Annotated in this window: 202 protein-coding genes, 12 tRNA genes, 1 other RNA gene and 1 pseudogene (1 of these 216 only partly in view); 102 read left to right on the top strand and 114 right to left on the bottom strand. The window is 57.3% G+C overall.

All coding sequences use genetic code 11. From position 1 onward, the window contains the following. Positions 1-9 precede the first annotated feature (9 nt). Positions 10-390 carry an MmcQ/YjbR family DNA-binding protein gene (locus OQV00_RS19625; protein WP_004859171.1) on the bottom strand — a complete coding sequence of 127 codons (381 nt, stop codon included), beginning with the start codon at positions 388-390 and terminating at the stop codon, positions 10-12. Continuing rightward, positions 390-971, bottom strand: a complete 582-nt coding sequence (locus OQV00_RS19620; RefSeq protein WP_004859175.1) for a TetR/AcrR family transcriptional regulator — start codon at positions 969-971, stop codon at positions 390-392. The genes OQV00_RS19625 and OQV00_RS19620 overlap by 1 nt, the downstream gene beginning before the upstream one ends. Before the next feature lie 190 nt (positions 972-1,161). Between OQV00_RS19620 and OQV00_RS19615 the strand changes: the two genes are divergently transcribed. Together OQV00_RS19615 and OQV00_RS19610 are read left to right on the top strand one after the other, a co-directional pair. After that, a complete protein-coding gene (locus tag OQV00_RS19615; RefSeq protein WP_048022970.1) occupies positions 1,162-2,262 on the top strand; it encodes an MBL fold metallo-hydrolase in 1,101 nt (366 codons plus the stop codon). A gap of 30 nt (positions 2,263-2,292) precedes the next feature. Then, positions 2,293-2,634, top strand: coding sequence for a RamA family antibiotic efflux transcriptional regulator (locus OQV00_RS19610; protein WP_004859189.1), 342 nt, complete (start codon positions 2,293-2,295; stop codon positions 2,632-2,634). A gap of 41 nt (positions 2,635-2,675) precedes the next feature. On the opposite strand, the gene OQV00_RS19605 is transcribed toward OQV00_RS19610, so the two are convergent. Next, positions 2,676-4,817: a TonB-dependent siderophore receptor gene (locus OQV00_RS19605; RefSeq protein ID WP_032717170.1), complete on the bottom strand. Its 2,142-nt coding sequence runs from the start codon at positions 4,815-4,817 to the stop codon at positions 2,676-2,678. A 154-nt stretch (positions 4,818-4,971) separates the two neighbouring features. On the opposite strand from OQV00_RS19605, the gene OQV00_RS19600 reads away from it, so the two are divergent. After that, on the top strand, positions 4,972-6,594 hold the full coding sequence (locus OQV00_RS19600) for an alpha/beta hydrolase-fold protein (protein WP_004859195.1): 1,623 nt from the start codon (positions 4,972-4,974) through the stop codon (positions 6,592-6,594). Here the strand turns inward: OQV00_RS19600 and OQV00_RS19595 are convergent. Next, complete coding sequence (locus OQV00_RS19595) at positions 6,523-6,771, bottom strand: DUF1158 domain-containing protein (RefSeq protein ID WP_004859198.1); 249 nt, start codon at positions 6,769-6,771, stop codon at positions 6,523-6,525. The genes OQV00_RS19600 and OQV00_RS19595 overlap by 72 nt on opposite strands. A 500-nt stretch (positions 6,772-7,271) precedes the next feature. Between OQV00_RS19595 and OQV00_RS19590 the strand changes: the two genes are divergently transcribed. The 3 genes from OQV00_RS19590 to OQV00_RS19580 are packed head-to-tail and all read left to right on the top strand — an operon-like array spanning position 7,272 to position 14,242. After that, positions 7,272-9,995 carry a cation-transporting P-type ATPase gene (locus tag OQV00_RS19590; protein WP_099842906.1) on the top strand — a complete coding sequence of 908 codons (2,724 nt, stop codon included), beginning with the start codon at positions 7,272-7,274 and terminating at the stop codon, positions 9,993-9,995. A 60-nt stretch (positions 9,996-10,055) separates the two neighbouring features. Beyond that, positions 10,056-11,135 carry an efflux RND transporter periplasmic adaptor subunit gene (locus tag OQV00_RS19585; protein ID WP_266279273.1) on the top strand — a complete coding sequence of 360 codons (1,080 nt, stop codon included), beginning with the start codon at positions 10,056-10,058 and terminating at the stop codon, positions 11,133-11,135. Between the two features lie 14 nt (positions 11,136-11,149). Then, positions 11,150-14,242, top strand: a complete 3,093-nt coding sequence (locus OQV00_RS19580) for an efflux RND transporter permease subunit (protein ID WP_004859212.1) — start codon at positions 11,150-11,152, stop codon at positions 14,240-14,242. Between the two features lie 152 nt (positions 14,243-14,394). Here OQV00_RS19580 and OQV00_RS19575 read toward each other — a convergent pair whose 3' ends face one another. Together OQV00_RS19575 and OQV00_RS19570 are read right to left on the bottom strand one after the other, a co-directional pair. After that, positions 14,395-15,123, bottom strand: a complete 729-nt coding sequence (locus OQV00_RS19575; protein WP_369974017.1) for a phosphodiester glycosidase family protein — start codon at positions 15,121-15,123, stop codon at positions 14,395-14,397. Positions 15,124-15,206: 83 nt separating this feature from the next. Beyond that, on the bottom strand, positions 15,207-16,322 hold the full coding sequence (locus tag OQV00_RS19570) for a YbdK family carboxylate-amine ligase (protein ID WP_004859217.1): 1,116 nt from the start codon (positions 16,320-16,322) through the stop codon (positions 15,207-15,209). A 332-nt stretch (positions 16,323-16,654) separates the two neighbouring features. Here OQV00_RS19570 and OQV00_RS19565 point away from each other — a divergent pair, with 332 nt between their 5' ends. The 7 genes from OQV00_RS19565 to OQV00_RS19535 are packed head-to-tail and all read left to right on the top strand — an operon-like array spanning position 16,655 to position 24,705. After that, on the top strand, positions 16,655-18,319 hold the full coding sequence (locus OQV00_RS19565; RefSeq protein ID WP_004859220.1) for an ABC transporter substrate-binding protein: 1,665 nt from the start codon (positions 16,655-16,657) through the stop codon (positions 18,317-18,319). A gap of 17 nt (positions 18,320-18,336) precedes the next feature. Next, entirely contained in the window at positions 18,337-19,290 is a 954-nt protein-coding gene (locus tag OQV00_RS19560; protein WP_004859222.1) for an ABC transporter permease, read from the top strand. A 2-nt stretch (positions 19,291-19,292) separates the two neighbouring features. Next, complete coding sequence (locus tag OQV00_RS19555; RefSeq protein ID WP_004859224.1) at positions 19,293-20,186, top strand: ABC transporter permease; 894 nt, start codon at positions 19,293-19,295, stop codon at positions 20,184-20,186. A gap of 2 nt (positions 20,187-20,188) precedes the next feature. Continuing rightward, positions 20,189-21,232 carry an ABC transporter ATP-binding protein gene (locus tag OQV00_RS19550; RefSeq protein ID WP_048022975.1) on the top strand — a complete coding sequence of 348 codons (1,044 nt, stop codon included), beginning with the start codon at positions 20,189-20,191 and terminating at the stop codon, positions 21,230-21,232. Next, positions 21,222-22,232, top strand: a complete 1,011-nt coding sequence (locus tag OQV00_RS19545) for an ABC transporter ATP-binding protein (protein ID WP_266279270.1) — start codon at positions 21,222-21,224, stop codon at positions 22,230-22,232. Before OQV00_RS19550 ends, OQV00_RS19545 begins: the two co-directional genes overlap by 11 nt. A 30-nt stretch (positions 22,233-22,262) precedes the next feature. Next, positions 22,263-23,447 (top strand): amidase, encoded by a 1,185-nt coding sequence (locus OQV00_RS19540; protein ID WP_266279268.1) that lies wholly within the window; start codon positions 22,263-22,265, stop codon positions 23,445-23,447. Next, positions 23,437-24,705, top strand: coding sequence for a Zn-dependent hydrolase (locus OQV00_RS19535; RefSeq protein WP_004859237.1), 1,269 nt, complete (start codon positions 23,437-23,439; stop codon positions 24,703-24,705). Before OQV00_RS19540 ends, OQV00_RS19535 begins: the two co-directional genes overlap by 11 nt. A gap of 491 nt (positions 24,706-25,196) precedes the next feature. Here OQV00_RS19535 and pdxR read toward each other — a convergent pair whose 3' ends face one another. Next, a complete protein-coding gene (gene pdxR / locus OQV00_RS19530) occupies positions 25,197-26,663 on the bottom strand; it encodes a MocR-like pyridoxine biosynthesis transcription factor PdxR (RefSeq protein ID WP_015584943.1) in 1,467 nt (488 codons plus the stop codon). Between the two features lie 232 nt (positions 26,664-26,895). On the opposite strand from pdxR, the gene OQV00_RS19525 reads away from it, so the two are divergent. From OQV00_RS19525 to OQV00_RS19510, 4 genes are read left to right on the top strand one after another with little or no spacing between them, the layout of a single operon-like run. Further along, a complete protein-coding gene (locus tag OQV00_RS19525) occupies positions 26,896-27,747 on the top strand; it encodes a transporter substrate-binding domain-containing protein (RefSeq protein ID WP_004859243.1) in 852 nt (283 codons plus the stop codon). A gap of 48 nt (positions 27,748-27,795) precedes the next feature. Continuing rightward, on the top strand, positions 27,796-28,437 hold the full coding sequence (locus OQV00_RS19520) for an amino acid ABC transporter permease (RefSeq protein ID WP_015584941.1): 642 nt from the start codon (positions 27,796-27,798) through the stop codon (positions 28,435-28,437). A gap of 14 nt (positions 28,438-28,451) precedes the next feature. After that, complete coding sequence (locus OQV00_RS19515) at positions 28,452-29,117, top strand: amino acid ABC transporter permease (protein WP_004859249.1); 666 nt, start codon at positions 28,452-28,454, stop codon at positions 29,115-29,117. Beyond that, on the top strand, positions 29,110-29,871 hold the full coding sequence (locus OQV00_RS19510; RefSeq protein ID WP_266279266.1) for an amino acid ABC transporter ATP-binding protein: 762 nt from the start codon (positions 29,110-29,112) through the stop codon (positions 29,869-29,871). Before OQV00_RS19515 ends, OQV00_RS19510 begins: the two co-directional genes overlap by 8 nt. Positions 29,872-30,625: 754 nt before the next feature. On the opposite strand, the gene OQV00_RS19505 is transcribed toward OQV00_RS19510, so the two are convergent. Further along, positions 30,626-31,390, bottom strand: coding sequence for an SDR family NAD(P)-dependent oxidoreductase (locus OQV00_RS19505; RefSeq protein ID WP_004859254.1), 765 nt, complete (start codon positions 31,388-31,390; stop codon positions 30,626-30,628). Between the two features lie 180 nt (positions 31,391-31,570). Here OQV00_RS19505 and OQV00_RS19500 point away from each other — a divergent pair, with 180 nt between their 5' ends. Then, positions 31,571-32,908, top strand: coding sequence for an aspartate aminotransferase family protein (locus OQV00_RS19500; protein WP_004859258.1), 1,338 nt, complete (start codon positions 31,571-31,573; stop codon positions 32,906-32,908). Positions 32,909-33,193: 285 nt separating this feature from the next. Here the strand turns inward: OQV00_RS19500 and OQV00_RS19495 are convergent, their stop codons facing one another. From OQV00_RS19495 to OQV00_RS19475, 5 genes are all read right to left on the bottom strand, one after another. Then, entirely contained in the window at positions 33,194-33,901 is a 708-nt protein-coding gene (locus tag OQV00_RS19495; protein ID WP_004859262.1) for an ABC transporter ATP-binding protein, read from the bottom strand. Next, on the bottom strand, positions 33,888-34,724 hold the full coding sequence (locus OQV00_RS19490; protein ID WP_088884127.1) for an ABC transporter ATP-binding protein: 837 nt from the start codon (positions 34,722-34,724) through the stop codon (positions 33,888-33,890). Before OQV00_RS19490 ends, OQV00_RS19495 begins: the two co-directional genes overlap by 14 nt. Then, entirely contained in the window at positions 34,717-35,550 is an 834-nt protein-coding gene (locus OQV00_RS19485) for an ABC transporter permease (RefSeq protein ID WP_004859268.1), read from the bottom strand. Before OQV00_RS19485 ends, OQV00_RS19490 begins: the two co-directional genes overlap by 8 nt. Then, positions 35,550-36,563, bottom strand: coding sequence for an ABC transporter permease (locus OQV00_RS19480; protein WP_004859271.1), 1,014 nt, complete (start codon positions 36,561-36,563; stop codon positions 35,550-35,552). Before OQV00_RS19480 ends, OQV00_RS19485 begins: the two co-directional genes overlap by 1 nt. Positions 36,564-36,664: 101 nt before the next feature. Beyond that, positions 36,665-38,233 carry an ABC transporter substrate-binding protein gene (locus OQV00_RS19475; protein ID WP_004859275.1) on the bottom strand — a complete coding sequence of 523 codons (1,569 nt, stop codon included), beginning with the start codon at positions 38,231-38,233 and terminating at the stop codon, positions 36,665-36,667. Between the two features lie 212 nt (positions 38,234-38,445). Between OQV00_RS19475 and OQV00_RS19470 the strand changes: the two genes are divergently transcribed. After that, a complete protein-coding gene (locus tag OQV00_RS19470; protein WP_054829304.1) occupies positions 38,446-39,141 on the top strand; it encodes a GNAT family N-acetyltransferase in 696 nt (231 codons plus the stop codon). Positions 39,142-39,659: 518 nt separating this feature from the next. On the opposite strand, the gene betA is transcribed toward OQV00_RS19470, so the two are convergent. From betA to betI, 3 genes are read right to left on the bottom strand one after another with little or no spacing between them, the layout of a single operon-like run. Continuing rightward, the gene (gene betA, locus OQV00_RS19465) at positions 39,660-41,342 is read right to left on the bottom strand and encodes a choline dehydrogenase (protein ID WP_015584937.1); all 1,683 of its coding nucleotides are present in this window, start codon (positions 41,340-41,342) and stop codon (positions 39,660-39,662) included. Positions 41,343-41,356: 14 nt separating this feature from the next. Continuing rightward, the gene (gene betB, locus OQV00_RS19460; RefSeq protein WP_266279263.1) at positions 41,357-42,829 is read right to left on the bottom strand and encodes a betaine-aldehyde dehydrogenase; all 1,473 of its coding nucleotides are present in this window, start codon (positions 42,827-42,829) and stop codon (positions 41,357-41,359) included. 11 nt (positions 42,830-42,840) lie between these two features. Further along, the gene (gene betI, locus OQV00_RS19455) at positions 42,841-43,434 is read right to left on the bottom strand and encodes a transcriptional regulator BetI (protein ID WP_004859289.1); all 594 of its coding nucleotides are present in this window, start codon (positions 43,432-43,434) and stop codon (positions 42,841-42,843) included. Positions 43,435-43,562: 128 nt separating this feature from the next. On the opposite strand from betI, the gene OQV00_RS19450 reads away from it, so the two are divergent. Further along, positions 43,563-45,596, top strand: a complete 2,034-nt coding sequence (locus OQV00_RS19450; protein ID WP_004859293.1) for a choline transporter — start codon at positions 43,563-43,565, stop codon at positions 45,594-45,596. Between the two features lie 75 nt (positions 45,597-45,671). Here the strand turns inward: OQV00_RS19450 and OQV00_RS19445 are convergent, their stop codons facing one another. The 8 genes from OQV00_RS19445 to OQV00_RS19410 all read right to left on the bottom strand — a co-directional run bounded on the left by OQV00_RS19445 (position 45,672) and on the right by OQV00_RS19410 (position 54,553). Continuing rightward, positions 45,672-46,457 (bottom strand): SDR family oxidoreductase, encoded by a 786-nt coding sequence (locus OQV00_RS19445; RefSeq protein ID WP_266279260.1) that lies wholly within the window; start codon positions 46,455-46,457, stop codon positions 45,672-45,674. 35 nt (positions 46,458-46,492) lie between these two features. Next, complete coding sequence (locus OQV00_RS19440; RefSeq protein ID WP_071359224.1) at positions 46,493-47,290, bottom strand: SDR family oxidoreductase; 798 nt, start codon at positions 47,288-47,290, stop codon at positions 46,493-46,495. A 63-nt stretch (positions 47,291-47,353) separates the two neighbouring features. Further along, entirely contained in the window at positions 47,354-48,421 is a 1,068-nt protein-coding gene (locus OQV00_RS19435) for an ABC transporter permease (protein WP_015584935.1), read from the bottom strand. A 17-nt stretch (positions 48,422-48,438) separates the two neighbouring features. Then, positions 48,439-49,983, bottom strand: coding sequence for a sugar ABC transporter ATP-binding protein (locus OQV00_RS19430; protein WP_004859306.1), 1,545 nt, complete (start codon positions 49,981-49,983; stop codon positions 48,439-48,441). Between the two features lies 1 nt (position 49,984). Further along, on the bottom strand, positions 49,985-50,605 hold the full coding sequence (locus OQV00_RS19425; protein ID WP_069476144.1) for a DUF2291 family protein: 621 nt from the start codon (positions 50,603-50,605) through the stop codon (positions 49,985-49,987). 43 nt (positions 50,606-50,648) lie between these two features. Next, positions 50,649-51,584: a D-ribose ABC transporter substrate-binding protein gene (locus OQV00_RS19420; protein WP_004859313.1), complete on the bottom strand. Its 936-nt coding sequence runs from the start codon at positions 51,582-51,584 to the stop codon at positions 50,649-50,651. A 134-nt stretch (positions 51,585-51,718) separates the two neighbouring features. Next, positions 51,719-53,239 (bottom strand): FGGY family carbohydrate kinase, encoded by a 1,521-nt coding sequence (locus OQV00_RS19415; RefSeq protein ID WP_032716850.1) that lies wholly within the window; start codon positions 53,237-53,239, stop codon positions 51,719-51,721. Between the two features lie 363 nt (positions 53,240-53,602). Next, positions 53,603-54,553, bottom strand: a complete 951-nt coding sequence (locus tag OQV00_RS19410) for a sugar-binding transcriptional regulator (RefSeq protein ID WP_004859320.1) — start codon at positions 54,551-54,553, stop codon at positions 53,603-53,605. A gap of 365 nt (positions 54,554-54,918) precedes the next feature. Here OQV00_RS19410 and OQV00_RS19405 point away from each other — a divergent pair, with 365 nt between their 5' ends. Then, entirely contained in the window at positions 54,919-55,749 is an 831-nt protein-coding gene (locus OQV00_RS19405) for a transketolase (protein WP_004859323.1), read from the top strand. After that, positions 55,742-56,677 carry a transketolase family protein gene (locus OQV00_RS19400; RefSeq protein ID WP_004859326.1) on the top strand — a complete coding sequence of 312 codons (936 nt, stop codon included), beginning with the start codon at positions 55,742-55,744 and terminating at the stop codon, positions 56,675-56,677. Before OQV00_RS19405 ends, OQV00_RS19400 begins: the two co-directional genes overlap by 8 nt. Before the next feature lie 49 nt (positions 56,678-56,726). On the opposite strand, the gene entD is transcribed toward OQV00_RS19400, so the two are convergent. Both entD and OQV00_RS19390 read right to left on the bottom strand, forming a co-directional pair. Next, entirely contained in the window at positions 56,727-57,362 is a 636-nt protein-coding gene (entD, locus tag OQV00_RS19395) for an enterobactin synthase subunit EntD (protein ID WP_088911527.1), read from the bottom strand. A 104-nt stretch (positions 57,363-57,466) separates the two neighbouring features. Next, positions 57,467-59,707 carry a TonB-dependent siderophore receptor gene (locus OQV00_RS19390; protein ID WP_064357278.1) on the bottom strand — a complete coding sequence of 747 codons (2,241 nt, stop codon included), beginning with the start codon at positions 59,705-59,707 and terminating at the stop codon, positions 57,467-57,469. Positions 59,708-59,964: 257 nt separating this feature from the next. On the opposite strand from OQV00_RS19390, the gene fes reads away from it, so the two are divergent. The 5 genes from fes to OQV00_RS19365 all read left to right on the top strand — a co-directional run bounded on the left by fes (position 59,965) and on the right by OQV00_RS19365 (position 66,310). Further along, positions 59,965-61,170, top strand: coding sequence for an enterochelin esterase (gene fes, locus OQV00_RS19385; protein WP_266279257.1), 1,206 nt, complete (start codon positions 59,965-59,967; stop codon positions 61,168-61,170). A gap of 98 nt (positions 61,171-61,268) precedes the next feature. Beyond that, positions 61,269-61,487 (top strand): MbtH family protein, encoded by a 219-nt coding sequence (locus OQV00_RS19380; RefSeq protein ID WP_004859340.1) that lies wholly within the window; start codon positions 61,269-61,271, stop codon positions 61,485-61,487. Continuing rightward, positions 61,484-65,365, top strand: coding sequence for an enterobactin non-ribosomal peptide synthetase EntF (gene entF, locus OQV00_RS19375; protein ID WP_004859343.1), 3,882 nt, complete (start codon positions 61,484-61,486; stop codon positions 65,363-65,365). The genes OQV00_RS19380 and entF overlap by 4 nt, the downstream gene beginning before the upstream one ends. Positions 65,366-65,663: 298 nt before the next feature. Beyond that, positions 65,664-65,819, top strand: a complete 156-nt coding sequence (locus OQV00_RS19370; RefSeq protein ID WP_249085873.1) for a hypothetical protein — start codon at positions 65,664-65,666, stop codon at positions 65,817-65,819. 272 nt (positions 65,820-66,091) lie between these two features. Then, positions 66,092-66,310: a hypothetical protein gene (locus OQV00_RS19365; RefSeq protein ID WP_266279251.1), complete on the top strand. Its 219-nt coding sequence runs from the start codon at positions 66,092-66,094 to the stop codon at positions 66,308-66,310. Positions 66,311-66,557: 247 nt separating this feature from the next. Here OQV00_RS19365 and fepC read toward each other — a convergent pair whose 3' ends face one another. The 3 genes from fepC to fepD are packed head-to-tail and all read right to left on the bottom strand — an operon-like array spanning position 66,558 to position 69,345. Then, positions 66,558-67,352, bottom strand: coding sequence for an iron-enterobactin ABC transporter ATP-binding protein (gene fepC, locus OQV00_RS19360; RefSeq protein WP_004859346.1), 795 nt, complete (start codon positions 67,350-67,352; stop codon positions 66,558-66,560). After that, positions 67,349-68,341 (bottom strand): iron-enterobactin ABC transporter permease, encoded by a 993-nt coding sequence (gene fepG, locus OQV00_RS19355; protein WP_015584925.1) that lies wholly within the window; start codon positions 68,339-68,341, stop codon positions 67,349-67,351. The genes fepC and fepG overlap by 4 nt, the downstream gene beginning before the upstream one ends. Continuing rightward, a complete protein-coding gene (gene fepD, locus OQV00_RS19350; RefSeq protein WP_015584924.1) occupies positions 68,338-69,345 on the bottom strand; it encodes a Fe(3+)-siderophore ABC transporter permease in 1,008 nt (335 codons plus the stop codon). Before fepD ends, fepG begins: the two co-directional genes overlap by 4 nt. Before the next feature lie 237 nt (positions 69,346-69,582). On the opposite strand from fepD, the gene entS reads away from it, so the two are divergent. Then, positions 69,583-70,824, top strand: coding sequence for an enterobactin transporter EntS (entS, locus tag OQV00_RS19345; protein WP_004859354.1), 1,242 nt, complete (start codon positions 69,583-69,585; stop codon positions 70,822-70,824). Positions 70,825-70,872: 48 nt separating this feature from the next. Here entS and fepB read toward each other — a convergent pair whose 3' ends face one another. Further along, a complete protein-coding gene (gene fepB / locus OQV00_RS19340) occupies positions 70,873-71,832 on the bottom strand; it encodes a Fe2+-enterobactin ABC transporter substrate-binding protein (RefSeq protein WP_004859357.1) in 960 nt (319 codons plus the stop codon). A gap of 187 nt (positions 71,833-72,019) precedes the next feature. Between fepB and entC the strand changes: the two genes are divergently transcribed. The 7 genes from entC (at position 72,020) to OQV00_RS19305 (ending at position 79,673) form a co-directional block, all read left to right on the top strand. Next, positions 72,020-73,195 carry an isochorismate synthase EntC gene (gene entC / locus OQV00_RS19335; RefSeq protein ID WP_004859361.1) on the top strand — a complete coding sequence of 392 codons (1,176 nt, stop codon included), beginning with the start codon at positions 72,020-72,022 and terminating at the stop codon, positions 73,193-73,195. Positions 73,196-73,204: 9 nt separating this feature from the next. Next, positions 73,205-74,812 (top strand): (2,3-dihydroxybenzoyl)adenylate synthase EntE, encoded by a 1,608-nt coding sequence (gene entE, locus OQV00_RS19330; protein WP_044023622.1) that lies wholly within the window; start codon positions 73,205-73,207, stop codon positions 74,810-74,812. A 13-nt stretch (positions 74,813-74,825) separates the two neighbouring features. Next, complete coding sequence (locus tag OQV00_RS19325; protein ID WP_004859366.1) at positions 74,826-75,677, top strand: isochorismatase; 852 nt, start codon at positions 74,826-74,828, stop codon at positions 75,675-75,677. Further along, a complete protein-coding gene (gene entA / locus OQV00_RS19320) occupies positions 75,677-76,432 on the top strand; it encodes a 2,3-dihydro-2,3-dihydroxybenzoate dehydrogenase EntA (protein WP_004859369.1) in 756 nt (251 codons plus the stop codon). Before OQV00_RS19325 ends, entA begins: the two co-directional genes overlap by 1 nt. After that, complete coding sequence (entH, locus tag OQV00_RS19315) at positions 76,433-76,846, top strand: proofreading thioesterase EntH (RefSeq protein WP_004859373.1); 414 nt, start codon at positions 76,433-76,435, stop codon at positions 76,844-76,846. A gap of 475 nt (positions 76,847-77,321) precedes the next feature. Beyond that, the gene (cstA, locus tag OQV00_RS19310) at positions 77,322-79,427 is read left to right on the top strand and encodes a pyruvate/proton symporter CstA (protein WP_004859376.1); all 2,106 of its coding nucleotides are present in this window, start codon (positions 77,322-77,324) and stop codon (positions 79,425-79,427) included. A 48-nt stretch (positions 79,428-79,475) separates the two neighbouring features. Next, on the top strand, positions 79,476-79,673 hold the full coding sequence (locus OQV00_RS19305) for a YbdD/YjiX family protein (protein WP_004859378.1): 198 nt from the start codon (positions 79,476-79,478) through the stop codon (positions 79,671-79,673). A 164-nt stretch (positions 79,674-79,837) separates the two neighbouring features. Here OQV00_RS19305 and OQV00_RS19300 read toward each other — a convergent pair whose 3' ends face one another. Together OQV00_RS19300 and OQV00_RS19295 are read right to left on the bottom strand one after the other, a co-directional pair. Continuing rightward, positions 79,838-80,581: an SDR family NAD(P)-dependent oxidoreductase gene (locus OQV00_RS19300; protein WP_004859381.1), complete on the bottom strand. Its 744-nt coding sequence runs from the start codon at positions 80,579-80,581 to the stop codon at positions 79,838-79,840. A gap of 60 nt (positions 80,582-80,641) precedes the next feature. Continuing rightward, positions 80,642-81,739 (bottom strand): oxidoreductase, encoded by a 1,098-nt coding sequence (locus tag OQV00_RS19295; RefSeq protein ID WP_004859384.1) that lies wholly within the window; start codon positions 81,737-81,739, stop codon positions 80,642-80,644. Positions 81,740-81,900: 161 nt separating this feature from the next. Here OQV00_RS19295 and OQV00_RS19290 point away from each other — a divergent pair, with 161 nt between their 5' ends. The 4 genes from OQV00_RS19290 to OQV00_RS19275 all read left to right on the top strand — a co-directional run bounded on the left by OQV00_RS19290 (position 81,901) and on the right by OQV00_RS19275 (position 86,814). Further along, positions 81,901-83,403, top strand: a complete 1,503-nt coding sequence (locus tag OQV00_RS19290; RefSeq protein WP_004859389.1) for a sugar ABC transporter ATP-binding protein — start codon at positions 81,901-81,903, stop codon at positions 83,401-83,403. After that, on the top strand, positions 83,400-84,398 hold the full coding sequence (locus tag OQV00_RS19285; RefSeq protein ID WP_004859391.1) for an ABC transporter permease: 999 nt from the start codon (positions 83,400-83,402) through the stop codon (positions 84,396-84,398). Before OQV00_RS19290 ends, OQV00_RS19285 begins: the two co-directional genes overlap by 4 nt. A 20-nt stretch (positions 84,399-84,418) precedes the next feature. Further along, positions 84,419-85,483 carry a sugar ABC transporter substrate-binding protein gene (locus OQV00_RS19280; RefSeq protein WP_180850141.1) on the top strand — a complete coding sequence of 355 codons (1,065 nt, stop codon included), beginning with the start codon at positions 84,419-84,421 and terminating at the stop codon, positions 85,481-85,483. Between the two features lie 125 nt (positions 85,484-85,608). Next, the gene (locus OQV00_RS19275; protein ID WP_044349695.1) at positions 85,609-86,814 is read left to right on the top strand and encodes an LVIVD repeat-containing protein; all 1,206 of its coding nucleotides are present in this window, start codon (positions 85,609-85,611) and stop codon (positions 86,812-86,814) included. Between the two features lie 146 nt (positions 86,815-86,960). Here OQV00_RS19275 and mtnK read toward each other — a convergent pair whose 3' ends face one another. Next, the gene (gene mtnK / locus OQV00_RS19270; RefSeq protein ID WP_004859402.1) at positions 86,961-88,160 is read right to left on the bottom strand and encodes an S-methyl-5-thioribose kinase; all 1,200 of its coding nucleotides are present in this window, start codon (positions 88,158-88,160) and stop codon (positions 86,961-86,963) included. 103 nt (positions 88,161-88,263) lie between these two features. Between mtnK and mtnA the strand changes: the two genes are divergently transcribed. After that, positions 88,264-89,292, top strand: coding sequence for an S-methyl-5-thioribose-1-phosphate isomerase (mtnA, locus tag OQV00_RS19265; RefSeq protein WP_004859407.1), 1,029 nt, complete (start codon positions 88,264-88,266; stop codon positions 89,290-89,292). Between the two features lie 177 nt (positions 89,293-89,469). Here mtnA and OQV00_RS19260 read toward each other — a convergent pair whose 3' ends face one another. The 8 genes from OQV00_RS19260 to OQV00_RS19225 form a co-directional block, all read right to left on the bottom strand. Beyond that, positions 89,470-90,738, bottom strand: coding sequence for a histidine-type phosphatase (locus OQV00_RS19260; protein WP_266279245.1), 1,269 nt, complete (start codon positions 90,736-90,738; stop codon positions 89,470-89,472). A 25-nt stretch (positions 90,739-90,763) separates the two neighbouring features. Next, positions 90,764-92,125, bottom strand: coding sequence for an MFS transporter (locus OQV00_RS19255; RefSeq protein WP_088402172.1), 1,362 nt, complete (start codon positions 92,123-92,125; stop codon positions 90,764-90,766). Between the two features lie 336 nt (positions 92,126-92,461). After that, on the bottom strand, positions 92,462-93,271 hold the full coding sequence (locus tag OQV00_RS19250) for an inositol monophosphatase family protein (RefSeq protein ID WP_004859418.1): 810 nt from the start codon (positions 93,269-93,271) through the stop codon (positions 92,462-92,464). 121 nt (positions 93,272-93,392) lie between these two features. Further along, a complete protein-coding gene (locus OQV00_RS19245; protein WP_004859419.1) occupies positions 93,393-94,382 on the bottom strand; it encodes a LacI family DNA-binding transcriptional regulator in 990 nt (329 codons plus the stop codon). A gap of 144 nt (positions 94,383-94,526) precedes the next feature. After that, positions 94,527-95,765 (bottom strand): cytosine deaminase, encoded by a 1,239-nt coding sequence (gene codA, locus OQV00_RS19240; RefSeq protein WP_004859424.1) that lies wholly within the window; start codon positions 95,763-95,765, stop codon positions 94,527-94,529. Continuing rightward, positions 95,762-96,997 carry a PucR family transcriptional regulator gene (locus OQV00_RS19235; protein ID WP_015584912.1) on the bottom strand — a complete coding sequence of 412 codons (1,236 nt, stop codon included), beginning with the start codon at positions 96,995-96,997 and terminating at the stop codon, positions 95,762-95,764. The genes codA and OQV00_RS19235 overlap by 4 nt, the downstream gene beginning before the upstream one ends. Continuing rightward, the gene (gene codB / locus OQV00_RS19230) at positions 96,994-98,262 is read right to left on the bottom strand and encodes a cytosine permease (protein ID WP_015584911.1); all 1,269 of its coding nucleotides are present in this window, start codon (positions 98,260-98,262) and stop codon (positions 96,994-96,996) included. Before codB ends, OQV00_RS19235 begins: the two co-directional genes overlap by 4 nt. 298 nt (positions 98,263-98,560) lie before the next feature. Then, positions 98,561-98,842 (bottom strand): hypothetical protein, encoded by a 282-nt coding sequence (locus tag OQV00_RS19225; protein WP_123629085.1) that lies wholly within the window; start codon positions 98,840-98,842, stop codon positions 98,561-98,563. Between the two features lie 214 nt (positions 98,843-99,056). On the opposite strand from OQV00_RS19225, the gene OQV00_RS19220 reads away from it, so the two are divergent. From OQV00_RS19220 to OQV00_RS19210, 3 genes are read left to right on the top strand one after another with little or no spacing between them, the layout of a single operon-like run. After that, entirely contained in the window at positions 99,057-99,668 is a 612-nt protein-coding gene (locus tag OQV00_RS19220; RefSeq protein WP_266279241.1) for a methylthioribulose 1-phosphate dehydratase, read from the top strand. Positions 99,669-99,693: 25 nt separating this feature from the next. Continuing rightward, entirely contained in the window at positions 99,694-101,190 is a 1,497-nt protein-coding gene (locus OQV00_RS19215; protein ID WP_004859438.1) for an FGGY-family carbohydrate kinase, read from the top strand. After that, a complete protein-coding gene (locus tag OQV00_RS19210) occupies positions 101,187-102,215 on the top strand; it encodes a 2-hydroxyacid dehydrogenase (RefSeq protein ID WP_048024618.1) in 1,029 nt (342 codons plus the stop codon). The genes OQV00_RS19215 and OQV00_RS19210 overlap by 4 nt, the downstream gene beginning before the upstream one ends. Before the next feature lie 15 nt (positions 102,216-102,230). On the opposite strand, the gene OQV00_RS19205 is transcribed toward OQV00_RS19210, so the two are convergent. Genes OQV00_RS19205 through OQV00_RS19185 form a run of 5 tightly spaced genes read right to left on the bottom strand, consistent with a single transcriptional unit; the run spans position 102,231 to position 107,698 of the window. Further along, complete coding sequence (locus OQV00_RS19205; RefSeq protein WP_048024616.1) at positions 102,231-103,175, bottom strand: carbohydrate kinase family protein; 945 nt, start codon at positions 103,173-103,175, stop codon at positions 102,231-102,233. 11 nt (positions 103,176-103,186) lie between these two features. Beyond that, positions 103,187-104,185, bottom strand: a complete 999-nt coding sequence (locus tag OQV00_RS19200) for an ABC transporter permease (protein WP_004859447.1) — start codon at positions 104,183-104,185, stop codon at positions 103,187-103,189. Then, entirely contained in the window at positions 104,185-105,171 is a 987-nt protein-coding gene (locus tag OQV00_RS19195; RefSeq protein WP_032716874.1) for an ABC transporter permease, read from the bottom strand. The genes OQV00_RS19200 and OQV00_RS19195 overlap by 1 nt, the downstream gene beginning before the upstream one ends. Further along, on the bottom strand, positions 105,168-106,673 hold the full coding sequence (locus OQV00_RS19190) for a sugar ABC transporter ATP-binding protein (protein ID WP_162893477.1): 1,506 nt from the start codon (positions 106,671-106,673) through the stop codon (positions 105,168-105,170). Before OQV00_RS19190 ends, OQV00_RS19195 begins: the two co-directional genes overlap by 4 nt. 44 nt (positions 106,674-106,717) lie before the next feature. Then, the gene (locus tag OQV00_RS19185) at positions 106,718-107,698 is read right to left on the bottom strand and encodes a sugar ABC transporter substrate-binding protein (protein WP_004859454.1); all 981 of its coding nucleotides are present in this window, start codon (positions 107,696-107,698) and stop codon (positions 106,718-106,720) included. Between the two features lie 416 nt (positions 107,699-108,114). Here OQV00_RS19185 and OQV00_RS19180 point away from each other — a divergent pair. Continuing rightward, a pseudogene (locus OQV00_RS19180) lies at positions 108,115-110,423 on the top strand (molybdopterin-dependent oxidoreductase). Between the two features lie 109 nt (positions 110,424-110,532). On the opposite strand, the gene OQV00_RS19175 reads toward OQV00_RS19180, so the two are convergent. Together OQV00_RS19175 and mtnC are read right to left on the bottom strand one after the other, a co-directional pair. Next, a complete protein-coding gene (locus tag OQV00_RS19175; RefSeq protein WP_015584906.1) occupies positions 110,533-111,075 on the bottom strand; it encodes a 1,2-dihydroxy-3-keto-5-methylthiopentene dioxygenase in 543 nt (180 codons plus the stop codon). Beyond that, a complete protein-coding gene (mtnC, locus tag OQV00_RS19170; RefSeq protein ID WP_004859463.1) occupies positions 111,072-111,761 on the bottom strand; it encodes an acireductone synthase in 690 nt (229 codons plus the stop codon). Before mtnC ends, OQV00_RS19175 begins: the two co-directional genes overlap by 4 nt. A 168-nt stretch (positions 111,762-111,929) precedes the next feature. On the opposite strand from mtnC, the gene OQV00_RS19165 reads away from it, so the two are divergent. Then, entirely contained in the window at positions 111,930-113,075 is a 1,146-nt protein-coding gene (locus OQV00_RS19165) for a pyridoxal phosphate-dependent aminotransferase (RefSeq protein WP_160873236.1), read from the top strand. On the opposite strand, the gene OQV00_RS19160 is transcribed toward OQV00_RS19165, so the two are convergent. The 4 genes from OQV00_RS19160 to dsbG form a co-directional block, all read right to left on the bottom strand. Further along, complete coding sequence (locus OQV00_RS19160; RefSeq protein WP_004859468.1) at positions 113,076-113,702, bottom strand: IbrB-like domain-containing protein; 627 nt, start codon at positions 113,700-113,702, stop codon at positions 113,076-113,078. After that, positions 113,687-114,910: a phosphoadenosine phosphosulfate reductase gene (locus tag OQV00_RS19155; protein WP_004859472.1), complete on the bottom strand. Its 1,224-nt coding sequence runs from the start codon at positions 114,908-114,910 to the stop codon at positions 113,687-113,689. The genes OQV00_RS19160 and OQV00_RS19155 overlap by 16 nt, the downstream gene beginning before the upstream one ends. A 112-nt stretch (positions 114,911-115,022) precedes the next feature. Further along, entirely contained in the window at positions 115,023-115,949 is a 927-nt protein-coding gene (gene citR, locus OQV00_RS19150; protein ID WP_004859477.1) for a DNA-binding transcriptional repressor CitR, read from the bottom strand. Positions 115,950-116,139: 190 nt separating this feature from the next. Then, positions 116,140-116,886 (bottom strand): thiol:disulfide interchange protein DsbG, encoded by a 747-nt coding sequence (gene dsbG / locus OQV00_RS19145; protein WP_004859480.1) that lies wholly within the window; start codon positions 116,884-116,886, stop codon positions 116,140-116,142. Between the two features lie 408 nt (positions 116,887-117,294). Between dsbG and ahpC the strand changes: the two genes are divergently transcribed. Further along, positions 117,295-117,858, top strand: a complete 564-nt coding sequence (gene ahpC / locus OQV00_RS19140; protein WP_004859485.1) for an alkyl hydroperoxide reductase subunit C — start codon at positions 117,295-117,297, stop codon at positions 117,856-117,858. A gap of 239 nt (positions 117,859-118,097) precedes the next feature. After that, positions 118,098-119,663, top strand: coding sequence for an alkyl hydroperoxide reductase subunit F (ahpF, locus tag OQV00_RS19135; protein ID WP_032716880.1), 1,566 nt, complete (start codon positions 118,098-118,100; stop codon positions 119,661-119,663). A gap of 68 nt (positions 119,664-119,731) precedes the next feature. Here the strand turns inward: ahpF and uspG are convergent, their stop codons facing one another. Both uspG and rnk read right to left on the bottom strand, forming a co-directional pair. Further along, a complete protein-coding gene (uspG, locus tag OQV00_RS19130) occupies positions 119,732-120,160 on the bottom strand; it encodes a universal stress protein UspG (RefSeq protein ID WP_004859493.1) in 429 nt (142 codons plus the stop codon). Between the two features lie 198 nt (positions 120,161-120,358). After that, the gene (gene rnk / locus OQV00_RS19125) at positions 120,359-120,769 is read right to left on the bottom strand and encodes a nucleoside diphosphate kinase regulator (protein ID WP_004859496.1); all 411 of its coding nucleotides are present in this window, start codon (positions 120,767-120,769) and stop codon (positions 120,359-120,361) included. 240 nt (positions 120,770-121,009) lie between these two features. On the opposite strand from rnk, the gene OQV00_RS19120 reads away from it, so the two are divergent. Further along, positions 121,010-121,840 (top strand): alpha/beta fold hydrolase, encoded by an 831-nt coding sequence (locus tag OQV00_RS19120; RefSeq protein ID WP_004859498.1) that lies wholly within the window; start codon positions 121,010-121,012, stop codon positions 121,838-121,840. Between the two features lie 28 nt (positions 121,841-121,868). Here OQV00_RS19120 and rna read toward each other — a convergent pair whose 3' ends face one another. Together rna and dcuC are read right to left on the bottom strand one after the other, a co-directional pair. Further along, a complete protein-coding gene (gene rna, locus OQV00_RS19115; RefSeq protein ID WP_015584900.1) occupies positions 121,869-122,666 on the bottom strand; it encodes a ribonuclease I in 798 nt (265 codons plus the stop codon). A gap of 85 nt (positions 122,667-122,751) precedes the next feature. Then, positions 122,752-124,122 carry an anaerobic C4-dicarboxylate transporter DcuC gene (gene dcuC, locus OQV00_RS19110; protein WP_004859503.1) on the bottom strand — a complete coding sequence of 457 codons (1,371 nt, stop codon included), beginning with the start codon at positions 124,120-124,122 and terminating at the stop codon, positions 122,752-122,754. A 291-nt stretch (positions 124,123-124,413) separates the two neighbouring features. Between dcuC and pagP the strand changes: the two genes are divergently transcribed. After that, positions 124,414-124,989: a lipid IV(A) palmitoyltransferase PagP gene (pagP, locus tag OQV00_RS19105; RefSeq protein ID WP_032716882.1), complete on the top strand. Its 576-nt coding sequence runs from the start codon at positions 124,414-124,416 to the stop codon at positions 124,987-124,989. A 195-nt stretch (positions 124,990-125,184) separates the two neighbouring features. Beyond that, on the top strand, positions 125,185-125,394 hold the full coding sequence (cspE, locus tag OQV00_RS19100; protein ID WP_004859511.1) for a transcription antiterminator/RNA stability regulator CspE: 210 nt from the start codon (positions 125,185-125,187) through the stop codon (positions 125,392-125,394). A 57-nt stretch (positions 125,395-125,451) separates the two neighbouring features. Here cspE and crcB read toward each other — a convergent pair whose 3' ends face one another. Further along, positions 125,452-125,835, bottom strand: a complete 384-nt coding sequence (gene crcB, locus OQV00_RS19095; protein ID WP_004859513.1) for a fluoride efflux transporter CrcB — start codon at positions 125,833-125,835, stop codon at positions 125,452-125,454. Positions 125,836-125,925: 90 nt separating this feature from the next. On the opposite strand from crcB, the gene OQV00_RS19090 reads away from it, so the two are divergent. Together OQV00_RS19090 and tatE are read left to right on the top strand one after the other, a co-directional pair. Further along, entirely contained in the window at positions 125,926-126,714 is a 789-nt protein-coding gene (locus OQV00_RS19090; RefSeq protein ID WP_182924793.1) for a deaminated glutathione amidase, read from the top strand. Positions 126,715-126,841: 127 nt separating this feature from the next. Further along, entirely contained in the window at positions 126,842-127,048 is a 207-nt protein-coding gene (gene tatE / locus OQV00_RS19085) for a twin-arginine translocase subunit TatE (RefSeq protein ID WP_004859519.1), read from the top strand. Between the two features lie 227 nt (positions 127,049-127,275). Here the strand turns inward: tatE and lipA are convergent, their stop codons facing one another. The 15 genes from lipA to leuS all read right to left on the bottom strand — a co-directional run bounded on the left by lipA (position 127,276) and on the right by leuS (position 142,742). After that, positions 127,276-128,241 carry a lipoyl synthase gene (lipA, locus tag OQV00_RS19080; protein WP_004859521.1) on the bottom strand — a complete coding sequence of 322 codons (966 nt, stop codon included), beginning with the start codon at positions 128,239-128,241 and terminating at the stop codon, positions 127,276-127,278. A gap of 179 nt (positions 128,242-128,420) precedes the next feature. After that, a complete protein-coding gene (locus OQV00_RS19075) occupies positions 128,421-129,380 on the bottom strand; it encodes a YbeF family transcriptional regulator (protein WP_071359236.1) in 960 nt (319 codons plus the stop codon). Positions 129,381-129,523: 143 nt separating this feature from the next. Beyond that, positions 129,524-130,168 carry a lipoyl(octanoyl) transferase LipB gene (gene lipB, locus OQV00_RS19070; protein WP_015584897.1) on the bottom strand — a complete coding sequence of 215 codons (645 nt, stop codon included), beginning with the start codon at positions 130,166-130,168 and terminating at the stop codon, positions 129,524-129,526. Between the two features lie 98 nt (positions 130,169-130,266). Continuing rightward, on the bottom strand, positions 130,267-130,530 hold the full coding sequence (gene ybeD / locus OQV00_RS19065) for a DUF493 family protein YbeD (RefSeq protein ID WP_004859527.1): 264 nt from the start codon (positions 130,528-130,530) through the stop codon (positions 130,267-130,269). Positions 130,531-130,644: 114 nt separating this feature from the next. Beyond that, the gene (dacA, locus tag OQV00_RS19060; protein WP_015584896.1) at positions 130,645-131,844 is read right to left on the bottom strand and encodes a D-alanyl-D-alanine carboxypeptidase DacA; all 1,200 of its coding nucleotides are present in this window, start codon (positions 131,842-131,844) and stop codon (positions 130,645-130,647) included. 142 nt (positions 131,845-131,986) lie between these two features. Beyond that, a complete protein-coding gene (gene rlpA, locus OQV00_RS19055) occupies positions 131,987-133,096 on the bottom strand; it encodes an endolytic peptidoglycan transglycosylase RlpA (protein WP_266279232.1) in 1,110 nt (369 codons plus the stop codon). A 10-nt stretch (positions 133,097-133,106) separates the two neighbouring features. Next, positions 133,107-134,219, bottom strand: a complete 1,113-nt coding sequence (gene mrdB / locus OQV00_RS19050; protein WP_004859537.1) for a peptidoglycan glycosyltransferase MrdB — start codon at positions 134,217-134,219, stop codon at positions 133,107-133,109. Then, the gene (mrdA, locus tag OQV00_RS19045; RefSeq protein WP_004859539.1) at positions 134,219-136,120 is read right to left on the bottom strand and encodes a peptidoglycan DD-transpeptidase MrdA; all 1,902 of its coding nucleotides are present in this window, start codon (positions 136,118-136,120) and stop codon (positions 134,219-134,221) included. Before mrdA ends, mrdB begins: the two co-directional genes overlap by 1 nt. 27 nt (positions 136,121-136,147) lie before the next feature. Further along, a complete protein-coding gene (gene rlmH, locus OQV00_RS19040) occupies positions 136,148-136,615 on the bottom strand; it encodes a 23S rRNA (pseudouridine(1915)-N(3))-methyltransferase RlmH (RefSeq protein WP_015584895.1) in 468 nt (155 codons plus the stop codon). A gap of 3 nt (positions 136,616-136,618) precedes the next feature. Continuing rightward, entirely contained in the window at positions 136,619-136,936 is a 318-nt protein-coding gene (gene rsfS, locus OQV00_RS19035) for a ribosome silencing factor (protein ID WP_004859547.1), read from the bottom strand. 221 nt (positions 136,937-137,157) lie between these two features. Beyond that, positions 137,158-137,787, bottom strand: a complete 630-nt coding sequence (locus OQV00_RS19030; protein WP_032716886.1) for an adenosylcobalamin/alpha-ribazole phosphatase — start codon at positions 137,785-137,787, stop codon at positions 137,158-137,160. Positions 137,788-137,889: 102 nt separating this feature from the next. Continuing rightward, the gene (gene nadD / locus OQV00_RS19025; RefSeq protein WP_163980669.1) at positions 137,890-138,540 is read right to left on the bottom strand and encodes a nicotinate-nucleotide adenylyltransferase; all 651 of its coding nucleotides are present in this window, start codon (positions 138,538-138,540) and stop codon (positions 137,890-137,892) included. Continuing rightward, positions 138,533-139,564, bottom strand: a complete 1,032-nt coding sequence (holA, locus tag OQV00_RS19020) for a DNA polymerase III subunit delta (protein WP_015584892.1) — start codon at positions 139,562-139,564, stop codon at positions 138,533-138,535. Before holA ends, nadD begins: the two co-directional genes overlap by 8 nt. Beyond that, on the bottom strand, positions 139,564-140,145 hold the full coding sequence (gene lptE, locus OQV00_RS19015) for an LPS assembly lipoprotein LptE (RefSeq protein ID WP_004859556.1): 582 nt from the start codon (positions 140,143-140,145) through the stop codon (positions 139,564-139,566). Before lptE ends, holA begins: the two co-directional genes overlap by 1 nt. Positions 140,146-140,159: 14 nt before the next feature. After that, on the bottom strand, positions 140,160-142,742 hold the full coding sequence (gene leuS / locus OQV00_RS19010) for a leucine--tRNA ligase (protein WP_086817059.1): 2,583 nt from the start codon (positions 142,740-142,742) through the stop codon (positions 140,160-140,162). A gap of 224 nt (positions 142,743-142,966) precedes the next feature. Between leuS and OQV00_RS19005 the strand changes: the two genes are divergently transcribed. Beyond that, positions 142,967-143,449: a zinc ribbon-containing protein gene (locus OQV00_RS19005; RefSeq protein WP_213894237.1), complete on the top strand. Its 483-nt coding sequence runs from the start codon at positions 142,967-142,969 to the stop codon at positions 143,447-143,449. A gap of 69 nt (positions 143,450-143,518) precedes the next feature. Here OQV00_RS19005 and OQV00_RS19000 read toward each other — a convergent pair whose 3' ends face one another. The 9 genes from OQV00_RS19000 to miaB all read right to left on the bottom strand — a co-directional run bounded on the left by OQV00_RS19000 (position 143,519) and on the right by miaB (position 152,768). After that, positions 143,519-144,244 carry an amino acid ABC transporter ATP-binding protein gene (locus OQV00_RS19000; protein ID WP_004859562.1) on the bottom strand — a complete coding sequence of 242 codons (726 nt, stop codon included), beginning with the start codon at positions 144,242-144,244 and terminating at the stop codon, positions 143,519-143,521. Beyond that, entirely contained in the window at positions 144,244-144,918 is a 675-nt protein-coding gene (gene gltK / locus OQV00_RS18995; RefSeq protein ID WP_004859564.1) for a glutamate/aspartate ABC transporter permease GltK, read from the bottom strand. The genes OQV00_RS19000 and gltK overlap by 1 nt, the downstream gene beginning before the upstream one ends. Before the next feature lie 2 nt (positions 144,919-144,920). Continuing rightward, positions 144,921-145,661, bottom strand: a complete 741-nt coding sequence (locus OQV00_RS18990) for an amino acid ABC transporter permease (RefSeq protein ID WP_004859566.1) — start codon at positions 145,659-145,661, stop codon at positions 144,921-144,923. A gap of 163 nt (positions 145,662-145,824) precedes the next feature. Continuing rightward, positions 145,825-146,733 (bottom strand): amino acid ABC transporter substrate-binding protein, encoded by a 909-nt coding sequence (locus tag OQV00_RS18985; protein ID WP_015584889.1) that lies wholly within the window; start codon positions 146,731-146,733, stop codon positions 145,825-145,827. Positions 146,734-147,139: 406 nt separating this feature from the next. After that, positions 147,140-148,678, bottom strand: coding sequence for an apolipoprotein N-acyltransferase (lnt, locus tag OQV00_RS18980; RefSeq protein ID WP_004859570.1), 1,539 nt, complete (start codon positions 148,676-148,678; stop codon positions 147,140-147,142). 22 nt (positions 148,679-148,700) lie between these two features. Then, positions 148,701-149,579 carry a CNNM family magnesium/cobalt transport protein CorC gene (gene corC / locus OQV00_RS18975; protein ID WP_004859572.1) on the bottom strand — a complete coding sequence of 293 codons (879 nt, stop codon included), beginning with the start codon at positions 149,577-149,579 and terminating at the stop codon, positions 148,701-148,703. A 101-nt stretch (positions 149,580-149,680) separates the two neighbouring features. Continuing rightward, entirely contained in the window at positions 149,681-150,148 is a 468-nt protein-coding gene (gene ybeY, locus OQV00_RS18970) for an rRNA maturation RNase YbeY (protein WP_086817057.1), read from the bottom strand. Further along, positions 150,145-151,191 (bottom strand): PhoH family protein, encoded by a 1,047-nt coding sequence (locus OQV00_RS18965; protein WP_004859576.1) that lies wholly within the window; start codon positions 151,189-151,191, stop codon positions 150,145-150,147. The genes ybeY and OQV00_RS18965 overlap by 4 nt, the downstream gene beginning before the upstream one ends. A 152-nt stretch (positions 151,192-151,343) precedes the next feature. Continuing rightward, on the bottom strand, positions 151,344-152,768 hold the full coding sequence (gene miaB / locus OQV00_RS18960; RefSeq protein WP_004859577.1) for a tRNA (N6-isopentenyl adenosine(37)-C2)-methylthiotransferase MiaB: 1,425 nt from the start codon (positions 152,766-152,768) through the stop codon (positions 151,344-151,346). 208 nt (positions 152,769-152,976) lie between these two features. Here miaB and ubiF point away from each other — a divergent pair, with 208 nt between their 5' ends. Beyond that, positions 152,977-154,152, top strand: a complete 1,176-nt coding sequence (gene ubiF / locus OQV00_RS18955; RefSeq protein WP_004859580.1) for a 3-demethoxyubiquinol 3-hydroxylase — start codon at positions 152,977-152,979, stop codon at positions 154,150-154,152. A 151-nt stretch (positions 154,153-154,303) separates the two neighbouring features. On the opposite strand, the gene OQV00_RS18950 is transcribed toward ubiF, so the two are convergent. The 12 genes from OQV00_RS18950 to nagB form a co-directional block, all read right to left on the bottom strand. Continuing rightward, positions 154,304-154,378 (bottom strand) — tRNA-Gln (locus tag OQV00_RS18950). 36 nt (positions 154,379-154,414) lie between these two features. Further along, positions 154,415-154,489 (bottom strand) — tRNA-Gln (locus OQV00_RS18945). Between the two features lie 46 nt (positions 154,490-154,535). Next, a tRNA-Met gene (locus OQV00_RS18940) sits at positions 154,536-154,612 on the bottom strand. Positions 154,613-154,632: 20 nt separating this feature from the next. After that, a tRNA-Gln gene (locus OQV00_RS18935) sits at positions 154,633-154,707 on the bottom strand. 36 nt (positions 154,708-154,743) lie between these two features. Further along, positions 154,744-154,818, bottom strand: a tRNA-Gln gene (locus OQV00_RS18930). Positions 154,819-154,927: 109 nt separating this feature from the next. After that, positions 154,928-155,012, bottom strand: a tRNA-Leu gene (locus OQV00_RS18925). A gap of 9 nt (positions 155,013-155,021) precedes the next feature. Beyond that, positions 155,022-155,098 (bottom strand) — tRNA-Met (locus OQV00_RS18920). 226 nt (positions 155,099-155,324) lie between these two features. Then, positions 155,325-156,989 carry an asparagine synthase B gene (gene asnB, locus OQV00_RS18915; RefSeq protein WP_004859583.1) on the bottom strand — a complete coding sequence of 555 codons (1,665 nt, stop codon included), beginning with the start codon at positions 156,987-156,989 and terminating at the stop codon, positions 155,325-155,327. A gap of 279 nt (positions 156,990-157,268) precedes the next feature. Then, positions 157,269-158,021: an HAD-IIA family hydrolase gene (locus OQV00_RS18910; protein ID WP_015584887.1), complete on the bottom strand. Its 753-nt coding sequence runs from the start codon at positions 158,019-158,021 to the stop codon at positions 157,269-157,271. A gap of 1,901 nt (positions 158,022-159,922) precedes the next feature. Beyond that, on the bottom strand, positions 159,923-161,143 hold the full coding sequence (nagC, locus tag OQV00_RS18905; protein WP_032716894.1) for a DNA-binding transcriptional regulator NagC: 1,221 nt from the start codon (positions 161,141-161,143) through the stop codon (positions 159,923-159,925). Between the two features lie 7 nt (positions 161,144-161,150). Next, on the bottom strand, positions 161,151-162,299 hold the full coding sequence (gene nagA, locus OQV00_RS18900) for an N-acetylglucosamine-6-phosphate deacetylase (protein ID WP_015584886.1): 1,149 nt from the start codon (positions 162,297-162,299) through the stop codon (positions 161,151-161,153). 127 nt (positions 162,300-162,426) lie between these two features. Further along, positions 162,427-163,227, bottom strand: a complete 801-nt coding sequence (gene nagB, locus OQV00_RS18895; RefSeq protein WP_004859594.1) for a glucosamine-6-phosphate deaminase — start codon at positions 163,225-163,227, stop codon at positions 162,427-162,429. A gap of 313 nt (positions 163,228-163,540) precedes the next feature. Between nagB and nagE the strand changes: the two genes are divergently transcribed. From nagE to OQV00_RS18865, 5 genes are all read left to right on the top strand, one after another. After that, positions 163,541-165,562: an N-acetylglucosamine-specific PTS transporter subunit IIBC gene (gene nagE / locus OQV00_RS18890; protein WP_015584885.1), complete on the top strand. Its 2,022-nt coding sequence runs from the start codon at positions 163,541-163,543 to the stop codon at positions 165,560-165,562. A gap of 178 nt (positions 165,563-165,740) precedes the next feature. Beyond that, positions 165,741-167,408, top strand: a complete 1,668-nt coding sequence (gene glnS / locus OQV00_RS18885; protein ID WP_015584884.1) for a glutamine--tRNA ligase — start codon at positions 165,741-165,743, stop codon at positions 167,406-167,408. Between the two features lie 453 nt (positions 167,409-167,861). Beyond that, complete coding sequence (chiP, locus tag OQV00_RS18875; RefSeq protein ID WP_004859598.1) at positions 167,862-169,265, top strand: chitoporin ChiP; 1,404 nt, start codon at positions 167,862-167,864, stop codon at positions 169,263-169,265. Positions 169,266-169,312: 47 nt separating this feature from the next. After that, positions 169,313-169,645 carry a ChiQ/YbfN family lipoprotein gene (locus tag OQV00_RS18870; RefSeq protein ID WP_004859600.1) on the top strand — a complete coding sequence of 111 codons (333 nt, stop codon included), beginning with the start codon at positions 169,313-169,315 and terminating at the stop codon, positions 169,643-169,645. Between the two features lie 99 nt (positions 169,646-169,744). Beyond that, the gene (locus tag OQV00_RS18865; protein WP_015584882.1) at positions 169,745-169,915 is read left to right on the top strand and encodes a hypothetical protein; all 171 of its coding nucleotides are present in this window, start codon (positions 169,745-169,747) and stop codon (positions 169,913-169,915) included. A 62-nt stretch (positions 169,916-169,977) separates the two neighbouring features. Here OQV00_RS18865 and fur read toward each other — a convergent pair whose 3' ends face one another. The 4 genes from fur to ybfF all read right to left on the bottom strand — a co-directional run bounded on the left by fur (position 169,978) and on the right by ybfF (position 172,603). Continuing rightward, positions 169,978-170,430 (bottom strand): ferric iron uptake transcriptional regulator, encoded by a 453-nt coding sequence (fur, locus tag OQV00_RS18860; RefSeq protein ID WP_004859602.1) that lies wholly within the window; start codon positions 170,428-170,430, stop codon positions 169,978-169,980. A gap of 292 nt (positions 170,431-170,722) precedes the next feature. Further along, a complete protein-coding gene (gene fldA / locus OQV00_RS18855) occupies positions 170,723-171,253 on the bottom strand; it encodes a flavodoxin FldA (RefSeq protein ID WP_004859605.1) in 531 nt (176 codons plus the stop codon). Positions 171,254-171,402: 149 nt separating this feature from the next. Continuing rightward, complete coding sequence (ybfE, locus tag OQV00_RS18850) at positions 171,403-171,696, bottom strand: LexA regulated protein (protein ID WP_044346466.1); 294 nt, start codon at positions 171,694-171,696, stop codon at positions 171,403-171,405. Between the two features lie 133 nt (positions 171,697-171,829). Beyond that, positions 171,830-172,603, bottom strand: a complete 774-nt coding sequence (gene ybfF, locus OQV00_RS18845) for an esterase (protein WP_266279225.1) — start codon at positions 172,601-172,603, stop codon at positions 171,830-171,832. 183 nt (positions 172,604-172,786) lie between these two features. On the opposite strand from ybfF, the gene seqA reads away from it, so the two are divergent. Next, positions 172,787-173,335: a replication initiation negative regulator SeqA gene (gene seqA / locus OQV00_RS18840; protein ID WP_015584879.1), complete on the top strand. Its 549-nt coding sequence runs from the start codon at positions 172,787-172,789 to the stop codon at positions 173,333-173,335. A 32-nt stretch (positions 173,336-173,367) separates the two neighbouring features. Then, positions 173,368-175,008 (top strand): phosphoglucomutase (alpha-D-glucose-1,6-bisphosphate-dependent), encoded by a 1,641-nt coding sequence (gene pgm / locus OQV00_RS18835; RefSeq protein WP_004859615.1) that lies wholly within the window; start codon positions 173,368-173,370, stop codon positions 175,006-175,008. Positions 175,009-175,184: 176 nt separating this feature from the next. Here pgm and kdpE read toward each other — a convergent pair whose 3' ends face one another. The 6 genes from kdpE to kdpF all read right to left on the bottom strand — a co-directional run bounded on the left by kdpE (position 175,185) and on the right by kdpF (position 183,101). Then, entirely contained in the window at positions 175,185-175,862 is a 678-nt protein-coding gene (gene kdpE, locus OQV00_RS18830; protein WP_004859617.1) for a two-component system response regulator KdpE, read from the bottom strand. 126 nt (positions 175,863-175,988) lie between these two features. Next, positions 175,989-178,676, bottom strand: coding sequence for a two-component system sensor histidine kinase KdpD (gene kdpD, locus OQV00_RS18825; RefSeq protein ID WP_004859619.1), 2,688 nt, complete (start codon positions 178,674-178,676; stop codon positions 175,989-175,991). Between the two features lies 1 nt (position 178,677). Beyond that, on the bottom strand, positions 178,678-179,253 hold the full coding sequence (gene kdpC / locus OQV00_RS18820) for a potassium-transporting ATPase subunit KdpC (protein ID WP_118859826.1): 576 nt from the start codon (positions 179,251-179,253) through the stop codon (positions 178,678-178,680). Between the two features lie 10 nt (positions 179,254-179,263). Beyond that, a complete protein-coding gene (kdpB, locus tag OQV00_RS18815; RefSeq protein ID WP_015584876.1) occupies positions 179,264-181,312 on the bottom strand; it encodes a potassium-transporting ATPase subunit KdpB in 2,049 nt (682 codons plus the stop codon). A gap of 20 nt (positions 181,313-181,332) precedes the next feature. After that, positions 181,333-183,012, bottom strand: a complete 1,680-nt coding sequence (gene kdpA / locus OQV00_RS18810; protein WP_266279222.1) for a potassium-transporting ATPase subunit KdpA — start codon at positions 183,010-183,012, stop codon at positions 181,333-181,335. Continuing rightward, positions 183,012-183,101, bottom strand: a complete 90-nt coding sequence (kdpF, locus tag OQV00_RS18805) for a K(+)-transporting ATPase subunit F (RefSeq protein ID WP_015584874.1) — start codon at positions 183,099-183,101, stop codon at positions 183,012-183,014. The genes kdpA and kdpF overlap by 1 nt, the downstream gene beginning before the upstream one ends. A 308-nt stretch (positions 183,102-183,409) precedes the next feature. Here kdpF and OQV00_RS18800 point away from each other — a divergent pair, with 308 nt between their 5' ends. Continuing rightward, positions 183,410-183,616 carry a DUF2517 family protein gene (locus OQV00_RS18800; RefSeq protein ID WP_004859627.1) on the top strand — a complete coding sequence of 69 codons (207 nt, stop codon included), beginning with the start codon at positions 183,410-183,412 and terminating at the stop codon, positions 183,614-183,616. A 188-nt stretch (positions 183,617-183,804) separates the two neighbouring features. Continuing rightward, positions 183,805-185,247 (top strand): deoxyribodipyrimidine photo-lyase, encoded by a 1,443-nt coding sequence (phrB, locus tag OQV00_RS18795; protein WP_048024586.1) that lies wholly within the window; start codon positions 183,805-183,807, stop codon positions 185,245-185,247. Here the strand turns inward: phrB and dtpD are convergent. Beyond that, on the bottom strand, positions 185,219-186,697 hold the full coding sequence (gene dtpD, locus OQV00_RS18790) for a dipeptide permease DtpD (RefSeq protein WP_004859642.1): 1,479 nt from the start codon (positions 186,695-186,697) through the stop codon (positions 185,219-185,221). The two genes, phrB and dtpD, sit on opposite strands and share 29 nt — an antisense overlap. 270 nt (positions 186,698-186,967) lie before the next feature. Between dtpD and OQV00_RS18785 the strand changes: the two genes are divergently transcribed. The 8 genes from OQV00_RS18785 (at position 186,968) to nei (ending at position 193,290) form a co-directional block, all read left to right on the top strand. Next, on the top strand, positions 186,968-187,711 hold the full coding sequence (locus OQV00_RS18785; protein ID WP_088402188.1) for a type 2 GTP cyclohydrolase I: 744 nt from the start codon (positions 186,968-186,970) through the stop codon (positions 187,709-187,711). A gap of 16 nt (positions 187,712-187,727) precedes the next feature. Beyond that, positions 187,728-188,384, top strand: a complete 657-nt coding sequence (gene pxpB / locus OQV00_RS18780) for a 5-oxoprolinase subunit PxpB (protein WP_015584872.1) — start codon at positions 187,728-187,730, stop codon at positions 188,382-188,384. Next, positions 188,378-189,310 carry a 5-oxoprolinase subunit PxpC gene (gene pxpC / locus OQV00_RS18775; protein WP_004859647.1) on the top strand — a complete coding sequence of 311 codons (933 nt, stop codon included), beginning with the start codon at positions 188,378-188,380 and terminating at the stop codon, positions 189,308-189,310. The genes pxpB and pxpC overlap by 7 nt, the downstream gene beginning before the upstream one ends. Continuing rightward, entirely contained in the window at positions 189,300-190,046 is a 747-nt protein-coding gene (gene pxpA, locus OQV00_RS18770; RefSeq protein ID WP_004859649.1) for a 5-oxoprolinase subunit PxpA, read from the top strand. The genes pxpC and pxpA overlap by 11 nt, the downstream gene beginning before the upstream one ends. 62 nt (positions 190,047-190,108) lie before the next feature. Further along, on the top strand, positions 190,109-190,837 hold the full coding sequence (locus OQV00_RS18765) for a DUF969 domain-containing protein (protein WP_044349707.1): 729 nt from the start codon (positions 190,109-190,111) through the stop codon (positions 190,835-190,837). Then, the gene (locus OQV00_RS18760) at positions 190,834-191,829 is read left to right on the top strand and encodes a DUF979 domain-containing protein (protein WP_015584870.1); all 996 of its coding nucleotides are present in this window, start codon (positions 190,834-190,836) and stop codon (positions 191,827-191,829) included. Before OQV00_RS18765 ends, OQV00_RS18760 begins: the two co-directional genes overlap by 4 nt. 9 nt (positions 191,830-191,838) lie before the next feature. Then, positions 191,839-192,483 (top strand): pyroglutamyl-peptidase I, encoded by a 645-nt coding sequence (pcp, locus tag OQV00_RS18755; protein ID WP_004859654.1) that lies wholly within the window; start codon positions 191,839-191,841, stop codon positions 192,481-192,483. Positions 192,484-192,498: 15 nt separating this feature from the next. Then, on the top strand, positions 192,499-193,290 hold the full coding sequence (gene nei, locus OQV00_RS18750; protein WP_004859657.1) for an endonuclease VIII: 792 nt from the start codon (positions 192,499-192,501) through the stop codon (positions 193,288-193,290). A 713-nt stretch (positions 193,291-194,003) separates the two neighbouring features. Here the strand turns inward: nei and OQV00_RS18745 are convergent. Beyond that, positions 194,004-195,290, bottom strand: coding sequence for a citrate synthase (locus OQV00_RS18745; protein WP_004859660.1), 1,287 nt, complete (start codon positions 195,288-195,290; stop codon positions 194,004-194,006). A 181-nt stretch (positions 195,291-195,471) separates the two neighbouring features. Next, positions 195,472-195,603: a hypothetical protein gene (locus OQV00_RS27270; protein ID WP_418325369.1), complete on the bottom strand. Its 132-nt coding sequence runs from the start codon at positions 195,601-195,603 to the stop codon at positions 195,472-195,474. Positions 195,604-195,927: 324 nt separating this feature from the next. Between OQV00_RS27270 and sdhC the strand changes: the two genes are divergently transcribed. From sdhC to pnuC, 27 genes are all read left to right on the top strand, one after another. Next, a complete protein-coding gene (gene sdhC / locus OQV00_RS18740) occupies positions 195,928-196,332 on the top strand; it encodes a succinate dehydrogenase cytochrome b556 subunit (RefSeq protein ID WP_004859662.1) in 405 nt (134 codons plus the stop codon). Further along, on the top strand, positions 196,326-196,673 hold the full coding sequence (gene sdhD, locus OQV00_RS18735; RefSeq protein WP_004859665.1) for a succinate dehydrogenase membrane anchor subunit: 348 nt from the start codon (positions 196,326-196,328) through the stop codon (positions 196,671-196,673). Before sdhC ends, sdhD begins: the two co-directional genes overlap by 7 nt. Then, on the top strand, positions 196,673-198,439 hold the full coding sequence (sdhA, locus tag OQV00_RS18730; RefSeq protein ID WP_004859668.1) for a succinate dehydrogenase flavoprotein subunit: 1,767 nt from the start codon (positions 196,673-196,675) through the stop codon (positions 198,437-198,439). The genes sdhD and sdhA overlap by 1 nt, the downstream gene beginning before the upstream one ends. A 15-nt stretch (positions 198,440-198,454) precedes the next feature. Next, complete coding sequence (sdhB, locus tag OQV00_RS18725; protein ID WP_004859670.1) at positions 198,455-199,171, top strand: succinate dehydrogenase iron-sulfur subunit SdhB; 717 nt, start codon at positions 198,455-198,457, stop codon at positions 199,169-199,171. Between the two features lie 507 nt (positions 199,172-199,678). Further along, positions 199,679-202,486 carry a 2-oxoglutarate dehydrogenase E1 component gene (sucA, locus tag OQV00_RS18720; protein ID WP_004859672.1) on the top strand — a complete coding sequence of 936 codons (2,808 nt, stop codon included), beginning with the start codon at positions 199,679-199,681 and terminating at the stop codon, positions 202,484-202,486. 14 nt (positions 202,487-202,500) lie between these two features. Next, a complete protein-coding gene (odhB, locus tag OQV00_RS18715; protein ID WP_004859675.1) occupies positions 202,501-203,721 on the top strand; it encodes a 2-oxoglutarate dehydrogenase complex dihydrolipoyllysine-residue succinyltransferase in 1,221 nt (406 codons plus the stop codon). 145 nt (positions 203,722-203,866) lie between these two features. Then, on the top strand, positions 203,867-205,033 hold the full coding sequence (gene sucC, locus OQV00_RS18710) for an ADP-forming succinate--CoA ligase subunit beta (RefSeq protein WP_004859677.1): 1,167 nt from the start codon (positions 203,867-203,869) through the stop codon (positions 205,031-205,033). Beyond that, positions 205,033-205,902 carry a succinate--CoA ligase subunit alpha gene (gene sucD, locus OQV00_RS18705; RefSeq protein ID WP_004859678.1) on the top strand — a complete coding sequence of 290 codons (870 nt, stop codon included), beginning with the start codon at positions 205,033-205,035 and terminating at the stop codon, positions 205,900-205,902. The genes sucC and sucD overlap by 1 nt, the downstream gene beginning before the upstream one ends. 839 nt (positions 205,903-206,741) lie before the next feature. Beyond that, the gene (gene cydA, locus OQV00_RS18700) at positions 206,742-208,310 is read left to right on the top strand and encodes a cytochrome ubiquinol oxidase subunit I (protein WP_004859682.1); all 1,569 of its coding nucleotides are present in this window, start codon (positions 206,742-206,744) and stop codon (positions 208,308-208,310) included. Between the two features lie 15 nt (positions 208,311-208,325). Then, positions 208,326-209,465, top strand: coding sequence for a cytochrome d ubiquinol oxidase subunit II (cydB, locus tag OQV00_RS18695; RefSeq protein ID WP_004859683.1), 1,140 nt, complete (start codon positions 208,326-208,328; stop codon positions 209,463-209,465). Positions 209,466-209,480: 15 nt separating this feature from the next. After that, positions 209,481-209,594 carry a cytochrome bd-I oxidase subunit CydX gene (gene cydX / locus OQV00_RS18690; protein WP_004859685.1) on the top strand — a complete coding sequence of 38 codons (114 nt, stop codon included), beginning with the start codon at positions 209,481-209,483 and terminating at the stop codon, positions 209,592-209,594. Further along, a complete protein-coding gene (ybgE, locus tag OQV00_RS18685) occupies positions 209,594-209,887 on the top strand; it encodes a cyd operon protein YbgE (RefSeq protein WP_004859687.1) in 294 nt (97 codons plus the stop codon). The genes cydX and ybgE overlap by 1 nt, the downstream gene beginning before the upstream one ends. Before the next feature lie 160 nt (positions 209,888-210,047). Further along, positions 210,048-210,452, top strand: a complete 405-nt coding sequence (gene ybgC / locus OQV00_RS18680; RefSeq protein ID WP_004859689.1) for a tol-pal system-associated acyl-CoA thioesterase — start codon at positions 210,048-210,050, stop codon at positions 210,450-210,452. Then, positions 210,449-211,141 (top strand): Tol-Pal system protein TolQ, encoded by a 693-nt coding sequence (tolQ, locus tag OQV00_RS18675; RefSeq protein WP_004859692.1) that lies wholly within the window; start codon positions 210,449-210,451, stop codon positions 211,139-211,141. Before ybgC ends, tolQ begins: the two co-directional genes overlap by 4 nt. A 3-nt stretch (positions 211,142-211,144) precedes the next feature. Then, entirely contained in the window at positions 211,145-211,573 is a 429-nt protein-coding gene (gene tolR / locus OQV00_RS18670; protein ID WP_004859694.1) for a colicin uptake protein TolR, read from the top strand. 103 nt (positions 211,574-211,676) lie between these two features. Beyond that, positions 211,677-213,014: a cell envelope integrity protein TolA gene (gene tolA / locus OQV00_RS18665; protein WP_044349716.1), complete on the top strand. Its 1,338-nt coding sequence runs from the start codon at positions 211,677-211,679 to the stop codon at positions 213,012-213,014. A gap of 129 nt (positions 213,015-213,143) precedes the next feature. Beyond that, positions 213,144-214,436, top strand: a complete 1,293-nt coding sequence (gene tolB / locus OQV00_RS18660) for a Tol-Pal system beta propeller repeat protein TolB (RefSeq protein WP_004859698.1) — start codon at positions 213,144-213,146, stop codon at positions 214,434-214,436. A 34-nt stretch (positions 214,437-214,470) separates the two neighbouring features. Continuing rightward, a complete protein-coding gene (gene pal, locus OQV00_RS18655; RefSeq protein ID WP_004859700.1) occupies positions 214,471-214,995 on the top strand; it encodes a peptidoglycan-associated lipoprotein Pal in 525 nt (174 codons plus the stop codon). A 9-nt stretch (positions 214,996-215,004) separates the two neighbouring features. Then, positions 215,005-215,793, top strand: a complete 789-nt coding sequence (cpoB, locus tag OQV00_RS18650; RefSeq protein WP_004859702.1) for a cell division protein CpoB — start codon at positions 215,005-215,007, stop codon at positions 215,791-215,793. A gap of 162 nt (positions 215,794-215,955) precedes the next feature. After that, positions 215,956-216,031 (top strand) — tRNA-Lys (locus OQV00_RS18645). Positions 216,032-216,169: 138 nt separating this feature from the next. After that, positions 216,170-216,245: transfer RNA gene (locus OQV00_RS18640), tRNA-Val, on the top strand. A 3-nt stretch (positions 216,246-216,248) separates the two neighbouring features. Beyond that, positions 216,249-216,324 (top strand) — tRNA-Lys (locus OQV00_RS18635). Between the two features lie 141 nt (positions 216,325-216,465). Further along, positions 216,466-216,541 (top strand) — tRNA-Lys (locus OQV00_RS18630). Between the two features lie 128 nt (positions 216,542-216,669). After that, positions 216,670-216,745 (top strand) — tRNA-Lys (locus tag OQV00_RS18625). A gap of 22 nt (positions 216,746-216,767) precedes the next feature. Continuing rightward, positions 216,768-216,901: non-coding RNA, RtT sRNA (locus tag OQV00_RS18620), on the top strand. A gap of 208 nt (positions 216,902-217,109) precedes the next feature. Beyond that, complete coding sequence (gene nadA, locus OQV00_RS18615) at positions 217,110-218,153, top strand: quinolinate synthase NadA (protein WP_266279217.1); 1,044 nt, start codon at positions 217,110-217,112, stop codon at positions 218,151-218,153. 36 nt (positions 218,154-218,189) lie between these two features. Then, on the top strand, positions 218,190-218,909 hold the full coding sequence (pnuC, locus tag OQV00_RS18610; RefSeq protein WP_004859705.1) for a nicotinamide riboside transporter PnuC: 720 nt from the start codon (positions 218,190-218,192) through the stop codon (positions 218,907-218,909). On the opposite strand, the gene zitB is transcribed toward pnuC, so the two are convergent. Beyond that, positions 218,906-219,844, bottom strand: coding sequence for a CDF family zinc transporter ZitB (gene zitB / locus OQV00_RS18605; RefSeq protein WP_004859706.1), 939 nt, complete (start codon positions 219,842-219,844; stop codon positions 218,906-218,908). The genes pnuC and zitB overlap by 4 nt on opposite strands. A 408-nt stretch (positions 219,845-220,252) precedes the next feature. On the opposite strand from zitB, the gene aroG reads away from it, so the two are divergent. Continuing rightward, complete coding sequence (gene aroG / locus OQV00_RS18600) at positions 220,253-221,305, top strand: 3-deoxy-7-phosphoheptulonate synthase AroG (protein WP_004859708.1); 1,053 nt, start codon at positions 220,253-220,255, stop codon at positions 221,303-221,305. 95 nt (positions 221,306-221,400) lie between these two features. Here aroG and gpmA read toward each other — a convergent pair whose 3' ends face one another. The 7 genes from gpmA to modE form a co-directional block, all read right to left on the bottom strand. Further along, on the bottom strand, positions 221,401-222,153 hold the full coding sequence (gene gpmA / locus OQV00_RS18595) for a 2,3-diphosphoglycerate-dependent phosphoglycerate mutase (protein ID WP_004859709.1): 753 nt from the start codon (positions 222,151-222,153) through the stop codon (positions 221,401-221,403). Positions 222,154-222,360: 207 nt separating this feature from the next. Further along, a complete protein-coding gene (gene galM, locus OQV00_RS18590) occupies positions 222,361-223,404 on the bottom strand; it encodes a galactose-1-epimerase (protein ID WP_104896163.1) in 1,044 nt (347 codons plus the stop codon). Beyond that, positions 223,398-224,546 (bottom strand): galactokinase, encoded by a 1,149-nt coding sequence (gene galK / locus OQV00_RS18585; RefSeq protein ID WP_266279213.1) that lies wholly within the window; start codon positions 224,544-224,546, stop codon positions 223,398-223,400. The genes galM and galK overlap by 7 nt, the downstream gene beginning before the upstream one ends. Before the next feature lie 2 nt (positions 224,547-224,548). Continuing rightward, complete coding sequence (gene galT, locus OQV00_RS18580) at positions 224,549-225,595, bottom strand: galactose-1-phosphate uridylyltransferase (protein WP_015584864.1); 1,047 nt, start codon at positions 225,593-225,595, stop codon at positions 224,549-224,551. Positions 225,596-225,604: 9 nt separating this feature from the next. Next, positions 225,605-226,621, bottom strand: a complete 1,017-nt coding sequence (gene galE / locus OQV00_RS18575; RefSeq protein ID WP_004859716.1) for a UDP-glucose 4-epimerase GalE — start codon at positions 226,619-226,621, stop codon at positions 225,605-225,607. A gap of 206 nt (positions 226,622-226,827) precedes the next feature. After that, entirely contained in the window at positions 226,828-228,303 is a 1,476-nt protein-coding gene (modF, locus tag OQV00_RS18570; RefSeq protein WP_032717173.1) for a molybdate ABC transporter ATP-binding protein ModF, read from the bottom strand. Positions 228,304-228,370: 67 nt separating this feature from the next. Continuing rightward, entirely contained in the window at positions 228,371-229,159 is a 789-nt protein-coding gene (modE, locus tag OQV00_RS18565) for a molybdenum-dependent transcriptional regulator (protein ID WP_004859720.1), read from the bottom strand. Positions 229,160-229,312: 153 nt separating this feature from the next. Here modE and OQV00_RS18560 point away from each other — a divergent pair, with 153 nt between their 5' ends. The 3 genes from OQV00_RS18560 to modB all read left to right on the top strand — a co-directional run. Then, positions 229,313-229,462: an AcrZ family multidrug efflux pump-associated protein gene (locus OQV00_RS18560; protein ID WP_004859721.1), complete on the top strand. Its 150-nt coding sequence runs from the start codon at positions 229,313-229,315 to the stop codon at positions 229,460-229,462. A gap of 157 nt (positions 229,463-229,619) precedes the next feature. Beyond that, entirely contained in the window at positions 229,620-230,393 is a 774-nt protein-coding gene (gene modA / locus OQV00_RS18555; protein WP_004859724.1) for a molybdate ABC transporter substrate-binding protein, read from the top strand. Next, positions 230,393-230,686, top strand: the 5' portion of a protein-coding gene (gene modB, locus OQV00_RS18550) for a molybdate ABC transporter permease subunit (RefSeq protein ID WP_004859726.1). Its footprint extends 396 nt past the window's final position; 294 of the gene's 690 nt are visible here — the first part of the coding sequence; its start codon is at positions 230,393-230,395; its stop codon lies beyond the right edge, outside the window. The genes modA and modB overlap by 1 nt, the downstream gene beginning before the upstream one ends.

The following is a 230,686-nucleotide window of genomic DNA, read 5'->3' as shown; positions in this document are numbered from 1 at the left end:
CTTATCGCGCTAGCCTGAAAATCCTTCCGGACGGAGCCGAATCCGCTCTTTTTTTGTCAGCTTATTCACCACCTGATTCCATGAATCATCGATAAGTTCGGCCAGCAGATCCTCACTGATATCCTCGCCGGGGACGACGGTGATCCAGTGTTTTTTGTTCATGTGATATCCCGGCTCAATACTGCGGTAAATCTCCCGATTGAGCAGCGATTTTTGCGGATCGGCTTTCAGATTCACCAGCGCCCGACCGCGAAGGGTCATGGTGAGCATAAAAATGCGCCCGCCAACTTTGAACACGTCATACTCCGGGCCGAACGGCCAACAGTGTTCGGTAAACGGATAGCTGAGCGCAATCCGGTGGGCGCTGGCGTGCAGCGAAGCGCGGTCCATCAGGCGTCGTTCTCGTGAAGCGCTTGCCACATGGTCTCAAAACCGAGGGCGATCAGCTCGCGGGCGCGCTGCGGATCGTGGCTGGCAAATTCGATAGTGGTTTCCGCCAGCGAAAGAAACAGGGCGTCGCCAAAGGCGCTGTAGGCGTCGCTGAGAAAGACCGGCTTGACCGATAGCTGACACATTTCGTTGAGCTCGGGGAACATCTCTCTCACGCGGGTTCGGGTTTCATCGGTGATGCGTTCGCTGAGCGCCATCCGGCGAATCGCCTTGTGCTCCATCGGGTGGCGAATACTCCAGTCGATATAGCTGTCCCAGATATTGCGGGCGTTCTCTTTCGGCCGTTTTTCGTTTGGCGTCAGTCCGGAGACCATCGCTTTAACTAACCCCGATTTGATCGAGAGGTACAGTTCGTTGAGTAACTCATCCTTGGTGGCGAAATAGCGGAACAGCGTCCCCTCGGCAACCCCGGCGCTACGGGCAATGGCCGATGTTGAGGCGGCGATACCCGACTGGGCAAAGGCGGCCGTTGCGGCCTCCAGCAACGCTTGTTTTTTATCTTCACTCTTAGGACGAGCCACTACATTTTACCTCACGCGAAATCAAACCCCGATCTAACCACGCCATGTCATGGCACTGCAACGGTGGATGTTAAAAAATTGAAAATCGTCTTGACGACTTTCATATTCGTCTTAATAATGAGTGCTTACTCACTCATAATCAAGTTATATCACTAAACTCTCATAATAGGGAGTTTCATCTGGTCAGGTTATGAACCGTGTCACTTTCAGCGTGGTCGCCATTATGTTATTAGCCTCAGCAACAGCTTTGCCGTTTGTCTTAAATGCCGGGTTTGGCCGGGCGCCGCAGGGCGCGCAGCTCAGTCTGGTGGAACAGTCGCCACACTATCGCGATGGCCAGTTTCATAATCAGCTCCCCACGCCGGGCTTCACCGGGCAGAAAAATATGCTGGCCGCCTGGTGGGAGTTTCTGGTGACTAAACGCGAAAATGCCCGTCCCGCGCAGCCGCTGCCGCTGGTCAATACCGATCTCGCCAGCCTGCCGATCGGGCAGGATACGATGGTGTGGCTCGGCCACTCCTCCTGGTATGTGCAGCTGGCGGGGAAACGCATCCTGATTGACCCGGTCTTCAGCGACTATGCCGCACCGTTCTCATTTATTAATAAAGCTTTCCCGGGTGACTATCCGTGGCGTGCGGAGCGTATGCCGGAGATAGACCTGCTGATTATTTCGCACGATCACTACGACCATCTGGATTACGCCACCATCAAAGCGCTGATGCCAAAAATCAAGCGCGTGGTGACGCCGCTCGGCGTGGGATCGCATCTGCGCTACTGGGGCATGGAGAGCGCCATTATCAGCGAAGCGGACTGGCATCAGGCGGTGCAGGTCAGCGACGAACTGACCGTGCATGTGCTGCCGGCCCGTCATTTCTCCGGTCGTGGGCTGAAGCGCAATCAAACGCTGTGGGCCAGCTTTATGTTCGTCACCCCGCAGCAGAAGATTTACTACAGCGGCGATAGCGGTTACGGCCCGCACTTTAAAGCCATCGGCGAACAGTTTGGCGCCGTGGATCTGGCGATTATGGAGAACGGCCAGTACGACCAGGACTGGAAATACATTCATATGATGCCTGACGAGACGGCTCAGGCCGCCGACGATCTCCGCACGCGCGCGGTGCTCCCGGGGCATGCGGGGCGCTTTGTGCTGGCGAAACACAGCTGGGACGATCCTTATAAGCGGCTGGCTGCGGCCAGTCAGCAAAGACCGTGGCGGTTGTTAACGCCGATGCTTGGCGAGCCGGTTTGGGTTGCCGATAAGACGCAATCATTTACTACCTGGTGGCGATAAATACGGGTTTGATTAAAGAGGAGAGGACTTATGACTATTTCCGCTCAGGTGATTGAGACTATCGTCGGGTGGATTGATGACAATTTGCATCAGCCGCTGCGTATTGATGATATTGCGCGTCACTCTGGTTATTCGAAATGGCATCTGCAACGACTCTTTTTGCAGTACAAAGGGGAGAGTCTGGGGCGCTATATCCGCGAACGTAAACTGCGGCTGGCGGCGCGCGACCTGCGCGACACCGATCAGCGGGTTTATGATATCTGCCTGAAATACGGCTTTGATTCACAGCAGACGTTTACCCGCATTTTCACCCGCACCTTTCATCAGCCGCCGGGTGCCTACCGCAAAGAGAATCACAATCGCGCCCACTGAGGCGCGTCCGCCGGAAAGACCGGCGGACGCATTTTGGGCTTCTACCAGGCGTAGTTTACCGTCATCGTCACCGTACGACCCACGCCATAGAAACAGGCGCTATCGCCGGCGCACGAGGCAACATATTTAGTGTCGGCGATATTGTTGATGTTGAACTGCGCTTTCGCCCCTTTCAGGCTCGAGCTCAATTCGCCTAACTCATAGCTGACCATCGCGTCATACAGATCCACCGCCGGTACCTTGAAGGTGTTTTTCGCATCGCCGTAGCTGGTGCCGATATAACGCACGCCAACCCCAGCGGTCAGGCTTTTTAGCGCGCCATTGGGCAGGGTGTAGCTGGTGAACGCCGAGGCCATATGGGTCGGAATGCGCGCCGGGGTTTTCCCTTCGGTGCCGGCGACGGTGGTATTCACGGTTTCCGCGTCGGTCCAGGTGTATGAAGCAATCAGGTTGAGGTTGTCAAAGAAGGTGGCGTGCGCTTCGGCTTCCACCCCCTTCGAGCGGACCTTACCGCTGTTCTCATACCATCCCGCCGCGCTGTTCCAGGTCGCAACGTTGCTTTGGGTCAGGTCGTACATCGCCAGAGTCATCAACGCCGTCGGCGTAGGCTGATATTTCACACCCACTTCCACCTGTTTCCCTTCGCTGGGATCGAACGGAGCGACGCCCGGCGCACGATTGGTTTGCAGGTTGGGTTCGAAGGAGGTGCTGTAGCTGATATAGGGCGACAGGCCAAAGTCAAAGGCGTACAGCAGACCGGTACGCCAGGTAAACTTGCTGTCGTTTTTCTGGGTGCGACTGCTGTCGGTAAAGTCGGTGGTACGCACTTCCGCCCAGTCATAGCGGCCGGAAAGCAGCAGCTCCCAGTTTTCCAGGCTCAGCTGATCCTGCAGGTAGAGGCCAACCTGATCGAGATTCTGCTGTTCATCGCTGGCGGTACGGAAGGTGCTTTCATCGACCTTCACACCATAGACCGGGGCACGCCAGTCGAGATCGTACTGTGAACCGCCGGCGCGACCGAGGTACTGCTTATCCTTGCTGGTTTTGTAGTCCAGGCCGCCGAGAACGGTGTGCGCCAGCTGACCGGTCGTGAACTGCGCCTCAAGCTGGTTATCGATACCGAACTCATCGGTTTGACGCTCCTCATGCTGGGCGCGACGTGAGAGCACGGAGCTGTTGGCTGCGCTGTTGGAATAGACCAGATAGCGATATTTCTGCTTTATCGTCCCATAGCGCGCGTTCTGCCGTAGGGTCAGCATGTCGTTGAGCTGATGCTCAAATTCATAACCGATGAGAGTCTGCTCGCGCCAGGATTGATTGTAGCCGGGGTCGCTGACGTTAAAGTCGCGCGGAATATAGCTGCCATCGACGCTGTTGACGGTGCCGTAGCGCGGCAGGAAGTTGCGATAACCGGCGTCGGGATCTTTTTGATAGCTGGTCAGCAACGTGAAGCGCGTCGCATCGTTGGGATACCACGTCAGCGCCGGCGCAATGGCGATGCGCGTCTCTTTATAATCCTCGACCTGGCTGTTCTGGCTGCGGGCGATACCGTTGAGGCGATAGAGCAGGTGGCCGTCGTCGCTTAACGGCCCGCCGACATCAAAGGCGCCTTCCGCCAGATTGTCGTTGCCGGTACGGAACTGGATTTGATGCACCGGCTGGCTGGTGGGACGCTTGCTGGTCATGCTGATAAGCCCGCCGGGGTTGACCTGGCCAAACAGCACCGAGGCCGGGCCGCGTACCAGCTCGACGCGCTCCAGCAGCCACGGATCCATTGTGCCGGTTTGCGACGACGCGGTGGCGCCATAGCTCAGGCCGTCGAGATACTTCGGTACATAGCTGAAGCCGCGGACGAAGACTTCGTCATTGCGGTTGGACGATCCGCGATACTCGGTGAACACCCCGGCGCTATAGCGCAGAGCCTGTGACACCGACGTCACGTCCAGCGCCGCCATCTGATCGCGGGTGATGACCGAGACCGACTGCGGGGTTTTCACCAGCCCGGCGGCGGTTTTCGTCGCGGAAAGCGTTTTCGTCGCCACGATCCCTTTGACCGGGGCGGTGGGATCTTCATTACTGCTCGCGGTGACCACGAGGGTCTCCTCCGCCAGCGCCTGCCCGGCGAGTGTCGCCACGGCAAGACCCGTGACCCAGAGTTTAGTTATCTTATTATATTTAAACATTTTATTTGCTATGTCCTTGGTTGAAATTGCCATAATCATCCCTTTCCCCCATCAGAAAAATCTAATGGCCTGAACGAGCGGAGTTGATGTTATTGCAAATCATTACCATTTGCATTAGCGTTAGTAACAAATTTTTACAGGGATAAATCGGGCGATGAAAATGGCATGGGGTGGTCTGCTGATCGGCATGAGTGCGCTACCGGCGGTGGCAATGAACTGCGAATCTTCTTCGCGGCAGGGAGAGCTGCAGGGAAAATTCGATGCCAGCGGCGAAGTCTGTTTTGATCTGCCGACGTTAGGGGAAAACTACGTTTCGGCGACGATTTCCGGGGTAACGGATGCCCGTCTGCTGGATGAAAATAACCGTCGGCTGCGTACGCTGCTGGCGGGAGGGCCGCCGGATGGCGAGCAAACGCTGTTGTTCTCCCTGCCGGTGAACCGCGCTTCAGCGCTGGTGCTCCACGGCGAAGAAGGCACCCGCTGGCATTTCCGCTGGCGGATGAAGGAGACCACCGCGCTGGCGAAAACCCAGGCACTGGATCCCGTCAGTCCCCGTTTGCAGCAGCTGATGCAGGAGCTGGCGGCGGGTGGCTCTACGACGCGTTTCTGGCAGGAGCGCGAACAGGAAGGGACGCCGATGGTGGAACCGGTGGATGCAGGACACAAGCGCGTCACCTTCCTGTGGCGCGGGGCGAGAAAAAACGTCTTCCTGCTGGGATCCCCGGCGGGCGATCACGATCCGCTGTTTCGGCTTGGTCATTCCGATGTCTGGTTTCGCAGCTACGTGGTACCGGCAGATACCCTGATGCAATATAAGCTGGCGCCGGATGTCCCGCAGGTCGACGGCGTCGGGCACGAGCAGCGGCGGGCGATTCTGGTCAGCGCTCAGGCCGATCCGCTGAATCCGAACAGCGTCAACCGCGCCAGCGATCGCTGGAACCGCTATTCGCTGCTGGCGCTCAATCCGGCGCGCTACTGCACGCCGCAGCGTAGGGCGCAGCCGTTGCGCTATGGCACTTTGACCCGCCATCAGCTGCGCAGCGATTTTTTGCATAATACCCGGGAAGTGATGATCTACCGTCCGCGCCTGCCGCAGCCCGCGCGCTGGACGCTGATGTTGTTTGATGGCAAAACCTATCAGGATGAATACCGCTTCGCCAACGTGCTGGACAGCCTGATCGCCAGCCATGTGCTGCCGCCGATCAACGTGGTGTTTATTGATAGTCTCGATCACCCGCGCCGGGCGAAAGAGCTGCCGCCCAACCCCTTCTTCGCCGATTTTATGGCCCATGAGCTGCTGCCCTGGCTGCGACAACAGGGGCTGGATGCCATTCGCCAAAAAACCGTTGTCGCCGGCTCCAGCTACGGCGGCCTGGCCGCATCGTGGGTCGCGCTGCGCTATCCGCGGCTGTTTGCCAATGTCCTCAGTCTGTCGGGCTCTTACTGGTGGGCGCCCAAAGGCGAGGAAGCCGGCTGGCTGACGCGCCAGTATCAGCAGTCGCCGCGCTATCCGATACGTTTCTGGCTTCAGGCAGGCCGGTTTGAGACCTCGGGAGCCGATGGCGGGATCTACAGCAATACCCTTACCTTTGAACAGGCGCTACGCGATAAAGGCTATCGCGTCAGCTTCCATCCTTCATCAAGCGGCCATGATTATGCCGCCTGGTGCGAGGCGCTGGTGGCGGGAATGCGTGACTTTACCGGGTTAGCGCTCAAGGGAAAACCAGCGGCGCCAGACCCAACGCAACACCACATATTCTCCCGTGCCCAGCGCTAAGAACCACAGGCAAAAGAGCAGGGTATAAAACTGGTTGAGATCCATCAGATGGAAGGTATCGACCAGTTTTTGCGCCAGCGTTAACCCAAGGGATGGCGCTGGCAGCAGTAAACAAGAGATCAGGGCCAACAATAAAATGCCTGCGGCGGCGATCAGCGTTTCGAGCGGATGTTTCATTACTTGTTAATCATCAGTTAAAAAACATATTGTCAGGTATAATGACATTTAACGCAATATCCTTTCCTGAGTGATTATTTTACGCCATTATACGTAGCGCTAATATCAGGACTTTTATTCCTTCTGTTAATATTGTTGGCGTTATTTGTAATTAAATTAATAGCATCTTAATGTCAATTAACGTCATTATTAAAGAGTGTACTTTACAAAAGTATAGGTACTATATCCCACCAGCGTGGCAATACTGATAGCCAGCAGGATGTACAGCACCAGGCGGCGTCCGCGGTAGATTCCTGACATAATGAACCTCGTTTAATATATGTTTATTAATATTCTGTAATAGTTGTTTGAGGAATTAACTTATCACAGATTTTAAATTTTGCGAGGGCCGTTAATTGTCCTGGATCAATTTTCATCTCGCTATATAAAATCATATTCATTCATTGGCCAGAAATGATTTCAGGCTTTCCGAATAACGGAATTTATAAGGAAAATTTAATTTGACCAGAATCCATCCCCCCCATAATTCGCCTCCTGCGGGAGATACTGCGGCACAGCCAGCCTACCGGCAGACCGTTGAACAGGTACTGGCGCAGAACCACAGTCGCGCCGAGGGATTGCATTCCGCCGAGGCCGCAGAACGCCTGGCCTCCTTTGGCCCTAACGCGCTGCCGGAAAAGAAAAGCAAGCCGGCCTGGCTGCGTTTCCTGGCCCACTTTAACGACGTGCTGATTTTCGTCCTGCTGGCGGCGGCGGCGCTGACGGCGGTGATGGGACACTGGGTGGATACCCTGGTGATCCTGGGCGTCACGGTCATCAACGCCCTGATCGGTCACGTGCAGGAGAGCAACGCCGAGAAATCCCTGCAAGGGATCCGCAACATGCTCTCCAGCAATGCCCGGGTGCAGCGCAACGGTAAACACGAAACCTTGCCCACCCGCGATCTGGTGCCGGGTGATATCGTTATTCTGCGGGCGGGCGACCGCGTTCCGGCGGATATGCGCCTGATCGAAACTCACAACCTGCGTGTGGAAGAGGCGATCCTGACCGGCGAATCAACGGTGGTGGATAAAATCACCGATGCGCTGCAAGGCGAACTGCCGCTGGGCGACCGGACCAACATGGTGTTTTCCGGTACCACCATCAGCGCCGGCGGTGGCGTCGGCGTCGTGACGGCGACCGGGCAGGATACGGAGCTTGGGCATATCAACCAGATGATGGCCGGTATCGAGAAGCATCGCACGCCGCTGCTGGTGCAGATGGATAAGCTGGGTAAAGCGATTTTCGTCATTATCCTCGCCATGATGGCGGCGCTGTTTGTCTTCAGCCTGGCCCTGCGTGATATCCCCATGGGGGAACTGCTGCTCTCCCTGATTAGCCTGGCCGTAGCGGCGGTCCCGGAAGGACTACCGGCGATTATCTCGATCATCCTCTCCCTCGGCGTGCAGGCGATGGCGCGCAAACACGCCATTATTCGCAAGCTCCCGACGGTAGAAACGCTGGGGGCGATGACCGTCGTCTGTTCGGATAAAACCGGTACGCTGACCATGAACGAAATGACGGTCAAAGCGATTATCACCGCCGACTGCTGCTACCGGGTTGAGGGTGACAGCTATGAGCCGCAGGGCAACATCTATCTGGAAGGCAGCGATGAGCCGGTACAAATTCATGCCGGAAGCGTACTGGAAACGTATCTGCGTACCATTGACCTGTGCAACGACAGCCAGCTGGTACAGGACGCGCGCGGCCTGTGGGGCATCACCGGCGGGCCGACCGAAGGGGCGTTAAAAGTGCTGGCGGCGAAGGCAAAGCTGCCGCCGGTTGAGACGCAGCTGATTGCCAAAATTCCGTTTGATTCACAGTATAAGTACATGGCGACGCAGCAGAGAATCGACACCGCTGAGCGTGTGTTGATCACCGGCGCGCCGGATGTGATTTTCGCGATGTGCCGCGAGCAGATGACAAAGCAGGGGACGGTTCCGTTCGAGCGCCAGTACTGGGAGGATGAGATCTCTCGCTTCGCCAGCCAGGGGCTGCGCATGGTTGCCGCCGCCTGTAAACCGGCGCGCGCCGGCAGCACGACGCTGACCCACGACGATCTGCGTGAGGGGCTGGTGTTCCTCGGCATCGCCGGAATGATGGATCCGCCACGTTCGGAGGCCATAGAGGCGATTCACGCCTGCCAGACCGCAGGGATCCGCGTGAAAATGATCACCGGCGATCACCCGCAGACGGCAATGAGCATCGGCCAGATGCTGGGGATCACCAACAGCCATCAGGCGATGACCGGCTATCAGCTGGAGCACATGGACGATGGCGAACTGGCGAAAGCCGCCGTGGAGTACGACATTTTTGCTCGTACCAGTCCGGAGCATAAGCTGCGCCTGGTCAAAGCGCTGCAGGATACCGGTGAAGTCGTCGGCATGACCGGTGACGGGGTGAACGATGCGCCGGCGCTCCGCCAGGCCGACGTCGGCATTGCGATGGGGATCAAAGGCACTGAAGTCACCAAAGAGGCGGCCGACATGGTGCTGACGGACGACAACTTCGCCACCATTGCCAGTTCGGTGAAAGAGGGGCGTCGCGTCTACGACAACCTGAAGAAAACGATTCTGTTTATTATGCCCACCAACCTGGCGCAGGGGCTGCTGATTATCATTGCCCTGTTAGCGGGGAACATTATTCCGCTGACGCCGGTGTTGATTCTGTGGATGAACATGGCGACCTCCGCCACGCTCTCTTTCGGTCTCGCTTTCGAAGCCGCGGAGCGCAACGTCATGAACCGCCCACCGCGGAAAACCGGCCAGCACGTCATGGATGGTTATGCCATCTGGCGCGTCGCCTTCGTCGGAACCATGATTGCCGTCGCCGCCTTTATTCTTGAGGCCTGGCTGGCGCCGCGCGGCCATAGCGCCGAGTTTATCCGCACCGTGCTGTTACAGATGCTGGTGACCGCGCAGTGGGTGTACATGATTAACTGCCGTCGCAGCGAGGGCTTCTCATTAAATACTGGCCTGCTGCGCAACAAAGGCATCTGGCTGGTCAGCGGCGTGCTGCTGCTCCTGCAGCTGGCGATTATCTACCTGCCGTTTATGCAGACGATGTTTGGCACCGAGTCGCTGCCGCTGCGCTACTGGTTTATCACCCTGGCGATTGCCATCGTGATGTTCCTGGTGGTGGAAGTCGAGAAGCGTCTGACCCGCCCGTTACGTAAAACCGCCTGATCCGCCCGGCGCCCCTCTCCGCTCAGGGGAGGGACGCCGCATCGCCAGCAAGGAATCCCGATGAGAAATATTTTGCGCCTGGTCTGCCTGACCCTTGGCCTGGCCGGTTACGCCCTGACGGCCACCGCCGCGCCCGCCATCCCGGTTCGCGCGACCGTCGTTCAACTGCTGCCGCATGTGGCTGAACGTCCGCTTCCCGGCCGCATTGAAGCGATTCATGACGTGGAGATCCGCGCACGCACGGAGGGGACCATTGTGCAGCGCCACTTCCAGGACGGGCAGTACGTCAGGGAAGGCGATCGGCTGTTCACCCTCGATGATGCCCAACCTCGGGCTGCGCTGGCGCTGGCCGGGGCCGAGCTGAAAAGCGCGCAGGCTTCGCTGCGTCAGGCCCAGCAGCTGCTGACCTGCTATCAACAGCTGAAAAACAATCACTCCATCAGCCGCAACGATGTCGATAACGCCCGGATGCAGCGCGATGTCGCCGCCGCCGCCGTGGAACAGGCGAAGGCGCGCGTCACCACGCAGCAAATTACGCTGGATTATACGCGCATCGACTCGCCGGTCAGCGGGCGTATTGGCCACAGTCGTTTTCATGTCGGCAGCCTGGTGGGGCCGACCAGCGGCATGCTGGTGGATATCGTCCAGCTCGACCCGATTCGCGTCTCTTTCGCCTTAGATGAAGCCGCCTTTTACAGTAAAGCCGGGCAGCATGCCGATATCGGCGCGCTGAAGCAGGCGTGGCTGGCGCAGATTGAACCCGACGGCAGGCGGGAAGATGGGGTGTTGACCTCGGTCGATAACCGGATTGATACCCGCACCGCCAGCGTCGTGCTGCGCGCCGAATTCGCCAATCCGCAGCATCGCCTGCTGCCGGGCGGCAACGTGCCGGTCATTCTTCGCCCGCGACAGGCGCAGGAGAGTCTGATGATCCCGGTTGCCGCCGTCCAGCAGGATGCGCAGGGGTTTTATAGCTGGGTGGTGACGGACCATAACACCGTTGCGCTGCGCCGTTTGACATCGGGCGGCCAGCAGGGGCAGCAGTTTGTCGTGGCGGACGGTCTGCAAGCGGGCGAGCGCGTGGTGACGGACGGCGCCCAGCGTCTGCGTGACGGCGCCGCCGTTCAGCTGCTGAAATAAGGAAAGGAGAAGGGATGCTGACGTTTTTTATTCGTCGCCCGCGTTTTGCGATGGTGATTGCGCTGCTGCTGACCTTTATCGGCGCGGTAGCACTGAAGCTGATTCCGGTGGAACAATATCCGCAGATTACGCCACCGGTGGTCAACGTCAGCGCCAGCTGGCCGGGCGCCAGCGCGGCGGACGTCGCCGAGGCAATCGCCGCGCCGTTGGAGACCCAGCTCAACGGCGTTGACCATATGTTGTATATGGAGTCCACCAGTTCCGATGACGGCACCTACAGCCTGAGCCTGACCTTTGCGGCCGGAACCGATGCCGATCTGGCGGCGATTGACGTGCAAAACAGGGTGTCGCAGGCGGTGGCGCAACTCCCTGTCGATGCGCAGCAGAACGGCGTGCAGGTGCGCAAGCGGGCGAGCAACCTGCTGATGGGCGTCAGCCTGTACTCGCCGCTGGAGACGCTCTCTCCGTTGTTCGTCAGCAACTACGCCAGCACCCAGGTGCGCGAGGCGCTGGCCCGTCTACCGGGCGTCGGCGAAGTGCAAATGTTCGGCGCCCGTGATTACAGCATGCGCGTCTGGCTGCGCCCCGATCGCATGAACGCGCTGAATGTGACGACCGACGATATTGCCCAGGCGCTGCGGGAGCAGAATGTGCAGGGGGCGGCGGGGCAGGTAGGCACGCCGCCGGTGTTCAACGGTCAGCAGCAGACGCTGACCATCAACGGCATCGGCCGCCTGAGCGATGCGGAAAGCTTCAGCCAGATAGCGATCCGCAGCGGGGAACACGGTCAGCTGGTTCGCCTCGCCGAAGTGGCCACCATTGAACTGGGGGCGCGCAGCTACAGTTCCGGCGCGCAGCTGAACGGCAAAGACTCCGCCTATCTCGGTATCTATCCGACGCCAACCGCCAACGCCCTGCAGGTCGCCGACGCGGTGCGCGCCGAACTGACCCGCCTGCACAGCCGCTTTCCGGCGGATCTGACCTGGGAGGTGAAGTTCGATACGACGCGCTTTGTCGCGGCGACGATTAAAGAGATTGGCGTCTCGCTGGTGCTGACCCTGTTGGCGGTGGTGCTGGTGGTATCGCTGTTTCTGCAAAGCTGGCGGGCCACGCTGATTGTCACCCTGGCGATCCCGGTGTCGCTGATCGGCAGCTTTGCCGTGCTTTATCTGCTGGGCTATAGCGCCAATACGCTGAGCCTATTCGCCATTATTCTCGCCCTGACCATGGTGGTCGATGATGCCATCGTGGTGGTGGAGAGCGTAGAAACCCATCTCGCCGAAGGCGTGGGGCGTGCGGAGGCGACCGCGCTGGCGCTACGGCAAATCGCCGGGCCGGTGATCGCCACAACGCTGGTACTGCTGGCGGTGTTTGTTCCGGTGGCGCTCCTGCCGGGGATTGTCGGTGAGCTGTATCGCCAGTTTGCCGTCACTCTGTCGACGGCGGTGACGGTGTCGAGCATCGTCGCGCTCACCCTGACGCCGGCGCTGTGCGCGCTGTTGCTGCGTCCGCGTCCCGCGCAGCCTGCTGCCATCTGGCGGGCTTTTAACCGCGCTCTGGCGACGGTGCGTGACGGCTACGGGGCGCTGGTCGGGTGGATGAACCGTCGTCTGTGGCTGGCGCTGGTGGCGACGATCGCCGCCGCCGCTCTGGTGGCCTTCAGCTTTAGCCAGATGCCGAAAGGTTTTCTGCCGCAGGAGGATCAGGGCTATTTCTTCGCCAGCGTACAGCTGCCGGAAGCCGCGTCGCTGGAGCGTACCGAAGCGGTGATGGCTCAGGCGCGCGAGCTGCTGCTGGCCAATCCGGCGGTTGAGGATGTGATTCAGGTGTCCGGGTTTAATATTCTCAACGGAACCAGCGCCTCCAACGGCGGTTTTATCTCGGTGATGCTGAAGGAGTGGCATCAGCGGCCGCCGCTGAATGAGGTGATGGGCAAATTGCAGGGACAGCTGATGGGCCTGCCGGAGGCGACCATTATGGCCTTTGCGCCGCCCACGTTGCCGGGCCTGGGCAATGCGTCCGGGTTCAATTTACGCATTCTGGCACAGGCCGGGCAATCGACGGCAGAGCTGGAGCAGGTAACGCAGCAGGTGCTAAGGATGGCGAACCAGCATCCGCAGCTGAGCCAGGTGTTTACCACCTGGAGTAGCAACGTGCCGCAGCTGACGCTCAACGTCGACCGCGACCAGGCGGCGCGGCTGGATGTGCCGGTATCGCGAATCTTCAATAGTCTGCAAACGGCGTTTGGCGGGACGCGCGCCGGGGATTTCAGCATCAACAATCGTGTCTATCCGGTGGTGGTGCAAAACGAGATGCAGTGGCGCGAGCGGGCGGAGCAAATCGGCGAGCTGTACGTACGAAATCATCACGGCGAGCGGATTCGGCTGAGCAATCTGGTGACCGTCACCCCCACCGTCGGCGCGCCGTTCATTCAGCAGTACAACCAGTTCCCGTCGGTGTCGGTGAGCGGCTCTGCGGCACAGGGCGTCAGCAGCCGCACGGCGATGGCGGTGATGGAGCAAATTCTGCTGTCGAATTTGCCGCAGGGGTATGATTACGCGTGGAGCGGCATCTCCTGGCAGGAGCAGCAGACCGGCAACCAGGCCATCTGGATCGTCCTGGCGGCGGTGGCGATGGCGTGGTTGTTCCTCGTCGCCCAGTATGAAAGCTGGACGCTGCCGGCCAGCGTGATGCTGTCGGTGCTGTTTGCCCTCGGCGGAGCGCTGCTGTGGCTGTGGATAGCCGGCTATGCCAACGATGTGTATGTGCAGATAGGGCTGGTGTTGTTAATCGCGCTGGCGGCGAAAAACGCGATATTAATCGTCGAGTTTGCCCGGGCCAGACGGGAAGAGGGGATGTCGGTGGTGGATGCCGCCCGCGAGGGGGCCACCCGGCGTTTTCGGGCGGTGCTGATGACCGCCGTCTCCTTTATCATCGGTATTATGCCGATGATGCTCGCCACCGGCGCCGGGGCGCAGAGTCGGCGGATTATCGGCACTACGGTGTTCAGCGGCATGCTGGTGGCGACGGCGATCGGGATTGTGTTTATTCCCTCGCTGTTCGTGCTGTTCCAGCGCCTGCGCGAATGGGGGCATCGGCGGATGTAAGCGCGCTTCTGTCGGCCAGCCTTGTCCTCCGGCCTCCGGTTCGCCGATTTCAGCGGACAGCTGGGCATCGCCGCATGTTTTGTGGTTTCAGAATGAGATGAGCTGCTGTTGCCGCCGCCACGGCTGGCGTGGTGCTACGGACAGCCAATCGGCTACGGGGACGGCTTGCTCTCCACCGTAATCAGGGTGACGAACGGGTGATACTGCCACGGTACGCTGCCGCCTTTCCGGTACATCTTTGAAATGGTGCCGTCGAGATAGAGCATCTGCCGCACGTTGAGCGTTGACTGCGCGTAGCAGGCGAAATCGTAGAAGTTGGTTTCGCGATCGCTGAGCATAAAAATCACCTGGCCCTGCCGGGTGATACCGACGCCATTGCGCAGCTTGCGTGAGCCGGCAGACGGCTTCAGACGCCAGTTTATTGTGCCGTTTTCAATCAGCATCGGGCCGGACTGCACGGCATAATCGATGCCCGGCGTCGGCTTAAATTTGTCGATACTGACGATTTTCGCCCGTTCGCCTTGCAGATAAAACACGCCGCCGGGGCGGATAAAAAAGTTGCCGCCGCCGGAAGCGCGATTCAGCGGAACTTTCTGCACGCCCTTTTCGATATACAGCCCCAGCGGCGCGTAGCTTTTCGCGTAGATACCGCCGTTCATCGCCATCTGCACGCGTCCGCTCTGATTGATATCCGCCAGCAGCGCACGCAGCGATCCGAAGGCCTCGCCATCCGCTTTTTTCCAGTACATCGCGATGCGCTCACGCTGCGGATTGACGGTATAGCTTTGTAGCGTCAGCGACGGGTCGGTGAGGGTGCATTTCCCGCTGGCCAGCGCGGAGAGGGGAAGCAACAGCGCTGGCAGCAGCGGCAGAAGGCGCAAAGTCATGAGAACGTTCCAGGTATGCCGCAGGAAAATGCGGGGCGGCGAAAGCAATATTGGCCGCAGTATACCTTTTTGCCGGACTATGCCGCCCAGATTTCGCAATGCTTTTGCACCAGACCGATCAGCGAGCCGCCGGCGGCGACAAACTCGCGCATCTGCCGGGCTTCGCTCGTCTCCTGCTGCAGCTGGCGCCCGATCGCTGCAAGAGCGCTGGCGGCATTGAGGCGCTCGGCGTAGGGCATGAGACGAGGGATCAGCTGTAAAATCTCCTCGCGAAGCTGGCGCTGTTCGCCGCTGTGAACATCGGTAGTGATGCCCTCCAGACCGTAGCGACAGGCCTGGTAGCGGTTAAACGGATACAGCAGGTAGTCATCGGGATGATGTTTAAACGGCCTCTCCGTCAGCAGCCAACAGGCGAGGGTCTGGATGAATCCGGCGACATTGATCGCCTGCGCGAGAGTGAGCGGGGTATCCATCACCCGTACTTCGACGGTGCCAAAACGGGGGCTGGGGCGAATATCCCAGTGCAGATCCTTCATACTGTCGATCATGCTGGTATAGCTGAGGCGCCGGAATAAGCGGGTAAACTCCTGCCAGCTGTTGACCCACGGCATCGGCCCGTTGTCAGGATAGGCGGCGAACAGATTCAGACGCGAACAGGCAAAACCGCTGTCGGCGCCGTCGAGCCACGGCGAGGCCGCATTCAGCGCAATACAATGCGGAACGAAGCGCGACAGGCCATGTAAAAGATAAAGCGCATCATCGCCGTTCTGGCAGCCAACATGGACGTGCTGGCCGAATATCGTGGCCTGCTGCGCCAGATAGCCGAAGTGCTCCACGGTTTTCAGATAGCGCGGATTATCGCTGATTTGCTGGCGCTGCCAGGTCTGGAAAGGGTGGGTGCCGCCGCCGCAGATTTGCAGATGGTGGCGGGCGGCAGCGCGTAAAACCGCCTGCTGGATGGTGCCCAGCTGCGTCGCGGCCTGGTGGATATCGCGACAAATCCCGGTGGCGATTTCCAGCATGCTTTCGGTGATGTCATGTTTAGCCTCCCCGACGCTCAGGCCGCTTTTCACGTCGTCGATGAGCCGCGAGGAGTCCTGGCTCAGGTCGTATCCTGGCGGATTGACCACCTGAAGCTCCAGTTCAATCCCGAGGGTGAAGGGGGCGGAGCGGTGAAAGTCGGGTAGCGGCATGGTGACTCCCTGATTAGCGCGATAAACGAAGTATAGATGGGTTCGTCGCGGGCAGATCGCTGCGCGGAAATGATGAATTTATTTTATAAAAGTGATGTTAAGTGATTATTCGGCTTTGCCCGTGCGGCAATAAACGGGCTGGTGCAATTGTGCAACTTATTTCACTCAGATGGTGCGTAAAGATAAGGGTTGTTTATTTTTTCAATTAAAATCATTCGGATATAATAGGTTGCTCTTATTTTATAAGCGCTTTCACACTTATTTTTCGCCCGGATAAACTGGTATGCATCTTGCCTGTTAAATAACGACTTTTATTTAACAGGGACAATGTGATGCTAAATAACACCGTACTTTTGCGCAAACGTCATCTCGCCGTTGCTGTGAGCGGCGCGCTGGCGCTCTTTGCCTCCCTGCCGTCCAGTGCCTCCACGCTGCGGATCGCCATGACCGCCGCCGATATCCCCCTGACGCTTGGGCAGCCCGATCAAGGATATGAAGGCAACCGCTTCACCGGTATCCCGCTATACGATGCGCTGGTCGAGTGGGATCTTTCACAGGGCGAAAAGCCCAGCGGCCTGGTTCCGGGCCTGGCGACGGAGTGGCACGTTGACCCGCAGAATCAACGTCGCTGGATTTTTACCCTGCGTCCCGGGGTGAAGTTTCATGATGGCAGCGAGGTGAACGCCGACGCCATCGTCTGGAACGTCGATAAGGTGTTGAACAAAACCGCGCCGCAATATGCGCCGGGGCAGATTGGCAATACGCTGTCCCGTATGCCGACGCTCAGCGGGGCGGAAAAAATCGATCGATATACGGTTGCGCTGACCACCTCCGAGCCAGATGCGCTGCTGCCGTACAACATCACCAACCTGTTTATTGTCTCGCCGACGGCCTGGCAGAAGCAGTATGACGCGGTAGCGGCCAGCATCGGCGATGCGGCGGCCCGCAGCAAGCAGGCGTGGACGGCGTTTGCCGCTCAGGCGGTGGGCAGCGGCCCCTTTAAAATGGAAAAACTGGTTCCGCGCCAGCAGCTGATTCTCGATAAAAACCCGGATTACTGGAATAAAGAGCGTATTCCACGGGTCGATAAAGTGGTGCTGATCCCGCTGCCGGAGGCCAATGCCCGTACCGCCGCGCTGCTGTCAAAACAGGTGGACTGGATTGAAGCCCCGGCGCCGGATTCGGTCGATCAGATTAAAGCTCAGGGTTTTAAAATCTACGCCAACACTCAGCCGCACCTGTGGCCGTGGCAGTTCTCCTTTGCAGAAGGCTCGCCGTGGAAAGATATTCGCGTGCGCAAAGCCGCCAACCTGTGCCTTAACCGCGCCGAACTCAAAAGCTATCTCGGCGGCTACATGACCGAAGCGACCGGCGTCTATGAAGCCGACAGTCCGTGGCACGGCCAACCCACTTTCCAGATCAAATACGACCCGGACAGCGCCCGCAAGCTGATGACCGAGGCCGGATTTAGCGCCGCGAAACCGCTGCACGTCACGGTGGCGACTTCCGCTTCCGGCTCCGGGCAGATGCAGCCGCTGCCGATGAATGAATACATCCAGCAGAGCCTGAAAAGCTGCTTCTTCAATGTCGATATTAAAGTGACGGAATGGAACACCCTGTTTACCAACTGGCGGCTGGGGGCGAAAGATCCGTCGGCGAAGGGGATCGATGCGATCAATGTCAGCGCGGCGGTGAACGATCCCTACTTCGGCCTGATCCGTTTCTCGACCGCCAAAGCCTTCCCACCGGTCGCCACCAACTGGGGCTATTTCGCAACGCCGGAGACGGAAAGACTGGCGACGGCGGTAAAACACGCCTTTACCCCGGCGGAGATGGACAAAGCGGCCGGTGAACTGCATGCGGCGCTGGTCGACCAGGTGCCGTTCCTGTTTGTCGCCCATGACGTTGGGCCGCGCGCGATTTCACCTGCGGTGACCGGGGTGGTCCAGCCGCAAAGCTGGTTTATCGATCTCAGCCTGGTGAGTAAGAAAGAGTAACCGCACAGGGGGAACAGATGATCAATACGCTGCTATACCGCATTCTGCTGGCCATCCCGACGATGCTCGGCGTGGCGCTGATCTGTTTTATGCTGGTGCAGATTGCCCCGGGTGACCCGCTGGTTTCGGTGATGCCGCCGGATGCCTCCGAGGCGCTGCGCCAGACATTAATGCAGGCCTATGGCTTTGATAAACCGCTGCCGCTGCAGTTCGTGCACTGGCTATGGCGGGCGCTGCATGGCGACTTAGGCATGTCGGTGGCGACGGGCCGACCGGTGCTTGGCGAAGTGCTGACGGCGGTCAGCTATTCGCTGCGTCTGGCGCTGCTGGCAACCATTATCGGCTTTGTGCTGGGTAGTCTGTTTGGTTTTGTCGCCGGCTACTTTCGTAACAGCATCGTTGACCGCCTGGCGTCACTGCTGTCGGTTTTCGGCGTCAGCGTGCCGCATTACTGGCTGGGAATGCTGCTGGTCATCGTCTTTAGCGTCAAATTTTCCCTGCTGCCGGCCACCGGCGGCGGACCGATTGGCGAGATTGGCTGGCAGTGGGACCGGGAGCATCTGCAGTTCATGCTGCTGCCGGCGATTACGCTGTCGGTGATCCCGACCGGGATTATCGCCCGCACCGTGCGTTCGCAGGTGGCGGATATTCTTAGCCAGGAGTTTATCGTCGGCCTGCGCGCCCGCGGGCTGAACGAATCGCGCATCTTCCTCCACGTAGTGAAAAACGCCGCGCCGACCGCGCTGGCGGTGATGGGGCTGCAGGTGGGGTATTTGATGGGCGGATCGATTCTCGTTGAAACGGTCTTCTCCTGGCCGGGGACCGGCCTGCTGCTGAATACGGCGATTTTCCAGCGCGACCTGCCGTTGCTGCAGGGAACTATCTGGGTGCTGGCGCTGTTCTTTGTGCTGCTCAATCTGCTGGTGGATATCCTGCAAACCACCCTCGATCCGCGAATTAAGAGGAGCTGACTATGGTGGATACCGCGACGACAAAAATGGCGCCGGCTTCTCCGGTTGTGGCTGTCCGGCAGGGCTACTGGCGCGGCGTGTTTCGCCGCCTGCTGCGCGATCCCGGCGGCCTGATCGTCGGCACCCTCATTTTGCTGCTGCTGGCGCTGGCGCTGTTTGGCCCGTGGCTGATAGTGAAAGACCCTTATCAGACTTCGATGTTTTTACGCCTTAAACCTATCGGCAGCGACGGTTTTGTTCTGGGTTCTGATGAACTGGGCCGCGATATGCTGTCGCGCCTGATTCTCGGCGCCCGGCTGTCGCTGTTTATGGGCATTGTTCCGGTGGTGTTCGCCTTTTTCATCGGCGGCGCCATCGGCATTATCGCCGGCTATGCGGGCGGTAAAACCAATACCCTGATTATGCGTACCGTCGACGTGTTTTACGCTTTCCCTTCGGTGCTGCTGGCGATTGCGCTCTCCGGCGCTCTGGGGGCGGGCATTGGCAATGCGCTGCTGTCGTTGACGCTGGTGTTCGTGCCGCAGGTGGCGCGGATTGCGGAAAGCGTTACCGCCCAGGTCCGCCATATGGACTATATCGAGGCCGCCCGCGCTACCGGGGCCAGCGCCTTTACCATTATTCGCGTCCAGGTCCTCGGCAACGTGCTGGGCCCGATTTTTGTCTTCTCCACCGGCCTGATTTCGGTGTGCATGATCCTCGCCTCCGGCCTCTCTTTTCTTGGCCTGGGCGTGCGGCCGCCGGAGCCGGAATGGGGATTGATGCTCAATACCCTGCGCACGGCCATCTACACCCAGCCGTGGGTGGCGGCCCTGCCGGGACTGATGATTTTTATCACCTCCATTTCGTTCAACATCCTCGCCGACCGCCTGCGCACGGCGATGGCGATTAAGGAGTAACGATGCAACCTTTTATCAATATCGACCTTGGCGGCCCGGCTCAGCCGCTGCTGAAGGTCAATCAGCTGTTGAAGTATTTTCGTGCCGGTGGCGCAAAAAGCCGTGAAGTGGTGCAGGCGGTGGATAACGTCAGCTTTACGGTGATGAAAGGTGAAACGCTGGGCGTGGTAGGGGAGTCCGGCTGCGGCAAATCGACGACGGCACGCCTGCTGATGCAGCTGCTTAATCAGGACAGCGGCGAGCTGATCTTTGATGGCCTGACGGTGGGGTCCTCGCGCCTGCCGATGAAAGAGTATCGTCGTCAGGTACAGATGGTGTTTCAGGATAGCTATGCTTCGCTCAATCCGCGTATGACGATGGAGGAGAGTATCGCCTTCGGCCAGCGCGTACACGGTGTGAGCGCCAAAGCAGCCAGCGAATATGCCCGCTATCTGCTGGCCCACGTAGGCCTCGAACCCGAACGTTTTGCCCACCGCTATCCGCATGCGCTCTCCGGCGGCCAGCGTCAGCGTGTCAACATCGCCCGCGCCCTGGCAATGAAGCCGCGGCTGGTTATCCTCGATGAGGCGGTGTCGGCGCTGGATAAATCGGTAGAGGCGCAGGTTCTGCAGCTGTTGCAGGAGCTAAAACGTACCCTTGAGCTGACCTATGTGTTTATCAGCCACGATCTGCACGTGGTGCGCTGGCTATCGGATCGCATTCTGGTGATGTATCTCGGCGAGGTAGTGGAAATTGGGCCGGCGGAACAGCTGTTTACCCGCTCCGCTCATCCTTATACCCGCGCATTGCTCAGCTCGATGCCGTCGATGGACCCGCAAAACCGCACCCTGACCTCGCCGCTGAACGGCGATCCGCCGAGCCCGATATCACCGCCTTCGGGCTGTCGGTTTCATACCCGCTGCCCGCACGCCAGAGCGGTGTGCGCCGAGGTGAAACCGAAGCTCGAAAGCGTCGGCGAGGGGCATCAAAGTGCCTGCCTGATGGCCCAGCCGTCGTCGCCCTGGCATCAGAACATCGCCATTCAGGAGGTGAGTCATGTCGCATGAGGCTTTTGTCCATATTCGCGATCTGCGGGTGGAATTTCGCCGCGATGGCCAGACGGTGAATGCGGTTAACGGTGTCTCTTTTGATGTCCATAAAGGCGAAGTGATGGCGTTGATCGGTGAGTCGGGGTCCGGTAAAAGCGTCACGTTGAGGGCGCTGATGCGCCTGCATCCGCCTACAAGCAGCGTGCTCTCGGGGACGCTGCGCGTCGGCGATGAGGAGGTGCTGAAGATGAGCGCTTCCCGGCTGCGGGCCTATCGCGGCGCCCGCTGCGCGATGATTTTTCAGGAGCCGCTGCTGGCGTTTGATCCGGTGTATACCGTCGGTCAGCAGATCGTTGAAGGGCTGCGTCGTCATGAAGGGCTGTCGCGTCAGGCGGCGAGGGAGCGGGCTCTGGAGGCGCTGCGTCAGGTGCGGATCCCCAGTCCGGAACGACGGCTGGATGCCTACCCGCACGAAATGTCCGGCGGTATGCGCCAGCGGGCGATGATTGCTCTGGCGCTGTCGTGCAATCCGCAGCTGCTGCTGGCGGATGAGCCGACCACCGCGCTGGACGCCACGGTGCAGATCCAGATTCTGATCCTGTTGCGCGAGCAGCAAAAGCAGCGCGAGCTGGCGATTATCTTTGTGACTCATGATATTGGCGCCGCGGTGGAGATAGCCGACCGGGTGGCGGTGATGTACGCCGGACGGATCGTTGAAGAGGCGTCGATGACGGATATTTTGTCCCGTCCTCGCCATCCCTATACCCAGGTGCTGCTGGGTAGCCGTCCCAAAGACGGGTTGAAAAAAGGCGACGCGCTGCATTGCATTCCCGGTTCGCCGCCGGATCTTTCCCGCCTGCCGCCGGGCTGCGCGTTCGCCGACCGTTGCCCGCATGCGAGACCCGTTTGTAGGCAAACTCAACCCGTGACCGAACAGGTGGGACAGCGTCATGTGGTGAGTTGCCATCGCTGGCGAGAACTGACGTCGGGCATCGAAAAGCCGGCGCTGTATGCCTGAACGGTCGACCGAATAAAAGAGGTGATACGCATGCAGGATGATAATCACGCATTTATGCCTTACCCGCCGCAGCCGGTACCCCACGCGCTGAGTGGGCCGCTCAGCGGGATGACCTTTGCCGTCAAAGATCTGTTTGATGTTGCGGGCTATCCCACCGGCGGCGGTAACCCACATTTACTGGCGCTCTCCGGCATTAAACGCCGCACGGCGCCGGTGGTGCAGCGCCTGCTGGATAACGGCGCACGTTTTATCGGTAAAACCCACACCAGCGAGCTGGCCTACTCGATGAGCGGCCACAATGTGCATTACGGGACGCCGCGCAACGGCGCTGCGCCGAACCATATACCCGGCGGTTCGTCATCCGGGTCGGCGTCGGCGGTGTCGAACGGCGTGTGCGATTTTGCGCTGGGCACCGATACCGGCGGGTCGGTGCGTACCCCGGCAAGCTACTGCGGCTTGTTTGGCCTGCGCCCCACGCACGGGCGCATTTCGCTCGACGGCTGCCAGCCGCTGTGCGCCACGATGGACACCTGCGGTTTCTTCGCCCAAACGCCGGAGGTCTTTCGGGCGGTCGCTGACTGCCTGCTGGACGCGAAGCCTCCGGCGATTGCCGGCGTGGCGCTGGCGTGCCATGACGCTCTTTTTCCCCGCCTGCCGCTGCGTAGCCAGCAGGCATTGTTGCCCGTCCGGCAGCGGCTTGAGCGCGTTTTTGGCACCTTCACGCCGCTGAATGCGTCGCTGCCGGACATCGATGAGATCTACCTCGCCTTTCGGCAGATTCAGGGATTTGAGGCCTGGCAGGCGCAGGGGGAGACGATAGAACGCTATGGCCTGCAGCTGGGGCCGGATGTACGCGAACGCTTCTTATGGGGAAAAGCGGTGACCCCGGCGCAGTATGAGGCCGCCTGCCAGCGGCGGGAGCACTTTACCCGTTGGTGGGATGCGCTGTTGGGCGACGCGATACTGGTTCTGCCCACCGTGCCCGACGGTGCGCCGCTGCTGACGGCGCAGGCTGAGGAGATTGAGACCACCCGGCGTCTTTCCCACGATTTATTGTTGATTTCGGTGATGACCCGACGTCCGCAGGTGACGCTGCCGGTGGCTCAGGCCGGCGGTCTGCCGCTGGGCATCTCTTTTTTAGGGCCGCGCGGCAGCGATCGTCTGCTGGTGGAGCTGGCCGTTGCATTTGCGCAAGGAGACAAAGATGAGCAGTGAGGTTCTTTTTACCCCGGTTGCCGGGGCGACGGGTTGGCGTATTAACGGGGAACGGTTATGGGATTCATTGATGGCGCTGGCGGAAATCGGCGCGACGCCGAAGGGCGGCTGCTGTCGCCTGACGCTCACCGATCTCGACCGACAGGGACGGGATGTAGTCATCGGCTGGGCGCAAGAGGCGGGGATGAGCGTCACGGTTGATAAAATCGGTAACGTGTTTATGCGCCGGGAAGGGCGCAACCCGCTGCTGCCGCCGATTGTCTCCGGAAGCCATATTGATACTCAGCCTACCGGCGGGAAATTTGACGGTAACTACGGGGTGCTGGCGGCGCTGGAGGTGGTGCGTACGCTGAACGACCTCGATATTGAAACCGAAGCGCCGATTGAAGTGGTGTTCTGGACCAATGAAGAAGGCTCGCGTTTTGTGCCGGTCATGATGGGGTCTGGGGTCTTTGCCGGAGTATTCCCGCTGGAAACAATCTATGCCGCGCAGGATGCGCAGGGAAAAACGGTGGGCGAGGAGCTGGCGCGTATCGGTTATGTCGGCAGCCAGACTCCCGGCGATCATCCGATCGGCGCCTACTTTGAAGCCCATATCGAGCAGGGACCGATCCTGGAAGATGAAGAGAAAATCATCGGCGTGGTGCAGGGGGTGCTGGGGATCCGCTGGTACGATTGCGTGGTGACGGGGCAGGCATCTCATGCCGGGCCAACGCCGATGCGCCTACGTCAGGATGCCTTGCAGGTAGCGACCCGGATTATGCAGGAGGTGGTGGCGATTGCCGGGCGTAGCGAAGAGGGGCGCGGTACCGTCGGGATGGTGCAGGTCTATCCCAACAGCCGCAACGTGGTGCCGGGTGAGGTCACCTTCTCCATCGATATGCGCAATATCAGCGACGCGGCGGTCGATGAGATGGACCGCCAGCTGCGGGCTTTTATCACCCGCGTGCAGCAGGAGAGCGGCCTGGCGGTGACGTTACAGGAAGTCAGCCATTACCCGGCGGCGCCGTTCCATCCGGATTGCCAGCAGGCCATTGCCGATGCGGCGGCGCGACTTGGCTATCCGGCGCGGGAGATCGTCTCCGGTGCCGGGCATGATGCGGTATATATGAGCTATCTGGCGCCGACGGGGATGATCTTTATTCCCTGCAAAGACGGGATTAGCCATAACGAAATCGAGTACGCCTCTCCCGGGCACGTTACCGCCGGCGCAAACGTGCTGCTGCAGGTCATGCTGCAGTACGCGCAGGTGGCGTAACCCGCCGCCCGGGATCTCCCCGGCTGGCGCGACGCTTAGCCGGGCAACCCGACCGACGCCCTGTAGCCCCGGTAAGCGCAGCGCCACCGGGGATTGCTCCGGCTGGCGCGACGCTTAGCCGGGCAACCCGACCGCACGCCCTGTAGCCCCGGTAAGCGCAGCGCCACCGGGGATTTCTCCGGCTGGCGCGACGCTTAGCCGGGCAACCCGACCGACGCCCTGTAGCCCCGGTAAGCGCAGCGCCACCGGGGATTTCTCCGGATGGCGCGACGCTTAGCCGGGCAATCCGACCGCACGCCCCTGTAGCCCCGGTAAGCGCAGCGCCACCGGGGATTTCTCCGGCTGGCGCGACGCTTAGCCGGGCAATCCGACCGCATGCCCTGTAGCCCCGGTAAGCGCAGCGCCACCGGGGGATTTCTCCGGATGACGGCGCGCGCACCTTATTCGGGCTACGGGATGCTGGATGCGCGGGGGGCGACGACAGACTTCGTTTACCCCAGCTGCGCCAGCTGGTGGCACAGTACCTCGACGCCGGGCGCAATCGCATCGGGATTGATAGCGTGAAAGCCCATGCGGAAAAAATTTTCCGGCGGGTTGGCGTTGAGAAAATGGCGCGCGCCGGGTTCAATCAGCACCCCGGCATGGGCGGCTCGCCAGGTCAGCTGCTGGGTATTGATCTGTTTCGGTGTCGCCAGCCAGAAGGCATTGGCATGTTCACTCCCGGGAATAATCCGGCACTCCGGCAGGTAGCGGTGCAGCGCATTATTCAGCCGCTCCCAGCGCTGGGCGGAGTCAAAGTGGTAGCGGCGCAGGTGGGTTTCATAGTGCCCCTGGGCGAGAAAATGGGCCATCTGATACTGAATATTGGTGGGCGGGTGGCGGTAAATCAGCCGCCGCAGCGCGCGGGCTTCATCAATCAGGTCCGGGTCGGCCACCATAAATCCCAGCCGCAGGCCGGGAGACAGCGCCTTCGACAGGCTGCTGACGTAAATCACCCGCCCGCTACGGTCGCTGGCTTTCAGTGCCGGTAGCGGGTTCAGCATAAAATTACTTTCCGAGTCGTAATCATCTTCAACGATCACCGCATCGTGGCGGGCCGCATGTTCCAGCAGCTGGCCGCGCCGCGCCTGGCTCATCGCCACCCCCGTCGGCACCTGGTGGCCGGGGGTGACGTAGTAGTAATCGCAGGGAGCATCGTCGAGCACGATCCCTTCTTCGTCCACCGGGTGCGGCACGATGTCGGCGTCCGCCAGCAGGAAGGTATTAATCGCCTCGCGGAAGCAGGGATTCTCGACGCCGACCCGGGTTGTGGACGACATCAGCAGGCGGGTGAGCAGGTAGAGCGCGTTCTGCGAGCCGAGCGTAATCAGGATCTCATCCGCTGCGGCGACGATGCCGCGCTTGGGCAGCACCCGAGTGCGGATCTGCTCAATCAGCATCGGGACGTCCTGGTCGATGTGATCGACGACCCAGGCCGGATCGCGCACGCCGCCGTGCAGCCAGTTGGCCGCCGAACGCCAGGTGGTCAGCGGAAACTGGCGGGTATCCGGCTGGCCATAGATAAACGGATAGCGATAATTCATCCAGCCGGCGGGTTTAAGAATCGACTCCTGCTGGCTGGGAGTGATTTGCAGTCGCGCGCCCCAGCGTGGTGCAGCGCGCTCGTCATCCGGTGCATCCTGCACGGCAACCGTCGCGGCGGAATGCTGATAGTCGGGATGCAGATAGTATCCGCTGCGCGGACGGCTGATGAGATACCCTTCGCTGACCAGACTCTCAAAAACCAGCGCCGTAGTATTGCGCGATACCCGCAGCTGGCTGGCCAGCTGACGGCAGGAGGGCAGCGGCGTGTCGGCGGAAAAAATACCGCTCAGAATGGCGTTAACCAACGTCTCCCGCACCTGCTCCTGTAAACCGCGACGTTGGTCGAACTCGACGTGCAAAAGGTGACGGATCATGCGGGGCTCCTTACGTGAATACTCTGTCTACCCTGCAGCAAATTCCATACCACCCTGAAAAAGTCTGACACACGGACGCAACGAAACTGGCTCTATCCGGAAAACAAAAACGCTCCCTACAGTAAAAACGCATTCATCAGTCGCGGAACGGAACTTCCGTCGGCACAAGTTTTGCAAAACCTTTTCATGTTCGGGAATGAACACGTCTGGCGAATTAATTAGGGGTGGATTGATGAACAAATCGTTGGGTTCAATGTGTCTGGGCGCCGTTATGGCACTGGCTTTTTCTTATCACGCAGCGGCAGCAGATCTCCCGGAAATTGAAAAATCCGGCACCCTGAAAGTCGCGACCGAAGATGATTACGCGCCGTTTAACTTTATGAGCAACGGCCAGGCCGATGGCTTTAACAAAGATATGCTGGAGGAGCTACGCAAGTATGCGAAATTCCACGTCGACCAGAGCATCCTGCCTTGGACCGGCCTGTTAGCGGCGGTCTCCACCGGTCAGTACGATATGGCGTTAACCGGCGCGGTGATTACCGACGATCGACTTAAGGTCTTTGACTTCACGCCGCCGTGGGCCTCGGCGCAGCACTATTTTGTCAAGCGCGCTGGCGATAACTCTCTCAACACCATCGCCGATTTGAGCGGCAAAAAAGTGGGGCTGCAGGCGGGCAGCGCGCTGCTGGCGCGACTGCCTGAACTGAAAGCGATGCTGGAAAAAACCGGCGGCAAGCTCGGGCCGGTGGTGGAGTATCCCTCCTATCCGGAAGCCTACGCCGACCTTGCCAATAAGCGCCTCGATTACGTGATTAACGTGGTGATTTCCGTCAACGACCTGGCGAAAGCCAAACCGAAGGTCTTCGCCAAAGGACTGGCGGTGTCCGGCCCGGGCTATATGGCCTGGCCGATTCCGAAAAACTCACCGCAGCTTTTGGCCTACATGACCAAATTTATCAACCATATGCGCGAAACCGGCAAGCTTGCAGAGCTGCAGAAAAAATGGTTTGGCGAAACCTACGATAACCTCCCGACGGAAGCGATTACCAGCCCGGAACAGTTCCATAAACTGGCTGGTTTGTAACATTTTGCGGCGGGTCACCGCCGCGTTTTTAATCCACAGGAGGGCCATATGGATGTAATTTCCTGGCAGTTATTGATTGAAGGCGCATGGACGACCCTCTGGATTTCGGCCATCGCTATCGCCTTTGGGGTGGTGATTGGTCTGCTGATCGCGCTGGTGCGGATGCTGCGTCTGCCGATTATTGACCAGCTGCTGGTGGTCTATATCAGCCTGGCGCGCGCCACGCCGCTGGTGACGCTGGTGCTGTTTCTGTTTCTCTCGCTGCCGACGGTGGGGATTAATCTGGATAAAAACGTGGCGGCAATCGTGGCGCTGACCCTCAATACCTCGGCTTTTAACGCCGAAATCTGGCGCAATGCGTTCCGTACCTTCCCGCGTGAACAGCGTGAGGCGGCAGAATCCGTGGGGATGCGCCGCTGGACCTATTTTCGCTACATCATGCTGCCGCAAATGTGGATCGAAAGCCTGCCGGCGCTGGTGAACGAAATGTCTTTCCTGATTAAAGGCAGCCCGGCGATTGCGGTGATCGGCGTGGTCGATTTGACCCGCGTGACCAACCGCATCTCATCCGTCACCTATGAGCCCCTGTCGCCGATTCTTGCGGCGGGTCTGCTTTATGTCGTGATAATCGGCATGCTGCTGAAGCTGCAGGGACTGGCGGAACGTAAAGCGAAACGCCTGGCACGATAACAACCGGAGGATCTATGAATCAGTGGGCCATTATCTGGTCAGCGCGCGACAGCTTTATTGCCGGCCTGATCGCCACTCTTGAGCTATTCATTCTGGCCGCCGTTGTGGGGTTAGCCATTGGCATTGTGCTGTGCTATTTGACCGAATATCAAAAGCGCTGGCTTAACCGGGTGATTATCGGTTTTGTCAGCCTGATGCGCGCGATTCCGTTCTTAATCCTCGCCTATCTGCTCTATTACGGCCTGCCGGAAGTGGGGATCAGTATGGACGCCTGGAGTGCCGGCCTGGTGGCGCTGATGATCTACCACGGCGCCTATTTCTTTGAAATCCTGCGCAGCCAGCGTCGGGTCTTCTCCGCCGGATATATTGAGGCCGCGGTGGCGCAGGGCTTTTCACGTTACCAGATATACCGGCGGATTATTTTGCCGAATATCGTCTCATCGGCGCTGCCGCTGCTCGGCAACCAGCTGATTATTTGCCTGAAGGATACCGCTTTTCTCAGCATTATCACCGTTCAGGAAATTACCGCCGCGGCCAACAGCGTGCAGGCGACCTGGTTCATCCCGTTTAACGCTTTTATCGTCGCGATTGCACTCTACTGGGCGATCAGCATTTTGCTGGAGTTGCTGATTAAGCGACTGAGCGCCCTCGGAGCCAGAAGAGGAATGAGTCATGCCTGATACCACTGCAGTAAGCGTTAAAAACGTCTCTAAGCAGTTTGATAATATTGAAGTGCTACGCGATATCAACCTGACCGTCGAAAAGGGATCGGTGGTCAGTATTCTGGGGTCGTCAGGTTCCGGTAAATCGACGCTGCTGCGCTGCATGAACTGGCTGGAACAGCCGGACCGCGGGGAGATTCATATCGGCGGCCAGCGGCTGGGGATCGATGAACAGAATGGCAAAGCCATGTCCCATCGCCAGCTGTCGAAGATTCGTGAGCGGGTGGGGATGGTGTTCCAGAGCTTTAACCTGTGGCCGCACCTGACCGTGCAGCAGAACGTCAGCGAAGCGCTGCTCCACGTCAAAGGAATGAAGCGCGATGAAGCGTCTGCAATCGCCATACAGCAGCTGGAAAAGGTCGGGATGGCGCACAAGGCCGACGCCTGGCCGATTACCCTCTCCGGCGGGCAGAAGCAGCGGGTGGCCATTGCCCGTTCGCTGGCGATGTCGCCGGAAGTGATTCTGTTTGACGAGCCGACATCGGCGCTGGATCCCGAACTGGTCAACGAAGTGTTGGGAGTGATGAAGGCGCTGGCGGCGGAGGGCTACACCATGGTGGTGGTGACTCATGAGATGGATTTTGCCCGCCAGGTATCGGATGAAGTGGTGTTTCTCGAAAAAGGGCTGTTGATTGAGAAAGCGCCGCCGGAGAAATTTTTCACCAACCCGGATTCTGAACGCGTACGCCAGTTTTTGCAGAGCCGCCGCTAATACGAGGGGCCCGATCGCCTGCGGCCGCTCTCCCCGGTGGCGCTGTGCTTACCGGGGCTACGGGGTTGTGCGGTCGGGGAGTCTGGATAAGGCGCATAGTGCCGCTATCCGGGAAACTCTCCCGGTGGCGCTGCGCTTACCGGGGCTACGGGGTTGTGCGGTCGGGAAGTCTGGATAAGGCGCATCGCGCCGCCATCCGGGAAAATCTCCCGGTGGCGCTGCGCTTACCGGGGCTACGGGGTTGTGCGGTCGGGAAGTCTGGATAAGGCGCATCGCGCCGCCATCCGGGAAACTCCCCCGCTGGCGCTGCGCTTACCGGGGCTACGGGGTCGTGCGGTCGGGAAGTCTGGATAAGGCGCATCGCGCCGCTATCCGGGGAGGTGTTCCGGCAGCAAGGTATTTGGTTCCGTTCACCATCCATTCACAGAACTGTTTCATCGTGGCACGTTAACGGATAAAGGGGGAGAAACCCTCTCCCGCTTCACCATCCCCACGGTACGGCAAAGAAATCGGCGCTGCGCTCGCCTCCCGACGCTCAACGCGATGCTACTCGTTCCATCCCTGGCGTCCAGCCCCTGCCTGCCGAGCTCCGGTTCGCTGATTTCAGCGGATACCGGAGCATCGCGGGAAGTCTTGTTGTTGCAGAATGACTTAAGCTGCTGTCAGCGCTTTTCTCTGGCCGCAGGCGGCCGGAAACAGGTAGCCCCGGTAAGCGCAGCGCCACCGGGGAGAGATCAATCGGGCGGGTCTACAATCAATCCCGGTCAATAGCGAATGGCTGCCAGGCCTGGCGCACCGGCATCACTTCTACGCGGTTGATATTCATATGATCCGGTAAGGTGGCGATGTAGAACATCTGCCCGGCGATATCCTGCGCGCTCAGCGGGGTGGTGCCGCGATACAGATTATCGGATGCCGCCTGGTCGCCTTTAGTGCGCACGAGAGTGAATTCGGTCTCGGCAATGCCCGGCGCCAGATCGGTTACCCGCACCCCGGTACCGAGTAAATCGCAGCGCAGGTTGTAGCTGAACTGCTTCACAAACGCTTTGCTGGCGCCGTAGACGTGGCTGCCCGGATAGGGCCACTGACCGGCAATGGAGCCGACATTGATGATACTGGCGCCGGCGCCATGCTGAATGAGCGTTGGCAGCAGCGCGTGGGTGACGTTAACCAGGCCGGTAACGTTGGTATCGATCATCGTTTTCCAGTCCTGCAGGTCGACCTTCTGCGCCGGCTGCGGCGCCAGCGCCAGCCCGGCGTTGTTAATCAGCGTTTTGATATCGGCAAAGGCGGCGGGCAGCTCTGCCACCGCGGCGGCAACGGCCTCGCTGTCACGCACGTCCAGCTCGATAATATGTACCGGCACCAGCAGGCTCAGCCGGTCATACAGTTTTTGCAGGCGCGCCAGGCGGCGGCCGCTCAGCACCAGCGACCAGCCCGCTTCGGCAAACACCTGTGCCGCTGCCTCCCCAAAACCGGAGGTGGCCCCGGTAATAAACACTACGTTGTTGGTGGTCATTTCACTCTCCTGTGCGCATTGTTGCCCTCACTATAAAAACGCCGCGAGCGGCGACACAGGGCCAGTTGTCAGGTGGCGTTGTGACACGGTGTCACAACCTTTTCGAGCGACTGGCTCTATCCCTTTTTCCGTCGGGCGACCAATGATGGAGCCAACAACAATGACATCAGAGGGCAGGGTATGAAGCTGGCAATACAGAACGATGTAACGGTAAGCAACGATGACGTTCGCCAACTGGATCGCGCTTATGTTTTCCATTCGTGGTCGGTACAGGGCAACATCAACCCGCTGGTGATTGCCGGAGCCAGGGGCTGTGAACTGTGGGATTATGAAGGCAAAACCTACCTTGATTTCAGCAGTCAGCTGGTTAACGTCAATATCGGCTATCAGCACCCGCGCGTACTGGCGGCGATGAAAGCGCAGCTGGAGGAGCTGGTGACAATTGCGCCGGCGACCGCCAACCTCGCCCGCGGCGAAGCGGCGAAACGCATCGTCGAGCTGGCGCCGGAAGGCTTCAGCAAAGTGTTCTTTACCAATGCCGGAGCCGACGCCAACGAGAATGCTATCCGCATGGCGCGGCTCTATACCGGACGCGATAAAGTGCTGTCGGCCTATCGTTCATACCACGGCAATACCGGCAGCGCGATTGCCGCCACCGGCGACTGGCGCCGGGTGCCGAACGAGTACTCGCGCGGCCACGTTCACTTTTTCAACCCCTACCTCTATCGCAGCGAATTTAATGCCGTGACGGAAGAGGAGGAGTGTCAGCGCGCGCTGGCGCATCTGCGCAGAATCATTGAGTGCGAAGGCCCTGGCGCTATTGCCGCCATTTTGCTGGAGTCAATTCCCGGAACCGCTGGCATTCTGGTGCCGCCTGATGGCTATATGCAGGGCGTACGGGCGCTGGCCGACGAGTTTGGTATTGTGCTGATCCTTGATGAGGTGATGGCCGGGTTTGGCCGTACCGGCAGCTGGTTTGCCTTCGAGCAAGATGGCGTGGTGCCGGATCTGGTGACCTTTGCCAAAGGGGTTAACGCCGGGTATGTGCCTGCGGGCGGCGTGCTGATTAGCGACCCGATTGCCCGCTATTTTGACGACCATTTCTTTGCCGGTGGCCTGACCTACTCCGGCCATCCGCTGGCGATGGCGGCGATTGTGGCGACGATCGATGCCATGAAAGAGGAAAACATCGTCGAAAACGCGGCGCAGATGGGGAATCACGTCCTGCGTCCGGGGCTGGAGGCACTGGCGGAAAAACATGCGATCATTGGTCATGTCCGCGGCCGCGGGCTGTTCCAGGCGCTGGAGCTGGTCAGCGACCGCGAAGCTAAAACACCGCTAACCGCGGCGGATATGGCGGCGATTAAAGGGGCCTTAACCGAAGCCGGTCTGCTGGCCTTTGTGGTGGAAAACCGCATTCACGTGGTGCCGCCCTGTACCATCAGCGCCGAGCAGATTGCGAAAGGGCTGGCGATTTTTGACAGCGTATTCGCCCGCTTCGCTACGCTGGCGAAATAAGCCAACCTTGTTCCCGGATAGCGGCGCGATGCGCCTTATCCGGGCTACCCGACCGCACGACCCCGTAGCCCCGGTAAGCGCAGCGCCACCCGAGAGTTTCCCGGATAGCGGCGCCAGCGCCTTATCCGGGCTACCCGACCGCACGACCCCGTAGCCCCGGTAAGCGCAGCGCCACCGGGGAGTTTCCCGGATAGCGGCGCCAGCGCCTTATCCGGGCTACCCGACCGCACAATCCCGTAGCCCCGGTAAGCGCAGCGCCACCGGGGAGTTTCCCCGGATGGCGGGCTATCCCGCCATCCGGTGTTCACCTTTCACCAGCGCCTCGCGATCGAAGAAGCGCTGAATGACTCCCTCGGCCATAAATGCCGCCCGATCCGACATATGTGCAATCACATCGGCATCATGACTGACCAGCAGATAGGTCATGCCGTGCTCCTGCTTCAATCGGTTCAACAGATTGAGAATTTCCGCCTGTACCGACATATCCAGCGCCGAGGTGGGCTCATCTAACAGCAGGATCTGCGGGCGCAGCAGCAGCGCGCGCGCAATGGCCACGCGCTGGCGCTGGCCGCCGGAAAGCTGATGCGGATAACGACGCGCGGCGTCGGCGGGGAGCCCCACCTGTTCCAGCGCGGTATCGACCCGCTGCCGGATGGCGTCGAGACCGTGGATTTTCAGCGGTTCGGCCAGGGTACGCCACAGCGTATGGTTGGGGTGCAGAGAGGCATAGGGATCCTGAAACACCATCTGCACGTTGCGGCGCAGCTCGCCCTGAAAACGAACGCCGGGGGCTATCGCTTTGCCAAACAGCTGAACGCCGCCGCGCCACTCGCGCTGTAGCCCGGCGAGAACCCGCAGAATCGTCGATTTTCCGCAGCCGGAGGCGCCGATCAGGCTGAAAGTTTCCCCGGCCTCAACGCTGAAGCTGGCGGCGGACACCGCCGTTTTTTCCGCAAAAATGACCTGCAATGCATCGAGATTAACGACTGCCATGCGCCGCCTCCGTAAAGTCCAGTGTTCTGTCGAGAGTGGGCAGCATCTGGCCGTAGGTGCTCGCATCGGGACGACAGGTCCACAGCGTACGGGTGTAGGGATGCGTGGCCTGAGGCAGCTCGCGGGCGGGCATCTCATCGACCTGCGCCCCCTGGTACATCACCAGTACCCGGTGGCAATGTTGCGCCACCAGCGGCAGATCGTGGCTGATCAGCAGCATCGCCATTTGCCGCTGCTCGCACTGTTCCACCAGCAGTTCGAGGATCTGATTGCGCAGGCGGGAATCGAGCGCCGAGGTCGGCTCGTCGGCAATCAGCACCTTCGGGTTGTTCAACAGCGCAATGGCGATCATCACCCGTTGCCCCATCCCGCCAGAGAGTTCGCCGGGGTAGCGGCTGAGTACGGGTAAATCGAGGCCGACGGCGGCAACGGCGGCTTTCACCGCCTCCTGCCGCGCGCGGCGGCTCAGGCGCTGATGCAGCGTTAATGCCTCTTCCAGCTGTGCCTGAATGGTCTGTACCGGATTCAGCGCATAGCGCGGATCCTGCAGCACCATGGCGATATCGTTGCCGCGCAGCGCGCGCCAGTGGCGATCGTTGAGGGTCAGAAGATCGTGTCCCAGCACGTTCAGCGTTTCTGCGCTGACCACGCCCGGACGACGCACCAGTCCCATCAGCGCGCGGGCGGTCATTGATTTGCCGGAACCGGATTCGCCCACCAGCGCCAGCCGCTCGTTGCCGAGCGTAAAGCTGACGTTATTCACCACCCGGGCAGAGGGGTAGTCGATGCTTAACCCCTGAACGGTGAGTCGGGTATCAGTCATGTTGCGGCTCCAGAACATCGCGCAGGCCGTCGCCCAGCAGGTTAAAGGCCAGGCTGGCTATCAGGATCACCGCCCCGGGCGCGGCGGCAATCCACCACTGATCGAAAATGACCTGCATTCCGTCGGCGATCATCGCCCCCCATTCCGCCATCGGCGGACGCGCGCCGAGACCGAGGAAACCGAGCCCGGCGGCGGCGAGAATAATGCCGGCGAGATCCAGCGCCAGGCGCACGATGGCGGAAGGCAGGCACAGCGGTAAAATATGGCCAGTCAGCAGCCGCCAGCCGCGAATGCCCATCATTTCCGCCGCGGCCAGATAATCGCTATGGCGCAGACGTTGAATTTCGCTCCGCGCCTGGCGAGCGTAGGCGGGCCAGGTGGTGAGCGCCAGTGCCAGCGCACCGTTAACCAACCCAGGCCCCAGCATGGCGACAAAGGCAAAGGCGAGGATCAGCCGCGGCATTGACATCACCACGTCGGTAAATCGCATCAGAATACGCTCCAGCCAGCCGCCGTAATAGCCGGAAAGTATCCCCACCAGCAGACCGGCGGGGAGCGTAATCAGCGTGACTAACGCCACCAGCCCCAGCGCCGGGCGCGCGCCGTAAATCAGGCGAGAGAGCAGGTCGCGGCCATAGCTGTCGGTGCCGAGCCAGTGCCGGGCATCGGGGCTTTGCAGGCGTGCCGCGGCATCCTGCCAGTTGGGATCGAGCGGCGCCAGCCACGGCGCGAACAGCGCCACCAGCAGGAGCAGCGCGATGACGATCAGCCCGAAAAAGGCGGCGGGGGAGCGACGCAGACGACGCAAAAACAGATAAGCCGGCATCAGCGTACCCTCGGGTCGGTCAACCGCACCAGCAGGTCGGTGAGATTGTTAATGAACACAAAGCTGGCGCCAATCAGCAGCGTACCGCCCATGATCGCCGTGGTATCCCCGGCGAACAGCGCGGTAGTCAGGTAGCGGCCAATTCCCGGCCATGAGAAGACGGTTTCCGTCAGCACCGCGCCTTCCAGCATCGAGGTCCAGGCCAGGGCGATGACCGTCAGCAGAGTGCCGCGAATGTTGGGGAGTACGTGCCGCAGCAGAATCGTCATTTCGCTGGCCCCTTTGGCGCGCGCCAGCAGGATGTACTCTTTATTCATCTCGCTGAGGCAGGCGGAACGCGTCAGACGGGTGATGCTGGCCAGCGAATAGTATCCCAGCAGCAGCACCGGCAGCAGCAGATGGCCAATGGCGTTTTTGAAGGCCTCTTTATCGCCAGAGAGCCAGGTATCAATCAGCACGAAGCCGGTTCGCGGTTCGACGGTATATTGATAGATATCGTCCAGTCGCCCGGGGCCCGGCGTCCACTGCAATTTGGCGTAGAACAACGCCAGCATCAGCAGCCCGAGCCAGAAAATGGGAACCGAGTTGCCGATCAAGGTCAAGGTGCGTACCGCCAGATCCCACGGCGAACCGGCGTAGCGGGCGCACAGCACGCCGGCAATCACCCCGAACAGCGCCCCGACGATCAGCGCCAGGGTGGCCAGTTCGAGGGTGGCGGGAAAGGTGGCGAGCAGGTCGTGCAGCACCGGCTGGCCGGTGGAGCTGGCCGTGCCGAGGTCGCCGTGGGCAAGGTTAACCAGATAGTGCCAGAACTGCACCGGCAGCGGGCGATCGAGCCCGAGCTGGTGGCGAACCTGATCATAGGTCGACTGGCTGGCATGATCGCCGACGATTTGCAGCACCCGATCGACAGGTGAAAACGCGGAAAGCGCGAACGTGACGAGCAACAGCCCAAAGAGCGTGAGTAGCAGGGTAAGCAGCCCCTGAAGCACGCGCGTGGAAAGATGTGGCATGGGAAGTCTCTTCATACCGGGAGGCGGCTTCGCCTTACCCGGCCTACAAAAAACGAGAACCCGGGCCGGGTAAGCGCAGCGCCACCCGGCAACAAGGGAAATTACTTGGTGACGTTATCGTACCAGACCATATCGGCGTTGAGGCCCTGCTGATAGCCTTTGACGTTATCGCGGACCACGATCTGCGTTTTCCCTTGGTCAACAAATACATACGGCGAACTGCGCTGCAGCTCTTCCTGCATTTTTTTGTACAGATCGAGGCGTTTTGCCGGATCCGCTTCGGCGACCGCCGCCTGGGTTTCTTTATTTAGCTGCGGGATCTGCCAGCCGTTGAGACCGGCAACGGTGCTGGATTTACCATCATTCCACGCGAAGGCGCTGGCGTTGGAGTGGGCGTCAAAATAGTCCGGGATCCACAGGCGAATAGCTGCCTGGTGCTGCTTCGCGCGCACGCGGGCATACACTTGGCTGCCCGCTGCCGGCAGCAGGTCAATCTTCACGCCGCCCTGGGCAAAGCTGGCCTGCATCGACTGGGCGATAGTAATGAACGGCGGTTTGTTCTCGACATCAAGAGTGAAGTGCGCGTCCTTAATCCCCGCTTTGGCGAGAATCGCTTTGGCCTTCTCCGGGTCAAATTTGAACGGATTATTATCCAGCGCGCCCGGCAGACCAACCGGCAGGAAGCTCTGATGCACAAAATACTGGCCTTTAAGCAGATCTTTGGTGATGCCGTCGTAGTCCACCAGCCAGCGCGCGGCTTCCCACAGGGCCGGGTTTTTCAGCAGCGGGTTAGCGCTGTTGCCGGTGTTGAATGCCAGGTAATTCTGCTCGGCGGAGGGAATGCTCAGCACGTTAACGCCGGGTTTCCCCTGCAGGGCGGCTATCTGATCGGCGCCGAGATCGCGGGCGATATCGGCATCACCCTGTTGAATCAGCAGGCGGCGAGAGGCCGGATCGGGGACGTTTTTAATAATGATGCTTTTCAGCTTCGGCGCCCCGGTAGGCGAGCTGTTGTTGGCCTCCAGCACGATGGCCTGATGCGGCTGATAGACGCGCATTTTGAACGCGCCGCTGCCCGCCGAGTGCATTTTCAGCCAGCTGTTACCGAAATCGTTGTCTTTGACGTTCGGCGCCACCAGCTTTTCATCCACGATGGAGGCGATCGGCGTGGAGAGGATATTCAGCGCGACCGCCGGACTGACGTCAGCGGTCCAGTGCAGCTGCAGCGTATGGTCATCGACCTTTTTCAGCTGGCTGGCGATGTTGTCCGGCTGCCAGCCGAGGACGTTGAGGATAAACGCGGGGGACTTATTCAGCGTCACCGCGCGGGTATAGGAGAAGATAATGTCTTCCGGACGCAGCGGGTTGCCCGAGGCAAATTTGGCATCGGGCTTCAGCTTGATGGTCAAGGTTTTCGCCGCCGGGTCGGCCTGCCAGCTTGCGGCCAGAATCGGGGTGATTTTTTCAGGGTTGTCGCGATCTGGCTGAACCAGGCGCTGGTAGAGACTCGGTACCGTCTGAATGCTGGAAAGCTCATTGGCTTCTGCCGGGTCGAGGCTGACGATGTCGTCAAGACCCTGGGCAACGACCAGGGTGGAGGGCGGTGTCGCGGCATGGACGGCGGCGGAGAGTGCGGTCAGCACCAGTAAAGACAGCAGTTTTTTGGTCATGTGCAATCCCTGAAAAAATGTTGTTTTGATTATTTATGCTTCGCTACGTTAGGCCGCTTCCCCGCAGTCGTAAAGTCAAAATACGGATAAGCTTATGCTTAAAAAGAATAATCCATAGCGCTGGGTTATTAATGAAAAAAAGCGGCGGCGCGCTTTTTGTCCGCCGCGCTTCTTGATATAACAATTTCATTACAATTCAACGGGGTGCGGGCATGCCGGAAATCAATCAATATGGTCAGGTGGTGAATGATGTTGTCGCAGACTGGCAGGGGGCCAGGATCCTGAAACGCACGCCGTTAAGCGGGCGCTTTTGCCGGCTTGAGCCGCTGGAGGTGCAGCGCCATGCCGCCGATCTGTTCGCCGCCTACGCGTTGGGAGATGAGAGCGACTGGACATGGCTGGCCAGCACCTGTCCGGCAAGCGTGGAAGCGACGACCCACTGGGTGGCAGGTAAAGTCAACGATGATGCGCTGGTGCCGTTTGCGGTTATCGATCTGCAGACCGAGCGGGCTGTTGGGCTGGTTAGCTATATGGCCATCGATCGGGCAATGGGGACCGTTGAAATCGGCCATGTGACCTGGTCGCGGAAGATGAAGAACACGCCGCTGGGCACGGAAGCGGTATGGCTGTTGCTGAAAAATGCCTTCGGGCAGGGCTATCGCCGGCTGGAGTGGAAATGTGATTCGATGAATATTGCTTCACGACGGGCGGCGGAGCGCCTGGGTTTTACCTGGGAAGGGTGTCTGCGGCAAAAAATGGTGCGGAAAGGGCGCACCCGCGATAGCGACCAGCTGTCGATTATTGATAGCGAGTGGGCGGCGCGGGATGCGGCGCTGCGCGCATGGCTGGCGGCGGAGAATTTTGATGGTGAAGGGAGACAGCTGAAGCGACTGGAGGATTTTCGCTGATTGCAGCCAGCGGACAATGTGTGTGCATCGGGAATTGCCCGGCGGCGCTTCGCTTGCGCGGGCCTACCTCATATTTTGATGGTGAAGGCAGACAGCTGAAGCGGCTGGAGGATTTTCGCTGATTGCAGCCAGCGGACAAAGTGCGTGCATCGGGAATTGCCCGGCGGCGCTTCGCTTGCGCGGGCCTACCCCATATTTTGATGGTGAAGGGAGACAGCTGAAGCGGCTGGAGGATTTTCGCTGATTGCAGCCAGCGGGCAATGTGTGTGCATCGGGAATTGCCCGGCGGCGCTTCGCTTGCGCGGGCCTACCTCCAGTCAGTCAATCTTTCTTATTCACAAATACGGCGGCGCTTCGCCTGCATGGGCCTACCGGCGCAGTGCCGGTAGGCAGGTAAGGGCTTCGCGACAAACAGGGGCGGTAGACTGATTCTACGGAACAGACTCGCTGTCGTAGGCCGGGCAAGGCGTCAGCCGCCGCCCGGCAGAGATGACAGAACACAAGCCCGAGCAGGCTTGCTATCCCTTAACAGCGGCCTGACGACGCACCGGCGCGCCGTTCGCCACATAATAGCGCGCCGTGCTGCGCGGCAGCGGCGCGCGGCCGCGAATGGCATCGGCTATCTTCTCGCCAATCATGATGGTGGTGGCGTTGAGGTTGCCGGTGATGATCTGCGGCATAATCGACGCATCCACTACCCGCAGCCCTTCCAGACCGTGAACCCGACCCTCGCCATCGACCACCGCCATTTCGTCATAGCCCATTTTACAGGTCCCGCAGGGATGGAAAGCGGTCTCGGCGTGATTACGCACGAACTCATCCAGCTCGGCATCGCTCTGGCACGCCAGACCCGGGCTGATTTCCCGGCCGCGATATTTATCCAGCGCCGGCTGGTTCATGATGTCGCGAGTGATGCGGATCGCGTCGCGGAACTCCTGCCAGTCCTGTTCGCTGGACATATAGTTGAACAGAATTGCCGGATGCTCATGCGGGTCGCGTGATTTCAGGCGCACATGGCCGCGGCTGGGCGAACGCATGGAGCCGACGTGGCACTGGAAGCCGTGCTCTTTCACCGCATTCGAACCGTTGTAGTTAATCGCCACCGGCAGGAAGTGATACTGAATATTCGGCCACGCAAACGCCTCCCGGCTGCGAATAAACCCGCCCGCTTCAAACTGGTTGCTGGCGCCGATGCCGGTCCCGCCGAACAGCCATTCAGCGCCAATTTTCGGCTGATTCCACCATTGCAGCGCCGGATAGAGCGACACCGGCTCCTTGCACTCGTATTGCAAATACATCTCCAGGTGGTCCTGCAGGTTTTCACCGACGCCGGGCAGGGCGTGCACCAGCGGGATATCAAACTGGCGTAGCAGTTCGGGATCGCCGACGCCGGAACGTTGCAGAATCTGCGGCGAAGCGATGGCTCCCGCGCAGAGCAGCACTTCTTTACTGGCCGTTGCTTTTGACGGCGCGGTGCTATCGCCCTCCAGCCACTCCACGCCTACCGCGCGCTTACCGGCAAAAATAATATGGTCGGTCAGCGCATGGGTGCGAATCGTCAGGTTTGGGCGCGCGCGGGCCTGGTCAAGATAGCCGCGGGCGGTACTGGCCCGGCGTCCCTGCGGGGTCACGGTGCGATCCATCGGTCCGAATCCCTCCTGCTGGTAGCCATTGAGATCGTCGGTGCGCGGATAGCCGGCCTGGACACCGGCTTCCACCATGGCATGGAACAGCGGATTATTATTCTGCTTCGGCGTGGTGACGCTCACCGGGCCATCGCCGCCGTGGTAGTCGTTGGCGCCGATATCGCGGGTTTCCGCTTTGCGGTAGTAGGGCAGACAGTCAAGATAGCTCCACTGCTCAAGCCCAGGCGCGGTGGCCCAGTTGTCGAGGTCCATTGCATTACCGCGGATGTAGCACATGCCGTTAATCAGCGACGAGCCGCCGAGCCCCTTGCCGCGACCGCACTCCATGCGCCGGTTATTCATATGCGGTTCGGGTTCGGTCTCGTAGGCCCAGTTATAGCGTCGGCCCTGTAGCGGAAAAGCCAGCGCGGCGGGCATCTGGGTGCGGAAATCAAAACGATAATCCGGGCCGCCGGCTTCCAGCAGCAGGACGGTGGTATGAGGATCTTCCGTCAGTCGTGTCGCCAGTACGTTGCCGGCAGAGCCGGCACCAATAATGATGTAGTCAAATTGCAAAAATGACCTCCTGGTTAAAATATGGATTGAAACTGACCCATCTCAACCTGGATGGATTTCACCTGGGTGTAGCTCTGGAGCGTCATCACGCCGTTTTCGCGGCCGATACCGGAGTGCTTATAGCCGCCGACCGGCATCTCCGCCGGGGACTCTCCCCAGCTGTTGATCCAGCAGATCCCGGCCTCAAGCTGATGAATGATGCGGTGGGCGCGGTTTAAATTCGCCGTCACCACGCCGGCGGCAAGGCCGTATTCGGTGGCGTTGGCGCGGCGAATCACTTCTGCCTCATCGTCATAGGTCAGAATCGACATCACCGGGCCAAAGATCTCTTCGCGTACGATGGTCATATCATCGCGGCAGTCGCTAAATACCGTGGGGGCGACCCACGCGCCGCTGGCGAAGTCATCGCCTTGCAGCACACCGCCGCCGCACAGCAGACGCGCCCCTTCCTGCTTACCGCTGGCGATATAGCGCAGGACATTTTCGCGATGCGGGAAGCTCACCAGCGGACCGAAGTTGGTTGTTTCCTCAAACGGGTCGCCGGGACGAATCCGCGCCACGCGGGTGAGAATTTTTTCCTCGAACGCCGCTTTAGCCCGCGTCGGAATAAACACCCGGGTACCGTTGGTGCAGACCTGGCCGGAGCTGTAGAAGTTGGCCATCATCGCGATATCGGCGGCGAGGTCGAGATCGGCATCGTCGCAGACAATCAGCGGCGACTTGCCCCCCAGCTCCATGGTCACCTCTTTCAGCGATGAGGCGGCGGAGTTGGCCATCACTTTTTTGCCGCTGGCGACGCCGCCGGTAAAGGAGATTTTGGCAATGTCCGGATGTTCGGTCAGGTACTGCCCGGTTTCGGCGCCGATGCCCGGCAGGACGTTAAATACGCCGTCCGGCAGGCCGGCTTCGCGGTAGATTTCCGCCAGCTTCAGGGCGGTGAGCGGGGTGACTTCACTCGGTTTAAAAATCATGGCGTTACCGGCGGCCAGCGCCGGAGCGGATTTCCACAGCGCGATCTGAATCGGGTAGTTCCAGGCGCCGATCCCGGCCACGACACCGAGCGGCTCGCGGCGGGTATAGATGAATGAACTATCGCGCAGCGGGATCTGACTGCCTTCGAGCGCCGGGATCAGTCCGGCGTAATACTCCAGCACATCGGCGCCGGTGACGATATCGACATGGGCGGTTTCGCTCAGCGGTTTACCGGTATCCAGCGTCTCCAGCCGCGCCAGTTCGTCGTTACGCTCGCGCAGAATATCCACCGCTTTGCGCAGGATACGCGAACGTGCCATGGCGCTCATCGCCGCCCAGATTTTTTGCCCTTGTTGGGCGCTCTTTACCGCCCGGTCGATATCGTCGCGACCCGCGGCCTGGACTGTCGCCAGTACTTCCCCGTTGGCAGGGTTGAGGGTCTCGAAGGTTTTCCCGCTGGTGGCAGGGACGTAACCACCGTGGATATAAAGCTGCTGTTCGGCCATTCGGGACATGGTTTCCTCCATTATTGAGACGTCGGTGGCAGATACTGGCTGATGAAATGGTCGGCGAGCGTTTCGGCGCGGGCTTTATCGAGCGGTTTACCGCTCAGCGCCGCGCGTAGCCACAGTCCGTCGATTAAGGCGGCGAGACCATAACCGGCCTCCTGCGCCTGCTGGCGCGGCAGCTCGCGCTGAAATTCATAGACGATGTTCGACAGCAGACGTCGGCTGCAGACCTGCTGCAGACGGTAGAGCATCGGTTGATGCATGCTGCTGGCCCAGAAGGCGAGCCAGGCTTTCATCGCCGCGCTGCTTATCTGGCTGTCGTCGAAATTACCCGCCACGATGGCCCGCAGCCGCCGTTCGGCGCTGGCGCCCGGCAGCGCGTGCAAACGGCTCAGTACCGCCAGCCGGAGCTGGCCGGTGATGTCGCGCATCGTTGCTTCCAGCAGACCGTTCTTATCCTTGAAATAGTGACTAATGATGCCGGTCGATACGCCCGCCCGTCGGGCAATTTGCGCGATAGTGGCATCGTGCATTCCCACCGCGTTTATCGCCTCGAGGGTGGCGTCAATAAGCTGCCGCTGGCGTATCGGTTGCATCCCCAGTTTGGGCATTTCCTTGGTTCCATTCATCAGATTTGTTTATCTATTAAAGCGGTTTTTGATTGGACGTTCAATATAAAATGTGTCTTAATTGTTGCGGTTTTGGATTTTAATAGTTACAAAAACAGTGAGGATACTGGATGACAGACCTTTCGCCGAGCAGAGAAAAGGACAAAATCAATCCGGTGGTTTTTTATACTTCCGCCGGACTGATTTTGTTGTTTTCCCTGATGACTATCTTCTTCAGCGATTTTTCCGCGGCCTGGATTGGCCGTACCCTGAACTGGGTTTCAACGACTTTTGGCTGGTACTATTTGCTGGCGGCCACGCTGTATATCGTGTTTGTGGTCTGCATTGCCTGCTCGCGCTTCGGTTCGGTGAAGCTCGGGCCTGAGCACTCCAAACCGGAGTTCAGCATGCTGAGCTGGGCGGCGATGCTGTTTGCCGCCGGTATCGGTATCGACCTGATGTTCTTCTCGGTCGCCGAACCGGTCACCCAGTATATGCAGCCGCCGGAAGGGGCCGGGCAGACCATGGAGGCCGCGCGTCAGTCGATGGTCTGGACCTTGTTCCACTACGGGCTGACCGGCTGGTCGATGTATGCTCTGATGGGTATGGCGCTAGGATACTTTAGCTATCGTTATAATTTGCCGCTCACCATACGCTCCGCCCTCTATCCCATTTTCGGTAAAAAAATCGATGGTCCCATCGGCCATAGCGTGGATATTGCGGCGGTGGTCGGGACCATTTTTGGGATTGCCACGACGCTGGGGATCGGGGTCGTACAGCTTAATTATGGTCTGAACGTGCTGTTTGATATTCCGGATTCGCTGGGGGCGAAAGCGGCGTTGATTGTCCTGTCGGTGATAATCGCCACGATTTCGGTGACCTCCGGGGTCGATAAAGGGATTCGTATTCTCTCCGAACTGAACGTGGTGCTGGCGCTGGGGCTGATTCTGTTCATCTTGTTTATGGGCGATACCGAGTTTCTGATGAACGCGCTGGTGCTGAACGTTGGCGACTACGTGAACCGCTTTATGGGCATGACCCTCAACAGCTTCGCTTTCGATCGCCCGGTCGAGTGGATGAACAACTGGACGCTGTTTTTCTGGGCCTGGTGGGTTGCCTGGTCACCGTTTGTGGGGCTGTTCCTGGCGCGTATCTCGCGTGGGCGCACCATTCGTCAGTTTGTGCTGGGGACGCTGATTATTCCGTTTACCTTCACCTTACTCTGGCTGTCGGTCTTCGGTAACAGCGCGCTGTACGAAATTATTCACGGCAATGTCGCCTTTGCCGAAGAGGCGATGGCTCATCCGGAGCGCGGCTTCTATAACCTGCTGGCCCAGTACCCGGCCTTTACCTTCAGCGCCTCGGTCGCCACCATCACCGGGCTGCTGTTCTATGTGACTTCCGCTGACTCAGGGGCGCTGGTGCTGGGGAACTTCACCTCGAAACTCAAAGATATCAACAGCGATGCGCCGAACTGGCTGCGTATCTTCTGGTCGGTTGCTATCGGTCTGCTGACCATCGGAATGCTGATGACCAACGGGATTTCGGCGCTGCAGAACACCACGGTGATCATGGGGCTGCCGTTTAGTTTCGTGATCTTCTTTGTGATGGCGGGGTTGTATAAATCATTGAAGGTCGAAGATTATCGCCGCGAGAGCGCCAGTCGCGATACCGCCCCGCGTCCGCTCGGCGTGCAGGATCGACTGAGCTGGAAGAAACGCCTGTCGCGGTTGATGAACTATCCGGGAACCCGCTATACGCGTCAGATGATGGAGACGGTGTGCTACCCGGCGATGGAGGAGGTGGCGCAGGAGCTTAAATTGCGCGGCGCCTATGTGGATCTGAAAAGTTTACCGCCGGAGGAGGGGGATAATCTGGGCCATCTCGACCTGCTGGTGCATATGGGCGATGAACAGAATTTTGTCTATCAGATCTGGCCGCAGCAGTATTCGATTCCGGGCTTCACCTACCGGGCGCGCAGCGGTAAATCGACCTACTATCGTCTGGAAACTTTCCTGCTGGAGGGCAGCCAGGGCAACGACCTGATGGACTACAGCAAGGAGCAGGTGATCACCGATATTCTCGATCAGTACGAGCGTCACCTGAACTTTATCCACCTGCACCGGGAAGCGCCGGGGAACAGCGTGATGTTTCCCGGGATGTAGGCGGCGGACGGTGGAGTGAGGAAAAAGGCGCCCTGTGGGCGCCTTTTTTCGAGCGAATGTCGCGATATGCGCGGCTTACCAGCAGATAAATCCGCCATCAACGACCAAATCAACGCCGGTACAAAATGAGGCGGCGTCGCTGGCGAGAAACAGAGCCGGCCCCGCCATCTCTTCAACTTTTGCCATGCGCTGAATGGGCGTCTGGTTTTCAAATTCGCGGGTCTGATGGACCATTTCAGGACGGGTATTCATCGGCGTCGCGGTGTAACCCGGGCTCATTGAGTTGACGCGAATCCCTTTGCCGACCCACTCCATGGCAAGGCTTTTAGAGAGATGAATCACGCCGGCTTTGGCGCTGTTGTAATGCGCCTGTTCTAGCCCGCGGTTAACGATAATTCCCGACATCGAGGCAATATTAATAATCGAGCCGCCGCCGGATTCCAGCATCAGTTCCGCTTCCGCTTTACAGGAGTTCCAGACGCCGGTGAGATTGATATCAATAACCCGCTGCCACTGTTCCGTCTCCATCTCCAGCGCCGGGTTGGCGTTGGCGATACCGGCGGCATTGACGGCGATATCGAGACGGCCGAAGCGACTTTTGGCCAGCGCGACGCCAGCGCGAAGATCGCTTAGCTGGCGCACATCCCCGGTATAAAAGCAGGCTTCGCTGCCTATCGCTTCAATATGACGCACGGTTTCGGCAAGTCCCCCGTCTTCGCGCAAATCGAAACCGACGACGCGCGCGCCCGCGCTGGCGAGCCCGTAAGCAATCATCTGGCCAATACCACTGCCCGCGCCGGTGACAAAGGCAACGCGGTCCTGCAGGTTAAACAACTGTTGAGCAAAATCTTTTGCGATCATAGTGATTACTCTTCTGGTCAAAACCCTGGCGGGTATTAAGACATGATTAAGCCGCCGTCGATGTTAATCGTCTGCCCGGTGAGATAGCGCGCATCGTCAGAGGCGAGAAAGGCCACCAGTCCGGCAACATCCTCCGGTTTCCCCGCCCGTTTCATCGGTATACCTTCTACCCATTCCGCCATCAGCTCGCCTTTGCCATAGCGCTTTTGTTCATTGCTGAGAATTTCGCCCCACACCCGGTCGTTGTAGTCCCACATTTCACTTTCGATAATTCCGGGGCAGAAGGCGTTGACGGTGATGTTCCACGGTGCCAGCTCATGAGCCAGGCTTTGCGTAATGCCGATAACGCCCATTTTGCTGGCGGCGTAATGCGGGGTGTAGATAAAGCCCTGGCGCCCCTGACCGGACGAGGTATTGATTAAACTGCCGTAGTTCTGTTTGACCATATATTTGGCCGCTTCGCGACAGCACAGCCAGACGCCGGTTGTATTCACGGCCAGCACTTTTTCGAAATCGGCTTTTGGCATACGATCGAAATAATCGATGGTGATCACTCCGGCGTTTTGAATAGAGACATCAATGGTGTCGAAGCGGGCTGCGGCCTGTTCGTACAGGGACTGAACCTGGGCTTCATCGGTGACATCAATCTCCAGCGACAGAATATCGGCCTGATAACGTTGGCGTAAGGTTTCTGCGGTTTCATGGACGCGCGGTGCATTAGAGACCATCACCAGCCTGGCGCCATCGCGTGCAAAGCGTTCGGCGATGCCGGCGCCAATACCACGGCAGGCTCCGGTAATGACGATGGTTTTATTGTGAAAATTTCTGTGCATACTTTTTCCCTTTAGCGAAGCCGGGCGGTTACGCCCGGCGGAAGAATCGGTGCTATGCGTGAATTAACTGGATGCCGCGCCGCTGGGGTGAACCGTCGCCAGCTTTTCTTCGTGGCGGCGCATGAGAATGACCTTGTTCTGTAGCTTCTGCTGGAACTGATCGACGACGACGGCGGTGACGATGACCACGCCTTTAATCACCATCTGCCAGAAATCACTGACCCCCATCATCACCATTCCGTCGGCGAGGAAGACGATCACGAAGGCGCCAATAATCGACCCGGTCACCCGGCCGCGACCGCCCGCCAGCGCGGTCCCGCCGAGAACGGTGGCACCGATCGCATCCATTTCGAACATGTTGCCGGTCATCGGGTGCGCGGTTTGCAGCTGTGAGGCGACAATCAGCCCGACGAACGCGGCGCAGAGTCCGGAGAAGGCATAAACAAAGATTTTGGCCTTAACAATCGGGACGCCGGCCAGACGGGCCGCGGACTCATTGCCTCCAATGGCGTAGATATAGCGGCCCAGCGGGGTTTTCGTGGTCAGCCAGTAGCCCAGCAGCAGAAAAGCGATCATCAACCAGATCGGCAGATAAATTCCCAGGACGGTACCGGAGCCGAGAGTGGAGAAACCGGTATTGCCCAGCGCTTCCATGCCGTTGAGATTGGGGTAAGTGCTACCGTCGTTAAACAGCAGGGCAGAACCGCGGGCGACGTACATCATTCCCAGGGTACAAATAAAGGGCGCCACGCCAAAGCGGGTGATCACGGCGCCGTTAACCAGCCCCACCAACACGCCAAAGATAGCCACGCACAAGATGACTTCCGGTACGTTGAAGAAGATGACGCTACCGTTCCATAGCGGCAGCCCGTTGGTCAGCAGGGCGCCGGCCACCATGCCGCAAATCCCGGCCACGGCGCCGACTGAAAGGTCGATTCCCCCGGTCAGAATGACCAGCGTCATCCCGATAGCCAGCAGGCCGGTAATGGCCACATGCTGGGTCATGATCAGCAGATTCGACGTCGTCAGGAAATTCGGTACCATCACGCTGAAAAACGCAACAACCAGCAGCAGAGCGATAAACGTTCTGGCCTTCAGCAGGTACATATAGATCATATATTTCTGGTTCATGATGGGTTCCAGCCTGATTAATCTTGAGGTGTTGAAGCCGCGATTAATTTTTCGCGGGTGACCGCATGACGCGGTAAATCAGCGGTAATACGGCCATCGGCCATCACCAAAATACGATCTGCCAGAGCCATCACTTCATCCAGCTCTGACGAGGAGAACATCACGGCCAGCCCCTGTTGCGCCATTTTGCCAATCAGGTGATAAACGTCCGTTTTGGCGCCCACGTCGATGCCGCGCGTGGGTTCATCCAGAAAAACGACCTGCGGCTGCGTCATTAACGCTTTCCCCAGCACCACTTTTTGTTGGTTGCCGCCGCTCAGAGAGGTGATGGGGAGCTCGGGATCGCTCACTTTGATGGCAAGCTGCTGAATCATCTCTTTAACGCTGGCATGCTCTTTATGCGGATTCAGCCATTGCCAGGCGCGGCGAAACCCCTGAAGACTGAAATCGGAGAGCGTCATATTGGATTGAATGGACATCATCTGCACCACGCCTTCGCCCTGTCTGTCTTCCGGTACCAGCGCCAGCCCTTTTTTGAGTCTGGCCTGAAAAGGGGCCCTGCCGATGTTTTCACCGTTGAGATGGATGCTGCCATTCTGGCACGGCATCAGGCCGACCAGTCCTTTAAATAGCTCGGTACGCCCGGCGCCCAGCAGGCCGTAAATGCCGATGACTTCCCCTTTACATAAGGTAAAGGTGACATCATTAAGTTTGTAACCGCCGCTATGGTGCAGCGCGGTCAGACCGTCCACCGCCAGCACCGCTTCGCCTTTGGGGGCCGGTTGATAGTCGAAATGCTTTTTCTTATCGCCGACCATCTGTTCAATGATCCACGGGATGCTGGCATCGCTGACGGTCCGTTCGCTGATAAAACGGCCATCGCGGAAAATGGTAATGTGGTCGCCAATTTCCATCAGTTCTTCCAGACGATGGGAGATATAGATGATGGTGACGCCGCGCCGTTTAAGCTGCCCGATAACATTGAACAGGACTTTGACTTCAGACTGGCTGAGGGCGGAGGTGGGCTCATCCATAATCAATACGCGCGTATCTTTGGACAGGGCGCGCGCAATTTCGACCAGCTGCTGGTGGCCAATACCCAGTTCCCCGAGCGGAGTGTAGGGATCAACATCAAGCTCCAGTCGTTCCAGCAGTGATTTAGCCAGTTCGTATTGGTATTTTTCGTTGATCCTTCCTTTCTGGAAAAACTCATTAGCCATGAAAATATTATCCATGACATTCATATTCGGGAATAAATTCAGCTCCTGGAAAATAATGCTGATACCCTGTTTTTCAGCCTGGTGAGTCGAATTTAATGAAACGGGAGAACCCTCGAGAATAATTTGTCCGGAGGAAGGCGTTTCGACACCGGCAAGCATTTTCATCATGGTGGATTTGCCCGCACCATTTTCTCCGATCAGAACGTTGACTTTATTTCGATAAACCCGGTAGTCGACGTTATCTAAGGCGATAACGCCTGGGTAAACGCGAGATAATCCGCGGGTTTCGATAATAACTTCAGCTTCGACTGGTTGGGGAGTGACGATTTCTTGCGCTGACATCTTATTGTCCTCCGGGGTGAACAATTTTCGCTGGTGTAATATCAGGGAATGTTTGCGGTATATCCCAGGCGGAAAATACGCCATAGACCTCAACCGTTTCGCCGGATTTTAGCTGTGCGCCGTTAATCATTTTTACGGCCTGTTCATTAATGGCCCGGCCATATTCGCCAAACAGGACCTGATCGTTAAAGTCGGCATAGCTGGCACCGTTATAGCCATCGCGCAGCTGGGTCCCACGCAGCGTCGGCCCCGTTTGCACGACGATAGCGCGGCCATTTTGATCCTGAACGGTCATTTTTCCGCTGCGTGACGTGGCGTCAAGCTTGATGACCTTACCTTCAACCTTGACGAAGAAAATGCACGGATTTTCTTCCTGAGCGCGATAACCCAATGTTTTACAAGCGCTGTCGAAATCTTTGGCCGCATGTAGCGCGGTCATTAACGCTTCCGCGGGGCGAGCCTGTGCGACTACCTGCGGTACAATTTTCTCCTGCCACGTCCGATCGATATGCGCCATGTGCGGATTGGGCGGGGATTTAAGATCGGCCAGCTCTTGCTGAGAGACAATGCGGCAACCTCCCAGTGCTACGATGGCCAATGCCAGCCAGGTTTTTTTATACATGAGACTCTCCTGTGCGCCCCGCAAGGGGCGCAACAACCCGAACTCAGGACTTGATATTGAAGTCCTGAACTTTGTCTGCGTTATCTTTAGTGATCAGGATGCCGCGGAACATGACGCGCTGTTTCGCCGGTTTCACCCCTTTTTGCAGGAAGTTATCGAGGTCGGTGACCCCTTGAGCGGCGATGGACTGGGCCTGCAGCATCACGGTGGCCTGCAGGGTTCCCGCTTTAACCGCATCACGCTCGTCATTGCTGCCGTCGATGCCGACAACCACGACGTCCGTACGGTTCGCGGCTTTTAGCGCGGCGATAGCGCCCAGAGCGACGGGGCCGTTACCGCAAATCACCCCTTTAACGTCCGGATGAGCCTGCAGGATGCTGTCCATAATGCGTTTGCCGTCGATTAACGTTCCTTTGGCATCCTGTCTGGCGACGCTGACCATGTCAGGATACTGGTCGATAACCTGATGGAAAGATTTGGAGCGGGTCACGCAGTTATTATCGGCAAGATTACAGGTGAGCTCGGCGTATTTTCCTTTCTCCGCCATTTTCTCAACAAATACGTTGGCGACTTCCGAACCCGCCTGGAAGTTATTGTGCGTGATTTGCTCAAGCGCCACATCATCGACAGGAATTTCCCTGTTGATTAATACCACGGGAATGCCTGCTTTTTTGGCTTTTTCAATGGCGGCGACGCTGGCGGTTGAGTCGGCGTTATCGAGAATAATACCCTGAACTTTTTTACCAATAGCGGTATCAATAAGTTCGTTCTGTTTTTTGACATCTTCGCCATGTGACAGAACCGTCGTTTTATATCCCAGCTGTTTGGCTTTTTCACTGGCGCCTTTGGCTTCCGAGGCGTAATACGGATTATCCAGCGAGTTGACCATAATCATAATGGTGCCTTTTTCTACCGCCTGAGCAGAAAATGAAAAAGCGGTCAGGGTTGCAGCAGTTAACAGCGTTAAACGTAATTTCATGACAATGTTCTCTCTATGTTGTTATTGTCGGGTACGGTGAAACAACGCAAGGCCTGAAAATCAGTTGTATGGTCCGGGGCTCTCCTTATGTTGATGATTCAGGTTCGTCGCGCAGCAGGATCCCTGGTGGGGCGTCAGGCGGACGGGGCCGGTTTCCATAATGTTCTGTCCACCGCATGGCGCCATTCCTGCCATCTTTTCTGTAAACGCAGATGGCGCGCCATATCGGGGCGAAATTCGCTGTGTTCGGTTAAGAACGCGCTTAAATCAGTCAGCGTACCGGGATGAATCGCTTTGCGGGCCAGCAGGGCCGCGCCAATCGCCGACAGTTCAGGGACATCGCTGCGCATCACCGGGCAACCCAGCAGATCGGCCTGGTATTGCATCAGCCAGTCATTTTTTGTCGGCCCGCCATCGACCATCAGCGCCGCCAGGTGAAAGTCGTCATGCTGGCGCATGGTAAGCACCACATCAGCAATCTGGTAAGTGATGGATTCCAGCGCGGCGCGAATCAGGTGGGCGCGCTTGACGCCGCGGCTGAGCCCGCAGATAACCCCGCGCGCGCTGTCGTCCCACCAGGGGGCGCCAAGACCGGTTAGCGCGGGGACAAAATAGACGCCCAGCGTGGAATCGACGGAGGCCGGCAGGGTATTGAGCTCGTGGGCCAGTTCGTGCGCGGAGAGCTCGCTTAATCCCGTGCTATCGGCCATCCAGGCCACCGCATCGCCGGTATGGGGGATATTGCCTTCCAGACCATAAATGATGCTGTCGCCATCGTGCCAGGCGATGGTGGTGGCCAGTGCGGCAATATCGCATTGAGCTGACTTCACCGGCGCCATGACCGACGATCCCGTGCCATAAGTGGCCTTAACGCAGCCCAGTTCACCGAGCGCGTGACCAAACAACGCGGCATGTGAATCGCCGACCATCGCCATCACCGGGATGCCGTCAGGAATGGCGGCCAGCCCTCGGGTATAACCGAATAACCCGCTGGAGGGTTTAATCTCAGGCAGCGCGGCGCGAGGGATCTGGAACAGCGCCAGCATTTCGTCATCCCATTGACCGGTATGTAAATTGAGTAACTGTGTCCGCGCGGCGTTGGAATAGTCGCAGCTGAATGCTGCGCCTTGCGTCAGGTTCCACAGCAGCCAGCTATCGATGGTACCGAGGCAAATCTCACCGCGTTCAGCCATCTCCCGGCCTTCCGGCAGCGACTCCAGCAGCCAGCGCATTTTTGAGGCGGAAAACAGCGGGGCAATCGGCAGTCCGGTGGTGGATTTAATCCGGGATTCTTTGCGATCGCGGCGCAGCGCTTCACAGAACCCCGCGCTGCGGGTACATTGCCAGGTGATGGCGGCGTTAATCGGTTTGCCGCTCTGGCGGTACCAGCCGATGGCGGTTTCACGTTGGTTGCTGATGGCTAATGCCGCCACGTTTTCTGCGCCAACGTGGTCGATAGCATTGGCTATTACCGCCAGCGAGGCCTCGACTAACGCCTCTCCGGATTGTTCTACCCAGCCATCGCGCGGTGTCTGGATAGCTAACGGTTGAGAAAACTTCACAATAACGTTGCCACGGCCGTCAAGTACCACCGCTTTGGCGTTGGTGGTACCTTCATCGAGCGCAATGATGAACTCTTTCTGTGTTGCCAGCATTAGATAGTCTCCTGAGTCACACGTCGTCCTGGCGCGAAGGGAAGGGCGAGCATTCCTCGTTATCGCATTGCTGCTTAGCAGGCCATGATGTGACATTTCGTTATCACTTTTTTAATCACTGAATATATATTCGATAGTGATTATTTATTTAATACCTTAGCCAGAAAGTTTCTCTGGGGCCAGAGGGAAAGTTATCAATTGTGCTGGCAATCACACTTATCTGGATCGCGAAATGTGCAGGGGATGCTGAGTGGGTACCGCGCTTAAACTATTTATTAAATTGAAATATAAGCATTTATTTGATGTGCCTTTGCGTCTTCCAGGAGGGCGCAAAGGCATGAGAAAAGATGTTTTAGCGGCGGATCAGGCGGTGACGAGCAGCCTGGCGGTCGGATAATCGGTGATTAAAACGTCAATATAACCGCCGGAGAGGGCGCCCTTGATGGCGGCGACTTTATCGCTACCGCCGGCCAGCGCGACGACATTGGGGCATTTTTTGACTTTCTCCAGCGCCATGCCGATAACAGGATCTTCATCATCACGTAACACCGCCTGCCCGTTTTTATCGTAATAGTGCAGACAAATATCCCCGACGGCGCCGCGCTCCGCCAGCACCTGCAGCATATCTTCGTGGTAATAGTTGCCTGATGTTTTGAGCAGTTGCGAAGGTTCGAGAATACCAATCCCGACGATAGCGATATCGACTTCATCAAAACGTGAAATCACATCGGCTACATCCTGGCTGGCAATCAGCCGGTTTTTCTCTTCCACCGAGCCTTCAATACTTTGCGAAGGCAGCAGCCAGGCTTCACAGTTTAGCCGTTGCGCCAGAGTCTGAGTGAGGATCGTTGCCTGCACATTGCCGTTAGGACCCACTCCGCCCAGCAGTTGAATCACGCCGCTGGCTTTCAGGTTCTGCGCGTGAACTTCGTCAACCATAGCCCGAATGGTCGAGCTCCAGGAGGAGACGCCAATCAGATCTTTTGGCCGTAGCCGCGTTTCAAGATAGTGGGCCGCGGCCGAACCGATGGCTCGTTTAAGGGTATGGTCGCTGGCATCCTCTTCGGTGTCCACCACGATGGCCTGCTTTATGCCGTAGCGATCCTCAATGCCTTTTTCGAGATTCAGGAAAATATTCGAGGGCTGCACGACGCTAATTTTGACCACCCCTTCTTTCTGGCAGCGGGTGATGGCGCGGGAGACAAATGACTGAGAAAGCGAGAGAAGTTGAGCAATGTCGGACTGCTTGCGTCCTTCAAGGTAGTAAAGAGTGGCAATCTTAACTAATAGCCGTTGTTCATCCTGCTTAGCCATATATATCCCCGAAAATCATTAACGTGCAGCCATTATGTTAGAGCCTGTAATCATACGCGAAAAAAAAAGACATTTAAGTGTGATGAGACTCTAACTTTTATCAATCCTCTAAAACAGCTATGGACAAAAACAGAACAGCGGTTGCATAATTGAATAAAGAATCATATGTGAATATATATTCATGATGATTTCAGGTCAACTGAAAAATTATCCAGGCGCAGGTATGCCTGATGGTGAGGAGGCAGAATGTTCCTGAGTCTGGTGCAGCGGCGAAAGCGCTGTGATGCGCTGCCAGGGGATATCTGGTTTTTTTAGTCCCTTACGGAATAAATATTCCAAGTTGAAATTAAATTCAGAGGTATTAAATGAATCCCTATAACTACGATGTTCAGGCACTTGAGCGTCAGGCTCGTGCGGTACGCCGCCACATTATCAGATTGAACGCCAACAGCCCTGCCGGCGGTCATACCGGCGCCGACCTGTCGCAGGTGGAGCTCTTAACCGCGCTGTATTTTCGTATTTTGAACGTTGCAGCGGACCGCATTGCCGATGAAGGGCGTGACATCTATATCCAGTCGAAAGGTCATGCGGTGGGCTGCTACTACTGCGTGCTGGCCGAGGCGGGATTCTTCCCGGTCGACTGGCTGAGCACCTATCAGCATGCCAACTCCCACCTTCCCGGTCACCCGGTTCGCCAGAAGACGCCGGGCATCGAGCTGAATACCGGGGCTTTAGGGCACGGTTTGCCCGTGGCGGTAGGACTGGCGTTGGCAGCGAAAAAGAGCCACAGCGCCCGCCGCGTCTTCCTCATTACCGGCGATGGTGAACTGGCTGAGGGGAGTAACTGGGAGGCCGCGCTGGCCGCCGCACATTACGGTCTTGATAATCTGATCATTATTAATGACAAAAACAACCTGCAGCTGGCCGGACCAACCCGCGAAATTATGAATACCGATCCGCTTGCCGAAAAATGGCAGGCCTTTGGTATGACCGTGACCGAATGTCAGGGCAATAATATGGCCTCGGTTGTCGCGACGCTTGAAGGATTAAAGCAGGAAGGGAAACCCAACGTCGTTATTGCGAATACCACGAAAGGCGCCGGCATCTCCTTTATCCAGGGGCGTCCGGAATGGCACCACCGGGTGCCGAAAGGTGAGGAGATTGCGCTGGCACTGGAGGAACTGAAAGATGAGTAATGCAGAACACCTGGCAAACGTGATGGTTCAGGCGTTTATCGATGCCGTAGAAAATGGAGTTGATCTGGTGCCTGTTGTCGCCGACTCAACATCAACCGCAAAAATCGCGCCATTTATTAAACATTTCCCTGACCGGCTGGTTAACGTCGGTATTGCCGAGCAAAGCATGGTCGGTATGGCGGCCGGTCTGGCGCTGGGGGGGAAAGTGGCGGTGACCTGCAATGCCGCGCCATTTTTGATTTCCCGCGCCAATGAACAGATCAAAGTCGATGTCTGTTACAACAACACCAACGTCAAATTATTTGGTCTGAATGCGGGAGCCAGCTATGGCCCGTTGGCGAGTACGCACCACGCTATTGATGACCTTGCGGTGATGCGTGGATTCGGCAACATTGAGATTTACGCGCCATCATCGCCACGGGAATGTCGGCAGATAATCGACTACGCCCTTCATCATCAGGGGCCGGTTTACATCCGTCTCGACGGTAAAGCGCTGCCGGAGCTGTATGCTGAAAACTATCGTTTTGCTCCCGGCGCCGTAAACACGTTGCGTGAAGGCCACGATCTGGCGCTGGTCGCTACCGGTTCGACGGTGCATGAAATTGTCGAGGCCGCCCAAACGCTGGCAGAGTCAGGGATTCAGGCGCAGGTGGTTAGCGTACCTTCGATTCGCCCTTGTGACACCTCAGCGTTACTGGCCGCGCTGAAGGGATGCAACGCGGTGATTACGGTTGAAGAGCATAATGTGAACGGTGGTCTGGGAAGCCTGGTAGCAGAGGTTATGGCGGAGGCAGGTATCGGTATTCCGCTGAAACGGCTGGGTATTCCTGATGGTGAATATGCGGCGGCGGCGGATCGTGGCTGGATGCGTCAGCACCACGGTTTTGATGCCCAGGCTATTATCGCCCTCGCCAAAACGATGTGTTGAGTCAGTATGACGTTTCCCCCGTGCGGCCCTGACCGCGCGGGTTCTTCCTTTACTGCCGGTGTTGCGTTTGGCAAAGCGTGATGACGTAGGACTCATCCACCATCCAATGCACCTGGAACACCTGCCGCGCAGTCCACAAAGTGATGACCTCGCCCTGAATGTCAGTTATCCGAAAGTGCATAAACCCTGTTCCTGCCTGCTGCGCGAGAGGCAGGGCCTTAAACCCACTCTCTTTGGCCGAAAAAGCCAGGGTCAGAGCCAGTTCGAAGGGCAGTCCGCTCGCCTTCAGCACCCCGCGTTCCGCCGGGCTGATAATACTGCTTTCCAGCTCCTCCGCCAGCGCGAGGGTGAGCACGTTTTCGATGTCGATACCAACCGGTCGGGCGGCGACGACGGCCAGCGCGCGGGTGTCGCAGTGGCTGATGCTGCCAGACCACGGGGCAGGCCACAGCGGCTGCCGCTGGTCACCTGTTCCGGGAACGCCTTTCACGCCCACTGCTTTCAGGGCGCAGGCCGCCGCGATACGCCCGGCAAGATGTTCCATCTGCCGTTTCCGGCCGCAATGTTCGATCTGCGGGTGGTGGGAGAGCCACAGGATATCGTGAGGCGCAAAGGTGGCCGGGTCGAAATCAATCTGATGCAGCCGATGTCCGGCAAAAAGAAAAGTGGAGTGTGTCGTTTGCATAGTGTCATCCTACGTCAGGATGCAGGTGAGGGGATAGCCTGGCAGGAGGCCAAAAAGCCAGGCCGCCCTCCGGGGGGAGAACGGCCTGGTCTTCAGGCGCGTAATCAGAACTGCGTGTTGACGCTCATGTACCAGGTCCGGCCCGATTCGTTATAGGTTTCGGCGCCCGCGCCGTACATATAACCGGTATCGCCGCCGGTGGTCTGGGCATTACCCGCGCGCCAGTGGCGCTTGTCGAAGACGTTATCCACGCCGCCGGTCAGACTGACGTATTTGGTGACGTCCCAGGTCGCGCTCAGACCGAGGATGCTGTACGGGCTCACCTCGTTCTTCTCGCTGCCGGTGACCGGCTGACCTTTGTAGTTATACTTCTTCGGTTCCTGCTTGCCGTACCAGGTGAAGGTCGACTGCACCGAAACATCCTGGTATATCTGCCAGCTCAGCGTTGAGTTCAGCGTATATTCCGGAATAATCGACAGACGGTCGCCGGTCTCTTTGTTCTTACTCTGCAGCATGTAGGTGATATTGTTGGTCCAGTTAACGGTTTCGCTAACCGGGACGTTCAATGTTCCTTCCAGGCCTTCTACTACCGCTTTCGGTACGTTTTCCCACTGGTAAATATCGGTTTTCACTTTACTCGTACCGGTCTGGGAGATCGGTGCATAGCCAGCTTCAATCTTGTTGCGGTAGTCGTTACGGAACCAGGTCACGCCAGCCAGCCAGCCGTCGCGTTTAAACTCAAGGCCGATCTCTTTGTTGATGCTGGTTTCCGCTTTCAGGTCTTCGTTACCCATCATATAGCAACCGGTGCCGGTTATGCTGGCATAACAGCCCTGGCCTTTACTGTACAGAATGTAGTTCGGGTTGGTCTGGTACAGGCTCGGCGCTTTATAGGCGCGGCCGATGCCCATCTTCAGGGTGAAGTCATCCCCGAGCCCCTGAGACAGGTTAAGCGACGGGCTCCAGTTGTTCCCCACAATGCTGTGGTGGTCAAAGCGCAGCGCCGGGGTCAGCATGGTGGAGTCGGTCAGCTCGATGTTGTCTTCAGCAAACAGTGAGAAGATCTCCGCCTGAGAATACGGGCTGCGGCCGGTGCTTGTAAAACCCGGAATGTCGCCGCCCATAAAGGTCTGGGTGTTGGAGGCCAGATCCTTCATCCGCTGCTGGTTCCATTCGGTACCCAGCGTCAGGTTCTGATTGACCCACAGGTCGAACGGAACGCTGACTTCACTGTGCAGCATCACGTCGGACAGGTCGATATCAGAGAATTGATCGCTGCTGAAAATCCCTTCCGTGCCCCCGGCCAGGCCTTCGCCTTTACGCGAGTTGCGGGTGTGCTCGTACTGCGCCCAGTTGCTGGTGGTGATGCCGTTATCCCAGCCGCCGTTCCAGGTCACCGAGTAGGTCTGGCGATAGAGACGGTTGGTCTCTTTGCCGTAATTTTTTTTCACCAGATCGTTGGTGTTGGTGTTCTGCGTATCCCCGGCGTACAGGTTGCCCTGGCGGCTGTAGCCCGCCTCAAACTCCAGCGAGTTCATCGGTGCAAAATCCCAGCGTACGACGCCGTTGATATTTTTGTTCTCCACCCCTTCACGGCCGGCCGGTAGCGTATCGGCGTAAATACCGGTACGTTCTGACTGATGGCCCTGGTTGATATCCCAGGCATCGGCCTGGGTTTTATCGAGGTTGCCTAACAGGCGGAAACTGAAGTCGCCGCCCAGCGGGCCGTTCAGGCTGAAGTTGGTGCGTTTGGTGGAGCCTTCATCTTTGTGCTCCGGGGCGTTCATGTAGGTGTTCCATGAACCGTGCCACTCGTTATCACCTTTTTTGGTGATGATATTGACCACGCCGCCCGCGGCGCCGTTGCCGTAGCGTACCGCCGCCGGTCCACGAATGACTTCAATGCGCTCAATCAGCTCCGGTGGGACCCAGTTGGTATCGCCGCGGGTATCGCGCTCGCCGCGCCAGCCCAGGCGGATGGAGTTACGGCTGGTGACCGGTTTGCCATCAATCAGGATCAGGGTATTTTCCGGGCCCATGCCGCGGATATCAATCTGGCGGTTGTTACCGCGCTGGCCGCTGGTGGAGTTGCCGGTCAGGTTAACGCCCGGCATGGTGCGGATAATTTCGGAGACATCGCGAGCGGGGGGACGTTTACGAATTTCCTCGGCGGTGATCGTCGATACGCCCGGCGCCTGCAGGTTTTGTTCGGCGGCAGTAACCACCATCGTCTCTTCGGTAGCCGTTTTTTTACTGTCGAGGGTCTCTTCCGCACACAGCGGGAAGGCGACCCCATAAATTCCCAGATTGACCAGCAAGGTCAAAGATTTGATCTTGTTATTCATTTTACGTCCTGCTTTCCGTTGCCGCATGCCCCTGAAACCCCTTCCCACCGGGAGGGGAGGCGGCAGAAATGTGGTCAGTAGAGGGCGAAGGCATTCCATCGCTGACCAAATGGCCCTTTCTGACATGTGTAATTAGAAGTGACTCTTCCCAAAGCGCGGTAATACGCTATTGCAAATGCAAATAGTTATCAATAATATTATCAATAAAAATTACGTTTATTGAGAAAAATCACGGTAAACATAGGGTTAATGACGGAATGTTAATGACAGGAAGTGATGACTGGTGGCAGGGGATCTCCGGTCCGCAGGCTGAGGCCGTTGGCGATGGCTATCGGGTGACCTTCTGGTGGCGAGATCCGGCGGGCAGCGAAGAGACCTCGTTGACGAAGCGGGTGTGGATTTACATCACCGGCGTCACCGACCATCATCAAAATGCCGTGCCGCAAACCCTGAAGCGCGTGCCCGGTACCGATGCCTGGCAATGGCAAACCACGCTGTCGCCCGCCTGGCGCGGCAGCTACTGCTTTATTCCCTCCGATCGCGATGACGATTTTGCCCCTGAGATTTTCAACGGCGGTAGCCCGGACCGTACGCTGCTGCGGGAAGGCTGGCGCAGACTGCTGCCGCGGGCGATAGCCGATCCGTTAAACCCGCAAAGCTGGAAAGGCGGACGCGGCCATGCGGTTTCGGCGCTGGAGCTGCCGCTGGCGCCGGAACAACCCGGCTGGTCGCTGCGGAATACACCTTATCAACCGCCAGTGTGCATTGAATGGCACAGCGCCCGGCTGGGTAACACGCGGCGGATATGGGTTTACACCACCGGTGAGGCCGTTGCCGCAGAGCGTCCGCTGGCGGTACTGCTTGATGGCCAGTTCTGGGCCGAGAGTATGCCGGTTTGGTCCGCACTGGCCGGGCTGACGCGCGAGGCAAAAATGCCGCCTGCGGTCTATCTGCTGATTGATGTTATCGACAACGAACACCGGAGTCGGGAGCTGCCCTGTCACGCCGATTTCTGGCTGGCGGTGCAGGAAGAGCTACTGCCTCGGGTACACCAAATCGCGCCTTTTAGCGACCGCGCCGATCGCACCGTCGTCGCCGGTCAGAGCTTTGGCGGCCTGGCGGCGATGTTTGCCGCGCTGTACTGGCCGCAGCGCTTTGGCTGCGTGCTGAGTCAGTCTGGCTCCTACTGGTGGCCGCATCGCGGCGGCGCGCAAACCGGCCTGCTGATCGAACGCCTGAGCCAGGGCGTGCTCCGCCCCCACGGCCTGCGAATCTGGCTGGAAGCCGGAGAGCGTGAGCCGCTTATTTTTCGCGCCAATCAGGCGCTTTTATCACAACTACAGCAGACACAGCAGACGATTTTCTGGCGTCAGGTTGACGGCGGGCACGATGCGCTTTGCTGGCGTGGTGGGCTGACGGCTGGGCTCATCCAGCTCTGGCAGCCGTTGAGCCGCGCGCAATAACAAAGTGCGCTTCAGACTCAACATCCTTCCGCATACCCCGAGGCGCTAGCCAGGGCGAAAGCCGACGGGAGGATGACGAGTAAAGACAGGAGTTTGGTATGCAATTCAGCAACCCCTTCGATAATCCGCAAGGGCAGTTTTACATTTTGCGCAACGAACAACAGCAGTACAGCCTGTGGCCGCACCACTGCGCGCTACCGCAAGGCTGGGTAGTGGAATGCCCGCCGCAGTCCTTAGAGGCGTGCAACGGCTGGCTGGCGGCGAACTGGTCAACCCTTACCCCTGCCCACTATGCAACCTCAAGGAGCCGGACATGAGCACTCGTTTACCGCTGGTCGCGGCGCAGCCTGGGATCTGGATGGCGGAGCGGCTCTCTACGCTGCCCGGCGCATGGAGTGTCGCCCACTATGTCGAACTGCGTGGCAATCTGGACCCGGCGCTGCTGGGACGGGCGATCGTCACTGGTCTGGCGCAGGCCGACACGCTCAGCATGCGCTTTTGCGAAGATAACGGCGAAGCCTGGCAATGGGTCGATGAGCACCGCGCTTTTGCCGAACCTGACTATTGCGATCTGCGCGAGGCGCGCGATCCGCACGACGCCGCGCTGGCGTTAATGCAGGCCGACCTCGGGCAGAATTTACGCGTGGATGGCGGTAATCCGCTGGTTTGTCACCAGCTGCTGCGCGTGGCGGATGACTGCTGGTATTGGTATCAGCGTTATCATCATTTACTGGTCGATGGCTTCAGTTTCCCCGCTATTACCCGCCAGATCGCGGCGATTTATCGCGCCTGGCAACGTGGGGAGGCGACGCCGGCGTCACCGTTTACCCCTTTCGCTGAGGTTGTTGAAGAGTATCAGCGCTACTACGGCAGCGAGGCCTGGCAGCGCGATAAAGCGTTCTGGATGGCGCAACGCAACGCCCTGCCGTCACCGGCATCGCTCTCTGCGGCACCGCTGGCGGGGCGGGCGACCAGTACCGATATCTGGCGCCTGAAGCTGGATCTGGATGCCGGCCTGTTCAGCCGCCTGGCCGCCGGCGCACCGCAGTGTCAGCGAGCCGATCTGGCGCTGGCGCTAACCACCCTGTGGCTCGGCCGTTTATGCAACCGCATGGACTATGCTGCGGGCTTTATCTTTATGCGGCGGATGGGCTCGGCGGCATTGACCGCAACCGGCCCGGTACTGAACGTCCTGCCGCTGGCGATACATATCGATGGGCAAGAGACCCTGGCGGAGCTGGCGTTGCGTCTCAGCGCCCAGCTGAAAAAGATGCGTCGCCACCAGCGTTACGACGCCGAACAAATCGTGCGCGATAGCGGCAAAGCGGCGGGCGATGAGCCGCTGTTTGGCCCGGTGCTCAATGTTAAAGTTTTTGATTATGTTCTGGATATTGACGGTATCGAGGCGGTGACCCACACTCTGGCGACCGGCCCGGTGAACGATCTTGAACTGGCGCTGTTTCCGGATGAGTCCGGCGGACTGTCGCTGGAAGTGCTGGCGAACAAAGCGCGCTACGACCAGACCACGTTGCGCGCGCACGTGGCGCGTTTATCCGCGCTGCTGACCCAGTTTGCCGCCGATCCGGCGCTACGCTGCGCAGAGGCCAATCTGCTCTCGGCCGACGAGACGGCGCAGTTGGCGCAGGTCAATGATACCGGCGTGGCGCTGCCGACGACGACGCTCAGTGCCCTGGTGGCGGAACAGGCGGCGAAAACGCCAGATGCCCCGGCGCTGGCGGATGCCACCCGGCAGTTCAGCTATCGGGAAATGCGTCAGCAGGTGGTGGCGCTGGCCCGGCTGCTGCGTGAACGCGGCGTCAAGCCCGGCGACAGCGTGGCGGTGGCGTTGCCGCGTTCGGTGTTCCTCACCCTCGCGCTGCACGGCATCGTTGAGGCCGGCGCGGCCTGGCTGCCGCTGGATACCGGGTATCCGGACGACCGCCTGCGTATGATGCTGGAGGACGCGCGTCCTACGCTGCTGATTACGGCAGAAGATCAGCTGGCCCGCTTTAGCGATATCCCGGGTCTTGAAACCCTGTGTTATCAGCAGCCGCTTGCGGCGGATGATGATACTCCGCTGGCGCTCTCACAGCCGGAGCATACGGCGTACATCATCTTTACCTCCGGCTCCACCGGACGCCCGAAAGGGGTGATGGTCGGGCAAACTGCGATCGTTAACCGACTGCTGTGGATGCAAAATCACTATCCGCTTACTGCCGGGGATGTGGTGGCGCAGAAAACGCCGTGCAGCTTTGATGTGTCGGTATGGGAATTCTGGTGGCCGTTTATCACCGGCGCGCAGCTGGTGATGGCCGAGCCGGAAGCCCATCGCGACCCGCAGGCGATGCAGCAGTTCTTTGCCCGCTACGGAGTGACCACCACCCACTTTGTGCCATCAATGCTGGCGGCGTTCGTGGCTTCGCTGGATGCTGAAAACGTGACGACCTGCCGGACGCTGAAGCGCGTCTTCTGCAGCGGGGAAGCACTGCCAACCGACCTGTGCCGCGAGTGGGAAGCGTTGACCGGCGCGCCGCTGCATAACCTCTATGGCCCGACCGAGGCGGCGGTGGATGTGAGCTGGTATCCGGCCTGCGGGACGGAGCTGGCGGCGGTCACCGGCAACAGCGTGCCGATTGGCTGGCCGGTATGGAATACCGGGCTGCGTATTCTCGATGCCACTCTGCGGCCGGTTCCGCCGGGCGTCGCCGGGGATTTATATCTGACCGGCATTCAGTTAGCTCAGGGGTATCTGGGCCGCCCGGATCTGACCGCTTCGCGCTTCATTGCCGACCCGTTTGCCGCCGGTGAACGGATGTACCGCACCGGCGACGTGGCGCGCTGGCTGGATAACGGCGCGGTGGAGTACCTTGGGCGTAGCGATGACCAGCTGAAAATTCGCGGACAGCGTATTGAGCTGGGCGAAATCGACCGCGTCATGTCTGCGCTACCGGACATTTCCCTGGCGGTAACCAACGCCTGCGTTTTCAATCAGGCGGCGGCGACCGGCGGCGATGCCCGCCAGCTGGTTGGCTACCTGGTGTCAGAGTCCGGCCTGCCGCTGGATACGACAGCGCTGAAAACGCGCCTCGCCGAACAGCTGCCGCCGCACATGGTGCCGGTGGTGCTGATTCAGCTAGCGGAACTGCCGCTGAGCGCCAACGGCAAACTGGATCGCAAAGCGCTGCCGCTGCCGACGTTGGGCAGTGAACGCAGCGGACGAACGCCGGAGGCGGGAATGGAAACGACGGTCGCAGAGGCGTTCAGCCGGCTGCTGGGCTGTGAAGTGAACGACATTGAAGCCGATTTCTTCGCCCTCGGCGGTCATTCTCTGCTGGCGATGCGCCTGGCGGCGCAGCTCAGCCGCGAGCTGGGACGTCAGGTGACGCCCGGGCAGGTGATGGTGGCCTCGACGGTGGGGAAACTGAGCGCGCTGCTGGCGTCCGATCTCAGCGATGAGCAGGCGCAGCGCCTGGGCTTTGATGCGATTCTGCCGCTGCGCGTCGGCGACGGACCAACGCTGTTCTGTTTCCATCCGGCATCCGGTTTTGCCTGGCAGTTCAGCGTGCTGGCCCGCTATCTTAGCCCGCGCTGGTCGATTACCGGCATTCAGTCGCCGCGACCGGAAGGGCCGATGATGAGCGCGGCAAATCTCGATGAAGTGTGCGAGCAGCATCTGCAGACTTTGCTGGCGCAGCAGCCGCACGGGCCCTATTACCTGTTTGGCTATTCCCTCGGCGGGACGCTGGCACAGGGCATTGCTGCCCGCTTACGCCAGCGCGGCGAAGCGGTGGCGTTCCTGGGCTTGCTGGACACCTGGCCGCCGGAGACGCAGAACTGGGCGGAGAAAGAGGCTAACGGTCTGGACCCGGAAGTGCTGGCCGAGATTGCACGTGAACGAGAAGCCTTCCTGGCAGCCCAGCAGGGACAGGCTTCCGGTGAACTGTTCCGTGTCATTGAGGGCAACTATGCCGATGCGGTACGCCTGCTGACCACCGCGCATAGCGTGAAGTTTGATGGCAAAGCGACGCTGTTTGTGGCGGAGAAAACGCGCCAGGCGGGGATGGATCCGCAGGCGGCGTGGGGCCCCTGGGTGGGTGAACTGGAGGTCTTCAGCCAGAACTGCGCCCACGTGGATATTATCTCCCCGCAGGCCTTCGAATCAATTGGTCCGGTCGTACGGGAGATTCTGGGGTAGCCCGGAGGATATTGCCGGGTGGCGTCTGCCGCCTGACCCGGCCTACGGAGCGTTGCAGAGCCTGCGCAAGGATGCAGGACGGTAGGCCCGGTAAGCGCAGCGCCACCGGGCGAAGCCTCGATGCTCCGGTCGTGCGGGAGATTCTGGGTGAGCCCGGAGGGTATTGCCGGGCGGCGGCTGCCGCCTGACCCGGCCTACGGAGCGGTGCAGCACCCGCGCAAGGATGCAGACGGCAGGCCCGGTAAGCGCAGCGCCACCGGGCGAAGCCCCGATGCTCCGGTCGTACGGGAGATTCTGGGTGAGCCCGGAGGATATTGCCGGGCGGCGGCTGCCGCCTGACCCGGCCTACGGAGCGTTGCAGCACCCGCGCAAGGATGCAGACGGCAGGCCCGGTAAGCGCAGCGCCACCGGGCGAAGCCTTGATGCTCCGGTCGTACGGGAGATTCTCGGGTAGCCCGGAGGATATTGCCGGGCGGCGGCTGCCGCCTGACCCGGCCTACGGAGCGGTGCAGAACCTGCGCAAGGATGCAGGACGGTAGGCCCGGTAAGCGCAGCGCCACCGGGCGAAGCCTCGATGCTCCGGTCGTACGGGAGATTCTGGGTGAGCCCGGAGGGTATTGCCGGGCGGCGGCTGCCGCCTGACCCGGCCTACGGAGCGGTGCAGAGCCTGCGCAAGGATGCAGGACGGTAGGCCCGGTAAGCGCAGCGCCACCGGGCGAAGCCTTGATGATCCGGTCGTGCGGGAGATTCTGGGGTAGCCCGGAGGATATTGCCGGGCGGCGGCTGCCGCCTGACCCGGCCTACGGAGCGTTGCAGCACCCGCGCAAGGATGCAGACGGCAGGCCCGGTAAGCGCAGCGCCACCGGGCGAAGCCTCGATGCTCCGGTCGTGCGGGAGATTCTGGGTGAGCCCGGAGGATATTGCCGGGCGGCGGCTGCCGCCTGACCCGGCCTACGGAGCGGTGCAGAACCTGCGCAAGGATGCAGGACGGTAGGCCCGGTAAGCGCAGCGCCACCGGGCGAAGCCTCGATGCTCCGGTCGTGCGGGAGATTCTGGGTGAGCCCGGAGGGTATTGCCGGGCGGCGGCTGCCGCCTGACCCGGCCTACGGAGCGGTGCAGAGCCTGCGCAAGGATGCAGGACGGTAGGCCCGGTAAGCGCAGCGCCACCGGGCGGATCTTCAAGCGAGAGGCGTTACCGGCGCCCCAGCGGCACGACCAGCGGCGTATGGGCGACCGGATCGTCAATGATCATGCAGCGCAGGCCGTAAATCTGCTCGATCAATTCGGCGGTGACAATCTCTTTCGGCGCCCCCTCGGCAATGATTTTACCCTCGCGCAAGGCAATCAGATGCGTTGCGTAGCGGCAGGCCTGGTTGAGGTCGTGCAGTACCGCCGCGAGGGTATACCCCTTTTCGCGGTTGAGCTCGCTCAGCAGCTCCAGCAGATCGATTTGATGGCTGATATCCAGCCAGGTGGTGGGTTCGTCGAGCAGCATAATGGCCGTTTCCTGCGCCAGCACCATCGCAATCCAGGCCCGCTGCCGTTGGCCGCCGGAGAGCGTATCGACGCTTTGTCGTGCCAGGTCGGTTATTCCGGTCGCCCTCATGGCGCTGTTGACCGCGTCATCATCCTCTTTACGCCAGCGGGTAAACAGCGGCTGATGCGGATAGCGGCCGCGCGCCACCAGCTCCTGAACGGTAATATCCCCCGGCGTAGTGGCATTTTGCGCCAGCAGACCGATGCGCTTCGCCACCTCTTTGCTGGCATAGCGCTGGATCTGCTCACCGTCGAGATAAACATGGCCGCTGGCCGGCGTCATCAGGCGACTCAGGGTACGCAGCAGCGTCGATTTCCCGCAGCCGTTAGGGCCAATGATCGCGGTGAAATGGCCGTCAGGAATGGTCACATTCAGCGATTCGGCGATGGTCTTTTTGCCGTACGCCAGGGTTAGCTGGTCGCCGCGCAAACGGGTCGTTTCGGCGGTCATTTTTTGCGGGACTCCTGAATTAACAGCGCGATGAGATAGATACCGCCGAGGCTGACGGTCACCACTCCCACCGGTAATTGATAGGGCATAAACAGGCGCTGGGCGCTGTAGTCAGCCAGCGCCAGCAGCAGCGCGCCGCAGAGCGCCGATTGGGTTAGCCCCCAGCGCGCGGTGCCGCTCAGGCGACGGGCGATATGCGGCGCGACCAGGGCGATAAACGAGATCGGTCCGGCTAACGCGGTGGCAGCGGCGGTCAGCACCACGCCCACCAGCATCATCAGCAGGCGCGAACGTTCTACCCGCACGCCGAGCGCGCAGGCGGTATCGTCGCCCATCTCCAGCAGGCGCATGCGCCGCGCCAGCAGCGCCGCCGCGACCAGCATCAGCACAATCAGCGGCGCCGAGGGCCAGGTTTTGCTCCAGGTCAGGCCATTGAGCGAGCCGGCATTCCATAGTCCGGCAGAGAGAGCGGTCTCCAGCGAGGCGCGCAGCAGCAGCCAGGTATTGAAGGCCACCAGCATGGCGCGAACGCCGATGCCGATAATAATCAGGCGGAAAGTTTCGATGCCGTTGCGCCAGGCCAGCAGCCACACCACCAGCGCGGTCAACACGCCGCCGGCCATCGCCGCCAGCGCAATCGCCGCCAGGTTCTGGCCGAACATCACCATCGCTACCAGCACGCCGCTCCAGGCGCCGGTGTTGAAGCCCATCACGTCCGGGCTGCCCAGCGGGTTACGCATCAGCGACTGAAAAATGGCGCCGCTGACGCCAAGCCCCGCACCGATCAGCAGGGCCATCAGCACCCGCGGCAGTCGCCATTCGGTGACCACCATAGTGATGTTACGCGGCGCATCGCCCAGCAGAGCGGAAAGCACCTGCTCGACGCTTAACGGCACCAGCCCGCTGCCGAGACCCCAGAGGGAGACCAGCAGGCTGGCGGCCAGCAGAAGCAGACAGCTGAGCAGCAGCCGGCGGGAAGGGGCGATCATATTGCACCTCCGCGCGGCTGACGGCGCACCAGCCAAATCAGTACCGGCGCGCCGATAAAGGCGCTGACTACCGAGACTCGCAGTTCACCGGGGACCAACAGGCGGCCCAATACATCGGCAAACAGCAGCAGGGCAGGGGTTGCCAGTAAGGTGACCGGCAACGACCAGCGATGGTCAGCGCCCACCAGCCAGCGCGACATATGCGGCATCATCAGGCCGATAAAAGCGATGGGGCCAACGACCGCCGTGGCGCTACCGCAAAGCACGGTAATCGCCAGCAGGCCGATGACCTGAGTGCGGGCCACCCGGCTGCCGAGCGCGGTGGCGGTATCGTTGCCGAGACTCAGACTGTTCAACGCCCGGCTTAACAGCAGCGTCACGACGGCGGCAATCACCACCGGCAGGAGGACGATTTTCAGCGTCTGCAGAGTGCGAATATCCAGCGAGCCGGCCTGCCAGAAACGTAGCTGGTCATAGACATCAGGATTGAGGAGCGCAATCCCGTTGGAGAGCCCTTCCAGCACGGCCGCCAGCGCCACGCCGGCTAGCGTCAGACGTACCGGGCTGAGCTGACCGCCGCCCTGACTGCCGGTAAAGGCCACCAGCAGCGAGGCGCCAAACGCGCCGCAAAACGACATCAGCAGCTGTTCCTGCGGGGAGTGGATGCCAAATAGCGCGGCACCCAGCACAATTGCGAAGCTGGCGCCGGAGTTCACGCCGAGAATGCCGGGGTCGGCAAGGGGATTACGCGTCAGAGTCTGCATCAGCGATCCTGCCAGGCCCAGCGCGGCGCCGGCCAGCAGTCCCGCCAGGGTTCGCGGCAGCCGGGCGTCCAGCACGATCGTGCAGTCGGCACTCTGACAGGTAGCGGAAAAAGCATCCACGACGACGCTCACTGGAAGAGGTTTGGCGCCAATCAGCAGGCTGAGAGCGATAGCAAAGGCTAAAACGAGTAACAGACCCGGTACGGCAACGGCGCGCACCGTGGTCGTAGAAAACGACATAATTCACATCCCTGACATGATAATGATAGTAATTATCGTTATCGATTCTGTTCAGTTATGTTAGCATGGCGGCCCACAAGAATGGTATACGCAAAATCATTCAGAATGCATCGCGGCGGCAAACGCACGCTTGCCTGGAAGTATCGCTAACCGTATGACCGGGCTAAGGAAGTACAGCCAATAAGCACGCTGCCTGAACGATCGCGCGTTGATGGAAAATAATAACAAGGCGCTGTAATGAACCGACAATCCCGGCTGCTGAATCTCAGTCTGCTGCAAACCCATCCGGCGTTTCGCGCCGTCTTTATCGCCCGTTTTATCTCGATCCTGTCGCTCGGCCTGCTGGGCGTGGCGATTCCGGTCCAAATCCAGATGATGACCCACTCTACCTGGCAGGTGGGGCTCTCGGTCACTTTGACCGGCTGCTCAATGTTTGTTGGCCTGATGGTCGGCGGCGTGCTGGCGGATCGCTATGAGCGGAAACGTTTGATTCTGCTGGCGCGTGGGACCTGCGGCGTGGGGTTTGTCGGTCTGTGCCTCAACGCGCTGCTGCCTGAGCCGTCGCTCATCGCTATCTATCTGCTGGGTATCTGGGATGGTTTTTTTGCTTCGCTGGGCGTGACGGCGCTGCTGGCGGCGACGCCGGCGCTGGTCGGGCGTGAAAACCTGATGCAGGCCGGCGCGATCACCATGCTGACGGTGCGTCTGGGCTCGGTGATTTCGCCGATGATCGGCGGTCTGCTGCTGGCCACCGGCGGGGTGGCCTGGAACTATGGCCTGGCGGCGGCGGGGACGTTTATCACCACCCTGACCCTGCTGCGGTTGCCGCTGCTACCGCCGCCTCCTCAGCCGCGGGAACACCCGCTGAAGTCGCTGCTGGCGGGGCTGAAGTTCCTCTTCAATAGCCCGCTGATTGGCGGGATTGCTCTGCTGGGCGGTCTGCTGACAATGGCGAGCGCGGTTCGGGTGCTTTATCCGGCGCTGGCCGACGGCTGGCAGATGTCGGCCTCGCAGATTGGTTTGCTTTATGCCGCTATTCCGCTGGGGGCAGCGCTTGGGGCGTTGACCAGCGGTCAGCTGGCGCAAACGGCGAAACCGGGCGCTCTGATGCTGATGACGACGGTCGGCTCATTTGTGGCCATTGCGCTGTTCAGCCTGATGCCGGTCTGGGCATTGGGCGCGCTGTGTCTGGCGCTATTTGGCTGGCTGAGCGCGATCAGCTCGCTGTTGCAGTACACCCTGATTCAGACCCAGACGCCGGAAGCGATGCTAGGGCGTATTAACGGTCTGTGGACCGCGCAGAACGTCACTGGCGATGCGATTGGCGCCGCGTTGCTCGGCGGACTGGGGGCGATGATGACGCCGGTCGCGTCGGCAAGCACCAGCGGTTGGGTGCTGGTGATTGTCGGCGTAATACTGATTGGGCTGCTGGGAGAGCTGCGTCGTTTCCAGCGTCCTGAGGCGGTCAGCGAAAGTTAAACGCGCAGGGGCATCCCGGTCAGGCGCAGCGCCTGCCGGGCATGATGGTTAGCTGAAGAGCGTGGCGAGACGCTGCAGTACCAGCATGGCGCTGTAGTAATCGAGACGGAATGTTTCTGTACCGAGCGGATAGACGCGCTTGTTCTCTACCGCCGGGAGGTGCGCCAGCAGCGGGTTGGCGTAAATCGCATCGGCATCTTTTCCGTCACCGGCAAACAGGAACAGGCTGTTGCCATTGAGGCCTGCGGCTAAATTCTCGCCGCCCAGCTGGATAATGTCATGGCGTTTCCCCTGGCTCTGGCTGGCATGCAGACCGGCGGGTAAGGTCGCCAGTTTAAAGCCCAGCTGTTCAAGCATCTGACCTTGAGCGGATTCCGGCGTCCACAGGTTGGCGCTGTGGGCGGCGGCGGTATAGACCAGCGCGCTGATCGGCTGCGGCGGGAGTTTCATCTGGTGCTTCAGGGTGGCGAGCTGCTTATCAAACTCAGCAATACGCGCCGTCGCCTGCTTTTCGTGGCCGGTGATGTGCCCCAGTTCGGTCAACAGCGCCTGCCAGCTTTTGTCATCGTAATTAATGATAAGCGTCGGCGCGATGGTGGAGAGCTGGTCATACAGCGCGAGGGCGGAGTCGCCGCCGGTAGCGCTGATCAGAATCAGATCCGGCATTTGCGCGGCGACGGCCTCGGCGCTGGGTTCGCCGATGTACAGGCGCGCGAGCTTACGTTCTTTCGCGACGGCGCTCCACTGACGCAGAAATCCCCGATCGTCGGCTACGCGGTTGTTCGGCGTGGTTGCACCGCTGGCGACGACCGGCGCGTCAATCGCCAGTAAGGATCCGGTGAGGGTGACGCTGGTGGAGACGATGCGCAGTGGTTTGCTTTCCAGCGTATGTGCGCCGCGGCTATCGGTCACCTGACGAGGCCAGTCGGCCGCCAGAGCTGAGGTAATTCCTAAAAGCACCAGCCCGCAGGCCAGCAGGGTACGGCGGCATAATGTGGACAAATTCACGAATTCGCATCCTGATTCAGTTGGGATAAATGCGTCTCATTTTCAGCTTTGTCGTGCGTGGATGCAAGCCTAAGTCGCACAACATGCCGTTTGTACGGTTGACATGGCAGGCAATACCTTTTAGGTTAGCCAACCAAAATATAAATGATAATTATTCGTAATATCTTTATCGTTTTTGGAGGATGATATGGAAACGTCACTGGCCGAGGATGTACAGGAACAAAAAATGACCCTGTTGCCGGAAAGCTTCTTCTTTATGTCGCCGTACCGCAGTTTTCGTACCGCGGGCTGTTTTAGCCGTTTTTCCCACTCGGCCGCCGATGGCGCGCTGCTCGATGGGGAGTTTCAGCGGAATATGGCGGCCGCGTTCTCCGACGCGAAGGCTGCCGGGATCCGTAAGCCGGTGATGGTCGGCGCTATCCCGTTTGATACCAACCAGCCTTCCGAGCTGTTTATTCCAGAGAGCTGGGAGAATTTCTCCCGCACCGGTAAACAGCAGTCGGCGCGCTACTTCAGCGCCCAGACGCCAATGGATGTCGTGGATCGTCAGGAGATTCCTCAACAGGATGCCTTTATGGCGATGGTGGAGCGGGCCGCCGAGCTGACCGCGACGCCGGAAGTGGACAAGGTTGTCCTGTCGCGCCTGATCGACATTACCACCCGCGAACGCGTGGACAGCGGCGCGCTGCTCGAGCGCCTGATCGCGCAGAATCCGGCCAGCTTTAACTTCCACGTGCCGCTCTCCGACGGCGGCGTGCTGCTGGGCGCCAGCCCGGAGCTGCTGCTGCGTAAAGAGGGCGAACATTTCAGCTCCCTGCCGCTGGCCGGTTCGGCCCGTCGCCAGCCGGATGACGTACTGGATCGCGAGGCGGGTAACAAGCTGCTGGCTTCCGGAAAAGATCGCCACGAGCACGAACTGGTGACCCAGGCAATGAAGACGGTGCTGACTCCGCGCTGCCGCGAACTGTCGCTGCCGGATTCCCCGCAGCTGGTCACCACGCCGACGCTGTGGCACCTGGCGACGCCGATTGAAGGTACCGCGCTGGCGCAGGAGAACGCGATGTCGCTGGCCTGCCTGCTGCATCCGACCCCGGCGCTGAGCGGTTTCCCGCATCAGGTGGCGAAACGACTGATTGCCGAGCTTGAACCGTTCGATCGCCAGCTGTTCGGCGGCATTGTTGGCTGGTGCGATGACGAAGGTAACGGCGAATGGGTGGTGACGATTCGCTGCGCTCGCCTGCATCAGCGTACGCTGCGTCTGTTTGCCGGCGCGGGGATTGTTCCGGCCTCCTCTCCGCTGGGTGAGTGGCGTGAAACCGGCGTCAAACTGACGACCATGCTGAATGTGTTTGGCTTGAATTAAGAGGCAATGATGATTGCATTTAACCGCTGGCCGGAAAGTTTTGCCGCCCGCTACCGCGAAAAGGGCTACTGGCAGGATTTGCCATTAACCAATCTGATTACCCGTCACGCCGACAGCGACGCCATCGCCATTATCGACGGTGATAAGCAGCACAGCTATCGTCAGTTCAATCAGCAGGTGGATAACCTGGCTTCGTCGCTCCAGCGTCTGGGGCTGAAGCGCGGTGAAACCGCGCTGGTGCAGCTGGGCAACGTCGCCGAATTCTACATCACCCTGTTTGCGCTGTTGCGTATCGGAGTGGCGCCGGTGAATGCGTTATTCAGCCATCAGCGCAGCGAGCTGAATGCCTACGCGACGCAAATTGAGCCCGCGCTGCTGATTGCCGATCGTGAGCATGCGCTGTTTGCCGATGATCATTTCCTGAATGGCTTTGTTGAGCAGCATGCGTCAGTACGGGTTGTGCTGCTGCGCAACGATTGCGGTGAATACGATCTGGCGGCGGCGATCGCGCGGCCGGCGGAGAACTTTATCGCTAATCCGACGCCTGCCGATGAAGTGGCCTTTTTCCAGCTCTCCGGCGGCAGTACCGGTACGCCGAAGCTGATACCTCGCACCCATAACGACTACGACTACAGCATCCGTCGCAGTAACGAAATTTGCGGCATCAGCGCGGAAACCCGCTACCTCAACGCGCTGCCCGCCGCCCATAACTACGCGATGAGCTCGCCGGGTTCCCTCGGCGTGTTTCTGGCCGGTGGTCGGGTGATTCTGGCCGCCGATCCGAGCGCCCCGCTCTGCTTCCCGCTGATTGAACAACATCAGATTAACGTCGCTTCGCTGGTACCGCCGGCGGTCAGCCTGTGGCTACAGGCGATCCGCGAAGGGGCCGGGAACGCGCAGCTGCGTTCGCTGAGGCTGCTGCAGGTTGGCGGCGCGCGTCTGTCGGCAACGCTGGCGGCGCGGATTCCGGCGGAGATTGGCTGCCAGCTTCAGCAGGTCTTCGGCATGGCGGAAGGGCTGGTGAACTACACCCGCCTCAACGACAGCCCGGAACGCATCATCAATACCCAGGGCTGCCCGATGTGTCCGGACGATGAGGTCTGGGTGGCGGATGCCGACGGCAACCCGCTACCCCGTGGTGAGGTGGGGCGTCTGATGACCCGGGGTCCATACACCTTCCGCGGCTACTACAAAAGTCCGCAGCATAACGCCGAAGCGTTTGATGCCGACGGTTTTTACTGCTCCGGCGATCTTATTTCGATCGACGAGGACGGCTATATCACCGTGCAGGGGCGTGAAAAAGATCAGATCAACCGCGGCGGCGAGAAGATCGCGGCGGAGGAAGTTGAAAACCTGCTGCTGCGCCATCCGGCGGTGATCCATGCCGCGCTGGTCAGCATGGAAGATAGCCTGCTGGGCGAGAAAAGCTGCGCGTATCTGGTGGTGAAAGAGCCGCTGCGCGCGGTAGCGGTACGTCGCTTCCTGCGCGAACAGGGCGTCGCAGAATTTAAACTGCCGGACCGTGTGGAGTGCCTGGATGCACTGCCGCTGACGCCGGTGGGCAAAGTCGATAAAAAACAACTACGCCAGTGGCTGGCTTCACGCGAGCCGGGCTGAAGGAGAAAAGAGAATGGCCATCCCTGAATTACAGGCTTACACGCTGCCGGAAGCCAGCGACATCCCGGCGAACAAAGTGAACTGGGCTTTTGAGCCATCCCGCGCCGCGCTGCTGATCCACGATATGCAGGAATATTTCCTCAACTTCTGGGGTGAAGACAGCGCCATGATGGCGAAAGTCGTTGCCAATATTGCCGCGCTGCGTGATTTCTGCAAACAGCATAATATTCCGGTGTTTTACACCGCGCAGCCGAAAGAGCAAAGCGATGAAGATCGCGCCCTGCTGAATGATATGTGGGGACCGGGCCTGACCCGTTCGCCGGAGCAGCAGCGGGTGATTGCCGCGCTGGCGCCGGATGAACACGACACCGTCCTGGTGAAGTGGCGCTACAGCGCGTTTCACCGCTCGCCGCTGGAAGAGATGCTCAAAGAGAGCGGCCGCGATCAGCTGATTATCACCGGCGTCTATGCCCATATCGGCTGTATGACCACCGCGACCGACGCCTTTATGCGCGATATTAAACCGTTCTTCGTCGCCGATGCGCTGGCTGACTTTAGCCGCGAAGAGCATCTGATGTCGCTGAAATATGTTGCCGGTCGTTGTGGCCGCGTCGTGATGACCGAAGAGCTGCTGCCGCTGCCGGCATCAAAAACGGCGCTGCGTGCGCTGGTACTGCCGCTGCTCGATGAATCCGACGAGCCCATGGATGACGAAAACCTGATCGACTATGGTCTGGACTCCGTACGCATGATGGCGCTGGCCGCCCGCTGGCGCAAAGTGCACGGCGATATTGATTTCGTGATGCTGGCGAAAAACCCGACCATTGACGCCTGGTGGGCGCTGCTCTCCCGTGAGGTGAAATAATGGCCGCGCTGGATTTTCAGGGGCAAACCGTTTGGGTCACCGGCGCCGGTAAGGGGATTGGCTACGCAACGGCGCTGGCGTTTGTTGAAGCCGGCGCTCGGGTGAGCGGTTTCGATCTCGCTTTCGAGGGGGATGACTATCCGTTTGCCACCCACACGCTGGATGTTGCCAATGCGCAGCAGGTGGCCGAGGTATGCGGGCATCTGCTGAAAGGCATCGATCGGCTGGATGTGCTGGTTAACGCCGCGGGGATTCTGCGCATGGGCGCGACCGATGAGCTGAGTCTGGACGCATGGCAGCAGACTTTCGCCGTCAACGTCGGCGGGGCGTTTAACCTGTTCCAGCAGACGATGGGCCAGTTCCGTCGCCAGCAGGGCGGGGCAATCGTCACCGTCGCCTCCGATGCCGCGCATACGCCGCGCATCGGCATGAGCGCCTACGGCGCCTCAAAGGCGGCGCTGAAAAGTCTGGCGCTGACCGTGGGCCTGGAGCTGGCGGGCAGCGGCGTACGCTGCAACCTGGTCTCTCCGGGCTCCACCGACACCGATATGCAGCGCACGCTGTGGGTAAGTGAGGATGCCGAGCAGCGCCGTATCCGCGGTTTCGGCGAGCAGTTTAAGCTCGGGATCCCGCTGGGTAAAATTGCGCGTCCGCAGGAGATTGCCAGCACGATTCTGTTCCTCGCTTCCGATCACGCCAGCCATATCACGCTGCAGGATATCGTGGTGGACGGCGGCTCGACGCTGGGGGCATAAATGGCCTGGAAACGTCAGCTGACGCTGGAGGCGCTTAATGCCACCAGCGACAATACGATGGTCGCTCACCTGGGGATTGTCTACACCCGGCTGGAAGAGGGGCTGCTGGAGGCGAGTATGCCGGTTGATGCGCGTACGCATCAACCGTTTGGCCTGCTGCACGGCGGCGCCTCCGCGGCGCTGGCGGAGACGCTGGGGTCGATGGCCGGCTGGCTGATGACCGAAGAGGGCCAGTGCGTGGTGGGGACCGAGCTGAATGCAACCCACCATCGGGCGGTCTCGAGCGGTCGTGTGCGCGGCGAGTGTCGCCCTCTGCACCTGGGACGTCAGAACCAGAGCTGGGAGATTGCGGTGTTCGACGAGCGGGGCCGTCGCTGCTGCACCTGCCGCCTCGGCACCGCGGTACTGGGCTGAGGAGGTCTGCTCCCGGCGCGCGGGATGAACTCTTAAGCCGGGCGACGGGCCCACAACCGCCGGTGATTTTGTCGCCCGGACAAAGCGCAATGTGCCGTCTCCGGAAATGTCCTTGGTGTTGCCATACACTGCGGCTGACTCCCCGGTGACGCTACGCTTACCGGGGCTACGGCCCGGGATAATCTCTCTGTTTTCCCGGCTGGCGCTACGCTTAGTCGGGCGACGGACCGGTGCGCTAAGGTTGCCTGGTTCAGGCGTTTACGCCGCGAGCCGGGGTGTCGTCTGACGACGTATCATGTAGCGCTTTCTTGCTGGCGATACATTCCATTTTCCCCCCAGAAGTGATCTCGCTAGCAATGTGAGATAAATCCCTGTCTTTGTACGACATCTGTACGGTTTCAATGTTGTTAAACCCGGCGTTGTGTTCTAGAAACAAAATGTAACATCCTGATTACCTTACCGGTGGAACGCAACGATGAATCATTCAGGGAAATACCTCATCTGGACATTGCTCTCGGTTGTCGGAGCCTTTGCCCTCGGCTATATCGCCTTAAACCGAGGTGAACAGATTAATGCGTTATGGATTGTCGTCGCGGCAGTCTGCATTTATCTGATCGCCTATCGTTTCTACGGTCTCTACATCGCCAAAAATGTGCTGGCGGTTGACCCGACGCGCATGACCCCCGCCGTTCGGCATAACGACGGCCTTGATTATGTCCCGACCGATAAAAAAGTGCTGTTCGGTCATCATTTTGCGGCGATTGCCGGTGCGGGGCCGCTGGTAGGACCGGTGCTGGCGGCGCAAATGGGCTATCTGCCGGGGATGATCTGGATCCTCGCCGGGGTAGTGCTGGCCGGCGCGGTGCAGGACTTTATGGTGCTGTTTGTGTCTACGCGCCGCGACGGACGTTCTCTCGGCGAGCTGGTGAAAGAAGAGATGGGGCCAACCGCCGGAGTGCTGGCGCTGGTGGCCTGCTTTATGATTATGGTGATTATCCTCGCCGTACTGGCGATGATCGTGGTGAAAGCGTTGACCCACAGCCCGTGGGGCACCTATACCGTGGCCTTCACTATTCCGCTGGCGATCTTTATGGGGATCTACATTCGCTACCTGCGTCCGGGACGCATCGGCGAAGTGTCGGTGATTGGTCTGGTGATGCTGGTATTCGCGATTGTCTCCGGCGGATGGGTGGCGGAAAGCCCGACCTGGGCGCCGTGGTTTGATTATACCGGCGTACAGCTGACCTGGATTCTGGTGGGCTATGGTTTTATTGCCGCCGTTCTTCCGGTGTGGCTGCTGCTGGCGCCGCGTGATTACCTGTCGACCTTTCTGAAAATCGGCACCATCGTCGGGCTGGCGATTGGGATTCTGATTATGCGTCCGACGCTGACCATGCCGGCGCTGACCAAATTTATTGACGGCACCGGCCCGGTCTGGTCTGGCAGCATGTTCCCGTTCCTGTTTATCACCATCGCCTGCGGCGCGGTCTCCGGCTTCCATGCGCTGATTTCATCCGGAACCACGCCTAAGATGCTGGCGAATGAGGGCCAGGCCTGCTTTATCGGCTACGGCGGTATGTTGATGGAGTCCTTTGTCGCCATCATGGCGCTGGTGGCGGCCTGTGTTATCGATCCGGGCGTCTACTTTGCGATGAACAGCCCGATGGCGGTACTGGCGCCGGCTGGCACCACCGATGTGGTAGCCTCTGCCGCACAGGTGGTCAGCAGCTGGGGCTTTAGCATTACGCCGGACACGCTGCGCCAGATAGCCAGCGAAGTGGGCGAGCAGTCGATCATCTCGCGGGCCGGCGGCGCACCGACGCTGGCGGTGGGGATGGCCTACATCCTGCACGGCTCGCTGGGCGGTCTGATGGATGTTGCCTTCTGGTACCACTTCGCCATTCTGTTTGAAGCACTGTTCATCCTGACGGCAGTGGATGCGGGCACCCGCGCAGCGCGCTTTATGCTGCAGGATTTACTGGGCGTGCTCAGCCCGGGCCTGAAGAAAACCAACTCGCTGCCGGCCAACCTGCTGGCGACCGGGCTTTGCGTGCTGGCGTGGGGATACTTCCTGCATCAAGGGGTTGTTGACCCGCTCGGCGGCATCAATACGCTGTGGCCGCTGTTTGGTATCGCTAACCAGATGCTGGCGGGGATGGCATTGATGCTGTGTGCGGTGGTACTGTTTAAAATGAAGCGCGAACGCTATGCCTGGGTTGCGCTGCTGCCGACGTCCTGGCTGTTGATTTGCACCCTGACCGCCGGCTGGCAAAAGTCGTTCAGTCCGGACACCAAAGTCGGCTTCCTGGCGATTGCCAATAAGTTCCAGGCGATGATCGACAGCGGCACGATTCCGCCTCAGTACACCGAATCTCAGCTGGCGCAGCTGGTCTTTAACAACCGTCTGGATGCGGGATTAACCATCTTCTTTATGGTGGTTGTGGTGGTGCTGGCGTTCTTCTCGATCAAAACCGCGCTGGCGGCGTTGAAAGAGGATAAACCGACGGCGAAAGAGACGCCTTATGAGGCGTTACCTGCCGCTGCAGAGCCGATGGCGGCGCAGGCGAAGCGCGCACATTAAACCCTACCCCCTTTCCACGTGCGGAAAGGGGGACCATGAGAGAGCACTATGTTTGATACCCTTTCGAAAGCCGGGAAGTATCTGGGTCAGGCGGCGAAAATGATGATTGGCGTGCCCGATTACGATAATTATGTCGAGCATATTCGCCTGACGCATCCTGAGCAAACGCCGATGACCTATGAAGAGTTCTTTCGCGAGCGACAGGATGCACGCTACGGCGGAAAAGGGGGGGCGAAGTGCTGCTAAGAGCCTATTCCATTAGGCTATTTTATTTGCCATTTTGACCCAGGGCAGTGCTCACCATCCTCACCTACTGCGTGTACGCTCCGGTGGTTCCGCGCTGTCCGCGGCCAGACTGGCTGCAACAATATACGCCTACGGGGATAGGCTTTTAGTCGCCTTCTCGGGCGTCAGGCATTAAGTCCCCCATCAACATCCAGACCGGTGCCGGAGATTTGTCCGGCCGCCGGGCTGGCCAGAAAGGTCACCGCGGCGGCGACGTCATCCGGCTGACCGTAATGTCCGACGGCAATAAGCTGACGCTGCGAGTCGGCCTGCTCCCCGTTCGCCGGGTTCATATCGCTGTCGGTAGGGCCCGGATGCACCAGGTTTACGGTAATGCCGCGCGGCCCGAGATCGCGGGCGAGGCCGCGGGTCAGCGAGTTGAGCGCAGATTTGGTCATGGCGTAGACCGCGATGCCCGGTGAGGCGACGCGGTTGGCGAGGCAACTGCCGATATTGATAATGCGCCCTCCCGCGGGAAGATGCGGCAGCGCTGCCTGGATGGCGATCACCACGCCACGGATATTGACGTTGATCAGCGCATCGATATCTTCCAGCGACAGCGACTCCAGCGGGCCGCCGCGGGCGATCCCGGCGTTATTGACCAGAATATCCAGCCCGCCGAGGGTCTCTACCGTGCGTGTGACGGCCTGCTGAATCGCCTGGGCGTTTGCGCTGTCGGCCTGAATCGCCGCGCCGCGGCGGCCGAGAGCCACAATCTCGTCGACCACCGCCTGCGCTTTATCGGCGGATTTTTCATAAGTGATAACCACATCGGCGCCCGCCTGCGCCAGCGACAGCGCAATGGCGCGGCCAATTCCGCGACTGGCGCCGGTAACCAACGCTTTTTTACCCGTTAACTCGATCTGCATGATGACCTCGTACTGTGAGTGGGAGATGCATCATTAGGTATAGAGCGAGATTGCTGTCCGTCAATGCACCTGCCTGCGGAAGTTTTCCACTTTCTCAAAAGCGGCGGCCAGGCTTTGCGGCGTCAGTTCCACCGGCAGGAAGTGGATCGACTCCACCGGACGCAGGGTATGGGCAATGACCCGCTCCAGTTCGTCCCGATTGTGGATATCCACGTCGAGTTCCGCCAGGGTCGTGGGCAGGTTGAAACGCTGCCAGGCGTTAATCAACTGGGCCAGCACGTCGTCCTGACCCAGCAGGGCGCTTTGCACCAGAATGCCGTAGGCAACCTTGGTGCCATGAAGGAATTTATCAGTCTGCGGCAGGATCGTCAGGCCGTTATGCACCGCATGGGCGGCGGCGACGCGGGTATAGCGCTCGCCTAAGCCGCCGACCATCCCGCCGCCGGCGATAATGGCATCCGTCACGTCGCGGAACGCCTGCGACAGTTCGCCGCGCTGCTGATCCGCCAACGCGGTTTCGCTGCTTTGCAGCAGAACGTCGCGAATGGCCAGCGCGCCGTTAATCCCCAGGCGCACGGTCAGCGGCAGCGTTTCCGGCTGCGGCGCCAGTACCACCGCTTCATACCATTTCGCCAGCGTATCGCCGATTCCCGCCAGCAGATATTCCGCCGGAGCGTTGAGGATGATTTGCGGTTCCACCAGCACGAGGAAGTTGGCGTCATCAAAAATTTCAAAATGCAGCGCCTGGCCGGCGTCGTTGTACCACACCGATAGCGGGGTCCACGCGGCGCAGGTGGCGGCGATGGTCGGGATGGCCACCACCGGCAGACCCAGCCGCCGGGCCACGGCCTTGGCGGTATCCAGCAGCGCGCCGCCGCCGACGCCAATCACCACGGCCCGGTCATCCCCGGCTTCCGCGACCAGCTGCGCGACGTCGCTTTCGCTGCAGTGCCCGCTAAACAGCACTTTTTTGGCGCCGACGGCGTGAAACGCCTCCGGCAGGAAGGGCTGCGCACCGGCGATGGCGCGCTCGCCGTAGATCCAGATGGCGCGGGCAAGCTGCTCGTCGCTGTAAAAATCGTGCAGGTGGGCAAGGCTGCCGTTATGGGAAAAATAGTTAGCCGGGCCGGGTACCACGCGGATATCGCTGTTGCTCATGAACGCTGTCCTTATTTCGTTTCGCTAACCTGATGTTATGTCTGGACATCCGGATGGCTAATATTATTTCGTTTTATCTTATGCCTTTTACGCAGTTGTCAGTCAAGGTCGGCTGTGAAAAATTCGTTAAATCAGAATATTAATCGTAAAGGTCCCGGCGGATGACAGTGAATCGTCTTGAGATGAACAACATTAATCTGGCCTTTTCCGGTTTCAGGGCGCTGAGCAATGTGGCGTTCACCCTGCGGGGAGGGTCGGTACACGCGCTGACCGGTGCTAACGGGGCGGGGAAATCGACGCTGATGGCGGTGCTGTGCGGAACGCACGCCCATTATGAGGGCGAGATCGTCATCAATAATCAGCCGGTGAGCGTTCGCTCGCCGCGGGATGCGAAACTGCTGGGCATTCATCTGGTGCAGCAGGAGGTCGATGTGGCGCTGGTACCCGGCCTGTCCATTGCGGAGAACATTATGCTGGATCGTCTGGCGGAGCCGGGGCTGGGCTTCAGCTGGCGCGCAGTGCGTGAGCAGGCGCGCGAGGCTCTGGCCCAGCTGGATATTACGCTCGATGTGCGTCGCCCCATCGACAGCTGTACCCTGGCCGAGAAGCAGCAAATTCTGCTGGCCCGCGCGCTGTCGCACCATTGCCGGTTTTTAATTCTGGATGAACCCACCGCGCCGTTGGATCAACATGAAAGTGAGCGCCTGTTTACAGTGGTACGCCGTCTGCAGCAGCAGGGGATCGGCGTGGTGTTCATCTCCCACCGTATTCATGAGCTGAAGGCTATCTGCGACACCCTGACGGTATTGCGCGACGGAAAGCTGATTGAAAGCAGCCCGATGCACGATCTGAGCGGCGAGCAGATCGTCGAGAAGATGCTCGGCCACGAGCTGAGCGATATCTTCCCGCCGAAACGCCCGCCCCACGGCGAAGAAGTTCTGTTACAGGTTGACGGTCTGCATGACGAGGGGCTGTTGCAGGATATTTCGCTGCGGCTGCGCAAAGGCGAAATTCTCGGTATCGCCGGTCTGGCCGGCGCGGGAAAAACCGAACTGTGCAAAGCGCTGTTTGGCGCCAGCAAAAGCCGCCTGACGCGCGGGGAGTTGAACAGCCAGCCGTGGCGGCCTCGCGACCCGGCAGATTCTGTGCTGCGCGGGCTGGCGCTGGTACCGGAAGAGCGACGCAAAGAGGGCATTTTTATCGAAGAACCGATCGGCATGAACCTGGCGGTCAGCGCCGATAACAGCTTTTCGCGCTGGAGCCTGTTCGGCCATCGCCAGGCGTGGCGCTGGGCGGAAGAGGTGATCGCCCGGATCGGGATTCGTACCACCGGTCCGGCTCAGACCCTGCGCCGGCTTTCCGGCGGCAATCAGCAGAAAGTGGCGATCGGCAAATGGCTGCGCGGCAACGCCAACGTCTTGATATTCGATGAGCCGACCAAGGGTGTCGATGTGAAAGCAAAAACCGACCTGTTCACCCTGATCGACGGGCTGGCGCGAGACGGGAAGGGGATTATCTATGCCTCGGGCGAATTCTCTGAACTGGTGGGATTGTGCGACCGCATTTGCGTGTTGTGGGATGGCCGTATCGTCGCAGAAATTCCGGGCGCTGAGGCCCGGGAAGAGACACTACTTTATTACTCCACCGGAGGAGCAGCAGCGTGAGCAAGGCCCTGACAGTTAACGCGACGGCATCGGGTCGTCAGCGATTTTTTGATTTTCTTTATAAATGGGGCATGTTGCTGACCGTGGTGGCGCTGATTGCCGTTTTTGGCCTCGCCTCGGACAACTTCCTCGACCCGTTCAACATCATCAACATTTTGCGCTCCATCGCCATCGTGACGGTGATTGCGATCGGCGTCTCTGTGTCGTTAACCATTGGCGGCTTTGACCTGTCGGTGGGGTCAACGGCTTCGCTGGCAAACGCGCTGGTGATTTCGCTGTTTGTCTGGCACGGCTTCGGCACCACCGAGGCGATCCTTATCACCCTGGCGCTCTGTACGCTGGTGGGGCTGTTCAACGCTTTTTTGATTGTCGTCCTGCGCATTCCCGACATGCTGGCTACCCTCGCCAGCCTGTTTGTGATTCAGGGCGTGGCAATGACCTACAGCTACGGCGGCTCGATTACCGAGAACATGGTATTGCCGAGTGGCGACATGGCGGAAGGGGTGATTCCGGCCGCCTTCGGTGCGCTGGGACAGGTGCCTACGATTGTGATCGTGATGCTGGTGGTGACCGTGGTGGCTCAGCTGGCGCTCTCGTTCACCACGCACGGGCGGAGAATGTACGCCATCGGCGGAAACCCAGAGGCCGCACGGCTCTCCGGGCTGCGCATCACCCGTTATAAAGTGGCGGCCTATGTTATCGCCTCGCTGCTGGCCGGGCTGGGCGGCATTTTACTGGCCTCGCGCATCGGTTCCTCGCAGGTTAATGCCGGCAGCGGCTACCTGATGGATGCGGTGGCGGCGGCGTGGATAGGCTTTTCACTGGCGGGTTCAGGTAAACCGAACGCGCTGGGCACGCTGGTGGGGGCGGTGATTCTTGGCGTGCTCTCCAACGGCCTGGTGATGCTGTCGGTGCCGTACTACGCCATGGACATTATTAAAGGGCTGGTGCTGGCTGGCGCGCTCGCACTGACCTACTTTCAGCGCCGCACATAAAATTTTACAGGGTAAACACCATGAAAAAGATAACGCTTTCACTCATCGCATTGGGGTTGTTCAACTCTGCGGCGGCCTTTGCTGAAACTCCGACGCCGATTCCGGCGGCGATTGCCGAACATAGCGGCCCGATTCGTATCGCGGTGATCCGTAATCTTGGTTCCGACGATAACACCACCCAGTTTGTCTCCGGGGCCATCCAGGAGGGTAAAAAGCTCGGTTTCAAAATCAGCACCTTCCTGAGCAACGGCGATGACGCCAAATTCCAGGACTTCGTTAACCAAGCGATTAGCCAGAAATACGACGGCATTATTCTCTCCCAGGGACGCGATCCGTACTCGACCGCGCTGGTGAAAAAAGCGGTGGACGCCGGGATTAAAGTTGCCGTGTTCGATACTGCGGTTAACGGCGAGATCCCGGGTGTCACCGTCACCCAGCAGGATGACGCTTCGCTGACCGAGCTCTCCTTTGGCCAACTGGTGAAAGATTTCAACGGTAAAGCCAACATCGTCAAACTGTGGGTCGCCGGCTTCCCGCCGATGGAACGCCGCCAGGCCGCGTACCAGACGCTGCTTAAGCAAAACCCGGGGATTAAAGAGCTGGAGTCGATTGGCGCCGTCTCTTCCGACGTGCAGGGCGATACCGCCAATAAAGTTGGGGCGATTCTGGCGAAATATCCGAAAGGCAAGATCGATGCGATTTGGGGAACCTGGGATGCGTTCAGCCAGGGGGCTTATAAAGCGCTAAAGGAGAACGGCCGCAGCGAAATCAAACTCTACAGCATTGATATTTCTAACCAGGATTTGCAGCTGATGCGTGAATCCGGCAGCCCGTGGAAAGTGAGCGTGGCGGTGGATCCGAAGCTTATCGGCGCCACTAACGTGCGCCTGATCGCCAATAAGATTGCCGGGGAGCCGACTCCTGCAACCTATGACTTCAAAGCGGCGGCTATTCCGCAGGCGCTGCTGGCGGCGCAGCCGGGGGCGGTGAACGTTGCCTCGCTGGGTAAAATCATTCCGGGCTGGGGCCAGACGGAAGACTTTATCGCCCCGTGGTTTGCCACGCTGGAAGCAAGAAACAAGTAACGCCCGTTGGCGCTGCGCTTACCGGGTCTGCGGTTTCGTCGGCCCGATAAGGCGCTGCCGCTATCCGGCAAAAGGAGCTCAAGGTGACTGAGACTGAATTACCGCGCCCCGACTACAGCCGCAATATGCGGCTGATTGGGCATAGCGATCAGGGAGGACGCCCGGACGGCGTCCAGCTCATGGTGCACCGTGGCTTTGCGTATATCGGTCATATGGTATCGCAGGGCTTTTCGGTGGTCGACGTTCGCGATCCGGCGCGTCCGAAAGCGGTAAACTACATCGCCGCGCCGCCGGGGACCTGGAACGTGCATTTGCAGGCGCATGATGATCTGCTGCTGGTCATCAATGCCCGCGATCTGTTTGCCGACGCTCGCTTTGCCGACGAGAAAGTTTACTACACCCGTTCGGTGGGCGAGACGGTCAGCGATGTGCAGGATAAGGGCTGGAGCGCCGGGCTGCGGGTGTTCGATATTTCGCATCCGGAGCATCCGCGCGAGATAGGTTTTTTGTCGCTCAGCGGTATCGGCATTCATCGAATCTGGTACGTTGGCGGTCGTTGGGCCTACGTTTCTGCGCTGATCGACGGTTTTAGCGATTATATCTTCCTGACCATCGATCTGGCGGATCCGCGCAAACCGGAAGTGGCCGGACGCTGGTGGTTGCCGGGGATGAACCTGGCGGCAGGGGAGACGGCGGACTGGCCACAGGGCAAGCGCTACGCGTTGCATCACGCCATTATCGCCGGGGATACCGCCTACGGTAGCTGGCGCGACGGTGGCCTGACGCTGCTCGACGTGAAGGACAGAACACAGCCGACGCTGATTAGCCATCGCAACTGGAGCCCGCCGTTTGGCGGCGGAACCCATACGGCGCTGCCGCTGCCGGACAGGGATCTGCTGGTGGTGCTGGATGAAGCGGTGCTTGATAACCAGCAGGATGGGGAGAAGCTGATCTGGCTGTTTGATATCCGCGAACCGACAAACCCGGTGAGTATCGCCACGTTCCCGCCGCCGGATGAAGCCGACTACGTGGCAAAAGGGGCGCACTTTGGTCCGCATAATCTGCATGAGAATCGCCCCGGTAGTTTCATTAGCTCAACGCTGATTTTTGCCACTTACCAGAATGCGGGCGTTCGCGCTTACGATATCTCCAACCCTTATCGTCCGGTGGAGACCGGGGCGCTGGTACCGGCCGCACCGGCGAAAATGATGGATACCCGTCCGGGTCGCCCGCAGGTCATTCAGTCCTGCGATGTGTTTGTTGATGCGCAGGGAATTATCTACAGCACGGATTACAACGGCGGGTTGTCGGTGATTGAGTATCTCGGGTAGTTTTTTGCCGGGTGGCGCTGCGCTTACCCGGCCTACAAAACCCCGGACGAGATGCCGGATAAGGCGTCAGGCGCGTAGGTCGGGAAGATGTCAAAGGGCCGTAGGCCGGGTAAGGCGTCAGCCGCCACCCGGCATACAGACTGCGCTTAGCTGTACTGGCGCACCCGTGCCACCAGCTCTTCGACGCTGTCGATACGGTCGGCAATCACAATCAGCGCTTTACCCAGGGTGATTGCGTGGCGCAGGCACTCGTGGCGCATGGCCTCATCCTGAATCGTCTCTATATCGGCGACGTGGGACAGGCCGACGCTGCGGCGAATCAGCTCGGTGCCGCAGAAGCCAATCGCGTCGTTCCATACTTTTTTCAGGAACGCGGAGGCATAGCCGGGCCAGGCCAGCGCCGCATCGCGCGTTTTCTCCGCTGCCAGAGAGTGGAAGCGTTCGGCAAAAGTATTCCACAGCGTCTGAATATCGTGCAGACGCTGTTCGCGAGCCGCGGCGGCATCGCGAATGCCCAGATGCCCCGGCAGGCCGCAGTAGTTCAGCAGCAGGTTGCCGATGGCGGTACCGATATCAAAACCTATCGGGCCGAAATAGCCGAACTCCGCATCGATGGCTTTAAAACTGTCCTCGGCAACAAAAATGGAGCCGCTGTGAATATCGCCGTGTAGCAATGCTTCGGTATGCGAGAAGAAGCGATGTTTCAGCGACGCGACTGCCAGCCTGAGCGACGCGTCGTCACGCAGGGCGGCCACTTCAGCTTCCAGTTCGGCCGGGTAGTTATTGCGTTCGTGAACCTGGTACGGGTCGTTGAAAAACAGGTCTTCGGTGATTTCGCACATCTCCGGATTGATAAACCGGGCGACCTGAGCCTTTTTCTCATGCGGATGGAGGTAGAAATCACTGGTATGAAACAGCGCCTGGGCCAGATATTCCCCCAGCTGGCTGGCGGCCTGCGGATAGTAAACATTGTTAATCAGCTCGCCGCGCCAGATACGGTGATCGGAGAGATCTTCCATCACCATCACCGCCAGTTCGGGGTCGAAGTGGTGGATTTTCACCGTGTGCTGCGGGGCGTGCTGGTAGTGTGCCACCAGGGTTTGCGCCTCGAGACGAGCGCGGTCGAGGGTCAGCGGCCAGGATTCACCGACGCAGCGAACGTAGGGTAGGGCCTGCTTCACGACAACGCGGCTCACGCCGTGGGTATCATAAATCTTAAAGACCAGGTTGAGGTTACCGTCCCCCACTTCCTGCGCGGACACCAGCTCCGACGGGTCATCGATGCCGCCAAATTGTTGTGCGTATGCCACGGCATCGCCGGGGGTGAAGGTATGGTATTGCGACATTGCCTCGATCCTCAAAAGTTCTGATTAAGCCGTTCAGACGTCTATACTTCTGGATTTCATCCTGACACAATGTGATACAACAACGCAACAGGGATTTAACGATATGCAGACACTACAGACCACCAGCCTGCGGGTAAGCGAAAATCAGCTTTTTATTCTTGATCAGCAGGCATTGCCGCAGGAAAAACGCTGGCTGGCGGCGGATAACGTTTCGTTGCTGGTGGACCATATTCACGCCCTGCGGGTACGCGGGGCGCCGCTAATCGGCCTGTCGGCCAGCCTGCTGCTGGCGCTTCTGGCCCGGCGCGGCCTCAGCCGGGATGAACTGGCCCAGGCACTGGAAACGCTGCGGGCCGCGCGCCCGACGGCGGTAAACCTGATGAATAATCTCGATCGCATGAAGCTGGCGCTGGCGGAAGAGAACCATGCCCAGGCACTGGAAGAGGAAGCGCTGCGTCTGATCGCAGAAGATAAACAGCTGTGCGCCAGCATTGCCGAGGCGGGCAGCGCACTGGTGACGCCGGGCAGCCGCCTGCTGACGCATTGTAATACCGGCGGTCTGGCAACGGCGGGCGTAGGGACGGCGCTGGGGGTGATTGCGCTGGCCCATCAGCGCGGGCTGGTGGAAAATGTCTGGGTCGACGAGACGCGACCGCTGCTGCAGGGCGGTCGGCTGACCGCCTGGGAGCTGGGTGAACTGGGGGTGCCTTACCGGCTGATTACCGATTCGATGGCCGCCAGCCTGATGGCCAAAGGAGAGGTTGACGCCGTATGGGTCGGGGCTGACCGGATCGCCGCTAACGGCGATGTGGCGAATAAGATCGGCACCTATTCCCTGGCGGTACTGGCGAAGTATCACGGTATTCCGTTCTACGTGGCGGCACCGCAAACCACCCTCGATCGCCACTGTCCGAACGGCGAGGCGATTCCGATTGAGCAGCGGGCGCCAGCGGAAGTGACCGGCGTCGCCGGCAGCTTTGGCGCGGTGCAGTGGGCGCCGAAAGATGCCGCCGTTTACAATCCGGCATTTGACGTCACCCCCGCGGCATTAATTAGCGGCTGGGTGCTGGATAGCGGCGTGGTCACCCCGGAACAGGTGGCGGCCGGGGCGTTTGCAGCGGAAAAAGCCTGAGTTAAAGCGCAGTGATTCCCATCGCTTCCTGTCAGGCTATATGAGTAACGCGCCTCTTTAAAATACCCGGCGGCGGCTGACGCCTTACCGGGCTTACGGGGCGGGATCAGATCGGCTTTTGTCGGTCAGGAGAGGCGTCAGCCGCCGCCTGACAAGCGTGCGGGCACGATCGCCCAATCACGGCAGAACCATATCGACCGCCGGAGCCGCGTGCGGATCGATATGCCGGCCGAGCGTTGTCAGCGCCGCCTGGTAAGGGCACAGGGTTCCGACTTCGGTCGTCTGGCAGCCCGCTTGACGCCACTCCTGGCGCAGCAGCGGATGCTGGCTGTCCGGGATTTGCAGACGACGTAAATCGTCCAGACTTTGCGCCTGGAAGTAGACGCGCAGATAGCGTTTACCGCTATGGGTATCGCGCCAGCGTTCCAGGACCAGGCTGCTGCCCGGCGGGATACTGCCCCGGCTGTACCCCGGCAACTGCCAGCTAAAATCCATTAACGTACGCACCATGGCGATATTGGTGTCGTGCGCCACCAGCAGTAGCCAGCGCACGTCCGGCGTGGCGCCTTCTTTGACCCCCTCCAGCATGGCGTTGAGCAGAATCGAACCGCGTTTTTGCGCGGTATAAAACACATCGTTGCTCAGATCGTAGTTCTCCGTCAGCAGCGGCAGCAGGGCGGTGATCTGGCTGGAGCGGGTGATGTTACCCCACGCCAGTTGGCTGAGAGGCAGATTTTCGCTCCAGCCCAGGCGTAGCGTCTCAACCATATTGGCCATCACGCTCAGTCCACTAATCGACGTTTTGCCGCTTTTGCTCTGCTCGACCTGCCACGGCTGGTCGAACGCCGGACAAGGATTGTCCGGCACGCAGACCGCATTTTTCAGCAGCTGAATCACCGGAGCCAGCGCCTGCCGACGCTGTGCCAGATCGCCGGCTTTATCTTTCACTGCCGCCAGTTGGCGGGCGGGATCGGTTTGCGTGGCGGCAAACTTATCGGTCTGAAACAGCGGATCGGCGTCGCCGCTGACGTAATGAATGGCTACGCCGCAGCCGGGAAAGGCGCCGTCCACCAGCGCCTGGGCGGTGGCCCGCGTGCGCTGCAGGGGGCTGGCGCGAACGTAAATTTCGCCGTTCGCCGGGCAGCCCGCCGTCAGCAGGCCCAGCTGGCGAAAGCGCACGCCCTCTTCGCGCCCTTTATTGACCACCGCGGCATAGCCATGGCCGGTCAGCTCGCCGTCGCGGGTGGTCCACTGGGGCCACGAACGCTGGGTCGCGGCGTCGATGGCTTCCCGGTTGCCCGGCGTCGGCGGGCGAATGCCGTGGCGGCTGAGTTCAACCACTTTTTCCAGCTCAAACTGCGCGGCGGCATGCCCCGGTGCGACCAGCAGCGGCAGGGCGCAGGCAAACAACAAGCGTAGTAAAACCTGATGTCGTACAGGCATCATAAAATATTCCTTATAGATTAAATGGTTACGACGAGAATGAGGTCTGGCGTTCTATCGCGTGTCGTCTGGCGACAATCGCCGCGGTGGTAAAACAGAATAGCGCGGACATCACGCCGGCGCCTACCCAAAACAGCGACAGCGTACTGAAGTCGTACAGCGTTTTGCCATTTTCGATAATCGATGTTTTATCGATGATGATGCCGGTGAGAAACTCGCCGAGTCCCGCACCCGCGTAGCTGGCGATACCGATGGTGCCGAGCGCTGCCCCCGCGGCTTTGCGCGACGAAATATCGACCGCAATCAGTCCGCCAAGGAAGCAGGTCAATGCGCCAATGGTGGCGCCGAAGATAATCATCGCCAGAATGTCGGTGTAGTAGCCGTGCGGCGACCAGAGCATCAGCGCAAAGCCTCCGGTGTTGAGCAGGCTGATAAACCCGGCCATCACGCTGCGGTTACGCGGGAAGAGGCGGTCGGAGAGCACGCCGGCGATAATGGTGCCGGCAATACCCGCGATGGCGTTAACCCCGATAATTCCGGAGGCTTCAAGGGTAGAGTAGGCTTTATCCTGCTCGAGAAAGAAGATCCCCCACGAGTTCACCGCGTAGCGATCGATATACATAAACGCCGAGGCCATTGCCAGCGTCCACAGGGCCGGATTGCGCAGCGCCAGCAGCTGGTTTTTAAACACCGAGCCGCGGACTTCCGCCTCTTCCTGCGGTTCGTCGCGAATCACGTTGATTGACGGGAAGCCGCAGCTTTGCGGTGAGTCGCGCATAAACAGCAGCAACAGCGCCACCCCGACGGCGCCGAGCGCTGCCGTGGACAAATAGCCCATTTGCCAGCCAAAACCCGCAATGACGGCGGCGATCACCATGTAGGTCAGCGCTTCGCCGATGTTGTGGGCGGTTGACCAGATACCATAAAAGGTGCCGCGCTCTTTATAACCGTACCAGCGGGCCAGCGATACCGCACAGGGACCGACCCCCATCGATTGCGCCCAGCCGTTGATCCCCCAGAAAACCGCCAGCAGCAGGGCATTGCTGGTCATCCCCATCATCAGGTTCATCCCGGCGCTCAGCAGCAGGCCGAGACTCATATAGCGAACCACATTGGCATGATCGGCAACGAAACCATTAACCAGTTTGCCGATGGCGTAGCTGAAAAACAGCGCCGAGCCGATCATGCCCAGCTCGGTAGGAGAAATACCCAGCTCGACGAGCGCGCTTTTGGCGACGGTAAATGACAGCCGACAGACGTAAAAGGTCACGTAGGCGACGGTCATGGCTAAAAATGTTTGCCAGCGTACGCGGCGAAAGCGTTGTTCATCGAACTGCGCGCCTGCTTTGGGCGGCGAAGCGCGAAAAAATGCGATAATTCTTCCAGACATAATGGTATCTCCGAAGGTCGGAGGCCTGACTGATTAGCGTGGTTCGTCCGTGAGGTTTATCCCCGTCATACTTCAAGTTGCATGTGCGTTGGCTGCGGTCTACTCGACCCATTCATGGGCCTCGCCCTTACGGGCAGCCGCTACACGGCGTTCAAATCTGTTCCAGACAGATTTGTCGTTCACCCCGCTCACTTGCCGCGTTACCCGGCCTCGCCCCTTATGGGCCAGCGCAAGCGCTGTTCACGGCAAAAGTGCCTTGTCCTGCAACTCGAATTATTGAGGGCATATTGTCTTTGTGTAGAGTACATAATCAGATAAAGCCTGACCCGATACGGGTTAAGGTAATGGGTGATAAAGCATGTTTTTTAATTGTGGATAGAGCGTCTTGCTGGCCAGCAGCAGCGGGTTGCCATGACGAATCCCATCCTCCGCCAGATAGTCATTGCTCAGGCCGCCGGCTTCGCGCATCAGCACCAGCCCCGGCAGCCCGTCCCACGGGTTCATGTGCGGTTCGTAGTAACCGATGAGCCGGCCAGCCGCTGCCCAGGCACTCATCAGCGCTCCGGAGCCGTTGCGGATAAACATGCCGCCGTCGCTAAGCAGCGCATTGAGAAAGGGCAGAAAAACCGCTGGCGTCACGCGGTGCGAAGTCCCGACGCCCATCACCCCCTCTTTGACCGTCGTCGCCGGATGCGGAGCGATGGGCGCATCGTTGAGCCATGCGCCCTGGCCTTTCAGGGCGTGGAACAGCTCGCGATGGTTGGGGTCGTACACCACGCCGATAACCGGTTCGCCATCGGCGACGATGGCCATCGACAGGCACCAGGTGTGCAGGCCGTTAAGAAAACAGCTGGTGCCGTCGATAGGGTCGACAACCCACAGCACGCGGGCGTCAGGCATCTGCGTTCCGCTCTCCTCGCCGAGAAAACCATCCTGCGGAAAGGCGCTGATAATGCGCTGCTTAACAAACGCCTCGACCCGCTTATCGGCGACGCTGACCACGTCCTGCAGGTCGTCGCCTTTATGATCCACCGCCAGCCGGTCGCGCTGCTGATAGTATTCGAATGCCAGTTCAGCACCGGCTTGCGCCAGCTCGCAGGCCAGGCGATAGCGGGCCTGCAGCGCATCTGATTCCAGGGATTTCATGCTTATTCTCCATTTTGCACACGTGTGCATTGTGTGTGAAAAAAACAGCCCCGAAGGGCGAAGTGAGTGTGGATGGATTAAAAATAATATTCTGTGATCGTGCTGGCATAAAATGAATTTTTCATTTCGCGCTCTGACGAACAATTAGTTTCACTGGCACTTCGCGATGACGTGACGGCAGGTTGAATTTAGCGATCCTCGTGACCAGGAGATCCACCGCATGGTGGGCGAGCAGAGCGGTATTCTGCTGCACGGTGGTCAGCTGGTAGGGCTGCCAGTCCGCCTGCGGGATATCATCGAATCCGATAATGGCAGGTAGCGAGGCGGCAGGATTGTCCGCCCGCAGACCGTCCAGCGCGCCGAGCGCCAGCATATCGGTGGCGCAGAACAGCGCCTGCAGCTGCGGATGCGCGGCGAGCAGCTGCCTGGCGGCGCTAAAGCCCGCCTGATAGCCGCTGCTTTCGCAGAAGTGCGCGGCAACGTCGATGCCTTGCGCATGGGCAATGAACGCGTCGTAGCGCTGCCGGGTGCTGAAGTTATCCAGACTTTCACCGATAAACCCGGCCTGTCGCCACTGGCGCTGAACAAACAGGTCGGCCACCAGCTTCGCCCCCTGCGCGTTGTCGCTGCATACGCGATCGCAGCCGGCCAGATCGGCGTGGCGGTTGATCAGCGTCACCGGGATTTTTCGCTCCAGATACTCCTCCGCCAGCGACAGCGGCGGCGCTCCGGAGGTGATAATGACGCCCGCGACGTGATAGCTCAGCAGCTGCTTGAGCGACGGGGCGAGCTGCTGCGGATCGTCGGCGTTCATCAGCAGCGGCATAAACCCGTTGAGCGCCAGCTGGTGGACCAGCGGCGACAGCAGCTTGCTGCGGAACGGGTTATCAAACCCGGCGGTGACGATGCCGATAAAGTTGCTGCTGCCGGTATTCATCGCGCGGGCGATGATATTGACCTGATAGCCCAGCGTTTCCGCCGCGGCGAGGACCTTCTGCCGGGTTTTTTCCGCCACCGATGCGCCGGGCGTAAAGGTGCGGGATACCGCGGAACGGGAGACCCCAGCGAGCCGGGCAACATCCTCAGCCTTAATCCATTTTTTTTCGCTCATAGTGTCAGGGTACGGGTTGTTCTTAGTAAGCCCATGCCGACGCGGGAGCCCATGGTCGGCACAAAAAAGTAGTAAGAAGGTATCACATAAATCCCTGCGCGAGCAGCGGGTTGACGCGGGATGCGTACCGCGTCAACGTTGCGCTTAGGCCGGGTAGTGAATCTGTTCCGCCTGGCGCTGCATAATGATCTTGCCGTGACGAATGGAGGTCAGCACTTTGGCCTGACGGCGCACCGCGTCATAGTCGTTATGCGCATCAAGGATCAGCAGGTTTGCCGGGCGTCCTTCGGCAATGCCGTAGTTGTCGCCGAGGCACAGCGTACGGGCGCTGTTGTCGGTAATGAGATCGAGACAGCGCTGCAAATCTTCATAGCCCAGCATATGGCAGATGTGCAGCCCGGCGTCGAGAATGCGCATGATGTTGCCGTTGCCCAGCGGGTACCACGGATCCTGAATGGAGTCCTGAGCAAAGCAGACGTTAATCCCGGCGCGGTCCAGCTCCGCCACCCGCGTCACGCCGCGGCGTTTCGGCCAGCTGTCGAAGCGCCCCTGCAGGTGAATGCTTTCGGTCGGGCAGGAGATAAAGTTGATGCCCGAGGCCTTGAGCAGACGGAACAGTTTCGAGCAGTAGGCGTTATCGTAGGAACCCATCGCGCAGGTATGGCTGGCGGTGACCTGCGCGCCCATGCCGCGCACCCGGGCCTCTTCCGCCAGCACTTCGAGGAAACGCGACTGCGGGTCGTCGGTTTCATCGCAGTGTACGTCCACCAGGCAGCCGTGGCGCTGGGCCAGGTCCATTAAAAAGCTCAGGGAGCTGACGCCCTTATCGCGGGTGTTTTCGTAGTGCGGAATGCCGCCCACTACGTCGGCGCCCATTTCGATGGCGCGGGTCATCAGCTCGCGCCCGCCGGGGAAGGACTCAATTCCCTCCTGCGGAAAGGCGACGATCTGCAGGTCGATAAGATGGGCGGCCTCTTTTTTCACCTCCAGCATCGCTTCAAGCGCGGTCAGGGAGGGGTCGGTGACATCGATGTGGGTGCGCACGTGCTGTACGCCGTTATCGCGCAGCATACCGATCGTTTTCAGCGCCCGCTGGCGCGTATCTTCTACCGTGACGCTCTCTTTACGCTGGCTCCAGCGGGCGATACCCTCGAACAGCGTACCGCTCATATTCCACTCCGGCTCGCCCGCCGTCAGGGTAGCATCCAGGTGGATATGTGGCTCGACGAACGGCGGGATAACCAGCTTTTGCTGCGCGTCGATATCGCTGGTTTCAGCCGCCTGCGCGGCGGCCTGCGGAGTGATGCTGTTAATCAGACCGTCCTGTAATTCAAGGGTATAGAGCGCTTCTTGATGGCGCAGACGCGCGTTGATGATTTTCATGGTTGTTCCCGTAAATGGTTTTGCGACATACGCCAGATCGCCAGGGCGACCGAAGCGTTGAGATGAAATTGCGGATGGCTGACCGGATTGCGGGTCAGCTTTTCAATACGTTGAATACGCTGATGCAGCGTGTTGCGGTGAATGCCCAGTCGTTCGGCGGCCCTGACCACGTTACCGCTCTCCTGAAGCAGCGTTTCCAGCGTCTCCATCAGCAGCCACGGACTTTTGCGATCGGGCTCGATCAGGCAGCCGAGGGTGTCGTGCATAAAATCGCTCAGCAGGGTGGGGTCGCTGACGGCGGAGAGCAGCTTGATAAAGCCCAGCTGCTGGTAATCGCTGATACGCTGGGCCGGACGCAGGCTATCGCTGAGGTCCAGCGCCTGACGCGCCTGCGACAGCGCGCGCTGATAGCCCTGCAGCTGCTGCACCGGCGCCGAAAGACCGCACAGCAGCGACAGCCCGTCATCGCCTTCCGCCAGCGCATGCAGCCACGCCTGGAGCCACTTTTTGTGCTGATAAAACTCGCCTTCTTCATCCGGGAGCAGGAAAAGAAACATATTGCTGCGTTCGACCAGGGGAAAGGGGTTGCCCTGCTGATTGAGCTGCTGCTGCAGGCGCTGGCGCACGGTGCGGCGGGCCTGCTGGAGCCAGGCTTCGGCCTGCTCCGGCGGAAGCTGGCGAAACAGGCGCGGGATCCCTTCCAGGCGCAGGGCCGCCACTCGCAGCGGGCGGGTAAAATCCAGCTGCTGGTGGAGCGCGCGTTGATGCAGGATTTGCAGATCGGGATAGTCGCCGGTTAACAGCTGCAGCAGAATATCGCGCTGCGACTGCAGCGCGTTTTCGCTGCGCACCAGCGCGGTACCGATGCGTTCGGTGACGATCACCATTTTGAGCAGATAGGGCTGTTCGATCAGCGGAATGCCCAGCTCGTCCGCCAGCGCGATCAATCGCGGCGGGATCGTCTGAATATATTGGTCCCCGGTGAGGATCACCATGCCGGCGATCCCGCGCTGCTTGCCCTCCATCAGCAGATGGATCAGGTTGTCTTCATCGCGGGGATGGTTGATCCCGGTGATAAACACCAGCTCTCCGCCCATGATCCATTCGGCGATATTTTCATTTTCCGCGACGTAGTACCAGCGCACCGCCAGCTGGAGCCCCTGCTGCCCCGCGCGCAGCCGCATCGCCGAGAGTCCCTCGAGAGCGAGGATTTCGCTGACCGTCAGGCTCATAACTCCTGCTCCGCGACCGAATCAGCGGCGGGCTGACGTTTGCTCAGACGAGTCAGCGCGATATAGACCAGCGCGGAAACGGTAATGCCAACCAGCGGGGCGATCCACGGCGACAGGTAAGCCACCACCGCGCCCACGGCGTAGGCGCTCAGCCCCAGCCAGTTAAAGCGCGGTAAGCGGGCGGTGTGCAGCCGCGGATAGCGGCCGCCGCGATAAAACCAGTAGTCGGCGAGGATAACGCCACCGATGGGCGGAATGATGCTGCCCAGCAGCACCAGGAAAGGAATCAGCATTTCATACATCCCGCCAATGGCCAGCAGAATGCCAACGCCGGCGGCGACCACGGTCAGGGTGCGGCGGCGCTCGCTGCGCAGCAGGTGGCAGGCGGCGGCCGAGACGTTATAAATCGTCGGCCCCTGAATGGTCAGTAGGTTGAGGCACAGCATCACCACCGCGGCGACCGACAGCCCCTGCAAAATCAGCACTTCCACAATATCGGCCTGCTGGTAGACGATGGCGCACCAGGCGCCGGCCACAATCATCAGCCCGTTACCGATCAGGAAACTGCTCATACTGGCGAGGATAGCGGTGCGGCTGGAGTTGGCCAGCCGCGTCCAGTTGGTCGCCTGGGTGGCGCCGCTGGCGAAGGTGCCGAAGACCATGGTGATCGCCGCCGACCAGGTCATGGTCTCGCCCGGGGCGATTTTGGTCATTGCCTGCCAGCCGCCGGCGTGGTGGGCGGCCAGGTACATCGAGACCACCAGCAGAATGAACATCAGCGGCACCGACACGCGCGACAGCGCATCCAGCCCTTTGTAGCCCACCAGCGCGGTGACGCAGAACAGGATACCGAACAGGATCATCAGCGGGATGGTCATGGCGGCGGGCAGGGCGAGGATTTTGACCAGCGAGATGGCGACCGTCGCGGTACCCCAGGCGTACCAGCCCAGTTCGGCGAAGCCGAGAATAAAATCGGCGAGCTTGCTGCCGATTTCCCCGAAACAAAAACGGCCCATCAGTACGGTATTCAGCCCGCTGCGTGCGGCAATCCAGCCGAGGGAAGCGGCATACAGAGCCAGCAGAAAGTTACCGATCGCCGCAATCCACAGGAGGTTGACGATCGAAAAAGAGACGCCAAGTTTGCCGCCGGCGAACATCGTGCCGGTAAAAAAGGTAAAGCTGAACAGAACCATGGAGATCGAAAACAGGCCCTTACGCCCGGAGGCGGGCGCTTCGACGAGCGGAAAATCATTGCTGTTTGACATTGTGGAACCTCTGAGTGGCTATCCGAATGGCGATGGCAGAGAGGTAGCAAGAGATATGCCAACAAAATCAAGGCATGGGTGACACAATGCGATGGGCAGTGTGCACATAAAAAGTCGTTTATCAGCCGATGTTTGCCAGAAGAGTGTGCACGGTGCAAAGTTTTGCCCCGCGATGGGGCAGCGGCCGGCGGATTACCCAGGCTGGCGCTGAGATTTAGCGATTGTGCTCGCGATTGTGCTCGCATTTCTGTTGGCTGGGGGCTGGCGTTACCGGGCAGTTTCCGCGACGCGGACGCGATCAACGATCGGACAGGGAGCGGCGGCGCTGGGTTGTTATGCCGGCAATCCCGCACCTGACGATCTTGTCGGGCATCACCGTCTCTACACATTTTGCGCCCGATTTTTGCGGACCCATCGCACTTCTTTCCTGCAGAACGATCCCCCGTCTTTTTGACCACCGGTAGTTGGTAATAGGGGCTTCATGAAAACGTTCGGTTATATCATTGTTAAAAGCAGTAATTTCATATGCATTTCTGATATAACCATTATCAATGTAAGCCTTTCCTGAAATATTGTTCACTTAAGCTGGCGGTGTTAGTATCGGGTAAATAGCCATTTAGACGGCTAAAGAACCTTTCTCCAGGCTATTTTATTGGCCATTTTGGACCTGGGCAGGCTCACCCTCTCACGTACCCGGTGTACGTTCCGGGTGTGCCGCGCTGTCGGTGTCGAGACTGCCTGCAACACCTGCCGTAAAGGTTCTCAAATTAACATCGCTAAACTAAGGAACTGCTATGTGGCAAGAAAGACTCGCGCAACTGGTCACCACCTGTCATTGGATCGGCGCGAAAGGCTGGGCGCCGGCGACCGGCGGCAATATGTCGGTGCGTCAGGATGAGACCTGGTGCTGGCTTAGCGAGTCGGGACGCGATAAAGGCAGCCTGACGACGGAGGATTTCCTCCAGGTCGAGATCGCCAGCAATAAAGCGCCTTCCGGGCGTAAACCCTCTGCTGAAACCAGTCTGCATACCCTGGTGTATCGCCTGTTCCCTGAGGCTAACGTCGTGCTGCACGTCCATACCGTCAACGCGACGGTGCTGTCGCGCATCGAGAAGAGCGGGACGCTGGCGCTGCAGGGCTATGAAATGCAGAAAACCCTGACCGGTCAGCACAGTCATCTCGATACCGTCCCGGTGGCGATTTTCGATAATGACCAGGATATCGACGCCCTGGCGGCGCGCATTGAAGATTATGCGCAGACCAATCCGCTGCGCTATGGCTTCCTGCTGCGCGGCCACGGCCTGACCTGCTGGGGCAAAGATATTAATGAGGCCCGCCGTCAGCTGGAAGGACTGGAGTTTCTGTTCGAGTGCGAGCTGATGCGTCGCCGCTACGAGCGCGACTAAATTTCACTCCACTAACGGGTCAGGCATGGATTTTTATCTCGGAATCGACATCGGCACCTCGCGCGTTAAAGCGGTGCTGTTTGATGAGCATTTTCAGGCACGGGCCAGCGCGGCGGAGAATACCGGCCCGCGCCTGTCGGCGAACGGTCATGCCGAGCAGGATATGGCGCAGCTGTGGCAGTCGGTGTTGACCATTTTGCAACAGATTGCCCGACAGCCGGAACTGAAGGCCGGACGTCTGCGGGCGATCGGCCTTGCCGGGCAGGGCGAAGGCGTCTGGCTGAGCGATGCCGAGGGCGAACCGGTGGGCCCGGGGATCCTGTGGAGCGACACCCGCAGCCGCGAGCTGATGAGCGAGCTGTTACGCCGTCCGGGTTTCGACCGGCGCTTTTTCTCTGACACCGGCACTCACCTGCAGCCGTGCAATACCAGCATGCAGTTGAGCTGGCTCCGGCATTATCAACCGGAGCGGCTGGCGCAGGCGCACTATCTGTTTTTCGCCAAAGACTGGGTGCGTTTTCGCTTAACCGGGGTGGCGGCGCTGGATGTTACCGACGCCAGCACTTCGCTGCTCAATCAGCACAGCGGCGAACTGTCGGCGGTTGTGCTTAATGAAATGGGGCTGGCCGATCTGCAGCATCTGTTCCCGCCGCGGCTGGCCCCCGATGCGCCGGCCGGCACGCTGCGCGATGAGGTCGCCGCCCTCACCGGACTCCCCGCCGCCACGCCGGTGGCCGCCGGCGCGCTCGACGTTTGCAGCGCCGCGCTGGGCTGCGGAGCGGTCAACGATGGCGATATCTACACCATTCTCGGCACCACCTGCTGTACCGGGATTGTCTGCCACGGTCGTCAGGCGGTGAATGAGGGGACTCGCTATGTCACCCACACCGAGTCGGGGAGCTTTATCAATCTCTTCCCGATGCAGGCCGGTACGCCGAATATTGACTGGCTGCAACAGCATATTTCCCTGACGGCGGACCTCCAGCTGCTGGAGCAGTCTATCGCCGATGTCGAACCGGGCAGCGGCGGCGTCTTCTGGCAGCCCTACCTCAACGGCGAACGCGCGCCGTTTTTCAGCCCCGATGCGCGGGCCGGCTATTTTGGCATCAGCCAGCATACCACCCGCGCGGAACTGCAGCGGGCGGTGTTTGAAGGTCTGGCTTACGCCATCGTTGACTCGCTGCAGGGCTATCCGCAGGGGGGCGAACTGTACCTGACCGGCGGCGGCGCGGCCTCGGCAACCTGGCTGCAAATCATTGCCGACTGTACCGGGCGCACGGTGGTCTCCAGTACCTTTAATGAACTCAGCGCGCGCGGGGCGGCGATTCTGGCCGCCCGCAGCGTCGGCGCGCTGGCGCACTATCCCCGGCTGGAGCAGACCCGCTATCAGCCCGATCCGCAGGCCCACGCCCGCTACGCTGCCCTGTACCCGGTTTACCGGCTGCTGCGCGAGCAGATGCTGCCGGTCTGGCAGGCCCGACAGGATGCTCTTCACCGTCTTTCTCAGGAACAACATTCATGAAAATCGTTTTTACCGCCGAACATTCCGGCGATCTCGCAGCCTTTCAGCAACTCGGCGAGCTGCTGGTGGAAGGCTGGGCGTTGGGCAAACCGAAACTGAGCGCGGGCCAGCTGATTGAGCTGGCCCATGATGCCGAGGTTCTGATCACCAGCTATGACGATGTGACGGAAGAGGTGATTGCCGCCTGCCCGCGACTGCAGGTCATCGCCTGCACCCGCGCCAATCCGGTGAACATTGATATCAAAGCCGCTCAGGGCCGTGGTATCCGCGTGCTCTATACGCCGGGGCGCAATGCGGACGCCGCGGCGGAGCTGACCATTGGGCTGATGTTGAGCCTGGCGCGGCATATTCCGCAGTCCCATGCGGCGCTGAAACGCGGTGAGTTTACCCGCGCCGAGAACGCCACGCAGGCCACGCAGAGCGGACTGCGCCGCGATGTAGTGTGGGACGTGAGCCCGGAGAGTCCCTATGAAGTATTTAAAGGCAGCGAGCTGCGCAACAAAACCCTGGGGTTGATTGGCTATGGCAATATCGGTCGCCGGGTGGCGCGTATTGCGCGGGCGTTTGGCATGGCGGTGCTGGTAGTGGATCCGTTTGTCGCCGCCGAAGAGATCAACGAGCCGGGTCTACAGAAAACAACGCTTGAGGGACTGTTCCGCGCGGCGGATATCGTGAGCTTACATCTGAGCAGCGGCCCGCACAGCGATGGTCTGGTGAACGCGGCGTTGTTGAATAGCATGAAGCCCGGCGCGTTGTTGATTAACACCTCGCGGGCGGCGGTGGTGGATGAAGAGGCGTTGATTCACGCGCTGCGTCATGGCCCGCTCGGCGGCGCGGCGCTGGATGTCTATCACCGTGAACCGCTGTGGCGCGACCATCCGTTTATCACTGAGTTTGCTAACGTGATCATCACGCCGCATATTGCCGGGGCGACGCGGGAGAGCATCGCTAAGCATACGGCGATGATTGCCGCCGACCTCCAGCGCTATGTCGCTGGCGAGCCGCTGCTCTATCAGTGGCGCTAAGCCGCGGGCCGGAGATTATCCGGCCCGGTTGGCCGCCATAAACGCCAGGGTATGATCCCAGTCGACCACTCCGGCGTCTGAGCCTAACCCGGTCGCCACCAGCGCGGCGACCGCGGAGGCGACTTCACAGGCCTCTTTCACGCTCATCCCGCGGGCCAGCGCGGCAATAAAGCCGCCGCAGTAGCTGTCGCCGCAGCCGGTAGTATCAACGGCATCGACCCGGTACGGTGCGATATGTTCGACGCCACCGTCGCCGCTCAGCAGCCACGAGCCGTTTTCGCCATCCTTCAGAATGCAGGTCCCGACGCCCAGATCGAAGAAGAAACGGGCGATGTCGGCGGGGTCGGTGCGCCCGCTGAGGTCGCTTGCCTCTTCCAGCGAAGGCATAAAATAGTCCACCGACGGCAGCAGCGGGCGCAACAGATCCAGAGTCTGCTCGTTGGGGGCGATCAAATCAAAGCTGGTGGTGACGCCGCGGGCCTTTGCCTCTTGCAGCAGCAGGGCGCTTTGCCCGCGATCCATCGCCGCCAGCAGGCCGCTGCCGCCGTGGTGCAGGAAGCGGCAGTTGAGAATCGCGTCAAATTGTTCTTCGCCGACGAAAAGGGCATCGGAAGCGCCCCGGCAGTGCAGCGCCGGGCGCTCGCCGTTGGGACGGATCGGCAGGATCGTCGCCGACGTTTCCTGCTGCGCCGTGCGCTGGATCAGCGAGCAGTCGATCCCCAGCCGCGCATAGCTGGCAAGGATAAAATCGGCTTTTTCATCTTCGCCAAGGCAGGCGACCGCTGCGGTACGAATGCCCAGCTTTGCGGCGTTAATATTGGCTCCGGCGGCGGTACCGGCAGGGTTAAGGCGAATTTGTTCGATAAAGGCCACCCCGCCGCGCGGCGGGATGTCCATCACCGGGCGACCGGCGATATCAAGAATAGTCAGGCCGACAAAGACGGCGTCAAAGGCTGCCATAAATGCTCCACTTAACGATGGGTTTGGCGCAGACGCGCCTGCCAGAAGGAGAGGGCCAGCGCCACCACCAGAATCACGCCAACCAGCGCATCTTTCACCAGGTAGTTGAGCCCCATCAGGTTCAGGCCGTTATCAATAATGGCGAGGAACAGCACGCCGCCGAGGGTACCGGCGATGCTGACCCGACCCAGTCGGTTAAAGGCGGTGCCGATAAATACCGCGGCGATAGCGTCCATCAAATAGGCCTGACCTGCCAGCGGCGTAAACTGGCGCAGGTTGGCGGAAAGAATAACGCCGCCGACGGCGCACAGCGCCGAGGCCGCCACCAGTACCCACAGCAGAGTCAGGCGATCGCGGATCCCGGCGATGCGCGCCGCTTCGCCGTTCTGGCCGATGGCGCGGACATATTTGCCAAACAGCGTGCGTTCGGTTATCAGCCAGGCCGCCAGCCCCAGCGCGAGGACAATCACCACCGGCGTCGGAATGCCGGCGATATTGCCGACCGCCAGGTCATGATACTCAGGAGCCATTCTGCGGTAGGAGATAGAGCCGCCGCCATCGGTATAGATGCGTTCGGCGCTGCTGGCGATAAACCAGGTGCCGAGGGTGGCGAGGAAGGGACGAATCTGGCAGATAAGGATCAGGAAGGCATTCAGCAGGCCAATCATCACCCCGCCAAGCAGGGCGCAGCCCACCGCCGCCTGCCACGGCAGGTGCCAGGTTTTTAAGGCGACCAGCGCAAAGGCGGCACCGAAATCGAGCGCCACGCCTACCGACAGGTCGATGGCGCCGGCGCTGACGATTAAGGTCATCGCCATCGCCACAATCAGCAGAATGGCGCTTCCCTGGAGTAAATTCGCCCAGTTATCGAGGGTCAGAAAGACCGGATTTGCCCAGCCAAACAGGGCGACTGCCAGCAGGGTAATAATGCCGAACCCGGCCCGCGACAGCCACGCCAGCGGGCTGCTGCCCGACCGGTTGGCTGAGGATTTGAGCGTCAGCTGACTCATCAGCGGCCTCCTTGATGCCTGACCGCCGAGGCCGCCAGGACGATGAGGATCAGGCCACCCTTGATGGCGCCCATCCAGAAGATATTCACCCCCAGCAGGCCAAGGCCGTTGGAGAGCGCGTTGACCAGTACCGCCCCGAGCAGCGCCCCCCAGATGGTGACCACGCGACGCCGCGAGAACGCCGCGCCGATAAAGGTGGCGAGGACAGTTTCCAGCAGTAACGGCGTTGCCGTGCCGCTGGAGCTACCGGAGCCCTGGCTGAGCAGCGGCAAAATCGCCAGCCCGGCGGCGATCCCGGCCAGTAGCCAGACCATAATCGTCAGACGACGGACGTTGAGGCCGCTCATCTGCGCCATATCGCGGTTGCCGCCTACCGCCTGTAAGTGCTGGCCGAAACGAGAGTGATGGAGCAAAAACTGAAACAGCACGAATACCGCCAGCAGGTAGATCAGCGGCCAGGGAACCCCGAGCACCGCGTTGTCGCGAAAAGCGACCATGAGCGGGTCGTTGACCGCGATGCGCCGCTGACCGGTCAGCAGATCCGTCAGGCCGGTAAAGGCGACGGAAGTCGACAGCGTCGCCAGCAGCGGCGGCAGGCCGGCGGCGAGCACCAGTATCGCGTTCACCGCTCCGCAGGCGAGGGAGACCGCGATCAGCAGCAGTAACAGCAGCAGATACGGAGTGTTCCATTCGACCATCCCGAGGCTCAGCAGGGCGACGCCGAGCACGGCGATAGCGGGAAGCGAGAGGTCGATACCGCCGGAGACCACGTCATCGCCGCCGACGGCAATCACGCACACCAGGCCGAAGCAGAGGATCGCCAGCGGCACGCTTTGCACCAGCATCATGCTGATATTCTGCCAGCTTAAAAAGAAAGGCGACTGGAGGCTGAGCCAGACCAGCAGTGCAAAAAAGAGAATCAGCGGGAATTTTTCGATAAGCGTCGTTATGCCCGGAAGCGGGCGGCGCTGGATATCTGCACTCATACCTGTTGTTCCTGTCCACCGTTAATCGTCGCCAGCAGCGCGTCGAGCGTCAGCCCCCGGGTCGGAAGATTAGCCACCAGTTCGCCGCGCCACATCACCAGGATGCGGTCGCAAAGGCCCAGCAGCTCCGGCGCATCGCTGGAGGAGACCAGTACCGCGCGTCCGCGATCCGCCAGCTCGCGGGTGCGCTGATAAATATCGCTGCGGGCGCCGATATCGACCCCAAGAGTGGGTTCATCGAGAATAAAGAGCCGTGCGTCGGTACCCAGCCAGCGGGCCAGAATGGCTTTTTGCTGGTTGCCGCCGCTCATAAAACGCACCGGCAGTTCCGGACGACCGGGGCGGATCGAGAGCCGGTCGATCCAGCTGCGCGCTTTTTCCAGCGCCCGGCCGCGATGCTCCCAGCCGAAGGTGGCGGTCTGCGGCAGGGAGGCGAGATTAATATTGTCGGCGGTGGAGAAGGGAAGAATCAGCCCCTGATGGCGACGGTCGCGCGGCACCAGCGCCATGCCGGCGCGGGTGGCCTGATACGGCGTACGCAGCCGCTTCGGCTGGCCGTCGATGCTAATCGTGCCGCTGCGGGCGCGGCGCAGCCCGTAAAGCAGATCGACCAGCACGTCGCGGCCGGCGCCCAGCAGACCGGCGACGCCGACGATCTCTCCCGGCTGAATATCAAAGGTAATAGCGTTTAATTGCGCACCGTCGCTGAGCTGGCGTACCGACAGGACCGGCACGGCGGTATCGACCTGATGAGCGCTGCTCTGACGCGGGGTATAGAGCTGTTCGATATCGCGCCCGACCATCATTTTAATCAGCGCGTCGGTGTTCTGCAGGAGCGCCCGATCGGGGTAGCCGACGACCTCGCCGTTACGCAGTACCGTGCCGCGATCGCACAGGGCGGCGATTTCATTGAGATAGTGAGAAATATAGAGAATCGCGATCCCCTGCTGCCGCAGGCGCAGAATCGCCGAGGAGACCAGGCTGGCTTCCTGCGCTTCCAGCGGTGCGGTAGGCTCATCGAATACCACCAGCTTTGCCGCGCCGTCGATCAGCGCGCGGGCTATCTGCACCAGCTTGCGTTCAGCGAGGCTGAGGTCGCGGATCAGGCGGCGAGGATTGATTTCCAGCTGCCAGCTGTCGCGGAAAAACGCCGCGGTGGCGGCATTCATTCGCCGCCGGTCCAGCGCCCCCCAGCGGGTACGGTACTCCTGGCCGAGGAACACCGATTCCGCCACCGTAAAGTGGGGGATCAGATTGAGCTCCTGGTGAATGACGCGGATGCCCAGCGCTTCAATCGCCGCCGTATTACCCAGCGGCAGCGGCGCGCCGTCGAGGGTGGCGTTGCCGCTATCGGCCTGGTAAACACCCGCGAGGATTTTGATCAGCGTCGATTTTCCGGCGCCGTTCTCGCCGATCAGACCGTGAATTTCGCCGGGATTCAGAAGCAGCGTGACCGCATTTAATGCAGTCACGTTGGCAAAGCTTTTGCTGATCTGGTTCATCGCCAGACCAGCGGCGGGGTGAGTCCCGCCGGAGGATTGAGTGATCACTGCAGTTCGCCATATCCCAGCTGTTTATAGACTGCTTTCGCCTCCTGCGGCCCTTTGACCGGGACCACCGGAATAAAGGTCTGCAGCGGCAGTTTCTCTTTGGCGAAGTAGCGCGCGACGTTATCGGCGGAGGTCTGGCCAATCAGATGCGGCTGCTGAGCCACGTTGGCGACGAACGGGCTATTCGGCTCGGCCATGATCTCCAGCGTTTCCGGACCGGCATCGATAGCGGTAACCTTCACATCTTTATCGCGGCCGGTCTCTTCCAGCGCCTGAACGATACCGATGGCCGGCTGATCCCAGCAGGCGACATGAATGGCATCGAGTTTGCCTTTAGGATACTGGCTGAGTAATTCGAGGGTTTTCTTCCGCGCGTCTTCCGGGGAATTGGCAAACTGTTCGGCCAGCTCCGGCTGGATAATATGAATGTCCGGATAATCCTTAAGGACATATTTCCACTGATCGTAACGAATCCCGCAAATACGCAGGGAGCTGGAGAACGCATTGAATACGGCAACGTTGCCTTTACCGCCTAATTCGTCCGCCATATAGCGGCCAATGGTTGAGCCCAGGGTGTAGTTGTCGGAAGTCGTGTTATTGACCGAGTATTTTGACACATGATCGACGGTAAATACCGGAATGCCAGCGTCGCGCAGCGCTTTGAATTTAGGTTCGACAGCGCTGTCGCCGAGAATACTAATTACCGCATCGACTTTACGTGACAGTAAAATATCATGGTTGTTGGCATGGACCTGATTATCGCGGCCGCCATCGACGCCGATCACTTTACCACCCAGTTTCTCTACCTGTTCGGTGGCGCCTTTATAGGCTTCACGATCCCAGAAGTGCTGGGTGCCAACCACGGCGACGCCAATGGTCTTCCCCTGGAGCGAAAGGGCTTCTGCGGCTGACGCGCTAACGGAGACGAGCGAGAGCAGACCCAGCGCGGCGGGTAATAATTTTTTTCTCTGCGACATTCTTATTATGATCCTGTGATGAAGGTAGCTGCGGACTCGTAGCATGACAATAACGAGCACGCAACCTCAAATACGAAATACGTCTAAGTTATTCCAGTAATGTTATATCGCAGGATTAGCCGAGGAAAACTTAATTTTATCATCGGCAAGCTGAAAATATTTCATGATGGATAATTTAACCCTCTTTTATATTGTGGATATTAAAGCTGATGCGTTATTTTCAATGCAAATAATCGTTGCTGCTTAATTATTATGGTTTAGCTGATGTGAAATCTGGTAAATAACCTGTCGGGCCGGGAAGTGTGAGGGGTTAATTGCTATATATCCAGCATATTATATGGCGGGTGGCGTTTTATCTTGCCGAGCATCGCGCTCTATTATAGCGCTCTTTAGCGGGTGAGAAGAAAACAGGCACTATGAGAAAACAGCATAATCTGACCGTGATGCACTGGGGAACCTGGCAGGTTCAGGCCCGCGATGGCCATATCGCTGCGGTCACGCCGGTTCCCTGGGATAAGTCTCCTTCACGTATCGGTCAATCGCTCCCCGATGCGGTCACCGGCAATGCGCGCATTCGCCGTCCGGCGGTGCGAGAAGGCTATCTGAAGAATGGCCCGGCTTCCCGCGAGGGGCGTGGCACAGAACCTTTCGTGGAGGTGAGCTGGGAGGTGGCGCTTGATCTGCTGGCCCGCGAGCTGACGTCGGTGAAGACGCGCTGCGGCAACGAGGCGATTTTTGGCGGCTCCTACGGTTGGGCCAGCGCCGGACGTTTTCACCACGCCCAGAGCCAGCTGCATCGTTTCCTGAAAACCTTCGGCGGTTACACCGCCAGCACTAATACCTACAGCAGCGCCGCCGGGGAACGCATTTTACCGCATGTGCTCGGGCCGCTCAGTCCGCTGCACCGCCAGCACACTCATTTCTCTGAGCTGGCGCGCGAGTGCCAGCTGTTTGTCGCCATCGGCGGTTTACCGCTGCGTAATGCGCAGGTCAACGGCGGCGGCGCCAATGACCATATGCTGAAGCACTGGCTGGATAAAATGCAGGAGGGGGGAACGCGCTTTGTTAACATCAGCCCGGTGCGTAACGATCTCAGCGCCGTGGAGAGCGCGCAGTGGCTGGCGATTCGTCCGGGCACCGATACGGCGCTGCTGCTGGCGCTGTGCCACGTGCTGATAGCCGAATCACTGTACGATGCGCGGTTTGTCGCCAGCCATACGGTAGGTTTTGAACCGTATCGTGCCTATCTGCTCGGGGAGAGCGACGGGATAGCGAAAACGCCGCGCTGGGCGGCGGCGATTACCGGTATCGCGGAACAACAGATCGTCTCTCTGGCGCGGATGATGGCCAGCCAGCGCACGATGGTGAATATCTCGTGGTCCATTCAACGTGCGCGCCAGGGGAACAGGCCTACTGGGCTACGGTAGCGCTGACCGCGCTGCTGGGGCAAATTGGCACTCCGGGCGGCGGGCTGGGCTTTGGCTACGCCTGCACCAACCTGGCGGGAGCCGCGCGTAAAGCGTTCTCCGGCCCGCGCTTACCGGCCGGGGAAAATGCGGTCAGCAGCGTGATCCCGGTGGCGCGACTGGCGGATATGCTGCTGCATCCCGGCGAGGAGTACGAGTTTGACGGCCAGCATCTGCGCTACCCTGATATCCGCCTGGTGTACTGGGCGGGGGGGAACGCGTTCCATCACCACCAGGATCTCAACCAGCTGTGTGAAGCGTGGCGGCGGCCGGAAACGGTGGTGGTCCACGAGCAGTACTGGACCGCGCAGGCTAAATTCTCCGATATCGTGTTGCCGGTAACCACCTCGCTGGAGCGTGAAGATATCGGCAGCGGTGGGCACGACGGCTTTATGATCGCCATGAGCGCCCAGATCCCGCCGGTGGGCGAGGCGCGCGACGATTACGCGATTTTCTGCGATCTCGCGGCACGGCTGGGCATTGGCGAGCGGTTTAGTGAAGGGCGGGATGCCGGCCAGTGGCTGCGACAGATTTACGAAGACTCCCGGCCGCGGGCACAGGAAGAGGGGATTGAGCTGCCTTCGTTCGATGCGTTCTGGCAGCAGGGCGTGCTGGAATACCGTGCCCCGGAAAAACCGCAGGTCTTTCTGGCGGAGTTCCGCGCCGACCCGCAGCGCTATCCGCTCTCCACTCCTTCAGGCAAGATTGAACTCTACTCGGAAACGATTGCCGCTTTTGGCTATCGCGAATGCCCGGGCCATCCGTGGTGGGATGCAGAAGAGGCGGCCCGGCAGCAGACGGAGGCCGAGCGCTGGCCCCTGCATCTGCTCTCCAGTCAGCCGCGCACCCGTCTGCACAGCCAGTACGATCACGGCAGCGTCAGCCGGGCGACGAAAATTCAGGGCCGGGAGCCGCTGTGGATGCATCCGCAGGATGCGCAGGCGCGGGGCATCGTCGAGGGTAGCGTGGTGAAGGTGTATAACGCCCGCGGGGCGATTCTCGCCGGGGTGCATCTTAGCGAGCAGATCCTCGAAGGGGTGGTGCAGATGTCAACGGGAGCCTGGTACGATCCGCTGGATCCGAAGGTCAAAGGTTCGCTGGACAAGCATGGCAATCCGAACGTCTTGACCGAAGATCGCGGCAGTTCGCGCCTGGGACAGGGCTGTAGCGCCCAGACCTGCCGGGTGGAGATCGAACCATGGCGTGAACCGCTACCGCCGATTACCGCCTTCGATCCGCCGAGGTTTATTAGGGAGTAGGAACGGGGAATTGCCCGGCGGCGCTTCGCTTACGCGGACCGACGGGAAGGAGCGAATGCTGTAGGCCGGGTCAGGCGAAGCCGCCACCCGGCGCTATTGAATTGCGGCGTTAGGCCAGCCGCGGGTAGGCGTCGGCGATATCGTTGCCGGTAAATTTCGCTACCCAGCCTTCCGGGTTGTCGAAAATACGGATAGCGGTGAAGTCAGGCTCCGGGCCCATATCAAACCAGTGCGGCGTGTTGGCCGGTACCGAAATCAGATCGTTCTTCTCGCACAGCACCTGAAACACTTCGTTGCCGATATGCAGGCAGAACAGCCCGGCGCCTTCAACAAAAAAGCGGACTTCGTCTTCCCCGTGGGTGTGTTCGTTGAGGAACTTCGCGCGTAGCGCCTCTTTCTGCGGATTATCCGCGCGCAGGCTGATCACGTCCCAGCTCTGGTAGCCCTTTTCCGCCACCAGCTTCGCGATTGCGTGCTGATAGGCTTCAAGCACCGCCTCGGATGTCGGAGAGGGGCCTAAATCACGGTCGGCCTGCCAGCGTTCGAAGCGCACGCCTTTGGCGTTGAGCTGCTGCTGAATTTCATCGCCGTCGGTGCTATGCCACAGAGGGGTACCGGCGTCTTTTTCTGAATAAATCGTTAATGCGCTCATGCTGGGATCTGCTCCGGATGAATGTCGTCAAAACGCTGAACTTGCGGGTGATGGCTGGCAGGATCGCGGTCGCCGCGCACCAGCTGGATCGTACGAAAACCGGCGGCTTCTGCCGCATCCAGCTCCTGATGAATATCGGAGAGGAACAGAATCGTCGCCGGATGATGCCCCAGCTGTTCGGCAATATTGCGATAGGACTGCGTTTCTCGCTTGGCTCCCGTCAAGGTGTCGAAATAGCCACTGAACAGATGAGTAATATCACCTTCGTCGCTGTAGCCAAATAACAATTTCTGCGCCGCGACGGAGCCAGAGGAATATATATATAAATCAATTCCCTGGGACTTCCATTTTTCCAGCGCGGGCAGAACGTCCGGATAGAGATGGCCGGTAAAGTCGCCATTAACATAGCCTTCGCGCCAGATAATACCCTGCAGCGCCTTGAGCGCCGTTGACTTGCGGTCTTCGTCCATAAAGGCCAGCAGGGTATCAATCAGTTCGGCGGTGCTGGCGGCGGGGTTATCGATTTCCGCTCGCAGATTATCAAGGATCGTCTTCACCGGCTCGGCGTACTGTTGCGCGGTGACAAAGGCCGCTAGCCGCTCGCGGGCGTACGGAAACAGAACGTTGTGGACAAAAGAAATGTCGCTGGTGGTGCCTTCAATATCGGTCACGATAGCGCGGATCATGGTTTCTCCAGAGTGGGCGGTGCGCCGTGATGGGCTGCTTCAGGCGAGAACCGGCATAACATTATCATTTAGACGTCTAAGCGTCTTGATTGCCAAATATTAACATCGTGTTATAGTGGCTTCAACAACAGCATTACAATCGGTAATTATAAAATGAGCAATAAGCCACTGATTCCTGAAAGTAAACTTCCTTCTCTTGGCACCACCATATTTACACAAATGAGCGCGCTGGCGCAGGAACACCGGGCGATCAATCTGTCGCAGGGGTTCCCGGACTTTGACGGGCCGCGCTACCTGCAGGAGCGCCTGGCGTATCATGTCGCTCAGGGGGCTAACCAGTACGCGCCGATGACCGGTGTCCCGGCTTTGCGTGAAGCGATTGCCGACAAAACCGCCGAACTGTACGGCTATCGCCCGGATGCCAACAGCGATATTACCGTTACGGCGGGGGCAACCGAAGCGCTCTATGCGGCGATTACCGCGCTGGTACGCGCCGGCGATGAGGTCATCTGTTTTGACCCAAGCTACGATAGCTACGCGCCGGCCGTGGAGTTATCTGGCGGCGTATTGAAACGTATCGCTCTGCAGCCGCCCCATTTTCGCGTTGACTGGCAAGAATTTGCCGCAGCGCTTAGCGAGCGCACCCGGCTGGTTATCCTGAACACGCCGCATAATCCGTCGGCGACGGTCTGGCAGCGCGAGGATTTTGCCGCGTTGTGGCAGGCGATTGCTGACCATCAAATTTATGTGATCAGCGATGAGGTCTATGAGCATATTTGCTTTGCGACGCACGGGCACGCCAGCGTACTGGCACACCCTCAGCTGCGCGAACGGGCGGTGGCGGTCTCTTCTTTTGGTAAAACCTTCCACATGACCGGCTGGAAAGTGGGGTACTGCGTGGCGCCGGCGGCGATAAGCGCCGAGCTGCGCAAGGTTCATCAGTATCTGACTTTCGCAGTGAATACGCCTGCCCAGCTGGCAATCGCCGATATGCTGCGCCATGAGCCGGAGCACTATCGCCAGCTGCCGGAATTCTACCGCGAGCGGCGAGATCTGTTTGTCGATGCCCTGCGCAGCAGCCGTCTGGAGATTCTTCCTTGCGAGGGCACCTACTTCCTGCTGGCTGACTACAGCGCGATTTCCGATCTCGACGATGTGAGCTTTTGCCGTTGGCTGACGACCGAAGTGGGCGTCGCGGCGATCCCGCTGTCGGTGTTCTGCGCCGATCCGTTCCCGCACCAGCTCATCCGCCTGTGCTTTGCAAAACAGCCGGCAACTCTGCTGGCCGCAGCGGAACGTCTCTGCCAGCTGTAGCTATTTTACGGTCCACGCCTGAGAAAATTGCCGGTCGCCAAACAGTTCGGCAAGACCGTTAATTTGTTTCAGGCGTAACACCTCGTCAGCGTCCATACCCAGCTCCTGACTGATTTTCGCGTCTGACCAGCCCAGGTTTGCCAGCTCATGGACGATCGCGGACATGGCGGGGATCTGATGGCGGCCCCGCGCGCGGTTATGGCGAATGGTGGCGGCCATCAGCGTATCGCGACCGGGAGAAGGGTTTTCCAGGCAGGTAACCGGGAGATAGCCGTTCAACTGCTTTTTTAACGGCACTTTGTTTCTGGCGAGCTCGTGGCGATGGAATCCGTCAACGATGGTGTAGCGCGCCTCATCTTGTCTGAGCACCACAATGGGTTGCGTAAAACCGTCCGTCTCCAGCGAAGTGAGCAGCAGACGTTTTTCCGGCGGGGCGAGGTTGTTGGGGTTGTAGTCATTTGGCGAAACGCTCTCCTGCTTGACCCACAGCACACAGTCAACGGGATGTGATTTGAACGGACTGTAATTGTGCAAAAGCTGGCGAAAAGCGTTCAGCGCCTCCACGCGTTCTGCATCCTGGAGAGTGTTCAGATAGCGCTCAAGATCCTGCATTATTTGTTGTTGCATAAGATTCCCCACTGCTGGCGTTTTTGACGCATTCGTTCGCGGTAGCGTCGGTATTGGCTGGCTTTGGTCGGACTGAAAGAGAGCATGCGGCACCAGTAATCGTTATTCAGTAGCACTTTGCAGATGCGTCGCCAGGAGGGAATATCCTTCACGCCGGTATCGGCCGTCTGGAGGTCAGGTATATCCACCATTCCTTGCTTTTGATACCAGTGCAGATAGACGGCAATTTTATTCCGGTAATGTTCGGCCGTTTTTTCCGGCATGCTGTCGAGTAAAAACAGGGCGTAGCTCTTCCAGGTATGATGTCCGGGTTTCTCCAGCTTGCGATGTCCGTAGAACTGGTTATCCTGGCCGGCGTAGATCCCGCCGCAGCCTGCGCCGCTCACCCGCTGGCACATAGCGGCCCAGCGCGCAGGTTCCAGTACGTGATAAAGCCAAAGCCCCTGGCGTTGTTCCGGACCGAAAGGTTCACAGATACGCATGTAGCGCAGCGGTACGCCGGCCTGATACATCAGGTCATAGAGTGGGTTACAGGCGAGTCCGCTTTTGGCAAACCAGGTCCAGATATCAGCGGTTTTCCAGTCATAAATAGGGTAGGCGTACCACGCGTGGCCCCCCGGCGCTGAGGTGGTCCAGGGCTTATCATCGGCAAAACGCTGTTTGCGACGCGATGAGATGGTGATAAATCGGTTAAGGGATTCATCCGCGCGGATGCCGACTAAGATCGCCGCGGGACGGTTAGCGGAAAACCAGTCGGCGAATTCGCGCACAAAGCTTTCGAAGCTCATCCCCGGGGCGTAAAAAGAAAAATAGCCGGGGTCGGTAATGGCATGCGGCGGAGGCTGGCGCACCCATGGGGTGTCAGGTTCCCAGCATTGCCATTCCGGCGCGAACTGACTGAGTGAGTTCTGCGTGGTTAGCGGCAGAGCAACCCAGAAAAATTGTTCGATGACATCCTGATATGTTTCCCGCAGCGCTTCACAATGGGTAATGGTGCAGGAAAACTGCGCCTCCCAGTCGATAAACAGCACGCTAATTTTGCGGCCTGTACGTCGTGCGTGAAGCGCGGTCAGATGTAACATCAGAGTGGAATCCTTGCCTCCGGAAAAAGAGACACAGATTCGGGAGAAATTATCCATCACCCATTCAATACGTTTCTGCGCGGCCTGCAGAACGGACTCGGGTAATGGAAGTTTTATTAATGCCACGATCTCTGTTCCTTAACTGCAGTTGACGGTTTGATTGCATACCATGCTACGACAGAAAATAACCACCGTCATTTTTTATGCTTTTACATTTGCGTGGATTATTAATTTAGACTTAATCATTCATGGCGTGAATTTTTGTCTGAGGTTGCGGATGGATTATCTTGTCGATCAGCGAAGAGAACAGGGGGGTATTTATCTGCGTCTGGTGATAAATCATGTAGATCATAATAGAGGGTAGCGGAACGGGCAACACTCTTAATTTCAGATTAAAAAGCGGGGGAGTCAATATCGCTTTAGGAACAAAGCCGATAAGGTCGGTGTGGTTAATCATATTGATGATCGCTATCAGAGAATCGCTGCGAAAGGCAATCCTGCGGTCAGGAAAGCTTTTTTTCATTTGCGCATAAAAACTCTTTATCCCGACTTCACTGGAAAGATAAGCGGCAAAGCTTTCTCGCATAATGGCCTGCCGGTCGTTGAGTTCATCGGCCCGCGGATGGTGTTCGCCACAGACCAGTACCATTTCAGCCTCGTGGAAGGGCTGGCAGAGCGTCTCCGCGTTTTTACCGGGGGACAAACTGAGTATCAGATCCGCCTTGCGCTGTGAGAGCAAATTCTCCACTGATTCGCTGGTGAGCTGAAGGTCATGATGCTCAATCTGCATATTCCGGCTGTGGTAGAGGGCACGGATGAGTTGTGAAGAGTCGGGGGTAATAAATAACTGTGGGCTATAAATGACAAACCGTTTTTTTAAATTGTCCGGGTTGGCTATAGAAATCGTTTTCTCCAGCTGGCTTAAGTTTTTTTCGAGAAGATAATGCAGGTTGACGCTCATTTGGGTGGGGGTAATGCCTTTCCCCGAACGAATAAACAGCGGATCGTTAAGCTGAGTGCGCAGGCGTTGCAGTGACTGGCTTACGGCGGAGGGCGTAATAAATAATGTTTCCGCCGCCCGACTGATGCTCAGATGTTGATAGATGCATTCAAAAATAACCAGCAGGTTAAGATCGAATTTTTTCAGGCCGTAAAGGTTCGCCATGGCTAATTATCCGGATTACGTCGTGGTGATAAAAGTTATTAGTATTTTGTATTTTATTTTTTTGTAATAATTGAGTTGGTGAATTTATAATAGCGTTTATTTTTCGCCAATAATGAATGTATATGACTGGAGAGGCGTAAGCCAGGTTCTTTTTTCTCAGGAACCTGGCCAGGAAGAGGAGCTGAGCGGGCTACTTTTCTCCCATCATGACCTGCAGCTTGTCGGCTTCAGGCAGCCCGACCACCTGCTGCAGCATATTATCTTTGTTCATGTAGTAAATGGCCGGCGTTGCGTTCGCGCCGAGTTCATCCATTAACTGCTGGTTCTCGCTGACGATCTTCATTTTTTCCGGGGAGAGATTAGTCGGGATCTTAATAAGCATTTTTCCGGCGGATTGTTGGTAATCACGCCAGGTTTTCGCCGGATCCTCGGTAGCGAGAATTGCGGCGGCCGTCGCCGGGCTTTCGGGTTTGATAACGCCAACCAACAGCGTGCGAATCTGTACTTTGCCTGACTCTACCCACGGACGGGCCTGTTGCCAGAATTGCAGGCAGTACGGGCAGAAGGGATCGGCAAAGACATACAGAGTGACCGGCGCCTCCTTTTTCCCTTCCTGTAGCCAGCTGGCGGCCTCCATTTTCTTCCACATCGCCTGGCCTGCCGGCGTATAGAGCTCTTTCTGGAACAGCTGCTCGCTCAGGTTATTGCCATTTTCATCGTACATATAGCCGGAAATAGCGTGCTTGCCGTCGGGGGTCAGATAGATAGCGACCCCCATATCCTGATATTTCCCCAGCCATCCCTTCACCCCACCCGGTGCTTCAAAGGGCTTAATAATGGTAATTCCCTGTTTTTCTATCGCTTTTACGGGAGCCGGGAGATCTTCAGCCTGGCAGAAAAAGGGTAAAAAACTGAGAAAAAACAGACGCTTTAACATGATAATTCCTTGTTAAATCAATGTGTAAGGTGAAAAGATGACGAAGCCTATCACAGCTATAGGTAAGACCTGCTCGCGGGCGGATTGCCCTTTAATACTGCGGATGGTGTAATCGGCCTTGCTGTTACATTAAGGTAATGTAGAGCGCAACACATAGCCAGCTTGTCTGGCACTGAACCTACCTGCGGGTATTTCAGGTAACGGGGCCGCCTGAATAGGGTGGCCTTTTTACTTTCAGTGCCACGGGATGCAAAAGTAACGAAAAGCGGCGATCGTCGCGCCGGGTTCACAAAGCTGTCTTGTTCCGGTTGTTAGATATCGCTTATTGATTTGATAATGCAAACGCATTGGTCGAATCAGGAAAAGTTCGTTAACTTAGACCTCAACGAAAACACGGAGGAAGTATAGATGTCCTTGATTAACACTAAAATCAAACCTTTTAAAAACCAGGCATTCAAAAACGGTGAATTCATCGAAGTTACCGAAAAAGACACCGAAGGCCGTTGGAGCGTATTCTTCTTCTATCCGGCTGACTTCACCTTCGTATGCCCGACTGAACTGGGCGACGTTGCAGACCATTACGAAGAGCTGCAGAAACTGGGCGTAGACGTGTACTCCGTTTCTACCGATACCCACTTCACCCACAAAGCATGGCACAGCAGCTCTGACACCATCGCGAAAATCAAGTATGCGATGATCGGCGACCCGACTGGCGCCCTGACCCGTAACTTCGACAACATGCGTGAAGACGAAGGCCTGGCGGACCGCGCAACCTTCGTTGTTGACCCGCAGGGTATCATCCAGGCTATCGAAGTTACCGCTGAAGGTATCGGCCGCGACGCATCTGACCTGCTGCGTAAAATCAAAGCTGCTCAGTACGTTGCTTCTCACCCAGGTGAAGTTTGCCCGGCGAAATGGAAAGAAGGTGAAGCGACTCTGGCGCCTTCCCTGGACCTGGTCGGCAAAATCTAAAATTCACTACACCTTTCGCGCTACAGGTGCGTTGGCTACGCTTCATCCCCCGGTCACTTACTTATGTAAGCTCCGGGGATTCATAAGCCTGCCGCCTTCCTGTAACACGAAATGCTTGCGAATTTATCCTCAAGCGGGTGCATCTGCGCCCGTTTTATTCCAGCACCATGATGCAAGCCGCATTCAGGCCGCCCGCAAGGCTGCTTGCATGATGATGTTTTTTAAGCAGGAGATTAAAAATGCTCGACACCAACATGAAAACCCAGCTCAAGGCCTACCTTGAGAAACTGACCAAACCTGTTGAGCTGGTTGCCACGCTGGATGACAGCGCAAAATCGGCAGAAATCAAGGAACTGCTGGCTGAAATCGCCGAACTGTCGGAAAAAGTGACCTTCAGAGAAGATAACAGCTTGCCTGTCCGCAAGCCTTCTTTCCTGATTGCCAATCCCGGATCCCTCCAGGGGCCGCGTTTTGCCGGTTCTCCGCTGGGACATGAATTTACCTCTTTGGTGCTGGCGCTGCTGTGGACCGGCGGCCATCCTTCCAAAGAGACCCAGTCACTGCTCGAGCAGATCCGCGATCTGGACGGTGATTTTGAGTTTGAAACCTATTATTCGCTTTCTTGTCATAACTGCCCGGATGTCGTGCAGGCGCTGAACCTGATGGCGGTACTGAATCCGCGTATTAAACATACGGCGATTGACGGTGGGACTTTCCAGAATGAGATTACCGATCGCAACGTGATGGGCGTTCCGGCTGTCTTTATGAATGGCCAGGAGTTCGGTCAGGGTCGTATGACGCTGGCGGAAATTGTCGCTAAAGTTGATACCGGCGCCGAAAAACGGGCGGCGGAAGAGCTGAATAAGCGCGATGCTTATGATGTGCTGATTGTTGGTTCCGGCCCGTCTGGTGCCGCGGCGGCGGTCTATTCTGCGCGTAAAGGTATTCGTACTGGCCTGATGGGTGAACGTTTCGGTGGTCAGGTGCTGGATACCGTGGATATCGAAAACTACATCTCTGTACCGAAAACCGAAGGGCAGAAACTGGCCGGGGCGTTAAAAGCGCACGTCAGCGACTATGCGGTGGATGTGATCGACTCTCAGAGCGCATCGAAACTGATTCCGGCTTCGGTAGAAGGCGGCCTGCACCAAATTGAAACGGCCTCCGGCGCGGTGCTGAAAGCGCGCAGCGTGATCATTGCCACCGGGGCAAAATGGCGCAACATGAACGTGCCGGGCGAGGATCAGTATCGCACTAAAGGGGTGACCTATTGCCCGCACTGCGACGGCCCGCTGTTTAAAGGTAAACGCGTGGCGGTCATCGGCGGCGGTAACTCCGGCGTTGAGGCGGCCATCGATCTGGCAGGTCTGGTAGAACACGTGACCCTGCTGGAGTTCGCGCCGGAAATGAAAGCCGACCAGGTCCTGCAGGATAAAGTCCGCAGCCTGAAAAACGTCGATATCATTCTCAATGCGCAGACCACTGAAGTGACGGGCGATGGCAGCAAAGTGACCGGCCTGCAGTATCGTGACCGGGTCAGCGGTGATGAACACCATATCGAGCTGGCGGGGATTTTCGTGCAGATTGGGCTGCTGCCGAACACCAACTGGCTGGAAGGCACCATCGAGCGTAACCGGATGGGCGAGATTATCATCGACGCGAAATGTGAAACTAACGTCAAGGGCGTGTTTGCCGCCGGCGACTGCACAACCGTACCGTACAAACAGATTATTATCGCCGCGGGCGAGGGCGCGAAAGCTTCCCTGAGTTCGTTCGATTATCTGATTCGTACCAAAAGCGCATAATAAAGTAAGACCACACCTGCATATAAAAGAGGCTACCCCAGGGTAGCCTCTTTTTTTAGCCTTCGGGGTTACCGAACGACCATTACCGGAATATGGGCATGGCGGATGACGCTTGAGGCATTAGAGCCAAGCAAGTGGGTGCTGATAGAAGGGTTGCGCGAACCAATCACCACCACATCGGCTTTAATTTCGTTCGCCAGTTCATTGACCATGTCCCGCACGTTACCAAAGCGGACGTGCATTTTAATCCGCGAAGGGTCGATGCTGAAATGACCTGCCATTGTTTTCAGGCGCGTTTCCGCTTCGTGCTGTAGATGCTCTTCAAAACGACGCAGATCGGCGGTAAAGCGGCTCATCGTGAAGCTGGACGATCCGGGTAAGACGTGGAGCAGGTGAATAATCCCATCCTGCTGGGCCAAAAACTCCGCGTGGCGGACGGCCTTGTCGCTCAACTCCATCTCAAAAACATCAACGGGCATAATGATAGTTTTATACATATGCATTCCTCCTTGTTCGACTGTTTCTATATCAACACATTATAGGAAAATATAGTGTCATTCAGCTCGCAAAACTGTCAGCTCAGACGAAGAGAGAGGTAAAATTTTGTCAGAACAAATGAGAGAGGGAAGAGGGCAGAAAGAGGATGCGAAGACATCCTCTGAATAAAGCGTGAAACGCCTCAGGCAGCGGGAGAATTAACGATGAAACTCACCTGCAGCTTCCGGCTGGTAAAGTAGCTCCAGGACTTCGAGATGAGCCGATGCCCCGCCCGGTAATTCCCAGTGGATCGCACTGCCGACTTTCAGACCGAGCAGCGCGGCGCCAACGGGAGCGAGCACGGAAAGCTGGGTGGCGCTGTCCGTTACCTGCGAGGGAAACACCAGTGTCCGCACGCGTTCTTCACCGCTGCTCAAATCGCGAAATCTGACTTTACTGTTCATGCTGACAACATCATGCGGCATCGCTTCGGGCGCCAGCATTTGTGCACGATCCAGTTCGTCGTTCAGCGCATCTGCCACCGGGGAATTAGCGAAAGCCGGCTGTTCGAGCAGCCTGTCGATGCGTTCTGCATCGAGCTCATTAATGATGATTGCGGGTCTGGTCATCGCATACTCCGTGTTATCCAGGAACCTGTCCGTAAAAGAAAACCCTCACCGAAAAGGCAAGGGTTAATGTCGTCCCATCATACTGAGACTTGTCGGCGGTTTGAAGTGATTAAACGCACATTAAGTGATGATCGCCGAAAGGGACATATGAAATTTATGATAATGCCGTCACAACCGAAAAATCTGTCTTATCCTTTTTAAGCTGTATCAGGTAGTACCCTTCCAATACAGGAGACTTAAATGAGCGGTTTTGACAAACTTACTCTTAACGACGGTAGTTATCTGTATTTTAAAGACTGGGGTAGCGGGCAACCGGTGGTATTCAGCCACGGCTGGCCGTTGACGGCTGATGCTTTTGAAGATCAAATGTTGTTTCTCGGATCGCATGGATTCCGCGTGATTGCTCACGATCGCCGGGGGCATGGTCGCTCGGCGCAGCCCTGGGATGGCCACAATATGGATCAGTATGCCGACGATCTGGCTCAGCTCACGGCCCATCTGAACTTACGTGATGCCGTTCATGTCGGACACTCAACCGGCGGCGGGGAAGTCGCGCGTTATATCGGCCGGCACGGAACTGACCGTGTGGCGAAAGCGGTGCTGATTGGCGCCGTGACGCCGATTATGATTCAGACGGACTTTAACCCGAACGGCGTTCCCAGGGCGGTCTTCGACAGCATCAGGGAGGGGGTTATTGAGGATCGCGGAGCGTTCTTCTATGAGCTGACGGCAGCATTCTACGGCTACAATCGGGACGGGGCCAAAGAGTCAAAAGCGGTACGTGAAGGGTTTGTCGAGCAGGGGTTGCAGGGGTCAATCAAAGCGCTTTATGACTGTATTGAAGCGTTTTCTGAAACCGACCTCCGTGAAGACCTGCGTAAGATGACGATCCCGACGCTGGTGATTCATGGTGATGATGACCAGATTGTCCCGTTTGAAACCTGCGGGAAAGTGGCGGCGCAGCTGCTGCCTGACGGCGAATTAAAGGTCTACCAGGGCGGGTCTCACGGGATCTGTACGACCCATAAACACCAGATTAACCAGGATCTGCTCGATTTTATTCGCGCGTAATCTACCGGCGGCTTACGCCGCCGAATCATCAGTTGCCGGCTTTATCAATCACAAATTGTTTGCCGCAATTCCCCGGATGAGGCTGGGGCAAGAGGCTATTGGCTGAAAGCGGCTGATTGATGGCCTCCGCTTTGATGGCGATTTGCATTTCGGTTAAATAAGCCGGATTGCCGTTACAGGTCAGCTTAAATGCTTTCACGCTCTGCTTACCATATGCCTGCGCGACCGCGGCATCGAACTCATCGCGGCTGACGCTCTGCCCGTAGTGCTTCGCCAGAAAGAGGCCCAGCGGGCTCTGCTTCACTTCACTATCAAGACGTACCATCGTGCCAAAGTAGCTATCGGGATCGAAGCCAAAACAGACGCCGTGTTTCGCATACTCATAACGCTCGAGACATGAATTGCCGCCGGCTCCCGGCATCACGCTATTGAGTTTATTCGCCATCTCGAGCGACAGCCCGGTTTCAGCGGCCTGGCATTTACGCCCGGCTTTCACTTCAGGCATGTTGGGGACAGGGCGGGTGGCGCAGCCAAAACGCATCCAGCGCCGATCGTCGACGCCCCGGGCAGCAATGGATTTTGGCAGGCCAGGCCAGAGGCCATGTACCGTCAGGAAATCCGCTTTATTCGGTAATTCCTGCTGCAAGCGACACTCTTCCGGCTCACTCCGGTTTCTGTCATGCATGCTCTGGCAGAACCCCGTTTGCCATGACAAAGCCAGTACATAACGGTCGAAATCGCCATATTGCGTTGCGGTGAGTGGTTCAGCGCCGGCCTGGGTTGCCGTCAACAAAAGGGCAATGGCGACGAAATCCTTCCTGAACATTTTTAATCCTGATAGTGGGTGACAATGATTTACAGGAAATGATTAAAGCATAAAAAAGGCGCCAGCTGGCGCCTTTTCGCGTTTATTAAAGCGCGCTACCGGGTACCAGAACTTCGGTGGCGATAATCACCACCAGCAGACCGACGATAACCGGAACAGAGGTCCGTTTCACCACTTCAAAGGGGGAGATTTTGGCCATCCCGGCAACGGCGACCACCACGCCTGAGACCGGCGAAATAGTCCGACCCAGGTTTGAAGCCTGCAGCATAGGAATGGACAGGTAGGCCGGGTTGATGCCTGAAGAGTGGGCTAATTTCGGGATCATCTCTACGAAGGCGTAAAACGGCGCGTTACCAGAACCGGTGGTCATTGCCGCCAGCATGGTCAGAATCACCAGCACCAGCATTAAAATAATGCTCGCCGAGCCAAATGATGTGGCGATTGAGATCAGGCTATTGATAAAGCCAATGGTGCTCAGGCCCTGAGCAAAGACGCCGGCGGCCACTAACAGCATGACGACGCCGGCGAAGGCATCGGCCATGCCGCGGTAGGCGACTTCCAGTCCGGCGAAAACATTTTTCGTATTAAAGCCGCGAACAAACTCCAGCACGGCCGCCAGCAGCATGCAGAGCACGAGGATAGCAATAATATGCAGCTCCGGGCCCCATTTCCCGTCGAAAATCAGGACGCCGATAATCGGCGTAAAGGGCAGAAGGGCGTAAAAGGAGGGAGCGGTTGTGGTGATCTCATTCACATCAAGCATTTCGTGAACGACATTCTCTTTTTTATCCAGATAGCGCTGCCAGAAGTAGTGGGCAATGGCCATGCTGATAATTGCGACGATGGAGATTGGCAGCGTGGTTTTAAACGCGAAGTCGATGAGCGGCATTTCTGCGGCTTTGGCGGCCAGCACCACGTCGCCGGAGGTCGGAGAGAGGATAATGGCGGCCGGCGAGGCGCAAATGGCCGCCGCGGCGCCGCGACTGATACCGACGTTCACCATCACCGGGAACAGCGTGGCCATCAGCAGAACGCCCAGGCCGGTTGCCGAAGAGACGGCCAGCGACATCAGACAAGCGACAAAATAGGCGGCGATCATCAGCAGATAGGGAGAGTTAATATAGCGCAGCGGCTTTGAAGCCAGCTTTACCACCATATCGTTGGCGCCAATATGGGTCATATAGGTGGCGAATCCGCAGAGCATCATGATCATCATGCCCAAATCGCCGCCGCGGCTCATCAGGAGAATTTTAACGTATTCGATAATATCGGTCGCGGAGTACCCCGTGCTTTTCGTATCGCCGGGTAAAATCTTGTGCCCCATCAACGCGCTGACGATGAGTAACGTCAAACCGCCGACGAACAGCACGCCGGTGGCGGAATACCCTTTTATGATATAGCGGGCAACACCCACAATGACCACAATCCCAATCAGGATCTCAACTAGCGTAAGCATCTTTTACCCCTAAGCCTTTTACCCAAAGAATCTGCTAATAAATAAAGTGAAGATAAAATTAAGTGAGCGAATGTGCCTAATTAATGGGCGAAACATGCTGATGCAAATCAATAAACTGATGAGAACCCTGCAATCATCAGTGGAGGGGCGGCCGTTATCACAAAACGACGAGGTGAAAAGGATGCTGTTTTTCCGATCATAAATCAGAAACTTACCTAATTTCGTTAAGGTAATATTAAGATTATACTTGTTAAATTATTGCGCTTTAAAATCGATATTGGTAAGAGATAAGTGTTGAGACAACGTCAGTTCGTATTGTTTTTTCTTGGTTTTTTAGGGGTAATGCTCTCTTGTGGCGCGGCTAACGCGTCGTTTACGTCGACGATTCGCGATGGGTATAACACCTTAAGTGATAACGTCGTGCAAACCTGGCAGGAACCTGAACACTACGATCTGTATGTTCCCGCGATTACCTGGCATGCCCGCTTTGCCTATGACAAAGAAAAGACCGATGAATATAACGAGCGTCCGTGGGGAGCAGGATTCGGGGTTTCGCGCTGGGATGATAAAGGCAACTGGCACGGCCTGTATCTGATGGCTTTTAAGGACTCTTTTAACAAATGGGAACCGATTGGCGGCTATGGCTGGGAGAAAACCTGGCGTCCGTTAGCAGATGACAATTTTCATCTTGGTCTGGGGTACACGCTGGGCGTGACGGCGCGGGATAACTGGAATTACATTCCCATTCCGGTCATTTTGCCACTGGCATCCATTGGTTATGGACCGGCAACTTTCCAGATGACCTATATCCCCGGGACCTACAATAACGGTAACGTCTACTTTGCCTGGGCCCGTTTCCAGTTTTAGAACTGGCATAACTTAGCAATAAAAGAGCTAAGTCGTTTGTCCTGTGAAAAAACAACAACTAAGGCGTGACCTCCTAAAAAAGATAGCGATATTTGTCACTTTTTAACAAAGTTGGACTGGACAAAAGGCATCACAATTGATGTACTGGTGTCCGACACAGTATCAGTGTCGTTTTTTCATATAAAGGTAATTTTGATGTCTAAGATTAAAGGTAACGTTAAGTGGTTTAATGAATCCAAAGGATTCGGTTTCATTACTCCGGAAGATGGCAGCAAAGATGTATTCGTACATTTCTCTGCAATCCAGTCCAACGGTTTCAAAACTCTGGCTGAAGGTCAGCGCGTAGAGTTCGAAATCACTAACGGTGCCAAAGGCCCTTCTGCTGCAAACGTAAACGCTATCTAAGCATTGCGTCAGTAGAATATAAAAACCCGCTCAACGCGGGTTTTTTTTTGTCTGCCGTTAGCGGCTGGCAGCGTGGGAAAAGAGCCAGAATGCCGTTGCCGTCATGGCGAATGAACCTAACAGATTGACCAGAATGTTCAGCAGCGCCCAGCTGAAACGGCCCTGTTGCAGCAGGAAAACGACCTCCGATGAGAAGGTTGAGAACGTCGTCAGCCCGCCGCAAAATCCGGTAGTGATCAGCAATTTCCACATTGGGTCAATGTTTGTCAGGCGATTAAACCATGCCAGCCCGGCACCAATGATAAATGCGCCCAGCAAGTTTGCCGCGAGTGTGCCGATGGGAATAGCGTGATGCATTGGATTGAACTTCATACCAAGCCACCAGCGCAATACGCTGCCGGTACCGCCGCCAACAAAAACGGCTAAAAGTAGTTGTGACACTCTCATTCCCTGCTATTTGGTTAATACAGGGGTTTGAGTGTAGCGCGCAAAATGCGTCATTGGCTACGAAATACCTGACGGGAGAAGAGAATGCGGGTTGCTGCGGGACAATTTGCCGTTACGGCGGACTGGCGAGTCAATGCGCGTACCTGCGTAGCGTTGATGAACCAGGCGGCCGGGCAGGGAGTATCATTGCTGGTATTACCGGAAGCATTGCTGGCGCGTGACGACAGCGATCCGGATCTCTCGGTAAAGTCGGCGCAGGAGATTGATGGCGGTTTTCTGCAGCTGTTGCGTGATGAAAGCCGGAATTATGGTTTAACCACGGTGCTGACGCTGCATGTACCTTCGGGTGAGGGGCGAGCGACGAATACGCTGGTGGCGATACGCCAGGGCGAAGTGATTGCCCAATACCAGAAGCTCCATTTGTATGACGCGTTTGCGATGCAGGAGTCGCGACTTGTCGATGCCGGGCAACAGATTCCGCCGCTGATTGATATCGACGGGGTACGCGTTGGCCTAATGACCTGTTACGATTTACGCTTTCCTGAACTGGCGTTAACGCTGGCGCTTAACGGTGCTGAAGTATTGGTTTTACCCACCGCGTGGGTAAAAGGGCCGATGAAGGAGTATCATTGGGCCACGCTACTGGCGGCCAGGGCTCTGGATACGACCTGCTATATCGTTGCGGCAGGCGAATGCGGCACCCGTAATATTGGTCAGAGCCGCATTATCGACCCGATGGGAACGATAATGGCGGGGGCAGGGGACGAGCCGCAGATGATTACTGTCGACATTTCGACAGCGTCGCTGCGTCAGATTCGCGAGCGTTTGCCGGTGTTGAAGAACCGCCGCTTTGCGCCACCGCAATTATTGTGATGTTTTTTTAAACAAGGCTTGATTCACCTTGTTACAGATTGCTATTGTGTCCGCGCGTCAAATAGCCGTTAATTGTTCGCGTGTATGATGGCGTATTCGCAGCTTGTTTTAGAGAAGAAGGTTAGCTATGGGTGAGATTAGTATTACCAAACTGCTGGTTGTCGCAGCACTGATTATTTTAGTGTTTGGTACCAAAAAATTACGTACGCTGGGTGGAGACCTGGGGTCCGCTATCAAAGGCTTCAAGAAAGCCATGAACGACGATGACGATAGCGCGAAGAAAACCAGTGCGGAAGAAGACGCTCCGGCACAAAAGCTCTCTCATAAAGAGTAATTAAAGGCGCTTCCCCCGACAGCGGGAGGGCGTAACCGACAGGCGAGAGTCTGGACGTTGAAGAGGCTGCAGCGATAAGCGTTGTGGCCTCTTTTTGTTGCCTGCTCGCGAAAATACGGAAAAAATGCAACCAGTTGTTACCAGCGGGCAGGGAAACATCAGACGGGCGGGATAAAAACAGATCGCCGCGCGAAAGCGTTCACGCGGCGATTGGCGGGCAGTGAGATTTACTTCACTTCCATCCCTTTGGCTTGCAGGTCGGCATGATAAGACGAACGAACGAACGGACCGCAGGCGGCGTGGGTGAAGCCCATCGCCATCGCTTCGGCTTTCATCTCTTCAAACTCATCCGGGCTAACGTAGCGCTGAACCGGCAGGTGATGACGGCTTGGCTGCAGATACTGGCCCAGGGTGAGCATAGTCACGCCATGGCGACGCAGGTCGCGCATAACTTCGATGATCTCTTCGTTGGTCTCGCCGAGACCGACCATCAAACCTGATTTCGTCGGGATCTCCGGATGCGCTTCTTTAAAGCGCTCCAGCAGCTTCAGCGACCAGTTGTAGTCGGCGCCTGGGCGAACCTGACGATACAGACGCGGCACGTTTTCCAGGTTGTGGTTAAACACATCCGGCGGCGTCACCGTGAGGATATCCAGCGCGCGATCCATACGGCCACGGAAGTCAGGGACCAGGGTCTCAATCTTAATCGTCGGGTTTTTCTCACGAATAGCGCTGATACAATCGGCAAAGTGCTGCGCGCCGCCGTCGCGAAGATCGTCGCGGTCAACGGAGGTCACGACGACGTAACGCAGGCCCATATCGGCGATAGTTTGCGCGAGTTTCTGCGGTTCGTTGGCATCCGGGGTCACCGGACGACCGTGCGCAACGTCACAGAACGGGCAGCGGCGGGTACAAATCGCGCCGAGGATCATAAAGGTGGCCGTTCCGTGGTTGAAGCATTCCGCAAGGTTTGGGCAAGAAGCTTCTTCGCACACGGAGTGCAGACCGTTCTTACGCATCGCTGCTTTGATTCCCTGGATACGGGACGAGTCAGCCGGAAGTTTGATTTTCATCCATTCCGGTTTTCTGAGCAGAGCTTCACGCTCAGTTGCCACGTTTTTCACCGGGATAAGGGCCATTTTATCGGCGTCGCGGTACTTAACACCGCGTTCCATCACAATGGGTTTACTCATAGCGTGCGTGTTCCAGTTGCGAGTCACGAAGGAAAGCGAATCAATTCAAGGAAATGTTGTATTTATCAACTATTTTTGAATTAAGGACAGGCAGTATACCATTGATATGGGACAGAAAGCAGCCTACCTGTTCGGCAAATTGTAAAATAGTTGTTGTTTTATGCTTATCCTCACGTGCTTTATTGTTTAAACGACTGGCAAACGACCTCGATGACCTGATTCAGCAACGGTTCCTGCGCGCTCTGCCGGTTGTAATGCAGTGCAATCTCAATGCGCTCTTCGGGTAATTGAGCGTAGTCGAGCCTTGCCAGCGACCACGTTTGCGCCAGCAGAGAAAACATTCGCTCCGGCATCAGCCCGAGCATATCGCTTTGGCTGATCAGCGCAGCCTGGGCAAACAGGTTGTCGCTGCTGAAGCCACAGCGGCGTTCTCCCTGGCGTTCCTGCCGCTGCCGGTATATTGCCGGATAGCGTTGGCCCGGCGGTAGCTTCAGCGCAAACTCATACTGGCGGAGATTCTCTTCGGTTGACGGCCTTTGCAGCGCCGGATGTCCTTCGCGGCAATACATCACCAGCCGCTCTTCAAACAGCAGGTGATACGCGATGGTCTGGCTACTGTAGGTATCGCTGTCGATCGCTAAATCGACCTGGCGTTGGTTAAGCTGACTGCTGGCATCGGTAATGGCGATGTTGTGTAACCGGATCTGGGGGAAACGCGGTTTGAGCGCGTGCGCAATCGTGGGGATGACCAGCGCCCCGATGAGAGGGGAGGTCGCGATGGTGAGGGCGCGTGGCTGAGCCGCCCCGCAGGCCAGGTCAAGGGCGCTGAGGAAGGATTCCATTCCCTGGCTGATGTACTGGTGAAGATGGGTTGCGTAGGCCGTAGGCCTCACCCCCTGGCCTTTACGAATAAACAGTGGGTCGGGGAATACCGCACGCAGTTTGTTAAGCGACTGGCTGATCGCCGATGGTGTAATGTTCAGCACTTTAGCGGCATTTACGATGCCCTTGTGAACATACACCGCTTCAAAAATGGTCAGCAGGTTCAGATCCACATTGCGTAGAATACGCAACACCTGGCGGTCGTGGTGCGGTTCCTGCGGTGCGGGCGACTCTGATGACGGCGTGTTATTTTCCACTCAGCGCTTCCTGTTATCGGAAATAGCGCAAGTATAGCGGCCGGCGGCAGCGTCGTGCGTGACGTTTAATTGCAAATATAATGGCTTAACTATCGATAATGCGAATGTCGCGCCCCGGAGACAGGGGCGCGAGCGGGCGGGAGCTAAGCGGCAGCAATCATCTCGTGGGGCGGGTTGCCAAGCAGGGCCAGCAGGTTGGCAACCAGATGTGGCGCCACCATCTGCGGTTGAATATCCGGCTGCCACTGGCGCATTTGGGTCATCTCCATCCCGGCATAGCCGCAGGGGTTAATCCGCAGGAACGGCGACAGGTCCATCGCAATATTCAGCGCAAGCCCGTGAAACGAACAACCTTTCCGGATACGTAAACCCAGCGAACAGATTTTTTGCTCGCCGACGTAGACGCCGGGCGCATCGGCGCGTGGATGTGATTCAATCGCGTATTCCGCCAGCGTATTGACCACGGTCTGTTCCAGCAGAGTAACCAGTTCGCGCACGCCCAGTTTCCGGCGCTTGAGGTTCAACAGAACATACATCACCTGCTGCCCTGGCCCGTGGTAGGTCACCTGGCCGCCGCGATCGCTTTGAATGACCGGAATGTCCCCCGGAACCAGCACGTGTTCGGCTTTTCCCGCCTGGCCTTGAGTAAAGACCGCAGGGTGCTCTACCAGCCAGATTTCGTCCAGCGTGCTGTCGTCGCGGGTATCGGTAAATTCATGCATCGCCTGCGAGACCGGTTCGTAAGGTTGCAGGCCAAGTTGACGAATAAGGATTTTGTTATGCTGCAAAACAACGTCTCCGCAGAGAGAGAAGTGACTTGAGGGGGGAGTATATCACAGCATAGCGGGGAGAGATGACCCGGCGCAGGACCGGGTCTGGGAATGGGTTACAGCACCATCCGGACGATATCGATATTGCCCAGCTCTTCGTACAGGGTTTCGACCTGCTCGATATGGGTTGCGTTGATGGTGATAGAGACCGAGTGGTAGTTCCCCTTGCTGCTCGGTTTTACCTGTGGAGAGTAATCACCAGGCGCATGGCGCTGTACCACTTCCACCACCTGATCAACCAGCTCAGGCAACGCCTGCCCCATTACTTTGTAAGTAAATGGAGTAGGGAATTCAAGCAGTTCGTTAAGTTTGGTTTTCATGTCAGCTCCGGTGTTACGACAAAAAATAATAACTCCCACGAAGTGTGGGAGTTATCAGGTTACTTTGATGATTAGTATATGGGGATGTAAATCACACTTTCAAGTGTTCGATTTTTAACCAAACCAGTGGTGGAACATTAACTTGATGTAATCAATCATTTTTCCGAAGAAATTGCCTTCAGGAATTTCTTGCAGGACGACCAGCGGGCGCTGATCGATCGTTTTACCGTCCAGCTGGAAGTTAATGGTGCCGACAACCTGATTTTTCTGCAGCGGGGCGTGCAGTTCGGTATTGTTCAGCACATAGCTGGCTTTCAGATCTTTCATGCGGCCACGAGGGATAGTCAGATAAACGTCTTTATCGACACCCAGCGAAGCGCGATCGCTGTCGCCAAACCAGGCTGGTTCAGAAGAGAACTCTTTCCCGGCTTTCAGCGGATTAACGGTTTCGAAGAAGCGGAAGCCCCAGGTCAGCAGCTTTTTGCTTTCGGATTCGCGGCCTTTGTAGGTGCGGCCGCCCATGACGGCGGAGATCAGACGCATCTGGCCTTCGGTCGCCGAGGCCACGAGGTTATAGCCCGCTTTATCGGTATGCCCGGTTTTAATCCCGTCGACGTTCAGGCTGTTATCCCACAGCAGACCGTTACGGTTCAGCTGACGAATGCCGTTAAAGGTGAACTCTTTTTCTTTATAGATGGTGTATTCGTTCGGTACATCGCGGATCAGCGCCTGGCCAATCAGCGCCATATCGCGCGCGGAGCTGTACTGACCGTCGGCATCGAGGCCGTGAACGGTCTGGAAGTGGCTGTTTTTCAGGCCCAGCGCATTGACGTAGCTGTTCATCAGGCTGACGAAGGCATCCTGGCTGCCGGCAACATAGTCGGCCATGGCGACGCAGGCATCGTTACCTGACTGCAGGTTGATGCCGCGGATCAGCTGAGAAACCGGAACCTGCATACCCGGCTTCAGGAACATCAGTGAAGAGCCTTTAAACACCGGGTTACCGGTTGCCCACGCATCGTTACCCACCGTAACCAGGTCGGTTTCTTTAAACTTGCCCGCTTTCATGGCCTGACCGATGACGTAGCTGGTCATCATTTTGGTCAGACTCGCCGGGTCGCGGCGGGAATCGGCGTTATTCTCCGCCAGCACTTTGCCCGAATTGTAATCAATAAGAATCCAGGATTCGGCGTCAATCTGCGGCGCGCCTGGGATCATGGTTTTGAGATTCAGGTCATCGGCGTGGGCAGCGGAGGAGAGCGCTGCAACGGAGAGGGCCGTAACGAGTAAACGTGCGGTGAAAGAGGTCTTCATGGTCAGAACAACGGCATCCGTGATGGAGTTAAAAAAGTGCCTTACTATAACAAATGCTCTGTGGACCGGCATCCGACATTGCGCATGACTTTGTTAATGACTTTTTCATGCGCATCACAGTACGGACAACGACCCTACCTGTTTAGTTGGCGTGAGTAATAAATGATTGCAGCTGAGCTTCGCTTTGCAGGCGCTGTTGTACCGTGCTGGCCTGCGATTTACTGGCGAATGGCCCTAGCTGAATGCGCCACACTGCGCCGTTCTGCACGACGCGGCCAGGCACGGAAAACTGCTGGCTCAGACGCTGCTGATATTGCTGCGCGCGGGCCCGATCGCTGACGGCGCCGACCTGGACGACAAAATCGCCGCTGGCGCTGGCCGAAGAGGCGGCGACAGCCGTGGTTGCCGCCGCAGCCGGCGTGACGCTGCCTTGCACAGAACCAGGGGCGGTAACCGGCGCGCTTTGGGTGGCAGTCTGAACCGCAGGCTCGCTGCTTTCCAGTACGCCGCTATTCAGGGGCGTCGGCGCGCCGAGGAAGCCGCTGCTGTTCACCGGAGCGCCAACGTTGTCTTCCGGCTTCAGCGTGGCATTGCTGATCGGGCGAACGTCGGTTGGCGCCGTCGGTTCGCTGGAAACACCTGCGCCGCCGTCAAGATCGGGACGGGCAGGCAGCGCATAGGTCTGTTTGGCGACGGTAGTACAGGCCATGCCCGGGCCGGAAAGCGAACCGTCCGGTGCGACGATGATCGGATCGATACGCACTTTGGTGTTGTTGGAGGTGTTCAGGCGATCGGCGGAGGCGCGAGAAAGCGAAATCACGCGATCGGTGCCGTACGGGCCGCGATCGTTAATGCGCACGACGATCATGCGGCCATTTGCCACGTTCGTCACGCGCACGTAGCTCGGGATCGGCAGCGTCGGGTGTGCTGCGGTCAGCTGCGTCGGGTCGAAGGCTTCGCCTGATGCCGTCAGGTTGCTGTTGGGCTCCGCATCATAAATGGCGGCCAGACCGGTCTGGGTAAAGTTAGACGGATCCTGGACGATTTTATAACTTTTACCCTCGCGCTCGTAATCCTGATTCGCCGTCGCATTTGGCGTCTCATAATGCGGATCGGCGCCGCTGATTTCCACGCTTGGGCCATTACAAACGGCCGGCTGTGGAGTGCTGACCGTCTTCTGTTGAACGTCTTCACCCGAACATGCCGCCAGCAGCCCCGCTGCTATGCAAATCCCCAGCCATTGCTTACGCATCGCAAACCCCTTAAACGCTTTTCGACAACATTTTTCTGTGGGTGTGGATCGACATCACGATACCAAACCCGGCCATCAATACGATCAGGGCTGAGCCCCCGTAGCTGACCAGCGGCAACGGTACCCCCACCACTGGTAAAATACCACTCACCATACCAATATTTACGAAGACATAAACGAATAAAATCAACATTAAACCACCGGCCATGACGCGACCGAAGGTGGTCTGCGCCTGGGCGGCGATCCACAGCCCGCGCATGATGAGCAAAATATAGAGCGCCAGTAGAATCAGCACGCCAATCAGGCCGAGCTCTTCGGCCAGGACCGCAAAGATAAAGTCGGTATGGCGTTCCGGCAGGAATTCAAGCTGCGACTGGGTGCCGTGCAGCCAGCCTTTGCCGCGTAATCCACCGGAGCCAATGGCGATTTTCGACTGGATAATATGATAGCCGGCACCCAGCGGATCGGTTTCCGGGTCGAGCAACATCATGACGCGCTGACGCTGATAATCATGCATCAGGAAGAACCATAAAATCGGAATAAACGCCGCAACCAGCACCACCGCCACGCCGATCAGGCGCCAGCTCAGCCCGGACAGGAACAGCACGAACAGGCCAGACAATGCAATCAGAATCGATGTTCCGAGGTCAGGCTGGGCGGCAACCAGCAGGGTTGGCAGAAAAATCAGCACCAGCGCAATGGCGGTATTCTTCAGCGAGGGTGGGCAAACGTCGCGGTTGATAAAGCGCGCGACCATTAGCGGGACGGCGATTTTAGCAATTTCCGACGGCTGAAAGCGCACAACCCCCAGATCCAGCCAGCGCTGGGCGCCTTTGGAAATCGCGCCGAAAGCGTCAACCGCCACCAGCAAAATGATACAGAAGATATAGAGATAGGGCGCCCAGCCTTCATACACGCGCGGCGGGATTTGCGCCATCACGATCATGATCACCACGCCCATGGCGATCTGGCCTATTTTGCGCTCCATCATCCCGATGTCCTGGCCGCTGGCGCTCCAGATGACCAGCGCGCTGTAGGTCAGCAGCGCCAGCAGAATCAGCACCATGGTCGGATCGAGATGGATTTTATCCCATAGTGATTTTTTGTTCGGATTATCGGTCATTATTGATCCTCACCCGCCGTGACCGCCGGGTTTTCACTCGGCAGGTTTGTGTTGTTATCACCCAGCATAATGTGGTCGAGAATCTGGCGCATAATCGTGCCGACCGCCGGGCCAGCACCGCCGTTCTCAAGAATGATGGCAACAGCAACCTGGGGATTGTTATAAGGGGCAAACGCCGTCATGAGTTTATGGTCACGCAGACGTTCCGCGATTCGGTGCGCGTTATAGGTTTCATTGGCTTTCAGGCCAAATACCTGGGCTGTACCGGATTTCGCCGCAATTTTATAGGGCGCGCTGGCGAAGTATTTATGCGCGGTCCCGTTGCCACGGTTAGCGACGCCGAACATCCCGTCCTTGGCGATTTCCCAGAAGCCGGAATGAATGTCGCCGACCGGCGGCTCGTGCGGTTGAACCCAGGGAACCTGTTTGCCGTCTTCGACGGTGCTTTGCAGCAGATGCGGCACTTTCACCAGACCGTCGTTTATCAGGATCATCAGCGCTTTGTTCATCTGAATCGGCGTGGCGGTCCAGTAGCCCTGGCCGATTCCGACCGGGATGGTGTCACCCTGATACCAGGGCTTCTTAAAGCGTTTCAGCTTCCATTCGCGGGTCGGCATATTCCCGGAACGCTCTTCCGACAGATCGATACCGGTATAGTGGCCGTAACCGAATTTGCTCATCCACTCAGAGAGGCGGTCGATACCCATATCATAAGCGACCTGATAGAAGTAGGTATCCGCAGACTCCTCGAGCGCTTTGGTCACATTCAGGTGCCCGTGCCCCCATTTTTTCCAGTCGCGGTAGCGCTTGTCAGAGCCCGGCAGCTGCCACCAGCCCGGGTCGAACAGGCTGGTATTGCGGGTGATGACGTTCGCGCTGAGGGCCGATACGGCGACATAAGGCTTCACCGTCGACGCCGGCGGGTAGACCCCCTGAGTCGCGCGGTTGACCAGCGGAGTATTCGGATCGTTCAGCAGGGCGGAGTAGTCTTTACTGGAGATGCCGTCCACAAACAGGTTCGGGTCGTAGCTCGGCGTGGAGACCAGCGCGAGGATGCTGCCGGTACGCGGGTCGGTGACGACCACGGCAGCGCGGCTGCCGGCGAGCAGGGTCTCAATGTACTGCTGAAGCTTGAGATCGAGGGTCAAATAGATATCGCGCCCGGCCTGCGGCGGCACCTCTTTGAGCTGGCGAATGACGCGGCCGCGGTTATTGACCTCAACCTCTTCATAGCCGGTCTGACCGTGCAGTACGTCTTCGTAATAGCGCTCGATTCCCAGCTTGCCAATATCATGCGTGGAGGCATAGTTGGCCAGCTTGCCCTCTTTATCCAGGCGATCGACGTCTTTATCGTTAATTTTTGAGACGTAGCCGATAACGTGGGTCAGCGCGGAATTATAGGGGTAGTAGCGGCGTTTATAGCCTTTTACTTCGACGCCGGGAAAGCGGTACTGGTTAACCGCAAAACGGGCCACCTGGACTTCGCTCAGGTTGACCTTGACGGGAATCGAGGTGAAGCGATGGGAACGCGAGCGTTCTTTCTTGAAGTTTGCAATATCATCATCGGTCAGATCGATGACGTCGCGTAACGCATCCAGCGTCTGCTGCACGTTATCGACTTTCTCCGGCATCATCTCCAGCTGGTAGATGGTGCGGTTCAGCGCCAGCGGCGTACCGTTGCGGTCATAGATAATGCCGCGACTGGGCGGAATGGGGACCAGCTTAATACGGTTTTCGTTGGAACGCGTTTGATAGTCGGTGTAGCGAACAATCTGCACGTTATAAAGATTGGCAACCAGTATGCCGGTAAGCAGCAAAATCCCCAAAAAAGCGACCAGCGCCCGGCGCACGAACAGCGAGGATTCAGCCGTATAGTCGCGGAAAGAATTCTGTAATTTCATTCGCTGCTTAGTCTACCCTGGTCATCATTATTCACGGTGGTAAGGGTGGTTGGTGGTAATGCTCCACGCACGATACAGGCTCTCAGCGACCAGTACGCGTACCAGCGGGTGAGGCAACGTGAGGGTGGAGAGTGACCAACTCTGTTCCGCTGCTGCTTTACAAGCCGGAGAGAGCCCCTCGGGACCGCCGATAAGCAGGCTGACGTCGCGGCCATCCTGTTTCCAGCGCTCCAGCTCTCGTGCCAGCTGCGGCGTATCCCACGGTTTTCCCGGAATATCCAGGGTCACGATGCGATTTTTGCCTGCGGCTGCCAGCATCATCTCCCCTTCTTTGTCGAGGATTCGCTTGATGTCGGCATTTTTACCGCGTTTACCGGCAGGGATTTCCAGCAGCTCGAACGGCATATCTTTTGGAAAACGGCGCAAATATTCACTAAAGCCGGTCTGAACCCAGTCCGGCATCTTGGTGCCAACGGCCACCAGCTGCAGCTTCACGCATTAACTCCAGAGTTTTTCCAGCTCGTACAGACGACGGCTCTCTTCCTGCATAACGTGAACCATGACGTCGCCAAGGTCGACAACAATCCAGTCAGCGGCGCTTTCACCTTCAACGCCAAGCGGCAGCATTCCTGCGGCGCGAGACTCTTGTACTACGTGGTCGGCGATGGACATTACATGGCGCGTAGAGGTGCCGGTGCAAATAATCATGCAATCTGTAATGCTGGATTTGCCATGAACGTCAATGGCAACGATGTCCTGACCTTTCAGGTCATCAATTTTGTCGATAACAAAATCCTGGAGTGCTTTACCCTGCAAGAGTTCCCCCTGGGTGAGTGAAGATTGATAATAATAAACAGCCTGACAGTATACCTGAACTCGTCGAAAAGTCGGGATAAATGTCGGTCAGCAAGCGATGGCGGCGGCTATCATCCCATCCATCGCCCGTGATTGCATCGCCATTTTTGTAAAACAATTTCTGGAAACATCGTTTAGCCGATACGTCCAGGCTGCGGAGAATAACAGCCTGCTCTGACCTGTCAATGGTCTGCACGGAATTCTTCTTCCTTCTGCCAGCGCGCCTGGCTATTTAATACCCGCAGCGTGGCAAAATCAGCGTGCAGTTCGAGTTCGCTCCATGTGCCATGGGCGACAGGAAAATGCCACATGGCCTCCGCCGGCAGCTTCAGCAACAGCGCGATAAGCAGACTCAGCCCACCTTTATGGCCCACGATCAGCAGATGATCTGGCTGCGGATGGTGCGTCAGCTTCTCGGCAAACGTGCGGACGCGGTGGGCGAAATGCTGAAAACTTTCGCCGTTGGTCGGCGCCGCATGCTGCCAGTCCGCGCACCAGGCGGCATAGTTTTCCGCGTCTTCGAGCTGTAAGTCCCGATGATGGCGCATTTCCCAGTCGCCAAAAAACATCTCGTTGAGTTCGGGGACAATCTGCCGGGGGATATGCCGTGTGCCGAGCAGCAGGTCGGCGGTGATGTGGGTGCGTTCCAGTTCGCTGCAGAGCACGCGATCGAACGTTACCGCCTGCAGCAGCTGGCCGAGCGTTCTCGCCTGCATCATGCCGCGTTCGGTTAGCGGAGTCGGGGCGTGTCCGCTGTAAAGGCCGGCAACATTGGCCTCAGTTTCACCATGTCGAACTAACCATAATTTCACTGAATATACGCCTTCTGACATCATCAAGGGATGAGGGAGAGTATATGCGAATCGGCGCGCTGCTATTGTATCCGGCGTCACCAACGCTGGGGCAACGGCCGGTTAACAGTAGAGTTTTTGCTGATGGATATACGCCAGTACCGCGGCCGGCAGCATGTCAGCGCAGGATTCTCCGCGTTCAAGGCGCTGGCGGATAATCGTTGCCGAAATATCAAACCACGGGGTTTCCGCCAGATAGATGACCCCGGCGGGACGGCTGTGCAGCTGTTCTGCGTCGTGGGTTAAATGTTTGTCCAGCCACCGCTGATCCTCTTCCCGTTTCATCACCAGCGGGTAGCCCGGACGACGGCAAACGATCAGATGGACATTATCCAGAATCGAGGTGTAATTGTGCCAGGTCGGGAAGGTGAGCAGCGAGTCCTGACCAATAATGAACGCCAGCGGCCGGTCCGGCCCTTGTTCCTGTCGCCACTCTTCGAGCGTTTGTGCCGACCAGGACGGCGTCTGACGCCGAAGCTCGCGTTCATCGAGCACGAACAACGGTTTATCGGCAATGGCCAGCGCCAGCATCTGTTTACGCTGGGCGCTGGTGGCTTCAGGCTGCGGGCGGTGTGGCGGAACATTGTTTGGGACGATAATGACTTTGCCAAGACCGATCTGATTCGCCAGAACCTCGACCGGTTTGAGGTGACCATAGTGCACCGGATCGAAGGTGCCGCCGTACATTGCCTGCAACTGAGTCATATCAACCATCAATAAACACGTCTGCCAGCGCTTTATGGCAGAGCAACAAAGAAAGGCTCTCTAATTCCGGCCAGATGGCGCTGCCGTAATCCTGCTTGAAGGTGAGCTCCGCTCGGGTCAGCAGAGTCACGGCCTGGCGTAACTGGTCCGTGCTGAGGCGCGCGAGCGCATCGCTTAACAGCTGTCGACGGTTCTGCCATACCCGATGTTTATCGAACAGCGTACGCAGCGGCGTATGGGCCGACTGGCGTTTCAGGTTAACCAGCAGCAGCAGCTCGCGTTGAAGCGTGCGCAGCAGAATAGCCGGTTCGCTGCCTTCCAGCCGTAACTGCTGCAGGATATGCAGCACCCGTTTGCTTTTGCCAGCCAGCAGCGCATCCACCCAGTGATAGGGCGTGAAGTGGGCGGCATCGTTGACCGCCTGCTCGACGCGCGGCAGCGTGAGCTTGCCATCCGGCCACAGCAGAGAGAGACGTTCCAGCGCCTGCGCCAGCGCCAGCAGGTTGCCTTCGTAGCAGTAGCACAGCAGCTGACTGGCGGCATCATCAAGATGCAAGTGGTGCTGTTTTGCCCGCGCCGCCAGCCATCGTGGCAGCTGCGCATATTCCGGCGTCTGACAGCTCACCTGAACCGCGCGGCTGGCCAGCGCGGTAACCCAGGCGGCATTTTCCTGCGCTTTGCTGAGCTTATTACCGCGAACGATTAACAGCAGGTCGTCATGGAGCATGCTGACCAGGGTGGCAAGCTGTTCGTTAATCGCCGCGTTAGGGCCGTTTTCCGGCAGGACCAGAAGCAGCGTCTGACGGCTGGCGAACAGGCTCATGGCCTGGCTGAGTGAGAAGAGGGCGGGCCAGTCGGTGCTGGCGTCGATGGTCGCGGTATGGTGTTCGGTAAAGCCCTGGGTAGCAGCGGCTTCGCGAATCGCGTCCTGACTTTCCTGCAACAGCAACGGATCGCTACCGAGTAATAAATAGGCCGCGCGCAGCCCTTCGGTGAGCTGCGCGCGGAGTTGCTCTGGGTACAGCCGAATCATCAGTTACCCAGCGTGGTGGAGACGCGGTTGCCGGAGGTGGAAGTGGCGTTAACCGGCTTCTCTTCCCCTTTCGTGGCTTCGACATCAGCAACGTGGACGCTTGGCAGCTTACGAATCAGCTGTTCAGCGGCTTTGTCGTACATCTCCTGGACGATCATATCCTGCTCGGCGTCTTTCGCTAACGCCGCCTGCGGGTTATCGAAGAACGAGCGGTAGACTTTCGTCGAGATCGGATAGATATCATGACCCGGGATTAGCACGCTTGCCTGCACCGTCAGCACCATCTGATATTCAGCCGTACGACCATCCTGGAAAATGGAAGCCGTATCTTTCTGAATGGATGACGCATCCAGACGCAGGGACGGAATATCCTTGCGCAGCGTGCTGCCGTCGACGATCTCGACGCCATTCAGACGCAGCTGATTACGTACCGAACGACTTAACGGACCATTCGGATCGCTCGACTGAAAGATCATGGTTTTCATCGCGGTGGGGACCTGAGTGGTACTCCGCAGATGCCAACCGCATCCGGCGGTGATGAGCACCGCCAGAGATAACAACAATGTTGCCAGATATCGCACGCTTCCTCCTGCGCTTAGCCAACGACCAGGTTGAGCAGTTTACCCGGGACGTAAATCACTTTACGTACGGTTACACCGTCGAGATACTTCGCAACCAGATGTTCCTGGCCCGCACGTGCACGAACCTGTTCTTCGGTTGCATCGACAGGAACGGTAATTTTACCACGGACTTTACCATTAACCTGAACAACAACCAGGGTGGTATTTTCAACCATAGCGCTTTCATCGGCGACCGGCCACGGCGCGTTGTCGATATCGCCTTCACCGCCCAGCTCCTGCCACAGCGTGAAGCAGGCGTGCGGGGTGAACGGATTGAGCATGCGCACAACCGCCAGCAGAGCCTCACGCATCAGCGCGCGATCCTGTTCGTTTTCCTGCGGCGCTTTCGCCAGTTTGTTCATCAGCTCCATGATCGCGGCGATCGCGGTGTTGAAGGTCTGACGACGGCCGATATCATCGGTCACTTTGGCGATCGTTTTGTGGACATCACGACGCAGCGCCTGCTGATCTTCGCTCAGGCTGGCAACGTCCAGCGCGGCAACCGGGCCCTGAGTCGTGTGCTCATAAACCAGTTTCCAGACACGTTTCAGGAAGCGGTTTGCCCCTTCAACGCCGGATTCCTGCCATTCCAGAGTCATATCTGCCGGAGAGGCGAACATCATAAACAGACGTACGGTATCCGCGCCGTAGCGTTCAACCATCACCTGCGGGTCGATGCCGTTGTTCTTCGACTTGGACATTTTGCTCATGCCGGTATACACCAGCTCGCGCCCCTGCGGATCGTAGGCTTTTACGATACGGCCTTTTTCATCGCGCTCCACGGTGGCATCAACCGGAGAAACCCAGTTGCGCTCGCCGTTTTCGCCAACGTAATAGAAGGCGTCAGCCAGAACCATCCCCTGGCACAGCAGCTGTTTCGCCGGCTCGTCAGAGTTAACCATACCCGCGTCGCGCATCAGCTTATGGAAGAAGCGGAAGTACAGCAGGTGCATAATCGCATGTTCGATCCCGCCGATGTAAATATCGACCGGCAGCCAGTAGTTGGCGGCGTTTGGATCCAGCATTCCGTCATTGTACTGCGGGCAGGTATAGCGCGCGTAGTACCAGGAGGATTCCATAAAGGTATCGAAGGTGTCGGTTTCACGCAGCGCAGGCTGACCGTTAACGGTGGTTTTTGCCCACTCCGGATCGGCCTTGATTGGGCTGGTGATGCCGTCCATGACCACATCTTCCGGCAGAATGACCGGCAGCTGATCTTCCGGGGTCGGCATTACGGTACCGTCTTCCAGGGTGACCATTGGAATCGGCGCGCCCCAGTAACGCTGACGGGAAACGCCCCAGTCGCGAAGGCGATAGTTAATTTTGCGCTCGCCAACGCCCATCGCCGCCAGTTTGTCGGCGATAGCGTTAAAGCCCGCTTCGTAGCTCAGGCCATCGAACTCGCCGGAGTTGAAGAGGGTGCCTTTTTCAGTCAGCGCCTGCCCGGAGAGATCCGGTTCTGAGCCGTCTGCCGCCAGAATAACCGGCTTAATGTTCAGGCCATATTTGCTGGCAAATTCGTAGTCGCGCTGATCGTGACCCGGAACGGCCATGACGGCGCCGGTGCCGTATTCCATCAGCACGAAGTTTGCCGCCCAGACCGGAATTTCTTCGCCGGTCAGCGGGTGAATCGCTTTGTAGCCGGTATCGACACCTTTTTTCTCCATCGTCGCCATTTCTGCTTCGGCGACTTTGGTGTTGCGGCATTCGTCGATAAATGCAGCCAGCGCAGGGTTGTTCGCTGCCGCCTGCTGTGCCAGCGGATGACCCGCGGCTACGGCCAGGTAGGTACAGCCCATGAAGGTGTCCGGACGGGTGGTGTAGACGGTCAGCTTGTCGGCATACTCGTTAACGTTGAAGGAGATTTCTACCCCTTCGGAGCGGCCGATCCAGTTGCGCTGCATGGTCTTAACGGTATCAGGCCAGTGATCCAGTTTATCCAGATCGTTCAGCAGTTCGTCGGCGTAGGCGGTGATTTTGATAAACCACTGCGGGATCTCTTTACGCTCAACTTTGGTATCGCAGCGCCAGCAGCAGCCGTCGATAACCTGTTCGTTGGCAAGAACGGTCTGGTCGTTCGGACACCAGTTCACCGCAGACGTTTTTTTGTACACCAGGCCTTTTTTATACAGCTCGGTGAAGAATTTTTGCTCCCAGCGGTAGTATTCCGGGGTGCAGGTCGCCACTTCACGGCTCCAGTCATAGCCAAAGCCCAGCTTTTTCAGCTGGTTTTTCATGTAGGCAATATTGTCGTAGGTCCACGGGGCCGGCGCGGTGTTGTTTTTTACCGCGGCGCCTTCCGCCGGCAGACCAAACGCATCCCAGCCGATCGGCTGCAGAACGTTTTTGCCGAGCATACGCTGGTAGCGGGCAATCACGTCGCCGATGGTGTAGTTACGCACGTGACCCATGTGTAGTCGACCAGAAGGATAAGGAAGCATCGACAGGCAGTAATACTTCTCTTTGCTCTCGTCTTCAGTTACTTCAAATGTACGATGATCGTCCCAGTGAAGCTGGACTTTCGATTCTATCTCTTCCGGGCGGTATTGCTCTTGCATGGCAGCCAGTGGTCCTGTTTTCAATACAGCTACAAAATGTAGCCAATGGATGTGTTATCAGATCGGCATAGCATAGCCCAAACGCCCACGTCAAAACAGCCTTTCGCACATTAACATCGGCAAAAGCGGCGGAGACTATTTCGTGACTCTGTGGGCTAACTGGCAAAGCAGATGGCAAATAAGGTCTATTATTAGAAGAAGTTAACCACACCGGAGGCGAAATGATGAACAAGGTTGCTCAATTCTACCGTGAACTGGTGTCGACGCTCAGTGAACGGCTGCGCAATGGAGAACGTGATATTGACGCGCTGGTGGAACAGGCGCGGATGAAAATTAGCCAGTCTGGTGAGTTAACGCATCGCGAAGTTGAGACGCTGACCAAAGCGGTCAGGCGCGATCTGGAGGAGTTTGCCCGCAGCTATGAAGAGAGCCAGGACGAACTGACGGACAGCGTGTTTATGCGGGTGATAAAAGAGAGCCTGTGGCAGGAGCTGGCGGATATTACCGATAAAACCCAGCTGGAATGGCGCGAAGTGTTCCAGGATCTCAACCACCACGGGGTTTACCATAGTGGCGAAGTGGTGGGGCTGGGAAACCTGGTGTGCGAATACTGCCATTATCACCTGGCGGTCTATACCCCGGATATTCTGCCGCGTTGCCCGAAATGCGGCCATGACCAGTTCCAGCGTCGTCCCTTTGAGCCTTGATACGCCGCGCTGAGGTGGCTGAATGAAATCAGGCGCGCACCTGCCGATGCGCGCCTGTAAAATGACCCGTTAATGCAGAATTTTGGCGAGGAAGTCTTTTGCGCGATCGGATTGCGGATTGGCGAAAAATGCTTCTTTGTCAGAGTCTTCGACAATTTTCCCTTCATCCATAAAGATCACCCGGTTGGCGACCTTACGGGCAAAGCCCATTTCGTGCGTCACCACCATCATCGTCATGCCTTCGTTGGCCAGTTCAACCATGACATCCAGCACTTCGTTGATCATTTCCGGATCCAGTGCGGAAGTCGGTTCGTCAAACAGCATAGCAATGGGATCCATACAGAGCGCACGGGCGATAGCCACGCGCTGCTGCTGGCCGCCGGAGAGCTGGGCCGGATATTTATCGGCATGGGCGGAGAGTCCCACGCGTTCCAGCAGCTTCAGGCCTTTTGCCCGGGAAGCGGCTTTATCGCGGTTAAGCACTTTGACCTGCGCCAGCGTCAGGTTATCGATAATCGACAGATGCGGAAACAGTTCAAAGTGCTGGAACACCATCCCGACGCGGGAACGCAGCCTGGCAAGGTTGGTTTTTTTATCGTTGACCCGGGTACCATCCACGGTGATCTCACCCTGTTGAATAGGCTCCAGGCCGTTGACGGTTTTAATCAACGTTGATTTGCCCGAGCCGGAAGGCCCGCATACCACCACTACTTCACCTTTTTTCACTTCCGTGGAGCAATCGGTCAGCACCTGAAAGTGACCATACCATTTTGAAACGTTTTTCAGGGTAATCATTACACAGTCCTTTTCTTCAACCAGCTGACCAACAGCGATGCGCTGAGACTAATGACAAAATAAACGGCGCCTGCGAACAGGATCATCTCGACCTGGGTTCCGTCGCGCTCGCCGATGGTAGAGGCGGTACGGAAGAAGTCGGCCAGGCTGAGAACGTAAACCAGAGAGGTATCCTGAAACAGTACGATCCCCTGGGTGAGCAGCAGCGGCACCATGGCGCGAAACGCCTGCGGCAGAATAATCAGCTTCATGGATTGCCACTGGGTCATCCCCAGCGCCAGCGCGGCGCTCGACTGGCCGCGAGAGATACTCTGGATACCCGCGCGGATAATTTCCGAATAGTACGCCGCTTCAAACATCGAGAAGGCCACCATCGCGGAGATCAAGCGGATATCGCTCTTCGGCGACAGGCCCAGGACGTTCTGCAGGAAACCGGGAACAATCAGATAAAACCACAGCAGGACCATCACCAGCGGGATCGAGCGGAACACGTTGACGTAGGTCTTCGCAAACCACGCCAGCGGCAGGAAGCTGGACAGACGCATAACCGCCAGCAGGGTGCCCCAGACGATACCAAAAATGATGGCGGTCACGGTGATTTTCAGGGTGATAACCAGCCCGGCCAGCAGGTATGGCATTGATGGGACGATAGAACTCCAGTCAAAATCGTACATGATTATTTGCCTCCCATATTGCCCGGCAGGCGGACCTTGCGTTCAACCACATACATCACCAGCATAATCACCGCATTAATAAACACATAGGCGAGGGTAATCGCGGTAAAGGATTCCCAGGCGTGGGCTGAGTAATCCAGCAGCTTGCCTGCCTGTGCCGCCATATCCGCCAGCCCGATGGTTGAAGCGATGGCCGAGTTTTTCACCAGGTTCATCATCTCCGAGGTCATCGGCGGCACAATGACCCGATAGGCGTTGGGCAGCAGTACGTAACGATAGGTCTGCGGCAGCGTCAGGCCCATGGCCAGCCCGGCGTTTTTCTGTCCGCGCGGCAGTGACTGAATGGCGGCGCGCACCTGTTCGCATACGCGAGCGGCGGTAAACAGCCCCAGACACATCATCGAAGAGAGGAAGAACTGAATATTCGGATCGAGCTCGGATTTAAACCACATGCCGATGTTTTCCGGCAGGAGCTCCGGCACCACCAGGTACCAGGTGAAGAACTGAACGATCAGCGGGACATTACGGAACAGTTCAACGTAGCAGGTGCCGATGCTGGATAACCAGCGGTTGGGGGCAGTGCGTAAAATGCCGAACAGCGAGCCGACGAAAAAAGCGATAATCCAGGCGCTAATCGACAGTGCGATGGTGACCTGAAAGCCGCTCCAGAGCCAACCCAGATAGGTGGTATTGCCGAACGGGGCCTGTTGCAGGAAGATTCCCCAGTTCCAGTCTATTGACATAAATGACTCCTGGAAAAAAAAGGGTAGCATCGCTACCCTCGAAGATCATTGTGCAGCCTGTTTCGGTATTCGCGGCGGCTGGGGAACGACCAGCCACCGTATAGTCTGTCCGTGCTGTCACAACAATCGGGAGGGCAGGATGTCCTGCCCCTTGTTTTTTTAATTAGTTCAGAGCTTTGTCGTTAGGGGTCTTGAACAGCGCCTTCATGTCGTCGGAGAGTTCGAAGTTCATATTCAGATTTTTCGGCGGGATGGGGTTTTTAAACCACTTATCAAACCATTTTTCCGCTTCGCCGGAGGTCTGGGCCGTGGCGACGGTGTCATCAATCAGCTTTTTAAACTGCGGATCGTCTTTGCGCAGCATACAGCCGTAGGCTTCTTTCGACTGGGCCGTGCCGACGATCTCCCAGTTATCCGGCTTCTTCGCTTTCGCACGTTCGCCGGCCAGCAGCGCATCGTCCATCATAAAGGCCACCGCACGACCGCTTTCCAGAGTACGGAAGGAGTCGCCGTGGTCTTTGGCGCTGATAATGCGCATGTTCATTTTCTTCTCGTCATTCAACTTATGCAGCAGAACTTCGGAAGTGGTACCGGACGTGACGACAACCGCTTTGTCTTTCAGGTCCGGGAAATCTTTAATTGCACCGCCTTTTTTCACCAGCAGGCGGGTACCCACGACGAAAATGGTATCGGAGAAGGCGGCTTGTTTCTGACGTTCAAGGTTATTGGTCGTGGATCCACACTCGAAGTCGTAAGTACCGTTCTGCAGCAGCGGAATACGGTTTTGCGAGGTCACCGGAACCAGTTTTACCTGCAGGTCAGGCTTATTCAGCTGTTTCTTGATGGCGTCAACGATAGCGTTGGAGTAGTCCTGAGAGTAACCGACCACTTTTTGTTGATTGTCGTAGTAAGAGAACGGAACGGAGGATTCACGGTGGCCGACGACGATGACGCCGTTTTTAGCGATTTTGTCCAGCGTGCTGCCTGCTGCCGGGGCGGCATCTTCCGCATGCGCCAGACCGGCGGTCATACCCATGACCAGCATCGCTGTGGCCAGTTTACGTAATTGCATATCCAACTCCTTATCCTCAGCGTCATTGACGCTTTTGATACCCATTGTGAATGTGTGTGTGCGTTATTATGGCTGCGACACTGACACGCAGCATTTGTATGTGTTTGTTAGCATTTAGTTTGGCTTAATGTAAAGATTTTGCTGCTTTATTGTTTATTTTTGCGAAGTGCTCCGCACCATTTAAAGGCAAAAATCGTCCATTGCACCATGTTAGTGCCTGAGGTGAGCGATGCTGGTGCAACCGGGTTATACCAACAATAAATGTCGCCGCGACCTGAGAATATTAAGCAATGCTCGTGCCAGGTTGGCGAGTAGAGAGAGGTCAGAATGGTCAGAAGGGCGGCCCCGGCGACGGCTGCCGGCCGGGGCTATGCGGAGCGACAATAAGATCCGCAGGCTATAACGATTAGCGACGACGCTGGCGCAGGCTCATGATCAGCGCGCCAAAACCCAACAGCGCGGTCAGCGCCCACAGCGGCCAGTTACCGGTACGGGCGTACGGGGTCAGGCCGGAAGTCGGAGTGACTTTCGTGGTCAGCACTGCGCGGGTGAACTGCGGGATCATGTCCTGAATTTCCCCACGCGGGCCGATGACGGCGGTAATACCGTTATTGGTGCTGCGCAGCAGCGGACGCGCCAGCTCCAGGGCGCGCATCCGCGCCATCTGGAAATGCTGCCACGGACCGATGGACTTGCCAAACCAGGCATCGTTGGAGATGGTCAGCAGGTAGTCGGTATCCGGGCGGAAGTTATCCCGCACCTGCTCGCCGAGAATAATCTCGTAGCAGATAGCCGCGGTCAGCTTCATGTTATGCGCCACCAGCTGCGGCTGCACGTACGGACCGCGGCTGAAAGAGGACATCGGTAAATCGAAGAACGGAGCCAGCGGGCGTAGAATGGACTCCAGCGGCACGAATTCACCGAACGGCACCAGATGATTCTTGTTGTAGCGATCTTTGGAGTCGTAACTGTAGGGGTTATCTTTGCCCAGCGTAATGATGGTGTTGTAGGTATTGTAACGGTTCTGCTTGTTAAGCCGGGCGTCGACAATACCGGTAATCAACGAGCTGTCTTTCGCCCGCAGCAGGTCGTCCATCATACTCAGGAAATTCTGCTGGTTGATTTCCAGATCCGGGATCGCCGACTCGGGCCAGACGATTAGCTGGGATGAACCCATATGCGGCTGCGTCAAATCCAGATAGATTTTCAGCGTATTCACCAGCTGATTTTCATCCCATTTCAGCGCCTGGGGAATATCTCCCTGTACCAAAGATACCTGGGTAGCCCGTTCCGGCAGCAGTTGATACCACTGGATGTAGCGCAGCGGGAAGGGCAGCGCGAACAGCACGATAGCGGCAACCAACGGTTTCCAGCTGCGGTGAATGAGCGCAAGGACCAGCAGGCCGCTGACCACCATCAACAGGAAGTTAATGGCTTCAACGCCCATTACCGGCGCTAGCCCTTTCAACGGGCCGTCAATCTGGCTGTAGCCAAACTGCAGCCACGGGAAGCCGGTCAGCACCCAGCCGCGCAGGAATTCGGTGATTTGCCAGACAACCGGGGCAGCGACGGCGACGCGTATCCAGTTTGTTTTGGGCCACAGGCGCGACAGCAGACCGGCGAACAGTCCGGTATACAGCGACATATAAGCCGCCAGCAGTACCACGAGGAATACGTTGACCGGGCCGGGCATGCCACCGAACTGGGCAATGCTGACATAGACCCAGTTGATGCCGGAACCGAACAGTCCCAGGCCCCAGAAAAAGCCGATCCAGGCGCTTTGCAGCGGACGTCGGTTGAGGGTTAACCCCTGCAGGCCGATTAACGAAACAATCGCCGCAGGCCAGATGTCATAAGGAGAAAAAGCCAGCGTTCCGCTGGCTCCGAATAATAGCGCCAGCAGCAGACGTACGCGCTGGCGTTCGATGAGAGAGGCAAATACCATTTAGGTTAATCGTCCCGTGTAATTAATCTTCCAGCTTCGGCTGTGGCGCGTCATCAGGAAGTTTGACATGTACCTGGATGATACGTCGGCTATCGGCCATGGCGACTTTGAATTGGTAACCATCGATGTCAATAGACTCACCGCGCGCCGGCAGATGGCCGAAGGCCTGCATCACCAGCCCGCCAATGGTATCCACCTCTTCATCGCTGAAGTGAGTGCCATAGGCTTCGTTGAAGTCTTCAATGGAGGCCAGGGCGCGCACCGTCCAGGTGTGGCGGCTCAGCTGACGAAAATCGATATCTTCTTCTTCATCGTATTCGTCTTCGATCTCGCCGACGATAAGCTCGAGAATGTCTTCAATGGTCACCAGACCGGAGACACCGCCGAACTCATCGATCACGATAGCCATATGGTAACGCTGGGAGCGGAACTCTTTCAGCATGCGGTCAACCCGCTTACTTTCAGGCACGACAACCGCCGGGCGTAACACTTTTTCCATGCTGAATGCTTCGGAATCGCTGCGCATAAACGGCAGCAGGTCCTTGGCCATCAGAATCCCTTCAATGTGATCTTTATCTTCGCTGATGACCGGGAAACGCGAGTGGGCGGACTCGATGATCACATCGAGGCATTCGTCCAGGGTCTGATTGCGTTTCAGGGTAATCATCTGCGAGCGGGGGATCATGATATCGCGGACGCGCTGGTCGGCGATGTCCATTACCCCTTCGAGCATATCGCGCGTATCTTCGTCGATAAGGTCGTTTTGCCCGGAATCACGGATCAGCTCCAGCAGTTCATCACGGTTTTTCGGTTCTCCGTGAAAAAGCTGGCTGAGTAACAGGGAGAAGAATCCCTTTTTGCTGTTTACTGTGTCACTACTGTGTGAATTGTCGTCGCTCATGGCGTCGTGTGGGTTCTCATGTCAGTTAATTTGTCGCTCGTCGCGCGTGTGTTCAGCGCCGGACGGCATGGGGGCCGCTCGCCGGTTAAACCGGCGGCAGGCTATTCCTTCTCGGCAATGTACGGATCCTCATAGCCCAGAGCAAGCATTATCTCTGTTTCGAGGCCTTCCATCTCTTCCGCTTCTTCATCAATGATATGGTCATAGCCCAGCAGGTGCAGACTGCCGTGAATCACCATATGCGCCCAGTGCGCCTCCAGCGGTTTGTTTTGCTCTTTGGCTTCCTGTTCAACGACCTGACGGCAGATGATCAGGTCGCCAAGCAGCGGCAGTTCGATACCCGGCGGAGCTTCAAACGGGAACGACAGCACGTTGGTCGGCTTATCCTTGCCGCGATAGGTCAGATTCAGCTCATGGCTTTCGGCTTCGTCTACCAGCCGCACGGTCACTTCTGACTCCTCCTGGAACTGAGGAATGACGGCATCGACCCAGCGTTGAAACTGGGCTTCATCCGGTAACCCGGCGCTATCTTCGCAAGCCAGCTGTAAATCGAGAATAACCTGACTCATTTCTGCTCCTGTTCCTGGGCTTCGCGTTTGCGCTCGGCGGCCAGCTCTGCTTTACGTTTTTGGTCAGCTTCTTCCCACGCTTCATACGCATTCACGATGCGGGCTACCACCGGGTGGCGTACCACATCTTCGCTATGGAAGAAATTGAAGCTGATTTCATCGACTTCCGCCAGCACTTCAATGGCGTGGCGCAGACCGGATTTGGTGCTGCGCGGCAGGTCTATCTGAGTGACGTCGCCGGTGATCACCGCTTTTGAGTTAAAACCGATACGGGTCAGGAACATCTTCATCTGTTCGATGGTGGTGTTCTGGCTTTCATCGAGAATAATAAACGCATCGTTCAGCGTACGGCCGCGCATATAGGCCAGCGGCGCGACTTCGATCACGTTGCGCTCAATCAGCTTCTCGACCTTCTCAAAGCCGAGCATTTCGAACAACGCATCGTACAGCGGGCGCAGGTACGGATCGACTTTCTGGCTCAGGTCGCCGGGCAGGAAGCCGAGCTTTTCCCCGGCTTCGACGGCAGGGCGGGTCAGCAGAATACGGCGTACGTCCTGGCGTTCGAGCGCGTCGACCGCTGCGGCTACCGCAAGATAGGTTTTCCCGGTCCCGGCAGGGCCGACGCCGAAGGTAATATCATGATCGAGAATGTTGGCGATGTACTGCGCCTGGTTTGGCGTACGCGGCTTAATCACGCCACGCCGGGTCTTGATATTGACGGCCTTACCGTACTCCGGCACGCTTTCGGCGCTTTGTTCCAGCACCCGTGCCTCTTTGATGGCCAGATGAATCTGTTCCGGTTCAATATCCTGAATCTGTCCGCGCATCGGCGCAGTATCGACGTACAGGCTGCGCAGGATATCGGCTGCCGCGTTCACGCATATCATGCGCCCGGTCAGTTTAAAGTGATTGTCACGGCGATTAATTTCGATGCCTAATCGGCGTTCCAGCTGTTTGATGTTGTCGTCAAACGGGCCACACAGCCCCAGCAGGCGTGCGTTATCCGCTGGCTCCAGGGTAATTTCACGGGTTTCTATGTTCAAGCTGTTCCTCTTTACGCGTTTTGCCGGACAGCGAACGTCTCCGGCCAGTAAGGAAATTATTCACGTCATGGGAATATGGCGCAAGCATTGCGATGAATATTGGGTCGGGGAGAGGAAATACAAGGCCTGCCGGGGCGGCAGGCCTGAACGGATCACGGCTGATAGGTTCCGACGCCGAGGTCGTTTTCTTTGCGGGTGCGGGCGATAACGGATTCCGGAGATTCCGCGATACGCAGCCCCATTTCCTCTTCGGTACGCACAATTTTACCGCGCAGCGAGTTGGTGTAGACGTCAACGATTTCGACATCGACGAACTTACCGACCATATCCGGGGTGCCTTCGAAGTTGACTACCCGGTTGTTCTCGGTGCGTCCTGAGAGCTCCATGATGCTTTTACGGGAGGTGCCTTCAACCAGAATGCGCTGGGTGGTGCCAAGCATGCGGCGGCTCCACGCCATCGCCTGCTGGTTGATGCGCTCCTGCAGAATATACAGGCGCTGCTTCTTGTCCTTTTCCGGGACGTCGTCGACCATATCCGCCGCCGGAGTGCCCGGACGGGCAGAGAAGATAAAGCTGTAGCTCATGTCATGATTGACATCGGCAATCAGCTTCATGGTCTTCTCGAAATCTTCATTGGTTTCGCCAGGGAAGCCAACGATAAAGTCGGAGCTAATCTGGATATTCGGGCGCGCTTCGTACAGCTTGCGGATAATCGCTTTGTATTCCAGCGCCGTGTGGGTACGTCCCATCAGGTTCAGCACCCGATCGGAACCGCTCTGCACCGGCAAGTGCAGGAAGCTCACCAGCTCCGGCGTATCGCGATAAACATCGATGATGTCATCGGTAAACTCGATCGGGTGGCTGGTGGTAAAGCGAATGCGGTCGATACCGTCGATCGCCGCCACCAGACGCAGCAGATCGGCAAAACTGCCGGTCGTTCCGTCGTAGTTCTCGCCACGCCATGCATTGACGTTTTGACCCAGCAGGTTGACTTCACGGACCCCCTGAGCGGCCAGCTGAGCGATTTCAAACAGAATATCGTCGCAGGGGCGGCTGACTTCTTCACCGCGGGTGTAAGGCACCACGCAGTAAGTACAGTATTTATTGCAGCCTTCCATGATGGAGACGAATGCCGTTGGGCCTTCGGCGCGCGGTTCCGGCAGGCGGTCGAATTTTTCGATTTCGGGGAAACTGACGTCTACAACCGGACTGCGGTTGCCGCGAACGGAGTTGATCATCTCCGGCAGGCGATGGAGCGTCTGCGGCCCGAAAATAATATCGACGTAGTGGGCGCGTTGGCGAATATGGTGACCTTCCTGAGAGGCGACACAACCGCCGACGCCAATAATCAGGTCGGGATTCTTCTCTTTCAGTAGCTTCCAGCGGCCTAACTGATGGAAGACTTTTTCCTGAGCCTTCTCACGGATTGAGCAGGTATTGAGCAGCAGCACATCCGCTTCTTCCGCCACTTCGGTCAGTTGATACCCGTGCGTGGCATCCAGCAGATCGGCCATCTTTGATGAATCATATTCGTTCATCTGACAGCCCCAGGTTTTAATATGGAGTTTTTTTGTCATCGACTTGCTCATGCTTAAGTATATATACCCAAAGCTATTTTCTTCACCGGGAATGACTCTGCAATGTGAAGGATAGCGGGTATAAAGCCAGGATTGCAGGGCGCGTATTGTAATGCTTTGGTCGCGCCCTGACCAGTGCGAGCGTTATCACCACGAGGCGGGAAAAAATCCGGTAAACTTAACGGATTCAGGTTTAAGGATAATTGCCATGACAATTCATGCAACAGATGTCGCCATTGTGGGTGGCGGAATGGTTGGCGGAGCCCTGGCGCTGGGGCTGGCGCAGCACGGTTTTACGGTAACGGTTATCGAGACATCGGCACCGCCGGCATTTGCGCCTTCAGCGCCGCCGGATGTGCGTATTTCGGCAATTAGCGCCGCTTCTGTCGGGTTACTAAAAAGCCTCGGCGTCTGGGATGCGGTGCGCGGCATGCGTGCGCATCCCTATCGCCGGCTGGAGACCTGGGAATGGGAGGATGCGCATGTGACCTTTGATGCCGCCGAGCTGAAGCTGCCTGAGCTGGGTTATATGGTGGAGAACAATGTTCTGCAGCTCGCCCTATGGCAGGCGCTGATGGCGCATGAGCGCATCACGCTCGAGGTTGGCGCATCGTTACAGGAGATGCAGCGGGAGGAGACCTGTACGACATTGCGTCTGAGCGACGGTGGCGAGTGCGCAGCCAGCCTGGTTATCGGCGCCGATGGCGCCAACTCGCAGGTGCGCCAGTTGGCCGGAATTGGCGTTCACGCATGGCAGTATCAGCAATCCTGCATGTTGATTAGCGTGCAGTGCGCAGAGGAGCCTGGCAACAGCACCTGGCAGCAGTTTACGCCATCGGGCCCGCGCGCATTTCTGCCGTTGTTCGACAATTGGGCATCGCTGGTGTGGTATGACACGCCCGCGCGTATTCGCCAGCTGCAGGGGATGAGTATGCCGCAGCTACAGCAGGAGATTGGGCGCCACTTCCCGTCCCGACTGGGGCAGGTCACGCCGCTGAGCGCCGGAGCGTTTCCACTAACCCGTCGCCATGCGCTGCAGTATGTACAGCCGGGGCTGGCGCTGGTGGGAGATGCTGCGCATACCATTCATCCGCTGGCGGGGCAGGGGGTGAATCTGGGCTATCGCGATGTTGACGCGCTGCTGGATATTTTGAGCGAGGCGAAAAGCCAGGGTGAAGCATGGGCCAGTCTTCCGGTGCTGAAACGCTACCAGGCGCGACGCAGGGCGGATAATTTTATTATGCAGTCGGGTATGGATCTGTTTTATGCCGGCTTCACCAACGATCTGGCGCCGGTGCGCGTGCTGCGCAATATCGGCTTAATGGCTGCGGCACATGCGGGCGTTTTAAAGCGTCAGGCGCTGAAGTACGCCCTGGGATTGTAAGCGCAGTTCCCGGCTGGCGCGTCGCTTAGCCGGGATATTAGCGCTAAGCGTTGTCCGTCGTCGCCTGAGTATAGCGTTAACGTCGCGATCCGGATTGAACCGAATGCAGAAAACAAAAAAGCTCGCCGAAGCGAGCTTTTTTGCTATTAAGTGGCTGGGGTACGAGGATTCGAACCTCGGAATGCTGGTATCAGAAACCAGAGCCTTACCGCTTGGCGATACCCCAACGGGTGCGTCCACAGTGTGAACGACTTTTTAAAATTGGCTGGGGTACGAGGATTCGAACCTCGGAATGCCGGAATCAGAATCCGGTGCCTTACCGCTTGGCGATACCCCAACAATTCTTTCTGGATTTATCGAAATGAATCAATAATTCCTTTATATGGTGGCTACGACGGGATTCGAACCTGTGACCCCATCATTATGAGTGATGTGCTCTAACCAGCTGAGCTACGTAGCCAATTTTATCATATTCTTCGATGGCTGGGGTACCTGGATTCGAACCAGGGAATGCCGGTATCAAAAACCGGTGCCTTACCGCTTGGCGATACCCCAATAACCGTCGCGGTGAACCGCAAACATCGAAGAAAATGGCTGGGGTACCTGGATTCGAACCAGGGAATGCCGGTATCAAAAACCGGTGCCTTACCGCTTGGCGATACCCCAACAAAAAATCTTTTACTTCCAGAAGAGGTTATCTACAAACTTATTACGGCAGCCTTTATGGCCATCTTACAGCCTGGATATACCCCATCCGTGCAACGCTTTGGGTGAATGGTGCGGGAGGCGAGACTTGAACTCGCACACCTTGCGGCGCCAGAACCTAAATCTGGTGCGTCTACCAATTTCGCCACTCCCGCAAAAAAAGATGGTGGCTACGACGGGATTCGAACCTGTGACCCCATCATTATGAGTGATGTGCTCTAACCAGCTGAGCTACGTAGCCATCTTTTTTTCGCGTTACCTTATCGGCGTTGCGGGGCGCATTATGCGTATTGGGCCTGCGAGCGTCAACCCCTTTTTCAATGAAAATCGCCGGAATGTGACTGTTTGGTTAGGTTGCGAACAGCGTGATGGAATAATCGGCAATTATTGGTTATTTATCGTTTTTCTGCGGTAAAAAAAGCAATAAAAAAACGGACCCCGAGGGGTCCGCCGATCGTACAAATTGGTTATTTATAAGCTGACTGGTGAACGCCAACGGCGCGTCCTGATGGATCGTTCATGGTTTTGAACGCTTCGTCCCACTCAATCGCCTTAGCCGATGAACAGGCTACTGACGGGCCGCCAGGTACGCATTCGGCAGCGCTAGGAACCGGGAACAGCTCCTCGAAGATTTCACGATACAGGTACGCTTCTTTGGAAGACGGCGTGTTGTACGGGAAACGGAAGCTGGCGGTTTCCAGCTGCTGATCGGAGACCTGTTTCGCCGCAACCTCTTTTAACGTATCGATCCAGCTGTAGCCTACGCCGTCAGAGAACTGCTCTTTCTGGCGCCATGCGACGCTGGCCGGCAGATAGGATTCAAAACATTCACGCAGGATATGCTTTTCCATTTTACCGTTGCCGCACATCTTATCCTGCGGGTTGATGCGCATGGCGACGTCGAGGAACTGCTTGTCGAGGAACGGCACGCGGGCTTCCACGCCCCACGCCGACATCGCTTTGTTGGCACGGGCGCAGTCAAACATATGCAGAGCCTGCAGCTTACGCACGGTCTCTTCATGCAGCTCTTTAGCGTTTGGCGCTTTATGGAAATAGAGATAGCCGCCGAACACTTCATCAGAACCTTCGCCTGACAACACCATTTTGATGCCCATCGCTTTGATTTTACGCGACATTAAATACATCGGCGTCGAGGCGCGGATGGTGGTCACATCATAGGTTTCGATGTGATAGATAACGTCGCGAATGGCATCAAGGCCTTCCTGCACGGTGAAGTGGATCTCGTGGTGGACGGTACCCAGATGGTTTGCCACTTCCTGCGCGGCTTTCAGGTCCGGCGAGCCCTGCAGGCCGACGGCGAAAGAGTGCAGCTGCGGCCACCAGGCTTCGCTGCGTTCCTGATCTTCAACCCGGCGAGCGGCGAATTTTTTGGTGATGGCGGAGATAACCGACGAATCGAGGCCACCGGACAGCAGCACGCCATACGGCACATCAGACATCAGATGGCTTTTGACGGACTCTTCCAGCGCCTGACGCAGTTCGTTTTTATCCGTGACGTTGTCTTTAACCGCATCATAGTCGAACCAGTCGCGCTGGTAGTACTGGCGGATTTCGCCATCTTTGCTCCACAGGTAGCTACCTGCCGGGAACTCTTTGATTGTCCGGCAGACCGGTACCAGCGCTTTCATTTCTGAGGCGACGTAGAAGTTGCCGTGCTCGTCGTGGCCCATATACAGCGGAATGATGCCGATATGGTCGCGACCAATCAGATAGGCGTCCTGCTCGCTATCGTACAGCGCGAAGGCGAACATTCCCTGCAGATCGTCGAGGAATGCCGGGCCTTTTTCCTGGTACAGGGCAAGGATGACTTCGCAGTCGGAGCCGGTCTGGAAGGTATAGCGGTCGCCATATTCCGCACGCAGCGCCTGATGGTTGTAAATTTCGCCGTTTACCGCCAGCGCGTGGGTTTTTTGCGCGTTGTACAACGGCTGGGCCCCGGCGTTCACGTCGACGATAGACAGACGCTCATGGACCAAAATGGCTTTATCGCTGGCGTAAACGCCGGACCAGTCCGGACCGCGGTGGCGCATCAGGCGGGAAAGTTCCAGTGCCTTTTTACGCAGCTCGACCGCGTCAGTTTTAATATCCAGTACGCCGAAAATTGAACACATAACCTTCTCCATTACCCTGTCGTGTTGTGATGTTGTGCAGACGTCGTCTTATCGCGAGGTCTCAGTGCATGTCTAAGAAAATGCCGCAAAGGAGAGGGAGGCGCAAGAGATTTACGGTCAGTAAAAGAAAAAACGCAATGACGATTGCTGAATATTAAAAAAAGAACATGTTTTGAGCGTCTTTATTGATGAATGTGCAGTGATAAGCCGTTTCTATTAGATGAGGTTCTTTTTTCAGGTGCGATAAATGAAAAACCACGTCCTGGGACGTGGTTTTATTCAGAAAATATCAATTTCGGCAACGGACGGATAGATCCACGACGGTCGGAACGGCAGGCTGTCGATATCGTCGAGCGTCGAGACGCCGGAGAGAACCAAAATAGTTTCCAGACCAGCCTGGAAACCGGCCAGGATATCGGTACGCAGGTTGTCGCCAACGATAACCGTCTGCTCGGAGTGCGCCTGCATCTTATTCAGCGCAGAGCGGATGATCCACGGACTGGGTTTTCCCACGTAGAACGGCTTGCGGCCGGAGATCTTCTCAATTCCGGCACAGAGAGCGCCGCAGGCCGGGTAGAAGCCGCGGCCGTGAGTATCCGGGTTGGTGGCAATGAAGCGTGCGCCGTTGGCGACAAAGAAGGCCGCTTTATGCATCATCTCCCAGTTAAAGGAGCGGGTTTCACCGACGATAACAAAATCCGGATTGACGTCGGTAATGGTAAAGCCGGCTTTATAAAGCTCGTGAATCAGTGCGCCTTCACCGACCACGTAGGCTTTCTTGCCTTCCTGGCGGCGCAGGAAATCAGCGGTGGCCATCGCGGAGGTATAAAAGGCGCTATCCGGCACGTCGATGCCGGCGGTCGCAAAGCGGTTTGCCAGGTCCTGCCCGGTCTGGGAAGGGTAGTTGGTCAACATCACCAACGGCATATCTTTCTCAAGAATGCGTTTGATAAATTCGGCAGCGCCCGGCACGGCCACATTGTCGTGCATCAGCACGCCGTCAATATCACAGATTACGTTTTGAATGGTCATGGACAGTCCGACATTTTTGAAGAAAGGCGTAATTATACACGTTATCCATCGCAAAGGTGTCGATAGGTGGGGGGATGATCCTGCGCAGAAAACATCACAGGTAGATTGGACAGGCCTTGCTTATAATTTGAATATGAGACCTTGTTATTTTTCCTGAAATGATACCGGGGATAAAAATACCTACATCTATATATGCTACAGGTAAATAATGAGGGTAACCACGCCAGAACGCGTGGCTATGGATGACGAGTATCCAAATAAACAGGACGCCATAAATAAGAAAGGGGCTTTGAACTAATCATTCTCACGATATAGAATAGCTTTGCACTTTGCACAAATTATTTTTCGACGATGGTCAATCATATTGCTTAATCCTATATCGAGCACGGTTGTCGAGTCGCAATATATGCATTTAAATAAACTGAGGTTATTTTTCTTTAGATATTCCTCTTTAGTCGGAAGTTTTTCCCATTCATTGTTTATTGTAAACATGTTAATTACTCCTTGTGTTGTTTTTATGTTGGATGCGCAAAATAAAATGAGATTATCTATTTTTTTTAGTTCCAATTGCAAATAAGATAGTGGATGGTTAGTCGCGGTAGCCCTATGCTCATTGAGAAAGTAGAGTATATCCTGTAGTGAGTCCTTACGATCTATCCTTGCAATAGATAGCATGTATAAAATATCTAGTGTCATTATCTGAGGTGTGATTATACGTTGCAAATCACAGATGAAGTCATAGTTCCTGTATCTGATGGGGAATACAAGGATGGAAATTATTAACTCAATAGAGTAGATCATATTGATAGTAGGGTTAGATATGAACTTCAGAAATTGAAGTGCCGAGAAAATATTCCTGCAGTTTAAACTGGTACATTTTTGAATTCTTGCTCTATGCATGTAGAACTTGAATTTTACACTTAATGGTTTTTTTGATAACTCTCGAGATACCGGCTTATGATTGCGATTAGCTTTATCAGGCGGTAGTTTCGAGGTATAACCGTCATGATTGATTATTATGTTTACTCTAATGAGCCACGAAGCGGTAGAGTAGGCGCTTCTACCAGATAAAAGAGTAAGAGCCTCAATATATATATCATCCATGGTTATCATTACAGCCCTCGCATTAATTGTGTGAATGTTACATGTCAATTATCTTTCAAGTTATTCAACGTGAAAATGAGCTGCTCGCTACTATGAGTTTGCTGGAAATTGATATTGGATTCAATAAATTATTTTTCCTCATTGAATCATCATAAGCCTCACTTTATTAAGATAATGACCGAGCATCGGGGCTCAATGGATAGCTAAATCGGCTTGTGATGAGAATAAATACAATGTTATTACTAGGCATGAGTGAGATTAAGTCAATAAATATTGGATGTTATATTTTAAATGTATGATAACGGTCACATTCCGAGTTAAGGTGATTGGCGGAGGTAACAGAAAGAATACTATTGCAAAGTAGATTGATGTTGTGAATATATCTTTGGGTTATGTTCAAGAAAGAAGTTAGAGAGTTGCAGTGATTACTTATTTAATCATCTTTGTTATTCATGTGGCTCTTTAATTAGGTTGATTGTTTTTTTATTCGCTATACTCTTGTGATAAAGTCAAAATTCCATTTTGTTTTTTATATAATCATACTGGGCAAATGTATATATGTACTTTATGAAGGAAGACGCGACAGGGCGTATAGTGCTCAAGGGGATATTCATAAAAACGCCTGGCGCTTAGCTAAAAAGTTGTATACAAAACTGCGTTCTTATGAGCACGCAAAAGAACAGTTATGTATGCTTATGAAAATGAATGGGACACTGACTCTGGATAAACTAGTGGCTCATATAAATTCAATCGATGAAAATATAGAACCACTATAATTTAGCCTTGTAATAGAGTTATTAACCTTCCAGCAAACGCTGGAGCAGTATACCGTTGAGCATGGCGCGCTTCACCAGCGCAAAAGCGCCGATTGCGGAGCGGTGATCTAACGTCGAACGCACCACCGGCAGGTTCTTGCGAAACGCCTTCAGTGCCTGAGCGTTAATGCAGCCTTCAATCGCGGGTAACAGTACCTTCTCTGCTTCGACAATTTCGCCGGCGATCACCACTTTTTGCGGATTAAACAGGTTAATGGCGATAGCAATGGTTTTGCCCAGGTGACGTCCCACATATTCGATGACCTCGCAGGCCAGGGCGTCGCCTTTGTTGGCCGCTTTGCAGATAGCTTTGATCGTGCACTCATCCGCAGTCAGTTTACTCTGGTAGCCCTGCTCAAGAAGGTGACGCACGCGTTGTTCGATGGCGGCGTTCGCCGCGACGGTCTCCAGGCAGCCAAAATTCCCGCAGTGACAGCGTTCGCCCAGCGGGTCGACCTGAATATGGCCTATCTCGCCGACGTTGCCGTTACGACCGATAAAAATGCGTCCGTTGGAGATGATTCCCGCGCCGGTACCGCGATGGACGCGCACCAGAATAGAGTCTTCGCAATCCTGACTTGCACCAAAATAGTGCTCTGCCAGCGCAAGGCTGCGAATATCGTGACCAACAAAACAGGTGACTTTAAAGCGTTTTTCCAGCGCTTCAACCAGCCCCCAGTTCTCAACCTGAATATGCGGCATATAGCGAATCACGCCGCTTTCCGGGTCAACGAGTCCGGGTAAGATCACGGAGATGGCGATGAGTTCGCGGATCTTACGCTGGCAGCGTTCAGTAAAGGCCGCAATGATGTTCAGCAGCGCATGTTCCAGCGTCTCCTGGGTGCGTTCAGGCAGCGGAAAATGTTCTTCTTCCAGCGTCTTACTGCTTAAATCATACAGGGTCAGCGTCGCGTCGTAGCGACCAAGGCGTACGCCAATAGCATGGAAGTTGCGGGTTTCCGCAATAATAGAGATGGCGCGGCGGCCCCCGGTGGAGGCCTGCTGATCGACTTCTTTGATCAGCCCGCGTTCAATCAGTTGGCGCGTGATTTTGGTCACGCTGGCAGGGGCAAGCTGGCTTTGTTCCGCGATCTGAATGCGCGAAATGGGGCCGTGCTGGTCAATGAGCCGATACACGGCCGCGCTGTTCAGCTGTTTTACGAGATCAACGTTACCAATTTGAGCATGTCCGCCTGCTGTCATTCTTTACTTACTCAGTGACGACCTCGTTACCATTAACGATGGTCTTGATGATTTTATAATCGCGGGTAAAGGCGGTCAGGTTAGCGACCATTCCCGGTGCGATGCTGCCAAGCTGTTTCTCTACGCCAATGGCGCGTGCGGGATAGAGGGTTGCCATACGCAACACTTCGTCCAGTGCGATACCGCAATGCTCGACGAGATTGCGGACACCTTCAATCATGGTCAGCGAAGAACCGCTGAGGGTACCATTTTCATCCACGCACAGCCCGTTACGGTAGTATATTGTTTTACCAGCAAAAATGAACTGGTCAATATGCGCGCCGGCGGGGGCGGTTGCGTCAGTGACGAGGCACAGCTTGTCGCCTTTCAGGCGTTTTGCATTCCGCACGTTAGCATAATCCACATGCATACCGTCGACGATAATACCGCAGTAAACGTCCGGTTCGTCGAAAATCGCGCCTGCCAGGCCCGGTTCGCGCCCGGTGATGTACGGCATGGCGTTGTACAGATGGGTCGCGAAGGTGATGCCCGCGCGAAAACCGATTTTCGCCTCTTTCAGCGTGGCATTGGAGTGGCCTGCGGAAACAACGATCCCGGCAGCCACCAGTTTACGAATCACCTCGGTACTGACGCGCTCAGGGGCGAGAGTCACTTTGGTGATCACATCGGCGTTTTCACACAGAAAATCGACCAGCGCAGCGTCCGGCTTACGCACGTAGTCCGGGTTGTGGGTGCCTTTTTTCACGATGTTCAGCCACGGGCCTTCAAGGTGCAGACCCAGCGCCTGGTTCGGATGTTTTTGCAGGTACTCGCGCATGACGCGCACGCCCTGTTTCATCAATTCATCGCTGGAGGTAATCAGCGTCGGCAGATAGCTGGTGCAGCCGGAACGTTCGTTGGCCTTCTGCATAATTTCCAGCGTTTCGACGGTGACGGCGTCAGGGCTGTCGTTAAACTGCACGCCGCCACAGCCGTTCAGCTGTACGTCGATAAAACCGGGGGCAAGAATGGCGCCATTGACCGAGCGTTGCTCAATCTCAGACGGCAAATCAGCCAGTGAACAGATACGTTCGATAAGGCCATCAGCGATGATAATCGCATGGTCATCCAGAATTTCATGACCGGTATAAATCCGGCCTTGGGTTAATGCATACATTACGACCCCCGGTTCACACATGCTCCGCGGCAGGCTGGCTTCTAAGGGTTGGTCTGATGCCGCCTGGCGGAGCTGGTGTAGCAAAAAAATGAAATGTCCCGCGGACAAGCCGCAGGACGAGACTACCTTACAGCCCTTTGACGTTTTCGGCTTCTAATTCATTGAAGTATTTCAACGTCTTCACTTTCAGCTCCATGGTGGACGGCTCGTCGCAGACGATCACCGCTTTCGGGTGCAGCTGCAGACAGGTAATGGTCCACATATGGTTAACGTTGCCTTCAACCGCCGCCTGCAGCGCCAGCGCTTTCTGGTGACCCAGTACCAGAATCATCACTTCTTCCGCATCCAGCAGGGTGCCCACGCCCACGGTCAGCGCATATTTCGGCACCAGATCCACATCGCCGTCGAAGAAACGGGAGTTCGCTACGCGGGTTTCATGGGTCAGGGTTTTAATACGGGTACGAGAGGCCAGTGAAGAGGCGGGTTCGTTGAACGCGATATGCCCGTCGTTGCCAACGCCGCCCATAAACAGGTTGATTTTACCGTAGGAGCGGATTTTTTCTTCATAGCGGCGGCATTCTGCATCGATATCTGGCGCATTGCCGTTCAGCAGGTTAATGTTTTCCGCCGGAATATCAACGTGATCAAAGAAATTACGATGCATGAAGCTATGATAGCTTTCCGGATGCTCTTTCGGCAGACCGACATATTCGTCCATGTTGAAGGTCACAACATGTTTAAAGCTAACCTGGCCTGATTTGTGCATTTCAACCAGCGCTTTGTAAGCGGTCAGAGGCGTACCACCGGTAGGCAGACCCAGGACAAACGGACGGTCCGCCGTCGGTTTGAACGCGTTAATGCGGTTAACGATGTGGCGAGCGGCCCATTTGCCGACTTGTTCAGCAGTTACCAGGGGGATCAGTCTCATTCTTCACCTCTATAGTTAAATTAGAACCTGGCGGATTGGCGCCGGCATACTATTAAGAGTATTACAGTCACTACGACGAGCGGGGTCAATCCGTGTTGATTTTTTGAATGATAAAATAAGTTTTCGATGTTAGCCAGTCGCAGGGAGGGGTTAATACGATATTTGGTGATTATAGTCACAAAAAATACGCATTTAATTTGCGATACGAATTAATTTTCCACACACTTTGCAAGTAAGTTAAAAAACCAACCTGGTTACACAATAAAAAAGTGGCTTTGAATGAGCCTTATCGGGGTCTCATAGGGGGAATAAAGTGAGTATTCTAGGTTATCTACAAAAGGTTGGCCGCGCGCTTATGGTGCCGGTCGCCACGCTGCCGGCGGCAGCGATATTAATGGGTGTCGGTTACTGGATTGACCCGGTAGGCTGGGGTGGAAGCAACGCGCTGGCCGCGTTCTTCATTAAATCCGGTTCCGCGATCATCGACAATATGTCCGTACTATTCGCCATTGGTGTGGCTTATGGTATGTCGAAAGATAAAGATGGCGCTGCGGCGTTAACCGGCTTTGTGGGCTTCCTCGTGTTGACCACGCTCTGCTCTCCGGCTGCGGTTTCCATGATCCAGAAGATTCCGGCGGATCAGGTTCCTGCAGCATTCGGTAAGATCAGCAACCAGTTCGTGGGTATCCTCGTGGGGATCATTTCCGCGGAGCTGTATAACCGCTTCAGCAGCGTTGAACTGCCGAAAGCGCTCTCCTTCTTTAGCGGCCGCCGTCTGGTGCCGATTCTCACCTCTTTTGTGATGATCGCCGTTGCGTTCATCATGATGTATATCTGGCCGGTTATCTTCGACGGTCTGGTAAACTTCGGTGAGCATATCCAGAAACTGGGTTCCGTCGGTGCGGGCGTGTATGCGTTCTTCAACCGCCTGCTCATTCCGGTCGGTCTGCACCACGCGCTGAACTCCGTGTTCTGGTTTGACGTTGCTGGTATTAACGATATTCCTAACTTCCTCGGTGGCGCTCAGTCTATCGAAGCAGGTAAAGCGGTTGTGGGGATCACCGGTCGTTATCAGGCGGGCTTCTTCCCGATTATGATGTTCGGTTTACCGGGTGCGGCGCTGGCTATCTACCACTGCGCGCGTCCTGAGAACAAGGCAAAAGTGCTGGGTATTATGATGGCGGGCGCCTTTGCCGCCTTCTTTACCGGGATCACTGAACCGCTGGAGTTCTCCTTCATGTTCGTGGCGCCGGTGCTGTATGTCATTCACGCCGTGTTGACCGGTATCTCCGTGTTCATCGCTGCCAGCATGCACTGGATTGCCGGTTTCGGCTTCAGCGCCGGTCTGGTGGATATGGTGCTGTCGTCCCGTAACCCGCTGGCGGTCCACTGGTGGATGCTGATCCCGCAGGGTCTGGTCTTCTTCGTTATTTACTACGTGGTCTTCCGCTTCACCATCACCAAATTCAACCTGATGACCCCGGGTCGCGAACTGGCCGTTGCCGGTAGCGAAGCGGATGGTCAGGATGTGAATGTCAGCAGCGGCAAAGAGCAGGATGTTGCAGGTCTGGCACGTCAGTACATCGCTGCAGTCGGCGGTTCTGACAACCTGACCGGTATCGATGCCTGCATCACCCGTTTGCGTCTGAACGTTAAAGACTCTTCTCTGGTGAACGAAGCGCTGGCGAAACGTCTGGGCGCGTCAGGCGTTATTCGCCTGAACAAAACGAGCGTACAGATCATTGTCGGCTTCGTGGCGGAAAAAATCGCTAACGCGATGAAAACGACGGGACCAGTAGCCGCAGCAGAAGGCAACGCTGCACCTGCCGCCGCCGCTCCGACTGCAAAACCGCAGGCCGTGGCTAACGCCAAAACCATCGCGGCGCTGGTATCGCCGATTACCGGTGATATCGTTGCGCTGGAGCAGGTGCCTGATGAAGCCTTCGCCAGCAAAGCGGTCGGCGATGGCGTGGCGGTGAAACCGACCGACAAAACCGTCGTAGCTCCGGCTGCCGGTACCGTCGTGAAGATCTTCAACACCAACCATGCGTTCTGCCTGGAAACGGAAAATGGCGCGGAAATCGTCGTCCATATGGGCATTGATACCGTGGCGCTGAACGGCCAGGGCTTCAAACGACTGGTTGAAGAAGGTGCGGAAGTGCAGGCTGGCCAGCCGATTCTGGAAATGGATCTGGACTACCTGAATGCCAATGCCCGTTCAATGATCAGCCCCGTCGTGTGCAGCAACAGCGACGATTACAGTGCGCTGGTGATTCTGGCAACCGGTAAGGTGGTGGCAGGTCAGACGCCGCTGTATGAGATTAAAGGCAAGTAAGGCTCCTGAGTAGCGTTTATGCCTGAGCGGCGGGGGGAAACCTCCGCCGCTTTTTTTTAGCCCATCTGACCCCATAATCTTCTTCAGATACGTATTTTCAGTAACTAATAGTTGTCTCTACGCCCCGCTTGTAAGATCATGTGCCGTTATACGTTGTTTACGCTTTGAGGAACCCACGATGAGTGAGGCAGAAGCCCGCCCGACTAACTTTATTCGTCAGATCATTGATGAAGATCTGGCTACTGGTAAGCACACCACCGTTCATACTCGTTTCCCGCCGGAACCGAACGGTTATCTGCACATTGGCCATGCGAAGTCTATTTGCCTGAACTTTGGTATTGCTCAGGATTATCAGGGCCAATGCAACCTGCGTTTCGATGACACCAACCCGGTGAAAGAAGATATCGAATACGTGGAGTCGATTAAAAACGACGTGCAGTGGTTAGGTTTCCACTGGTCCGGGGATGTTTGCTACTCGTCTGATTACTTTGACCAGCTGCACCAGTATGCCATTGAGCTGATCAACAAAGGCCTGGCCTATGTTGACGAACTGTCGGCGGATGAAATTCGCGAATACCGCGGTTCGCTGAAAGCGCCGGGTAAAAACAGCCCGTATCGCGATCGCAGCGTGGAAGAGAACCTGGCGCTGTTTGAAAAAATGCGTGCCGGTGGTTTTGAAGAGGGGAAAGCCTGCCTGCGTGCAAAAATCGATATGGCCTCGCCGTTTATCGTCATGCGCGATCCGGTGCTGTACCGCATTAAATTTGCCGATCATCATCAGACCGGCAGCAAGTGGTGCATCTATCCGATGTACGACTTCACGCACTGCATTAGCGATGCGCTGGAAGGCATTACGCACTCCCTGTGTACCCTCGAGTTCCAGGACAACCGTCGCCTGTATGATTGGGTGCTGGACAACATCAGCATCCCGGTTCACCCGCGTCAGTATGAATTCTCCCGTCTGAATCTCGAATATACCGTGATGTCCAAGCGTAAGCTGAACCAGCTGGTTACCGAGAAGCACGTAGAAGGCTGGGATGACCCGCGTATGCCGACCATTTCCGGTCTGCGTCGTCGCGGCTATACCGCCAGTTCTATTCGTGAATTCTGCAAGCGCATTGGCGTGACCAAGCAGGACAACACCATTGAGATGGCGTCACTGGAATCCTGCATCCGCGAAGATCTCAATGAAAACGCGCCGCGCGCCATGGCCGTTATCGACCCGGTTAAGCTGGTCATTGAAAACTACCCGCAGGGTGCAAGCGAAATGGTGACGATGCCGAATCATCCGAACAAACCGGAGATGGGCAGCCGTGAAGTACCGTTTAGCGCGGAGATCTGGATTGACCGCGCCGACTTCCGTGAAGAGGCGAATAAGCAGTACAAGCGCCTGGTGCTGGGTAAAGAAGTTCGCCTGCGTAATGCCTACGTGATCAAGGCCGAGCGTGTAGAGAAGGACGAAGAGGGGACGATCACCACGATCTTCTGTACCTATGACGCCGATACGCTGAGCAAAGATCCTGCCGATGGTCGTAAGGTCAAGGGCGTTATCCATTGGGTCAGCGCGGCACACGCGCTGCCGGTGGAGATTCGTCTGTACGATCGGCTGTTCAGCGTGCCGAATCCGGGCGCGGAAGAAGACTTCCTGACGGTGATGAACCCTGAATCGTTGGTGATCAAGCAGGGCTTCGCTGAACCGAGCCTGGCCACTGCGGAAGCCAGCAAAGCCTATCAGTTTGAGCGTGAAGGTTATTTCTGTCTCGATAGCCGCTATGCAACCGCAACGCATCTGGTGTTTAACCGCACCGTGGGTCTGCGTGATACCTGGGCTAAAGTCGGCGAGTAAATTTTTCGTCGCGGCCCGGCCGTCGTCTCTGTGTCAAAACGCCGCATTTAGCGGCGTTTTTTTATTTTGGAATCAGTGAATTAAGTTCGTTATTTTCGCGATGCGAATTAATCTTGTTTACTGTTTGTCATATCTGTCAGCTCTGCCACTCCTCCCACCGGTACACAAAACGGCTGTAAGCGCTTTCATTCTGTATTTTCTTTCTATTTAGTAATTACTTACGTATAAAAAAAGATGAGGCCTGATATTGTTACAAAAAGAAATAGAATATGTGCGCTTTGTCATAATCTTAAGCTTTGATCGGCGAAAGAGATTGATAATTCGCGTCACGAAAAATAGTCTATCAACAGTGGTTACGCGGCTTTTACCGCTCCACCTTTTTAGCAGTCTTATTTATTTTTTCGCGGCTTGCCTTTGGCTCCGCGTTTTTAAAACGTCAAAGAGGATATGCACATGCGTACGTTTAGTGGCAAACGTAGTACGCTGGCGCTGGCTATTGCCGCCGTCACCGCGATGTCGGGCTGGATCGTTGTTCCGCAGGCCAGCGCAGCAGGTTTTATTGATGATTCCACCTTAACCGGCGGCATCTACTACTGGCAGCGTGAGCGCGACCGGAAAGATGTGACCGACGGCGATAAATACAAAACCAACCTTTCCCATTCGACCTGGAACGCCAATCTGGATTTCCAGTCCGGCTATGCCGCTGATATGTTTGGTATTGACGTGGCTGCCTTCACCGCAATTGAAATGGCGGAAAGCAGCGAAAGCGGTCACCCGAACGAAATTGCCTTCTCCTCAAAGAATAAAGCCTACGACGAAGATTACTCTGGCGATAAGAGCGGAATCAGCCTGTATAAAGCTGCGGCGAAATTTAAATATGGCCCGGTGTGGGCTCGCGGCGGTTATATCCAGCCAACCGGGCAAACGCTGCTGGCTCCGCACTGGAGCTTTATGCCGGGTACTTACCAGGGGGCCGAAGCCGGCGCCAACTTTGATTACGGTGATGCCGGCGCGCTGAGTTTCTCCTATATGTGGACGAACGAATACAAAGCGCCATGGCACATCGAGATGGATAATTTCTACCAGAACGACAAGAAAACCAAAGTCGATTATCTGCACTCCCTGGGCGCCAAATACGATTTTAAAAATGACCTCGTGCTGGAAGCGGCGTTTGGCCAGGCTGAAGGCTATATCGACCAGTATTTTGCCAAGGCCAGCTACAAATTTGATATCGCGGGTACGCCGTTAAACACCAGCTACCAGTTCTATGGCACGCGCGACAAAGTCAGTAACGGCGGCACGAACGATATCTACGACGGGACTGCCTGGCTGCAGGCGCTGACCTTTGGCTACAAGGTTGCTGATGTCCTCGACCTGCGTCTGGAAGGCACCTGGGTGAAAGCTGAAGGCCAGCAGGGCTACTTCCTGCAGCGTATGACCCCAACCTATGCCTCTTCCAACGGTCGTCTTGATGTATGGTGGGATAACCGTTCTGACTTCAACGCCAACGGTGAAAAAGCGGTGTTCTTCGGCGCGATGTATGACATGAAAAACTGGAATATGCCGGGCTGGGCGTTTGGCGCCTCTTACGTCTACGCATGGGATGCCAAACCGGGCAGAATGTCCACGCCGGACGCCTATTACAATCCGGACAAACGGCTGGAAGAGTCCGCGTATAGCCTCGATGCCATGTACACCGTACAGGACGGCCGGGCAAAAGGAACGCTGTTTAAACTGCACTTTACCCAATACGACAACCACTCCGACATCCCGAGCTGGAGCGGTGGCTATGGCAATATCTTCCAGGATGAGCGTGACGTGAAGTTCATGGTTATTGCTCCGTTCACTATTTTCTGATGCCGCGGCGGCAGGCGTAAACCTGCCGCAAACCTGAGAGGTCAATTATGAAGAAGCTATTGCTCATCGCGGTTATGGCATCGGGCCTGGTAGCCTGTACGCAGTCCCCCGCGCCAAAAGAAGATACGAAACTAAAAGATGCTTACAGCGCCTGTATCAATACGGCGGAAGGGAATCCGGATAAGGTTCAGGCCTGCCAGAGCGTTCTCGACGTGCTGAAAGAAGATAAACAGCATCAGGCGTTTGCCAGCCAGGAAAGCGTGCGCGTTCTGGATTACCAACAGTGTATTCAGGCGACCCGTACCGGCAATGACCAGGCGGTGAAAGCGCGTTGCGATCGTATCTGGAAAGAGATTCGCAGCAACAACACCAGGCCCTGATCGCGGGCGCCAGATCCTGTCAGTAAAAACGCCTGATGTTAACCATCAGGCGTTTTTCATGGCGCGCAATCCTGTGGCGATGTTCAGGCACTGATTGCCGTGGCTGCCCGGGGCTACGCATTCCCCACCAATCTTGATACCGACCCACCATTAGGTGGAATGGTACCGAAAACCCAACAGGCTCTGGTACGAGAAGCGCTGGCAAACCGCTGGGATGAGGAACCGTTTACCCGTGCTCTCGACGAGCATACCGCGCGCAGAAAAGGGTAGGCGTTTGCACATAAAAAAAGCCAACCGTCAGGTTGGCTTTTTGTGGTCCACGCGGTGGGAAATTACTTTTCCACCGCGTCGTGTGCATGTTCATCTTCGCGGCAGTCGCCTTCCGCACAGTGACCGTAAAGGTACAGACTGTGGTTGGTCAGACGGATGCCGTGGCGGTGGGCGATTTCACGCTGACGCGCTTCGATAGACTCATCGCTGAATTCGATCACTTTGCCACAATCGAGACAAATAAGATGATCGTGATGGTGCTGCTGGGTCAGTTCGAAAACAGATTTACCGCCTTCGAAGTTGTGGCGAGTCACAATGCCAGCATCATCAAACTGGTTAAGCACGCGATAAACGGTAGCGAGACCAATCTCTTCACCCATGTCGATCAGGCGCTTGTATAAATCTTCCGCACTGACGTGATGGTTATCCGGTTCCTGCAGGACTTCCAGGATTTTTAATCGTGGAAGTGTGACTTTCAGGCCAGCCTTCTTTAATGCGGTATTGTTGTCAGTCATGCGGAATCTGTCCTGTTGCTAAACGATCTACTTCCATCAGCGGAAGTAATACAGAGAATCACCCGATGCAATGCGTCTCATTATAGAACTGCCATCGTTAAATGAAAACTGCAAGTATCGGGCCTTGTATGCTGTCAAAAACGAGGTCCCAGCTACAAACTACGTCACCTGACCTCGTTAAATCAGAGGACATTGTACAGATATGTGATTAAAAGTTAAAAACTTGTAGCTATTAGTTTGATTGCTTCTATCTATTAATGCGGCGAAACTTAACGGTAACGCCGCACAATCATCAGGCGTTTTTGATTTCTTCGAGGTGCAGCTCTTCAGAGACCTGCTTAACCCACTGAGTCACGCGTTCGTTGGTCAGTTCCGGCTGGCGGTCTTCATCGATAGCCAGGCCGACGAAGTGATCGTCATCCGCCAGGCCTTTAGAGGCTTCAAAATGATAGCCCGCAGTCGGCCAGTGGCCAACGATGGTGGCGCCGCGCGGTTCAATGATGTCGCGGATGGTGCCCAGCGCGTCACAGAAGTATTCCGCGTAGTCTTCCTGATCGCCGCAGCCAAACAGCGCAACCAGTTTACCGTTAAAGTCGACCTCTTCCAGCGTCGGGAAAAAGTCATCCCAGTCGCACTGAGCTTCACCGTAGTACCAGGTCGGAATGCCGAGCAGCAGGATGTCGTAGGCTTCCAGATCTTCTTTGCTGCTCTTGGCAATGTCGTGAACATCAGCAACATCTTTACCAAGCTGCTTCTGAATCATTTTTGCAATATTCTCGGTGTTGCCCGTGTCGCTGCCAAAAAAGATGCCGATGATTGCCATGAGTAAAATAACCTCTTGAAACTTAATGATGTGGTAGTGGCGTAATGCCCGCAGATAACGGCAATCATAGCAGAACAGGGGAGGGCGCGGAAACAGCAATCACGCCCGACTGCACACTCTGCTACATGAAAGTGTTTTTTTGAGGATTTTCAGGCTTTATCCCGGCGGTGCAGGGTTGCCAGCTGGTTCATCAGCATCTCTTCGATCAAATCGCTGCGGTTCATATTGCGAGCTTCCGCCAGCTCGTTGAGCGCATCAACCGCTTCAGCGTTGAGTTTTAACTCCACACGCTTCAGGCCGCGAACTTTGTCGCGTTTGAGCTGATTGCGTTTATTTATGCGCAGTTGTTCATCGCGCGAAAGCGGATTGGTCTTTGGTCTACCCGGGCGACGCTCGGTTGCGAACAAATCTAATGTCGTACGGTCCGTTTGTTCTTTTGCCATGATTCAGAGTGACTTCGGGGAAACAAGTTGCCGGGCTATAGCCGACACAGATAGCGCGCCATAATACATCAGGCGAACCGCTGCGCCAACGACCGCGGGCATTCTGCAGCGCGGTCGGGCAGTTTTTAGCCAGTTAAGCCTGCAAAGCGGTCAGATAGCGACGAATGGCGCGCAGGACGGCTTCCGGTTTCTCCGCATGCACCCAGTGGCCGGCGCCGGCGATGACGTGCGCTCGCGCCTGTGGGAACTGGGCGAGCAGGGTATCGCGATACTCATCGGTGACGTACGGCGAGTTGCCTCCCGGGATGAACAGGGTCGGATGAGGCCAGGCAGGAACCGTTTGCCAGCCCACGATGTGCGGATATTGATCCCATAATACCGGTACGTTGAAGCGCCACTGGCCATCAACGAAGGATTTCAGCAGAAACTGAATCACGCCTTCTTCCTGCAGATGTTGGCGCATCACCGTGGCCGCCTGCTGACGGGACGCGACGCCGGCGTCGGTGACGGCATTGATGGCGTTGAAAATTTCATCATGACGGCGCACGTGGTAGTCCACCGGGGCAATATCAATGGCGACCAGGCCAGCGATGCGCTCCGGCGCCAGTGCGGTAAGCGCCATGACCGCTTTTCCCCCCATCGAATGACCAATAAAGGTGGCTTTCTCTATCTGCCGATCCTCAAGAGTATCGATCAGATCCTGCGCCATCGCCGCGTAGGTCATCTCCGGCGAACGGGGGGAAAGACCGTGGTTGCGCATATCAACCTGCAAAATATCGTAGTCGTTCACCAGGTCGCGGGCGAGGATGCCCAGGTTGTCGAGACTACCAAACAGACCGTGAACCAGGACAACAGGGGAATTATTGTGCGGATTTTGTGCAGATTGCGTGCGGCTATTTAATTTCATGGCAAAGTTCTTTTTTTCGCTTCGTCGGGTTAGGGTATTATGTTGGACATTCTGCCATCCGGCTGCAAGACCCAGAGCTATCTGAGTTTTACCGCCATCCTGGTTTGACGCTATCCGCGGTCAGGATTTGTCCTTATAATCCTGACAACTTGTATTCAGAATAAGATATCGCACTGGATTAAGATGAAAACAATTGAAGTTGATGATGATCTCTATCGCTATATTGCCAGCCACACCCAGCATATTGGCGAGAGTGCATCCGACATTTTACGGCGCATGCTGAAATTTTCCGCCGTTTCCCAGACTGCCGCACCGGTCGTAAAAGCTGCGCCGGCGCCGGCTGCGACGCCTGCCGTCGAAGCGAAGCCCGTGAATCCGGCAAAAGATAAAGTCCGCGCGATGCGCGAGCTGCTGTTATCTGATGAATACGCCGAACAAAAACGCGCGGTAAACCGCTTCATGCTGGTCCTGACCACGCTGTACTCCTTAGATAACAAAGCGTTTGCTGAGGCCACCGAGTCTCTGCACGGGCGCACCCGCGTGTACTTTGCCGAAGATTCGCGGATCCTGCTAAAAAGCGGTAACCAGACTAAACCGAAACAGGTTCCTGGTACTCCGTGGTGGGTTATCACCAATACCAATACCGGTCGTAAGTGCAGCATGATCGAACACATCATGCAGTCGATGCAGTTCCCAGCGGAATTAATTGAGAAGGTCTGCGGCACGATCTAGTTTTATTCACCTTGCATCAGAAGGATCAGGCAATGGCAATCGATAAGCGTGCGGGTCAGCCTGCACAACAGAGTGATTTGATTAACGTCGCTCAGCTGACCGCGCAGTACTACGTACTGAAGCCGGAAGCGGGCAACGCGGAGCATGCGGTGAAGTTTGGCACCTCTGGCCATCGTGGCAGTGCAGGGCGCCATAACTTCAATGAGCAGCATATTCTGGCGATCGCTCAGGCGATTGCGGAAGACCGCGCGAAGAACGGGATTACCGGTCCCTGCTACGTGGGTAAAGATACCCACGCGCTCTCCGAACCGGCCTTTATTTCCGTACTGGAAGTGCTGGCGGCCAACGGCGTTGATGTTATCGTGCAGGAAAACAACGGTTTCACCCCGACGCCGGCCATTTCCAATGCCATCCTGGTGCACAACAAAAAAGGTGGTCCTCTGGCGGACGGCATCGTGATTACGCCGTCTCATAACCCGCCGGAAGATGGCGGTATTAAGTACAACCCGCCGAACGGCGGGCCGGCTGATACCAACGTCACCAAAGTGGTAGAGAATCGCGCTAACGAACTGCTGGCCTCGGGTCTGCAGGGCGTCAAGCGCATCTCCCTCGATGCGGCACTGGCATCCGGTCATGTTAAAGAGCAGGATCTGGTGCAACCGTTTATCGAAGGGCTGGCGGATATCGTCGACATGGCGGCGATTCAGAAAGCCGGCCTGAAGCTCGGGGTCGATCCGCTGGGTGGTTCCGGTATCGAATACTGGAAACGTATTGCCGAGTACTACAAACTCGACCTGACTATCGTCAACGATCACGTCGATCAAACCTTCCGCTTTATGCACCTCGATAAAGACGGCGCCATTCGCATGGACTGCTCTTCTGAGTGTGCGATGGCAGGGCTGCTGGCGCTGCGCGATAAGTTCGATCTGGCTTTTGCTAACGATCCGGATTATGACCGTCACGGCATCGTCACGCCGGCAGGTCTGATGAACCCGAACCACTATCTGGCGGTGGCGATTAACTACCTGTTCCAGCATCGTCCGCAGTGGGGCCAGGATGTCGCCGTTGGTAAGACGCTGGTCTCCTCCGCGATGATCGATCGCGTGGTTAACGACCTGGGCCGCAAGCTGGTGGAAGTGCCGGTGGGCTTTAAATGGTTTGTTGACGGTCTGTTCGACGGCAGCTTCGGTTTTGGCGGCGAAGAGAGCGCGGGCGCATCGTTCCTGCGTTTTGACGGAACCCCGTGGTCGACCGACAAAGACGGTATCATCATGTGCCTGCTGGCGGCGGAAATCACCGCCGTCACCGGTAAAAACCCGCAGGAGCACTACGACGAACTGGCTGCCCGCTTCGGCGCGCCGAGCTATAACCGTCTGCAGGCTTCGGCTACATCCGCACAGAAAGCGGCGCTGTCTAAGCTGTCGCCGGAAATGGTCAGCGCCAGCCAGTTGGCCGGCGATCCGATCACCGCACGTCTGACCGCCGCGCCGGGCAACGGCGCATCGATTGGTGGCCTGAAAGTGATGACCGACAACGGCTGGTTCGCCGCGCGTCCGTCAGGTACGGAAGATGCTTACAAGATCTACTGCGAGAGCTTCCTGGGTGAAGAACATCGTAAGCAGATCGAGAAAGAAGCGGTGGAAATCGTCAGCGAAGTGCTGAAAAACGCCTGAGTCAGGTGAAACGAACAGGCATTCTCAGAGGAGCGTCGTCCCGGTAAGGCGCGGTTGTTCCTGTTGAGTGGCACAGAAGGGTTCCATGGTCATCATGGGACCCTTTTTTATTGCCCCCACTCATCGGTTCGCTGTTTTTAATCGGTGGTGCCCGCATGATGACGACAGGCGTCGCGCTATGGCATAAACCGATAGCCGATCCCCGTTTCGGTCAGTAAATGCTGCGGGCGCGCCGGGTCAACTTCCAGCTTTTGCCGCAGATGCCCCATATAAATGCGTAAATAATGGCTGTGTTCCACCGCATTTGGCCCCCACACCTGATTGAGCAGCTGGCGCTGGGTGAGGACCTTGCCGGGATTATTTAACAGCACCGCCAGCAGACGGAATTCAATCGGCGTCAGGTGGAGCTCTTCGTCACCGCGGACAATGCGGCGGGCGGGAATATCGACTTCAATATCGGCGAAGCGCACCAGCGGCTCGTCGGCTTGCGCGCCGGCATGTCGGCGCATCGCAACTCTCAATCTCGCCTGCAGTTCGCCAATGCCAAAGGGCTTACTAAGATAGTCATCGGCGCCGGCGTCAAGCGCGGCAATTTTATCGTGCTCCTCGGTGCGAGCCGACAGCACGATAATTGGCATCTGACTCCACTGGCGCACGTCGCGAATAAATTCATTACCGTCGCCGTCGGGTAGCCCAAGATCGAGGATGACTAAATCAGGTTTGCGGGTTGCAGCTTCAATAAGACCCCGCTGCAGGGTATCGGCTTCAAATACGCGCATACCGTCGGCTTCCAGCGCGGTGCGCAGAAAGCGACGGATTGCATGTTCATCTTCAATAATCAGTACGTTTATCACCCGTTCTTCCCGTTCAGACAGATAGGACCCTCTCCTTCAGAAACGCCTCCCGGGCTACTCGCGCGCAAGACCGGTAGCCCGGGCAGGCGCACAGCAGCGCCGCGCGGGCATCTGGCCGGGGCAGCGTTACGCCGCTCCGCTCCATTCATCCAGCCCCGGGGCCGTTTCCCTGGGGAGTGTAACACGGAAGCAGGCACCGCCCTCTGGCCGCGTATAGGCGCCGATCGTACCGCCGTGCACTTCAACGATCGCCCGACAGATGGCCAGACCCAGCCCGACGCCAGGGATCGCCGACTCTTTATGTCCGCGGGCGAACTTATCAAAGATAGCCTGTTCCTGGCCCGTTGGGATCCCGGGGCCATTATCCCACACCTCTAAGCGCAGCTGCTGCTCATCAGCCTGCGCCGCAATGCCGATCTGCGCTTTCGAGCCGGCATATTTCAGCGCATTCTCCAGCAGATTAATCAGCACTCGTTCAAACAGTGGGCCGTCGACGTGAACCAGCAGCAGCGGATCGGGTAGCGCCAGCTGAATATGCTGCCCGCCGAGCCCCGGTTCCAGCATCCGCAGGGCGCTGCCGATCACCTCTTCGAGCGTCAGCCACTCTTTATGTAAGTTAAATCCGCCGGACTGAATGCGCGCCATATCCAGCAGATTATTGACCAGCCGGGTCGTATTCAGCACGTGTTGACGAATCTCATTTGCCTGCGGAGCATGTTTCGAGCCTTCGCTGGCGAGGTCGAGCGTCAGAATTTCCGCCTGTCCGAAGAGAACGGTCAACGGCGTACGCAAATCATGGGAGAGTGCCGCCAGCAGCGAGTTGCGCAGGCTTTCCCGCTCACTGTTAAATCGGGCCTGCTCTTCGCTGGCGGTGAGGGTCAGCCGTTCCAGCGCGCTGGCGACCAGTAGCGTAAAGGTTTCCAGCAGGCGCTGCTGTTCAGGAATCATCAGCTGACGCAGGTTTTCGGGTTCCACCACCAGCAGTCCCCAGGTCCGGGCGGCGCTTTTCAGCGGTAAGATTTGATAGGGAACGCCGGGCAGCGTATCGGTGCCGGCGCCGGCGGGCTGGCCCTTATCGAAGCTCCAGCGGGCGATGGCATCGTCCCATGAGGTCAGCCCCGGCTGGTGGGTGAGCGGGTGCAGTTTGCCGCTACTGTCGGGGAGCAGCAGCTGCCCGCGGGCCTGGAAGGTGGAGGCGATAAAGCGCTCGCTGGTCGCGGCAATGTCATCCTCGCTGCGTCCGACCGCCAGCGCTTTTGACATCTCATACAGATGGCGGGTGCGCTGCTCACGATAACGCGCCACGCGGGCCTGATAGCGGACGCCGGCAGTAAGATTCCCGATCAGCAGACCGACGGTCAGCATGACGCCAAAGGTCAGCAGGTATTGTACGTCGGAAACCGCCAGCGTACCGCGCGGCGACACAAAGAACAGGTCGAAGCTGACCACGTTGATAACCGTCGCCAGCACCGACGGCCAGCGGCCGTATAGCAGCGCAATAATCACCACGCCAAGCAGATAGAGCATGACCAGGTTGGCCGCTTCAAAGGCCACCAGCCACTGCATCGCCACCAGCGTAATGATCGCGCAGAGCGCCAGCGCCACGAAGCAGCCCTGGATTTGCACGCGCCACTTCTCCATAGCGGTACGGCTATCGCTGGCCCGCGTGGGCAGAGGGGCGCTTTTCTCATCAAGGGCGATGACCACCAGATCGAGGTCGGGCGCGTCGCGCGCCAGGCGATCGGCGAATCCGCTGCGGTTCCACCAGCGGCGTTTTCCCTGACGGCCAATCACGATTTTGCCCAGATTATGCTCGCGGGCGTAGTGCAGTACGGCTTTCTCTTCGGACGGGTTGGAGAGCGTGGCGGTTTCCGCCCCTAACTCCTGCGCGAGCCGCAGGGCGGCGAGAATGGCCCGCCGCCTGGCTTCCGGCAGACGGTGCAGGGAAGGGGTTTCGACATAAACCGCATGCCAGATACTGCCAAATCGTGCGGCCAGTCGCGCGGCGGCGCGTACCAGTTTTTCACTGCCGGTATTATGGCCGATGCACAGCAGAAGGGTGTCGCGGGTATGCCAGACTTTTTCCTGCCCCTGACGGTCGCGCCAGGCGCGCATCTGTTCATCGACCCGATCGGCGGTCCGGCGCAAAGCCAGTTCACGCAGGGCAATCAGATTTCCCTTGCGGAAAAAGTTTTCGATAGCCCGCTCCGCCTGGCCGCCGATATAGACCTTGCCTTCATTCAGGCGCTGACGGAGATCGTCAGGAGGCAGGTCGACCAGCACAACATCGTCGGCGGCGTCAAAAAAGGGGTCGGGGACGGTTTCGCGCACCTGAACGCCGGTAATGCCGCTGACGACATCGTTCAGGCTTTCGAGGTGCTGGACGTTCACGGTGGTAAACACGTCGATACCGGCATCGAGAAGCTCTTCGACATCCTGCCAGCGTTTGGGGTGGCGCGAGCCTGGCGCATTGCTGTGCGCCAGTTCATCAACCAGGATCAGCGCCGGCCGGCGCGCCAGCGCGGCATCGAGATCGAATTCGTGGACGTAGCGTCCACGATGAGAGAGGCGGCGCTGGGGGAGGGTACTGAGCCCTTCCAGCATCGCCGCGGTCTCTTTCCGACCGTGGGTTTCCGCCACGCCGATCAGAATATCCAGTCCCTGGGCGCGCAGCCGCTGCGCTTCCGCCAACATTGCCCAGGTTTTACCGACGCCCGCACAGGCGCCAAAGAACACTTTTAGCTTGCCGCGATGCGGCTCGCTGGTATGTTGCAGCAGGCGGTCCGGGTCCGGGCGCAGCGGCTCGTCACTCATTTTACTTATCCTTCAGGGCATCCAGCGCCATATTCAGTTGCACTATATTTACCACAGGCTGTCCGAGAAAACTGGCCAGCGGCGTTTGCGTCGCCTCATTCACCAGGCGGGTGACTTGCTCAATACTCAGATTGCGGGCCTTCGCGACGCGAGGGATCTGCCAGAGCGCGGCCGTCGGCGTGAGGTTATTATCCAGCCCGCTTGCCGATGTCGTCACCAGCTCTACCGGAACGCGCGGGTCAGCGTCCGGGTTGGCGAGACGTAGCGCCTGCACGCGTTCGCTGACGGCCTTATCCAGCGCCGGGTTGCTGGCGGCCAGATTACTGCCGCCGGAGGCGAGGGGATTGTACGGCGTTTCAGCGGTCGCCGAAGGGCGTCCCTGGAAATAACCCGCCGCGGTAAAATTCTGGCCAATCAGGCTGGAGCCGCGGACTTCGCCGGCGATGCGGATCAGTGAGCCGTTTGCCTGCTGCGGGAACCACCACTGCCCAAGCGCCGTCGTCAGCAGCGGATAGACGCCACCGGTGAGGAGCGTTAACAGAATAAATAGCACAAGTGCCGGTCGAATGAATGACATGGTATTTTCCTCACAGCAGCCCGGTCAGGGTCAGTAACAGATCGATAGCTTTAATACCGATAAACGGCACCAGCAGCCCACCCAGGCCATAGACCCACAGATTACGGCGCAGCATGGCCGAAGCCGACAGCGGGCGATAGCTCACGCCCTTCAGCGCCAGCGGGATCAGGAAGACGATAATCAGCGCGTTAAAGATAACCGCACTCAGAATCGCCGAGGCAGGCGAATGCAGGTGCATGACGTTGAGCATGGCCAGCTGCGGGTAAACGGCGGCAAAGGCGGCCGGAATAATGGCAAAGTACTTCGCCACGTCGTTGGCAATACTGAAGGTGGTCAACGACCCGCGGGTCATCAGCATCTGCTTACCGATGTGCACCACTTCGATCAGTTTGGTCGGGTTGGAGTCGAGGTCCACCATGTTGCCCGCCTCTTTTGCCGCCTGGGTACCGGAGTTCATCGCCACCGCGACATCGGCCTGAGCCAGCGCCGGGGCATCATTAGTACCGTCGCCGGTCATCGCCACCAGACGACCTTCGGACTGGTACTGACGGATCAGCGCCAGTTTGGCTTCCGGCGTCGCTTCGGCAAGGAAATCATCGACCCCCGCTTCAGCGGCAATCGCCGCTGCGGTGAGGCGGTTATCGCCGGTAATCATGACCGTTTTAATGCCCATCTTGCGCAGTTGAGCAAAGCGCTCCTTAATTCCGCCTTTAACGATATCTTTCAGCGAAATAACGCCCAGCACGTGTTTGCCTTCCGCGACCACCAGCGGTGTCGCCCCCTGGCGGGCAACATCTTCCACCTGTTTGTCGACGTCCGCCGGGAAGTGGCCGCCGTTAGCCTCGACATGGCGACGAATGGCGTCGACGGAGCCTTTGCGGATCATCCGCCGATCGATATTAATCCCGCTCATGCGCGTCTGGGCGGTGAAGGGGACGAAGGTCGCTTGCAGCGACTGCAGATCCCGCTCGCGCAGGTTAAAGCGCTGTTTTGCCAGTATCACGATGCTGCGACCTTCCGGCGTTTCATCGGCCAGAGATGAGAGCTGGGCGGCGTCGGCAAGGGTTTTTTCTTCTACGCCTTCCGCAGGTAAAAACGCGGAGGCCTGGCGGTTACCGAGGGTAATCGTCCCGGTTTTATCCAGCAGTAAGACGTCAACGTCGCCGGCGGCTTCTACCGCGCGTCCGCTGGTGGCGATGACGTTGGCGCCCAGCATACGGCTCATCCCGGCGACGCCGATCGCCGAGAGCAGTCCGCCGATCGTGGTCGGAATCAGGCACACCAGCAGCGCCACCAGCACCGTCACGCTGACCGCATTGCCGCTCCAGGCGGAGAACGGCCAGATGGTGGCGGTGGCCAGCAGGAACACCAGCGTGAGGGCGATCAGCAGGATCGTCAGCGCAATTTCATTCGGCGTTTTGCGGCGCTGAGCGCCTTCGACCATGGCGATCATCCGATCAAGGAACGTTTCACCGGGGTTCACGCTACAGCGGATCACCAGCCAGTCAGAAAGAATGCGCGTCCCGCCGGTAACCGATGCAAAGTCGCCGCCGGATTCGCGGATCACCGGAGCGGATTCACCGGTGATGGCGCTTTCGTCCACCGAGGCGCCGCCTTCAATGACCTCCCCGTCGCAGGGAATAATATCGCCTGCTTCCACCAGCACCACATCGCCTTTGCGTAGGTCATCGGCCGGAATATGGTCGACAGGCGCGTCATGCTGCGGCGCGCGCAGCTTGCGAGCAAAAGCGGTTTTTTTCACCCCTTTCAGACTGTTGGCCTGCGCTTTGCTGCGGCCTTCAGCCATCGCTTCGGCGAAGTTGGCGAACAGTACGGTAAACCACAGCCAGATACTCACGGCGGCGGTAAAAGCGGCGCTGCCGGCGAGATGCCCGCTGGCCATCGCCACGGCCAGCAGCGTGGTTATCAGGCTACCCGTCCAGACGATGAACATCACCGGGTTGCGCCACTGCACCGTCGGGCTCAGTTTTTTCACTGCATCCAGCAGCGCCTGGCGCACCAGCGTCGGCTCGAGCAGGGCTAATTGTTTGCGACTCATAACAGGGTGCTCCGCATCACTTAAAGTAAGGAGAAGTGTTCCGCCAACGGGCCGAGCGCCAGGGCAGGAATAAAGGTCAGGGCGCCAACCAGCAGCACGGTACCGATCAGCAGACCGATAAACAGCACATCGTGGGTGGCAAGGGTGCCGGAACTGGTCGGCTGGATCTTTTTACTCACCAGAGAACCGGCGATAGCCATCACAGGCACGATGACCGCGAAACGACCGAACAGCATGCAAAACGCCAGCAGCAGGTTCCAGAATGGCGTTGCTGCGCCGAGGCCGGCGAAGGCGCTGCCGTTGTTATTGGCGGCGGAGGTGACGGCATACAGCACTTCGCTAAAGCCGTGCGGTCCCGGGTTAAACATCCCCGCGCGTCCGGCCTCGGTCATCATCGCCAGCGCGGTACCCAGCAGGACCAGAGTGGGCGTCACGAGGATGGCCAGGGCGATCATTTTCATTTCGCGCACATCGATCTTCTTGCCGAGATACTCCGGCGTCCGGCCGATCATCAGCCCGGCGATAAAGACCGCCAGCATGACGAACAGCAGCATGCCGTACAGCCCCGAGCCCACGCCGCCGAAGACCACTTCGCCGATCTGCATCAGCCACATCGGTACCATGCCGCCCAGCGCAGTGAAGGAGTCGTGCATGGCGTTGACCGCGCCGCAGGAGGCGGCGGTGGTGACAACCGCGAACAGGCTGCTGGCGAGAATGCCAAAGCGACTCTCTTTGCCTTCCATATTCAGGCTGCTGTCCGTCCCCAGCTGCAGCAGGTGAGGGTTACCGTGGGTTTCTGCCCACATCACCACCGCGACGCAGACGAAAAAGATCAGCGCCATGGCCCACAAAATCGCGTGTCCCTGGCGGCGATCGCCGACGACGTCGCCAAAAGCAAAGCACAGCGCGGCCGGGATCAAAAAGATCGCCAGCATTTGCACTATGTTGCTCAGCGCCGTCGGGTTTTCAAACGGGTGCGATGAGTTGGCGTTAAAGAACCCGCCGCCGTTAGTACCCAGCATTTTGATCGCTTCCTGCGAAGCGACCGGCCCCATTGGCAGCGACTGGTGCACGCCTTCCAGCGTGGTGAAGGCCTGATACGGCAGAAAGTTTTGCGGCACGCCCTGCTGAATAAAGAACACGGCGATCAGCAGTGAAATCGGCAGCAGCAGCCATAGGGTAATGCGGGTGAGATCGACCCAGGCGTTGCCAAGGGTGCTGACCTGCTGACGCGACCAGGCGCGGGTGAAGGCAAAAATCACCGCGATGCCGGTTGCCGCCGACAGGAAGTTTTGCACCGTCAGACCGGCCATCTGGCTGAGGTAGCTCAGGGTACTTTCTCCGGCATAGGCCTGCCAGTTGGTGTTGCTGACGAAACTCACCGCCGTATTCAGCGCCAGATCCCATGAGAGGCCGGGAAGATGCTGAGGGTTGAGCGGCAGTGCGCCCTGAGACATCAGCAGGGCGAACAGCCCCACCAGCCCTACGCCATTAAACAGCAGAATGGCGAGCAGATACTGGCACCAGTTCATCTCCTGGGGACGAATCCCCGAGAGCCGCCAAATGCCGCGCTCAATGCCGGCAAGCACCGGCAGCGGGGTATCGTTGATCATTCTGGCCAGCAACGTCCCCGTCGGGCGAGCCAGCACCATCAGCAGCAGAAGAAAACTGGCGATAAGTAAAAATCCTTGTGCGGCCATCAGAATGCCTCCGCATTTATCAGGGCATAGACCAAATAGGCCAGCAACAGGAATACCAGCGCCACGCCAGCAATTACGCCTGCACTCACAATCCACCTCCGGGTGTTTTTACGATTTACCCGGAGGATAGAAATTCTGGTGCAAAGATTTTGCAAAAATCAGAACCGGCGGTGTAAAAAAAATATAAAAATCAGCAAAACCACAAATTAACCAATGATTAGTATTAATTTAACTTTTTTGTAACTCAATTACCGGATGAATGTAAATAAAGACGAAACGAGCTGTTTTTAGTGGTCGGATGAGTAGTAAAATTACATACAAAGCGGTATTATTTTAGCCAGAGATACATTGACACTTTACCGGCGTCGCTTGCCGGCCTGACTAAGGGAGAGAAATTATGGCGTTGTATAAAACTTATCCTGCTCACGTTGTCTTTTTACGTCGTGCTTTCGCCGTCGTGGCTGGCGTAGCAGCACTTCCGGTGATGCTGTTCTGGAAAGACCGGGCCCGCTATTACAGCTGGCTGCACCGCGTATGGGCAAAAACCAGCGAACAGCCGGTGTGGATGGCGCAGGCTGAAAAAGCCGCCGCTGACTTTTACTGATCGCGCCCCCCAGACTGCATAACCGCCGGTTCTCCGGCGGTTTTTTTTTGCCCGGTCAGACGACCTCTGCTTGCGCCTGCGCGCCTCCTGCAACACTCTATATCTGAATTTCCTGATGCTTCCCTCGCGGGCTACGTACCCGGCCGGGAGGTATCGAATCCATGAATGTTACTGATTGCAGGAGTTTTATGGCCACTCATCTGGTTTGGTTTCGCGCTGACCTACGTATCCATGACAACCTGGCGCTTGCCGCCGCCTGTCGCGATCCGCATGCCCGCGTGCTGGCGCTGTTTATCGCCACGCCGGGCCAGTGGCATCAGCACGGTATGGCGCCGCGGCAGGCGGCATTTATCGTCCGCCATCTGCGTAGCCTGCAGTCAGCTCTTGCCGAGCGAGGAATTGCGTTGCAGGTGGCGGAGGCGGCGGATTTTTCGGCCAGCGTCCAGCTGCTGGCTGACTATTGCGCGCAGCAGCAGGTCAGCCACCTGTTTTATAACTACCAGTACGAAATCAACGAGCGTCAGCGCGATGCGGCGGTGGAAAAGCGGCTGAGCGGCGTGGTATGTCACGGGTTTGACGATGCGCTTTTACTGTCCCCAGGCAGCGTGCTGACCGGGAATCACGAAATGTATAAGGTGTTTACGCCCTTTAAAAATGCCTTTCTCCGTCGGTTGCGCGAGGCGCTGCCGGAGTGCGTGGCCGCACCGACGGTACGTGGTCACGGCCCCCTGACGCCAGCGCCGCTGCCGGAGATCCGCTATCCGCAGGAGGCTTTTGATCCCCACCTTTTTGCCGACGATGAGAAAACGGCTATCGCCCGACTGCGCCGTTTCTGCCAGCAAAAAGCCGCCGATTATGACCAGCAGCGTGATTTCCCCGCCACGGAAGGCACCAGCCGGCTGTCGCCATGTCTGGCCGTAGGCGTTCTTTCCCCGCGCCAGTGCCTGCATCGACTGCTGGCTGAGCAGCCGGCGGCGCTCGACGGTGAAGCAGGCTCCGTCTGGCTAAACGAACTGATCTGGCGGGAGTTTTACCGACATTTGATGGTGTTCTACCCGGACTTATGCAAAGGTCGCCCGTTCATTGCCTGGACCGATAACGTGACATGGCGTGACGATGTGCAAGGATTAGAGGCGTGGCAAGCCGGGAAAACGGGTTTTCCGATCGTCGATGCCGCGATGCGCCAGCTCAATGCCACGGGCTGGATGCATAACCGGCTGCGGATGATTGCCGCCAGTTTTCTGGTCAAGGACCTGCGTATCGACTGGCGCGCGGGCGAGCGCTATTTTATCAACCAGCTGATTGATGGCGACCTGGCGGCGAATAACGGCGGGTGGCAGTGGGCAGCGTCGACAGGCACCGACGCCGCCCCTTATTTTCGTATATTTAATCCGACCACCCAGGGAGAGAAGTTCGATAAGGCCGGGGCATTTATTCGGCAGTGGCTGCCAGAGCTGGCCGATGTCCCTGATAACGCGCTGCATCAGCCGTGGATCTGGGCCGATAAACAGAGGGTGAGCCTGAACTATCCGCGTCCGCTGGTCGATCACAAGCAGGCGCGACTGGAGACGTTGGCGGCCTGGGAGGCCGCCAGTAAAAGCCTTACTCCACGGCCAGGGCGCGGGTCCTGACCCGCAGGGCGTGATACAGCCAGATTATCAGCACCAGGCCGACACAGGCTAAAGCCCCCCAGGTGATTTGGCTGAACACGTTGATATAGGCATCAATGGCGTAGCTGGTCGCACCGGCTTCATCGAACGCACCCTGTGCTGTCTGGTCGGCAATCACGCCGGCCAGATAGTTGGCGATGGCGCCGGAGAGCAGCATATAGATGCCGGTCAGCACGCCGGTCACGCCGGGGATTTCGATACGGGTGATTTGCGACATCGCCACCGGGTCGATAAACAGTTCGGCAAAGCCCATTACCGCGAGGCCCAGTACCATCAGCGGCATCGACGATTGTCCGTAGGCGGCCGACCAGCGTGCGCTCAGAGTCAGAATGCAGAAGCCGGCGCTCATCAGCCCCAGACCCAGCGCAAATTTACCCCAGATCCGCACGGTACGGTTGCCGTTGATATTCTCTTTCACCAGCCAGGCCAGCACCATTCCGCAGAGCATGACCGCAAAGGCGTTCACCGACTGGAACATCGCGGTCGGGACCTCATAACTCATGATATGCCGGTTCACGAAGCGGTCGATATACAGGCTGATGGAGCTGCCGCCCTGCTGAGCGAAAGCCCAGAACAGCAGGCTGAATCCGGTCAGGACGATAATGAGTCGCAGGTCTCGACGCTGTTTGGCCGTCTCTGCCCGCCGATAAATTCTGGCCAGTACCACCAGGCCGACAATCGTCGCCACGATCAGCGCATAGACCGACCACTCCTGCCAGAACAGTACGGTGATCAGCAGCGGGGCCACGATCAGCAGAACCAGCAGCCAGCCCCAGTTGGGCAGCATAAAGCGGCGCGCGCAGAGCGCCTGGCGATTGACGCCCGAGGTGTGACGGAAATGGCGACTGCCGCAGAGGAAAATCACCAGTCCGGCAATCATCCCGACGGCGGCGAGGGCGAAGCCCATGGCCCAGCTGTACTCTTCCTGCACATATCCGCAGGCGATGGGGGCGACGATCGAGCCGATATTCCCCGCCGCATACATCAGCGAGAAGCCGCCATCGCGGCGTGGATCGGTGGGTTCGTACAGCTCTCCCAACAGGCAGCTGACGTTGGATTTAAACAATCCGTAGCCGCAGACGATGATGGCGAGCGACAGATAGAGGAAGGTTGGCGCAATTTCGCTGGCACCCAACACCAAATGGCCAATGGCCATCAACAACGCGCCGAGCATCACCGCCATTCGGTTGCCGAGGAGCTTATCGGCCAGGAAACCGCCGAGAATCGGCGTGACGTAGACCAGAGAGCAGTATGCGCTGAAGAGGGCGTAGGCGTGGCTATCGTCGTACTTAAGCTGATTGGTGAGATACAAAATCAGCAGCGCCCGCATCCCGTAAAAACTGAAGTATTCCCAAATTTGCAGCGCGACGACGTAATAGATTGCGCGCGGTTGCGATGATTGTCTGTTCATGTAACGCCTGGTTCCTGCCGTAAAACGAAAGTCGATCTTTCTGCATGAATAGCGGTTTAGCAGTGTTATTCATGGCCTTAAAGGCTTTCTGGTTATTTAATATGCTTTTATAATGCATAAATATACACGAATGCATCACGGGGTGGGTAGACAAATTGCGGGATTAAGCTAAAAGTCAAACGAGCGTCTCTCACGCAGAGGCTATCGACGATCTACGCGGATACCGCTATGTTATGCCTGTGCACAAAATGATGACCTGATGGAGCGGCAATGAAAAATAGCGAACTGGAACAACTGATTAACGAAAAGCTCAATAGCGCGACATTCAGCGACTACGCGCCAAATGGCCTTCAGGTGGAAGGGCGTGAGACGGTGCAAAAAATTGTCACCGGCGTCACCGCCAGCCAGGCGCTGTTGGACGAGGCCGTGCGTCTGCAGGCAGATGCGGTGATCGTCCATCATGGTTATTTCTGGAAAGGTGAATCGCCGGTGATTCGCGGCATTAAGCGCCAGCGCCTGAAGACGCTGCTGGCAAATGATATCAACCTCTATGGCTGGCATCTGCCGCTGGATGCCCACCCGGAGCTGGGGAATAACGTCCAGCTGGCGCAGCTGCTGGGGATCACCGTCATGGGGGAAATTGAGCCGCTGGTCCCGTGGGGAGAGCTGTCGATGCCGGTTTCCGGGCTGGAGCTGGCTTCGTGGATTGAGGCGCGCCTGGGGCGCAAGCCGCTGTGGTGCGGTGATACCGGGCCAGATAAAGTGTCCCGTGTCGCCTGGTGTACCGGCGGCGGCCAGAGCTTTATTGACAGCGCCGCTCGCTTTGGCGTCGATGCGTTTATTACCGGTGAAGTCTCGGAGCAAACTGTCCACTCCGCGCGCGAGCAGTCCCTGCATTTTTATGCTGCCGGACACCATGCCACCGAACGCGGCGGTATTCGCGCGTTGAGCGAATGGCTGACGGAAAATACCGATCTGGATGTGACCTTTATTGATATTCCCAACCCGGCCTGATGAGAGAGAAAGAAAAGTGCAGCGAGCGCGTTGTTACATGTTAGGCGAAACCGCCGTGGTTCTGGAGCTCGAACCCCCGGTCACGCTGGAAAGTCAAAAGCGTATCTGGCGCCTGGCTCAGAGACTGGCGGATCACGAAGAGGTCCTGGATGCGATACCGGGGATGAACAATATTACCGTGGTCCTGCGCCATCCGCAGGAGATGGCATGGGATGCGATTGAGCAGTTGCAGCGCTGGTGGGAGGAGAGCGAGGCGCTTGAGCCACAGTCGCGGCTGATGACCATTCCGGTTATCTACGGCGGCGAAGACGGCCCCGACCTGGCGAATGTGGCGCTTCACAGCGGGTTGACTGAACAGCAGGTTGTCGAATTGCACGCCTCCGTCGAGTACGTGGTGTGGTTTCTTGGTTTCCAGCCGGGATTTCCTTATCTCGGCGGACTGCCGGAGCGTTTAGCGATGCCGCGACATGCGGAACCGCGTCTGCGGGTCCCCGCCGGCTCTGTCGGCATCGGCGGCGCGCAAACCGGCGTGTATCCGCTGGCGACTCCGGGTGGATGGCAGCTGCTGGGCCGTACGCCGCTGGCGCTCTTTGATCCATTGCGTCAGGAGCCCGTGCTGCTGCGTTCCGGCGATCGAGTCCGCTTTGTGCCGCAAAAGGAGGGGGTATGTTGAAGATGATCCGCGCCGGAATGTACTCTTCGGTACAGGATGGCGGACGTGAAGGACAGCGACAGTCGGGGATCAGTCTCTGCGGTGCGCTGGATAAACCCTCGCTGGTGATTGCTAACCTGCTGGTCGGCAACGCGGGAAATGCTGCCGCGCTGGAGATTACGCTCGGCCAGGTGGATATTCAGTTTGAACGTGACTGCTGGTTTGCGCTGACCGGTGCCGCCTGTGAAGCAATGCTGGACGGCGAGCCGGTATGGGTCGGCTGGCGAATGGCGGCGAAGGCCGGACAGCATCTGGTGCTTAAAACCCCGCAGTATGGGATCCGCAGCTATCTGGCGGTAGCCGGGGGCATTGACGTTCCGGAGGTGCTCGGTTCGCGCTGTACCGATCTAAAAGTCGGCATTGGCGGCCTTGAAGGGCGACGCCTGCAGGATGGCGATCGGCTGAAGCTGGGAAAAGCGTCCCGACGATTCAGTACGTCGCGGGGCGTTAAGTCACTGCCGATCGGCAATCGCATCCGCGCGTTACCGGGGCCGGAGTACCATGAATTTGATCGGGCCTCGCAAGGGGCGTTCTGGCGTTCCCCCTGGCAGCTTAGCGCCCAGAGCAACCGGATGGGATATCGTCTGCAGGGCCAACCGCTTACGCGCACCACCCATCGCGAAATGTTTTCGCACGGCCTGCTGCCGGGGGTGGTACAGGTTCCGCATAACGGTCAGCCGATTGTCTTGATGAACGATGCGCAGACCACCGGCGGCTATCCGCGAATCGCCTGCATTATCGACGCTGATATGTACCAGCTGGCGCAAATTCCGCTAGGCCAGCCGATTCATTTTGTTCCGTGCACGCTGGAAGAGGCGTTGAAAGCACGTGCGGATCAGCAGCGCTATCTGGAACAACTGGCATGGAGACTGAGCGATGATCATTGATTTAAATGCCGATCTGGGGGAAGGCTGTGCGAGCGATAGCGCGTTGTTACAGCTGGTCTCCTCCGCCAATATCGCCTGCGGTTTTCATGCCGGCGATGCGTTACTGATGCATAAATGCGTGCGCGAGGCGTTGAAAAACGGCGTGGCCGTCGGGGCGCATCCCAGCTTTCCCGATCGGGAAAACTTTGGCCGCACCGCAATGCAGCTGCCGCCGGAGACGGTCTATGCCCAGATGCTGTATCAGATTGGCGCGCTGGCGGCGATCGTGCGCGCGGAAGGCGGCGAACTGAAGCACGTGAAGCCGCACGGTATGCTCTACAACCAGGCGGCAAAAGAGGCGCCGCTGGCCGATGCGATTGCCCGGGCTGTGCGAGATTTCGATCCTGCGCTGATCCTGGTCGGGCTGGCCGGCAGCGAATTAATTCGCGCCGGACAACATTACAAGTTGGTCACGCGGCAGGAGGTCTTTGCCGATCGCGGGTACCTGGCTGACGGTAGCCTGGTGCCGCGTTCACAGCCCGGGGCACTTATCGACAGCGAAGAGCAGGCGTTGGCGCAGACCCTGGAAATGGTGCAGCATAATCGGGTACGCAGTCTCACCGGTGAATGGGCGCATGTTATCGCTGACACCGTGTGTCTTCACGGTGACGGTGAACATGCGCTGGATTTTGCGCGCCGTTTGCGTGCGGCTTTTGCCGGACGCAATATTCAGGTCAGCGCGGAAACAGAAGAATAAAACAATAATTATTAAGGCATTACAGCACTCACAACAACACTCACAACTAACAGGACGTTATCATGGGAGAAGCGATATCTCTCTGGCCGCTGATCGGCATTGCCGTGATTGTGGTCGGATTTGTTTTGCGTTTTAATCCGGTTTTAGTGGTCATTATCTCTGGAATTGTTACCGGCGTGGCGGCGCAAATGCCCATCGCCACCATTCTGGAAAAGCTGGGGGAGGGGTTTCTTAACACCCGCAACCTGCCATTTATTCTCTTGCTGCCGCTGGCGGTCATTGGGCTACTTGAACGGCATGGCCTGAAAGAGCGCGCCCAGGCGTGGATCGCGAAGATCCACAGCGCCACCGCCGGACGTCTGCTGATCGTCTACCTGTTCGTGCGCGAAGCGACGGCTGCGCTGGGGTTAACCAGCCTGGGGGGCCATCCGCAAATGGTGCGTCCGCTGCTGGCGCCGATGGCGGAAGGGGCGGCGGAAAAAACGTTAGGTCCGCTTCCCGGCAGCATTCGCTATCGCTTACGCGCGATGTCGGCGGCGACGGACAACGTCGGCCTGTTCTTTGGCGAAGACATTTTCGTCGCCTTCGGCGCCATCATCTTTATGCACAACTTTATGCTGGAGTCCGGTGGGATCCAGACCGAACCGCTGCATATTGCCCTGTGGGGGATCCCGACGGCGATTTGCGCCTTCGCGATCCATTCCGCGCGTCTGTGGCGACTCGATCGTCACCTGCAGCGCGAGCTGGATAAACTGCACGCCGCCGCACAGGCGAAAGGCGGTGTCGCATGAATTTTCAACAAACCTGGCTCTACTGGCTGGCGGGTGTCGTTCTGCTGGTGGTCGCGGTCATGTCATGGCGCGACAAAAGCAACCCTCGTCGCCTGACCACCGGCCTGTTCTGGGGGCTGTATGGTCTGCTGTTCCTGCTTGGCGACTGGACTTATCAGCTGGTAGACGACAAGCGCTCGGTCAATATTGCCGTCGGCGTTGCCGTCGTGGCGCTGGCGCTGATCGCCGGTTTTGGCGGTGTCAGGCTGGGTAGCTATCACCAGCGCACCGAGGAAGAGCGAACCGCCAGCGCGACCCGCCTGGGTAACCGGCTGTTTTATCCGGCGCTGGCTATTCCGGTTGTCACGGTGATCGGGGTGCTGCTGTTTAATAACCTGCCATCGTGGCAAGTCCGGGTGTTTGGCCCGGGTAATCATGCCACGCTGATTACGCTGTTTTCGATGACCGCCGGGACGCTGATCGGCCTGATGATGGCGATTCGCATGACCCGGGAAAAGGTCGCGCAGCCGCTGCAGGAGGCGCGTCGTCTGCTGGATTCGGTAGGCTGGGCGTTTATTTTGCCGCAGATCCTGGCGGTGCTGGGGCTGCTGTTTACCACTGCCGGAGTGGGTAGCAGTATTGCCTGGCTCACCGAGCATTATCTGGCGGTGGACAGCCGCTTTGTCGCTGTGGCGGTCTACACCATCGGCATGGCGCTGCTGACGATGGTCATGGGCAATGCGTTTGCCGCCTTCCCGATTGTCACGGCGGGGATTGGTATTCCGATTCTGGTGCTTCAGCACGGCGGTAATCCGGCGGTGATGGCGGCGATCGGTATGTTCTCCGGCTACTGCGGCACCCTGATGACGCCGATGGCGGCAAACTTCAACATCGTGCCGGCGGCGCTGCTGGAACTGCCGGATAAAAATGCGGTGATTAAGGCTCAGATTCCGACCGGCGTACTGCTGCTGATCGTCAACGTATTTCTACTCTATTTCCTGATGTTCCTGTAAGGAGGAAAGATGGCGGGCGTATTAATCACCGGGTTTGAACCCTTTGGCGGTGAGGCGGTGAACCCTTCATGGGAAGTGGTGAAGCAGCTTGATGGCGCGATGGTGGCCGGTGAGCGTGTGGTCGCGCGACAGCTGCCCTGTGTATTTGGTGAGGCTCTGACGGCGCTGTATGCGGCGCTGGATGAGCATCAACCGGTGTTAACGATAGCGGTCGGGCAGGCGGGTGGTCGTGTCGATATTACCGTCGAACGTGTCGCGATAAACGTCGATGATGCGCGTATTGCCGATAATAAAGGCCAGCAGCCGGTTGACGTGCCGGTAGTGGCCGACGGTCCGGCGGCCTGGTTCAGCAGCCTGCCGGTGAAAGCAATTGTCGCGGCGCTGCGCGAGCAGGGCATACCGGCATCGGTGTCGCAAACGGCGGGGACATTCGTCTGCAACCATGTGATGTATGGTCTGCTGCATGCATTAAACGGGCGAAGCGGGGCAAAAGGCGGCTTTATCCATATTCCGTACCTCCCGGAGCAGGCGGCCGCCCATCCGGGTGAGGCGAGTATGGCGGTACAAACGGTCCGTGCGGCGCTGGAGACGGCGATTGCCGTCTCCCTGCGCCAGGAGGGAGATGTGAAAATTGTCGGCGGTGCGACGCACTAACAGAAGGACGCTATTATGCCGGAAGGTCCGGAGATCCGCCGCGCGGCGGATAGCCTGGAGGCGGCGGTCAAAGGCGAACCTCTTACCGATGTCTGGTTCGCTTTTCCGCAGCTACAGGTGTATCAGGCTCCGCTGGTGGGCCAGCGGGTAACCCACATAGAAACCCGCGGCAAAGCGCTGTTGACGCATTTCTCCGGCGGGTTGACGCTCTACAGTCATAATCAGCTGTACGGCGTCTGGCGCGTGGTGGAGGCGGGCGAACAGCCGGTCAGCAACCGCGTGCTGCGGGTCAGGCTGCAGACGGCGGAGAAGGCGATTTTGCTCTATAGCGCGTCGGATATCGCTATTCTGACGCCGGAGCAGCTGGCTACCCATCCGTTTTTATTGCGGGTTGGACCCGATGTGCTGGATATGACGCTGACCGCGGAATCGGTCAAAGCTCGCCTGCTGTCGGCCAGATTCCGCCGACGGCAGTTTTCCGCTTTGTTGCTGGATCAGGCGTTTCTGGCCGGACTGGGAAACTATTTACGGGTGGAGATTCTCTGGCAGGTCGGGTTGAGCGGGCGGCATAACGCATCGGCGCTCGATGATAAGCAGCTCGACGCCCTGGCCCATGCGCTGCTGGATATTCCGCGCCTGTCGTATCGCACCCGCGGGGCGGTGGATGAGAATAAACATCATGGCGCGCTGTTCCGCTTTAACGTTTTCCATCGTGATGGCGAAATCTGCGAGCGCTGCGGCGGGATTATCGAGAAAACGATGCTCGCGTCGCGACCGTTTTACTGGTGTCCGGGGTGCCAGCATTAGCGATACGTTGTTCGCTTTTTAAGCTATCGTGCCCGTCTTTCGTGCCGGGCGTTTACGGGTCGGTTGACCAATCCGGCAGTGGTGTAAGAGTCAGTTATCCCAATGAGGTTGCCGATTTTTTATGCGACGCTGTCAGGTTTTCAACATCTTTGCAGGAGTTTCTGTCCCGTCGTTCGCTGTTAAGCCAGGGATATTGTTTTTACGCTGGTTTGTGCGAAAGGGGTCTATCGCGTGGGTTCCGTGGAGTATATCGTTCACTTTTGTGGCATGTTCCGTTCACGGTGAATCCGCCACTTTTCTTACACCCGCTGCGGGTGAACGGCATGGGGGGCGTTTCGCTCGCCCCCCATGACCCCCGGCATTGCGCTGAAAACGGCCGCTACGCGGTATGCTCCACTCCGGCTTCATCTGGCGGACCGGGCCGGACTCGACGTCCCTGTCTCGACCGATCCTCTGACCACCGTCATGGCGGTCAGTCCTGGATGTGCGCCTGCGTTCCCGCCCGTTCACCTGTCGCGCAGGAAACAGTCGCGTGCGGAACCTCACGTGAACGGAATATTCCACAGAACACATGCCCCGAAGTACGAAAATTACTTTCGCGCCAACCACCGTTTACCGGCATCGCCCTGGTCCACGATAAACAAAAAAAAGCTGGCCACCTTAAGTGGCCAGCATGACGTTCGCAGACGCGTTTTTTGTCTTCAGGATCGAACTTAGCCTTTGGCCACGTCGGATTTGAAGTCGCGTTTTTCGTAGCCGGTATACAGCTGACGCGGACGCGCGATTTTCATGCCGTCGCTGTGCATTTCGTTCCAGTGAGCAATCCAGCCTACGGTACGCGCCATCGCGAAGATAACGGTAAACATGGAGGACGGAATACCCATCGCTTTCAGAATGATACCGGAGTAGAAATCGACGTTCGGGTAGAGTTTCTTCTCGATGAAGTACGGGTCGTTGAGCGCGATGTGCTCAAGTTCCATGGCCACTTCCAGCAGATCGTCTTTGGTGCCCAGTTCTTTCAGCACTTCATGGCAGGTTTCACGCATTACGGTGGCGCGCGGGTCGTAGTTTTTGTACACGCGGTGGCCGAAGCCCATCAGACGGAAAGAGTCGTTTTTGTCTTTCGCGCGACGGACAAATTCCGGAATGTGCTCAACGGAACTGATCTCTTCCAGCATCTTCAGCGCTGCTTCGTTCGCGCCACCGTGCGCCGGTCCCCACAGGGAGGCGATGCCCGCAGCGATACAGGCGAACGGGTTCGCGCCAGAAGAACCTGCGGTACGGACGGTGGAGGTGGATGCGTTCTGTTCGTGGTCAGCGTGCAGGATCAGGATACGGTCCATGGCGCGTTCCAGTACCGGGTTAACCTCGTAGGTTTCACACGGCGTGGAGAACATCATATTCAGGAAGTTGCCCGCGTAAGAGAGGTCGTTGCGCGGATAAACGAAAGGCTGGCCGATTGAATATTTGTAACACATTGCTGCCATTGTCGGCATTTTGGACAGCAGGCGATAGGCGGCGATTTCACGGTGGCGCGGATTGTTGACATCCAGGGAGTCGTGATAGAACGCGGCCAGCGCGCCGGTGATACCGCACATCACCGCCATCGGGTGAGAGTCACGGCGAAACGCGTGGAACAGACGGGTAATCTGCTCGTGGATCATGGTGTGGCGGGTAACGATGGTCTTGAATTCGTTGTACTGTTCCTGGTTCGGCTTTTCACCGTTCAGCAGGATGTAACACACTTCGAGGTAGTTGGACTCGGTCGCTAACTGATCGATCGGGAAACCACGGTGGAGCAGGATACCTTCATCACCATCGATAAAGGTGATTTTAGATTCACATGATGCGGTGGAAGTGAAACCAGGGTCAAAGGTGAATACGCCTTTTGATCCAAGACTACGAATATCAATAACATCCTGACCGAGCGTGCCCTTTAGCACATCCAGTTCAATAGCAGTATCACCGCCTAGGGTGATTTTTGCTTTAGCATCAGACATTTATGGTCTCCTTAGCGCCTTTATTGCGTAAGACTGCCGGGTGTGGATTTGCCTTCGGCCCGTGCCTGACTACGTTACCAGTTTGTTATGTTGCACACAGCTCTGCGTCAGCGGAAATTGCAGGGTACAGAGCAAAGGCGCTTGATGGTACGTCTTCAGCCTACGACGAAACAGCAGCAAATCAGCGTTTTAGCAGTCCGAATTTAAAAATCTGTATACCACTAATAACTGTCCTGATTACATCGGTCAATACCATCACACTGTTGCATAACTTATTCTCAGGTGAAAGAGTGACCCCATAACTTTTGAGCATTATTGCATTTATCTGGTAATGGTTGTAACAAGAATGTTTAATATTTGTCAAATCAGGTGATTAAAATTTAAAATAATGTTGTTATCGTGACATCGATCACTGTTCCGGACAAAACCCGACAAACTATATGTAGGTTAATTGTAATGATTTTGTGAACGGCCTATACTGCCGCCAGGTCTCCGGAACACCCTGCAATCCCGAGCCACCCAGCGTTGTCTGGTCACGTTTTAGCTCTTGAAAAGGGGTTTTATCATGACCACAGGTTATAGAAAGGACGCTGTCTGACCCGCAAGCAGACCGGAGGAAGGAAACAATAAGAACAGCATGTGGGCGTTATTCATGGTAAGAAATGTGAAAAAACAAAGACCTGTCAATCTGGATCTGCAAACGATCCGGTTCCCAATCACAGCGATAGCGTCCATTCTCCATCGCGTTTCCGGTGTGATCACCTTCGTGGCGGTCGGGATTCTGCTTTGGTTGCTGGGCACCAGCCTTTCCTCTCCAGAAGGTTTCCTCGTTGCGTCTTCCATCATGGATAGCTTCTTTGTGAAGTTCATCATGTGGGGCATCCTGACCGCGCTGGCGTACCACGCCGTTGTCGGTATCCGCCACCTGTTGATGGATTTTGGCTACCTGGAAGAAACCCTCGAAGTAGGGACACGCTCCGCTAAGATTTCTTTTGTTATTACTGTCGTGCTTTCACTTCTCGCAGGAGTCCTCGTATGGTAAGCAACGCCTCAGCACTGGGACGCAACGGCGTACATGACTTCATTCTGGTTCGTGCTACCGCCATCGTTCTGACCCTTTACATCATCTACATGGTCGGCTTTTTTGCCACCACCGGTGAAATTTCCTGGGAAGTCTGGACGGGCTTTTTCTCCTCCGCATTCACTAAAGTCTTCACCCTGTTAGCCCTCGTGTCCATTCTGATTCACGCCTGGATCGGGATGTGGCAGGTGTTGACGGACTACGTTAAACCGCTGGCTGTACGCTTAATTCTGCAACTGGTTATCGTTGTTGCGCTGGTGGCTTACGTTCTTTATGGATTTGTTGTGGTGTGGGGTGTGTGATGAAATTGCCTGTCAGAGAATTTGATGCAGTTGTGATTGGAGCCGGTGGCGCAGGTATGCGCGCGGCGCTGCAAATTTCCCAGAGCGGCCAGACCTGTGCGCTGCTCTCTAAAGTGTTCCCTACCCGTTCCCATACCGTTTCCGCGCAGGGTGGCATCACCGTGGCGCTCGGTAATACCCATGAAGATAACTGGGAATGGCATATGTATGACACGGTGAAAGGCTCCGATTATATCGGTGACCAGGACGCCATCGAATATATGTGTAAGACCGGCCCGGAAGCGATTCTGGAGCTTGACCATATGGGGCTGCCGTTCTCCCGCCTGGAGAATGGCACCATTTATCAGCGTCCGTTTGGCGGCCAGTCGAAAAACTTCGGCGGCGAACAGGCGGCACGTACCGCTGCGGCGGCTGACCGTACCGGTCACGCGCTGCTGCATACCCTTTATCAGCAGAACCTGAAAAACCACACCACCATTTTCTCCGAGTGGTATGCGCTGGATCTGGTGAAAAACGCCGATGGCGCGGTGGTAGGTTGTACCGCGCTGTGTATCGAGACCGGTGAAGTGGTTTACTTCAAAGCCCGTGCGACCGTGCTGGCAACCGGCGGCGCAGGCCGTATCTACCAGTCCACAACTAACGCCCACATCAACACCGGTGACGGCGTCGGGATGGCGATTCGCGCCGGCGTGCCGGTGCAGGATATGGAAATGTGGCAGTTCCACCCGACCGGTATCGCCGGTGCGGGGGTTCTGGTGACAGAAGGCTGCCGCGGCGAAGGCGGTTATCTGCTGAACAAACACGGCGAGCGCTTTATGGAGCGTTATGCCCCGAATGCGAAAGACCTGGCGGGTCGTGACGTGGTGGCGCGTTCCATCATGATCGAAATCCGTGAAGGTCGAGGCTGTGACGGCCCGTGGGGCCCGCATGCGAAGCTGAAACTGGACCACCTGGGGAAAGAGGTTCTGGAATCCCGTCTGCCGGGCATCCTGGAGCTTTCACGTACCTTCGCCCACGTCGACCCGGTGAAAGAGCCGATTCCGGTTATCCCAACCTGCCACTACATGATGGGCGGTATTCCGACCAAAGTGACCGGTCAGGCGCTGACCGTGAACGAGCAGGGCGAAGACGTGGTGATTCCTGGCCTGTTCGCCGTCGGCGAAATTGCCTGCGTATCGGTCCACGGCGCGAACCGTCTGGGCGGCAACTCCCTCCTTGACCTGGTGGTGTTCGGTCGTGCGGTCGGTCTGCATCTGCAGGAGTCGATTGCCGAGCAGGGCGATCTGCTTGACGCGACCGAAGCCGAAATCGACGCGTCCCTTGAACGTCTGAACCGCTGGAACGGTAACCGTAACGGCGAAGATCCGGTGGAAATCCGCAAAGCGCTGCAAGAGTGTATGCAGCATAACTTCTCGGTATTCCGCGAAGGCGATGCGATGGCCAAAGGGCTTGAGCAGCTGAAAGCGATCCGCGAGCGTCTGAAAAATGCGCGCCTGGATGACACCTCCAGCGAGTTCAACACCCAGCGCGTTGAGTGCCTGGAGCTGGATAACCTGATGGAAACTGCCTATGCCACCGCGGTTTCTGCAAACTTCCGTACCGAAAGCCGCGGCGCGCATAGCCGCTTCGACTTCCCGGATCGTGATGACGAAAACTGGCTGTGCCATTCCCTGTATCTGCCAGAGTCGGAATCCATGACGCGTCGTAGCGTCAATATGGAACCGAAACTGCGTCCGGCATTCCCGCCGAAGATTCGTACTTATTAATGCGGAGACAGGAAAATGAAACTAGAGTTTTCAATTTATCGTTATAACCCGGACGTTGACGATGCTCCGCGCATGCAGGATTACACCCTCGAAGCGGAAGAAGGTCGTGACATGATGCTGCTGGATGCCCTGATGCAGCTGAAAGAAAAAGACCCGTCGCTCTCATTTCGTCGTTCCTGCCGTGAAGGGGTCTGTGGCTCCGACGGTCTGAACATGAACGGTAAGAACGGTCTGGCGTGTATCACGCCGATCTCCGCGCTGAATCAGCCGGGTAAGAAAATTGTCATCCGTCCGCTGCCCGGTTTGCCGGTTATCCGCGATTTGGTTGTAGACATGGGGCAATTCTATGCACAATATGAGAAGATTAAGCCTTACTTGTTGAATAATGGGCAAAATCCTCCGGCTCGCGAGCATCTGCAGAAGCCAGAGCAGCGCGAAAAACTCGATGGTCTGTACGAGTGTATTCTTTGCGCATGTTGTTCAACCTCTTGTCCGTCGTTCTGGTGGAATCCGGACAAGTTTATCGGCCCGGCAGGTCTGCTGGCTGCGTATCGTTTCCTGATTGACAGCCGCGATACCGAAACCGACAGCCGTCTGGAAGGGTTAAGCGATGCTTTCAGCGTATTCCGCTGTCACAGCATCATGAACTGCGTCAGTGTATGTCCGAAAGGGCTTAACCCGACGCGCGCCATCGGCCATATTAAGTCGATGCTGCTGCAGCGCAGTGCGTAAGTAACCCGGTCTGTCCCGGATGGCGCTATCGCTTATCCGGGCTACCCGAAGCAGTAGCCCCGGCAGCGTTTGTGCCGCCGGGAAATGAATACCCTAAATAATTCGAGTTACAGGAAGGCGGCGACGCCGCGAATCCCCAGGAGCTTACTCAAGTAAGTGACTGGGGTGAGTGAGGAAAGCCAACGCACATGTAACTTGAAGTATGAAGGGGATGGCAGGAAATCTTTAAAAACCGCCAAATATGTACCAGTAATCAAGGCGTTCAGAGCGAGGTAAGGCGGCAACTGAACGCATCCCAGGGAGCATAGTGAACTATGTGATCGGGGTAAGTGAAGGCAGCTAACGCAACCGCAGCCTGAACGCCGAAGATTAATGGCAGTTTTTAAAGGTTCCTTCGCGGATGCAGAAGCCACAACTCGTCCGCAACAAGTGAACCCCGGCACGTACAATTGCTGTGCGTGGTAGTTTCTACGGCGAAATAAGCATATAAATGCTTAAGGGATCACGATGCAGAACGGCGCAATGAAAGCCTGGCTGGACTCTTCTTACCTCTCTGGTTCGAACCAGAGCTGGATAGAACAGCTCTATGAAGACTTCTTAACCGATCCTGACTCTGTTGACGCCAACTGGCGTTCTATGTTCCAGCAGTTACCTGGCACCGGAGTCAAACCGGATCAATTTCATTCGAAAACGCGTGATTATTTCCGTCGACTGGCGAAGGATGCCTCACGTTACACTTCTTCGATTTCCGACCCTGATACCAATGTGAAGCAGGTTAAAGTCCTGCAGCTCATCAACGCATATCGCTTCCGTGGTCACCAGCATGCGAATCTCGATCCGCTGGGACTGTGGAAGCAAGAGAGAGTGGCGGATCTCGATCCTGCATACCACGATCTGACCGAGGCCGATTTCCAGGAAAGCTATAACGTAGGTTCATTTGCTATCGGCAAAGATACGATGAAACTGGGCGAGCTGATTGCCGCGCTCAAACAAACCTACTGCGGCGCTATCGGCGCGGAATACATGCACATCACCTCTACCGAAGAGAAACGCTGGATTCAGCAGCGTATTGAGTCGGTAGCAGGGAAAGCCAGCTTTACCGCTGACGAGAAGAAACGTTTCCTGACCGAGCTGACAGCAGCCGAAGGCCTGGAACGTTACCTCGGCGCGAAATTCCCGGGCGCCAAACGCTTCTCGCTGGAAGGCGGCGATGCGCTGATCCCGATGCTCAAAGAGATGATCCGTCACGCTGGCAAAAGCGGCACCCGTGAAGTGGTGCTCGGCATGGCGCACCGCGGTCGTCTGAACGTGCTGGTTAACGTTCTGGGCAAAAAACCGCAGGACCTGTTCGACGAGTTCGCGGGCAAGCATAAAGAACACCTCGGCACCGGTGACGTGAAGTACCACATGGGCTTCTCTTCTGACATGGAAACCGAAGGCGGCCTGGTGCACCTGGCGCTGGCGTTTAACCCGTCACACCTCGAAATCGTCAGCCCGGTGGTTATCGGGTCGGTTCGCGCGCGTCTCGATCGTCTCGACGAGCCGAGCAGCAATAAAGTGCTGCCGATTACTATCCACGGCGACGCCGCAGTGACGGGTCAGGGCGTGGTTCAGGAAACCCTGAACATGTCCAAGGCGCGTGGCTACGAAGTGGGCGGAACCGTACGTATCGTTATCAACAACCAGGTGGGCTTCACTACCTCGAACCCGCTGGATGCGCGCTCCACGCCATACTGCACCGATATCGGTAAAATGGTTCAGGCGCCGATCTTCCACGTGAACGCGGACGATCCGGAAGCCGTTGCTTTCGTTACCCGCCTGGCGCTGGATTTCCGTAATACCTTCAAACGCGATGTCTTCATCGACCTGGTGTGCTACCGCCGTCACGGCCATAACGAAGCCGACGAGCCGAGCGCAACGCAGCCGCTGATGTATCAGAAAATCAAAAAACATCCGACCCCGCGCAAAATCTACGCCGACAAACTTGAGCAGGACAAAGTGTCGACCCTGGAAGATGCGACCGAACTGGTTAACCTCTATCGTGATGCGCTGGATGCCGGCGAATGCGTGGTTGAGGAATGGCGTCCGATGAACCTGCACTCCTTTACCTGGTCACCGTACCTCAACCACGAGTGGGATGAGAGCTACCCGAGTAAAGTCGAGATGAAACGTCTGCAGGAGCTGGCTAAACGCATCAGCACCGTGCCGGACAGCATTGAAATGCAGTCTCGCGTGGCGAAGATTTATGGCGATCGCCAGGCGATGGCCGCCGGCGAGAAGCTGTTCGACTGGGGTGCGGCGGAAAACCTGGCTTACGCCACGCTGGTTGATGAAGGGATTCCGATTCGCCTGTCCGGTGAAGACTCCGGTCGCGGTACGTTCTTCCACCGCCATTCCGTGATTCATAACCAGGTGAACGGTTCGACCTACACGCCGCTGCAGCATGTGCATAACGGCCAGGAGCATTTCAAAGTCTGGGACTCCGTGCTTTCTGAAGAAGCGGTGCTGGCGTTCGAATACGGCTACGCCACTGCGGAACCGCGCACCCTGACTATCTGGGAAGCGCAGTTTGGTGACTTTGCTAACGGCGCTCAGGTGGTGATCGATCAGTTCATCAGCTCCGGCGAGCAGAAGTGGGGCCGGATGTGTGGCCTGGTCATGCTGCTGCCGCACGGCTACGAAGGCCAGGGCCCGGAGCACTCCTCCGCGCGTCTGGAACGCTATCTGCAGCTGTGTGCTGAACAGAATATGCAGGTTTGTGTGCCATCGACTCCGGCTCAGGTTTACCACATGCTGCGTCGTCAGGCGCTGCGCGGTATGCGTCGTCCGCTGGTGGTGATGTCGCCGAAATCTCTGCTGCGCCATCCGCTGGCGGTCTCCAGCCTGGACGAACTGGCGAACGGCACCTTCCTGCCGGCCATCGGTGAAATCGATGACCTCGACCCGAAAGCGGTGAAGCGTGTTGTCCTGTGCTCTGGTAAGGTTTATTACGATCTGCTGGAACAACGCCGTAAGAACGACCAAAAAGATGTCGCTATCGTGCGTATAGAGCAGCTCTATCCGTTCCCGCATCAGGCGGTACAGGAAGCGCTGAAGCCTTACGCTCACGTGCATGATTTTGTCTGGTGCCAGGAAGAACCGCTCAACCAGGGCGCGTGGTACTGCAGCCAGCATCACTTCCGCGAAGTGATTCCGTTTGGGGCCTCTCTGCGTTACGCAGGCCGCCCGGCCTCCGCCTCTCCGGCGGTAGGGTATATGTCCGTTCACCAGAAACAGCAACAAGATCTGGTCAATGACGCGCTGAACGTCGATTAATTAAAGGATACATAATGAGTAGCGTAGATATTCTGGTTCCCGATCTGCCTGAGTCCGTAGCTGACGCGACGGTTGCGACCTGGCATAAAAAACCGGGCGATAGCGTCCAGCGTGATGAAGTGCTGGTGGAAATCGAAACTGACAAAGTGGTACTGGAAGTACCGGCTTCAGCGGACGGCATTCTGGATGCAGTGCTGGAAGACGAAGGTGCAACCGTACTTTCTCGCCAGATCCTCGGTCGCCTGCGTGAAGGCAACAGCGCGGGTAAAGAGTCCGCGGCGAAAGCCGACGCTAAAGAGTCCACCCCGGCTCAGCGTCAGCAGGCCTCTCTGGAAGAGCAGAGCAATGATGCCCTCAGCCCGGCGATTCGCCGTCTGCTGGCTGAACACAACCTCGATGCCGCAGCCATTAAAGGCACCGGCGTCGGCGGCCGCCTGACCCGTGAAGATGTTGAGAAACATCTGGCGGCGGCACCGGCTAAAACCGAAGCCAAAGCGCCTGCCGCTGCGGCAGCACCGGTTGCGCAACTGGGCCACCGTTCTGAAAAACGCGTTCCGATGACCCGCCTGCGCAAACGCGTTGCCGAGCGTCTGCTGGAAGCGAAGAACTCCACCGCCATGCTGACGACCTTCAACGAAGTCAACATGAAGCCGATTATGGATCTGCGTAAGCAGTACGGCGATGCCTTCGAAAAACGTCACGGTATCCGTCTGGGCTTTATGTCCTTCTACGTGAAAGCCGTGGTTGAAGCGCTGAAACGCTATCCGGAAGTGAACGCCTCTATCGATGGCGATGATGTGGTGTATCACAACTACTTCGACGTCAGCATGGCGGTCTCTACGCCGCGCGGTCTGGTGACTCCGGTTCTGCGTGATGTTGACCTGCTGGGCATGGCGGATATCGAAAAGAATATTAAAGAGCTGGCAGTGAAAGGCCGTGACGGCAAGCTGACCGTAGATGACCTGACCGGCGGTAACTTCACCATTACCAACGGCGGCGTATTCGGCTCTCTGATGTCCACGCCAATCATCAACCCACCGCAGAGCGCCATTCTGGGTATGCATGCCATTAAAGATCGCCCGATGGCGGTCAATGGCAAGGTAGAAATTCTGCCAATGATGTACCTGGCGCTCTCTTACGACCACCGTCTGATCGATGGACGTGAATCGGTAGGCTTCCTGGTTGCTATCAAAGAGCTGCTGGAAGACCCGACTCGTCTGCTGCTGGACGTGTAGTCAGCAAGAGTATTACCTACCGTAGGCCGGATAAGGCGTTTACGCCGCCATCCGGCGTTGATGAGATGCCTGATGGCGACGCTAGCGCGTCTTATCAGGCCTACAGGTTTAAAGATAATTATTCCCTGAAGGATGGACTGAACACATGAACTTACATGAATATCAGGCAAAACAACTGTTTGCCCGCTATGGTTTACCGGCGCCGGTGGGTTATGCCTGTACTACTCCGCGCGAAGCAGAAGAAGCCGCATCAAAAATCGGCGCGGGTCCGTGGGTAGTGAAATGTCAGGTTCACGCTGGTGGCCGCGGTAAAGCGGGCGGTGTGAAAGTAGTTAACAGTAAAGAAGACATTCGCGCATTTGCTGAGCACTGGCTGGGCAAACGCCTTGTGACCTACCAGACAGACGCCAACGGCCAGCCGGTTAACCAGATTCTGGTTGAAGCAGCGACAGATATCGCCAAAGAGCTGTATCTGGGTGCGGTTGTTGACCGTAGCTCCCGTCGCGTAGTGTTCATGGCCTCCACCGAAGGCGGCGTGGAAATCGAAAAAGTGGCGGAAGAAACCCCGCACCTGATCCACAAAATTGCGATCGATCCGCTGGCAGGCCCGATGCCTTACCAGGGACGCGAGCTGGCGTTCAAACTGGGTCTGGAAGGTAAGCAGGTTCAGCAGTTCACCAAAATCTTTATGGGTCTGGCGACTATCTTCCTGGAGCGCGACCTGGCGCTGATCGAAATTAACCCGCTGGTTATCACTAAGCAGGGCGACCTGATCTGCCTCGACGGCAAACTGGGCGCCGATGGCAATGCGCTGTTCCGCCAGCCGGATCTGCGTGAAATGCGCGACCAGTCTCAGGAAGACCCGCGTGAAGCGCAGGCTGCACAGTGGGAACTGAACTACGTTGCGCTGGACGGCAACATCGGTTGTATGGTTAACGGTGCGGGCCTGGCAATGGGCACCATGGACATCGTTAAACTGCACGGCGGCGAACCGGCTAACTTCCTCGACGTTGGCGGCGGCGCAACCAAAGAGCGCGTGACTGAAGCGTTCAAAATCATTCTTTCCGACAGCAATGTTAAAGCCGTATTGGTTAACATCTTCGGCGGTATCGTGCGTTGCGACCTGATCGCTGACGGCATCATCGGCGCGGTAGCAGAAGTTGGCGTAAACGTACCGGTTGTCGTACGTCTGGAAGGGAACAACGCCGAACTGGGCGCGAAGAAACTGGCTGACAGCGGCCTGAATATTATTGCAGCGAAAAGTCTGACGGACGCAGCACAGCAGGTTGTTGCCGCAGTGGAGGGGAAATAATGTCCATTTTAATTGATAAAAACACCAAGGTTATCTGCCAGGGCTTCACCGGTAGCCAGGGGACTTTCCACTCTGAACAAGCCATTGCTTACGGCACTCAAATGGTCGGCGGCGTTACGCCAGGCAAAGGCGGCACCACTCACCTGGGTCTGCCGGTGTTTAACACCGTGCGCGAAGCCGTTGAAGCAACCGGCGCAACCGCGACCGTTATCTACGTTCCGGCCCCGTTCTGCAAAGACTCCATTCTGGAAGCTATTGATGCGGGCATTAAGCTGATCATCACCATCACCGAAGGTATCCCGACGCTGGATATGCTGACGGTGAAAGTGAAGCTGGATGAAGCCGGCGTACGCATGATCGGCCCTAACTGCCCGGGCGTTATCACCCCAGGCGCATGCAAAATCGGCATCATGCCGGGTCACATTCATCAGCCGGGTAAAGTGGGGATCGTTTCCCGTTCCGGCACGCTGACCTATGAAGCGGTTAAGCAGACCACCGATTACGGTTTCGGCCAGTCTACCTGCGTTGGTATCGGCGGCGACCCGATCCCGGGTTCTAACTTCATCGATATCCTGAAGCTGTTCCAGGAAGACCCGCAGACCGAAGCGATCGTGATGATCGGTGAGATCGGCGGTAGCGCGGAAGAAGAAGCGGCTGCTTACATCAAAGATCACGTCACCAAGCCGGTTGTCGGTTACATCGCCGGTGTGACCGCGCCGAAAGGCAAGCGTATGGGCCACGCGGGCGCCATTATCGCAGGCGGTAAAGGCACGGCTGATGAGAAATTTGCTGCGCTGGAAGCGGCGGGCGTGAAGACCGTTCGTAGCCTGGCGGATATCGGCGAAGCGCTGAAATCAATCATTAAGTAAACCCTCTCTGCTCAAGCTGAGCAGTTAAATGTCCGATTTCGACATGGTTGGCCACCGTCAGGTGGCCTTTTTTATGCCTCTCTTTGCCGCAGTTTCAACGGTCCCCGCGGCGCACTTTTGCCGTGGCAGATCGCAGTTATCCGGAAAAACCACTTCTATTGTATTGATTTAACACCTTTTTTTAAAATAATAACCCGCTATTTTTCGGCAGAAGAGGGAATGATTCTCACTGCTATTTCTTACCTGAAAATGAAAAGATAAAAATGATGATTTAATTGATGCTGTCTATCAGGAAAAAATACTGTGAAGCGTCTAACATTAATCAGATCGCTATTTTTTTTCATACGATACGACTTAAAGTTAAATCATATTACCTATACTTCTCATATCTCTCTTTTTAGTAACCATTATTGGTATGCTTTAAACATATATTTAACATTACCTTCACCATTATTCTTTGTTGGGATACATAATTAACATGAGCGGGAAAAATTGATTTATATCAATACTTAAAGCTTGGAAAAAACCACAAAAAAACGTTAAATTGTCGCCAATCAAATTGGCCTAAATCAGGCATTTTCGCTATATATTGATCACCGTCGTAAATGTAAAACTGATTCAATAAAATCCTGTTTATTGTAAGGTTATTGCGGCGTAATATATTGGGGAATCAATTGGGTTTTTCGTTAACGTATTTGTAACCTTTGCGAGGAGCTGTTTCATCTGGCGACGAAACGGTAACGAAGCGGGATGCAAGTTATTTTGTATTGGGGCATGCGTATGAACCCGGTGTGCAGGGTTCATTCTCGGAGTCTTCATGCGATGAGCAAGGAGTCATGATGTTAGATATAGTCGAACTGTCGCGCTTACAGTTTGCCTTGACCGCGATGTACCACTTCCTTTTTGTGCCACTGACGCTCGGTATGGCGTTCCTGCTGGCCATCATGGAAACGGTTTACGTCCTTTCCGGCAAACAGATTTATAAAGATATGACCAAGTTCTGGGGCAAGTTGTTTGGTATCAACTTTGCGCTGGGTGTAGCAACCGGGTTGACCATGGAGTTCCAGTTCGGGACAAACTGGTCTTATTATTCTCACTACGTGGGCGATATCTTCGGTGCGCCTCTGGCCATTGAAGGTCTGATGGCCTTCTTCCTCGAATCTACCTTTGTAGGTCTGTTCTTCTTCGGTTGGGATCGTCTGGGCAAAGTTCAGCACATGGCGGTGACCTGGCTGGTGGCACTGGGTTCCAACTTGTCTGCATTGTGGATCCTCGTGGCGAACGGCTGGATGCAAAACCCGATCGCCTCGGATTTCAACTTTGAAACCATGCGTATGGAGATGGTCAGTTTCTCCGAGCTGGTTCTGAACCCGGTTGCGCAGGTGAAATTTGTCCATACCGTCGCATCCGGCTACGTCTGCGGCGCAATGTTCGTCCTGGGTATCAGCTCCTACTATATGCTGCGCGGTCGCGACTTCGCTTTCGCTAAACGCTCCTTTGCCATTGCTGCCAGCTTCGGTATGGCGGCGATTCTCTCCGTTATCGTGCTCGGTGATGAATCCGGTTACGAAATGGGTGACGTGCAGAAAACTAAACTTGCGGCCATCGAAGCCGAATGGGAAACACAGCCAGCTCCGGCTGCCTTTACCCTGTTTGGTATTCCGGACCAGGATGCGCAAACCAACCACTTCGCAATCCAGATTCCTTATGCGTTGGGCATTATTGCCACTCGTTCCGTGGATACGCCGGTTATTGGTCTGAAAGACCTGCTGGCACAGCACGAAGCGCGTATTCGTAACGGGATGAAAGCTTACACCCTGCTGGAAGAGCTACGCGCAGGCTCAACCGATCAGGCTGTACGCGATGAATTCAACAGCGTGAAGAAAGATTTGGGCTACGGTCTGCTGCTGAAACGCTATACCCCGAACGTCTCTGACGCGACGGAAGCGCAGATTGCTATGGCGACGAAAGACTCTATTCCTCGCGTTGCGCCGCTGTACTTTGCGTTCCGTATTATGGTGGCCTGCGGCATCCTGATGCTCGGTATCATCGCGGCGTCGTTCTGGACCGTTATCCGTAACCAAATTGGCGAGAAGAAATGGCTGCTGCGCATTGCGCTGTACGCAATTCCTCTGCCGTGGATCGCTATCGAGTCCGGTTGGTTCGTCGCGGAATATGGTCGTCAGCCGTGGGCGATAGGTGAGGTACTGCCTACCGCGGTAGCGAACTCGTCCCTGACCGCCGGTGACCTGATCTTCTCGATGCTGCTGATTTGCGGTCTGTACACCCTGTTCCTGGTCGCGGAGCTGTATCTGATGTTCAAATTCGCACGCCGTGGACCAAGCAGCCTGAAAACCGGTCGCTACCACTACGAGCAGTCTTCCACGACTACTCAGCCGGCACGCTAAGACAGGAGTCGTCAAATGATCGATTATGAAGTATTGCGTTTTATCTGGTGGCTACTGATCGGTGTTCTGCTGATTGGTTTCGCCGTCACCGATGGCTTCGACATGGGGGTGGGCATGCTCACCCGTTTCCTCGGTCGTAATGACACCGAGCGTCGAATCATGATTAACTCCATCGCTCCGCACTGGGACGGAAACCAGGTGTGGCTGATCACCGCCGGCGGCGCACTGTTTGCTGCCTGGCCGACGGTCTATGCCGCCGCGTTCTCCGGCTTCTATGTGGCGATGATTCTGGTGCTGGCCGCTTTGTTCTTCCGTCCGGTGGGTTTTGACTACCGCTCGAAGATTGAAGATACCCGCTGGCGCAACATGTGGGACTGGGGCATCTTCATCGGTAGCTTCGTTCCGCCGCTGGTGATTGGCGTGGCGTTCGGGAACCTGCTGCAGGGCGTACCGTTCCATATGGATGAATATATGCGCCTGTACTACACCGGTAATTTCTTCCAGCTGCTCAACCCGTTTGGTCTGCTGGCCGGTATTGTTAGCGTGGCGATGATTCTGACGCAGGGGGCTACCTACCTGCAGATGCGTACCGTTGGTGAGTTGCACCTGCGTGCCCGCACGACCTCTCAGGTTGCGGCACTGGTGACGCTGGTTTGCTTCCTGCTGGCCGGTGTCTGGGTGGTATACGGGATCGACGGTTATGTGGTCACCTCGGCTATCGACCACTCTGCGCCATCTAACCCGCTGACCAAAGAAGTGACTCGTCAGGCTGGTGCATGGTTGGTGAACTTCAATAATATGCCTTCGCTGTGGGCTATCCCGGCACTGGGCGTGGTATTGCCGCTGCTGACTATCCTGACCTCGCGGATGGAGAAGGGCGCTCTGGCGTTTATCTTCTCTTCTCTGACGCTGGCCTGCATCATTCTGACCGCCGGGATTGCGATGTTCCCGTTCATCATGCCGTCCAGCACGATGATGAACGTTAGTCTGACCATGTGGGATTCAACCTCCAGCCAAAGAACGCTGAACCTGATGACCTACGTGGCGATTGTCTTCGTGCCGATTATTCTGGGTTACACCACCTGGTGTTACTGGAAGATGTTCGGTCGCATTACCCGCGAAGACATCGAAAAGAACACCCACTCGTTGTATTAAGGTAAGGAGCTAGATATGTGGTATTTCGCATGGATTTTGGGAACGCTTCTTGCCTGTGCCTTTGGGGTTATCACCGCGTTAGCGCTTGAGCACGTGGAAAGCACCAAAGCAGGTAAAGAAGAACACTGATGAGTAAAATTATCGCGACCCTTTACGCGATAATGGATAAGCGCCCGTTAAGGGCGCTTTCCCTATTGATGGCACTGCTGCTGGCGGGCTGCATTTTCTGGGATCCGTCGCGCTTTGCGGCAAAGACCAGTGAGCTGGAGATCTGGCACGGCTTCCTGCTGATGTGGGCCGTGTGCGCCGGGGTTATCCACGGCGTGGGCTTCCGTCCGCATGCCATTCACTGGCAAGGGATTTTTTGTCCACTTATCGCTGATATTGTACTCATCACGGGGCTGTTTTTTTTCTTCTTTTGAAAGAGAAGAGAATAAGAGAACTCTGTTAACCTCATGGGCTTGCATAAGCCCATAAAAATTTACTCGCTGTTTACTTTCCCCCATTCCAAACCACGTTCCCCGCGCGTATAGTAGCGAAGTTTGAAAGCACTAATCTTTTTTTGCATTACCGGGATGTAAAGTGAATACAACGCTGTTTCGATGGCCGGTTCGTGTCTACTATGAAGATACCGATGCCGGTGGTGTGGTTTACCACGCCAGTTACGTCGCTTTTTATGAAAGAGCACGCACAGAGATGCTGCGCCACCATCACTTCAGTCAGCAGGTTTTGCTGGCTGAACGAGTTGCCTTCGTGGTTCGCAAAATGACGCTGGAATATTTTGCGCCCGCCAGACTCGACGACATGCTCGAAATCCAGACGGAAATCACCTCGATGAGAGGTACCTCTTTGGTTTTCACGCAGCGAATCGTCAACGCAGAGAATACAGTTTTGAACGAAGCTGAGGTTCTCATTGTGTGCGTTGATCCACTCTTAATGAAGCCTCGTGCGCTTCCCAAGTCTATTGTCGCGGAGTTTAAGCAGTGACTGACATGAATATCCTTGATTTGTTCCTGAAGGCGAGCCTTCTGGTTAAACTTATCATGTTGATTTTGATTGGTTTTTCTATCGCTTCCTGGGCCATTATTATTCAGAGAACGCGCATCCTCAACACGGCAAGCCGCGAGGCGGAAGCCTTTGAAGACAAGTTCTGGTCGGGTATTGAGCTTTCTCGCCTGTATCAGGAGAGCCAGGGGCGTCGCGATAACCTGGTGGGGTCGGAACAAATTTTCTACAGCGGTTTCAAAGAGTTTGCTCGTCTGCATCGCGCAAACAGCCATGCGCCAGAAGCGGTGGTTGAAGGGGCGTCGCGCGCCATGCGCATCTCGATGAACCGTGAGATCGAGACGCTGGAGACGCACATTCCGTTCCTCGGAACCGTGGGGTCCATCAGCCCGTACATCGGCCTGTTCGGTACCGTCTGGGGGATCATGCATGCCTTTATCGCACTTGGTGCGGTGAAACAGGCGACTCTGCAGATGGTTGCACCGGGTATCGCAGAAGCGCTGATCGCCACGGCAATCGGTCTGTTTGCGGCAATTCCGGCGGTTATGGCCTACAACCGTTTGAACCAGCGTGTGAACAAACTTGAACTGAACTATGACAACTTTATGGAAGAGTTCACCGCGATTCTGCACCGTCAGGCGTTTACCAGCAGCGAAAGCAATAAGGGGTAAGCCATGGCCAGAGCACGTGGACGCGGACGTCGCGAACTGAAGTCCGAGATCAACATCGTTCCGCTGCTGGATGTCTTGTTGGTGCTGTTGCTGATCTTTATGGCGACCGCGCCGATCATTACGCAGAGCGTAGAGGTCGACCTGCCGGATGCGACGGAATCACAAGCGGTCAAAAGTAATGATGAGCCGCCGGTGATTGTTGAAGTTTCCGGCGTCGGGCAGTACAGCGTAAAAGTGGGTCCGGAAACGCTGTCGCAGCTGCCGCCAGAGCAGGTTATTGCCGAAGCGAAACGCCGACTCGAAGCGAACGAGAAAACGGTGTTCCTGATCGGCGGTGCGAAAGACGTACCTTACGATGAAATTATTAAAGCGCTTAACCTGTTGCATAGCGCAGGGGTTAAATCGGTTGGCTTAATGACCAAGCCTATTTAATCGCTTCGGATATGTGCGCCCGCCGGACCGCTGGCTGCGAGAATAACAGACTCGTGGCCGGCGAGAGTAGCGGGGACAGGCGAACAGTTTTTGGGAACCGATAGTGTCAAAGGCAACCGAACAAAACGACAAGCTTAAACGAGCGATCATAGTTTCAGTCGCGCTGCACATCATTCTGATCGCGCTGCTGATCTGGAGTTCGTTCGACGAGCATCTGGATGCCTCAGCCGGCGGCGGCGGAGGTTCTTCCATTGATGCGGTGATGGTTGATCCTGGGGCGGTGGTGAATAATTACAACCGCCAGCAGCAGCAGCAGGCCAGCTCACGCCGTGCCGCCGAGCAGCGCGAAAAGCAGGCTCAGCAGCAGGCTGAAGAACTGCGTGAAAAGCAGGCCGCTGAGCAGGAGCGTCTGAAGCAGCTTGAGCAGGATCGTCTGCAGGCGCAGGAAGCGGCTAAGCAAGCGAAGGAAGAGCAGAAGCAGGCTGAAGAAGCGGCGGCGAAAGCGGCGGCAGCGGCGAAAGCCAAAGCGGATTCTCAGGCGAAAGAAGCACAGGAAGCGGCAGCGAAAGCCGCTGCTGACGCGAAAGCGAAGGCAGACGCGCAGGCTAAAGCGGCGGAAGCTGCGGCAGCGAAAGCCGCAGCCGATGCGAAGAAACAGGCAGAAGCCGAAGCGGCGAAAGCTGCGGCGGATGCCCAGAAGAAAGCCGAAGCCGATGCGGCGAAGAAAGCGCAGCAGCAGGCTGAGAAGAAAGCCCAGCAGGAAGCCGCTAAGCAGGCCGCGGCTGAGAAAGCTGCTGCGGAAAAAGCCGCTGAGAAAGCAGCAGAAAAAGCAGCGGCGCAAAAAGCCGCCTCTGAGAAAGCGGCAGCAGAAAAGGCCGCCGCAGCAGAGAAAGCCGCCGCGGAGAAAGCGGAAAAAGCTGCCGCAGCGAAAGCCGCAGCAGCGGAAAAAGCCGCAGCCGATAAAGCCGCCAAGGCTGCTGCAGCTAAGGCCGCCGCAGCGAAAGCCGCGGCAGCGAAAAAAGCCGCGGCAGCGAAAGATGCTGATGGCGTAGACGACCTGCTCGGCGATCTGAGTTCAGGTAAGAATGCGCCTAAAGGTAGCACCAGCGGTAGCAATGGAGGCTCATCTCCTGCTAAAGGAAGTAAACCGGGGCAGGGGGGCGCGTCTCAGGCTGAGATTGCCAGTTATATTTCGCAGGTTCAGGCGGCGATTAAAGGGCATCTCTATGACTGGGACACGTACAAAGGTAAAACATGTACGTTACGCGTGAACCTGGCTCAGGACGGGACGTTATTGAGCGTGAAGTCGGAGGGAGGCGATCCTGCTTTCTGTCAGCAGATGCTGGCGGCAACCAGCCGGATGAGCAAGTTCCCGAAACCGCCTTCTCAGGCTGTGTATGAGACGTTCAAAAATGCACCACTGGACTTCAAACCGCAGTGATGTGCTTCCCGGCGCGAGCGGGGGAACACAATCCAGGGCTGACGCCGGGTTTTGGTAGTTTTGTGTATTTGAGTTTGTTAACATTCTGCTAAATTATCGTGGGCTTTCCGTCCGGATAAGGGAGATATGATGAAGCAGGCATTACGAGTAGCGTTTGGTTTTTTAATGCTGTGGGCGGCGGTGCTGCACGCAGAAGTACGTATCGAGATCACCCAGGGGGTGGACTCGGCGCGCCCGATCGGTGTTGTACCGTTCCAGTGGGCAGGGCCGGGTGCCGCGCCTGAAGATATTGGCGGTGTCGTTGCGGCTGACCTGCGTAACAGCGGTAAGTTCAACCCACTGGATCGCTCGCGTCTGCCTCAGCAACCGGGGACGGCACAAGAGGTTCAACCTGCGGCATGGTCTGCGCTGGGTATTGATGCGGTGGTTGTCGGTCAGGTGACCGGGAACCCTGACGGATCGTACAACGTGGCTTACCAGCTGGTTGATACCGGCGGTGCTCCGGGGACGATTCTGGCGCAGAACTCTTATAAGGTGACTAAACAGTACCTGCGCTATGCGGCTCACACCGCCAGCGATGCGGTATTCGAGAAGCTGACCTCTATTAAGGGCGCCTTCCGTACCCGTATTGCCTACGTTGTGCAGACTAACGGCGGCCAGTTCCCGTATGAGCTGCGCGTCTCCGACTACGATGGTTATAACCAGTTTGTTGTCCACCGTTCACCGCAGCCGCTGATGTCTCCGGCATGGTCTCCGGATGGTTCTAAACTGGCTTATGTGACCTTCGAAAGCGGTCGTTCTGCGCTGGTGGTCCAGACTCTGGCAAATGGCGCGGTGCGTCAGATAGCCTCCTTCCCGCAGCATAACGGGGCTCCGGCCTTCTCGCCGGATGGCAGCAAACTGGCATTCGCATTGTCGAAAACCGGTAGCCTGAACCTGTATGTGATGGATCTGGGTTCGGGTCAGATTCGCCAGGTGACCAATGGTCGCAGCAACAACACCGAACCAAGCTGGTTCCCGGATAGTCAGAATCTGGCCTTTACTTCCGACCAGGCCGGTCGTCCGCAGGTGTATAAAGTCAGCGTCGGCGGCGGTACTCCGCAGCGTATCTCCTGGGAAGGTTCTCAGAACCAGGATGCGGATGTCAGCAGCGACGGTAAATTTATGGTAATGGTCAGCTCGGCCAACGGTCAGCAGCACATTGCCAAACAAGATCTGGTAGCGGGTGGCGTACAAGTTCTGTCGTCAACGTTCCTGGATGAAACGCCAAGTCTGGCACCTAACGGCACTATGGTAATCTACAGCTCTTCTCAGGGGATGGGATCCGTGCTGAATCTGGTTTCTACAGATGGGCGTTTCAAAGCGCGTCTTCCGGCGACTGATGGACAGGTAAAATTCCCTGCCTGGTCTCCGTATCTGTGATAATAAATAATTGATTATTAAAGGAATCAAAGAAATGCAACTGAACAAAGTGCTGAAAGGGCTGATGATCGCTCTGCCGGTTATGGCAATCGCGGCGTGTTCTTCTAACAAGAACGCCAGCAACGACCAGAGCGGTGAAGGCATGCTGGGTGCCGGCACTGGTATGGATGCTAACGCTAACGGTGGCAACATGTCTTCCGAAGAGCAAGCTCGTCTGCAAATGCAGCAGCTGCAGCAGAACAACATCGTTTACTTCGATCTCGACAAGTACGATATCCGTTCTGACTTCGCTGCAATGCTGGATGCGCACGCTAACTTCCTGCGTAGCAACCCATCCTATAAAGTGACTGTTGAAGGTCACGCGGATGAACGCGGTACGCCGGAATACAACATCGCTCTGGGTGAGCGTCGTGCTAACGCCGTTAAGATGTATCTGCAGGGCAAAGGTGTTTCTGCTGACCAGATCTCCATCGTTTCTTACGGTAAAGAAAAACCTGCAGTACTGGGTCACGACGAAGCGGCTTACGCTAAAAACCGTCGCGCCGTACTGGTTTACTAAGAGAATTGCATGAGCAGTAACTTCAGACATCATCTGTTGAGTCTGTCGTTACTGGTTGGCATAGCGGCCCCCTGGGCCGCTTTTGCTCAGGCGCCAATCAGTAGTGTCGGCTCAGGCTCGGTCGAAGACCGGGTCACTCAACTCGAGCGTATTTCTAACGCTCACAGTCAGCTTTTAACCCAACTTCAGCAACAGCTCTCCGATAACCAGAATGATATTGACTCCCTGCGCGGCCAGATTCAGGAAAGCCAGTATCAGCTCAATCAGGTTGTCGAACGCCAGAAGCAAATTCTGTTACAGATCGACGGTCTGAGCAGCGGTGGGGCGGCGGCAGGTGCACAGCCATCGTCTTCGGCAGGCGATCAGGGTGCGGCGGCTACCGCGGCGCCAGCGGCCTCTACCGGCGCTCCTGCTTCAACCGGAGATGCAAATACGGACTACAATGCGGCTATTGCGCTGGTGAAGGATCCATCCCGCCAGGATGACGCGCTGGCAGCATTTCAGAATTTCGTCAAAAAGTACCCGGATTCAACCTATCAGCCGAACGCGAACTACTGGCTCGGTCAGTTGAATTACAATAAGGGGAAAAAAGATGATGCCGCTTACTATTTTGCTTCCGTGGTGAAGAATTACCCTAAATCCCCGAAAGCGCCTGATGCCATGTTTAAGGTCGGCGTGATTATGCAGGATAAAGGTGATACCGCGAAGGCGAAGGCTGTTTACCAACAGGTAGTCAGTAAATTCCCTGGCACCGATGGCGCGAAACAGGCTCAGAAACGTCTTAATGCCCTTGGGTGATTATGGCATGACCAGAAATCGCATTATTTCTGGTCTTGTCGCGTGAATCCTAAGCAGTCAGATGTTTTTTATCGAAATACTTGTTGCGCTGAATTCTTAAATCAGTAATATATGCCGCCGTTGCCACGGGATATCGAACAAGCCTGAAGCGACGAAAAAAGTGGGTCGTTAGCTCAGTTGGTAGAGCAGTTGACTTTTAATCAATTGGTCGCAGGTTCGAATCCTGCACGACCCACCACTAACTACCAGGGTGGAACGGTAGTAAAACGTGAAGGATAACGTTGCGTCAGCAACGGCCCACAGGGCGAGGCAAAGCCGAGTCTTCCTCCACGAACCACCGCTGACTTTAGTCAGATGTAGTATCCAGCGTAGTATCGGGTGATTAGCTCAGCTGGGAGAGCACCTCCCTTACAAGGAGGGGGTCGGCGGTTCGATCCCGTCATCACCCACCACTCGGGTCGTTAGCTCAGTTGGTAGAGCAGTTGACTTTTAATCAATTGGTCGCAGGTTCGAATCCTGCACGACCCACCAATTTAACATCGAACTCAGATGTTGAACGTGAAGGATAACGTTGCGTAGCAACGGCCCACAGGGCGAGCGAAAGCGAGTCATCCTGCACGACCCACCAGTTTAAGATTGGTGACGAGTTAAAAATTCAGGTAGTACCCGAGCGGGTCGTTAGCTCAGTTGGTAGAGCAGTTGACTTTTAATCAATTGGTCGCAGGTTCGAATCCTGCACGACCCACCACTTTAACATTGAAGTTGATGTTAAGTGTGAAGGATAAGGTTACGTAGCAACGGCCCACAAGGCCAGCGAAAGCCAGTCATCCTGCACCACCCGGCATCCTGAATATTGCAAGTATTAAGTCCCGAAAGGGGTCGTTAGCTCAGTTGGTAGAGCAGTTGACTTTTAATCAATTGGTCGCAGGTTCGAATCCTGCACGACCCACCAATGTAAAAAGGCGCCCTAAAGGCGCCTTTTTGCTATGCGCAGAATTTAACGATTCGAACCTGCGGCAGGTTCGAGTCGAGCAAGGCGAGACAACGGAGCCGCTGGCGGCGACGGCCCGAAGGGCGAGCAAAGCGCGTTATCCTGCACGACCCACCAATGTAAAAAGGCGCCTTTTTGCTATCTGTTGTTTTCCCTCCATAAATATTAATCCTCCTTTTTTGCCTTCAGACGACAATAAATTCCGCACGACATTTTCTGTACAATCCGCTATCTTGTTTAGCATATAAAACATCATGACCGCCGCTATGCCCTCTGAAGGCATATTAACGGTATTTGAGTTAAGCCAGTAAAACGAGATTGCAAGATGAGCGTAATGTTTGACCCTGAAACGGCGATTTATCCTTTCCCGCCGAAACCATTGCCATTAAGTCGCGATGAAAAACACTTTTACCGTGAAAAGATTAAACGTCTGCTGCGCGAGCGCGATGCGGTGATGGTTGCTCATTACTATACTGACCCTGAAATTCAGCAGCTGGCTGAAGAGACCGGCGGCTGTATCGCTGATTCTCTGGAAATGGCTCGTTTCGGCGCCCGCCATTCCGCCTCGACGTTGCTGGTGGCCGGAGTGCGCTTCATGGGGGAAACGGCAAAAATTCTCAGCCCGGAAAAAACCATCCTGATGCCAACGCTGAATGCCGAGTGTTCTCTGGATCTCGGCTGCCCGATTGAGGAGTTCAACGCGTTCTGCGATGCCCACCCGGATCGTACCGTCGTCGTTTATGCCAACACCTCAGCGGCGGTTAAAGCGCGTGCCGATTGGGTTGTGACTTCCAGTATTGCCGTTGAACTTATTGAACATCTCGACAGCCTCGGGGAAAAAGTTCTCTGGGCGCCCGACCGTCACTTAGGGCGGTACGTGCAGCGGCAAACCGGGGCAGATGTTTTGTGCTGGCAGGGCGCCTGTATTGTCCACGATGAGTTTAAAACCCAGGCGTTAACGCGGATGAAAGCCCTCTACCCCGATGCCGCCATTCTGGTGCATCCTGAATCACCGCAGTCCATTGTGGATATGGCGGATGCGGTAGGGTCTACCAGCCAGCTGATTGCCGCGGCTAAAACGCTTCCGGCGCGCCAGCTCATTGTCGCCACCGATCGCGGGATCTTCTACAAAATGCAGCAGGCGGTACCGGGAAAAGAGCTGCTGGAAGCACCGACGGCGGGAGAAGGGGCAACCTGTCGTAGCTGCGCCCACTGTCCGTGGATGGCGATGAACGGCCTGCAAGCGATTGCAGAGGGGCTGGAAAACGGTGGCCCCGAACACGAAATTAAGGTCGATGCGCAGCTGCGCGCCGGCGCATTAGTCCCGCTGAACAGAATGCTGGATTTTGCGGCTACACTTCGGGGATAGTGGTTAATTACGCAATCAATACAGTGCGGGGAAAATATGGATTTTTTTAGTACGCAGAATATCCTGGTGCATATACCCATCGGCGCCGGCGGATACGACTTATCATGGATCGAGGCGGTCGGCACGCTTGCCGGGCTGCTGTGTATCTGGCTGGCGAGTCTGGAAAAGATCAGCAACTATGCATTTGGGCTGGTCAACGTCACCTTGTTTGCCATTATTTTCTTTCAGATTCAGCTTTATGCCAGCCTGCTGCTACAGGTCTTTTTCTTTGCCGCCAACGTTTATGGCTGGTACGCCTGGTCCCGGCAAACCAGCAGCCATGAAGCCGAACTGCGTATTCGCTGGTTGCCATTACCGAAGGCGCTGGGCTGGCTGACGGCTTGTATTGCGGCAATTGCGCTGATGACGGTCTTCATTAATCCGGTCTTTGCCTTTCTGACGCGGATCGCGGTCACGCTTATGCAGAGCCTGGGACTGCAGGTCACGATGCCGGAACTGCAGCCGGATGCCTTCCCGTTCTGGGACTCCTGCATGATGGTGCTGTCGATCGCCGCCATGATTTTGATGACCCGTAAATATGTCGAAAACTGGCTGCTTTGGGTGATCATCAACGTCATCAGCGTGGTGATTTTTGCCCTTCAGGGCGTCTACGCGATGTCGCTGGAATATCTGCTTTTGACCTTTATTGCCCTTAACGGCAGTCGGATGTGGATGAACAGCGCGCGTGAGCGAGGTTCTCACGCGTTTTCTCGCTAATGGTGGTGATGAGGGTCGTGCCCGGCGTGCGTCATGTTGAGATGGCATTCCGGGCCGTTACAGGGCTGGTACTCCATCTGCACGGTCACATGCCCGATATTATATTTATGCTGCAAAAAGGCCTGGATACGATTCAGCAAGGCATCGTGATCGTGCGGCGGGACAACCTGAACATGCAACGTCATGACCGTTTTTTCACCAACCAGCCAGACGTGGACGTGATGCACATCGCGGACTTCCGCCACCGAACGGCGTAAATCCCGCTTTAACCCCTCGACATCTAATGACCGCGGCGCCCCTTCCAGCAGTTCGTTCAAACTTTCCTGCAACAGCCGCCAGGCGCTGCGCAGTACCAGACATGAGACCAGCACCGACAAAATCGGGTCAATTGGCGTCCAGCCGGTGGTGAGAATCACGAGAGCGGCAACGATCGCCCCGACCGAACCCAGCAAGTCGCCCAGTACGTGTAAGGCGGCCGCGCGGACATTAAGATTTCTTGCTTCACTGCCGCGGTGCAGGATCCAGAATGCCAGTATGTTCGCCAGAAGCCCGGCAACGGCAATCACCATCATTGTGGTGCCGGCAACGGGCTGAGGATGGTTAAAGCGTTGAATCGCTTCCCAGACAATCAGAATGGTAATCACAACCAGCGCAATGGCGTTGACGAAGGCCGCCAGCGTGGTCAGACGCAGCCAGCCGAAGGTGTGACGGGTATTGGGTGGACGGCTAGCGAAGCGGACCGCGAGTAGCGCAAATAACAGAGCGGCTGAATCGGTAAGCATGTGACCGGCATCAGCCAGCAGCGCCAGCGAGCCGGAAACGACACCGCCGATGGCTTCAACAAGCATAAAGCCGGCGGTGACGATGAAAGCCTGCAACAGGCGTTTTTCGTTACCGCGATCGGTGGTTTCTGACGGAGTGTGAGCATGGGCCATTACAGAATCCTGTCATTATTTTATCAATTAGTCTCTGACCTTATTACAGATTAACCACAATCAGGCGTCTGTTCCATCAGCCAATGTCGATAGGGCAAGGTACGGCGGCATGTGTCTGCAACAAGCCGCAAATGAGGCAACAATAGGGTGAAAGCACGGGGAGACGGAGTAATGTCGAATCATTTCCCCGTCAATGCAATATATAATATTTAAATATGATAATTTTTCAGAGTATAAAACTGATATTAAGGCTCTTTTTTTCGCCATTGTTATGGTTTGTATTGTTTTTATCTGTTTAATCAGTGAATTACCCTTGTGACTGTAAAATTCTGTTTACACTTTTCTGACGGCGAGTTAGATTGAAAGCATTGCACACAATTGATTAAGTATGGCAACGCTGGAAAGAAAATGAATTATCAGAACGACGATTTACGTATTAAAGAGATCAACGAATTATTACCTCCCGTTGCCCTCCTGGAAAAGTTCCCCGCGACCGAAAATGCTGCTAACACCGTGGCGCACGCTCGTAAAGCGATCCATCAGATCCTGAAAGGCAACGACGATCGTCTGCTGGTGGTGATTGGCCCGTGTTCTATCCACGATCCTGCCGCTGCGAAAGAGTATGCTGAACGCCTGCTGACGCTGCGTGAAGAGCTGAAGGGCGAGCTGGAAGTGGTGATGCGCGTTTACTTTGAAAAACCGCGTACCACCGTTGGCTGGAAAGGGTTAATCAACGATCCGCATATGGATAACAGCTTCCGCATCAACGACGGCCTGCGCATTGCGCGTAAGCTGCTGCTGGAGATTAACGACAGCGGACTGCCTGCGGCGGGTGAATTCCTCGATATGATCACCCCGCAGTACGTCGCTGACCTGATGAGCTGGGGCGCCATCGGCGCACGCACCACGGAATCCCAGGTGCATCGCGAGCTTTCATCTGGCCTCTCTTGCCCGGTAGGTTTTAAAAACGGGACCGACGGGACAATAAAAGTGGCAATTGACGCGATCAACGCCGCCGGCGCGCCGCACTGCTTCCTGTCAGTGACCAAATGGGGCCATTCGGCGATTGTGAATACCAGCGGCAACAGCGACTGTCATATCATTCTGCGCGGTGGCAAAGAGCCGAACTACAGCGCGAAGCACGTTGCTGAAGTGAAGGTTGGGCTGGCGAAAGCGGGCCTGCCGGCGCAGATCATGATTGATTTCAGCCACGCAAACTCAAGCAAGCAGTTTAAAAAACAGATGGAAGTAGGCGCCGATGTTTGCCGGCAGATTGCCAGCGGCGAGCAGGCAATTATGGGCGTGATGATTGAAAGCCATCTGGTGGAAGGTAGCCAGAGCCTGGAGAGCGGCGTGCCGCTGGCCTATGGCAAAAGCATCACCGATGCCTGCATCGGCTGGGAAGATACCGATACCATCCTGCGTCAGCTGGCGGATGCGGTAAAAGCCCGTCGCGGTTAATCCGCCGCCTGGCCCGGCAGAGCGTCGCGACGCCGGGATTCAGAGCCAATAAAAAAGCGTGGACGAATCCACGCTTTTTTTATGGCTGGCGAAAATTATTTCGCTTTACCCTGGTTTGCTACCGCGGCGGCTTTTGCAGCGATTTCATCCGCATTGCCCAGATAGTAGTGTTTGATCGGTTTGAAGTTTTCATCGAACTCATAAACCAGCGGTACGCCGGTCGGGATGTTCAGTTCAAGGATTTCGTCTTCGCCCATATTGTCCAGGTACTTCACCAGCGCACGCAGGGAGTTGCCGTGAGCGGCGATAATCACGCGCTCACCGCTTTTCAGACGCGGCAGAATGGTTTCGTTCCAGTAAGGCACAACGCGCTCGATGGTCAGCGCCAGGCTTTCGGTTACCGGCAGCTCTTTATCGGTCAGTTTAGCATAACGCGGATCGTGGCCCGGGTAGCGCTCGTCGTCTTTGGTCAGCTCCGGCGGAGTAATGGCAAAGCCACGGCGCCACTGTTTAACCTGCTCATCACCGTATTTCTCAGCGGTTTCAGCTTTGTTCAGACCCTGCAATGCCCCGTAGTGACGCTCGTTCAGTTTCCAGGATTTCTCAACCGGCAGCCAGGCCTGATCCAGTTCATCCAGGACGTTCCACAGAGTATGGATGGCACGTTTCAGCACAGAGGTATAAGCAAAATCGAAGCTGAAGCCTTCGTCTTTCAGCAGTTTACCTGCCGCTTTTGCTTCACCTACGCCTTTCTCGGACAGATCGACGTCGTACCAACCGGTGAAACGGTTTTCATTGTTCCATTGGCTTTCGCCATGACGGACCAGTACCAGCTTAGTTACAGCCATACACTTACTCCTCAAGCTTTGTTTGAATGATAACAATTCTCATTATATTGCCGCAATTTGAGCCACGGCAATGCTTATCCCTAACCATAGCGAAAATAGTGGCTCAGTGTAAGATGCTTGTAAAACGGCGGTTATATTTTTGTCTGTAAGTGGCGTAATTTGCAGCAAAATGGCGAAAAAAAAGCCCTCCATCAGGAGGGCGGGGACTTATCGGGCAATAAACTGATATTCCGTCAGACTGACGTACTCCTCGCCCGGGCGCAATATGCAGTCGGGCTGGGGCCATTCCGGGTGATTGGGTGAATCCGGCAGAAATTCACTCTCCAGCGCCAGACCTTGCCAGTCGGCGTACGGCTGTTCGGTACGCGACGGCGTACCGCCCAGGTAATTACCAGAATAAAACTGCAGGGCAGGGGCGGAGGTATACACCGCCATCTGCAGTTGACCATCCTGAGACCAGACATGGGCCGCCGCCTTGCGGGCATCGCCTTTTGCCTGTAGCAGGAAAGCATGATCATACCCTTTGACTTTCTGCTGATCGGCATCGCGAAGAAAATCGACCGCTACGGTTTTCGGCGAGCGAAAATCGAAGCTGGTCCGGGCGACATCCTGCAAATGGCCGCCCGGAATACCGTCGCTCTCCACCGGCAGGTAGCTGTCGGCGAAAATTTGCAGCTGGTGGTTGCGGACGTCCGTCTGCCCACCGTCGAGGTTGAAGTAGACGTGGTTGGTCAGGTTGACCGGACAGGGCCTGTCAACCGTCGCACGATACTCAATAGCGATGCGGTTATCTTCAGTAAGACGGTAGTGCGCCGTGGCTTTCAGGTTGCCGGGAAAACCCTGGTCGCCGTCATCAGAAGCGAGGGCAAACAGCGCCTGATGTTCGTCGGCGCTAACGATCTGCCAGCGACGTTTGTCAAAGCCGTCTGGCCCGCCGTGCAGCTGATGACCGGCTTCGTTAGAAGGGGTCAGTTGGATCGTCTGGCCATCGAGAGTAAACCGGCTGTTGGCGATACGGTTGGCATAGCGGCCCACGGAGGCGCCGAGATAGGCCGCCTGGCGGGTATAGTTTTCCGGCGAAGCGCAGCCGAGCAGCGCTTCGCGTACTTCGCCGTTGGCCAGCGGTACCCGGGCGGATAATAATGTTGCGCCCCAGTCCATCAGCGTGACCAGCATCCCGGCATTATTCCGCAGGGTGATCAGATTCCACGGCTGCCCGTCCGGCGCCAGGTCTGTCGTTTGGTTTAGCACTGGCCGGCCCCCTGTGACGGTTTGCACACGTAGAAAGTCTCTTTGATGCTGGTTTTCGCTTCATACTGCTGCGCGACGGCTTGCTTAACGGTATCAACGCACTCTTCCGGCACCAGCGCCACGACGCAGCCGCCAAATCCGCCGCCGGTCATGCGTACGCCGCCTTTATCGCCGATGGTGGCTTTGACGATCTCCACCAGCGTGTCAATTTGCGGAACGGTAATTTCAAAATCATCGCGCATCGAGGCATGAGATTCCGCCATCAGTTCACCCATACGCTTGAGGTCGCCTTTTTCCAGCGCGGTGGCGGCTTCGAGCGTACGCGCATTTTCGGTCAGGACATGGCGGACGCGTTTCGCAACCACCGGATCCAGCTCATGGGCAACGGCATTGAACTCGGCGATTTTGACGTCGCGCAGCGCAGGCTGCTGGAAGAAACGCGCGCCGGTCTCACACTGTTCGCGACGGGTGTTGTATTCGCTACCGACCAGAGTACGTTTAAAATTACTGTTGATGATCACCACCGCGACGCCTTTCGGCATCGAGACGGCCTTGGTTCCTAATGTGCGGCAGTCAAGCAGCAGCGCGTGATCTTTCTTACCCAGCGCTGAGATAAGCTGGTCCATGATGCCGCAGTTGCAGCCGACGAACTGGTTCTCCGCTTCCTGGCCGTTGAGGGCAATTTGCGCCCCGTCCAGCGGCAGATGATACAGCTGCTGGAACACGGTTCCGACGGCCACTTCCAGCGAAGCGGAAGAGCTTAACCCCGCCCCCTGCGGCACATTACCGCTGATCACCAGATCGGCGCCGCCAAAATGGTTATTGCGCTTCTGCAGGTGTTTCACCACTCCGCGGACGTAGTTTGACCACTGTTGGGTCTCGTGGCTGACAATCGGCTTATCAAGGGAGAACTCGTCGCTCTGATTGTCATAATCGGCGGCAATCACCCGGACAATACGGTCCGTGCGCGGCGCGCAGCTGATCACCGTCTGATAATCAATCGCGCAGGGCAGCACGAAGCCGTCGTTGTAGTCGGTATGTTCGCCGATCAGATTGACGCGGCCCGGTGCCTGAATAACGTGGGTCGCAGGGTAGCCGAACTTTTCAGCAAACAGGGTTTGGGTTTTCTCTTTCAGACTCATTGTTATTCTCCGGATTCGCGAAAATGGACGTCGCTCACTGCCCGCAGGCGTTCGGCGGCTTGTTCAGCCGTCAAATCGCGCTGAGTTTCAGCCAGCATTTCGTAGCCGACCATAAATTTACGCACCGTCGCAGAGCGCAGCAGCGGCGGATAAAAGTGAGCGTGTAGCTGCCAGTGATTATTCTCTTCGTTATTAAACGGCGCCCCGTGCCAGCCCATGGAATAAGGGAATGAGCACTTGAACAGGTTGTCGTAACGGCTGGTCAGCTTTTTCAGCGCCAGCGCAAGATCGCTACGCTGGGCTGCGGTTAAATCGGTGAGGCGCTGAATGTGTGCCTTCGGCAGCAGCAGCGTCTCAAAAGGCCAGGCCGCCCAGTAAGGTACGACGGCCAGCCAATGTTCTGTTTCGACGACAGTCCGGCTGCCGTCGGCTAATTCGCGCTGAACGTAATCCACCAGCATCGGCGAACCCTGAGCGGCGAAATACTCTTTTTGCAAACGATCTTCGCGTTCCGCCTCATTTGGCAGGAAGCTGTTGGCCCAGACCTGGCCGTGCGGGTGCGGGTTGGAGCAGCCCATCGCCGCGCCTTTATTCTCAAACACCTGCACCCACGGATAGGTTTGGCCCAGCTCAGCCGTCTGTTCCTGCCACGTATTAACCACCTCTTCCAGCGCTTCAACGCTCAGCTCAGGCAGCGTTTTGCTGTGATCCGGCGAGAAGCAGATGACCCGGCTGGTGCCGCGTGCGCTTTGACAGCGCATCAGCGGATCGTCGCTATTCGGGGCATCGGGCGTGTCGGTCATCAATGCCGCAAAGTCATTGGTAAACACGTAGGTACCGGTGTAATTCGGGTTCGTGTCGCCGGTGACGCGGGTGTTACCCGGACACAGAAAACAATCCGGATCGTGCGCCGGCAAGGTTGCTTTTGCCGGCGTTTCCTGCGCCCCTTGCCAGGGGCGCCTGGCGCGATGCGGTGATACCAGAATCCACTGCCCGGTTAACGGGTTATAACGACGATGCGGATGGTCGACGGGGTTAAATACGCTCATGACGGTTCCTTAGTCTGGGTAACCCTGCGGATGACGGGACTGCCAGTGCCAGGTGTCCTGCGCCATCTCGTCAAGGTCGCGCGTAACGCGCCAGTTCAGCTCGCGGTCGGCCTTTTCGGCATCCGCCCAGTAGGCCGGGAGGTCGCCATCGCGGCGCGGCGCGAAGTGGTAATTAACAGGTTTGCCGCAGGCTTTACTGAAGGCATTGATCACGTCGAGGACGCTGCTGCCGACGCCTGCGCCGAGGTTATAAATGTGTACGCCTTCGCGGCCCGCCAGTTTTTCCATCGCCGCAACGTGGCCGTCGGCGAGGTCCATGACGTGGATATAGTCGCGTACGCCGGTACCGTCAGGGGTCGGATAATCATTGCCGAAAACGGCCAGCGATTCGCGACGACCAACGGCCACCTGCGCGATATAAGGCATCAGGTTGTTCGGGATACCCTGCGGATCTTCGCCCATGTCGCCTGACGGATGCGCGCCGACCGGGTTGAAGTAACGCAGCAGCGCAATGCTCCAGTCCGGCTGGGCCTTTTGCAGGTCGGTCAGAATTTGTTCGACCATCAGCTTGCTTTTGCCATACGGGCTCTGCGGCGTACCGGTCGGGAAGCTTTCGACATAAGGGATCTTCGGCTGATCGCCGTAGACGGTCGCGGAGGAGCTAAAAATAAAGTTCTTCACGCCAGCGGCGCGCATGGCGGAAACTAATTTAAGTGTACCGGTGACGTTATTGTCGTAGTATTCCAGCGGCTTCGCGACGGATTCGCCGACGGCTTTCAGGCCGGCAAAGTGGATCACTGCTTCAATAGCGTGATCGTGCAGAATTTCCGTCATCAGCGCTTCATTACGAATATCGCCTTCGACAAAGGTGGCTGTTTTCCCGCCGAGACGTTCAATGACCGGCAATACGCTGCGCTTACTGTTGCAGAGATTGTCGAGAATAATCACTTCATGTCCCTGCAGCAGCAGTTGAACGCAGGTATGACTTCCAATGTAACCGCTACCACCTGTAACCAGTACTTTCATGATTCGCTCCAATAGGCTTATCGTGTGTGATGAAGATAGCATATCAAAGAAGTGGAAAGTGTGACACAGGCCAAATTGGTGGAATCGCTTACACTAAAAGACACAATGCGATATTTTTACTTTTTAGTGTTTAAAAACAGCATGTTGATTGTTTTTCTGGTTATTTCTCTGAAAAAAAACAGGGGGGCATGGCCCCCTGTTTTGGCTCAGTCCGTGAGTGGACCGACCTGATAAGTGTAACCGTCTCCACTGCGCACAAACTCCAGACGATGGGTAATGCAGTCCGGCGCATCTTCGGCGTGATGGGAGACAAACAGCAGCTGAGTGGCACCTTCGCTAATCAAAACATCCACGAAGCGCCGTACCAGCTGACGGTTAAGCGGATCCAGTCCCTGCAGGGGCTCGTCAAGAATCAACAGCGTCGGATGCTTCACCAGCGCCCGGACGATCAGCGCCAGCCGTTGTTGTCCCCAGGAGAGACTGTGGAACGGCGCATCGGCGGTACGTTTGTCGATTCCCAGTATATCCAGCCAGTTCTGCACCAGCTTGCGCTGCTTATCAGAAACGGCCTGATAAATACCGATAGAGTCGAAATAACCCGACAGGATCACGTTGCGAACCGTGGTACTGACGCGGTACTCAAGATGCAGACTGCTGCTGACGTAGCCAATATGCTTTTTGATGTCCCAGATGGTTTCACCGCTGCCGCGGCGGCGGCCAAAGAGGGTCAGGTCGTTGCTGTAGCCCTGCGGATGGTCGCCGGTCACCAGACTGAGCAGGGTCGATTTCCCGGCGCCGTTGGGACCGACGATCTGCCAGTGCTCACCGGGGTTAACCGTCCAGCTCAGGCGCTCGATGATCGGCCGGTCGTTGTATGACACCACGCCATCCCGCAGGACAATGCGCGGGGCCCCGGCGTCGAGAGCATGGCGGGCGGCGGGGGCGTCTGGTTCCGGTAAGCTCATGCCAGCCAGTTTTTCACTGTGCGCCAGCTGGGCAATCAGCGCCTGTTGCAGCAGCGCCTGCTTTTCGCCGGTTTCGCTCAAGGTGCAATCGGCCAGCACGCCGGCAAACTGGACAAACGACGGGATTTCGTCGAAGCGGTTGAGTACCAGGACCAGCGTGAGCCCTTCGAGGTGCAACCGCGCCAGCAGCCCGGCAAGCTGCTGGCGGGAAGCCACGTCCAGGCCGTCAAACGGCTCATCGAGAATCAACAGGTCCGGCTGCGTCATCAGCGCCTGACAGAGCAGCGTTTTACGCGTTTCTCCGGTGGAGAGGTATTTAAAGCGGCGCTGGAGCAAAGAAGTAATGCCAAACAACTCCGCCAGACGCGCGCAGCGGGCGGCGTCTTTGGACTCTTCCTGAATAATCTCTTCCGTCGTGCGGCCGGTGTCCTCTTCGCCTGGGCTGAGTAGGTCCGTATTGTTGCGTTGCCATTCATCGCTGACCAGCTTCTGCAGCTGTTCGAAGGAGAGGCGGGTTACCCGGGAAAAGCGGTTTTCATACTGGCCGGACAGCAGGGTGAGCTCACCGGACAGCGCGCGAGCCAGCGCCGACTTCCCGCTGCCGTTGCTGCCGACGAAGGCCCAGCTCTCGCCAGCGCCAACGGTGAGGTGCTCGATTTTTAACGTTTTTGTGTCGCTCAGGCGAAACGTGCCTTGCGAAATTTGCAATGATGACATTGTGTATCCCACTTTTTGCAGCGATTTGCCACAGGGATACGACGTCACGCGCGCAATGTCAATGCCGTCAGCATAACGTGGCGAGAATGATTCGATCGGCATTAAAATATGCTATCGCCTCAGCACCTTCTGCCAGTTTTCGGGTCTGTTCCAGCGGTAGGGTGGCGCACAAACTCTGGCCATCAGGCAGCGCCATCAGCACTTCACACTGTTCCGGGCCGTATTCGATATGGCTGATCCGCCCGGCGAGTTGGTTATCGGCCTCTTTGGCAACCGCCGGATCCTGAGTCATCCCCACCCAGGGAGCCTTCAGTAGCACCAGCACTTCCTGACCCTCATCCAGGCCAAGGCGCTCTGCGCTCTGCGCGGTGATAGCGACTTTTAAGCGGGTCTGACGATCGGCAAGGAGCACGTCGACATGCTGCTGTACCTGCTGGTGGTCGCGGCCGGTGATAGTACCAAACCACTGGTTACGCGCGCTGGTCTGCAGCGAGAAGCGCGAAATAGCGGCCAGCAGGCTGTCGAGAGGCAGGGCATCGTCGTCGCTCAACACATCGAAAGCTTTTTGCTGAATTTGCGCCAGCAGATCGTACAGCTGGATCAGCCGCTGTCCGTAGCGGGTCAGCACGGCGCCGCCGCCGCCTTTACCGCCGGTAGCCCTGTCCACCAGCGTCTGTTCGCTGAGCTGGTTCATCTCATTGATGGCGTCCCATGCGCTTTTATAGCTAATGCCCGCGTTTTTCGCGCCCTGGCTAATCGAACCGGTGGAATCGATCTGTTTTAACAGGGCGATACGACGCGGATCGGCAAACAGGCGCTGCTGTAGCTTGAGGGTCAGAAGAATTTCAGCCTGCATAATGATATCCTGGCAAAAAAGAGTATTGTGACCGATAGCGGGCATCTTGCAAGATGCATCTGTCGCCGTTATCGGCCAGCCACCGCACAAATGGGGCGTGTTTTTCCAGCTGAAGCGGTTACAATAAAGCATTCGTACTTTCTGGAGCCAACCATGTTAGAGCTATTGAAAAGTCTGGTTTTTGCCGTTGTCATGGTCCCGGTGGTGATGGCCATCATCCTCGGTCTGATTTACGGTCTGGGCGAAGTGTTTAACATCTTCTCCGGCGCAGGTCACAAAGATCGCGGCCAGCAGAACAACTGATTTCCCGGCGCCCGGTTTTCCGGGCGTTTTCATTTACTCGTTTTTTCTTTTTTTCACCCTCTTTTGATCCTCCTCTGGCTACCACCAATTCGCGCTGGGAAAACCCTGATCTTATCGTTATATTGTCATATACATAACGCAACTACAGGAGTTTCAGATGGCACGTCAATGGTTACGCTTGTTTGCCGGAGCGACGCTAACACTTTCCGTCGCAGGGCACGCGCTGGCAGAAGAAGGGAAAATTACGGTGTTTGCCGCGGCATCGTTAACGAATGCAATGCAGGATATTGCGAAGGCCTATAAGAAAGAGAAAAACGTCGATGTGGTCTCCTCGTTTGCCTCTTCATCCACGCTGGCACGGCAAATCGAAGCCGGCGCGCCTGCGGATCTGTTTATCTCTGCCGACCAGAAATGGATGGATTACGCGGTCGAGAAAAAAGCGATTGATACCGCCTCGCGTGCAACGCTGCTTGGCAACAGCCTGGTCGTTGTCGCGCCTGAAGCCAGCGCGCAGGGCGACATAGTGATTAACAACAAAACCGACTGGACCAGCCTGCTGAAAGGCGGCCGTCTGGCCGTTGGCGACCCGGAGCACGTGCCGGCAGGTATCTACGCCAAAGAAGCGCTGCAAAAACTGGGTGCCTGGGAGACGCTGGCGCCGAAACTGGCACCGGCTGAAGACGTGCGCGGAGCGCTGGCGCTGGTTGAGCGTAACGAAGCCCCGCTGGGTATCGTCTACGGTTCCGATGCGGTGGCGAGCAAAGGTGTGAAAGTGGTCGGGACGTTCCCGGAAGATTCGCACAAGAAAGTTGAATACCCGCTGGCTATCGTCGACGGGCATAAAAATGCCACCGTCACCGGATTTTACGACTACCTGAAAGGACCGCAGGCGGCCGCCATCTTCAAACAATACGGATTTACCACCCGCTAATGATTTTAAGCGATCCCGAATGGCAGGCGGTACTGCTGAGCCTGAAAGTCTCATCCCTGGCGGTGGTGTTAAGCTTACCTTTTGGGATTTTTATCTCATGGCTGCTGGTGCGGCGCAATTTCCCCGGAAAGGCGCTGCTCGACAGTATTATCCACCTGCCGCTGGTGCTGCCGCCGGTGGTGGTGGGGTACCTGCTGTTGATTGCCATGGGTCGGCGCGGTTTTATCGGCAGCTGGCTATATGACTGGTTCGGTTTGACCTTTGCCTTCAGCTGGCGCGGGGCGGTGTTGGCG

The sequence above is a fragment of the Klebsiella sp. DY2415 genome, assembly GCF_026314315.1.
GTDB lineage: Bacteria > Pseudomonadota > Gammaproteobacteria > Enterobacterales > Enterobacteriaceae > Klebsiella > Klebsiella ornithinolytica.
Note: the sequence above shows the minus strand (reverse complement) of the source record. Positions and strands in the feature narration are given on the sequence as shown.

Coding starts and splice junctions, on each gene's coding strand:
- OQV00_RS19625 (WP_004859171.1), bottom strand. CDS start 390: ATGGACCGCGCTTCGCTGCACGCCAGCGCCCACCGGATTGCGCTCAGC.
- OQV00_RS19615 (WP_048022970.1), top strand. CDS start 1,162: ATGAACCGTGTCACTTTCAGCGTGGTCGCCATTATGTTATTAGCCTCA.
- OQV00_RS19610 (WP_004859189.1), top strand. CDS start 2,293: ATGACTATTTCCGCTCAGGTGATTGAGACTATCGTCGGGTGGATTGAT.
- OQV00_RS19605 (WP_032717170.1), bottom strand. CDS start 4,817: ATGTTTAAATATAATAAGATAACTAAACTCTGGGTCACGGGTCTTGCC.
- OQV00_RS19600 (WP_004859195.1), top strand. CDS start 4,972: ATGAAAATGGCATGGGGTGGTCTGCTGATCGGCATGAGTGCGCTACCG.
- OQV00_RS19595 (WP_004859198.1), bottom strand. CDS start 6,771: ATGAAACATCCGCTCGAAACGCTGATCGCCGCCGCAGGCATTTTATTG.
- OQV00_RS19585 (WP_266279273.1), top strand. CDS start 10,056: ATGAGAAATATTTTGCGCCTGGTCTGCCTGACCCTTGGCCTGGCCGGT.
- OQV00_RS19580 (WP_004859212.1), top strand. CDS start 11,150: ATGCTGACGTTTTTTATTCGTCGCCCGCGTTTTGCGATGGTGATTGCG.
- OQV00_RS19570 (WP_004859217.1), bottom strand. CDS start 16,322: ATGCCGCTACCCGACTTTCACCGCTCCGCCCCCTTCACCCTCGGGATT.
- OQV00_RS19565 (WP_004859220.1), top strand. CDS start 16,655: ATGCTAAATAACACCGTACTTTTGCGCAAACGTCATCTCGCCGTTGCT.
- OQV00_RS19560 (WP_004859222.1), top strand. CDS start 18,337: ATGATCAATACGCTGCTATACCGCATTCTGCTGGCCATCCCGACGATG.
- OQV00_RS19555 (WP_004859224.1), top strand. CDS start 19,293: ATGGTGGATACCGCGACGACAAAAATGGCGCCGGCTTCTCCGGTTGTG.
- OQV00_RS19550 (WP_048022975.1), top strand. CDS start 20,189: ATGCAACCTTTTATCAATATCGACCTTGGCGGCCCGGCTCAGCCGCTG.
- OQV00_RS19545 (WP_266279270.1), top strand. CDS start 21,222: ATGTCGCATGAGGCTTTTGTCCATATTCGCGATCTGCGGGTGGAATTT.
- OQV00_RS19540 (WP_266279268.1), top strand. CDS start 22,263: ATGCAGGATGATAATCACGCATTTATGCCTTACCCGCCGCAGCCGGTA.
- OQV00_RS19535 (WP_004859237.1), top strand. CDS start 23,437: ATGAGCAGTGAGGTTCTTTTTACCCCGGTTGCCGGGGCGACGGGTTGG.
- pdxR (WP_015584943.1), bottom strand. CDS start 26,663: ATGATCCGTCACCTTTTGCACGTCGAGTTCGACCAACGTCGCGGTTTA.
- OQV00_RS19525 (WP_004859243.1), top strand. CDS start 26,896: ATGAACAAATCGTTGGGTTCAATGTGTCTGGGCGCCGTTATGGCACTG.
- OQV00_RS19520 (WP_015584941.1), top strand. CDS start 27,796: ATGGATGTAATTTCCTGGCAGTTATTGATTGAAGGCGCATGGACGACC.
- OQV00_RS19515 (WP_004859249.1), top strand. CDS start 28,452: ATGAATCAGTGGGCCATTATCTGGTCAGCGCGCGACAGCTTTATTGCC.
- OQV00_RS19510 (WP_266279266.1), top strand. CDS start 29,110: ATGCCTGATACCACTGCAGTAAGCGTTAAAAACGTCTCTAAGCAGTTT.
- OQV00_RS19505 (WP_004859254.1), bottom strand. CDS start 31,390: ATGACCACCAACAACGTAGTGTTTATTACCGGGGCCACCTCCGGTTTT.
- OQV00_RS19500 (WP_004859258.1), top strand. CDS start 31,571: ATGAAGCTGGCAATACAGAACGATGTAACGGTAAGCAACGATGACGTT.
- OQV00_RS19495 (WP_004859262.1), bottom strand. CDS start 33,901: ATGGCAGTCGTTAATCTCGATGCATTGCAGGTCATTTTTGCGGAAAAA.
- OQV00_RS19490 (WP_088884127.1), bottom strand. CDS start 34,724: ATGACTGATACCCGACTCACCGTTCAGGGGTTAAGCATCGACTACCCC.
- OQV00_RS19485 (WP_004859268.1), bottom strand. CDS start 35,550: ATGCCGGCTTATCTGTTTTTGCGTCGTCTGCGTCGCTCCCCCGCCGCC.
- OQV00_RS19480 (WP_004859271.1), bottom strand. CDS start 36,563: ATGCCACATCTTTCCACGCGCGTGCTTCAGGGGCTGCTTACCCTGCTA.
- OQV00_RS19475 (WP_004859275.1), bottom strand. CDS start 38,233: ATGACCAAAAAACTGCTGTCTTTACTGGTGCTGACCGCACTCTCCGCC.
- OQV00_RS19470 (WP_054829304.1), top strand. CDS start 38,446: ATGCCGGAAATCAATCAATATGGTCAGGTGGTGAATGATGTTGTCGCA.
- betB (WP_266279263.1), bottom strand. CDS start 42,829: ATGTCCCGAATGGCCGAACAGCAGCTTTATATCCACGGTGGTTACGTC.
- betI (WP_004859289.1), bottom strand. CDS start 43,434: ATGCCCAAACTGGGGATGCAACCGATACGCCAGCGGCAGCTTATTGAC.
- OQV00_RS19450 (WP_004859293.1), top strand. CDS start 43,563: ATGACAGACCTTTCGCCGAGCAGAGAAAAGGACAAAATCAATCCGGTG.
- OQV00_RS19445 (WP_266279260.1), bottom strand. CDS start 46,457: ATGATCGCAAAAGATTTTGCTCAACAGTTGTTTAACCTGCAGGACCGC.
- OQV00_RS19440 (WP_071359224.1), bottom strand. CDS start 47,290: ATGCACAGAAATTTTCACAATAAAACCATCGTCATTACCGGAGCCTGC.
- OQV00_RS19435 (WP_015584935.1), bottom strand. CDS start 48,421: ATGAACCAGAAATATATGATCTATATGTACCTGCTGAAGGCCAGAACG.
- OQV00_RS19430 (WP_004859306.1), bottom strand. CDS start 49,983: ATGTCAGCGCAAGAAATCGTCACTCCCCAACCAGTCGAAGCTGAAGTT.
- OQV00_RS19425 (WP_069476144.1), bottom strand. CDS start 50,605: ATGTATAAAAAAACCTGGCTGGCATTGGCCATCGTAGCACTGGGAGGT.
- OQV00_RS19420 (WP_004859313.1), bottom strand. CDS start 51,584: ATGAAATTACGTTTAACGCTGTTAACTGCTGCAACCCTGACCGCTTTT.
- OQV00_RS19415 (WP_032716850.1), bottom strand. CDS start 53,239: ATGCTGGCAACACAGAAAGAGTTCATCATTGCGCTCGATGAAGGTACC.
- OQV00_RS19410 (WP_004859320.1), bottom strand. CDS start 54,553: ATGGCTAAGCAGGATGAACAACGGCTATTAGTTAAGATTGCCACTCTT.
- OQV00_RS19405 (WP_004859323.1), top strand. CDS start 54,919: ATGAATCCCTATAACTACGATGTTCAGGCACTTGAGCGTCAGGCTCGT.
- OQV00_RS19400 (WP_004859326.1), top strand. CDS start 55,742: ATGAGTAATGCAGAACACCTGGCAAACGTGATGGTTCAGGCGTTTATC.
- entD (WP_088911527.1), bottom strand. CDS start 57,362: ATGCAAACGACACACTCCACTTTTCTTTTTGCCGGACATCGGCTGCAT.
- OQV00_RS19390 (WP_064357278.1), bottom strand. CDS start 59,707: ATGAATAACAAGATCAAATCTTTGACCTTGCTGGTCAATCTGGGAATT.
- fes (WP_266279257.1), top strand. CDS start 59,965: ATGTTAATGACAGGAAGTGATGACTGGTGGCAGGGGATCTCCGGTCCG.
- OQV00_RS19380 (WP_004859340.1), top strand. CDS start 61,269: ATGCAATTCAGCAACCCCTTCGATAATCCGCAAGGGCAGTTTTACATT.
- entF (WP_004859343.1), top strand. CDS start 61,484: ATGAGCACTCGTTTACCGCTGGTCGCGGCGCAGCCTGGGATCTGGATG.
- OQV00_RS19365 (WP_266279251.1), top strand. CDS start 66,092: ATGATCCGGTCGTGCGGGAGATTCTGGGGTAGCCCGGAGGATATTGCC.
- fepC (WP_004859346.1), bottom strand. CDS start 67,352: ATGACCGCCGAAACGACCCGTTTGCGCGGCGACCAGCTAACCCTGGCG.
- fepG (WP_015584925.1), bottom strand. CDS start 68,341: ATGATCGCCCCTTCCCGCCGGCTGCTGCTCAGCTGTCTGCTTCTGCTG.
- fepD (WP_015584924.1), bottom strand. CDS start 69,345: ATGTCGTTTTCTACGACCACGGTGCGCGCCGTTGCCGTACCGGGTCTG.
- entS (WP_004859354.1), top strand. CDS start 69,583: ATGAACCGACAATCCCGGCTGCTGAATCTCAGTCTGCTGCAAACCCAT.
- entC (WP_004859361.1), top strand. CDS start 72,020: ATGGAAACGTCACTGGCCGAGGATGTACAGGAACAAAAAATGACCCTG.
- entE (WP_044023622.1), top strand. CDS start 73,205: ATGATTGCATTTAACCGCTGGCCGGAAAGTTTTGCCGCCCGCTACCGC.
- OQV00_RS19325 (WP_004859366.1), top strand. CDS start 74,826: ATGGCCATCCCTGAATTACAGGCTTACACGCTGCCGGAAGCCAGCGAC.
- entA (WP_004859369.1), top strand. CDS start 75,677: ATGGCCGCGCTGGATTTTCAGGGGCAAACCGTTTGGGTCACCGGCGCC.
- entH (WP_004859373.1), top strand. CDS start 76,433: ATGGCCTGGAAACGTCAGCTGACGCTGGAGGCGCTTAATGCCACCAGC.
- cstA (WP_004859376.1), top strand. CDS start 77,322: ATGAATCATTCAGGGAAATACCTCATCTGGACATTGCTCTCGGTTGTC.
- OQV00_RS19305 (WP_004859378.1), top strand. CDS start 79,476: ATGTTTGATACCCTTTCGAAAGCCGGGAAGTATCTGGGTCAGGCGGCG.
- OQV00_RS19300 (WP_004859381.1), bottom strand. CDS start 80,581: ATGCAGATCGAGTTAACGGGTAAAAAAGCGTTGGTTACCGGCGCCAGT.
- OQV00_RS19295 (WP_004859384.1), bottom strand. CDS start 81,739: ATGAGCAACAGCGATATCCGCGTGGTACCCGGCCCGGCTAACTATTTT.
- OQV00_RS19290 (WP_004859389.1), top strand. CDS start 81,901: ATGACAGTGAATCGTCTTGAGATGAACAACATTAATCTGGCCTTTTCC.
- OQV00_RS19280 (WP_180850141.1), top strand. CDS start 84,419: ATGAAAAAGATAACGCTTTCACTCATCGCATTGGGGTTGTTCAACTCT.
- OQV00_RS19275 (WP_044349695.1), top strand. CDS start 85,609: ATGCGGCTGATTGGGCATAGCGATCAGGGAGGACGCCCGGACGGCGTC.
- mtnK (WP_004859402.1), bottom strand. CDS start 88,160: ATGTCGCAATACCATACCTTCACCCCCGGCGATGCCGTGGCATACGCA.
- mtnA (WP_004859407.1), top strand. CDS start 88,264: ATGCAGACACTACAGACCACCAGCCTGCGGGTAAGCGAAAATCAGCTT.
- OQV00_RS19260 (WP_266279245.1), bottom strand. CDS start 90,738: ATGATGCCTGTACGACATCAGGTTTTACTACGCTTGTTGTTTGCCTGC.
- OQV00_RS19255 (WP_088402172.1), bottom strand. CDS start 92,125: ATGTCTGGAAGAATTATCGCATTTTTTCGCGCTTCGCCGCCCAAAGCA.
- OQV00_RS19250 (WP_004859418.1), bottom strand. CDS start 93,271: ATGAAATCCCTGGAATCAGATGCGCTGCAGGCCCGCTATCGCCTGGCC.
- OQV00_RS19245 (WP_004859419.1), bottom strand. CDS start 94,382: ATGAGCGAAAAAAAATGGATTAAGGCTGAGGATGTTGCCCGGCTCGCT.
- codA (WP_004859424.1), bottom strand. CDS start 95,765: ATGAAAATCATCAACGCGCGTCTGCGCCATCAAGAAGCGCTCTATACC.
- OQV00_RS19235 (WP_015584912.1), bottom strand. CDS start 96,997: ATGAGCCTGACGGTCAGCGAAATCCTCGCTCTCGAGGGACTCTCGGCG.
- codB (WP_015584911.1), bottom strand. CDS start 98,262: ATGTCAAACAGCAATGATTTTCCGCTCGTCGAAGCGCCCGCCTCCGGG.
- OQV00_RS19220 (WP_266279241.1), top strand. CDS start 99,057: ATGTGGCAAGAAAGACTCGCGCAACTGGTCACCACCTGTCATTGGATC.
- OQV00_RS19215 (WP_004859438.1), top strand. CDS start 99,694: ATGGATTTTTATCTCGGAATCGACATCGGCACCTCGCGCGTTAAAGCG.
- OQV00_RS19210 (WP_048024618.1), top strand. CDS start 101,187: ATGAAAATCGTTTTTACCGCCGAACATTCCGGCGATCTCGCAGCCTTT.
- OQV00_RS19205 (WP_048024616.1), bottom strand. CDS start 103,175: ATGGCAGCCTTTGACGCCGTCTTTGTCGGCCTGACTATTCTTGATATC.
- OQV00_RS19200 (WP_004859447.1), bottom strand. CDS start 104,185: ATGAGTCAGCTGACGCTCAAATCCTCAGCCAACCGGTCGGGCAGCAGC.
- OQV00_RS19195 (WP_032716874.1), bottom strand. CDS start 105,171: ATGAGTGCAGATATCCAGCGCCGCCCGCTTCCGGGCATAACGACGCTT.
- OQV00_RS19190 (WP_162893477.1), bottom strand. CDS start 106,673: ATGAACCAGATCAGCAAAAGCTTTGCCAACGTGACTGCATTAAATGCG.
- OQV00_RS19185 (WP_004859454.1), bottom strand. CDS start 107,698: ATGTCGCAGAGAAAAAAATTATTACCCGCCGCGCTGGGTCTGCTCTCG.
- OQV00_RS19175 (WP_015584906.1), bottom strand. CDS start 111,075: ATGAGCGCATTAACGATTTATTCAGAAAAAGACGCCGGTACCCCTCTG.
- mtnC (WP_004859463.1), bottom strand. CDS start 111,761: ATGATCCGCGCTATCGTGACCGATATTGAAGGCACCACCAGCGACATT.
- OQV00_RS19160 (WP_004859468.1), bottom strand. CDS start 113,702: ATGCAACAACAAATAATGCAGGATCTTGAGCGCTATCTGAACACTCTC.
- citR (WP_004859477.1), bottom strand. CDS start 115,949: ATGGCGAACCTTTACGGCCTGAAAAAATTCGATCTTAACCTGCTGGTT.
- dsbG (WP_004859480.1), bottom strand. CDS start 116,886: ATGTTAAAGCGTCTGTTTTTTCTCAGTTTTTTACCCTTTTTCTGCCAG.
- ahpC (WP_004859485.1), top strand. CDS start 117,295: ATGTCCTTGATTAACACTAAAATCAAACCTTTTAAAAACCAGGCATTC.
- ahpF (WP_032716880.1), top strand. CDS start 118,098: ATGCTCGACACCAACATGAAAACCCAGCTCAAGGCCTACCTTGAGAAA.
- uspG (WP_004859493.1), bottom strand. CDS start 120,160: ATGTATAAAACTATCATTATGCCCGTTGATGTTTTTGAGATGGAGTTG.
- rnk (WP_004859496.1), bottom strand. CDS start 120,769: ATGACCAGACCCGCAATCATCATTAATGAGCTCGATGCAGAACGCATC.
- OQV00_RS19120 (WP_004859498.1), top strand. CDS start 121,010: ATGAGCGGTTTTGACAAACTTACTCTTAACGACGGTAGTTATCTGTAT.
- rna (WP_015584900.1), bottom strand. CDS start 122,666: ATGTTCAGGAAGGATTTCGTCGCCATTGCCCTTTTGTTGACGGCAACC.
- dcuC (WP_004859503.1), bottom strand. CDS start 124,122: ATGCTTACGCTAGTTGAGATCCTGATTGGGATTGTGGTCATTGTGGGT.
- cspE (WP_004859511.1), top strand. CDS start 125,185: ATGTCTAAGATTAAAGGTAACGTTAAGTGGTTTAATGAATCCAAAGGA.
- OQV00_RS19090 (WP_182924793.1), top strand. CDS start 125,926: ATGCGGGTTGCTGCGGGACAATTTGCCGTTACGGCGGACTGGCGAGTC.
- tatE (WP_004859519.1), top strand. CDS start 126,842: ATGGGTGAGATTAGTATTACCAAACTGCTGGTTGTCGCAGCACTGATT.
- lipA (WP_004859521.1), bottom strand. CDS start 128,241: ATGAGTAAACCCATTGTGATGGAACGCGGTGTTAAGTACCGCGACGCC.
- ybeD (WP_004859527.1), bottom strand. CDS start 130,530: ATGAAAACCAAACTTAACGAACTGCTTGAATTCCCTACTCCATTTACT.
- dacA (WP_015584896.1), bottom strand. CDS start 131,844: ATGAAGACCTCTTTCACCGCACGTTTACTCGTTACGGCCCTCTCCGTT.
- rlpA (WP_266279232.1), bottom strand. CDS start 133,096: ATGCGTAAGCAATGGCTGGGGATTTGCATAGCAGCGGGGCTGCTGGCG.
- mrdB (WP_004859537.1), bottom strand. CDS start 134,219: ATGACCGATAATCCGAACAAAAAATCACTATGGGATAAAATCCATCTC.
- mrdA (WP_004859539.1), bottom strand. CDS start 136,120: ATGAAATTACAGAATTCTTTCCGCGACTATACGGCTGAATCCTCGCTG.
- nadD (WP_163980669.1), bottom strand. CDS start 138,540: ATGGTTGATATGACTCAGTTGCAGGCAATGTACGGCGGCACCTTCGAT.
- holA (WP_015584892.1), bottom strand. CDS start 139,564: ATGATTCGGCTGTACCCAGAGCAACTCCGCGCGCAGCTCACCGAAGGG.
- leuS (WP_086817059.1), bottom strand. CDS start 142,742: ATGCAAGAGCAATACCGCCCGGAAGAGATAGAATCGAAAGTCCAGCTT.
- OQV00_RS19005 (WP_213894237.1), top strand. CDS start 142,967: ATGAACAAGGTTGCTCAATTCTACCGTGAACTGGTGTCGACGCTCAGT.
- OQV00_RS19000 (WP_004859562.1), bottom strand. CDS start 144,244: ATGATTACCCTGAAAAACGTTTCAAAATGGTATGGTCACTTTCAGGTG.
- gltK (WP_004859564.1), bottom strand. CDS start 144,918: ATGTACGATTTTGACTGGAGTTCTATCGTCCCATCAATGCCATACCTG.
- OQV00_RS18990 (WP_004859566.1), bottom strand. CDS start 145,661: ATGTCAATAGACTGGAACTGGGGAATCTTCCTGCAACAGGCCCCGTTC.
- OQV00_RS18985 (WP_015584889.1), bottom strand. CDS start 146,733: ATGCAATTACGTAAACTGGCCACAGCGATGCTGGTCATGGGTATGACC.
- lnt (WP_004859570.1), bottom strand. CDS start 148,678: ATGGTATTTGCCTCTCTCATCGAACGCCAGCGCGTACGTCTGCTGCTG.
- corC (WP_004859572.1), bottom strand. CDS start 149,579: ATGAGCGACGACAATTCACACAGTAGTGACACAGTAAACAGCAAAAAG.
- ybeY (WP_086817057.1), bottom strand. CDS start 150,148: ATGAGTCAGGTTATTCTCGATTTACAGCTGGCTTGCGAAGATAGCGCC.
- miaB (WP_004859577.1), bottom strand. CDS start 152,768: ATGACAAAAAAACTCCATATTAAAACCTGGGGCTGTCAGATGAACGAA.
- ubiF (WP_004859580.1), top strand. CDS start 152,977: ATGACAATTCATGCAACAGATGTCGCCATTGTGGGTGGCGGAATGGTT.
- asnB (WP_004859583.1), bottom strand. CDS start 156,989: ATGTGTTCAATTTTCGGCGTACTGGATATTAAAACTGACGCGGTCGAG.
- OQV00_RS18910 (WP_015584887.1), bottom strand. CDS start 158,021: ATGACCATTCAAAACGTAATCTGTGATATTGACGGCGTGCTGATGCAC.
- nagC (WP_032716894.1), bottom strand. CDS start 161,143: ATGACAGCAGGCGGACATGCTCAAATTGGTAACGTTGATCTCGTAAAA.
- nagA (WP_015584886.1), bottom strand. CDS start 162,299: ATGTATGCATTAACCCAAGGCCGGATTTATACCGGTCATGAAATTCTG.
- nagB (WP_004859594.1), bottom strand. CDS start 163,227: ATGAGACTGATCCCCCTGGTAACTGCTGAACAAGTCGGCAAATGGGCC.
- glnS (WP_015584884.1), top strand. CDS start 165,741: ATGAGTGAGGCAGAAGCCCGCCCGACTAACTTTATTCGTCAGATCATT.
- chiP (WP_004859598.1), top strand. CDS start 167,862: ATGCGTACGTTTAGTGGCAAACGTAGTACGCTGGCGCTGGCTATTGCC.
- OQV00_RS18870 (WP_004859600.1), top strand. CDS start 169,313: ATGAAGAAGCTATTGCTCATCGCGGTTATGGCATCGGGCCTGGTAGCC.
- fur (WP_004859602.1), bottom strand. CDS start 170,430: ATGACTGACAACAATACCGCATTAAAGAAGGCTGGCCTGAAAGTCACA.
- fldA (WP_004859605.1), bottom strand. CDS start 171,253: ATGGCAATCATCGGCATCTTTTTTGGCAGCGACACGGGCAACACCGAG.
- ybfE (WP_044346466.1), bottom strand. CDS start 171,696: ATGGCAAAAGAACAAACGGACCGTACGACATTAGATTTGTTCGCAACC.
- ybfF (WP_266279225.1), bottom strand. CDS start 172,603: ATGAAATTAAATAGCCGCACGCAATCTGCACAAAATCCGCACAATAAT.
- seqA (WP_015584879.1), top strand. CDS start 172,787: ATGAAAACAATTGAAGTTGATGATGATCTCTATCGCTATATTGCCAGC.
- pgm (WP_004859615.1), top strand. CDS start 173,368: ATGGCAATCGATAAGCGTGCGGGTCAGCCTGCACAACAGAGTGATTTG.
- kdpD (WP_004859619.1), bottom strand. CDS start 178,676: ATGAGTGACGAGCCGCTGCGCCCGGACCCGGACCGCCTGCTGCAACAT.
- kdpC (WP_118859826.1), bottom strand. CDS start 179,253: ATGTCATTCATTCGACCGGCACTTGTGCTATTTATTCTGTTAACGCTC.
- kdpB (WP_015584876.1), bottom strand. CDS start 181,312: ATGAGTCGCAAACAATTAGCCCTGCTCGAGCCGACGCTGGTGCGCCAG.
- kdpA (WP_266279222.1), bottom strand. CDS start 183,012: ATGGCCGCACAAGGATTTTTACTTATCGCCAGTTTTCTTCTGCTGCTG.
- OQV00_RS18800 (WP_004859627.1), top strand. CDS start 183,410: ATGGCGTTGTATAAAACTTATCCTGCTCACGTTGTCTTTTTACGTCGT.
- phrB (WP_048024586.1), top strand. CDS start 183,805: ATGGCCACTCATCTGGTTTGGTTTCGCGCTGACCTACGTATCCATGAC.
- dtpD (WP_004859642.1), bottom strand. CDS start 186,697: ATGAACAGACAATCATCGCAACCGCGCGCAATCTATTACGTCGTCGCG.
- OQV00_RS18785 (WP_088402188.1), top strand. CDS start 186,968: ATGAAAAATAGCGAACTGGAACAACTGATTAACGAAAAGCTCAATAGC.
- pxpC (WP_004859647.1), top strand. CDS start 188,378: ATGTTGAAGATGATCCGCGCCGGAATGTACTCTTCGGTACAGGATGGC.
- pxpA (WP_004859649.1), top strand. CDS start 189,300: ATGATCATTGATTTAAATGCCGATCTGGGGGAAGGCTGTGCGAGCGAT.
- OQV00_RS18765 (WP_044349707.1), top strand. CDS start 190,109: ATGGGAGAAGCGATATCTCTCTGGCCGCTGATCGGCATTGCCGTGATT.
- OQV00_RS18760 (WP_015584870.1), top strand. CDS start 190,834: ATGAATTTTCAACAAACCTGGCTCTACTGGCTGGCGGGTGTCGTTCTG.
- pcp (WP_004859654.1), top strand. CDS start 191,839: ATGGCGGGCGTATTAATCACCGGGTTTGAACCCTTTGGCGGTGAGGCG.
- nei (WP_004859657.1), top strand. CDS start 192,499: ATGCCGGAAGGTCCGGAGATCCGCCGCGCGGCGGATAGCCTGGAGGCG.
- OQV00_RS18745 (WP_004859660.1), bottom strand. CDS start 195,290: ATGTCTGATGCTAAAGCAAAAATCACCCTAGGCGGTGATACTGCTATT.
- OQV00_RS27270 (WP_418325369.1), bottom strand. CDS start 195,603: ATGCTCAAAAGTTATGGGGTCACTCTTTCACCTGAGAATAAGTTATGC.
- sdhC (WP_004859662.1), top strand. CDS start 195,928: ATGTGGGCGTTATTCATGGTAAGAAATGTGAAAAAACAAAGACCTGTC.
- sdhD (WP_004859665.1), top strand. CDS start 196,326: ATGGTAAGCAACGCCTCAGCACTGGGACGCAACGGCGTACATGACTTC.
- sdhA (WP_004859668.1), top strand. CDS start 196,673: ATGAAATTGCCTGTCAGAGAATTTGATGCAGTTGTGATTGGAGCCGGT.
- sdhB (WP_004859670.1), top strand. CDS start 198,455: ATGAAACTAGAGTTTTCAATTTATCGTTATAACCCGGACGTTGACGAT.
- sucA (WP_004859672.1), top strand. CDS start 199,679: ATGCAGAACGGCGCAATGAAAGCCTGGCTGGACTCTTCTTACCTCTCT.
- odhB (WP_004859675.1), top strand. CDS start 202,501: ATGAGTAGCGTAGATATTCTGGTTCCCGATCTGCCTGAGTCCGTAGCT.
- sucC (WP_004859677.1), top strand. CDS start 203,867: ATGAACTTACATGAATATCAGGCAAAACAACTGTTTGCCCGCTATGGT.
- sucD (WP_004859678.1), top strand. CDS start 205,033: ATGTCCATTTTAATTGATAAAAACACCAAGGTTATCTGCCAGGGCTTC.
- cydA (WP_004859682.1), top strand. CDS start 206,742: ATGTTAGATATAGTCGAACTGTCGCGCTTACAGTTTGCCTTGACCGCG.
- cydB (WP_004859683.1), top strand. CDS start 208,326: ATGATCGATTATGAAGTATTGCGTTTTATCTGGTGGCTACTGATCGGT.
- cydX (WP_004859685.1), top strand. CDS start 209,481: ATGTGGTATTTCGCATGGATTTTGGGAACGCTTCTTGCCTGTGCCTTT.
- ybgE (WP_004859687.1), top strand. CDS start 209,594: ATGAGTAAAATTATCGCGACCCTTTACGCGATAATGGATAAGCGCCCG.
- tolR (WP_004859694.1), top strand. CDS start 211,145: ATGGCCAGAGCACGTGGACGCGGACGTCGCGAACTGAAGTCCGAGATC.
- tolB (WP_004859698.1), top strand. CDS start 213,144: ATGAAGCAGGCATTACGAGTAGCGTTTGGTTTTTTAATGCTGTGGGCG.
- pal (WP_004859700.1), top strand. CDS start 214,471: ATGCAACTGAACAAAGTGCTGAAAGGGCTGATGATCGCTCTGCCGGTT.
- cpoB (WP_004859702.1), top strand. CDS start 215,005: ATGAGCAGTAACTTCAGACATCATCTGTTGAGTCTGTCGTTACTGGTT.
- nadA (WP_266279217.1), top strand. CDS start 217,110: ATGAGCGTAATGTTTGACCCTGAAACGGCGATTTATCCTTTCCCGCCG.
- pnuC (WP_004859705.1), top strand. CDS start 218,190: ATGGATTTTTTTAGTACGCAGAATATCCTGGTGCATATACCCATCGGC.
- zitB (WP_004859706.1), bottom strand. CDS start 219,844: ATGGCCCATGCTCACACTCCGTCAGAAACCACCGATCGCGGTAACGAA.
- aroG (WP_004859708.1), top strand. CDS start 220,253: ATGAATTATCAGAACGACGATTTACGTATTAAAGAGATCAACGAATTA.
- gpmA (WP_004859709.1), bottom strand. CDS start 222,153: ATGGCTGTAACTAAGCTGGTACTGGTCCGTCATGGCGAAAGCCAATGG.
- galK (WP_266279213.1), bottom strand. CDS start 224,546: ATGAGTCTGAAAGAGAAAACCCAAACCCTGTTTGCTGAAAAGTTCGGC.
- galT (WP_015584864.1), bottom strand. CDS start 225,595: ATGAGCGTATTTAACCCCGTCGACCATCCGCATCGTCGTTATAACCCG.
- galE (WP_004859716.1), bottom strand. CDS start 226,621: ATGAAAGTACTGGTTACAGGTGGTAGCGGTTACATTGGAAGTCATACC.
- modF (WP_032717173.1), bottom strand. CDS start 228,303: ATGTCATCATTGCAAATTTCGCAAGGCACGTTTCGCCTGAGCGACACA.
- modE (WP_004859720.1), bottom strand. CDS start 229,159: ATGCAGGCTGAAATTCTTCTGACCCTCAAGCTACAGCAGCGCCTGTTT.
- OQV00_RS18560 (WP_004859721.1), top strand. CDS start 229,313: ATGTTAGAGCTATTGAAAAGTCTGGTTTTTGCCGTTGTCATGGTCCCG.
- modA (WP_004859724.1), top strand. CDS start 229,620: ATGGCACGTCAATGGTTACGCTTGTTTGCCGGAGCGACGCTAACACTT.